This window comes from Conexibacter sp. CPCC 205762 (assembly GCF_030646155.1).
Classification (GTDB): domain Bacteria; phylum Actinomycetota; class Thermoleophilia; order Solirubrobacterales; family Solirubrobacteraceae; genus Conexibacter.
The window spans coordinates 55637-282840 of the sequence record NZ_JAUTDN010000003.1 but is presented as its reverse complement, the minus strand read 5'-3'; the positions used below and the strand labels follow the sequence as shown (position 1 = coordinate 282840).

At 73.5% G+C, this 227204-nt stretch carries 189 protein-coding genes and 3 riboswitches (1 of these 192 cut by a window edge); of the genes, 108 read left to right on the top strand and 81 right to left on the bottom strand.

What is annotated here, in order from left to right:
• The 3 genes from Q7L73_RS04995 to Q7L73_RS04985 all read left to right on the top strand — a co-directional run.
• A protein-coding gene (locus tag Q7L73_RS04995; protein WP_304690863.1) for a DUF1501 domain-containing protein crosses the window boundary here: on the top strand, positions 1-16 show its 3' portion. 1274 nt of this gene lie to the left of the window's left edge; 16 of the gene's 1290 nt are visible here — the last part of the coding sequence; the start codon falls outside the window, past its left edge; its stop codon occupies positions 14-16.
• A gap of 18 nt (positions 17-34) precedes the next feature.
• A complete protein-coding gene (locus Q7L73_RS04990; protein WP_304690861.1) occupies positions 35-1051 on the top strand; it encodes a M48 family metallopeptidase in 1017 nt (338 codons plus the stop codon).
• 69 nt (positions 1052-1120) lie between these two features.
• Positions 1121-2125 (top strand): Gfo/Idh/MocA family protein, encoded by a 1005-nt coding sequence (locus Q7L73_RS04985; RefSeq protein ID WP_304690860.1) that lies wholly within the window; start codon positions 1121-1123, stop codon positions 2123-2125.
• An 18-nt stretch (positions 2126-2143) separates the two neighbouring features.
• Here the strand turns inward: Q7L73_RS04985 and Q7L73_RS04980 are convergent, their stop codons facing one another.
• Together Q7L73_RS04980 and Q7L73_RS04975 are read right to left on the bottom strand one after the other, a co-directional pair.
• A complete protein-coding gene (locus Q7L73_RS04980; protein ID WP_304690859.1) occupies positions 2144-3244 on the bottom strand; it encodes a pyridoxal-phosphate dependent enzyme in 1101 nt (366 codons plus the stop codon).
• Positions 3241-4035: a hypothetical protein gene (locus Q7L73_RS04975; RefSeq protein WP_304690858.1), complete on the bottom strand. Its 795-nt coding sequence runs from the start codon at positions 4033-4035 to the stop codon at positions 3241-3243. The genes Q7L73_RS04980 and Q7L73_RS04975 overlap by 4 nt, the downstream gene beginning before the upstream one ends.
• 201 nt (positions 4036-4236) lie before the next feature.
• Between Q7L73_RS04975 and Q7L73_RS04970 the strand changes: the two genes are divergently transcribed.
• Genes Q7L73_RS04970 through Q7L73_RS04920 form a run of 11 tightly spaced genes read left to right on the top strand, consistent with a single transcriptional unit; the run spans position 4237 to position 15036 of the window.
• Positions 4237-5628 (top strand): ABC transporter substrate-binding protein, encoded by a 1392-nt coding sequence (locus Q7L73_RS04970; RefSeq protein ID WP_304690857.1) that lies wholly within the window; start codon positions 4237-4239, stop codon positions 5626-5628.
• 10 nt (positions 5629-5638) lie between these two features.
• Positions 5639-6571, top strand: coding sequence for a carbohydrate ABC transporter permease (locus tag Q7L73_RS04965; RefSeq protein WP_304715494.1), 933 nt, complete (start codon positions 5639-5641; stop codon positions 6569-6571).
• Positions 6568-7497, top strand: coding sequence for a carbohydrate ABC transporter permease (locus tag Q7L73_RS04960; RefSeq protein ID WP_304690854.1), 930 nt, complete (start codon positions 6568-6570; stop codon positions 7495-7497). The genes Q7L73_RS04965 and Q7L73_RS04960 overlap by 4 nt, the downstream gene beginning before the upstream one ends.
• Entirely contained in the window at positions 7494-8441 is a 948-nt protein-coding gene (locus tag Q7L73_RS04955) for a phosphotriesterase (RefSeq protein ID WP_304690852.1), read from the top strand. The genes Q7L73_RS04960 and Q7L73_RS04955 overlap by 4 nt, the downstream gene beginning before the upstream one ends.
• Positions 8438-9646, top strand: a complete 1209-nt coding sequence (locus Q7L73_RS04950; RefSeq protein WP_304690851.1) for an aminotransferase class V-fold PLP-dependent enzyme — start codon at positions 8438-8440, stop codon at positions 9644-9646. Before Q7L73_RS04955 ends, Q7L73_RS04950 begins: the two co-directional genes overlap by 4 nt.
• On the top strand, positions 9643-10401 hold the full coding sequence (locus tag Q7L73_RS04945; RefSeq protein WP_304690850.1) for an SDR family NAD(P)-dependent oxidoreductase: 759 nt from the start codon (positions 9643-9645) through the stop codon (positions 10399-10401). Before Q7L73_RS04950 ends, Q7L73_RS04945 begins: the two co-directional genes overlap by 4 nt.
• A 2-nt stretch (positions 10402-10403) precedes the next feature.
• Positions 10404-11561, top strand: coding sequence for an amidohydrolase/deacetylase family metallohydrolase (locus Q7L73_RS04940; protein WP_304690848.1), 1158 nt, complete (start codon positions 10404-10406; stop codon positions 11559-11561).
• The gene (locus tag Q7L73_RS04935) at positions 11558-11932 is read left to right on the top strand and encodes a RidA family protein (protein ID WP_304690846.1); all 375 of its coding nucleotides are present in this window, start codon (positions 11558-11560) and stop codon (positions 11930-11932) included. The genes Q7L73_RS04940 and Q7L73_RS04935 overlap by 4 nt, the downstream gene beginning before the upstream one ends.
• Complete coding sequence (locus Q7L73_RS04930) at positions 11929-12735, top strand: IclR family transcriptional regulator (protein ID WP_304690844.1); 807 nt, start codon at positions 11929-11931, stop codon at positions 12733-12735. Before Q7L73_RS04935 ends, Q7L73_RS04930 begins: the two co-directional genes overlap by 4 nt.
• A complete protein-coding gene (locus tag Q7L73_RS04925; protein ID WP_304690843.1) occupies positions 12732-13838 on the top strand; it encodes an alanine racemase in 1107 nt (368 codons plus the stop codon). The genes Q7L73_RS04930 and Q7L73_RS04925 overlap by 4 nt, the downstream gene beginning before the upstream one ends.
• Positions 13839-13851: 13 nt before the next feature.
• Positions 13852-15036, top strand: coding sequence for an ABC transporter ATP-binding protein (locus Q7L73_RS04920; protein ID WP_304690842.1), 1185 nt, complete (start codon positions 13852-13854; stop codon positions 15034-15036).
• Here the strand turns inward: Q7L73_RS04920 and Q7L73_RS04915 are convergent.
• The gene (locus Q7L73_RS04915; protein WP_304690841.1) at positions 15033-16466 is read right to left on the bottom strand and encodes a sugar porter family MFS transporter; all 1434 of its coding nucleotides are present in this window, start codon (positions 16464-16466) and stop codon (positions 15033-15035) included. The two genes, Q7L73_RS04920 and Q7L73_RS04915, sit on opposite strands and share 4 nt — an antisense overlap.
• A gap of 93 nt (positions 16467-16559) precedes the next feature.
• Between Q7L73_RS04915 and Q7L73_RS04910 the strand changes: the two genes are divergently transcribed.
• Entirely contained in the window at positions 16560-18242 is a 1683-nt protein-coding gene (locus tag Q7L73_RS04910; protein ID WP_304715493.1) for a CocE/NonD family hydrolase, read from the top strand.
• Here the strand turns inward: Q7L73_RS04910 and Q7L73_RS04905 are convergent.
• Positions 18239-19918, bottom strand: coding sequence for an alpha/beta hydrolase (locus Q7L73_RS04905; protein ID WP_304691436.1), 1680 nt, complete (start codon positions 19916-19918; stop codon positions 18239-18241). The genes Q7L73_RS04910 and Q7L73_RS04905 overlap by 4 nt on opposite strands.
• A 183-nt stretch (positions 19919-20101) precedes the next feature.
• On the opposite strand from Q7L73_RS04905, the gene Q7L73_RS04900 reads away from it, so the two are divergent.
• Genes Q7L73_RS04900 through Q7L73_RS04885 form a run of 4 tightly spaced genes read left to right on the top strand, consistent with a single transcriptional unit; the run spans position 20102 to position 25635 of the window.
• The gene (locus Q7L73_RS04900; protein WP_304715492.1) at positions 20102-22318 is read left to right on the top strand and encodes a bifunctional diguanylate cyclase/phosphodiesterase; all 2217 of its coding nucleotides are present in this window, start codon (positions 20102-20104) and stop codon (positions 22316-22318) included.
• Positions 22315-23655, top strand: a complete 1341-nt coding sequence (locus tag Q7L73_RS04895) for an ammonium transporter (RefSeq protein WP_304691438.1) — start codon at positions 22315-22317, stop codon at positions 23653-23655. The genes Q7L73_RS04900 and Q7L73_RS04895 overlap by 4 nt, the downstream gene beginning before the upstream one ends.
• A gap of 9 nt (positions 23656-23664) precedes the next feature.
• Positions 23665-24657 carry an asparaginase gene (locus Q7L73_RS04890; RefSeq protein WP_304691439.1) on the top strand — a complete coding sequence of 331 codons (993 nt, stop codon included), beginning with the start codon at positions 23665-23667 and terminating at the stop codon, positions 24655-24657.
• Positions 24658-24714: 57 nt separating this feature from the next.
• Positions 24715-25635, top strand: coding sequence for a type IV toxin-antitoxin system AbiEi family antitoxin domain-containing protein (locus Q7L73_RS04885; RefSeq protein ID WP_304691441.1), 921 nt, complete (start codon positions 24715-24717; stop codon positions 25633-25635).
• Between the two features lie 81 nt (positions 25636-25716).
• Here Q7L73_RS04885 and Q7L73_RS04880 read toward each other — a convergent pair whose 3' ends face one another.
• On the bottom strand, positions 25717-26109 hold the full coding sequence (locus tag Q7L73_RS04880; protein ID WP_304691442.1) for a hypothetical protein: 393 nt from the start codon (positions 26107-26109) through the stop codon (positions 25717-25719).
• A gap of 26 nt (positions 26110-26135) precedes the next feature.
• Positions 26136-26513, bottom strand: coding sequence for a cupin domain-containing protein (locus Q7L73_RS04875; RefSeq protein WP_304691444.1), 378 nt, complete (start codon positions 26511-26513; stop codon positions 26136-26138).
• An 88-nt stretch (positions 26514-26601) separates the two neighbouring features.
• Between Q7L73_RS04875 and Q7L73_RS04870 the strand changes: the two genes are divergently transcribed.
• The 6 genes from Q7L73_RS04870 to Q7L73_RS04845 are packed head-to-tail and all read left to right on the top strand — an operon-like array spanning position 26602 to position 33447.
• A complete protein-coding gene (locus Q7L73_RS04870) occupies positions 26602-27282 on the top strand; it encodes a TetR/AcrR family transcriptional regulator (protein WP_304691445.1) in 681 nt (226 codons plus the stop codon).
• Positions 27279-28556 (top strand): acetyl-CoA C-acetyltransferase, encoded by a 1278-nt coding sequence (locus tag Q7L73_RS04865; RefSeq protein ID WP_304691447.1) that lies wholly within the window; start codon positions 27279-27281, stop codon positions 28554-28556. Before Q7L73_RS04870 ends, Q7L73_RS04865 begins: the two co-directional genes overlap by 4 nt.
• Positions 28557-28560: 4 nt before the next feature.
• Positions 28561-29979 carry a 3-oxoacyl-ACP reductase gene (locus Q7L73_RS04860; protein WP_304691448.1) on the top strand — a complete coding sequence of 473 codons (1419 nt, stop codon included), beginning with the start codon at positions 28561-28563 and terminating at the stop codon, positions 29977-29979.
• Between the two features lies 1 nt (position 29980).
• Positions 29981-30904 (top strand): MaoC/PaaZ C-terminal domain-containing protein, encoded by a 924-nt coding sequence (locus tag Q7L73_RS04855; protein ID WP_304691449.1) that lies wholly within the window; start codon positions 29981-29983, stop codon positions 30902-30904.
• Positions 30901-32217, top strand: a complete 1317-nt coding sequence (locus Q7L73_RS04850) for an acyl-CoA dehydrogenase family protein (RefSeq protein ID WP_304715491.1) — start codon at positions 30901-30903, stop codon at positions 32215-32217. Before Q7L73_RS04855 ends, Q7L73_RS04850 begins: the two co-directional genes overlap by 4 nt.
• 12 nt (positions 32218-32229) lie before the next feature.
• Positions 32230-33447, top strand: coding sequence for an acyl-CoA dehydrogenase family protein (locus Q7L73_RS04845; RefSeq protein WP_304691452.1), 1218 nt, complete (start codon positions 32230-32232; stop codon positions 33445-33447).
• Positions 33448-33585: 138 nt separating this feature from the next.
• Here Q7L73_RS04845 and Q7L73_RS04840 read toward each other — a convergent pair whose 3' ends face one another.
• From Q7L73_RS04840 to Q7L73_RS04820, 5 genes are all read right to left on the bottom strand, one after another.
• Positions 33586-34380 carry a peptidase E gene (locus Q7L73_RS04840; RefSeq protein WP_304691453.1) on the bottom strand — a complete coding sequence of 265 codons (795 nt, stop codon included), beginning with the start codon at positions 34378-34380 and terminating at the stop codon, positions 33586-33588.
• Entirely contained in the window at positions 34377-35075 is a 699-nt protein-coding gene (locus tag Q7L73_RS04835) for a Type 1 glutamine amidotransferase-like domain-containing protein (RefSeq protein WP_370552411.1), read from the bottom strand. Before Q7L73_RS04835 ends, Q7L73_RS04840 begins: the two co-directional genes overlap by 4 nt.
• Positions 35076-35228: 153 nt before the next feature.
• Entirely contained in the window at positions 35229-36539 is a 1311-nt protein-coding gene (locus Q7L73_RS04830) for a cytochrome P450 (protein WP_304691522.1), read from the bottom strand.
• A 9-nt stretch (positions 36540-36548) separates the two neighbouring features.
• Positions 36549-36887, bottom strand: coding sequence for a hypothetical protein (locus Q7L73_RS04825; protein ID WP_304691455.1), 339 nt, complete (start codon positions 36885-36887; stop codon positions 36549-36551).
• An 11-nt stretch (positions 36888-36898) separates the two neighbouring features.
• On the bottom strand, positions 36899-39139 hold the full coding sequence (locus tag Q7L73_RS04820) for an MMPL family transporter (RefSeq protein WP_304691457.1): 2241 nt from the start codon (positions 39137-39139) through the stop codon (positions 36899-36901).
• A 118-nt stretch (positions 39140-39257) separates the two neighbouring features.
• On the opposite strand from Q7L73_RS04820, the gene Q7L73_RS04815 reads away from it, so the two are divergent.
• On the top strand, positions 39258-39953 hold the full coding sequence (locus Q7L73_RS04815) for a hypothetical protein (protein WP_304691458.1): 696 nt from the start codon (positions 39258-39260) through the stop codon (positions 39951-39953).
• Between the two features lie 58 nt (positions 39954-40011).
• Positions 40012-40818, top strand: coding sequence for an acetolactate decarboxylase (budA, locus tag Q7L73_RS04810; protein ID WP_304691460.1), 807 nt, complete (start codon positions 40012-40014; stop codon positions 40816-40818).
• 11 nt (positions 40819-40829) lie between these two features.
• Here the strand turns inward: budA and Q7L73_RS04805 are convergent, their stop codons facing one another.
• On the bottom strand, positions 40830-42176 hold the full coding sequence (locus Q7L73_RS04805; RefSeq protein ID WP_304691461.1) for a helix-turn-helix transcriptional regulator: 1347 nt from the start codon (positions 42174-42176) through the stop codon (positions 40830-40832).
• A gap of 184 nt (positions 42177-42360) precedes the next feature.
• Positions 42361-42933, bottom strand: coding sequence for a TetR/AcrR family transcriptional regulator (locus tag Q7L73_RS04800; RefSeq protein ID WP_304691462.1), 573 nt, complete (start codon positions 42931-42933; stop codon positions 42361-42363).
• A 77-nt stretch (positions 42934-43010) separates the two neighbouring features.
• Between Q7L73_RS04800 and Q7L73_RS04795 the strand changes: the two genes are divergently transcribed.
• Complete coding sequence (locus Q7L73_RS04795; RefSeq protein WP_304691463.1) at positions 43011-44585, top strand: MFS transporter; 1575 nt, start codon at positions 43011-43013, stop codon at positions 44583-44585.
• Here Q7L73_RS04795 and Q7L73_RS04790 read toward each other — a convergent pair.
• Positions 44582-45493, bottom strand: coding sequence for a TIGR03619 family F420-dependent LLM class oxidoreductase (locus Q7L73_RS04790; protein WP_304691465.1), 912 nt, complete (start codon positions 45491-45493; stop codon positions 44582-44584). The genes Q7L73_RS04795 and Q7L73_RS04790 overlap by 4 nt on opposite strands.
• Positions 45494-45583: 90 nt before the next feature.
• On the opposite strand from Q7L73_RS04790, the gene Q7L73_RS04785 reads away from it, so the two are divergent.
• The 5 genes from Q7L73_RS04785 (at position 45584) to Q7L73_RS04765 (ending at position 51946) form a co-directional block, all read left to right on the top strand.
• A complete protein-coding gene (locus Q7L73_RS04785; RefSeq protein WP_304691467.1) occupies positions 45584-46399 on the top strand; it encodes an SDR family NAD(P)-dependent oxidoreductase in 816 nt (271 codons plus the stop codon).
• A gap of 114 nt (positions 46400-46513) precedes the next feature.
• Entirely contained in the window at positions 46514-48190 is a 1677-nt protein-coding gene (locus tag Q7L73_RS04780) for a class I adenylate-forming enzyme family protein (protein WP_304691468.1), read from the top strand.
• Complete coding sequence (locus Q7L73_RS04775) at positions 48187-49353, top strand: substrate-binding domain-containing protein (RefSeq protein WP_304691469.1); 1167 nt, start codon at positions 48187-48189, stop codon at positions 49351-49353. The genes Q7L73_RS04780 and Q7L73_RS04775 overlap by 4 nt, the downstream gene beginning before the upstream one ends.
• Entirely contained in the window at positions 49350-50879 is a 1530-nt protein-coding gene (locus Q7L73_RS04770) for a sugar ABC transporter ATP-binding protein (RefSeq protein WP_304691470.1), read from the top strand. Before Q7L73_RS04775 ends, Q7L73_RS04770 begins: the two co-directional genes overlap by 4 nt.
• Positions 50876-51946: an ABC transporter permease gene (locus tag Q7L73_RS04765; RefSeq protein WP_304691472.1), complete on the top strand. Its 1071-nt coding sequence runs from the start codon at positions 50876-50878 to the stop codon at positions 51944-51946. Before Q7L73_RS04770 ends, Q7L73_RS04765 begins: the two co-directional genes overlap by 4 nt.
• On the opposite strand, the gene Q7L73_RS04760 is transcribed toward Q7L73_RS04765, so the two are convergent.
• Complete coding sequence (locus Q7L73_RS04760) at positions 51943-52797, bottom strand: SMP-30/gluconolactonase/LRE family protein (RefSeq protein ID WP_304691473.1); 855 nt, start codon at positions 52795-52797, stop codon at positions 51943-51945. The two genes, Q7L73_RS04765 and Q7L73_RS04760, sit on opposite strands and share 4 nt — an antisense overlap.
• Before the next feature lie 72 nt (positions 52798-52869).
• Between Q7L73_RS04760 and Q7L73_RS04755 the strand changes: the two genes are divergently transcribed.
• A complete protein-coding gene (locus Q7L73_RS04755) occupies positions 52870-53688 on the top strand; it encodes a MaoC/PaaZ C-terminal domain-containing protein (RefSeq protein ID WP_370552412.1) in 819 nt (272 codons plus the stop codon).
• Positions 53685-54920 carry an acetyl-CoA C-acetyltransferase gene (locus Q7L73_RS04750; protein WP_304691475.1) on the top strand — a complete coding sequence of 412 codons (1236 nt, stop codon included), beginning with the start codon at positions 53685-53687 and terminating at the stop codon, positions 54918-54920. Before Q7L73_RS04755 ends, Q7L73_RS04750 begins: the two co-directional genes overlap by 4 nt.
• Positions 54921-54960: 40 nt before the next feature.
• Here the strand turns inward: Q7L73_RS04750 and Q7L73_RS04745 are convergent, their stop codons facing one another.
• Complete coding sequence (locus Q7L73_RS04745) at positions 54961-55719, bottom strand: hypothetical protein (protein ID WP_304691476.1); 759 nt, start codon at positions 55717-55719, stop codon at positions 54961-54963.
• A 90-nt stretch (positions 55720-55809) separates the two neighbouring features.
• On the opposite strand from Q7L73_RS04745, the gene Q7L73_RS04740 reads away from it, so the two are divergent.
• Together Q7L73_RS04740 and Q7L73_RS04735 are read left to right on the top strand one after the other, a co-directional pair.
• Positions 55810-57441 carry a hypothetical protein gene (locus tag Q7L73_RS04740; protein WP_304691478.1) on the top strand — a complete coding sequence of 544 codons (1632 nt, stop codon included), beginning with the start codon at positions 55810-55812 and terminating at the stop codon, positions 57439-57441.
• Positions 57438-58826 carry a hypothetical protein gene (locus Q7L73_RS04735; RefSeq protein WP_304691479.1) on the top strand — a complete coding sequence of 463 codons (1389 nt, stop codon included), beginning with the start codon at positions 57438-57440 and terminating at the stop codon, positions 58824-58826. The genes Q7L73_RS04740 and Q7L73_RS04735 overlap by 4 nt, the downstream gene beginning before the upstream one ends.
• A gap of 30 nt (positions 58827-58856) precedes the next feature.
• Here the strand turns inward: Q7L73_RS04735 and Q7L73_RS04730 are convergent, their stop codons facing one another.
• Complete coding sequence (locus Q7L73_RS04730; protein ID WP_304691480.1) at positions 58857-60446, bottom strand: FadD3 family acyl-CoA ligase; 1590 nt, start codon at positions 60444-60446, stop codon at positions 58857-58859.
• A gap of 114 nt (positions 60447-60560) precedes the next feature.
• On the opposite strand from Q7L73_RS04730, the gene Q7L73_RS04725 reads away from it, so the two are divergent.
• A complete protein-coding gene (locus tag Q7L73_RS04725; RefSeq protein WP_304691481.1) occupies positions 60561-61223 on the top strand; it encodes a TetR/AcrR family transcriptional regulator in 663 nt (220 codons plus the stop codon).
• On the opposite strand, the gene Q7L73_RS04720 is transcribed toward Q7L73_RS04725, so the two are convergent.
• The 5 genes from Q7L73_RS04720 to Q7L73_RS04700 are packed head-to-tail and all read right to left on the bottom strand — an operon-like array spanning position 61220 to position 65794.
• A complete protein-coding gene (locus Q7L73_RS04720) occupies positions 61220-62071 on the bottom strand; it encodes an enoyl-CoA hydratase (protein WP_304691483.1) in 852 nt (283 codons plus the stop codon). The two genes, Q7L73_RS04725 and Q7L73_RS04720, sit on opposite strands and share 4 nt — an antisense overlap.
• Positions 62068-63096, bottom strand: coding sequence for an acyl-CoA dehydrogenase family protein (locus Q7L73_RS04715; RefSeq protein ID WP_304691485.1), 1029 nt, complete (start codon positions 63094-63096; stop codon positions 62068-62070). The genes Q7L73_RS04720 and Q7L73_RS04715 overlap by 4 nt, the downstream gene beginning before the upstream one ends.
• A gap of 7 nt (positions 63097-63103) precedes the next feature.
• Positions 63104-64240 carry an acyl-CoA dehydrogenase family protein gene (locus tag Q7L73_RS04710; protein WP_304691486.1) on the bottom strand — a complete coding sequence of 379 codons (1137 nt, stop codon included), beginning with the start codon at positions 64238-64240 and terminating at the stop codon, positions 63104-63106.
• Between the two features lie 5 nt (positions 64241-64245).
• On the bottom strand, positions 64246-65001 hold the full coding sequence (locus tag Q7L73_RS04705) for an enoyl-CoA hydratase family protein (RefSeq protein WP_304691488.1): 756 nt from the start codon (positions 64999-65001) through the stop codon (positions 64246-64248).
• Between the two features lie 10 nt (positions 65002-65011).
• Complete coding sequence (locus tag Q7L73_RS04700) at positions 65012-65794, bottom strand: SDR family oxidoreductase (protein WP_304691489.1); 783 nt, start codon at positions 65792-65794, stop codon at positions 65012-65014.
• 116 nt (positions 65795-65910) lie between these two features.
• Here Q7L73_RS04700 and Q7L73_RS04695 point away from each other — a divergent pair, with 116 nt between their 5' ends.
• The 10 genes from Q7L73_RS04695 (at position 65911) to Q7L73_RS04650 (ending at position 75230) form a co-directional block, all read left to right on the top strand.
• On the top strand, positions 65911-66678 hold the full coding sequence (locus Q7L73_RS04695) for an SDR family NAD(P)-dependent oxidoreductase (protein ID WP_304691490.1): 768 nt from the start codon (positions 65911-65913) through the stop codon (positions 66676-66678).
• A 109-nt stretch (positions 66679-66787) separates the two neighbouring features.
• Entirely contained in the window at positions 66788-67945 is a 1158-nt protein-coding gene (locus Q7L73_RS04690; RefSeq protein WP_304691523.1) for a substrate-binding domain-containing protein, read from the top strand.
• 81 nt (positions 67946-68026) lie between these two features.
• The gene (locus tag Q7L73_RS04685; protein WP_304691491.1) at positions 68027-68806 is read left to right on the top strand and encodes an SDR family oxidoreductase; all 780 of its coding nucleotides are present in this window, start codon (positions 68027-68029) and stop codon (positions 68804-68806) included.
• On the top strand, positions 68803-69348 hold the full coding sequence (locus tag Q7L73_RS04680) for a gamma carbonic anhydrase family protein (RefSeq protein ID WP_304691492.1): 546 nt from the start codon (positions 68803-68805) through the stop codon (positions 69346-69348). The genes Q7L73_RS04685 and Q7L73_RS04680 overlap by 4 nt, the downstream gene beginning before the upstream one ends.
• A gap of 55 nt (positions 69349-69403) precedes the next feature.
• Positions 69404-70255, top strand: a complete 852-nt coding sequence (locus tag Q7L73_RS04675) for a CoA transferase subunit A (protein WP_370552413.1) — start codon at positions 69404-69406, stop codon at positions 70253-70255.
• A complete protein-coding gene (locus Q7L73_RS04670; RefSeq protein WP_304691494.1) occupies positions 70252-71025 on the top strand; it encodes a CoA-transferase subunit beta in 774 nt (257 codons plus the stop codon). The genes Q7L73_RS04675 and Q7L73_RS04670 overlap by 4 nt, the downstream gene beginning before the upstream one ends.
• Positions 71022-72083 (top strand): nitronate monooxygenase family protein, encoded by a 1062-nt coding sequence (locus Q7L73_RS04665; protein WP_304691496.1) that lies wholly within the window; start codon positions 71022-71024, stop codon positions 72081-72083. Before Q7L73_RS04670 ends, Q7L73_RS04665 begins: the two co-directional genes overlap by 4 nt.
• A complete protein-coding gene (locus Q7L73_RS04660; RefSeq protein WP_304691497.1) occupies positions 72080-72958 on the top strand; it encodes an SDR family oxidoreductase in 879 nt (292 codons plus the stop codon). Before Q7L73_RS04665 ends, Q7L73_RS04660 begins: the two co-directional genes overlap by 4 nt.
• Before the next feature lies 1 nt (position 72959).
• A complete protein-coding gene (locus tag Q7L73_RS04655) occupies positions 72960-74132 on the top strand; it encodes an acyl-CoA dehydrogenase family protein (RefSeq protein WP_304691499.1) in 1173 nt (390 codons plus the stop codon).
• Positions 74133-74135: 3 nt separating this feature from the next.
• Entirely contained in the window at positions 74136-75230 is a 1095-nt protein-coding gene (locus Q7L73_RS04650; protein WP_304691500.1) for an acyl-CoA dehydrogenase family protein, read from the top strand.
• 40 nt (positions 75231-75270) lie between these two features.
• Here Q7L73_RS04650 and Q7L73_RS04645 read toward each other — a convergent pair whose 3' ends face one another.
• Positions 75271-75873: a TetR/AcrR family transcriptional regulator gene (locus Q7L73_RS04645; RefSeq protein ID WP_304691501.1), complete on the bottom strand. Its 603-nt coding sequence runs from the start codon at positions 75871-75873 to the stop codon at positions 75271-75273.
• Between the two features lie 117 nt (positions 75874-75990).
• Here Q7L73_RS04645 and Q7L73_RS04640 point away from each other — a divergent pair, with 117 nt between their 5' ends.
• Genes Q7L73_RS04640 through Q7L73_RS04625 form a run of 4 tightly spaced genes read left to right on the top strand, consistent with a single transcriptional unit; the run spans position 75991 to position 79003 of the window.
• The gene (locus tag Q7L73_RS04640; protein ID WP_304691503.1) at positions 75991-77142 is read left to right on the top strand and encodes an acetyl-CoA C-acetyltransferase; all 1152 of its coding nucleotides are present in this window, start codon (positions 75991-75993) and stop codon (positions 77140-77142) included.
• Positions 77139-77903 carry an SDR family NAD(P)-dependent oxidoreductase gene (locus Q7L73_RS04635; protein WP_304691504.1) on the top strand — a complete coding sequence of 255 codons (765 nt, stop codon included), beginning with the start codon at positions 77139-77141 and terminating at the stop codon, positions 77901-77903. The genes Q7L73_RS04640 and Q7L73_RS04635 overlap by 4 nt, the downstream gene beginning before the upstream one ends.
• Positions 77893-78645, top strand: coding sequence for an SDR family NAD(P)-dependent oxidoreductase (locus Q7L73_RS04630; protein WP_304691506.1), 753 nt, complete (start codon positions 77893-77895; stop codon positions 78643-78645). Before Q7L73_RS04635 ends, Q7L73_RS04630 begins: the two co-directional genes overlap by 11 nt.
• A gap of 19 nt (positions 78646-78664) precedes the next feature.
• Positions 78665-79003, top strand: a complete 339-nt coding sequence (locus Q7L73_RS04625) for a hypothetical protein (RefSeq protein WP_304691507.1) — start codon at positions 78665-78667, stop codon at positions 79001-79003.
• Here the strand turns inward: Q7L73_RS04625 and Q7L73_RS04620 are convergent.
• Both Q7L73_RS04620 and Q7L73_RS04615 read right to left on the bottom strand, forming a co-directional pair.
• Positions 79000-80517 (bottom strand): MFS transporter, encoded by a 1518-nt coding sequence (locus Q7L73_RS04620; protein ID WP_304691509.1) that lies wholly within the window; start codon positions 80515-80517, stop codon positions 79000-79002. The genes Q7L73_RS04625 and Q7L73_RS04620 overlap by 4 nt on opposite strands.
• 82 nt (positions 80518-80599) lie before the next feature.
• Positions 80600-81364: a TetR/AcrR family transcriptional regulator gene (locus Q7L73_RS04615; protein ID WP_304691510.1), complete on the bottom strand. Its 765-nt coding sequence runs from the start codon at positions 81362-81364 to the stop codon at positions 80600-80602.
• 31 nt (positions 81365-81395) lie between these two features.
• Between Q7L73_RS04615 and Q7L73_RS04610 the strand changes: the two genes are divergently transcribed.
• Both Q7L73_RS04610 and Q7L73_RS04605 read left to right on the top strand, forming a co-directional pair.
• Positions 81396-82469 carry an ATP-binding cassette domain-containing protein gene (locus Q7L73_RS04610; protein WP_304691512.1) on the top strand — a complete coding sequence of 358 codons (1074 nt, stop codon included), beginning with the start codon at positions 81396-81398 and terminating at the stop codon, positions 82467-82469.
• Positions 82466-83308, top strand: a complete 843-nt coding sequence (locus tag Q7L73_RS04605) for an ABC transporter permease (protein ID WP_304691514.1) — start codon at positions 82466-82468, stop codon at positions 83306-83308. Before Q7L73_RS04610 ends, Q7L73_RS04605 begins: the two co-directional genes overlap by 4 nt.
• A gap of 202 nt (positions 83309-83510) precedes the next feature.
• Here Q7L73_RS04605 and Q7L73_RS04600 read toward each other — a convergent pair whose 3' ends face one another.
• Entirely contained in the window at positions 83511-83867 is a 357-nt protein-coding gene (locus Q7L73_RS04600; RefSeq protein ID WP_304691515.1) for a hypothetical protein, read from the bottom strand.
• Between the two features lie 64 nt (positions 83868-83931).
• Positions 83932-85077: a M20/M25/M40 family metallo-hydrolase gene (locus tag Q7L73_RS04595; RefSeq protein WP_304691516.1), complete on the bottom strand. Its 1146-nt coding sequence runs from the start codon at positions 85075-85077 to the stop codon at positions 83932-83934.
• Between the two features lie 63 nt (positions 85078-85140).
• Here Q7L73_RS04595 and Q7L73_RS04590 point away from each other — a divergent pair, with 63 nt between their 5' ends.
• Positions 85141-85920 carry a hypothetical protein gene (locus tag Q7L73_RS04590; protein WP_304691517.1) on the top strand — a complete coding sequence of 260 codons (780 nt, stop codon included), beginning with the start codon at positions 85141-85143 and terminating at the stop codon, positions 85918-85920.
• Here Q7L73_RS04590 and Q7L73_RS04585 read toward each other — a convergent pair.
• The 9 genes from Q7L73_RS04585 to Q7L73_RS04545 form a co-directional block, all read right to left on the bottom strand.
• Positions 85917-87281 (bottom strand): peptidoglycan-binding protein, encoded by a 1365-nt coding sequence (locus tag Q7L73_RS04585; protein WP_304691518.1) that lies wholly within the window; start codon positions 87279-87281, stop codon positions 85917-85919. The genes Q7L73_RS04590 and Q7L73_RS04585 overlap by 4 nt on opposite strands.
• 8 nt (positions 87282-87289) lie before the next feature.
• Positions 87290-87452, bottom strand: a riboswitch (cyclic di-AMP (ydaO/yuaA leader).
• A gap of 95 nt (positions 87453-87547) precedes the next feature.
• Positions 87548-88813, bottom strand: a complete 1266-nt coding sequence (locus Q7L73_RS04580) for an ABC transporter permease (protein WP_304691519.1) — start codon at positions 88811-88813, stop codon at positions 87548-87550.
• A complete protein-coding gene (locus tag Q7L73_RS04575; RefSeq protein ID WP_304691520.1) occupies positions 88810-89553 on the bottom strand; it encodes an ABC transporter ATP-binding protein in 744 nt (247 codons plus the stop codon). Before Q7L73_RS04575 ends, Q7L73_RS04580 begins: the two co-directional genes overlap by 4 nt.
• On the bottom strand, positions 89550-91010 hold the full coding sequence (locus Q7L73_RS04570) for a peptidoglycan-binding protein (protein WP_304715499.1): 1461 nt from the start codon (positions 91008-91010) through the stop codon (positions 89550-89552). The genes Q7L73_RS04575 and Q7L73_RS04570 overlap by 4 nt, the downstream gene beginning before the upstream one ends.
• Before the next feature lie 2 nt (positions 91011-91012).
• Positions 91013-91531: a hypothetical protein gene (locus tag Q7L73_RS04565; protein ID WP_304693807.1), complete on the bottom strand. Its 519-nt coding sequence runs from the start codon at positions 91529-91531 to the stop codon at positions 91013-91015.
• A gap of 75 nt (positions 91532-91606) precedes the next feature.
• Positions 91607-93022, bottom strand: a complete 1416-nt coding sequence (locus Q7L73_RS04560) for a HAMP domain-containing sensor histidine kinase (RefSeq protein WP_304693809.1) — start codon at positions 93020-93022, stop codon at positions 91607-91609.
• Positions 93019-93699 carry a response regulator transcription factor gene (locus tag Q7L73_RS04555; protein WP_304693811.1) on the bottom strand — a complete coding sequence of 227 codons (681 nt, stop codon included), beginning with the start codon at positions 93697-93699 and terminating at the stop codon, positions 93019-93021. Before Q7L73_RS04555 ends, Q7L73_RS04560 begins: the two co-directional genes overlap by 4 nt.
• A 44-nt stretch (positions 93700-93743) precedes the next feature.
• Positions 93744-94580, bottom strand: a complete 837-nt coding sequence (locus Q7L73_RS04550) for a helix-turn-helix transcriptional regulator (RefSeq protein WP_304693813.1) — start codon at positions 94578-94580, stop codon at positions 93744-93746.
• 78 nt (positions 94581-94658) lie between these two features.
• Complete coding sequence (locus Q7L73_RS04545; protein WP_304693815.1) at positions 94659-95273, bottom strand: TetR/AcrR family transcriptional regulator; 615 nt, start codon at positions 95271-95273, stop codon at positions 94659-94661.
• 172 nt (positions 95274-95445) lie between these two features.
• Between Q7L73_RS04545 and Q7L73_RS04540 the strand changes: the two genes are divergently transcribed.
• The 15 genes from Q7L73_RS04540 to Q7L73_RS04470 all read left to right on the top strand — a co-directional run bounded on the left by Q7L73_RS04540 (position 95446) and on the right by Q7L73_RS04470 (position 115906).
• The gene (locus Q7L73_RS04540) at positions 95446-96072 is read left to right on the top strand and encodes a hypothetical protein (protein WP_304693817.1); all 627 of its coding nucleotides are present in this window, start codon (positions 95446-95448) and stop codon (positions 96070-96072) included.
• 66 nt (positions 96073-96138) lie between these two features.
• Positions 96139-97287 carry an acyl-CoA dehydrogenase family protein gene (locus Q7L73_RS04535; RefSeq protein ID WP_304693818.1) on the top strand — a complete coding sequence of 383 codons (1149 nt, stop codon included), beginning with the start codon at positions 96139-96141 and terminating at the stop codon, positions 97285-97287.
• Between the two features lie 18 nt (positions 97288-97305).
• Positions 97306-98250, top strand: a complete 945-nt coding sequence (locus Q7L73_RS04530) for a hydroxymethylglutaryl-CoA lyase (RefSeq protein WP_370552443.1) — start codon at positions 97306-97308, stop codon at positions 98248-98250.
• Complete coding sequence (locus Q7L73_RS04525) at positions 98243-100237, top strand: biotin carboxylase N-terminal domain-containing protein (protein WP_304693821.1); 1995 nt, start codon at positions 98243-98245, stop codon at positions 100235-100237. Before Q7L73_RS04530 ends, Q7L73_RS04525 begins: the two co-directional genes overlap by 8 nt.
• A complete protein-coding gene (locus Q7L73_RS04520; protein ID WP_304693823.1) occupies positions 100234-101772 on the top strand; it encodes a carboxyl transferase domain-containing protein in 1539 nt (512 codons plus the stop codon). Before Q7L73_RS04525 ends, Q7L73_RS04520 begins: the two co-directional genes overlap by 4 nt.
• A 308-nt stretch (positions 101773-102080) precedes the next feature.
• The gene (locus Q7L73_RS04515) at positions 102081-103430 is read left to right on the top strand and encodes an ABC transporter substrate-binding protein (protein WP_304693825.1); all 1350 of its coding nucleotides are present in this window, start codon (positions 102081-102083) and stop codon (positions 103428-103430) included.
• A gap of 17 nt (positions 103431-103447) precedes the next feature.
• Complete coding sequence (locus Q7L73_RS04510) at positions 103448-104404, top strand: carbohydrate ABC transporter permease (protein WP_304693827.1); 957 nt, start codon at positions 103448-103450, stop codon at positions 104402-104404.
• Between the two features lie 20 nt (positions 104405-104424).
• Positions 104425-105222, top strand: a complete 798-nt coding sequence (locus Q7L73_RS04505) for a carbohydrate ABC transporter permease (RefSeq protein WP_304693829.1) — start codon at positions 104425-104427, stop codon at positions 105220-105222.
• Positions 105219-106271 carry a serine hydrolase gene (locus Q7L73_RS04500; protein ID WP_304693831.1) on the top strand — a complete coding sequence of 351 codons (1053 nt, stop codon included), beginning with the start codon at positions 105219-105221 and terminating at the stop codon, positions 106269-106271. The genes Q7L73_RS04505 and Q7L73_RS04500 overlap by 4 nt, the downstream gene beginning before the upstream one ends.
• The gene (locus Q7L73_RS04495; protein ID WP_304693832.1) at positions 106268-107908 is read left to right on the top strand and encodes an AMP-binding protein; all 1641 of its coding nucleotides are present in this window, start codon (positions 106268-106270) and stop codon (positions 107906-107908) included. Before Q7L73_RS04500 ends, Q7L73_RS04495 begins: the two co-directional genes overlap by 4 nt.
• The gene (locus tag Q7L73_RS04490) at positions 107905-108693 is read left to right on the top strand and encodes a DeoR/GlpR family DNA-binding transcription regulator (RefSeq protein ID WP_304693834.1); all 789 of its coding nucleotides are present in this window, start codon (positions 107905-107907) and stop codon (positions 108691-108693) included. The genes Q7L73_RS04495 and Q7L73_RS04490 overlap by 4 nt, the downstream gene beginning before the upstream one ends.
• Positions 108694-108723: 30 nt before the next feature.
• Positions 108724-111513, top strand: coding sequence for an alpha-L-rhamnosidase (locus tag Q7L73_RS04485; protein ID WP_304693836.1), 2790 nt, complete (start codon positions 108724-108726; stop codon positions 111511-111513).
• Positions 111514-111558: 45 nt separating this feature from the next.
• Positions 111559-113127, top strand: coding sequence for a hypothetical protein (locus Q7L73_RS04480; RefSeq protein WP_304693838.1), 1569 nt, complete (start codon positions 111559-111561; stop codon positions 113125-113127).
• 8 nt (positions 113128-113135) lie between these two features.
• Positions 113136-115037: a hypothetical protein gene (locus Q7L73_RS04475; protein ID WP_304693840.1), complete on the top strand. Its 1902-nt coding sequence runs from the start codon at positions 113136-113138 to the stop codon at positions 115035-115037.
• Positions 115037-115906: an alpha/beta hydrolase gene (locus Q7L73_RS04470; protein WP_304693842.1), complete on the top strand. Its 870-nt coding sequence runs from the start codon at positions 115037-115039 to the stop codon at positions 115904-115906. Before Q7L73_RS04475 ends, Q7L73_RS04470 begins: the two co-directional genes overlap by 1 nt.
• Before the next feature lie 60 nt (positions 115907-115966).
• Here Q7L73_RS04470 and Q7L73_RS04465 read toward each other — a convergent pair whose 3' ends face one another.
• Positions 115967-116767, bottom strand: coding sequence for a hypothetical protein (locus tag Q7L73_RS04465; protein WP_304693844.1), 801 nt, complete (start codon positions 116765-116767; stop codon positions 115967-115969).
• 61 nt (positions 116768-116828) lie between these two features.
• Positions 116829-118199, bottom strand: coding sequence for a hypothetical protein (locus Q7L73_RS04460; protein WP_304693846.1), 1371 nt, complete (start codon positions 118197-118199; stop codon positions 116829-116831).
• Between the two features lie 142 nt (positions 118200-118341).
• Between Q7L73_RS04460 and Q7L73_RS04455 the strand changes: the two genes are divergently transcribed.
• The 3 genes from Q7L73_RS04455 to Q7L73_RS04445 all read left to right on the top strand — a co-directional run bounded on the left by Q7L73_RS04455 (position 118342) and on the right by Q7L73_RS04445 (position 120171).
• The gene (locus Q7L73_RS04455; RefSeq protein ID WP_304693848.1) at positions 118342-118803 is read left to right on the top strand and encodes an SRPBCC family protein; all 462 of its coding nucleotides are present in this window, start codon (positions 118342-118344) and stop codon (positions 118801-118803) included.
• Positions 118800-119126: a helix-turn-helix transcriptional regulator gene (locus Q7L73_RS04450; RefSeq protein WP_304693850.1), complete on the top strand. Its 327-nt coding sequence runs from the start codon at positions 118800-118802 to the stop codon at positions 119124-119126. The genes Q7L73_RS04455 and Q7L73_RS04450 overlap by 4 nt, the downstream gene beginning before the upstream one ends.
• 190 nt (positions 119127-119316) lie before the next feature.
• Complete coding sequence (locus Q7L73_RS04445; protein ID WP_304693852.1) at positions 119317-120171, top strand: hypothetical protein; 855 nt, start codon at positions 119317-119319, stop codon at positions 120169-120171.
• A gap of 36 nt (positions 120172-120207) precedes the next feature.
• Here Q7L73_RS04445 and Q7L73_RS04440 read toward each other — a convergent pair whose 3' ends face one another.
• Complete coding sequence (locus Q7L73_RS04440; protein WP_304693854.1) at positions 120208-121674, bottom strand: MFS transporter; 1467 nt, start codon at positions 121672-121674, stop codon at positions 120208-120210.
• A gap of 114 nt (positions 121675-121788) precedes the next feature.
• Here Q7L73_RS04440 and Q7L73_RS04435 point away from each other — a divergent pair, with 114 nt between their 5' ends.
• A complete protein-coding gene (locus Q7L73_RS04435; RefSeq protein ID WP_304693856.1) occupies positions 121789-122457 on the top strand; it encodes a TetR/AcrR family transcriptional regulator in 669 nt (222 codons plus the stop codon).
• 45 nt (positions 122458-122502) lie between these two features.
• On the opposite strand, the gene Q7L73_RS04430 is transcribed toward Q7L73_RS04435, so the two are convergent.
• A complete protein-coding gene (locus Q7L73_RS04430; RefSeq protein ID WP_370552444.1) occupies positions 122503-124161 on the bottom strand; it encodes a glycerol-3-phosphate dehydrogenase/oxidase in 1659 nt (552 codons plus the stop codon).
• A 219-nt stretch (positions 124162-124380) separates the two neighbouring features.
• On the opposite strand from Q7L73_RS04430, the gene Q7L73_RS04425 reads away from it, so the two are divergent.
• A complete protein-coding gene (locus Q7L73_RS04425) occupies positions 124381-126813 on the top strand; it encodes a hypothetical protein (RefSeq protein WP_304693860.1) in 2433 nt (810 codons plus the stop codon).
• Positions 126814-126848: 35 nt separating this feature from the next.
• On the opposite strand, the gene Q7L73_RS04420 is transcribed toward Q7L73_RS04425, so the two are convergent.
• Together Q7L73_RS04420 and hrpA are read right to left on the bottom strand one after the other, a co-directional pair.
• Entirely contained in the window at positions 126849-127253 is a 405-nt protein-coding gene (locus Q7L73_RS04420; RefSeq protein ID WP_304693862.1) for a nitroreductase family deazaflavin-dependent oxidoreductase, read from the bottom strand.
• A gap of 37 nt (positions 127254-127290) precedes the next feature.
• Positions 127291-131259: an ATP-dependent RNA helicase HrpA gene (hrpA, locus tag Q7L73_RS04415; protein ID WP_304693864.1), complete on the bottom strand. Its 3969-nt coding sequence runs from the start codon at positions 131257-131259 to the stop codon at positions 127291-127293.
• Positions 131260-131359: 100 nt separating this feature from the next.
• On the opposite strand from hrpA, the gene Q7L73_RS04410 reads away from it, so the two are divergent.
• The 4 genes from Q7L73_RS04410 to Q7L73_RS04395 all read left to right on the top strand — a co-directional run bounded on the left by Q7L73_RS04410 (position 131360) and on the right by Q7L73_RS04395 (position 135735).
• Positions 131360-132472: a methionine ABC transporter ATP-binding protein gene (locus tag Q7L73_RS04410; protein ID WP_304715489.1), complete on the top strand. Its 1113-nt coding sequence runs from the start codon at positions 131360-131362 to the stop codon at positions 132470-132472.
• Between the two features lie 85 nt (positions 132473-132557).
• Positions 132558-133211: a methionine ABC transporter permease gene (locus Q7L73_RS04405; RefSeq protein ID WP_304695885.1), complete on the top strand. Its 654-nt coding sequence runs from the start codon at positions 132558-132560 to the stop codon at positions 133209-133211.
• Between the two features lie 31 nt (positions 133212-133242).
• The gene (locus Q7L73_RS04400; protein ID WP_304695887.1) at positions 133243-134109 is read left to right on the top strand and encodes a MetQ/NlpA family ABC transporter substrate-binding protein; all 867 of its coding nucleotides are present in this window, start codon (positions 133243-133245) and stop codon (positions 134107-134109) included.
• A gap of 78 nt (positions 134110-134187) precedes the next feature.
• A riboswitch (SAM riboswitch) is annotated at positions 134188-134313 on the top strand.
• A gap of 39 nt (positions 134314-134352) precedes the next feature.
• Positions 134353-135735, top strand: coding sequence for an aminotransferase class V-fold PLP-dependent enzyme (locus Q7L73_RS04395; RefSeq protein ID WP_304695889.1), 1383 nt, complete (start codon positions 134353-134355; stop codon positions 135733-135735).
• A 33-nt stretch (positions 135736-135768) separates the two neighbouring features.
• Here the strand turns inward: Q7L73_RS04395 and Q7L73_RS04390 are convergent, their stop codons facing one another.
• Positions 135769-136410, bottom strand: a complete 642-nt coding sequence (locus tag Q7L73_RS04390) for a TetR/AcrR family transcriptional regulator (protein ID WP_304695891.1) — start codon at positions 136408-136410, stop codon at positions 135769-135771.
• Positions 136411-136465: 55 nt separating this feature from the next.
• On the opposite strand from Q7L73_RS04390, the gene Q7L73_RS04385 reads away from it, so the two are divergent.
• Positions 136466-136978 carry a hypothetical protein gene (locus Q7L73_RS04385; RefSeq protein WP_304695893.1) on the top strand — a complete coding sequence of 171 codons (513 nt, stop codon included), beginning with the start codon at positions 136466-136468 and terminating at the stop codon, positions 136976-136978.
• Here the strand turns inward: Q7L73_RS04385 and Q7L73_RS04380 are convergent.
• Both Q7L73_RS04380 and Q7L73_RS04375 read right to left on the bottom strand, forming a co-directional pair.
• A complete protein-coding gene (locus Q7L73_RS04380) occupies positions 136972-137517 on the bottom strand; it encodes a hypothetical protein (RefSeq protein ID WP_304695895.1) in 546 nt (181 codons plus the stop codon). The two genes, Q7L73_RS04385 and Q7L73_RS04380, sit on opposite strands and share 7 nt — an antisense overlap.
• 127 nt (positions 137518-137644) lie before the next feature.
• Positions 137645-138427, bottom strand: coding sequence for a LuxR C-terminal-related transcriptional regulator (locus Q7L73_RS04375; RefSeq protein ID WP_304695897.1), 783 nt, complete (start codon positions 138425-138427; stop codon positions 137645-137647).
• A gap of 12 nt (positions 138428-138439) precedes the next feature.
• On the opposite strand from Q7L73_RS04375, the gene Q7L73_RS04370 reads away from it, so the two are divergent.
• Positions 138440-138997 (top strand): hypothetical protein, encoded by a 558-nt coding sequence (locus Q7L73_RS04370; RefSeq protein WP_304695899.1) that lies wholly within the window; start codon positions 138440-138442, stop codon positions 138995-138997.
• Positions 138998-139004: 7 nt separating this feature from the next.
• On the opposite strand, the gene Q7L73_RS04365 is transcribed toward Q7L73_RS04370, so the two are convergent.
• Both Q7L73_RS04365 and Q7L73_RS04360 read right to left on the bottom strand, forming a co-directional pair.
• Positions 139005-139934, bottom strand: a complete 930-nt coding sequence (locus Q7L73_RS04365; RefSeq protein WP_304695901.1) for a hypothetical protein — start codon at positions 139932-139934, stop codon at positions 139005-139007.
• Complete coding sequence (locus Q7L73_RS04360) at positions 139931-140938, bottom strand: YafY family protein (RefSeq protein ID WP_304695903.1); 1008 nt, start codon at positions 140936-140938, stop codon at positions 139931-139933. The genes Q7L73_RS04365 and Q7L73_RS04360 overlap by 4 nt, the downstream gene beginning before the upstream one ends.
• Positions 140939-141004: 66 nt before the next feature.
• Between Q7L73_RS04360 and Q7L73_RS04355 the strand changes: the two genes are divergently transcribed.
• Complete coding sequence (locus tag Q7L73_RS04355; protein WP_304695905.1) at positions 141005-142108, top strand: winged helix DNA-binding domain-containing protein; 1104 nt, start codon at positions 141005-141007, stop codon at positions 142106-142108.
• 104 nt (positions 142109-142212) lie between these two features.
• Complete coding sequence (locus Q7L73_RS04350) at positions 142213-143658, top strand: MFS transporter (RefSeq protein ID WP_304695906.1); 1446 nt, start codon at positions 142213-142215, stop codon at positions 143656-143658.
• 76 nt (positions 143659-143734) lie between these two features.
• Here the strand turns inward: Q7L73_RS04350 and Q7L73_RS04345 are convergent, their stop codons facing one another.
• From Q7L73_RS04345 to Q7L73_RS04325, 5 genes are all read right to left on the bottom strand, one after another.
• Complete coding sequence (locus Q7L73_RS04345; RefSeq protein WP_304695908.1) at positions 143735-145396, bottom strand: glycoside hydrolase family 43 protein; 1662 nt, start codon at positions 145394-145396, stop codon at positions 143735-143737.
• An 83-nt stretch (positions 145397-145479) separates the two neighbouring features.
• Positions 145480-148257 carry a LuxR family transcriptional regulator gene (locus tag Q7L73_RS04340; protein ID WP_304715487.1) on the bottom strand — a complete coding sequence of 926 codons (2778 nt, stop codon included), beginning with the start codon at positions 148255-148257 and terminating at the stop codon, positions 145480-145482.
• 53 nt (positions 148258-148310) lie between these two features.
• On the bottom strand, positions 148311-149405 hold the full coding sequence (locus Q7L73_RS04335) for a CapA family protein (protein ID WP_304689479.1): 1095 nt from the start codon (positions 149403-149405) through the stop codon (positions 148311-148313).
• A gap of 38 nt (positions 149406-149443) precedes the next feature.
• Complete coding sequence (locus tag Q7L73_RS04330) at positions 149444-150823, bottom strand: HD-GYP domain-containing protein (RefSeq protein ID WP_304689481.1); 1380 nt, start codon at positions 150821-150823, stop codon at positions 149444-149446.
• A 44-nt stretch (positions 150824-150867) separates the two neighbouring features.
• Positions 150868-151362, bottom strand: coding sequence for a MarR family winged helix-turn-helix transcriptional regulator (locus Q7L73_RS04325; RefSeq protein WP_304689483.1), 495 nt, complete (start codon positions 151360-151362; stop codon positions 150868-150870).
• A 78-nt stretch (positions 151363-151440) separates the two neighbouring features.
• Here Q7L73_RS04325 and Q7L73_RS04320 point away from each other — a divergent pair, with 78 nt between their 5' ends.
• A complete protein-coding gene (locus Q7L73_RS04320) occupies positions 151441-152088 on the top strand; it encodes an FMN-dependent NADH-azoreductase (protein WP_304689485.1) in 648 nt (215 codons plus the stop codon).
• A 13-nt stretch (positions 152089-152101) separates the two neighbouring features.
• On the opposite strand, the gene Q7L73_RS04315 is transcribed toward Q7L73_RS04320, so the two are convergent.
• Positions 152102-152485, bottom strand: coding sequence for a cupin (locus Q7L73_RS04315; protein WP_304689487.1), 384 nt, complete (start codon positions 152483-152485; stop codon positions 152102-152104).
• An 84-nt stretch (positions 152486-152569) separates the two neighbouring features.
• On the opposite strand from Q7L73_RS04315, the gene Q7L73_RS04310 reads away from it, so the two are divergent.
• Positions 152570-153247 (top strand): hypothetical protein, encoded by a 678-nt coding sequence (locus Q7L73_RS04310; RefSeq protein WP_304689489.1) that lies wholly within the window; start codon positions 152570-152572, stop codon positions 153245-153247.
• Between the two features lie 60 nt (positions 153248-153307).
• Here the strand turns inward: Q7L73_RS04310 and Q7L73_RS04305 are convergent, their stop codons facing one another.
• Positions 153308-153796, bottom strand: coding sequence for a PAS domain-containing protein (locus Q7L73_RS04305; protein WP_304689491.1), 489 nt, complete (start codon positions 153794-153796; stop codon positions 153308-153310).
• A 194-nt stretch (positions 153797-153990) separates the two neighbouring features.
• Between Q7L73_RS04305 and Q7L73_RS04300 the strand changes: the two genes are divergently transcribed.
• The 4 genes from Q7L73_RS04300 to Q7L73_RS04285 all read left to right on the top strand — a co-directional run bounded on the left by Q7L73_RS04300 (position 153991) and on the right by Q7L73_RS04285 (position 159091).
• Positions 153991-154515, top strand: coding sequence for a PadR family transcriptional regulator (locus tag Q7L73_RS04300; RefSeq protein ID WP_304689493.1), 525 nt, complete (start codon positions 153991-153993; stop codon positions 154513-154515).
• On the top strand, positions 154512-155189 hold the full coding sequence (locus tag Q7L73_RS04295) for an ABC transporter ATP-binding protein (protein ID WP_304689495.1): 678 nt from the start codon (positions 154512-154514) through the stop codon (positions 155187-155189). Before Q7L73_RS04300 ends, Q7L73_RS04295 begins: the two co-directional genes overlap by 4 nt.
• On the top strand, positions 155186-157531 hold the full coding sequence (locus Q7L73_RS04290) for an FtsX-like permease family protein (protein WP_304689497.1): 2346 nt from the start codon (positions 155186-155188) through the stop codon (positions 157529-157531). The genes Q7L73_RS04295 and Q7L73_RS04290 overlap by 4 nt, the downstream gene beginning before the upstream one ends.
• A gap of 108 nt (positions 157532-157639) precedes the next feature.
• The gene (locus Q7L73_RS04285) at positions 157640-159091 is read left to right on the top strand and encodes a diguanylate cyclase (protein WP_304689499.1); all 1452 of its coding nucleotides are present in this window, start codon (positions 157640-157642) and stop codon (positions 159089-159091) included.
• Between the two features lie 9 nt (positions 159092-159100).
• On the opposite strand, the gene Q7L73_RS04280 is transcribed toward Q7L73_RS04285, so the two are convergent.
• A complete protein-coding gene (locus Q7L73_RS04280) occupies positions 159101-160531 on the bottom strand; it encodes a calcium-binding protein (protein WP_304689504.1) in 1431 nt (476 codons plus the stop codon).
• 77 nt (positions 160532-160608) lie between these two features.
• On the opposite strand from Q7L73_RS04280, the gene Q7L73_RS04275 reads away from it, so the two are divergent.
• Positions 160609-162564 carry a glycoside hydrolase family 15 protein gene (locus Q7L73_RS04275; protein ID WP_370552379.1) on the top strand — a complete coding sequence of 652 codons (1956 nt, stop codon included), beginning with the start codon at positions 160609-160611 and terminating at the stop codon, positions 162562-162564.
• A 32-nt stretch (positions 162565-162596) separates the two neighbouring features.
• Here Q7L73_RS04275 and Q7L73_RS04270 read toward each other — a convergent pair whose 3' ends face one another.
• The 4 genes from Q7L73_RS04270 to Q7L73_RS04255 all read right to left on the bottom strand — a co-directional run bounded on the left by Q7L73_RS04270 (position 162597) and on the right by Q7L73_RS04255 (position 166704).
• Positions 162597-163160, bottom strand: a complete 564-nt coding sequence (locus tag Q7L73_RS04270; protein ID WP_304689516.1) for a TetR/AcrR family transcriptional regulator — start codon at positions 163158-163160, stop codon at positions 162597-162599.
• Between the two features lie 76 nt (positions 163161-163236).
• Positions 163237-165240 (bottom strand): NAD-binding protein, encoded by a 2004-nt coding sequence (locus Q7L73_RS04265; RefSeq protein ID WP_304689519.1) that lies wholly within the window; start codon positions 165238-165240, stop codon positions 163237-163239.
• Positions 165241-165330: 90 nt separating this feature from the next.
• On the bottom strand, positions 165331-166089 hold the full coding sequence (locus tag Q7L73_RS04260; protein ID WP_304689520.1) for a DUF2182 domain-containing protein: 759 nt from the start codon (positions 166087-166089) through the stop codon (positions 165331-165333).
• A 6-nt stretch (positions 166090-166095) separates the two neighbouring features.
• Positions 166096-166704, bottom strand: coding sequence for a DUF1326 domain-containing protein (locus Q7L73_RS04255; RefSeq protein ID WP_304689522.1), 609 nt, complete (start codon positions 166702-166704; stop codon positions 166096-166098).
• Positions 166705-166838: 134 nt separating this feature from the next.
• Between Q7L73_RS04255 and Q7L73_RS04250 the strand changes: the two genes are divergently transcribed.
• From Q7L73_RS04250 to Q7L73_RS04225, 6 genes are read left to right on the top strand one after another with little or no spacing between them, the layout of a single operon-like run.
• Positions 166839-167198: a hypothetical protein gene (locus Q7L73_RS04250; protein WP_304689525.1), complete on the top strand. Its 360-nt coding sequence runs from the start codon at positions 166839-166841 to the stop codon at positions 167196-167198.
• Complete coding sequence (locus Q7L73_RS04245; RefSeq protein WP_304689529.1) at positions 167198-168523, top strand: tyrosinase family protein; 1326 nt, start codon at positions 167198-167200, stop codon at positions 168521-168523. The genes Q7L73_RS04250 and Q7L73_RS04245 overlap by 1 nt, the downstream gene beginning before the upstream one ends.
• A 1-nt stretch (position 168524) precedes the next feature.
• A complete protein-coding gene (locus Q7L73_RS04240; protein ID WP_304689532.1) occupies positions 168525-172007 on the top strand; it encodes a DUF6603 domain-containing protein in 3483 nt (1160 codons plus the stop codon).
• Positions 172004-175162, top strand: coding sequence for a hypothetical protein (locus tag Q7L73_RS04235; RefSeq protein ID WP_304689534.1), 3159 nt, complete (start codon positions 172004-172006; stop codon positions 175160-175162). The genes Q7L73_RS04240 and Q7L73_RS04235 overlap by 4 nt, the downstream gene beginning before the upstream one ends.
• A complete protein-coding gene (locus Q7L73_RS04230) occupies positions 175159-180759 on the top strand; it encodes a hypothetical protein (protein WP_304689536.1) in 5601 nt (1866 codons plus the stop codon). Before Q7L73_RS04235 ends, Q7L73_RS04230 begins: the two co-directional genes overlap by 4 nt.
• Positions 180752-182584, top strand: a complete 1833-nt coding sequence (locus Q7L73_RS04225; RefSeq protein WP_304689538.1) for a hypothetical protein — start codon at positions 180752-180754, stop codon at positions 182582-182584. Before Q7L73_RS04230 ends, Q7L73_RS04225 begins: the two co-directional genes overlap by 8 nt.
• A 6-nt stretch (positions 182585-182590) precedes the next feature.
• On the opposite strand, the gene bktB is transcribed toward Q7L73_RS04225, so the two are convergent.
• Positions 182591-183772 carry a beta-ketothiolase BktB gene (bktB, locus tag Q7L73_RS04220; protein WP_304689540.1) on the bottom strand — a complete coding sequence of 394 codons (1182 nt, stop codon included), beginning with the start codon at positions 183770-183772 and terminating at the stop codon, positions 182591-182593.
• Positions 183769-184806, bottom strand: a complete 1038-nt coding sequence (locus Q7L73_RS04215) for a GlxA family transcriptional regulator (RefSeq protein WP_304689542.1) — start codon at positions 184804-184806, stop codon at positions 183769-183771. The genes bktB and Q7L73_RS04215 overlap by 4 nt, the downstream gene beginning before the upstream one ends.
• 90 nt (positions 184807-184896) lie before the next feature.
• On the opposite strand from Q7L73_RS04215, the gene Q7L73_RS04210 reads away from it, so the two are divergent.
• Positions 184897-185367: a hypothetical protein gene (locus tag Q7L73_RS04210; protein ID WP_304689544.1), complete on the top strand. Its 471-nt coding sequence runs from the start codon at positions 184897-184899 to the stop codon at positions 185365-185367.
• Between the two features lie 54 nt (positions 185368-185421).
• On the opposite strand, the gene Q7L73_RS04205 is transcribed toward Q7L73_RS04210, so the two are convergent.
• Complete coding sequence (locus tag Q7L73_RS04205) at positions 185422-187245, bottom strand: ABC transporter ATP-binding protein (RefSeq protein WP_304689549.1); 1824 nt, start codon at positions 187243-187245, stop codon at positions 185422-185424.
• Between the two features lie 43 nt (positions 187246-187288).
• Between Q7L73_RS04205 and Q7L73_RS04200 the strand changes: the two genes are divergently transcribed.
• Positions 187289-188026: a L,D-transpeptidase gene (locus Q7L73_RS04200; RefSeq protein ID WP_304689551.1), complete on the top strand. Its 738-nt coding sequence runs from the start codon at positions 187289-187291 to the stop codon at positions 188024-188026.
• Between the two features lie 39 nt (positions 188027-188065).
• Here Q7L73_RS04200 and Q7L73_RS04195 read toward each other — a convergent pair whose 3' ends face one another.
• Together Q7L73_RS04195 and Q7L73_RS04190 are read right to left on the bottom strand one after the other, a co-directional pair.
• Positions 188066-189001, bottom strand: coding sequence for an alpha/beta fold hydrolase (locus Q7L73_RS04195; protein ID WP_304689553.1), 936 nt, complete (start codon positions 188999-189001; stop codon positions 188066-188068).
• On the bottom strand, positions 188998-190398 hold the full coding sequence (locus Q7L73_RS04190; protein WP_304689559.1) for a cytochrome P450: 1401 nt from the start codon (positions 190396-190398) through the stop codon (positions 188998-189000). Before Q7L73_RS04190 ends, Q7L73_RS04195 begins: the two co-directional genes overlap by 4 nt.
• Before the next feature lie 251 nt (positions 190399-190649).
• Between Q7L73_RS04190 and Q7L73_RS04185 the strand changes: the two genes are divergently transcribed.
• From Q7L73_RS04185 to Q7L73_RS04175, 3 genes are all read left to right on the top strand, one after another.
• Positions 190650-192818, top strand: coding sequence for an MMPL family transporter (locus Q7L73_RS04185; protein ID WP_304689564.1), 2169 nt, complete (start codon positions 190650-190652; stop codon positions 192816-192818).
• 69 nt (positions 192819-192887) lie between these two features.
• Complete coding sequence (locus Q7L73_RS04180) at positions 192888-193862, top strand: ABC transporter ATP-binding protein (RefSeq protein WP_304689566.1); 975 nt, start codon at positions 192888-192890, stop codon at positions 193860-193862.
• The gene (locus tag Q7L73_RS04175) at positions 193859-194590 is read left to right on the top strand and encodes an ABC transporter permease (protein WP_304689573.1); all 732 of its coding nucleotides are present in this window, start codon (positions 193859-193861) and stop codon (positions 194588-194590) included. The genes Q7L73_RS04180 and Q7L73_RS04175 overlap by 4 nt, the downstream gene beginning before the upstream one ends.
• A gap of 40 nt (positions 194591-194630) precedes the next feature.
• Here Q7L73_RS04175 and Q7L73_RS04170 read toward each other — a convergent pair whose 3' ends face one another.
• Entirely contained in the window at positions 194631-195866 is a 1236-nt protein-coding gene (locus tag Q7L73_RS04170) for an MFS transporter (RefSeq protein ID WP_304689575.1), read from the bottom strand.
• Between the two features lie 59 nt (positions 195867-195925).
• Here Q7L73_RS04170 and Q7L73_RS04165 point away from each other — a divergent pair, with 59 nt between their 5' ends.
• Positions 195926-196243, top strand: coding sequence for a helix-turn-helix transcriptional regulator (locus tag Q7L73_RS04165; RefSeq protein WP_304689578.1), 318 nt, complete (start codon positions 195926-195928; stop codon positions 196241-196243).
• A 64-nt stretch (positions 196244-196307) separates the two neighbouring features.
• Here the strand turns inward: Q7L73_RS04165 and Q7L73_RS04160 are convergent, their stop codons facing one another.
• Together Q7L73_RS04160 and Q7L73_RS04155 are read right to left on the bottom strand one after the other, a co-directional pair.
• Entirely contained in the window at positions 196308-196697 is a 390-nt protein-coding gene (locus Q7L73_RS04160; protein WP_304689582.1) for a type II toxin-antitoxin system VapC family toxin, read from the bottom strand.
• Positions 196697-197029 carry a type II toxin-antitoxin system VapB family antitoxin gene (locus Q7L73_RS04155; RefSeq protein WP_304689587.1) on the bottom strand — a complete coding sequence of 111 codons (333 nt, stop codon included), beginning with the start codon at positions 197027-197029 and terminating at the stop codon, positions 196697-196699. The genes Q7L73_RS04160 and Q7L73_RS04155 overlap by 1 nt, the downstream gene beginning before the upstream one ends.
• A gap of 101 nt (positions 197030-197130) precedes the next feature.
• Here Q7L73_RS04155 and Q7L73_RS04150 point away from each other — a divergent pair, with 101 nt between their 5' ends.
• Positions 197131-199248 carry a RecQ family ATP-dependent DNA helicase gene (locus Q7L73_RS04150; RefSeq protein ID WP_304689588.1) on the top strand — a complete coding sequence of 706 codons (2118 nt, stop codon included), beginning with the start codon at positions 197131-197133 and terminating at the stop codon, positions 199246-199248.
• 7 nt (positions 199249-199255) lie between these two features.
• On the opposite strand, the gene Q7L73_RS04145 is transcribed toward Q7L73_RS04150, so the two are convergent.
• The 11 genes from Q7L73_RS04145 to Q7L73_RS04095 form a co-directional block, all read right to left on the bottom strand.
• The gene (locus tag Q7L73_RS04145; protein WP_304689590.1) at positions 199256-199816 is read right to left on the bottom strand and encodes a CAP domain-containing protein; all 561 of its coding nucleotides are present in this window, start codon (positions 199814-199816) and stop codon (positions 199256-199258) included.
• Positions 199817-199866: 50 nt separating this feature from the next.
• Positions 199867-199953: riboswitch (cyclic di-GMP riboswitch) on the bottom strand.
• Between the two features lie 87 nt (positions 199954-200040).
• Positions 200041-200739 (bottom strand): putative glycolipid-binding domain-containing protein, encoded by a 699-nt coding sequence (locus tag Q7L73_RS04140; RefSeq protein WP_304689593.1) that lies wholly within the window; start codon positions 200737-200739, stop codon positions 200041-200043.
• Between the two features lie 46 nt (positions 200740-200785).
• On the bottom strand, positions 200786-201385 hold the full coding sequence (locus Q7L73_RS04135; protein WP_304689595.1) for a CAP domain-containing protein: 600 nt from the start codon (positions 201383-201385) through the stop codon (positions 200786-200788).
• Positions 201386-201528: 143 nt separating this feature from the next.
• On the bottom strand, positions 201529-201783 hold the full coding sequence (locus Q7L73_RS04130) for a hypothetical protein (RefSeq protein WP_304689597.1): 255 nt from the start codon (positions 201781-201783) through the stop codon (positions 201529-201531).
• 44 nt (positions 201784-201827) lie between these two features.
• A complete protein-coding gene (locus Q7L73_RS04125) occupies positions 201828-202115 on the bottom strand; it encodes a hypothetical protein (RefSeq protein WP_304689599.1) in 288 nt (95 codons plus the stop codon).
• Positions 202112-211909 (bottom strand): LysM domain-containing protein, encoded by a 9798-nt coding sequence (locus tag Q7L73_RS04120; protein WP_304689601.1) that lies wholly within the window; start codon positions 211907-211909, stop codon positions 202112-202114. Before Q7L73_RS04120 ends, Q7L73_RS04125 begins: the two co-directional genes overlap by 4 nt.
• Positions 211909-213225 carry a hypothetical protein gene (locus Q7L73_RS04115; RefSeq protein WP_304689603.1) on the bottom strand — a complete coding sequence of 439 codons (1317 nt, stop codon included), beginning with the start codon at positions 213223-213225 and terminating at the stop codon, positions 211909-211911. Before Q7L73_RS04115 ends, Q7L73_RS04120 begins: the two co-directional genes overlap by 1 nt.
• Positions 213225-216743: a hypothetical protein gene (locus Q7L73_RS04110; RefSeq protein WP_304689605.1), complete on the bottom strand. Its 3519-nt coding sequence runs from the start codon at positions 216741-216743 to the stop codon at positions 213225-213227. The genes Q7L73_RS04115 and Q7L73_RS04110 overlap by 1 nt, the downstream gene beginning before the upstream one ends.
• A 75-nt stretch (positions 216744-216818) precedes the next feature.
• Complete coding sequence (locus Q7L73_RS04105) at positions 216819-217157, bottom strand: hypothetical protein (RefSeq protein ID WP_304689607.1); 339 nt, start codon at positions 217155-217157, stop codon at positions 216819-216821.
• Between the two features lie 135 nt (positions 217158-217292).
• Positions 217293-218825 carry a multicopper oxidase family protein gene (locus Q7L73_RS04100; protein WP_304689609.1) on the bottom strand — a complete coding sequence of 511 codons (1533 nt, stop codon included), beginning with the start codon at positions 218823-218825 and terminating at the stop codon, positions 217293-217295.
• Positions 218826-218861: 36 nt separating this feature from the next.
• Positions 218862-219209 carry a hypothetical protein gene (locus Q7L73_RS04095; RefSeq protein ID WP_304689611.1) on the bottom strand — a complete coding sequence of 116 codons (348 nt, stop codon included), beginning with the start codon at positions 219207-219209 and terminating at the stop codon, positions 218862-218864.
• A 268-nt stretch (positions 219210-219477) separates the two neighbouring features.
• Here Q7L73_RS04095 and Q7L73_RS04090 point away from each other — a divergent pair, with 268 nt between their 5' ends.
• Complete coding sequence (locus tag Q7L73_RS04090) at positions 219478-220089, top strand: TetR/AcrR family transcriptional regulator (protein ID WP_304689613.1); 612 nt, start codon at positions 219478-219480, stop codon at positions 220087-220089.
• A gap of 9 nt (positions 220090-220098) precedes the next feature.
• Positions 220099-221100, top strand: a complete 1002-nt coding sequence (locus tag Q7L73_RS04085) for a Fic family protein (protein ID WP_304689614.1) — start codon at positions 220099-220101, stop codon at positions 221098-221100.
• On the opposite strand, the gene Q7L73_RS04080 is transcribed toward Q7L73_RS04085, so the two are convergent.
• Complete coding sequence (locus Q7L73_RS04080) at positions 221097-221687, bottom strand: TetR/AcrR family transcriptional regulator (protein WP_304689617.1); 591 nt, start codon at positions 221685-221687, stop codon at positions 221097-221099. The genes Q7L73_RS04085 and Q7L73_RS04080 overlap by 4 nt on opposite strands.
• Positions 221688-221714: 27 nt before the next feature.
• Between Q7L73_RS04080 and Q7L73_RS04075 the strand changes: the two genes are divergently transcribed.
• The 3 genes from Q7L73_RS04075 (at position 221715) to Q7L73_RS04065 (ending at position 225179) form a co-directional block, all read left to right on the top strand.
• The gene (locus tag Q7L73_RS04075) at positions 221715-222167 is read left to right on the top strand and encodes an SRPBCC family protein (RefSeq protein WP_304689619.1); all 453 of its coding nucleotides are present in this window, start codon (positions 221715-221717) and stop codon (positions 222165-222167) included.
• A 98-nt stretch (positions 222168-222265) separates the two neighbouring features.
• Positions 222266-223666 (top strand): aspartate aminotransferase family protein, encoded by a 1401-nt coding sequence (locus tag Q7L73_RS04070; RefSeq protein ID WP_304689621.1) that lies wholly within the window; start codon positions 222266-222268, stop codon positions 223664-223666.
• A gap of 1 nt (position 223667) precedes the next feature.
• Entirely contained in the window at positions 223668-225179 is a 1512-nt protein-coding gene (locus tag Q7L73_RS04065; RefSeq protein WP_304689623.1) for a CoA-acylating methylmalonate-semialdehyde dehydrogenase, read from the top strand.
• Positions 225180-225183: 4 nt separating this feature from the next.
• On the opposite strand, the gene Q7L73_RS04060 is transcribed toward Q7L73_RS04065, so the two are convergent.
• Together Q7L73_RS04060 and Q7L73_RS04055 are read right to left on the bottom strand one after the other, a co-directional pair.
• A complete protein-coding gene (locus Q7L73_RS04060) occupies positions 225184-225627 on the bottom strand; it encodes a MarR family winged helix-turn-helix transcriptional regulator (protein WP_304689625.1) in 444 nt (147 codons plus the stop codon).
• A 95-nt stretch (positions 225628-225722) separates the two neighbouring features.
• The gene (locus tag Q7L73_RS04055; protein WP_370552382.1) at positions 225723-227156 is read right to left on the bottom strand and encodes an NAD(P)/FAD-dependent oxidoreductase; all 1434 of its coding nucleotides are present in this window, start codon (positions 227154-227156) and stop codon (positions 225723-225725) included.
• Between the last annotated feature and the right edge of the window lie 48 nt (positions 227157-227204).

The following is a 227204-nucleotide window of genomic DNA, read 5'->3' as shown; positions in this document are numbered from 1 at the left end:
TGCGCTGTTGAGATGAGCGCGTATCGTGGCGTGAATGACCTCCTCTGATGCACCCGTCAAGGGCTTCCAGCTGAAGGACATCTCGCCGCGCGCCTGGCAGCACCCCGCCGACCGCGCCGCGACCGCCGCGCTCGGTTCGATCCCGTACCTCGACACGGTCGTCAGGACGCTGATCCAGCTCGGCTACGAGAACGCGCTGCGGCAGGCGTCGCTGGGCGCCTCGGTGCGGCTCGGCGAGAATCAGCTGCCGGAGGTCTGGAGCGACCACGTCTTCGCCTACTCGACGCTCGACATGGAGCCGGTCCCGTCGCTCTACGTGACGCAGAACCCGTTCGCGAACGCCTTCGCGATCGGCGCCAAGGACCCGATCGTCGTCATCAACTCCGAGCTGCTGCAGCTGCTCGACGCGCCGCAGCGGCGCGCGGTCTTCGCGCACGAGGCGGCGCACATCCTCTCCGACCACCAGCTCTACCGCACGGCGCTGCTGATCCTGCTGCGGCTGACGGCGACGGCGAAGATCGCGCTGCCGCTGATCCCGGTGCGGACCGCGCTGATGGAGTGGTACCGCGCCACCGAGCTGAGCTGCGACCGCGCCGCCGCGATCGTCTCGCGCGACCCGCTCGCGGTCTGCAAGACGCTGATGGCGATCAGCGCCGGCGCGATGACCGACCAGCTCGAGCTGGATGCCTTCATGGCGCAGTCGATGGAGTACGCCGAGCAGGGCGGCGGCCTCGAGCGGCTCACGCGCCTGATGCTCGACCTCGGCGTCAGCCATCCGCTGCCGGTCCGCCGCACGCGCGAGCTGATGCTGTGGGTCCGCTCCGGCGACTTCGACCGGATCGTCGGCGGCGACTACCTCAGACGCGACGACCCGGTCAGCGTCAGAGCCGAGGCCGGCGAAGCCGTCTCCTTCTACAGCGACCGCTTCAAGGAGGCGTTCAAGGACGCCGGCGAGACGATCGGCCAGGGCGGCCAGCAGCTCGCCGACTGGCTGCGCAAGGCGAAGGACGACCTCGGCGGCAGAGGCGACGACGGCGACGAGGACGCCTAGCGTTCGCCAGGCCCCGCCCATAGAATTCCCGTACTAGATTCGGGATTCACGTATGGGAACGGAGTCGATGTGGGTGCAGCAGCTGATGCGGGGCTGATCCGGCTCGGAATCGCCGGCGGCGGGATCATGGGCGAGCGGATCGCGGCGGCCGCCGCGGCGCTCGACGGCGTCGAGGTGCGGGCGGTCGCGGACGCCAACCCGGTCAGCCGCGCGCGCATCGCGGAGCGCTTCGGCGCCGCCGCGCACGCCTCCTGGGAGGCGCTCGTCGAGGGCGGTGAGGTCGATGCGCTCTACGTCGGCCTGCCCAACCACCTGCACGCCGACGCCGCGGTCGCCGCCGCCGAGGCAGGGCTGCACCTGCTCGTCGACAAGCCGCTCTGCACGACGCTCGCCGACGCCGACCGCGTGCTCGCGGCCGCCGCGCGCGCCGACGTGCGGCTGATGGTCGGCTTCAGCCATCGCTTCCACGTCGAGCTGGCGACGGCGAAGCGGATGCTCGCCGCGGGCGAGCTGGGCGATCCCGTGCTCGCCGTCGACACGATCGTCGACAGCGCTCCCGCCGGACCCGCCTGGTACTGGGACCCGGCGGCAGGCGGCGGCGTCGTGCAGCTGCAGATGCACCACAGCTTCGACCGCCTCGCGTGGCTGCTCGGCAGCCCGGTCGTGCAGGTGCAGGCGAGCGTCCACGAGCGGCCGGTCGGCGACGGGCCGGCGGTCGACGTCGCCGCCGCCGTCACGCTGACGTTCGCCAACGGCGCGGTCGGCACCTCGGCCGCCTCGTTCGTGACCGGCTACGACGGCGACGGGATCGTCGAGCTGGCGATCCAGGGCACGCACGGGCACGTGCGGATCGAGACCTGGCAGGCGATCGAGGCGCAGACGGCCCGCTTCGCCTTCGACCAGCGCCAGCGCCGCGACGACTGGCTCGGCGCGGAGCTGGGCGAGTTCGCCGCCGCGATCCGCGAGCGGCGCGACCCGAGCGTCAGCGGCGAGGACGGCCGCCGCGCCCTGCGGGTCGCGCTGGCGGCGCTGGAGTCGGCGCGGACCGGCGCGGCGGTCGACGTGACGCCGTAGCCGAGCGGGTCGCGGGCGCTACAGCGCCCGCAGCAGCTCGCCGTCGGCGGCGCGCAGGTCGGCGAGCAGCGCGGGCGCGTAGGCGAACAGCGCGACGTTGCCGCCGGTGTGGAGGAAGACGACCTGCTCGCCGTCCGGCGCGAGCGTGCCGGCCTCCGCGTCGGCGATCAGCGCCGCCATCGCCTTGCCGGTGTACACCGGGTCGAGGAAGACGCCCTCGCTGCGGGCGACGCGGCGGATCGCCGCCAGGCCCTCCGGCGTCGGCACCGCGTAGCCGCCGCCGACGTGCGCGGCGCTGCTGTCGACGTCACCGCGCGCGACGAGCGACGACGGCAGGTCGAGCAGCTCCGCGGCCGCGCGGGCGGCCGCCGCGATCGTCTCCGCGACCGGGTACTCGGCGCCGAGCGGCGCGATCCCGCGCACCCGCAGCGGCCAGCCGAGCGCGCGCGAGCCGAGCAGGTAGCCGGCCTGCGCCGAGCCGACGGCGGCGGTCACGAGCAGCGCCGGGCGACGGCCGCCGGTCGGCCCGGCGGGGTCGTCGCACTGCGCCAGCGTCTCCAGCGCCGCCTCGGCGAAGGCGACCGTGCCGAGCGTCTCCGAGCGCGGATAGGTGATCAGGTACGGCCGCCGGCCCTGCGCCCGCAGGCGCTCCGCGAGCCGGGCCTTGGCCGCCTCGTAGGCGGGACCGAGCGGCTCCTCGAGCGTGTGGACGGTCGCGCCGGCGAGCAGGTCGAGCAGGACGTTGCCCTGGTCGTCGGGCTGGTCGTAGGCGCGGCTGAGCACGAGCTGGCAGGCGAGCCCGAGCCGCGCGCAGGCCGCCGACAGCATGCGGCAGTAGTTCGACTGCAGCGCGCCGCCGTGCACGATCGTGTCGGCTCCGCGCGCGAGCGCGTCGCCGAGCAGCAGGTCGAGCTGACGGACCTTGTTGCCGCCGAAGGCGAGCCCGGAGAGGTCCTCGCGCTTGGCCAGCAGCCGCTCGCCGAGGCCCAGCTGCGCGCCGAGCCGCGGCCACCGCTCCAGCGGCGTCGGAAAGGTCCCGAGGCCGGCGCGCGGGAAGGCGGCCAGCCGCCGCGCCAGCTCGCCGGGCGCGAGCGGCGCCGGCCCGTCCGTGCGGCTCATGCGTCGCCCGCGGCCGCGCGCGGCGCCACGACGGCCGGCGCCGCGGCCGGGTAGCGCGCCGCCAGCGCCGGGTCGTGGTCGGCGAGGACGACGTCGCAGGTCCGCTTCCAGCGCTTGATCGCGCGGCGGCACTCGGCGGCGTGCTCGGCGATGCCGATCGGGATCTCGGCGTCGACGTTCTCCTGCAGGAAGGCGGTCTCGAGGATGCCGACCAGGCCCTGCTCGCGGGTCCGCACTCTCACGCCGGCCGAGCCGGGGTGGTGGCCGCCGGTCGTCTCGAAGACGACGCCGGGGACGACCTCGGTCGGCTCGTCGACGACCCGCAGGCGGCCGTCGACCGCCAGCTCGCGCAGGTGGGCCCACGAGCGGGCGGTGAAGAAGAACTCGGTCGGCGGATGGCCGGGCGGGTCGCACAGCAGCTCGGTCATGCCGGCCTTCGACAGCCACACCTCGGCGCGCGGCAGCAGCTCCGGCACGATCCCGCCCGAGTGGTAGGTGACCGGCTGGGTGACGCAGCACCAGTCGATCTGCTCGGGCGCGACGCCCTCCGCCGCCAGCACGTCGGCGAGCGGTCGCACGTCGCGGTAGACGCCGGTGCCGCGCAGCGCCGCGAGGTCGGCGGCGTCGGGCGGCAGGCCGCTGTCGAGCAGGCCGACGCGCCCGTCCTCGGAGCGGACGATCCAGACGTAGAACCAGAGGTCGATCACGCGGTCGTCGTCGCGGCCGAAGAAGCACTTCGAGGCCGGCACCTCGTGGACGGCGACCGGGCAGGCGGTCAGCGCGTGGAGCATGCGCGCCAACCTATCTCGACCCCGGCCGTGAATTCAAGTATGAGTACGCAGATTCTCAGGTGAGAAAAAATCACCGTGAAACCCTTGCGCTCTTCTAGGTCGATCAGTAAGAATACTCATACTAGAACTCAGATTCACGTATGAGAATCTGATTCGGAGCTCCCCCGCTATCGCGCTGAGGAACTACGAAAGGGAAGAGGGATGCACGAGGAGCATCAGGACGGCGCACGCGCCGACGAGGGTCTGCGCGTCTCACGCGCTTCGCTGCTGCGCGGCGCCGCCGCCGCAGGGCTCTCGCTGCCGCTGATGGGCCTGCTGGCCGCCTGCGGCAGCAGCGACGACGACGGAGCCGCGGCCGGGACCGGCACCAGCGGTGCTGGTGCCGCCTACACCGGCGCGCTCGCGATGACCGCCTGGGAGGCCTATCCGGACCAGATCAGAGCGAACCTCAGAGCGTTCCAGCAGCAGTACGGCAACGACGTCGACCTGACGCTGATCCCCAACATCGGCTACGGCCCTGCGCTCCAGACGCGCCTGCAGGGCGGCCAGGAGATCGACGCGTACTACAACTTCGCGTACAACTCGACGAAGTTCGTCGACGCGGGCTGGGCGAAGGAGCTGAACGACCTGCCGGGCGTCGACGAGATGCTCGCCGACATGTTCGAGACCTCGGCCGCGCGGCACAAGCTGCCCGACGGCCGGATCGTCTCGGTGCCGTACTTCTCGGCCGTGCATCTGATGATGTACAACGAGGCGCAGCTCAGAAGAATCGGCCTGAGCGCGCCGCCGGAGTCCTACAGCGACGTCTACGACGCCTGCGAGAAGCTCAAGGCCGACGGCGTCCGCGCGCCCTACGCCGCCTACTGGACGAAGCAGTTCTCGGAGGAGTACTTCACGCTCTACCTCGTCTCCGAGGGGATCGTGCCGTTCGACGAGGAGGGCAACCCGACCTTCCAGGACGACCCCAAGACGGAGGCGATCTTCGACTGGTGGGTCTCGATGTACCAGGACGGGATGACCGCCAGATCGATCCTGACCGACGACCCCGGCAAGCACGTCGCGGCGATGGCGCAGGGGACGTCGAGCTTCTTCACGCTGCACCACTACTTCCTCAAGGAGATCCGCAACGCCAGAGGGCCGCAGTCGAGAAACGTGACGATGAGCTACCGGATCCCCGGCAGCTCCGGCGAGTCGCTGCAGATCGGCGAGGTCGTGCAGATGGGCACGAGCGCCGACGGCGGCCGCGCCGACAGAGCGTGGGAGCTGCTCAAGTTCTACGGCTGGAAGGACAAGGACGGCCGCTACGGCACGTTCATCTCGTGGGCCGAGGCGGCCGCGCTGCTGGGCCCCTACCCCGGCCTGTTCGAGGATCCGGACTTCAGAAGAGCGTTCCCGGACTACTTCGACCTGCCCGAGCTGCAGAGAGCGTTCGAGGCGTCGCAGGTCGTGCCGACCCGCGTGCTGCCGTGGTACTCGTCGTTCGCGACGAAGGTCGGCGACCGTGTCCAGGCGATGCTGCTCGGCCAGTCGAGCGTGAAGGACACGATCTCCTCGCTGGCGGACGACGCGAAGAACTTTGCCGCCGCAGGCTGACACCCCGGCCGTGAGGCCGCGTGAGGTGCGGGCGCGAGCGCGGCGGCGCTCGCGCCGCGCCGCGGCCGACCGCCGCTTCGGGCTCTACCTCGCCCTGCCGGCGCTCGTGATCGTGCTCGGGCTGATCGCCTGGCCGGCGATCCAGACGCTGATCTACAGCCTCCAGAGAGTCGCCCTCAACGGCGACACGAGATGGGTCGGGCTCAGAAACTTCACGCTGCTGTTCAGAAACCCGGACTTCATCCACTCGCTGTGGCTGACCTCCGTCTACGCCGTCCTCTTCCTGCTCGTCTCGACGCTGCTCGGGCTCGCCTTCGCGCTGCTGCTGAACGAGCGCTTCCGCGGCCGCTGGCTGGCGCGCACGCTGCTGATCGTCCCGTGGGCCTGCCCGTGGGTGATCGCCGGCATCATCTGGAAGTGGTTCGCCGACGGCGACGTCGGCGCCCTCAACGGCGCGCTCTACCAGCTCGGCGTCATCGACGAGTACAAGGCGTGGCTGTCGAGCGACCTCGGCGCGCTGCTGATCTCCGTCTTCGCGGCCGCCTGGCGGCAGGCGTCGTTCGCGGCGCTGCTGTTCCTCGCCGGCCTGCAGACGATCCCGCACGAGCTGCCGGAGGCGGCGAAGGTCGACGGCGCGACCGCCTGGCAGCGCTTCCGGCTGATCACGCTGCCGTGGCTGAAGCCCGTGATCGTCGTCGTGATCGTGATCAACGTGATCTTCGGCTTCATGCAGTTCGACGTCATCTACGCGCTGACGCAGGGCGGCCCCGGCAACGCGACCGAGGTGCTCTCGATCTTCCTCTACCAGCAGCTGTTCGTGTACACCAACGTCGGGATGGGCTCGGCCGTGGCGGTCGTGCTCGGCGTCGTCGCGCTGCTGATCGGACTGCTGTTCGTGAAGCTGCTCTACCGCTCCGGCGACGTGACGGAGGGCAACGCATGAGCGCGGTCGCCGCACCCGCGCGCCCCGCGCGCAGACGCCGCACGCCGAGACGCCGCACGCTGCGGCAGATCCTGATCTACGTCGGCGTGCTGCTGTTCGCGATCTGGGTCCTGTTCCCGCTCTACTTCACGGTCGCGAGCAGCTTCATGAAGCCGAGCGAGGTCGGCTCGGTGCCGTACCACTGGATCCCGCAGGAGCCGACGCTGAAGAACTACACGGCGATCCTGCAGGGCGACTCGACGCCGTTCGCCGACGACGCCGCCAGAGGCGTGACGGCGTCCAGCACCAACGCCGTCGAGCGGCTGATGCCGGCGATGGGGCGCAGCGTGCTGGTCGGGCTGGTGGTCGTCTTCATCAACCTGGTCGTCGGCGGCGCGGCGGCGTACGCCTTCTCGCGCTATCCGTTCCGCGGGGCGAAGATCGCCTATCTCGGCCTGCTCGCCTCGCGCGTGGTGCCGGCGATCGCGATCGTCTCGCCGTTCTTCGTCTTCTTCCGCAAGACGGAGCTGCTGAACACCGCTCCGGCGCTGATCATCAGCTACCTCGTCTTCACGCTGCCGTTGGCGATCTGGCTGTTGAAGTCGTACTTCGACAGCGTGCCGAAGGAGCTGGAGGAGGCGGCGATGCTCGACGGCGCCTCGCGTCTGAAATGCCTCATCTCGATCGTCCTGCCGCTCGCACGGCCAGGGCTGATCGCGGCCGGCCTGCTCGTCTTCCTGGAGGCGTGGAGCGAGTTCTTCTACGCGCTCGTGCTGACCAACGAGCTGACCGTGCCGCCGGTCGTCGCAGGGCTCCAGAACCTGCAGCAGTTCTCTTGGACCACGCTGGCCGCGGCGTCGATCTTCAGCCTCATCCCACCGGTGCTGATCGCCGTCGTCTTCCAGCGCTACATCGTCAGCGGGCTCGCCCGCGGGAGCGTTCGATGAGCAGTGAAGACCGCGTCATGACCGTGCTCGGGCCGATCGCGCCCGAGCAGCTGGGCATCACGCTCAGCCACGACCACATCCTCGTCGACGGCTGGGGGATCCGCGAGCTGTACGACGCGATCCTCGACGACGAGGAGCTGGCGGTCGCCGAGGTCGCGCGCTACAAGGCGGCCGGCGGCGGCACGATCTGCGACCCGACCAACATCGGGCTGGCGCGCGACCCGGCCGCGCTGAAGCGGATCAGCGAGCGCACCGGCGTGCACGTCGTGATGGGCGCCGGCTGGTACCGCGAGCGCGTCTACCCGGACTACGTCCAGGAGGAGCTGCCCGACCAGCTCGCCGACCGGCTCGTCGCCGAGATCGTGGACGGCGTCGAGGGGAGCGGCGTGCGGCCCGGCTTCATCGGCGAGATCGGGACCGAGCGCCACCACGTCACGCCGGCGCAGGAGCGCGTCTTCCGCGCCGCCGGCCGCGCGCACGCGCGCACCGGCATCCCGATCATGACCCACACGACCCACTGGGGCGAGCTGGCGCTGGAGCAGATCGACCTGCTGGCCGAGGAGGGCGTCGACCCCAGCAGGGTGATCATCTCCCACCTCGGCGACCGGCCCGGCATCCGCCACTGGCTGCCGATCGCCGCGCGCGGCGCCTGGCTCGACGTCGACAACCTCGCCTTCGTCGGCGGCTACGCGCCGCTGTCGGTCCGCGCCGACAACGTCGCCGGCCTCTGCGCCGAGGGGCTCGTCGGCCAGATCATGCTCTCCAACGACATCTGCGAGCTGGGGCAGCTGGCCTTCTACGACGGCTGCGGCTACGACAACGTGATCGTGAACTTCCTGCCGATGCTGCGCGAGCGCGGCGTGACGGAGGAGCAGATCCACACGATGACGGTCGAGAACCCGGCGCAGGCGTTCGCCTGGTCGCTGGAGCGGGTCGGCCTGTGAGCGGACTGCTCGACAGCCTCGGCGTGCGGCCGCTGGTCAACGCGGTCGGCCCGGCGACGCGGCTCGGCTCCGGCGTGCTTGCGCCCGCCGTGCTCGACGCGATGCGGGAGGCGGCCGGCGTCTACGTGCGGATGCACGAGCTGCAGGCCGCCGCCGGCGGCGAGATCGCGGCGCTGACCGGCGCCGAGGCCGGCTACGTCACCAACGGCGCCGCCGGCGCGCTGCTGCTGGCGGCGGCCGCCTGCATCGCCGGCGACGACCCGGCGCTGATGAACCGGCTCCCGGACGCCTCTGGGGGGCGCGACGAGATCGTCGTCCACCGCGGCCAGCGGATCGCCTACGACCACGCGCTGCGCGCCGCCGGCGCGCGGCTGGTCGAGATCGGCTTCCCGGACCTGACGTTCCCGTACGAGCTCGACGCCGCGATCGGCGAGCGCACCGCCGCCGTCGCCTACTTCTCCAACAGCGGCGCCAACGCGCTGCCGCTGGAGCAGGTCGTCGAGATCGCGCACGCGCGCGGCGTGCCGGTGATCCTCGACGCCTCGCTGGCGGTCCCGCCGCTGGCCAACCTGAGACGGTTCGCCGCGCTCGGCGTCGACCTGATCGCCGTCAGCGGCGGCAAGTGGATCGGCGGCCCCGCCGCCTCCGGCTTCCTCGCCGGCCGCGCCGACCTGATCCGCTCGGTCGCGCTCCAGCACCAGGACCAGGACGTGCGCGTCGAGACCTGGCACGGCGCGCCGCTGATCGCCGCCGGCACCGTCGCCGGCCCGCCCCACCAGGGGATCGGCCGCCCGCTGAAGGTCGGCAAGGAGGAGATCGCCGGCCTGCTCGCCGCGCTGCGCGCCTACGCCGCGCGCGACCACGCCGCCGACCAGGCGCGCTGGCGCGCCGACGCGCTGACGGTCGTCGACGCCTGCGCCGGGATCGACGGCGTTCGCGCCGCGCTGCTGGAGGCCGACGGCCGCGAGCGCGGCTGGCCGGTCGCCGAGCTGGACCTGCGATCGCCGGCGCGCGCCTACGCGCTCGTGCGTGCCCTCGCGGAGGGCGCGCCGGCGATCGCGCTCGACGAGGCGCTCGCCTGGCGCGGGCTCGTGCGCGTCACGCCGACGCACCTGCGGGAGGGCGAGGCGGCGCTCGTCGCGCGCTCGCTCGCCGCGGCACTGACTTCGACGCAGACACTGGACAGGAAGGACACGGAGGCATGACCGGGACGGCGGTAGTGGTCGGTGGGGGGCGCGGCATCGGCCGCGCGATCGCGGTCGAGCTGGCGCGCGACGAGGGCGTGCAGCGGATCGTCGTCGCCGACGTCGACGAGGCGCTCGCGCAGGAGACGGCGGCGATCGCGAGCGGCGACGCGGAGGCGGTCGCGCTGCCCGTCGACCTCGCCGACGCCGAGTCGGTGCAGGCGCTGTTCGACGCCAGCCGCGACGCGTCGCGGGTCGCGATCCCCGGCGGCGTCTTCAGCGCCGTCCCGTCGCTGGAGCTGGAGCGGCCGGAGATGGAGCGGATCCTGCGCGTCAACCTCGTCGGCTGCTACCACGCGGCGCAGCTGTACGCGCGTGAGATGGCGGCCGGCGACGGCGGCGCGATCGTCGGGATCGCCTCGATCGCGGCGCGCATGCCGCGGATGCGGCAGGCCGCCTATTCGGCCTCGAAGGCGGGGCTGCGGCAGGCGCTGAGGGTGCTGGCGATGGAGGTCGCCGGCGACGGCGTCCGCATCAACACCGTCTCGCCCGGCCCGACCGACACGCCGATGATGCGCGAGCTGCAGAGCGACCACGCGTCGGTCGACGACCTCGCCGCCGGCAGCGCGCTGGCGCTGCGGCCGCGGATCCCGACCGGCCGCGTCGGCCGCGTCGAGGACATCGCCGTCGCGACCCGCTTCCTGCTCTCGCCCGGCGCCGCCCACATCGTCATGCAGGACCTCGTCGTCGACGGCGGCGAGCTGCTGGGGATGTGACCGTGGGGGCGCTGCTCCTGCACGGAGGGGAGGTCTACGACCCGCGCTCCGGCGGATCCCACGGCGGCCGCCGGCCGGCCGACGTGCTGCTCGTGGGCGGGCGCGTCGCCGCCGTCGGCACCAACCTGGAGGTGCCCGACGGCGGCGACGCGCGCGACTGCTCCGGGCTCGTCGTCGCGCCCGGCCTGGTCGACCTGCACACGCACGTGTTCGTCGGCCAGGACCTCGGCGTCGACCCAGACGTCGTCGGCCCGCCGGCCGGCACGACGACCTTCGTCGACACCGGCAGCGCCGGGGCGCACCTGTTCGGCGCCTTCCGCCGCGGGACGATCGACCGCGCCGGCTCGCGCGTGCGCGCCTTCCTCAACATCGCCTCGATCGGCGCGACCTCGATCCTGCTCGCGGGCGAGCTGGAGACGCTCGCCTATGCTGACGAGGACGTCTGCATCGCCGGCGCGCGCGAGCACGCCGACCGCGTGATCGGGATCAAGGTGCGCGCCTCGGGCAACGTCGTCGGCCGCTCCGGCGCGGAGCCGCTGCACCGCGCCCGCCGCGTCGCCGACCGGCTCGGGCTGCCGTTGATGGTCCACCTCGGCCCGGCGCCGCCCGGCAGCGACGAGATCATGGCGACGCTGCGCAAGGGCGACGTGCTGACGCACTGCTACACCGGCTTCGAGGACAACCGCCTGTCGGTCGGCGGGCGCGTGCGCGAGTCGGTGCTGGAGGCGCGGCAGCGGGGCGTCGTCTTCGACGTCGCGCACGGGATGTCGGCCTTCGACGCGGAGGTCGCGAGCGAGATGCTCGCGGCCGGCTTCCGCCCCGACACGATCTCCAGCGACGTGCACGCGTACTCGCTCGACGCCGTCGGCGACCTGCCGACCGTGATGTCGAAGTTCCTCGCGCTCGGGCTCGGGCTCGACGAGGTGCTGGCCTGTGCGACCTACGCGCCGGCCCGCCACGCGGGGCTGGCGGCTGAGGGCGTCGGTACGCTGGACGTCGGGGCACCCGCCGACGTGGCGGCGTTCGAGCTGGTCGAGGGTCCGGTCGCCTACGCCGACACGCGCGGAGGGACCTTCCACGGCCGCCGGCGGCTGCGCACCGCGCTGACGGTCCGCGCCGGGGTCATCGTGCATGAAGCGCTGAAGGAGGGACGGCAGTGAAGCAGGCTGTTGACAGGGGCTCGCCGACGGGTGCGTACTCGCCCGCGGTGATCGCCGAAGGGCGGTTCGTGCACGTCTCCGGACAGGGGCCGCTCGCCGACGGCGCCTACCGGCCGGGCACGATCGAGCAGGAGACCGAGCTGACGCTGCGCAACCTCGAGGCGATCCTCGTCGCGGCCGGCGCCTCGCTCGCGGACGTCGTCAAGTGCGGCGTCTTCCTCGCCTCGATCGACGACTTCGCCGGCATGGACGCCGCCTACCGCGCGGCCTTCGAGGGTGCCGGCGTGCTGCCCGCGCGCACGACCGTCGGCGGCCAGCAGCTCGCGTTCGGGATCAAGGTCGAGATCGACTGCGTGGCGGTGCTCCCGTGAGCGCCGAGGAGCAGGGCTTCACGAGCGTCAAGTCGGCCGACCGCACGCTGGTCGTGCTGGAGCTGCTCGCGACGCGCGAGCCGATGCGGCTGATGGACATCGCCGACGAGCTGGCGATGCCGCGCTCCTCGACCTCGAACCTGCTGCGCACGATGGCCCGCCGCCGCTTCGTCGAGATGACCGACGACGGCCGCCGTTACCGGATCGGCTCGCGGCTGCGCGAGCTGGCGCGCGCGAGCGAGCGCGAGGGCGACATCGTCGCGCTCGCGCAGCCGCTGATGGACCGCGTCGTCGAGCGCACCGGCGAGACGGTCCAGCTGGCGCAGCTGGAGGGGATGGAGGTCGTCTACCTCGCGATCAGCGAGTCGCCGCATCCGATGAAGCTCGTCTCCGAGGTCGGCAAGCGGCTGTTCGCGCACGGCACCGGCGTCGGCAAGACGCTGCTGGCGCAGCTCGACGCCGCCGAGGCCGAGCAGCGGCTGCGCTCGGTCGAGCTGCCGCGCTTCACGGCCGCGACGCTGGTCGACGTCGACGAGCTGCTCGACGGCCTCACCGAGATCCGCGCGAGGGGCTACGGCACCGACGACGAGGAGTACGTGCTCGGCTGCCGCTGCGTCGCGGTGCCGGTCCACGGGCCGCGCGGCGACACGATCGCCGCGATGTCGGTCTCGATCCCGACGCCGCGCTACGACGAGGAGGTCGGCGAGCGCGCGCTCGCCGCGCTGCGCGACGCCGTCGGCGAGCTGTCGCGCCAGCTCGGCTACGTCGCGCCGGCCGTCGACGCTCCGGCGGGGGCGGCGTGACGCTCGACGCGCTCGACACGCCGGCGCTCGTCGTCGACCTCGACGTGCTGCGCGCCAACGTCGCCGCGATGGCCGCCTGCGCGGACGCCGCGGGCGTCGCGCTGCGCCCGCACGCGAAGACGCACAAGTCGCTGCAGGTCGCGCGGATGCAGCTCGCCGCCGGCGCCGTCGGCCTGACGGTCGCGAAGCTCGGCGAGGCCGAGGTGTTCGCCGACGGCGGCGTCGAGGACCTGCTGATCGCCTATCCGCTCGTCGGGCCGCTGAAGCTGGCGCGGCTGGTCGCGCTGGCGCGGCGCGTGCCGCGGCTGTCGGTCGCGGTCGACGCGATCGCGACCGCGGAGGAGATCTCGGCCGCCGTCAGCGCCGCCGGCGGGATCGAGCTGGGCGTCCGCGCCGAGGTCGACAGCGGCATGGGCCGGCTCGGCGTCGCGCCCTGCTCGCCCGAGCTGGTCGCGCTCGCGCGCGCGGTCGATGCGCTCCCCGGCCTCCGCTTCGACGGCGTGATGACGCACGAGGGCCAGGCCTACCAGGCGCGCGACGAGGCCGAGCTGGCGGCCGCCGCCTCCGCCGCCTGCGAGCTGATGGTCGCCAGCGCGGAGGCGATCCGCGCCGCGGGCGTGCGCTGCGAGGTCGTCTCGATGGGCTCGACCGCGACCGCCCGCTTCGCCGCCGGCCATCCCGGCGTGAGCGAGATCCGCCCCGGCACCTACGTCTTCAACGACCGCAGCCAGCTCGCGCACGGCAGCGCGCGCGAGGGCGACCTCGCCGCGCACGTGCTGGCGACCGTCGTCAGCCGCCCCTCGCCGGCGATCGCCTGCGTCGACGCCGGCGCCAAGGCGCTCACCTCCGACCGCATGATCGTGCGCGACGCGGCCGCCGACTTCGGCGCCGTCGCCGGCAACGGCTGGCCGGTCGCGCGCGCGAGCGAGGAGCACGGCCTCGTCGCGCTGCCGGAGGACGCCGCGGTCGCCGTCGGCGACCGGCTCGCGATCGTGCCGAACCACATCTGCCCCGTCGTGAACCTGTTCGACGCCGTCACGGTCGTCGAGCGGGGTCGCGTCGTCGACCACTGGCCCGTGGCCGCCCGCGGGCGCATGACATGACAAGGAGTGCCCGATGGCCGCGATCAAGCTGACCGGAGTGAGCAAGGAGTACGACGGCAGCGGCGCGCTCGCCGTCGACGACGTCGAGCTGGAGATCGCCGACGGCGAGTTCATGGTGCTCGTCGGCCCCTCCGGCTGCGGCAAGTCGACGCTGCTGCGGATGATCGCCGGGCTGGAGGACGTCACCTACGGCGAGATCGCGATCGGCGAGCGCGACGTGACCGACCTCGAGCCGCGCGACCGCGACGTCGCGATGGTCTTCCAGAACTACGCCCTCTACCCGCACCTGACCGTGCGCGAGAACATCGGCTTCGGGCTCAAGCTGCGCAAGACGGCGAAGGCGGAGATGGCCGAGAGAGTCGAGCGCGTCGCGCGTTCGCTCGGCCTCACCGAGTACCTCGACCGCAAGCCGGCGCAGCTCTCCGGCGGTCAGCGCCAGCGCGTCGCGATGGGCCGCGCGATGGTCCGCCAGCCGGCCGCGTACCTGATGGACGAGCCGCTCTCCAACCTCGACGCGAAGCTGCGCGTCGCGATGCGCGCGGAGCTGGCGCGGCTGCACGAGCAGCTCGGCGTGACGACCGTCTACGTCACGCACGACCAGGTCGAGGCGATGACGCTCGGCCAGCGCGTCGCGGTCCTGCGCGGCGGCGTGCTGCAGCAGTGCGACACGCCCGAGACGCTGTTCGAGCGGCCGGCCAACGCCTTCGTCGCCGGCTTCATCGGCTCGCCCGCGATGAACCTGCTGGAGGCGCAGGCGGCCGACGGCGCCGTCCGCTTCGGCGCCGAGTCGCTGGCGCTGGAGCCGGCGGTCGCGCGGGCGCTCGGCGAGCGCGAGCTGATCGTCGGCGTGCGCCCGAGCGACTTCCTGCTCGCCGGCCCTGGCGTCGACCCGGCGCTGCCGCGGCTGCGCGTCGTGCCGGAGGTCGTCGAGCGGCTCGGCTCCGAGATCCACGCGATCTTCGGCGTCGAGGCGAGACAGCTCGACCTCGACGGCCGCGGCGGCCTCACCGGCGAGCGCGACGCGCAGCTGACCGGCGACGACCGCGCGCTGCTGACCGCCCGCCTGGAGGCCGGCTCGCCGGTCGCGGTCGGCCAGCCGGTCGAGCTGGCGATCCGCCGCGACCGCCTGCACTTCTTCGACCGCGCCGACGGCCTCCGGATCGAGACCGCCGCGGCGGCGCTGAGCGCCGCCTCCTAGCCGGCTGCCGTCGCGGGCGTCGGGCCGCCGCTGCCGCCGGCCTCGACGCCGGCGCGGCGGCGCCACTCGTCCTCGATCTCCTCCAGCGTCTTGCCGCGCGTCTCGGGGACGAGCTTCCAGGTGAACCAGATCGCCAGCAGGCCGAAGCCGGCGAGCATGCCGAAGACGGGGCCGCCGCCCCAGGCGGTCAGCAGCACCGGGAACAGCAGCGAGATCGCGAAGTTCGCCCCCCACTGGACCGAGTTGCCGATCGAGATCGCCTGGCCGCGGATGAAGAGCGGGTAGATCTCCGACGCCATCACCCAGAAGCCCCAGCCCCAGCTGACGGCGAAGCAGGCGATGAAGGCGAAGAGGCAGAAGACGGTCAGGTATCTCCAGACGCCGGTGAAGTCGTCGACGGCGAAGGCGACCGCGATCACGCCCATCGTCAGCGCCATCCCGACCATCCCGCCGAGGAGGATCTTGCGACGGCCGATGCGGTCGACGAACAGCAGCGCGAGGATCGTCGCGACGAAGTTGAGCGTGCCGATGCCGGCGGTCGTCAGCGTCGAGGCCGAGTCGCCGAAGTCGGCCTCCTTCAGGATCGTCGGGGCGTAGTAGATGATCGTGTTGATGCCGGTGATCTGCTGGAAGATCCCGAGCCCGATGCCGACCACCAGCACGGTCCGCGCGAGCGGGCTGGAGAAGGCGGCGACGATCGACTCCTTCGGCCGTCTGCGGTCCTCCTCGACCGCGTCGACGATCTCCTGCAGCTCCTCCTCGGTCTCCGGCGCGTTCGGGTCACGCAGCTCGTGGAGGACGTCGCGGGCGCCGTCGACGTCGCCTCTCATCACCAGCCAGCGGGGGCTGTTGGGCAGCACCAGCATGCCGAGGAACAGCAGCGTCGCGGGCACCGCGGCGAGCGCGAAGACGATCCGCCACTCCTCGGCCGTGACGGCGTTGACGATGTACGCGAGCAGGATGCCGGCGGTGATCGCGAGCTGGAACAGCGCGACCATCGAGCCGCGTCTGGCGGCCGGCACGACCTCGGAGATGTAGAGCGGCACGACCGTCGAGGCGAAGCCGACCGCGAGGCCGATGATGAAGCGGGCGACGATCAGCACCGCGAGGCTCTGCGCGACCGCTGCCAGCACGGCGCCGGCTATGAAGACGACCGCCGCCAGTTTCACGATCCCCCGCCGCGACATTCTCGCCGTCAGCCAGGACGAGAAGAAGGCGCCGACGAGCGCGCCGGCGGTGACGGCCGAGACGACGACGCCGATCTCGCCGGAGGAGAGGTTGAACTCGCGCTCGATGTAGAGCTGCGCGCCCGAGATCATGCCGGTGTCGTAGCCGAACAAGATGCCGCCCATCGCGGCGACGGCGGCCGTCAGCCAGACATGCACGCCGTAGGAGAAGTGATGCTCCTCCGGCTCCGCTCTGCTCGACATCGGCCCGTTCCTCCTCATTCCCGCCACCCCCGCTGGGCGACGTCGCGGCGCGAGCATAGAGGCAACGGCGGCGCGTAGGGTAGGAGAGGACAGATGACGATCCTGAGCGAGATCGCCGGCCGCTCGCTGCGGCTGCCGAGCGCGCAGACGCGTGACCTCGTCGTCGAGCACGACCTGCCGGCGACGATGGACGACGGCGTCGTGCTGCTGGCCGACCGCTACGTCGCGCGCGACGCGGCTCCGGGCTCGCTGCCGACCGTGCTCGTGCGCACGCCCTATGGCCGCCGCGGCTTCTTCGGCTTCGTCTACGGCCGCCTGATCGCCGAGCGCGGCTTCCAGGTGGTCGTCCAGAGCGTCCGCGGGACGTTCGGCTCCGGCGGCGTCTTCCGTCCCTTCGACGAGCGCGCCGACGGCCTTGCGACATTGCGCTGGCTGCAGGCGCAGCCGTGGTGCGACGGGCCGATCGGGATGATCGGCAGCAGCTACATGGGGCTGACGCAGTGGGCGGTCGCCGCCGATGGCGCGCTCGGGGCGCTGGCGCCGTCGATCACCGCCTCGCAGTTCCACGGCCAGGCCTACGGCGGCGGCTCGATCTCGCTCGACACCGCGCTCTCGTGGACGCTGATCATCGCCGCGCAGGAGCGCCGGCTGGCGCCGCTGCGGCTGATCTTCGGCCTCCGCCGCAAGCTGCCGAAGGCGTTCGACGAGGTCGCGCTCGGCGAGGTCGACGCGCTGATCGCCGGCGAGCCGGTCGAGTTCTTCCGCGAGTGGTTCGAGGTCGCCGCGCCCGACGACCCCTACTGGAGAACGCGCGACTTCTCGGCTGACGTCGCCGGCGTCAGCGCGCCGGTCCAGCTCGTCGGCGGCTGGCAGGACATCTTCCTGCCGTGGCTGCTGGAGGACTACGTCGCGCTGCGCAGAGCCGGCCGCACGACGCAGCTGATCGTCGGCCCGTGGGCGCACACCTCGACGCCGCTGCTGGCGAGATCGACGCGCGAGGGGCTCGCCTGGCTGCGCGCGCACCTGCTCGGCGACCGCCGCCTGCTCGACGAGGCGCCGGTGCGGATCTGGGTCGGCGGCGCGCGCGAGTGGCGGGCGCTGGAGCAGTGGCCGCCGCCGGAGGCGCGCCCGTGGCGGCTGCACCTGCGCGCGGGCGGGGCGCTGAGCGAGGCCGCGCCCGGCGGGGGCGCGGCGGGCGGCGGCGCGGCGGGCGGCGGTGCGGCGGGCGACGCAGGCGAGGCGGCCTCGACCCGCTTCACCTACGACCCCGCGCACCCGACGCCGTCGCTCGGCGGCCCGGTCCTGCTGGCGCGCGAGCCGGTCACCGACAACGCGCCGCTGGAGGCGCGCGACGACGTGCTCGTCTTCACGGGCGAGCCGCTCGCGCGGGCGGTCGAGGCGATCGGCCCGGTCCAGGCCGACGTGCACGTGCGCACGTCGAGCCCGTTCGCCGACGTCTTCGTGCGGATCTGCGACGTCGACCCGAGCGGGCGCTCGACCAACGTCTGCGACGCGCTGATCCGGCTTGACGACGCCGCCCCGCCGCTGGCGGCCGACGGCAGCCGCCACGTCAGCTTCGCGCTGTGGCCGACCGCCCACCGCTTCGCGGCCGGGCACCGCGTGCGCGTGCTCGTCGCCGGCGGCGCCCATCCGCGCTACGCCCGCAACGCCGGCACCGGCGAGCCGCCGCAGGCGGCGACCCGCCTCGTCGCGGTCGAGCACGAGCTGCTGCACGACGGCGGACATCCGTCCGCCGTCGTGCTGTCGGTGCTCTAGGGCTCCAGCAGCGGCTTGACGTGCGGCGCGAGCCGCGCGAGCCGCTGCAGGCGCGCCGCCTCGCTGCTGCCGCTGCGCTGGGCGAGCGACTGCGGCGCGACCGTGCTCTGCGGCGCGGCCGGCTCCGGCGGCGGCTGCTCGAACGGGACCTCCTGTCTGCAGCTGGTCCCCTCCGCGGGCAGCGTCAGCTGCTCGAGGTAGGCGTCGACGGCGTCGTCGATGCAGGTCGAGTTGCCGCCGTAGGCGGTGTGGCCGTCGCCGCGCATCGTCAGCAGGCGCGCGTTGCCGAGCTGTCTGACGAGCCGCTTCGCCTCCTTGTACGGCGTCGCCGGGTCGTAGGTGGTGCCGACCACGAGCGTCGTCGGGTCGTTGCTGGGGTTGCGGAACGGGCCGTAGAAGGCGCTGTTGGGCTTGACCGGGTAGAGCCCCCATGCCAGCTCGCTGTAGCCGTGGTTCCACCAGGCGTGGTCGTAGTCCTGGTAGGAGCGCTGCCCCTCCTTCACGAACGTGCCGATGTCGTGCGGATAGCGCTGCTCCAAGGCGCTGATCGTGAAGTAGCGGTCGGTGATCGGGTCGTAGTTCCCGTTCTCGTCCGGTCCGCCGTAGAAGAGCTGGTCGATCGCGCGCAGGACGGTGCCGTCGTTGTCCTGCTCCGCTCTCGCGAGCGCGTAGGCGAGGTCGGGCCAGAGGCCCTTCGAGTAGACCGCCTGCGTGACGGCGGCGTCGATGTCCTGCCCGTCGACCGGGTCGCCGTTGCTGGCCGGGATCGGCGTCACCGCCGCTCTCGCGATCAGGTCGTCGAGCGCGGCCCACGGGTCGCTGCCGCCGAAGCCGAGGCAGTTCGCCTGGTCGGCGGCGCAGGCCTGCAGGAAGCGGCCGATCGCGCGCTCGAAGCCGGCCGTCTGCTCGTCGAGGCTGGAGAGCGGGTCGTTGAGGTACTGGTCCGGGTCGAGCGCGCCGTCGAGCACCATCGCGCGGACGTGGCTCGGGAACATGCTCTGGTACGTGGCACCGAGGAAGGTGCCGTAGGAGAAGCCGAGATAGGTCAGTCTTCTGTCGCCGACGGCGCCGCGCAGGTAGTCGACGTCGCGCGCGACGTTCGCGGTCGAGACGTACGGCAGGATCGAGCTGTTGAGCGCCAGGCATCTGCGGATGTAGCGCGTGTCGCGGCTGACCATCGCGCGGATGTCGAGCGTGTCCGGCGTCTCGAACGGCTGCGCGTAGACGCCCTCGGTCTCCTGGTTCGATCTGCAGTCGATCGACGGTCTGCTGTCGCCGACGCCGCGTGGATCCATGCCGACGATGTCGAAGCGGTCGTTGACGCCTCTGAAGAGGTCGCCGCCGATCGCCGCGACGGTCGCCGCCGCGTCGCCGCCCGGCCCGCCGAAGTTGACGAACAGCGAGCCGATCTTGTTGGCCTGGTCGGTCGCGGGGACCTTCGACAGCGCCAGCTGGATCGTGCCGCGGTTCGGCTTGCTCCAGTCCTTCGGGACGGTTGCCGTGGCGCACTGCGGGCCGTCGGGTCTGGCGGCATCGCAGGCGCTCCATCTGAGCGGTGGCGTCGGGCCGCCGCCGCCGGGCCGCTGCGCGAGCGCCCCCGGCGCTGCGACCGCCGTCACGGCGAGCGCGCCGGAGCACAGCGCTGCAAGCCTCCTCCCCCGGAAGCCTTGGCTCATGAGTTCCTCCCTCTGGAAGTTGGATGGGCCTCGCCGCGGGCTACCCCGCTTCGTCCGCCCGTCTCCCGACGTGGTCATCGGGCGGACCTTGGGTACGACGATGTCCTGGCGCATGTCCGCTCCCGCCCGAATCTCGCAGCCCAGGACTCAAGTGAAACGCTTTTCTGTCGAGAGACCGTGGAGATGAGCTTGCGTCCGAGCTTCAGCTCACCGTTTGGGGAGCGCGTCCGCGCCAAGAAGCGCGGCGGGCAATTGGTCAGCCGCGGCCTGGTGGTCGACGCTGCCCCGCAACAGCGGGCGCGGCAGGCGCTGCGCGCGGCCGAGCGGCTCTCGCGCGCGGTCGTCGACGGGCTCGAGGAGGGCGTCGTCGTGCTCGACTCCGACCTCGCGCCGCTGAGCTGGAACGCGAGCGCGCTGCGGATCCTCGGCGTCACGACCGACGACATGACCGCGGGCACGCCGTTCACCAGCGCCGGCCTGCGCTACGACAACGGCAAGCCGCTCTCCGGCCACGACAACCCGCCGCGGCGCGCGCTGCGCCAGGGCGCGCCGGTCCGCGCGACGCTGCGCCGCACCGCGCCCGGCGGCGCCGAGCGCTGGATCACGATCCTCGCGCGCCCGATCGGCGGCGCGCACGGCACCAGCAGGCAGGGCGTCGTCGCGACCGTCGCCGACGTGACCGCCTCGGTCGAGGGCGCCCGCCGCCTGCGCGAGGAGCGCGACCGCGCGCAGCGCTACCTCGAGGTCGTCTCGCAGCTGGTCGTCGTGCTCGACCCGGCCGGCCGCGTCGAGCTGGTCAACCGCCAGGGCTGCGAGCTGCTCGGCTTCGCCGAGCACGAGCTGGTCGGCCGCGACTGGTACGAGACGGTCGTCCCGGCCGGCGACCGCGCCGAGGCGCGCGAGATCCTGCGGATGCTCGCCGCCGGCGAGGAGCTGCCGGAGGAGCGGCACGAGACCTTCCTGCTGACGAAGGACGGCGAGGAGCGCAAGATCGCCTGGCGCAACGCGGTCGTGCGCGACGCCGACGGCAACGTCACCTCGGTCCTGCGCTCCGGCGAGGACGTCACCGAGCGCCGTCGCGCGGAGGCGCAGCTCGCCTACCTCGCCCACCACGATCGCCTCACCGGGCTCGCCAATCGCGCGCTGCTGGAGGAGCAGCTGCAGCGCGACCTCGCGCGCGCCCGCCGCACCGGCGGCGCCGTCGCGCTCGTGCAGGTCGGGCTCGACAACTTCAAGCTGATCAACGACTCGCTCGGCCACGGCAGCGGCGACGCCGTCCTGCGCGAGACGGCCCAGCGGGTCGCGGCGCTGACGCGCGCCGGCGACGTGCTCGCGCGTCAGGGCGGCGACGAGTTCCTGCTGCTGCTCGACTGCGGCGCCGAGGACGCGCAGGTCGTCGCGCAGCTGGCCGGCGACCGCATCATGGAGGCGCTGGCGCGGCCGTTCGCGGTCGCCGGCGCCGAGTTCCACATCGGCGCCTCGATCGGGATCGCGCTCTTCCCCGGCCACGCCAACAGCGCCGACGCGCTCTTCAAGCAGGCCGACCTGGCGATGCAGCAGGCCAAGCGCGGCGGCGGCGGCGCGGTCGCCTTCTACGAGCGCGGCGCCTCCGAGGCGCGCGAGCGGCTCGACCTCACCAGCCGCCTGCGACGCGCGATCGACGGCGACGAGCTGCGCCTCCACTTCCAGCCGATATACCGCGTCGACGACGGCGAGCTGGAGGCGGTCGAGGCGCTCGTGCGCTGGGAGGACCCCGAGCACGGGCTCGTCTCGCCGGCCGGCTTCATCCCCGTCGCGGAGGAGACCGGGCTGATCGAGGGGATCGGCGCCTGGGTCGTCGAGGCGCTCTGCCGCCAGGCGGCCGAGTGGGCGCGCGAGGGCTTCCGCCCGCGGCTCTGCTTCAACCTCTCGCCGCGCCAGCTGCGCCAGCCCGACCTCGTCGCCACGATCGCCGAGGCGATCGCCCGCCACGGCCTGCCGCCCGGCCAGTTCTGCGCCGAGCTGACCGAGAGCGCCGTGCTCTCCGACGAGCGCCGCGACAGCTCGCTGCTGGACGAGCTGCACGACGCCGGCCTCGCGATCGCGATCGACGACTTCGGCAGCGGCCACTCCTCGCTCGCGCGCCTGCGCGACCTGCCGGTGCAGGTGCTGAAGGTCGACCGCTCCTTTCTCAGACGCGTGCCGGAGGATCCCGGCTCGACCGCGATCGTCGCCGCCGTGCTGGAGCTCGGCACCGCGCTCGGGATGACGACCGTCGTCGAGGGCGTCGAGGAGCGCGCGCAGCTGGAGCTGCTGCAGCAGCACGGCGCCCCGCTCGTGCAGGGCTTCCTGCTCGGCCGGCCGGTCCCGCCGGAGCAGCTCGACCGCAGCCCGGCGCAGGTCGGCAGGGCCGGGGCATGAGCGAGCTGCCGTTCGCCGCGCGCACGCTCGGCAGCGTCACGATCGACCTCGACGCGCTCTGGATCGTCGTCGCGGCGGTGCTGGTGATGTTCATGCAGGCCGGCTTCGCCTGCGTCGAGATCGGCTTCTCGCGCGGCAAGAACGCCGGCGCGGTCGTCGCGAAGGTGCTGATGAACTTCTCGATCGCGTCGGTCGTCTGGTGGATCTGCGGCTTCGCGCTCGCGTTCGGCGGCGGCGGGCTGCTGATGGGCGACTCCGGCTTCTTCCTGCACGTCGGGCAGACGCTCTCGCCCGGCAGCCCGATAGCCGGCCCGGTGACGCCGGCCGACACCGGCTTCGTGCTGTTCCAGATGGTCTTCTGCGCCGTCTCGCTCGCGATCGTCTGGGGCACGACGCTGGAGCGGATCCGCTTCGTCGCCTACCCGATCTACGCGGTCGTCTTCGCGGCCGTGATCTACCCGCTCGTCGCGCACTGGATCTTCGGCGGCGGCCTGCTCGGCGAGATCGGCTCCGGCATGCAGGACTTCGCCGGCTCGACCGTCGTCCACCTGACCGGCGCGACCGGCGGCTTGGCGGCGCTGCTGCTGCTCGGCCCGCGCCGCGGCAAGTACGGCCCCGACGGCCGGCCGCGCGCGATCCCCGGCCACTCGATGCCGATGTTCGGCGTCGGCGTGCTGATCCTCTGGCTCGGCTGGTTCGGCTTCAACGCCGGCTCGACGCTGTCGACCGAGGGCGCCCGCTTCGCCGAGGTCGCGCTCGCGACCAACATCGCCGCCGCCGCCGGCGTGATCGGCGCCGGCGTGATGGTGACGCTGCTGACGCGCAGGATGGACGTCGGCATGCTCGGCAACGGCGCGATCGGCGCGCTGGTCGCGATCACCGCCCCCTGCGGCTTCGTCGAGCTGTGGGCGGCGCCGCTGATCGGCGTCGTCGCCGGCGCGCTCGTCGTCGTCTCGGTGCTGGCGATCGACCGCGTCCTCGACGACCCGGTCGGCGCGCTCTCGGCGCATGGCGTCGCCGGCATCTGGGGAACGCTCTCGTGCGGCATCTTCGCCGCCCCGCGGCTGGCCGACGCGCCCGGCGCGCCGGGCCAGGCGGGGCTGATCTACAACGGCTCGTTCGAGCAGCTGGGGGTGCAGGCGCTCGGCGTCCTGATCGCCTTCACGCTCGTCTTCTCGATCTCGTACGTCACCTTCGCGCTGATCAAGGCCGTCTTCGGCCTGCGTGTGACCGAGGACGAGGAGGACGAGGGGCTCGACCTCGTGGAGCACGGGATGTACGGATATCCGGAGCAGTTCATCGTCGGCAGTGAGCTGGTCGGCGAGTCGGCTCGCTAGATTGGCCTGATGGCCTCACGTCCCCCCGCTTCGCGCCGCGTGCGCATCCTCACCGCCGGCGGCACGATCGCGATGGGAGGTCCGGCCGGGGCGACGCCGCAGCTCGACGCCGCCGCGATGGTCGCCGCCGTCCCGCAGCTGGCCGACGGCGACCACGTGCTCGAGGCGATCGACGTCGTCAACAAGCCGAGCGCCCACCTGACGCTGGAGGACATGCTCAACGTCTGCCGCCAGGCGCGCGACGCCGCCCGCCGCGGCATCGGCGTCGTCGTCACGCACGGCACCGACTCGCTGGAGGAGACGGCGATGCTGTGCGACGTGATCCACGACGCCGAGGCGCCGATCGTCTTCACCGGCGCGATCCGCCCGGCGACCGCCGCCGGCGCCGACGGCCCCGCCAACCTGCTCGACGCCGTCTCGGTGGCGGCTTCGGAGGAGGCGTCCGGGATGGGCGTGCTGGTCGTCTTCGGCGGCGAGATCCACCACGCCCGCTGCGCCCGCAAGACCGACACGACCTCGCTGGTCGCCTTCTCCTCGCCGCAGACCGGGCCGCTGGGCCGCGTCACCGAGGGCCACCCGACGATCTGGTCGCGCCTGCCGCGCAACCCGCCGCTGGATCCGCCGGAGCTGGCCAAGCGCGTGCATGTGGTCCCGACCGGTGCCGGCGACGACGGCACGCTCGCGCGCGCCGTGCTGGGCACCGAGCCCGACGGCGTCGTGATCGGCACGCTCGGCGCCGGCCACCTCGCGCCGCCGCTGCTGGAGCTGTGGGCCGAGGCCGCCGAGCGGATCCCGATCATCGCCTACTGCCGCCCCGAGCGCGGCGTCGTCCTCCAGAGCACCTACGGCTACGCCGGCTCCGAGCAGGACCTGCGCGACACCGCGATCATCCCCGTCGGCTTCCTCTCCCCCCAGGCCGCCCGCATGAAGCTGCTGGCCTGCGTCGCCAGCGGCCTCAGCGTCGAAGAAGTCCGCTGGGCCTTCCGCCAGGACGACGGCTGACCGGCCGCCTCCCGGGGGCGGGGCGAACCCCGGCTAGTTTGCGGCTCTGTACATCAGATGGATGTACTCAGCCGCAAACTTCCGCTCGACGCGCTGCTGGCGAGGCTGGCGGATGAGCAGTACGGGGTCGTCGCCAGGCGTCAGTTGACTGCCGCGGGCGCTGGGCGTGGCGCGATCGAGGCCCGCATCCGCCGCGGCCTCCTGATCCGCCTCCACCGCGGCGTCTATGCCGTCGGGCACGTCAGGCTCACGCGCGACGGGCGCTGGATGGGCGGGGTGCTGGCTGCCGGGGCGGGGGCGGTGCTGTCGCATCGCGACGCGGCCAACCTGCACGGGCTGGGGCAGTTCGGCGGCACGCGGATCGAGGTGACGGCGCCGGGCGACGCGCGCGGAGACGAGCGGCTGCGGGTCTTCGCGCGGCGGGCGGTGGCGCACGAGGAGGTCACCGCGGTCGAGCGGATCCCGGTCACGACCGTCGCGCGCACGCTCGTCGACCTCGGTGACCTGCTCGACCACGAGCGGCTGCTGCGGACGCTCGCGGCCGCCGAGCGCGCGCAGCGGTTCGACCTCGCCGCCACCGAGCGGGCGCTTGCTCGCAGCGCGACGCGGCCCGGACCGGCGCACGCGCGCCTCTCCGCCGCGCTCGCCGAGCACGCGCGGCGCGGCGCGCAGCTCACCCGCGAACAGCTGGAGCTGCTGCTGCGCCGGCTCGTGCGCACGCACGGGCTGCCGCCGGCCGAGCTGAACGCCGACGTCGCGGGTGAGGAGGTCGACGCCTGCTGGCGCGCGGCCGGCGTGATCGTCGAGACCGACGGCTGGGAGTTCCACCGCGGCCGCGGCGCCTTCCAGCGCGACCGCGCGAAGAGCAACCGCCTGACGCTGCTCGGCTGGACCGTGCTGCGCTTCACCCACTACGACGTGCGCTATCGGCCCGACCACGTCGCCGCCGCGATCGGGCGGGCGTTGCGTCAGCGGTGAGGGCGTGCGCTGCCGGCCCGGCGACGGCGCCGCGATCGGGCGGGCGCTGCGTCGGCGGTAAGGCGCGGCCGTCGCGCTCGGCTAGCGCTTGCAGGTGCCCCAGAGGCGCACGAGCGGCTTCGGGATCGGCCAGCGCGGGCCGGCGGCGCAGCCGTCCTCGAAGCCGTCGCCCATGTCTCTCCACGCCTTGCCGGGCAGCTTGCGGAACTTCTCCGGCTGGTCGGCGAGCGCTTTCGAGAAGGAGGCGATCGCGTAGCGGGTCCCGCCGCAGCTGCCGTAGTAGAGCGAGCCTCTGCCGATCGCGCCGTCACGCGGGTGGTCGTGGGCGCGCGTCAAGGCGGCGCGCAGGCCGCTCGGCACGGCGAGGTTGCGGCAGGCGGGGGCCGAGGCGGCGGAGCCGGTCGCGGCGGAGGCGGTGAGCAGCGCTGCGGCGACGGTCGTCGCGAGCGCGAGCAGGGCGAGCAGTCGGGGCATCTGCGCACCCTACTCTCAACGGACCGTTATGTGGTTGGCATGTCCTCGACGAGGATCGTGTCCTCGTGCGCGTAGGCCGGGGAGCAGGCGCAGACGAGCTGGAGCTCGTCGTCGCCCGTGTTCCAGAGCTTGTGGACGGTGCCGGGCGGGATCACGACGCAGTCGCCGGGCTGGACGTCGCGCTCCTCGTCGCCGACGCGCAGCCGCCCGCGCCCGGCTCTGAACAGGTACAGCTCCTCGGCCAGCGGGTGGTAGTGGGCGATCGTCGCGCCGCCGGGCGGCAGCGTCGCCTCCGCGAGCGACTGATTCTGCGCCGGCGAGTAGCCGGGCCCGGCCCACTCGCGGATCGTCGAGCCGTCGGCGGTGACGTACGGGGTCAGCTCGTCGTAGCGGGCGAGGTGCATGCGGCGAGGCTAGCGCGCCGCCTACCTCGAATGCACCCGACGGACTTCCTACTGGCATATAAATTTATACCTGGGTAATATGAACGTCATGGTCCAGTCGACCACAGCGACCCAGCGCAGCCGGCTGCCCCGCAAGGAGCGGGAGCTGCAGGTGCTCGAGATCGCCCACGGACTCTTCGCCGAGCACGGCTACGGCGCCGTGACGATGGACGAGGTCGCCTCCGCGGCGGGCGTCACGAAGCCGCTCCTGTACGCCTACTTCGGCAACAAGGAGCGGCTCTACCTCGCCTGCATGGAGAACGCCGGCGAGGCGATGCTGGCCGCCGTCGGCGCCGCCGTCGCGCGCGCCTCCGGTCCGGCCGAGGCGCTGCGCGAGGGCCTCAAGGCCTTCTTCGCCTTCGTCGACGGCGACCGCGACGCCTGGCGCGTCCTGTTCGACGAGACGCTGCCGGCCGGCGGCGAGCTGGCCCGCTCGGTCGGCGCCTACCGCGACCGGCTGCTGGCGCTCGTCGCCTCGACGCAGCTGGCGCTGATCCCCGAACGCGACCGCGAGCGCGCCGCGACCGAGGTCGAGGCGCTCTCCAACGCGCTGCTCGGCGCCTCCGAGGCGCTTGCGCGCTGGTGGCTGCGGACCGGCGCGATGCCGCCCGGCGACGCCGCCGAGCTGCTCGTCGCGACCGTCGAGCCCGGCCTGCGCGCCCGCGCGGCCCTGCGCGACGGCGTCAGACCTTCCCCCACCACCCAGACCAGACCCCAAGGAGAACGATGACCGCCGGTCCCCGGAGAGTTGCCGTGATCGGCGGCAACCGCATCCCGTTCGCGCGCTCGAACTCGAAGTACGCGCACGCCTCCAACCAAGACATGCTGACCGCCGCGCTCGACGGGCTCGTCGCGCGCTACGGCCTGGAGGGCGAGCGGCTCGGCGAGGTCGTCGCCGGCGCGGTGCTGAAGCACAGCCGCGACTTCAACCTGACGCGCGAGACCGTGCTCGGCAGCCGGCTCGCCCCGGAGACGCCGGCGTACGACATCCAGCAGGCCTGCGGCACCGGCCTGCAGGCGATCAACCTGATCGCGAACAAGATCGCGCTCGGGCAGATCGACTCCGGCATCGGCGGCGGCGTCGACACGACCTCGGACGCGCCGATCGCCGTCGGCGAGGAGCTGCGCCAGATCCTGCTCGACGCCAACCGCGGCCGCTCGACGCAGGACAAGCTGAAGCCGTTCCTGCGCTTCCGCCCGCAGCACCTCGCGCCGGCCCCGCCGCGCAACGAGGAGCCGCGCACCGGCCTCTCGATGGGTGAGCACCAGGCGCGCACCGGCGCCGAGTGGGGGATCACGCGCGAGGCGCAGGACGAGCTGACCTACAGCTCGCACAAGAACCTCGCCGCCGCCTACGAGCGCGGCTTCAACGACGACCTCGTCACGCCCTACCTCGGGCTGGAGCGCGACCAGAACCTGCGCGCCGACACGAGCATCGAGAAGCTGGCGAAGCTGAAGCCGGTCTTCGGCGGCAAGAGCGGCACGATGACGGCGGGCAACTCCACGCCCCTGTCCGACGGCGCCGCCACCGTCCTGCTCGGCAGCGAGGAGTGGGCGGAGGAGCACAGACTGACCCCGCTGGCGTGGTTCGTCGACGCCGAGACGGCGGCGGTCGACTACGTCAACGGCCGCGAGGGCCTGCTGATGGCGCCGGCCTACGCCGTCCCGCGGATGCTCGCCCGCAATGGCCTGAGACTGCAGGAGTTCGACCTCTACGAGGTCCACGAGGCGTTCGCCTCGCAGGTGCTCTCGACGCTGAAGGCGTGGGAGGACCCGGCCTTCTGCCAGACGCGGCTCGGGCTCGATCAGCCGCTCGGGTCGATCGATCGCAGCAAGCTCAACGTCAACGGCAGCTCGCTCGCTGCCGGCCACCCCTTCGCCGCGACCGGCGGCCGCATCGTCGCGAGCCTCGCCAAGGCGCTCCACGAGCGCGGCGGCGGCCGGGGCCTGATCAGCATCTGCGCAGCCGGCGGCCAGGGCGTCGTCGCGATCCTGGAGGCATAGACCGATGGCCCAAGCAGACCGTTACACCAACCTCATCAACACGCCGCTCGGCAGACTCGTGCAGAAGCAGGTCGGGCTGCCGGCGCCGGTTCCGCTCAAGCGCTGGAGCCAGGGCGACACGCCCGTCGACGGCCGCGTGCTGCTCGGCGGCGCCCCCGGCGGCCGCCTCGCCGGGCCGCTCGCGAAGGTCGTCGCGAGCCTCGGCGCCGACGCCTCGACGCCGCTGCGCGAGGACCTTCGCGCCGCCGCCGCGGCGGCCGGCCTCGACGCCGGCCCGTGGACGCCGGCCGCCGCCGCGACGCAGAAGTACGGCGCCGTCGTCTTCGACGCGACCGGCATCACCGAGCCGGCGCAGCTGAGCGAGCTGCGCGAGTTCTTCGGCCCGACGATCCGCCGCGTCGCCCGCTGCGGCCGTCTCGTCGTGCTCGGCACGACGCCGACCGAGACCTCCTCGCCGAGCGAGCAGATCGCGCAGCGCGCGCTGGAGGGGTTCACGCGCTCGGCCGGCAAGGAGCTGAAGGCCGGCGCGACCGCCCAGCTCGTCTACGTCGCCCCCGGCGGCGAGGACCAGCTGGAGTCGACGCTGCGCTTCCTGCTGTCGACCAGATCGACCTACGTCGACGGCCAGGTGATCCGCGTCGGCGCGGCCGGCGCGGTCCCGGCGATCGACTGGGACCAGCCGCTCGCCGGCAAGGTCGCGCTCGTGACCGGCGCCTCGCGCGGCATCGGCGCCGCGATCGCCGCGACGCTCGCGCGTGACGGCGCCCACGTCGTCGGCCTCGACGTGCCGCCGCTGGAGGGCGACCTGAAGGCCGTCACCGGCGCGATCGGCGGCTCGTACCTGACCGCCGACATCACCGCCGACGACGCGCCCACGCAGATCGCCGAGCACCTCAAGCGAGAGCACGGCGGCGTCGACATCGTCGTCCACAACGCCGGCATCACGCGCGACAAGACGCTCGGCCGGATGGACGACGCGCGCTGGGACAGCGTCATCGCGGTCAACCTCGCGGCCGTCCAGCGGATCACCGACGCGCTGATCGCGGGCAGAAGAAGAGCGGTCCTGAACGCCGACGGCCGGATCGTCTGCGTCTCCTCGATAGCGGGCATCGCCGGCAACTTCGGCCAGACCAACTACGGCACCTCGAAGGCCGGCGTGATCGGCGTCGTCGACGCCTACGCGCCGCTGCTGGCGAGACTGGGCGCGACGATCAACGCCGTCGCCCCGGGCTTCATCGAGACGCAGATGACGGCGAAGATCCCGTTCGCCACGCGCGAGGCCGGCCGCCGCATGAACTCGCTCTCGCAGGGCGGCCTGCCGGTCGACGTCGCCGAGGCGATCGGCTACTTCGCCAGCCCGGCCTCGGGCGGCGTGACCGGCAACACCGTGCGCGTCTGCGGCCAGAGCCTGCTCGGGGCCTGACGTGGCGACCGCCTCGAAAGCCCCGCGCGCGACGACGCGCAGACTGAGCAGCCCGCCCGGCACGCTCGGTCTCTATGCGAAGGCCGCGCTGCCGCTGATCCCCGGCGCCTCGAACCTGCCGTTCGTCGCCGGCGCCGGCGGCAGGATCCCGAGAACGACGCTGACGCTCGACGGCGTCAGGACCGACCGCGACCAGCTCGCCGCGTACGACCGCGTCTGCGGCTTCACGCTGCGCGACGAGCTGCCGTCGACCTTCGTCCACGTGCAGGCCTTCCCGCTGCACATGGCGCTGATGACCGACGGCAAGTTCCCGTTCGGCGCCGTCGGCCTCGTCCACCTGCGCAACCGCATCACGCAGCTGCGCCCGCTCGGCGCCGACGAGCGCTACGACCTGCGCGTCCACACGATGCCGATCCAGCCGCACCCGAAGGGCAAGACGTTCACGATCGTCTCCGAGGCGCACGTCGACGGCGAGCTGGTGTGGCAGGACGCGTCGACGATGCTGCGGCGCGGCAAGGGCGACACGAGCGCCCCGAAGCCGAGCAAGAGACAGTCCCCGCCCGCCACCCCCACCTGCCCCGCGCCGTCGGAGCTGCCGTTCGTCGCGCTGTGGAAGCTCGGCGGCGACCTCGGCCGCCGCTACGGCGCGGTCTCGGGCGACCGCAACCCGATCCACATGCACGCGTACAGCGCGAAGCTGCTCGGCTTCCCGAAGGCGATCGCGCACGGCATGTGGACGAAGGCGCGCTGCCTCGCGGCGCTGGAGTCGACGCTGCCGGACGCCTACACGGTCGACGTGACCTTCAAGCGCCCGATCCTGCTGCCGGCAAAGGTCGCGTTCGCGGCCGAGGACGGCAGCTTCGCCGTTCGCAATCGCAAAGACGACACGAAGATCCATCTGGAAGGAACGGTGACTGCCGCATGAGCGTGGCTGACAAAAGCATGGGCCTCGGGCTCCGTGCCCTCGGCCGCTTCGCCGGCTCGGACATCGTCGACCGCCTCGGCATCCGCAAGCAGTCCGAGGCCGTCGTCTACCGTGCCACGCGCGACGGCTTCCGCGCCGTCGGCGCCGCCAATCGCACCTTCAAGCAGGTGCAGCGCAACGGCAGCAGACCGGCGCGCCTGAAGCCGTCGGGCAGCGGGATCTTCGATCTCACGCCGACCGACGAGCAGCAGATGCTGATGGAGGCGTTCAAGGACTTCGGCGCCGAGAGACTGCGCCCGAACGCGCTCAAGGCCGACGAGGCCGCGGCCGCGCCGAAGGAGCTGCTGGCCGAGGCCTCCGAGCTGGGCCTGACGATGCTCGGCGTGCCGGAGGAGCTGGGCGGCGCGGTCAGCGAGCGCTCTGCGGTGACCACCGTGCTCGCCGCCGAGGCGCTCGCGCACGGCGACATGGGCCTCGCCGCCGCCGCGCTCGCGCCGGCCGGTGTCGCGACCGCGCTGTCGCTGTGGGGCGACGCCGAGCAGCAGGGCACCTACCTGCCGGCGCTCGTCGCCGACGACGTCGCCGTCGCGGCGCTCGCCGTCCACGAGCCGACGCCGCTGTTCGACCCGTTCGAGCTGCAGACGACCGCCCGCATCGACGGCGCCGACTACGTCCTCTCCGGCGTCAAGTCGTTCGTCCCGCGCGCCGCCGAGGCGGAGCTGCTGGTCGTCGCCGCCAGAATCGCCGGCCACGGGCCGGGCCTCTTCCTCGTCGAGACGAAGAGCGACGGCGTGCTGGCGAAGGCCGCGCCCGGCATGGGCGTGCGCGCCGCCGGCTTCGGCGAGGTGCTGCTGGAGGAGGTGCGCGTCCCGGCGCGCGCGCTGCTCGGCGACGGCTCGCCGGCGATCTACGCCGAGGCGATCCGCCGCGCGCGGCTGGCCTGGTGCGCGCTGTCGGTCGGCGCCGGCCAGGCGCTGCTCGACTACGTGATCCCGTACGTCAACGAGCGGGTCGCCTTCGGCGAGCCGATCTCGCACCGCCAGTCGGTCGCGTTCGCGGTCTCGAACATCGCGATCGAGCTGGAGGGGATGCGGCTGACGACGCTGCGCGCCGCCGCGCGCGCCGACGCCGACAAGGAGTTCGCGCGCGAGGCCGCGCTTGCGCGTCACCTGTGCGGCGAGAAGGGCAGCTGGATCGGCTCCGAGGGCGTCCAGCTGCTCGGCGGCCACGGCTACATCAAGGAGCACCCGGTCGAGCGCTGGTACCGCGACCTGCGTGCCGTCGGCGTCGTCGAGGGCGCCCTGCTCGTCTAGGAGATCTGAACCATGGCGATGAATCTGGAAGTCCCGAAGAAGTTCCTGCCGCTGGTCGGCCAGGCGCACCAGGTCGCGGAGGAGATCTTCCGCCCGGTCTCGCGCAAGTACGACCAGGAGGAGCACGCCTACCCGAGAGAGCTCGACATGCTCGCCGCGCTCCTGGACGGCATGAACGACGGCTCCGACATGGGCGGCGGCGCCGGCGCCGGCGGCGTCCGCCGGCAGGAGAAGAGCGACGAGGTCCGCAACGGCTCGAACATGTCGACGGCGCTCGGCATCGTCGAGCTGTGCTGGGGCGACGTCGGCCTGCTGCTGTCGATGCCGCGCCAGGGGCTCGGCAACTCGGCGATCGCCTCGGTCGCCAACGACGAGCAGCTGGAGCGCTTCAGAGGCAAGTGGGCGGCGATGGCGATCACCGAGCCGGAGGCCGGCTCGGACTCCGCCGCGATCCGCACGACCGCCGAGTACGACGAGAGAACCGGCGAGTACATCCTCAACGGCGAGAAGATCTACGTCACCTCCGGCGAGCGCGCCGACCTCGTGGTGGTGTGGGCGACGCTCGACCGCAGCCTCGGCCGCGCGGCGATCAAGTCGTTCGTCGTCGAGCGCTCGAACCCGGGCATGAAGCTCGACCGGCTCGAGCACAAGCTCGGGATCCGCGCCTCCGACACCGCGGCGTTCATCCTCGACAACTGCCGCGTGCCGAGAGAGAACCTGCTCGGCAGCCCCGAGGTCGACGTCAAGAGAGGCTTCGCGGGCGTCATGCAGACGTTCGACAACACGCGGCCGCTCGTCGCCGCGATGGCCGTCGGGCTGACGCGCGCCTGCCTCGAGCAGACGCAGGAGCTGCTCGACGAGGCCGGCGTCGTCGTCGACTACGACAAGCCCGCGCAGTCGCAGTCGGCGGCCGCGGCGGAGTACCTCGCGATGGAGGCCGACTTCGAGGCCGCCCGCCTGCTGACGATGCAGGCGACCTGGATGGCCGACAACAGCAAGCCGAACTCGCTCCACGCCTCCTACGCGAAGGCGAAGGCGGGCCGCACCTGCGTCGACGTCGCGATGCGCTGCGTGCGCCTCTGCGGCAGCCGCGGCTACGGCGAAGAGCTGTTGCTGGAGAAGTGGGCGCGCGACGGCAAGATCCTCGACATCTTCGAGGGCACCCAGCAGATCCAGCTGCTGATCATCGCCCGACAGCTGCTCGGCAAGAGCTCGGCTGAGCTCAGATAGGACCGCCGAGAAGCGCGTGAGCCGAGGCGTGCCCCTCGGCTCACGTGAAGCGGTGCGGAGGGCGTGCCCCCGACGCACCACACGAGAACGGCGGCCCGGCGTGCTGGTGGTGCGGATCGCGCCGGGCCGTCGCCTCACTCAGAAGCGGCGGCCACCGCCGTAACGGAGATCGCGCAGCTCGCGGATGTCGTCGCCGACGGGCGCGTCGAGCGGGCTGGTGGAGCGGGCGCCGAGCAGCTCCGGCTCGATCCGGTGACGGACGAGCTGGCCGGCGACGGCGTCGACCCTCAAGGCCGCCGTGCCCGGCCGCGAGCTGACGACCTTGACCATCTTCGTGCCGTTGAACAGCAGCGCGACGCCGTCGTCGGCGGCCCAGCCGCCCGGCAGCTCGCCCGCTCTGATCGCGCTCAGCCAGACCGGCAGCCGCTCCGGCTCGCCGTCGGCGTGGACGCTGAAGGAGCCGGGCAGCAGGCCCATCCCCTTGATCACCTCGGGCGGCCCGCCGGAGCGGGTGATGCCGCCCTGGAACCAGCACATCGCGCCGGCGCTGAGGCCGACGAGCACGATCCCGCGTCTCCACGCCTCCAGCAGCAGCGCGTCCAGCTCGTGCGCGGACCAGATCGCGAGCAGGTTGCGCATCGAGCCGCCGCCGACGTAGATCACGTCCTGCTCCAGCACGATCTCCGCGAGCGAGCGGGCCGAGCCGTGGCGGCGGAAGAGCGACAGGTGGGTCGCCGAGGCGGTCCGCCCGAAGCGGCCGTAGAAGGAGGTGATCTGCGCCGTCGGGTCGCCCGAGGCGGTCGGCAGGAACAGCACCCGCGGCTCGCGCGACTCCGTCAGCGTCAGCACGTAGTCGTCGAGGGCGGGGTTGTCCGGCTCCATCGTGAAGCCGCCCCCGCCCATCGCGAGGATCTGGGGTGTCCTGCCGCTCATGCGACAGCCGTCAGCATTCCCGGCATCCGCTCTCCGAGGTAGCGGGCGTTCAGCTGCGCCTCGACGATCTCGCCGCCGACCGGTTCGACGCGATACGCCTCCGCTCTCGGCCGCGAGCTGACGACGTGCTTCAGCTGACGATGCTCGAAGTGCAGCGCGGCGCCGTCGTCGGCCGCGTAGCCGGGGCGGACGCCGTCGCCGACGAAGCGCCTGTACTCCTCGCGCCGCTGCGGCTCGCCGTCGTAGTGGACGCAGTTGGAGAACGGCAGCAGGCCGAGCCCGCGGACGACGCTGGGCGCGCCGTGGAAGGCCGTCACCGCCTCCGAGAACCAGCACAGCGAGCCGGCCGACAGCCCGCACAGCACGACGCCCTTGCGCCAGGCGGCGCGCAGTATGCGGTCGAGGCCGTGCGCGCGCCAGGCGCCCAGCAGCGAGACGACGCTGCCGCCGCCGACGTAGATCACGTCCTGGCTCAGCAGGTGCTCCTCGAGGTCGCCCTCGACGGCGCCGCTGCCGCGGTCGCGGCGGAACAGCGAGACGTGCGAGGTGTCGCAGGTCATCGAGAAGGTGCGGTAGAAGCGGACCACGTAGTGGTCGGCGTCACCAGAGGCCGTCGGGACGAAGCACACGCGCGGCCGGCTCACGCCGGTGAGCGACAGCACGTAGTCGTCCAGCAGGGGATTGCCGGCCTCCATCGAGAATCCACCTCCGCCGAAGGCCACGATGGTGGGGGGTCGCAGAGTGCTCATGAAGCGAGTATTCACCGGCACTCCCCCCAAATCTCCTGGCGAATGTCCAGACTTGACCCGCCAACCGGACAACAAGTTTCGAGCGGTGCTGCGGAGGGGTCAGACGGCGACCGCGACTCTGCCGCCGCCGGCCGGCGCGAACGTGACGAAGCGGCGCACGACCGCCTCCGCCGGATCGCTCGTCGGCTGCAAGCGGGTGCGCGCCAGGATCTCCTCCAGCACGATCCGCATCTCGTAGAGCGCGAAGCTGGCTCCGAGGCAGCGGCGGATGCCGCCGCCGAACGGTATCCACTCGTAGGTGCCCGGTCTTCTGCCGAGCCAGCGCTCGGGGCGGAACGCCTCGGGCTCGGGGTAGAGCAGCGGGTCGCGGTGGATCAGCCAGATGTTCGGCGCGATGTTGACGCCGGCCGGCAGCTCCCAGCCGCCGAACGTCTGCGGCGCCTGCAGCTTGCGCACGACCGCCGGCACGACCGGCCGCAGCCGCAGCGTCTCGGTGATGACGGCGTCGAGGTAACCCTCGGGGGCGCCGCCGTCCTGCAGCTGCGCGAGCACCTGCGGATGGCGGGTGACGCGCTCGACCGTCCAGGCGAGCGCGGTCGCGGTCGTCTCGTGGCCGGCCAGCAGCAGCGTCATCAGCTCGTCGCGCAGCTCGCGGTCGGTCAGCGGCTGCCCCTGCTCGTCACGCGCCTCCAGCAGCAGCGAGAGGATGTCGTCGCCCGGCTCCGCCGCCGCCCGCCGCGCCGCGATCTCCTCGTAGATCATCCGGTCGCACGGCGCCAGCAGCCGCTTCACGCGGCCCCACGGGGTGCGCGGCCGCGCGCCGGCCGAGCTCGTGAACTGCAGCCCGAGCAGCCGCCACGGCTGCGTCGTCGAGTCCAGCAGCGCCCGCAGCGGCGCCGCGCACTGCGCCAGCCGCGCGCGGTCCTCGACACCGAAGACGACGCGCAGGATCACCTCCAGCGTGATCGCCTGCATCGATCTGTGGACGGCGAACGGCTCGCCGACCGGCCACTGCGACACGTGCCGAGCGGCGATCTCGCGCATGCGGTCGCCGTAGCGGCGCATCCGCTCGCCGTGGAACGGCGGCAGCATCAGGCGCCGCTGGCGCAGGTGCTCGGGGCCGTCGAGCGTCAGCACCGAGCGGGCGCCCAGCAGCGGTCTCAGCACGACGTTGCCGGCGCCGGCGTGGAGCACCGCCGGGTCGCCCTGGAAGACCTCCTTCGCGACCGCCGGGTCGCCGCAGACGACGATCGTGCGCTCCTTCGACAGCCTGATCGTGAAGAGCGCGCCGTAGCGCTCGCGGCACTCCGGGATGAACGTCTCCGGCTGCAGCAGGAAGCGGCCGACGGTCAGCAGCCGCGGGCCGCGCGGGCCGGGCGGGAGGACGGCGGTGTCGGGCGAGGCGGCGATCCGCTGACGCTACCGCGCGGCGGGCGCCGACACGCCGGTTCCCGGCGCGGCGAAGCGGTCGACGCGCGCCCACACGATCGCCGCGACGAACGCCGACACGACGAAGACCGCTGGCCACGAGCCGATCGCCTTGCCGAGCGGATGCGACAGCACGAACGCGGCGAGGTAGACGGCGACGAGCGCGATCGCGACCGCGAGCCCCTGCTCGCGGCGCCAGCGCAGGCCGCACCAGAGCGCCGCGAGGAACAGCACGATGCCGCCGAGGGCGCGGACGCCGGTGAGGTCGGCGACGCCGAAGCCGATCAGCAGGGAGCCGCCGGCGACGGCCCAGGTGGGGAGGCGCTGCACGGCAGCACAGGCTACCCGGAGACGCGGACCGGCGGCCGCTCGGCGGCGTCGGCCGGCGCCTGCTCCGGCGCGGTCGTCCGGCTGCCGCGCCGCCCCGGGAACCACCAGGCGCGCTCGCCCAGCAGCGTCATCACGGCCGGCACCAGCAGGCAGCGGATCACCGTCGCGTCGACCGCGACCGCGGCCGCCATCCCGAGCCCGAACTGCTTGATCGTCGGGTTGCCGTTGAGCAGGAAGGCGCAGAAGACCGAGACCATGATCAGCGCCGCCGAGGTGATCGTGCGGGCGGTTCCGGCGAGCCCCTCGATCGCGGAGCGGTGGGCGTCACCGGTCTCCAGCCAGCGCTCGCGCATCCGCGTCATCAGGAAGACCTCGTAGTCCATCGAGAGGCCGAACAGGATCGCGAACATCATCAGCGGCACGAACGAGACGATCGGCGCGGCGCCGTCGACGCCGATCAGGTGCGCGCTCCAGTCGTGTGAGAAGACGTAGGAGACGATCCCGAAGGCGGCGCCGATCGACAGCAGGTTCATCACGACCGCCTTCAGCGGCACGACGAGCGAGCGGAAGGCGACCGTCAGCAGCAGGAACGACAGCGCCAGCACGATCGCGATCACGGCCGGCAGGCGGTCGGAGATCTCGTCGGAGAGGTCGATGAAGCCGGCCGTCTGGCCGCCGACGTACGCCCGCGGCGCGCCGGCGCCGTCGCCGAGCGCGGCCGGGATCGCGTCGCGGCGCAGCTCGCGCACGAGTGTCTCGGTCTGCTCCGCCGAGGGGGCCGAGCGCGGGATCACCGTCAGCAGCGCGGCGCGGCCGTCGGTCGCGGGGACGGCCGGGCCGGCGACGGCGACGCCGTCGGTTCTGGCGATCGCGGCGCGCAGCTTCTCCAGCGCGGCGGCGTCGGCCGCTCTGTCGGCGCCCTCCAGTCTCACCGCCACCAGCAGCGGGCCGTTGACGCCGGCGCCGAAGCCGTCTGCGAGCAGGTCGTAGGCCTGGCGGGCGGTCGTCTCGCGCGGCAGCTGGCCGGTGTCGCTCTGGCCCAGCTGGAGCGTGAACAGCGGCCACGCGAGCGCGCCGATCAGCACGAGCGCGACGGCCAGCGCCGGCCACGGGCGGCGCGCGACGAAGCGGGCCCAGCGCCACCAGACGCCGGTCTGCTCGTCATCGCGCGGCTCGCCGAGGCGCGGGCGCGAGTCGAGCGCCTCCTTGCCGCGGCGGCGGCCGGGCAGCGCGAGCCGGTCGATCTTGGTGCCGACGGCGGCGAGCGCGGCCGGCAGCAGCGTCAGCGCGGCGGCGACCGCGACCAGCACCGCGATCGCGGCGACGCAGCCGAGCTGCGCGACGATCGGGATGCCCGTCAGCAGCAGCGAGCAGAGCGCGATGATCACGGTCCCGCCGGCGAAGACGACGGCGTGGCCGGCGGTCGCGATCGCGCCCTCGATCGCCTCCGGCACGCTCTTGCCCTCGGCCATCAGCTCGCGGTGGCGGGTGACGACGAAGAGCGCGTAGTCGATCCCGACGCCGAGCCCGATCATCGTCGCCAGCGCCGAGGCGGTCGACGGGATCTGCACGACGTGGGTGAGGATCGTGATCAGCGACAGGCCGGTGCCGAGGCCGAGGATCGCGGTCAGGATCGGCAGCCCCATCGCGACGAAGGTGCCGAACGTGAACAGCAGCACGATCACGGCGGCGGCGAGGCCGATCGCGTCGGAGTCGGCCGAGCCGGGCTGCGACAGGTCGGCGCCGAGGTAGCCGCCGGCGGCGATCTCCAATCTGCCCGCGTCGGCGATCCGCTGCGCCTGGTCGAGCAGCCGCTCGGCGGTCGGCAGCGTCAGCTCGGTCGGGCCGTCGCGCAGCGTCACGTCGAGGTAGCCGATGCGGCCGTCGGGCGACAGCTGCGCGATCCCGGCTCTGGTCAGCGGGCTGACGACCGACTGCACCGCGGCGTCGCTCGCGAACGCTCGCTCGAGTCTCGCGACGACGGCGGCCTGCGCCGGGTCGGACAGTCTCGCGCCCGCGGGCGCGCGCAGGACGATCGGGTTGGCGCCGTTCTGGGCGGCGGGGAAGTCGCGCTCCAGCACGTCGGCGGCACGCTGCGAGTCGGTGCCGGGCAGCGAGACGTTGTCGTTGGTCTCGGTGCCGAGTCTGCCGGCGGTGACGCCGAGGCCGACGGCGATCACGAGCCAGGCGACGATCACGAGTCGGTGGTGGCGGGCGCAGAAGGCACCCAACCGCTGGAGGAGCGCGGACATGCTCCCTAGATCGGCGTTTTTTTCCCGTCCTGTAGCGATGGCACGCTCCAGCCTTCAGTCGGAGGCGTCACCCGCCGACTATGGAAGCGAGCCTTGCCCACTTCGAGGAGGACCTGCCATGTCGACGAGTGCCCCGATTCCGCCTGACGACCAACCGACCCGCGTGACGCCGCCGGCCGGCGCGCCGGGCCCCGCCGCGCAGCCTCCCGGCGCCGGCGGCGGCAAGACGTACAGCGCGGGCGTGCTCGCCGCGATCGCCGTCGCGGTGCTCGTGATCGCCGGCGTCGGCGGCTACTTCATCGGCCACAGCAGCGGCGACGACAGCGGCCAGAAGTCGGGCTACGACAAGGGCTTCACCGCCGGCCAGGAGCAGGTCCACGCGCAGTACAGACCGGGCCAGCAGGCGTACGAGACGATCTACGCCAAGGGCAAGGCCGACGGCGTCGCCGAGGGCACCAAGCAGGGCCAGGCGCAGGGCGAGAGAACCGGCGAGGCGCAGGGCCAGAGAGTCGGCTTCGAGCAGGGCCAGAGACAGGGCGTCAGCACCGGCGAGGCCGAGGGCGTCAGACAGGGCGCGGCGGCCGTGCTCGGCGGCTTCTCGAGCTGGGACGACGGCGCCTTCTACATCATCACGATGAGACCGTCCGACACCGAGGGCGTCGGCTACGAGATCACCAGCCGCACGCAGCTGCAGCCCGACACCGACTACAAGCTGTGCGACGACGGCGGCAGCCAGCAGGTCTGCCAGTCGGCCGCGACCGCCGCGACCGGCGGCGGCACCGCCGACGACGGCGGCGCGACCGGCAACGAGTAGCGCGGCGCAGTCCGAACGGGGGCGAGACGATGCGCGGCGGCGAGGCGGCGGGCTGACGATGGCGAGCGCGATCGATCCGCGGCTGGTCGCCGCGCTGCATCCGCTCGCCGTCCGCCACGGCGCGCTCGGCGACGAGCGCGCCGCGCCGCGGGTCGTCTTCCAGACGGCGACGATCGCGGCGCTGCTCGACGGCGCCTACGACGGCGACCTGACGATCGCCGAGCTGCGCGAGCACGGCGACCTCGGCCTCGGCACCTTCGACGCGCTCGACGGCGAGATGATCGTCGTCGACGGCGAGGTCTGGCGCGCTCGCGTCGATGGCACCGTCTCGCCGGTCGGCGACGACGAGTGCACGCCGTTCGCGGCCGTCACCCCGTTCACCGCCGACGTCACCGTCGCGGTCGAGCGTGAGCTGAGCTGGGACGAGCTGCTGGCGCTGGCGGCGGCCAACTCTCCCATGGAGAGCGGTGCGTTCGCGCTCCGGTTCGACGGCGCGCTGCCGGCCGTGCATGCGCGCTCGGCGCCGAAGCAGCCGCGCCCCTACCTGCCGCTCGCCGAGGCGGCGGCCTCGCTGCGCGACTTCATGCTGGCGCCGTCCGACGGCACGCTCGTCGGCTTCTGCTTCCCGCCCGAGGCGGCCGGCGTCGAGCTGCCCGGCTTCCACCTCCACGTCATCACCGCCGACCGCACCCGCGGCGGCCACGTGCTGAGCGCCCGCGTCGGCCCCGGCACGCTCCGCCTCGGCGCCCTCAGCACGCTCCACATCGAGCTGCCGCCCGGCGTCGAGCTGCCGCCGACCGGCGCCACCGACGCGGCCGGCGCCGCCGTCCTGCGGCGGATCGAAGGCGACGCGCGCGAGTCGTAGGCCGGCGGCGGCTAGGCCCGCTGGCGCTGTTCGAGCGCGGTCGCGAGCGCGGTGCGGCGGGTCACGCCGAGGCGCGAGAAGGCGACGCGCAGGTGCGTGTTGACGGTGTGCTCGGAGATGCCGAGGATCGCGGCGACCTCGCGGTTGGTCGCACCGCCGGCGACCAGCTGCGCGATCTCGAACTGGCGCGGCGTCAGGCCGTACTCCTCCGGCGCCGGGCGCTCGGCGATCATGCCGCCGCTGGCGCGCCGCTCGGCGGCCGCCCGCTCGGCGGTGCCGGCCGCGCCGATCGCGCGCGCCATCGCCTCCGCCTCGCCGAAGCGCTCGGCGGCGACGTCGGGCGCGCCGAGCGCCTGCTGCGCGCGCCCGGCGACCAGCAGCGCGCGCAGCTCCAGCAGCCGCGCCGAGGCCCGCCGCGCCTGATCGGCGGCTGCGGTCGCGCTCGCCTCGGCGTTGAGCGGCCGGTCGTCGGCGAGCGCGACGAAGGCCGAGGCCATGCCGGCGAGCGAGGCGCCGAGCGGCTGGCGCGAGAAGCCGAGCCGCTCCAGCGCCGTCAGCTGCGCCAGCGCGTCGGTGCGGTCGTCGCGGCCGACCGCCAGCCGGATGCGCGTGTCGAGCAGCAGCGAGCGCACCAGCGGATGCAGCTGCCGCAGCTGCTCGGGCGCGGTCGCCGGCTCGATCAGCGCGCGGCAGCCGGCGAGGTCGCCGGCCTCCAGCCGCACCGCCGCGACCCCCCAGGCGGCGATCGCGTCGAGCGCCGCCGGATCGTCGACCTGCGAGCGCAGCGCCAGCAGCTCCTCGCCGGCCTGCAGCGCGGCGTCGCGCTCGCTGTCGTTGCTGCGCCGGCGGGCGAGCGTCGCGAGCGCGACCGCCAGCAGCAGCGGGTCGTCGCCGTCGCGGGCGAGCGCCACAGCCTCGCGGACGGTCGCGTCGGCGCCGGCGAGGTCGCCTGCGACGGCCGAGGCCATCGAGCGGATCGCGAGCGTCGGTATGACGACGCTCGCCTGCTGGTCGCTACGCGCCAGCACCGCCGCGCGCGCGAGCCGGTCGCGCGCGCCGCGCACGTCGCCGAGCACCGCCCAGTCGACGACGCCGATCCACAGCAGCGGCTCCAGCCGCTCGGCGTCGGGGGCGTCGTGGCCGCGCGCGAGGAAGCTGAGCGCGCTGTTGCGATGGCGCAGCGCGGCGTCGATCTCGTCGTCGGCGCCGCGTGCCGCGGCGAGCTGGGCGTGGGCGGTCGCGACCGCCAGCGACAGGCCCTGCTCGCGGCCGCGGGCGAGCCGCTCGCGGGCGTCTGCGTCAAGTGAACGGAGACGTTCTGCGCAAGGTACGCCGAACGTCCCCCTGAGTGCATGCACCAGGATCGATCCGGCTGTGCCGCTCCCGTACGGCACGGGTCCTGCGGTGCGTCCTTCCATCTCGGAGGCGGATCGTAACCGGGGAAAGGCATGCCGCGTCCGATGGTCTGAATCGTTGTGTCACATTGGCGTTCGATTGGCCGGTCAGCCGAACGGTTGCCGGGGCATCGCGCTGCAGCGGGGTTCAGCTTTGGGGCGGTGTCAGCAGGGCGACCAGCGTCAGCGAGAGCAGCCGTTCGGCCTCCGCCGCGTCGAGCAAGCCGCTGCGATCGGTCTCGACGGCGCCCATCGCAGCCTGGCGCAGCATCAGCACCTGCCAGCTCGCCGGCATGTCGTCGCGCACCTCGCCGCGCGCGCGGGCGCCGTCGAGCCAGCGCAGCGTCGCCGCCTCACCGGCCTGCTGGGCCTCCTCGCCGGCAAGCGCGTCGTGGCCGATCAGAAAGCGGAAGCGGCGGTCGAGCGCGAACGACATCCGCGCGATCGCCGCCATCACCTGCTCCAACGGCGGATCGCCGGCGGTCGCCTGCTCCATCGCGGCGTCTATCTCGGCCGCGACGACGCGGAAGATCGCGCGCAGCAGCTCCTCGCGCGAGGGGAAGTGGCGGTAGACGGTCGTGCGCGTCAGGCCGGAGGCGTCGGCGATCTGGCGCATCGACGCGCCGGGGTCGTCGGTCAGCAGCCGCAGCGCGGCTGCGACGACGGCGTCGTAGTTGCGGCGCGCGTCGGCGCGGCCTGGTTCGCGGGAGGTCTCGGACATCGGTCGGCAGGTGAAACGTTACGGTGTGTCACACTTCTCGGCGGTCGCCGTCCCCCAACGATCTCAAGGCCCGCCCCATGACCTCATCAGCAGACGCGGTCGCGCCCGTTCGCGCAAGCGGCCGCGACAACCCTTGGCTCACGCTCGCCGCCGTCGCGCTCGGCGTGATGATGGTCGGCCTCGACGGCACCGTCGTCGGCGTCGCCAACCCGACGATCGCCGCCGACCTCGACGCCTCGCTCGCCGGCCTCCAGTGGGTCACCAACGGCTATCTGCTGGCGCTCGCGGTGCTGCTGATCGTCGGCGGCAAGCTCGGTGACCGCTTCGGCCGCAAGAAGGTCTTCATCGCCGGCATCGTCGGCTTCGCGCTGACCTCGCTGCTGTGCGCGCTGTCGACCTCGATCGGGATGCTCGTCGCCGCGCGCGTGCTGCAGGGCGTCGCCGGCGCGCTGCTGATGCCGAACACGCTCGCGCTGCTGCGGGCGGCCTTCCCGCCGGCCGAGCTGAACCGCGCGGTCGGCATCTGGGGCGGCTCCTCGGCGCTCGCCGTCGCCTCCGGCCCGATCGTCGGCGGCCTGCTCGTCGAGCACGTCTCGTGGGAGTCGATCTTCCTGCTGAACCTGCCGCTCGGCCTGGTCGCCGCGCTCGTGACGTGGCGTTGGGTGAGAGAGTCGAAGGACGAGACGCACGTCGGCACCTTCGACCTGCCGGGCGTGGCGCTGCTGTCGGGCGGGCTGTTCCTGCTGATCTGGGGCGTCATCAAGGCGCAGGACCATGGCTGGGGCTCGGCCTACGTGATCGGCTTCGGCGTCGCGGCGATCGTCGTGCTGGTGCTGTTCGTGCTGCGCGAGGCGCGCGCCGGCGACGCCGCGCTGCTGCCGCTGGACCTGTTCCGCGACCGCTCGCTGTCGGCCGGCGTCGTGCTCGTCGTGACCGGCTTCTTCGCGCTCTTCGGCGTGCTGTTCTTCATCGGCCTGTACCTGCAGAACGTGCACGGCTACAGCCCGGTCCAGACCGGCGTGCGGATGCTGCCGCTGACCGCGACGTTCGTCGTCAGCGCCCCGCTCGGCGGCCTGCTGACGGAGAAGTTCGGCCCGCGCGTGCCGCTGTGCGTCGGGATGCTGATCCTGGCCGGCTGCTTCCTCGGCCTGACCGGGCTCGGGGTCGACACCGGCTACGGCGGCCAGTGGCCGTACTTCTTCCTGATCGGCCTCGCGATGGGCATGGTGATCGTCGCCTCGACGGAGGCGATCGTCGGCAACGCGCCGATCGAGCGCGGCGGCCTCGCCGGCGGCCTGCAGTCGACCGCCAACCAGCTCGGCGGCGTGCTCGGCACGGCCGTGCTCGGCTCGGTGATCGTCTCCGGCGTCGGCTCGGCGCTCGGCGACAAGCTGTCCGACGCGGGCGTCACCGGCGCCGCCGCGCAGGCGGTCGAGGGCCAGAAGGAGCTGATCGCGCAGGGCGTCGCCCCGGTCTCGCCCGACATGCCCGCCCAGCTCGCGCAGGCGGTCACGAAGGCCTCCTACGAGTCGTTCATGTCCGGCCTCCACACGGCGATGTACGTCAGCGCCGTGCTCGCCCTCATCAGCGCCGGCCTCGCACTGATCGTGCGCAGAGGCCACGGCGCCGGCGAGGGCGCGATCCACATCTAGAGCGCCGCGCGGAAGCCGGCGACGAGCGCGGGGAAGAGCGCGATCGCGGCGGCCGGGTCGTTCGTCAGCGCCGCGAGCGGGACGAAGACGTCGGTCGCGCCGGCGGCGGCGAGGCCCGGCAGCGCGGAGAGCGAGCGCTCCAGGTCGGGCCGGCGGCGCTCGTCGCGGACGATCGGCAGCGACATCCGGACGCGGAAGCCGGCCGGGTCGCGGCCGGCCTCCCGCAGCGCCTCCTGCAGCCGCTCGGCGCCGGCCGCTGCCGCGTCGCGGCCCGTCGGCGGGCTCGGGATCCAGCCGGCGGCGAAGCGGGCGATCCGCGCGAGGTTGCGCGGGTGCAGCTCGCCGCCGACCCACAGCGGCACGCCGCCGGGCTGGCGCGGCGCGGGCGCGCAGGTGACGTCCTCGAAGCGCAGCCGCGGCGACTCCCAGTCGACCGCGTCGCCGCTCCACAGCGCCTGGCAGATCGCGAGCGCGTCGTCGAGCAGGCGGCCGCGCTCGCCGAAGTCGAGCCCGACGGCCTCGTACTCCTTCGCCAGCCAGCCGCTGCCGACGCCGAGGTCGAGCCGGCCGCCGGAGAGCTGGTCGAGCGTCGCCGCCGTCTTCGCCAGCAGCGCCGGCGGCCGCAGCGGGGCGATCAGGATCCCGGTCATCAGGCGGGCGCGGCGGGTGCGGCCGGCGATCGCCGCGAGCGTCGTCAGCGGCTCCAGCCAGGGCGCCTCGGCGCCGCCGGGGAAGCTGCCGTAGGGATAGCCGGAGAGGTCGCCGCCGAGCGCGACGTGGTCGACCACGCTGAGCGCGTCGGCGCCGGCGTCGTCGGCCGCCGCGGCGACGTCGAGCAGGCCGTCCCAGCCGTCCGGCGGCAGGAAGTCGTGGTAGTTCGACAGGCCGACGATCAGTCGTGGTGCCATCGCGCGCTCTCCTCTCGCGGGCCGTCCGTTGACCCGTCGCTCTCAGCTGACAACCTAGCGCTTGCTTGGATTCAAGGGAAGGAGAGCCTGATGGAGAGTCCGCATCGACCCGGCCCGCTGCTGGGCGGCCGCTTCGCGGTCGTGACCGGCGGTGCCGCGGGGATCGGGGGCGCGATCGTCGCCGCCTTCGCCGCGCACGGCGCCGAGGTGCTCGCCGTCGACCGGGACGAGGGGGCGCTCGCGCCGCTCGCGGGAGGCGCGATCCGCACGCTCGCGCTCGACGTCACCGCCGACGGCGCGGCGGCGCGGGTGCTGGAGGCCTGCGGCGACGAGGCGCCCGACGTGCTCGTCAACAACGTCGGCCACTTCCTCCTCCCGCCGACCCCGTTCGCCGCAGGCGACCCGGCCGGCTGGGAGGCGATCGAGGCGGTCAACCTCACCCACGTGCTGCGGATGACGCGGGCGCTGCTGCCGGCGATGGTCGCCGCCGGGCGCGGCGGCTCGATCGTCAACCTGACGACCGTCGAGGCGTTCCGCGGCATCCCGGGTCACGCCGTCTACGCGGCGTGCAAGGCGGCGGTGACGCAGTTCGGCCGCTCGCTCGCGCTGGAGGTCGGTCGTCACGGGATCCGCGTCAACGCGATCGCGCCCGACGTCGTCGAGACGCCGCAGCTGCCGTACTCGGACTGGGTGCCGGAGCAGGAGCGCTGGCGCTGGAGGACGTGGGCGCCGCTGGCGCGCCACGGCACGGCGGACGACGTCGCCGGCGCCGCGCTCTTCCTCGCCTCGCCGCTGGGCGCCTTCGTGACCGGCACGACCGTCCACGTCGACGGCGGCACGCTCGCCGCCGGCGGCTGGTACCCGCGCCACGGCGGCGGCTGGACGAACCGGCCGCTGGATCCGTGAGCGCCACCTGCCGCGGCGCGCTTGACGCCGCCGCCGTCGCGGGCTAGCCTCACCAACCAAGCAATTGCTCGGTTGATCGAGGCCGAGCGGCTTGACGTGAGGAGAGACCAGCCGATGGGCGCCGAGATCGCGACCCCCGTCAGACGCACCCCGACGACCGTCCACGCGGCCGCCGACGCGGCACGCCACCACGCCGCCGGCCACTGGAGCGAGCAGACCGTCGGCGCCCACGTGCGCCGCGCCGCCGCCGCGCGGCCCGCTGCGCCGGCGCTCGTGACCGCGTCGGCGCGGCTCGGCTGGGCGCAGTACGACGGTGCCGCCGACCGGCTCGCGGGTCAGCTCGTCGCCGCCGGCCTGCCGCGCGGCGCCCACCTCGCCGTGCTGCTGCCCGACGGGCCGACCGCGCACGTCGCCTACCTCGCGGCCGAGCGCGCCGGGCTGGTCGTGATCGGCGTCGCCGCCCGCTCCGGCGAGCGCGAGCTGCTGCACCTGCTGCGGCTCGCCGAGGCCGACGCGCTGCTGAGCCACGCCGACCCGCGCGGCCTGCCGCTGCAGCCGCTGCTGGCGCGGCTGCGCGCCGAAGGCCTGCCGCGACTGCGCTCGCTGGTCGTGCCCGACCTCGCCGCCGACCCGCGCGGGGAGGTCCTCGCGGACGGGCATGCCGTCGAGCCGGCGCACGTGCAGGCCGGTCGCCAGCTGCACCCCGACGAGCTGTTCCTGCTCAACTCGACCTCTGGCACGACCGGGCTGCCGAAGTGCGTCGTCCACAGCCAGCAGCCGTGGCTGCTCGCCGGCCGCCTCGCGATCGCCAACGGCGAGCTGACGGCCGACGACACGATCCTCTGCGCCGTCCCGACGCCGTACGGCTTCGGGCTCTGGAGCGGCCACGTCGCGCCCGCGCTGCTGGGTGCCCCGACCGTCCTGCTGGAGCGGTTCGACGTCGACACGATGCTCGCGCTGATCGAGCGCGAGCGGGTGACGATGCTGGCCGCCGTCACGACCCAGCTGGCGATGATGCTCGCCGCCGCGCAGACCGGCGCGCGCGACCTCTCGTCGCTGCGCGTCGTCTTCACCGGCGGCGAGGCGGTGCCGCCGGAGCGCGCGGCCGCCTTCGAGCGCCTCAGCGGCGCGAAGGTGCTGCAGTTCTACGGCGCCAACGAGACCGGGATCGTCTCCGGCACGACCGTCCGCGACGACGACCGCCGGCGGCTGCGCACCGCCGGCCGGCTCGCGCCCGGCGTCGAGCTGCGCAGCGGCGACGGCGCCGCGCTGGTGCGCGGCCCCGGGCTCTCGGGCGGCTATTGGCGCGACCCGGAGGCGAACGCCGCGCTGCGCGACGCGGACGGCTGGATGCGCACCGGCGACCTGCTCGCGCTCGACCGCGACGGCTGCCTGAACGTCGTCGGCCGCGCCTCCGACATCGTCATCCGCGGCGGCAAGAACATCAGCGCGCCGGCGGTCGAGGCGGAGGTCGCCGGCGACCCGCGGATCGCGCAGGCGGCGGTCGTGGCGATGCCCGACCCGACCTTCGGCGAGCGCGTCTGCTGCTACGTCGCGCCGGCGCCGGGGACGGCGGCGAGCGAGCTGACGCTGGCGAGCGTCGTCGCGCGGCTGACGGCGCGCGGGCTGACGCGCGAGTGGCTGCCCGAGCACCTCGTCGTGCTCGAGCAGCTGCCGCTGTCAGCCGGCGGCAAGGTCGCGAAGACGCAGTTGCGCGAGGACATCCGGCGCCGTCTGGCCGCCGGCGAGCGCCCGGAGACCGGCCGGGCCGGAGGAGGAGGAGCGACGTGAGGACCAACGCACGACTGGCCGCGCTGGCGACGATGGCGGCGCTCGCGCTGCCGCTGACCGCCTGCGGGTCGTCCGGCGACGACGGCGGTGCGGGGACGGCGACGAGCGCGACCGCCGGCGCCGCGAAGAGCGCGACGACCGCCGCCGGCGCGGCGGGAGCGAACGCCGCCGCCGTCGCGAGAGCGATCCGGCGGCCGACCTCGATCGGGATCGACGCGCCGCTCAGAGGCGGGATCCCCAGAGACAAGACGATCTGGTGGATCCAGTGCTCGTCGCCGGCCTGCGTGGCGCTCACCAAGCCGCTGAAGGCGGCGACCGACGCCGTCGGCTGGCAGCTGAGAGTCGTCAACGCCGGGCTGACGCCGGAGACCGTCAAGGCCGCCTGGGACCAGGCCGTCCAGGGCGATCCCGACGCGGTCATCGGCAGCGGCTTCTCGCGCGCGCTCTACGAGCCGGAGCTGAAGGCGCTCGCCGAACGCGGCGTGCCGGTGCTCAACATGACGACCGCCGACCCGCCCGAGGACGGCTACGCGGCGACGCAGAACTACGGCCCCGACTTCCTTGCCGCCGGCAGACGGCTGGCGCAGTACGTGCTCGCCAGAGGCGGCGACGACGTGCACGCGGCGACGATCACCGTCAGCGCCTTCGCGAACCTCGGCTTCGTCGCGAGAGGCTTCTCCGCGGAGCTGAAGGCGCAGTGCGCCGGCTGCACGGTCGACGAGCAGATCGTCCCCGCGACCAGTCTCGGCGACGACCTGCCGACGCGGATCGCGACCTACCTGCAGGCGCACCCGGACGTCAACTGGGTCTACGTCGGCTACGCCGACATGATGGTCGGCGTCCCGCCCGCGCTCGCCTCGGCCGGGATCGCCAGAGACAAGGTCCGCTTCGTCACGCTCGACAGCCTCCCGACGACGGCGCAGTACATGCAGGACGGCAGCTACCTCGTCGCCGCCGAGGGCTCGCCGAAGCCGGAGATGATGTGGCGCCACGTCGACTTCCTGCTGCGCCACTTCAACAGAGAGCCGACCGAGCCGGCGACCGCGCACACGCTGCCGACCTGGACGCTGACGGCCGAGACGCTGCCGAGCACGACCGACGACTTCCCGCTCGTGGAGGACTACGAGCAGCAGTACGAGGCGCTCTGGGGGGTGAGCGGATGAACGCGGTCGCGACCGCGCCGCTGATCGAGGTCGAGCGTGTGTCGAAGACGTTCCCCGGCCAGCGTGCGCTCGCCGACGTCTCGTTCGCGATCGAGCGCGGCGAGATCCACGCGCTCGTCGGCGAGAACGGCTCCGGCAAGTCGACGCTGATTAAGGCGCTGGCCGGCTTCCACGCGCCCGACCCGGGCGGTCGGATCGTCGTCGCCGGGGAGGAGCTGAAGGACAGCTCGCCGCAGGACGTGCGGCGGCTCGGGCTGCGCTTCGTGCACCAGGACCTCGGCCTCGTCGCCGAGCTGAGCGCGGCCGAGAACGTCGGCCTCGCCTCCGGCTTCGCCAGACGCGGCGCGAAGATCGCCTGGGGCGAGCAGTGCGCGCGCGCCGAGGCGCTGCTGGCGCGGATCGGCGTCGAGATCGACGTCGAGCGGCCGGTCAGCGAGCTGAGAGCGGTCGAGCGCAGCGCGATCGCGATCGCCCGCGCGCTCGACGAGCTGCACGGCGAGATCCGCCTGCTGGTGCTCGACGAGCCGACGGCGGCGCTGCCGCCGGCGGAGGTCGAGGCGCTCTTCCGCGTCCTCCACGAGGTCGTCGAGCAGGGCGTCGCGATCCTCTACGTCTCGCACCGGCTGGAGGAGATCCTCGGGCTCGCGCAGCGCGTCACGGTGCTGCGCGACGGCCGCTGCAAGGGCACCTTCCCGATCGAGGGGATGGACCGCGCGCGGCTGGCCGAGCTGATCGTCGGCGAGGAGGTCGAGGCCGACGCGGCCGCGCGGCCGCCGTCATGCGCGACGAGCGAGCTGGTGCTGACGGTCCGCGGCCTGCGCGGCGCGGTGCTGGACGGCGTCGGCTTCGAGCTGCGCCGCGGCGAGGTGCTCGGGATCGCCGGCCTCTCCGGCTCCGGCCGCGAGGAGCTGGCGGCGGCGCTGACCGGCGCCGCGCCCGCGCGCCTGACGGTCGTCGACGGCGACGGCCGCGAGTGGCACGGGATGACGCCCAAGCGAGCGAAGCGGCTCGGCCTCGCGCTCGTGCTCGCCAATCGCCACCCCGACGCCGCGATCGGCCAGTTCTCGATCCGCGAGAACGTCTCGCTCGCGCTGCTGCCGTCGTACACGCGCGGCGGCCGCGTGCGCGGGAGCGAGGAGCGGGCGGCCGTCGACGGCTGGATGGAGAGCCTCGACATCCGCCCGCACGACCCCGACAAGCTCTACAGCTACCTGTCGGGCGGCAACAAGCAGAAGGTCATCCTCGCGAAGTGGCTCAACACGAGCCCGACCGTCTTCGTGATGGACGACCCCACCAGCGGCGTCGACATCGGCGCCCGCCACGGCATCTACGGCCTCGTCCGCGAGCAGGCCGCCGCCGGCGCCGCCTTCGTCGTCTGCTCCTCCGACCTGGAGGACTTCGCCGGCGTCTGCGACCGCGTGCTGGCGCTCGTCGGCGGCCGCGTCGCCGCCGAGCTGAGCGGCGCCGAGATCAGCGAGAGCCGACTGCTGCAAGCGATCGTCACGAACACGGGGAAGGACGCATGAGTCAGAACGTCGTCAACGCCGAGGTGCCGCGCGCGGCCCGCCGCCGCCGCGCGCCGGCCGGGCAGCGGCTCGCGCGCGGGCTGTCCTTCAGAACGATCGGCGCGGTCTACGTGTGGCTGCTGCTGGTCGTCGTCTTCGCGATCTGGATCCCCGACCTGTTCCTGCGCGAGGAGACGCTCAAGACGGTCCTCAACCAGTATTCGATCACCGCGCTGGCGGCGCTGTCGATCGTCGTGCCGCTGACGACGGGCGTCTTCGACCTGTCGATCGGCTCGACGATGGGCCTCGCCGGGATCCTGTCCGCGTGGCTGCTCGGCAACACCGACCTCAGCCCGCTGATCGTCGTCGTGCTGGGCGTCGCCGCGGGCGCGCTCGTCGGCCTCTTCAACGCGCTGATCGTGGTGAAGATGAAGATCGACTCTTTCATCGGCACGCTCGCCACCGGCTCGATCCTGGCCGCGCTGACGCTCGGCATCTCCGGCGACCAGATCCTCACCGAGCGGGTCGCGGGCGGCTTCAGCGACATCGCCTCCAAGGACGTCGGCGGGATCCAGCTGCCGGTCCTCTACATGATCGTGCTGATGGTCGCGATCGGCTTCTTCCTCGAGCAGACCGCCTCCGGCCGCTACTGCTACGCGACCGGATACAACCCGGAGGTGACGCGGCTGGTCGGCGTCAGCGTCGATCGCGTGCGGACGCTCGCCCTCGTCTTCTCCGGCTGCGTCGCCGCCTTCGCCGGCGTCGTGCTGACGGCGCGGATCCAGGCGGCCGACCCGGCCAACGGGCCCTCGTACATGATCCCCGCCTTCTCGGCCGCCTTCCTCGGCGCGACCCAGTTCCGCCACGGCCGCTTCAACCCGTGGGGGACGATCGTCGCGGTGCTGATGCTCGGCACCGGCTCGGTCGGCCTGCTGCTGGCGGGCGCGCCGACGTGGGCGCCGCAGATCTTCCAGGGCGCGGTGCTGATCGCGGCCGTCGGCGTGACCGTGATCCAGCGGCGGCCGAAGGCGGACGCGGAGGCCGCGCCCGCCTCGCCCCCGGCCCCGGCCGCGGGCGCCGCGGCCTAGGCGGCGGGCACCGTGACGCGCAGCCGGCGGATCGCGCCGCTGCGCTCGCGGGCCGCCTGCTCGGGCAGCCAGCTGCCCGACGTGCAGACGAACAGGTCGCGGCCGTCGGCGCCGCCGAGCGCGACCGCGTACGGGTCGGCGACGGCGAGGCGGTCCGTGATCGCGCCGCCGCGGTCGACGCGGATGACCTCGGCGGAGAACGGCGAGGCGACCCAGACGCCGTCCTGCGCGTCGATCGCGAGGCCGTCGGGGAAGACGGCCGCGTCGAACTCGGCCAGCGTGCGGCGGCCGCTCAGCGACCCGTCCGCCGGGTCGACGTCGAAGGCGGTCAGGCGGCCGGGGCTCGCGCGCGTCTCGGCGACGACCAGCGTCGCGCCGTCGCCGCTGAGCACGAGGCCGTTGGCGAACAGCATCCCCTCGGCCGCCGCGCTCGCGGTGCCGTCGGGCTGGACGAGCGCGAGCGTCGCCGGACGGGGCGGGTCGGGCGGCGCGCTCGCGTCGCCGTAGTTGCCGACGTAGGCACGGCCGCGGCCGTCGACGACCATGTCGTTGACGTGCCACGCGGCGATCGCCGACAGGTCGGCGTGCTCGACGAGCGTGCCGTCGGGCTCGCGCCGCAGCAGCCGCCGGTCGTGGGTCGAGCTGATCAGCAGGCGGCCGTCGGGCAGGAAGCCGAGGCCGGAGGGGCGGCCCGGCACCTCAGCGACGGTCGCGGTCTCGCCGCTCGCGGGGTCGAGCCGCAGCACCGCGCAGGCGTGGGTGTCGGAGAACCACAGCGCGCCGTCGTGCCAGCGCGCTCCCTCGGGGAAGGCGAGGCCGGTGACGAGGGTCTCTACGGCAGGGGGATTCATGGCGGTACACTAGCGCACCAAGCAATCGCTTGGTAGATTTGCCGCGCCTCGCGTTGCGAGGAGGAGAGCGAGATGGAGGATGAAGACGTGAACGCAGCTGCCGCGATCGGCATTGATCTCGGGCGTCGCGCCGTCGACTACGACGAGCGCGACGCGATCCTCTACGCGCTCGCCGTCGGAGCGCCGGCGACGCGGCTCGACCTCGTCTTCGAGCGCGACCTGCGCGTGCTGCCGACCTTCGGCCTCGCGCTCGGCCTGTGGGCGCCCGACGCGCTCGGCGCGCGCGGCCTCTTCGACGTCGCGCAGGCGCTCCACGGCGCCCAGCGGCTGGAGCTGTTCGAGCCGCTGCCGCCGGCCGGCCGGCTGGAGCTGACGGCGCGCGTCGCGAACGTCTGGGACAAGGGCGGCGCGGCCGTCTTCGAGGTCGAGGTCGGCTGCCGCCAGTTCCGCGCCACCTACGCGATCTTCGCCCCCGGCAGCGGCGGCTTCGGCGGCGAGCGCGGGCCTTCCGCCGCGCGCGACCCCGAGCGCGCGCCCGACGCCGTCGGCAGCGCGCAGACGAACCCCGACCAGGCGGCGCTCTACCGCCTCACCGGCGACCGCCACCTGATCCACATCGACCCGGCGGCGGCGCGGGCGATCGGCCAGCCGCGGCCGATCCTCCACGGCCTCTGCACGCTCGGCGTCGTCGTGCGCGCGCTGGCCGCCCTGCGCGGCGCGCACCCCTGCGACCTCGCCGAGCTGTCGGTCCGCTTCTCCGCGCCGGTGCTGCCGGGCGAGACGATCGCGCTGCGGACGTGGGAGCCCGACGGCGACGACGGGCCGCTGCGCTTCGCCGCCGCGACCGAGCGCGGTGACGTGCTGAGCGGCGGCGCGGTGCGGTTCGCATGAGCGCGCTCTCCGCCCTCGCCGACACCGACGCCGTCATCGTCAGCGCCGCGCGCACGCCGATCGGCCGCGCCTTCAAGGGCTCGCTGACGGCGATGCGGGCCGACGACCTCGCCGCGCTCGCCGTCACCGCCGCGCTCGCGAGAGTGCCGCAGATCGCCGCCGCCGAGGTCGAGGACCTACTGCTCGGCTGCGGCCAGCCGGCCGGCGAGCAGGGCTACAACATCGCTCGCGTCGTCGCGCTGCTGGCCGGCCTTCGGACCGTCCCCGGCGTGACCGTCAACCGCTATTGCTCCTCCTCGCTGCAGACGATCCGGATGGCCGCGCACGCGATCCGAGCCGGCGAGGGCGACTGCTTCGTCGCCGCCGGCGTCGAGGCCGTCAGCCGCTACGAGCGCGGCAAGGCCGACGGCATGCCGGCGACGAAGAACCCGCGCTTCGACGCCGCCCACGCCCGCACCGAGCGGCGCGCCCAGGGCGGCGCCGGCGATTGGCAGCCGGCCGTCGGCCTGCCTGACGCCTACGTCGCGATGGGCGAGACGGCCGAGAACGTCGCCGAGCACGCCGGCGTCACGCGCGCGGCGATGGACGCGTGGGCGGCGCGCTCGCAGCAGCGCGCGGTGGAGGCGCAGGCGGCCGGCCTGTTCGCGCGCGAGATCGTCCCGGTCACGACGCCGGACGGCACCGGCGTCAGCGCCGACGACTGCCCGCGCGCCGGCACGACCGCGGAGAAGCTCGCCGGCCTCAGACCGGCCTTCCGGCCCGACGGCCGCGTCACCGCCGGCAACGCCTGCCCGCTCAACGACGGCGCCGCCGCGGTCGTCGTCACCAGCGGCGCCTTCGCGCGCCGCCACGAGCTGACGCCGCTGGCGCTGATCGTCGCCTCCGGCGTCTCCGCGCTGGACCCGGAGATCATGGGGCTCGGGCCGGTGGCGGCGAGCGAGCGGGCGCTCGCGCGCGCCGGCATGACGATCGCCGACGTCGACCGCGTCGAGATCAACGAGGCGTTCGCCGCGCAGGTGCTGCCGAGCGCGGAGCGGCTCGGGATCGACCACGACCGCCTCAACGTGCGCGGCGGCGCGATCGCGCTCGGCCACCCGTTCGGGATGACCGGCGCGCGGATCATGACGACGCTGCTGCACATGCTCGAGGACGACGACCTCGAGATCGGGCTGGAGACGATGTGCGTCGGCGGCGGCCAGGGGATGGCGATGGTCGTGCAGCGGCTGTCGTAAGCGCGACGGGCGCGCGGTCGGCGGCCGCGGCGCGCGGGCGCTACGCCCGCGAGCTGCCGGGCGGGAGGCCCTGCAGCGGCCCGCCTCTGCGGCGCGGGTCGCGCGGCTCGCCGGGGATCCGCGGCGCCGGTCTCGGCTGCGGCGCGGCTCTCGGCCGCGGCTTCGGCGGGCAGACGGTGACGTCGAGCTGCCATGCCGCCGCCGCGGCGCGCGGCATCCGGCAGCCGGGCTGGACGCCGCGGGCGGTGCCGCTCCAGATGCCGCCGCCCTCGTCGCGCAGCTCGTCGACCCAGGAGGTGTCCGCTCTGCCGCGGTGCTGCACCCACGTCACCATCGCCCAGCGGCCCTCGTCGCCGCAGTCGGCGACGAGCACGTCGAGCGGCGTCAGCGGATCGACCTCCCCGTCCGGCGTCTGACGCTCCACCGCCGCCTGCAGCTGCACGCGCATCGCCGGCGTGATCGCCGGCACCTCGCAATCGCCCGCTCTCGTCCCGATCGGGATCCCGCCGGTGACGAAGTCGCGCGGCACCTGTCTGAACGTCGAGGTCGTGTAGACCAGCCGCACGGTGCCGCCGATCGCCGCGCCGGAGCCGCGGTCGAGCGGGATCGCGGGCGGCCGGTAGCGCCGCAGCGGCGGGCTGCCGGGCAGCGTGGCGGCCGGCGGCTGGGTCGCCGTCGAGCCGGTCGGCGGCGTGCCGGCGCGGCCCTCGTCGCCGCTGCCGCCGCCGCAGCCGCCGAGCGCGAGCGCGCCCGCGGCGAGCGCGGCCGTCACGCCGCCTGCTCGCCGCCGTCGGTCCATCTGAGCGAGGCTACCGACCGGCGTAGTGGCGCGGAGCGCTGAAATCGCATGCAAGAATCCAGAACAGGGTGCGGCAAGCTGGAGGGGCGAGTGACTGAACCGATGCTCGAGGAGCGGCTGAAGGCGCTCTGCATGGACTCTGGAGGAGCGCGCGAGGCAGATCTCGACATCGACCTCGCGAAGATCCGTGCCGCTCAGCGGAAGAACTGGGATCCGGTGCTGCTGACGTGGTTCACGGACCACACCCCCGAAGGGCATTCGCGCCGTATCATTGGCCTGCTCGGCAGGGCCATCGGCACCGATCTGCTGACGCGCGACGAGCTGTTCGTCTTGCTCGCCGCCTGCTATCTCCACGACCTTGGCATGCAGGTCGGGAAGGTCGACGGTCGAGGGCTGGATGCGATGCGTTCGAGCGACTGGAACCACGTGCGTAGGCGGCACCCACGGCAGTCACGCGAGCTGATCGTTGATCGAACGCTCGTGCACGAGCGGGATCAGTACGAGATCGGGCTGCCATCGAGTTCGCCGTTTCTGGAAGCGATCTCGATCGTGGCCGAGTCCCATGGGAGCGAGTTCTTCGACGATGCGATCGCAGAGTTGAGAACGCGTGATCTTCGACCGAGCAACGAGTCGCTTCGATTGGAGGGCGTCGCGGCACTGCTGCTGATGGGCGACGAACTGGACCTGCACAAGACGCGCGTCGACGACCTCTGGCGCGAGGATTTTGCCGATCTCTCGAGCATCGGGCAACTCCACTACCACCTCCATCACTACATCAGCGTCGTCGACATCCGTCACGGCGTCCCGTCGAACAGACGTCAGATTCGCTTGCGGTTCAGCCTTCCGGAGGACAGCGGCGAAGACGTGGACTCGCTCCAGGAGTGGCTCGGGCGTCGACTGCTGAAACAGATCGCACGCACGAACCCGATCCTGCAGGAGCAGTTCGACGGACGGCTCGAGTGGAGCGATATGCTTGAGTTCGAGACGGAAATGGTCAGAGGCCCCGTCTATCGCCCTCTGCCGCAGGCGGCGCGCGAACACCTCCAGGTGGAACTGACGCAGGAGCGTTTGGTGGCGCGGACAGAGGTCCGCGACTGGATCAAGGACGCCGTCCGACTCCGCTCGAACCAACTCGGCATAATCGGGCTGCGAGGCGACGACAAGACCGACCTCTCGTATCTTCTGCATTGGACGCTCGCGCTGGGGAGAGCGGAAAGCGTGGTGCTATTGCACGTCGATTTCACGCAGCGTGTGGGGCACGACGTGCGCGACCTGTCCGAACTGGTGAGCGACGCGCTGTCCGGGTTGTATCCCAACGAGCCGGCGCCGCAAGGCGACGCCGCCGATCTGGTTGAGGTGTTGCTCGATGCGGTCGCCGCTGGGAAGATGGCGCTCGTCCTGCAGGCACCGAGCCGGGCCACAGACGAATCGCGAGCGTGGTGCCGAGAGCTGCTCGACCGGTTGAGTGAGAGGGGTTCGGGTTTCGCGCTCGTCATCGACGATCGTGAGCTCGATCTGCCAGACGTCGCTAGGGCTCGCCGGATTAAGTTGTTCAAACACAAGCACGTGAGCAGTCACTTGCATCGGGTGCTTGGCTTGCCGTCGGAGGTGGCCGACAGAGAGGCTGAGCGGCTGATGCGTCTTACTGATGGCGCGCCCGGAGCCATCGTCTACGACATGCTCTGCCGTGTGAAGCAGGCGATCGTGCAGGAGACGATATGAGCGAGGAAGCGTCGCTCGGCGCGCTTGCCGGCTTCATCGGGGTTGAAGTGCTGCGGGCTGCAGCGTTGTGCGCTGTCCCGCATTGGGTAGACGATCAGCTGGCAGTGGAACTGCTCGAGCTGGATGGGCACAACGGTCGGTCGCATGCGCTGGTCGAGTGCGTGAAGCAACTGCCATTCGTGCGGCTTACGGAGGGGCACAACTGGCGCGTGGAGGAGGCGGCGCGGGCGGTATTGCTCGCGCCGTTGCGAGAAACCGACGTATTCGCTCGCAGTTCCGAGTTGCTCGGTCGCCGTTTCGCACACGAGAGCGATGCGGCTTCGGACTGGGCGAGCCGAGGCGCGCGTATCTCGCAGTGGCGTGCGGCCTATCACCTGATCCCGGTCGACTCGGACGATGCGGCCAGACGCGCGGCCGGGCTCGCAACAGCGGCTGCGCATGTGCAGCGGTTCGCTGACCTGGATGCTGCAATCGAACTGCTCCGTCAGCCGGTGATGGCTGCGTACGCGACTGAGTTGGCCTACGCTGAAGGGCGTTACGCGTACGCCAGAGGCGACGAAGCCACGGCGCGCAGATGCTTCATGCGTGTCTGGGATGCCAAGGGAACCGACCAGATGACCGCGATCTCCGGACATTTGCTCGGTGTGATGAGTGGGGGCATTCCTTCCGAGCAGATTCTCAAGGAAGCGGCCGCGATCGCGCGTGACGTGCGGGACGACTTCGGGTACGCCCAGATCCTCACCACGCTCGTGAACGGGATGCTCGAGCGAAAGGGCGCATCGATGGTGGAGGCCGAGAAGCTGGCACGTGAACTTGTCGAGGCGCCCGCGACTATGGATCTGCCACAGCGCGCGTCTGTGTTCACGACGCTCGGACAGGTTCAGATCAAGAGTGGACACCTCGCTGCGGCGGATGATTCGTTCCGCCGCGCGGTCGAGTTCGCGCGAGCGAGCGGCGAGCAGAGACGTATCAGCGTGGCGCTCCTGTCATGGTCGTGGCTCAAACGGCGCATGGGCGACGAACATGCGGCGTTGGACCTCATTGACGCGGCCCTCCGCTCGAACATCGCCGAGGGTGAGGTTGCGATCAAAAACGTCAAGCTCACGTCAGCTCGACTTGAGCGCCTGCTCGATTCGATCGGGCAGACACCGGAGAGATGGGAGATTCTCGAGCGTTCGTCGGCTTCTCTCGTCTACGCTCGGGAAGGCAAGTTCATCGTCGTCGTGAACCGAGCGGTGCGGCAGCAGTCTTACGTCCCCGTTCCCGCATCGCTGCGCGGAGTGTGGCGCGACGAGCAGTCGATGAGTCTCGTTGAGATCGGCGCGACGCTCGATGTCAATGATGTCGCGCATCCTCGTCGGGGTGTGGTGCTCGTCAGAACGTGAGGCGAATGCGGCCCGGCCGGTCGCGGCCGCTCAGCGCGCCGCCAGCGCCTGTCTGCGCAGCTCCTGCTTGAGCACCTTGCCGGCGGCGTTGCGCGGCAGCTCCTCGACGAAGACGACGCGCCGCGGCACCTTGTAGTTGGCCAGCCGCGCGCGGCAGTGGGCGATCACGCCCTCCTCGGTCAGCGCGTGGCCGGGCGTGCCGATCAGGTACGCGGCGCCGACCTCGCCGAGGCGCTCGTCGGGCACGCCGACGACGGCGCCGGCGACGACCTCCTCCAGCCGCGCCAGCTCGTTCTCGATCTCGGCCGGGTAGACGTTGAAGCCGCCGACGGTGAACATGTCCTTGAGGCGGTCGGTGATCGTCAGGTAGCCGCGCTCGTCGACGTGGCCGACGTCGCCGGTGCGCAGCCAGCCGTCGGCGTCGATCGCGGCCGCGGTCGCCGCCGGGTCGTCGAGGTACCCGAGCATCGTGTTGGGGCCGCGCAGCTGCACCTCGCCGTCCTCGCCGGCCGGCAGCGGGCGGCCCTCGGCGTCGGCGATCCGCAGCTCGAAGCCGGCGGTCGCGACGCCGGCCGTGCGCGAGATCGTCTCGGGCGCGTCGTCGCCGTGGCACATCGTCGCGACGACCGCCTCGGTCAGGCCGTAGGCGGTCAGGACGGCGTCGAACGTCAGCTCGTCGCGCATCCGCTCGACGAGCGCGACCGGCACCATCGCCGAGCCGGTCACCGCCAGCCGCAGCGACGACAGCTCGTGCTCGTCGCGGCGCGGGTGCGCCAGCAGCGTCTGGAAGATCGTCGGCGGGCCGGGGACGATCGTGATCCGCTCGCGCTCGATCGCCGCGAGCGTCTCCTCCACGTCGAAGGTCAGCGCCGGCACGACGCAGGCGCCGTGCAGGAAGCAGACGACGAAGCCGGCCTTGTAGCCGAACGAGTGGAAGAAGGGGCTGATCACGAGGTAGCGGTCGTCCGCGCCGACCTCGCCGTGCGCGGCCCACGCCTCCGCGACCGCGAGCGTCTGCCGATGCGAGGACATCGCGCCCTTCGGGCGGCCGGTCGTGCCGGAGGTGAAGAGGATGTCGGCGACGTCGTCGGGGCCGACCGCGGCGGCCCGCTCGCGCGCCGTCTCCGCCGGGACCTGCTCGGCGCGCGCGAGCAGCTCGTCCCAGGCGATGCCGGCGTCGTCGCGCGGCCCCTCCAGCGGGATCCGGACGATCGTATCCAGCGCCGGCAGCGCGGTGGCGAGCTCGCCCTCGGCGGCGTCGCGCAGCAGCGCGAGCGGGTCGCGGCCGAGGAACGCGTCGGGCGCGAACAGCGCGCGGCTGCGCGTGCGCGCCAGCACGTCGAGCGCCTCCGCGCCGAGGAAGCGGGTGTTGAGCGGGACCAGCGCCGCCCCGGCGCTCTGCGCCGCGAGCGCGGCGATCACCCAGTGGCGCGTGTTCGGCGCCCACACGCAGACGCGGTCGCCGGGCTCGACGCCGCAGGCGATCAGCCCGCGCGCGACCAGCTCGACCTGCTCCGCCAGCTGCGCGTAGGTGAGGCGCACGTCGCCGTCGACGAGCGCCTCGCGCGCGCCGAAGCGGCGCGCGGCGTCGCGCACGAGGCCGGGGATTGTCTCGCTCACTGCTCTCCTCCTTGCGGCGTCCGACAAACAAGCAAGTGCTTGGTAGATTACACCGCCCGGCAGCTGCGCGGGGGAAACTCCGGGCCGGCCGCCGCAGCCCGTAGAGTTCCCGCCATGGCCCGGAGAAGCAAGCAATCGGCCGCACAGGGGGCGACGGCGGCCAGAAACGGCCGCGGCGCCGAATCGCAGCGCCAGGCTGAGGTGCTCCAGCTCGCCGCGGGCCTGTTCGCGCGCGACGGCTACAACGCGACGACCGTGCGCGACATCGCCGACGCCGCTGGGATCCTCTCCGGCAGCCTCTACCACCACTTCCGCTCCAAGGAGGCGATCGCCGACGCGATCCTGAGCGCCTTCCTCGACGAGATCCTCGGCCGCTACGACGAGATCGTCGCCGCCGACGGGTCCGCGCGCGAGACCTTCGAGGCGCTCGCGACCGCCTCGCTGCTGGCGATGGAGCAGCACCAGGAGGCGATCGTCATCTACCAGAACGACGGCCGCCACCTGGCGCAGCTGGAGCGCTTCGCCTACCTCGCCGACGCCGGCAGACGGTTCGAGCAGGCGTGGGTCGGCGTGCTCCAGCGCGGGGTCGAGGAGGGCGAGTTCCGCCGCTCGCTGGAGCCCGGTCTGACCTACCGCTTCATCCGCGCGACGCTGTGGACGGTCGCCCGCTGGTACAGACCGGGCGGATCCCAGAGCGCGCAGGAGATCGCCGAGCAGTACCTCTCGATACTGCTCGACGGGATCGCGCGCGGGAAGCGAAAGCGCGCGAAGGACTAGCGCGCCGCGTCGCGCATCGAGCGCGCGTCGTGACCGCCGAGATGGTCGCTGCCGACCTCGGCGTTGTGCGCGTGCGCGACGTGGTGGAGGCCGAAGACCGAGTCGATCCCGCTCTGCAGCCCCATCAGGTCCTCGGCCTGGTTGACGGCCTTCTTCGTCAGCGCCAGGCCGAGCCGCGGCATCGCCGCGATCCTGTCCGCCAGCGCCAGCGTCTCGGCCTCCAGCTCGCCGCGCGCGACGACGCGGTTGACCATGCCGAGCCCGAGCGCGCGCTCGGCCGCGATCCGCTCGCCCGTGAACAGCATCTCCTTCGCGAAGCGCGGCCCCATCACCCACGGGTGGGCGAAGTACTCGACGCCGGGGATCCCCATCCGCACGACCGGGTCGGCGAAGAAGGCGTCGTCGGCGGCGACGATCAGGTCGCACGACCACGCCAGCATCAGCGCGCCCGCGACGCAGGCGCCCTGCACCATCGCGATCGTCGGCTTCGGCAGCTCGCGCCAGCGCCGGCACATGCCGACGTAGACCTCCGCCTCGCGCGCGATCCGCTGCTCGGCGCCGGCCTTGCCGACGTGGTCCCACCACAGCTGCGCGCGGCGCGGGAACGACCTGTCGGCGTCGCGGCCGGGCGAGCCGATGTCGTGGCCGGCGGAGAAGTGGTCGCCGGCGCCGGCCAGCACGATCGCCTTCACCTCGTCGTCCTCGACGGCGGCGTAGAAGGCGTCGTCGAGCGCGTACGTCATCGCCGAGTTCTGCGCGTTGCGGTATCTCGGCCGGTTCATCGTCACGATCGCGACCGCGCCGCGGCGCTCGGTCACGACGACCTGCTCGGTCTCCTGCTCGCTCATCGCAGCGCCTCCTCGGGCAGCAGTCCCAGCGCCGCGGCGACCCGCGTGCGCTGCCAGTCGGCGTCGCCCCACGCGCGGGCGCCGGCCCAGACGCGCTTGGCGTGCAGGTGCAGGTCGTACTCGACCGTGTAGGCGATCGCGCCGTGGACCTGCAGCGCGGTCGCCGCGACCTGCAGCGCCGCGTCGGAGGCGAGCGCCTTCGCGACGGCGACGTCGCGGCCGGCGTCGCCGGCTCCGCGGTCGAGCGACCAGGCGGCGCGCAGCACCGCCGGGGCGGCGAACTCCAGCGCCAGCAGCGCGTCGGCGAGCTGGTGCTTGACCGCCTGGAAGGTGCCGATCGCGACGCCGAACTGTCTGCGCTCCGTGACGTAGTCGGCCGCCAGCGCCAGCAGCGCGCGGCCGAGGCCGAGCAGCTGCGCGGCGGCGCCGAGCGCGCCGCGCTCCCAGGCGGCCGCGAGCGCGGCGGCGTCGAGGTCGAGCACGAGGCCGGCGTCGGCGGCGACGCGGCCGAGGCCCCGCGCCCCGTCGATCGACTCCAGCGGCGCGAACGCGGGCGGTCGCAGCAGCCGCAGCTCGCCGCCGGGCGCGCGGGCGTCGCCCGCGATCAGCGCGTCGGCGACCTGTGCGAAGGGGACGATCCCCGACCCGTCGAGCGCCGCCCCGACGACCAGCTCGCCGGCCGCCAGCCGCTCGACCAGCGCGGCCTCGCCGGCGGCGGCGAGCAGCGGGCCGGCGACGAACGCCGTCTCCATCAGCGGCAGCGGCAGCGCGGCGCGGCCGGCCTCCTCCAGCAGCCCGACGAGTGCGACGGCGCCGAGCCCGAGGCCGCCGTCGGCCTCCGGCACGGCCGCGCCGAGCACGCCCATCTCGCCGAGCTGGTCCCACACGCGCCGCACGCGCGCGAGGTCGGACTCCTCCGAGCCGGGCCAGCCGGCGCGCACGACCGCAGGCGGGCACTCGGCTCTCAGCAGGTCGCGCACCGCTTCCCGCAGGGCGGCCTGGTCGCTGTTCAACGCAAAGCGCATCGCGTCCTCACTTCCGCGGCAGGCCGAGCACGCGCTCGGCGACGATGTTGCGCTGGATCTCGTTGGTGCCGGCGTAGATCGGGCCGGCGAGCGCGAACAGGAAGCCGCGCGACCAGGGACCGTCCAGCTCGGCCTCGGGACCCAGCAGGTCGAGCGCCGTCTCGTGCAGGCGCACGTCGAGCTGCGACCAGAACAGCTTGTTGAGCGACGAGCGGGCGCCGGTCGCGCTGCCGGCGGCGATCTCGGTCACCTGCTGCAGCGTGAACTGCTGGTAGGCGTCGGCGTCGATCCAGGCGCGCACGACGCGGTCGCGCGCGAGCGCGTCCTCGCGGGCGCCGCGATCGCGCGCCAGCTCGACCAGCCGCTCGGCCGCAGACAGGAAGCGGCCCGGCGAGCGCAGCGTCAGGCCGCGCTCGGAGCCGGTCGTCGCCATCGCGACCGACCAGCCTCTGTCGACCCCGCCGAGGACCGCGTCGTCGGGGACGAAGGCGTCGTCGAGGAAGACCTCGGCGAAGCCCTCGTCGCCGTCGAGCCGGCCGAAGCCGCGGACGGTCACGCCGGGCGCGTCGAGCGGGACCATGAAGTAGGTCAGGCCGCGATGGCGCTCGCTGCCGGGGTCGCTGCGGAAGAGGCCGAACATGTGGGTGCAGAACGCGCCGCGGGTCGTCCATGTCTTCTGGCCGGTGAGGCGCCAGCCGCCGCCCGCCTCGTCGCGCACAGCGCGCGCCTTCGTCGCCGCCAGGTCGCTGCCCGCGCCCGGCTCGGACCAGCCCTGGCACCAGAGGTCCTCGGCGGCGGCCATCCGCGGCAGCAGCGCGTCCTGCTGCTCCTGCGTGCCGAACTCGAAGATCGTCGGCGCCAGCAGGAAGATGCCGTTCTGCGTCACGCGCATCGGCGCGCCGGCGCGGTAGTACTCCTCCTCGAAGATCAGCCACTCCCAGATCGAGGCGTCGCGACCGCCGTAGCGCTCCGGCCAGGAGACGACCGCCCAACGGGCGGCGTGCAGCGCGCGCTCCCATTCGAGATGCTGCGCGAAGCCCTCGGCGCTGTCGCCGGAGGCGAGGTCGTGCGGGACGTTGGCCTCCAGCCAGGCGCGCGCCTCGGCGCGGAAGGCCTCCTCGGCCGGCGTGTAGGTGAGGTCCATCCGCGTCAGTCCTTGCCGAACGTGTCGCGGACCTCGTCGGCGACGCCGTCGAGGTTGAGCTCGAAGGTGAAGCCCTGCTCGAAGCGGTAGCTGCGCTTGACGTCGACCGGGTCGATCCCGTTCAGCGCCTCCTTCGCGGCCCGGATCACGACCGGGTTCTTGGCCGCGATCTGGGCGGCGACGGCGCGGGCGGCGTCGCGCAGCTGCTCGCGCGGGACGACCTCCAGGACGCTGCCGAAGGCGTGCAGCTCGGCGGCTGTCGCGGTCGCCGACGTGTACATCATCGCCCGCATCCTGTGCTGCGGCACGAGCCGCGCGAGGTGGGTGGCGGCGCCGAGCGCGCCGCGGTCGACCTCCGGCAGGCCGAAGGTCGCGTCGTCGCTGGCGACGATCACGTCGGCGTTGCCGACGAGCCCGATCCCGCCGCCGAGGCAGAAGCCGTGCACGGCCGCGACGACCGGCACCGCACACTCGTAGACGGCGGCGAAGGCGGCGTAGCAGCCGCGGTTGGCGCCGATCAGCGCGCGGTGCGAGCCGCCCTCGCGCTGAATCTCCTTGATGTCGACGCCGGCGTTGAAGCCGCGTCCCTCGGCGCGCAGCACGACCACGCGGACCGCCTCGTCCTCGCCCAGCTCGCGCAGCACGCGCGCCAGCTCGAACCAGCCCGCGACGGGCAGCGCGTTGACGGGCGGGGCGTCGACGACGACCTCGGCGATCCCGTCGTCGTCGACGGTCGCGGTGACGAGCGGCGGCGGTGACATGCGGGCCCTCCTAGGGGTGCTGGCTGCTGACGGAGACGACCTCGCCGGTCATGTACGACGCGTAGTCGCTGGCGAGGAAGACGATCACGTTCGCGACCTCCCACGGCTCGGCCGCGCGGCCGAACGCCTCTCTCGCAGACAGCTCGGCGAGCAGTTCCTCCGAGGAGGTCTTGGCGAGGTGGGGATGCATCGCGATGCTGGGCGCGACGGCGTTGACGCGCACGCCGCTGTCGGCGACGTCGAGCGCGGCGCAGCGCGTCAGCGCCATCACGCCGGCCTTCGCGGCGGCGTAGTGGGCCTGACCGGCCTGTGCGCGCCAGCCGGAGATCGAGGCGTTGTTGACGATCGCGCCGCTGCCGCGCGCGACCATGTGACGCAGCGCGGCGCGGGTGCAGCGGAAGGTGCCGTTGAGCGTCACGTCGAGCACGCGCGACCACTGCTCGTCGCGCATCTCGAGGATCGAGGTCTCGCCGCCGAGGCCGGCGTTGTTGACGAGCACGTCGAGCCGGCCGTAGGCGGCGACGACGCCGTCCACCAGCTGCTGGACCTGCGTCTCGGCGGTCACGTCGCAGGGGATCGCGAGCGGGCGCTCGCCGGCGATCGCGGCGAGTCTGTCGGCGGCCTCGTCCAGGCGGCGCTCGTGCACGTCGGAGATCGCGACGCGCGCGCCCTCCAGCGCGGCGCGCTCGGCGGCGGCCCAGCCGATGCCGGTGCCGGCGGCGGCGGTGACGAGGACCGTGCGGCCGGCCAGCAGCGAGCGGCCGGCGGGCGGGTGTGACGGTGCTGCGGGCAAAGCTGCCTCTCCTCTTCGCGACACGGTGCGCCGCACGCCGGCGCGCCTCTCGGTGGGCATCGTCCCACCGCCTCTGAACCTTAGCGTACCGACCAAGCGCTTGCTAGATTCACGCCATGGATCAGAAGAGAGACGCGGGCGGCGGCGCGGCGGCGGGCGGCGGCGCGCTCGCGGGGCGGGTGGCGCTCGTGACCGGCGCCGGCAGCGACATCGGGCGCGCGGTCTGCCGCGAGCTGCACGGCGCCGGCGCGCGCGTCGTCGCGACCGACCTGCCCGTCCCCGCGCTGGAGGCGCTGGAGGCCGAGCTGCCGGGACTGGTCGCCGATCCCTGCGACCTGCTCGACGACGGCGCGCCGTCGCGGCTGGCCGCGCACGTGCCCGACGTGCTCGCCTCGGTCGCCGGGCTGCCGGTCGTCGCGCGCTTCTCCGAGCACGAGCGCGGCGAGTGGGAGCGGCTGTGGCAGCTCAACCTGCGCGCACCGATGGCGCTGACGCAGACGCTCGCCGGCGCGATGCAAGAGCGCGGCTGGGGACGGCTGGTCTACGTCGCCTCCGACAGCGCCCGTGCGGGCGCCGGCGGCGAGGCCGTCTACGCGGCGACCAAGGCCGGTCTGCTCGGCTTCGCGAAGTCGGTCGCGCGCGAGCTGGCGCGCGACGGCGTGACCGCCAACGTCGTCTGTCCGGGCCCGGTCGACACGACCGCCTCGCGCGCGATCCTCGACGCCCGCCCGCGGCTGCGCGAGGGGCTGCTGCGGGCGACGCCGGCCGGCCGCCTCGGCAGGCCGGAGGAGGTCGCGGCGGCGATCGGCTACCTCGCCTCGCCCGCCGCCGGCTTCGTCACCGGCCAGGTGCTGAGCGTCAACGGCGGGATCGCGATGGCGTAGACCGCGTCCGCCGCCGCGCCCGCGGCACCGCTCGCTTGACGCCCGTCGCCTCGCCCGCTTACGCTACCAAGCAAGCATTTGGTCTAGTCGAGGAGGAGAGACGGTGCGGATGAGAGATTGGGCGCGGGCGATCGTGGCGCTGGTGGCCGCGTTCGCGCTCGTGCTGACGGTCGCCGCCTGCGGGAGCAGCGACGACGACGGCGGCGGAGACGGCGCCGGCACCAGCGGCGCGGCGACCGCGCCGGCCGACAGCGGCCTGCCGGCCGAGGTCACCGACGCGGTGAGAGAGTTCACGACGCGCCCGACGAGCATCGGGATCGACGCGCCGATCGAGAGAGAGATCCCGACCGGCAAGGAGATCTACTACATCCAGTGCGGCTCGCCGGTCTGCGCCACCAACGGCGAGTACCTCAGAGCGGCGGCCGACGCCGTCGGCTGGAAGGTCAAGGCGATCAAGGCCGGCGTCACGCCCGAGTCGGTGAAGGCGGCGTGGGGCCAGGCGGCGCAGGACAAGCCCGACGGCGTCGTCGCCTCCGGCTTCCCGCGCACGATGATGAACCCGGAGCTGGCCGAGCTGGAGGCGGCGAGAGTGCCGGTCGTCGACATCTCCGTCACCGACCCGCCCGGCAGAGGCATCTCCGCGGTCTTCGCCGGCACGCCCGACTACGTCGCGGCCGGCGAGCGGCTGGCGAAGTACGCGCTCGTCGACGCTGGCGGCAAGGACATCAAGGCGATGATCGTCGGCGTCGCCGCCTACCCGACGGTGCAGCTGCTGGGCAGATCGTTCGGCGAGACGATCGAGAGATACTGCGACTCCTGCTCGGTCGACGAGCTCGACGTGCCGGCGACCTCGATCGGCAACGACCTGCCGACGCGCATCTCGACCTACCTGCAGGCGCACCCGGACGTCAACTGGGTCGTCAACGGCTTCGCCGACATGTCGGTCGGCGTCCCAGCGGCGCTGCAGTCGGCCGGCGTCGGCGACGGCGTCAAGTTCGTCGGCATCAACAACAACCCGACGACCGCCGGCTACCTGAAGGCCGGGCAGTCGGTCGTGGCCGAGCACATCTACGGCTACCCGGAGCTGATGTGGCGCGCGGTCGACTTCCTGATCCGCAGCGTCAACGGCGAGTCGACCGACCCGTCGACGGCGCAGACCTACCCGCACTGGGTCGTCACGAAGGACACGATCCCGAGCACGACCGACGAGTTCCCGACGGTCGAGGACTACAGAGCGCAGTACGAGAGACTCTGGGGCGTCGGCTAGGCCCGGCGAGGCCGGAGCAGCCGTTCGGCTGATAGGCTGACCAAGCACTTGCTTGGTCAGCCGCCGAAGGAGAGAGGGCGCATGGGTCAGGGCTTCGACATGTCGTACCGCGTCGTGCTCGTCACGGGCGGCACGCGCGGGATCGGCCGCGCGATCGCGGAGCGGTTCCTCGATGTCGGCGCGACAGTCGTCGTCTGCGGCCGTCGCGCGCCGGACGAGCCGCCGCGCGGCGAGCGCGGCGAGGCGGTCTTCCTGCAGGCCGACGTGCGCGAGCCCGAGCAGGCGGCCGGCGTCGTCGACGCGGTGCTGGAGCGGTTCGGCCAGCTCGACGTGCTCGTCAACAACGCCGGCGGCACCGCCGCGGCCTCGGCGGCCGAGACGAGCGCACGGCTGGCGCAGTCGGTCGTCGCGCTCAACCTGCTCGCGCCGCTGTGGGTCGCCCAGCGCGCCAACGCCGCGATGCAGCGCCAGCCCGGCGGCGGCGCGATCGTCAACATCGGCTCGGTCGCCGGCGAGCGGCCGGCGCACGGCACCGTCCTCTACGCGGCGGCGAAGGCCGGCCTCGCCACGCTCACGCGCGGCCTCGCGCTGGAGTGGGGGCCGAAGGTGCGCGTCAACCAGGTGACCGTCGGGCTCGTGCAGACCGACGGCTCGGCCGCGCACTACGGCGGGGAGCACGGCCTCGCTGCCGTCCACGCGACGATCCCGGCCGGCCGCATGGCGGCGCCGGCAGACATCGCCGACGCCTGTCTGCTGCTGGCCTCGCCGCTCGCCGGCTACGTCAGCGGCGCCGAGCTGCGCGCCGACGGCGGCGGCGAGAAGCCCGGCTGGCTGGTGGCGGTCGAGGCGGCGACGCGATGATCGAGGCGCTCGGCGGCAGGGTCCCGCGGATCGCCCCGACCGCCTGGGTCCATCCGGCCGCGACCGTCGTCGGCGACGTCGAGATCGGGCCCGACAGCAGCGTCTGGCCGGGCGCGGTGCTGCGCGGCGACTTCGGCGCGATCCGCATCGGCGCGCGCACGAGCGTGCAGGACAACGCCGTCATCCACAGCGGGCCGGACGCGCTCACCGTCGTCGGCGACGACTGCATCGTCGCCCACCTCGCCTTCATCGAGATGGCGATCGTCGAGGACGTCTGCCTCGTCGGCGTCGGCGCGCACGTGCTGCCCGGGGCGATCCTGCGCGCCGGCTCGGTCGCCGCCTCCGGAGCGGTGCTGGCGGCGCGGCTGGAGGTGCCGGGCGGCCATCGCGCGCAGGGCGTCCCGGCGCGCGTCGTGCCCTCCGTCCACCCGGACCGCGACTACGTCCTGCGCGGGGCGGCGAACTACGTCCGCATGGTCCGTCGCTACGTCGATGCGGGGATCGGCAGCCAAGGCATGGACATTCAACCAAGCGCTTGCTAGGTTAATAGTGCATCGCGTCGACGGGGAGGAGTCAGGCAACGTGTCGAACAAGCTGATGACGGAGGGGCAGGTCGTCGCCGAGCTGCGCTCCGGCATGACGATCGGGATCGGCGGCTGGGGCTCGCGCCGCAAGCCGATGTCGCTCGTGCGCGCGCTGCTGCGCAGCGACCTGCGCGACCTCACGGTCGTCGCCTACGGCGGGCCGGACGTCGGCCTGCTGTGCGCCGCCGGCAAGGTCAGACGGCTCGTCTACGGCTTCGTCTCGCTCGATTCGATCGCGCTCGAGCCGCACTTCCGCGCCGCCCGCCAAGCCGGCGCGATCGAGTCGGTCGAGTACGACGAGGGCATGCTCTATTGGGGCCTCTACGCGGCCGCCAACCGGCTGCCGTTCCTGCCCACCCGCGCGGGCCTGGGCTCCGGCGTGATGCGCACCAACCCCGAGCTGAGAACGATCGTCTCGCCGTACGGCGACGGCGAGCAGCTGATCGCGATGCCGGCGCTCAGGCTCGACGCCGCGCTCGTCCACCTCAACCGCGCCGACGCCGCCGGCAACGCCCAGTTCCTCGGCCCCGACCCCTACTTCGACGAGCTCTTCTGCATGGCCGCCGAGCGCGCCTACGTCTCCTGCGAGCGGGTCGTGCCGGCGGGCGAGCTGACGAGCGAGGGGCCGCTGCAGGGCGTGCGCGTCGCGCGCTGGATGGTGCGCGGCGTCGTCGAGGCGCCCGGCGGCGCCCACTTCACCTCGTGCGCGCCCGACTACGAGCGCGACGAGCGCTTCCAGCGCGCCTACGTCGAGGCCGCCGGCGACGCCGGCCGCTGGGCCGCCTTCCAGACGCGCTTCCTGGCCGGCGACGAGGGCGACTACCGCCGCGCCGTCGCCGCCTTCGACTCGGAGGTGCACGCATGAGCGTCACGACCGCCACGCGCGCAGAGGTCTGCGCCGTCGCCTGCGCCGACGCCTGGCGCGGCGACGGCGAGCTGCTCGCCAGCCCGTTCGGGACCGTCCCGGCGATCGGCGCGCGGCTGGCGCGCGCAACCTTCGCGCCCGAGCTGCTGCTGACCGACGGCGAGGCCGCCTTCGCCGGCGGCGTCTGGGCGGTCGGCGAGGAGCCGCCGCGACGCGAGGGCTGGGTCCCCTTCCGCGCGATCTTCGAACTCGTCTGGCGCGGCCGCCGCCACGTGATGATGATCCCGAGCCAGCTCGACCGCCACGGCAACGCGAACATCTCCTGCATCGGCGGCGAGTACGCGCGACCGAAGGTGCAGCTGCTCGGCGTCCGCGGCGCCCCTGGCAACACGGTCAGCCACCCGACCAGCTACTGGGTGCCGCGCCACAGTCCGCGCGTGTTCGTCGAGCGGGTCGACATGATCTCCGGCGTCGGCCCCGCCGCCGCGGCGGAGGCCGGCCCGGCCGCGACCCGTCACATGGACCTGCGGCGGGTCGTCAGCGACCTCGCCGTGCTCGACTTCGGCGGCTCCGGCGGCACGCTGCGGCTCGTCTCGCTGCATCCCGGCACGTCGCTGGAGCAGGTGCAGGCGGCGACCGGCTTCGAACTGGAGGTCGCCGGCGGCGGCGAGCCGGCGACCAGCCGCATGCCCAGCGACGAGGAGCTGCGGCTGATCCGCGACGTGCTCGACCCGCGCGGCCTGCGCGAGCAGGAGGTGCCGGACCGGTGAGAACGGCGCTGACCGAGCTGACCGGGATCGCCCACCCGGTCGTCCAGACAGGGATGGGCTACGTATCCGACGCCCGGCTGACGGCCGCGACCGCCGAGGCCGGCGGGCTCGGCATCGTCGCCGGCGGCACGATGAGCACGCGCGAGCTGGCCGCGGCGGTCGCCGCGACGAAGGCGCTGACCGACAGGCCGTTCGGCGTCAACCTGCGCGCCGACCGGCCTGACGCGCGCGAGCAGGTCGAGCTGCTGATCCGCGAGCGCGTCCGCGTCGCCTCCTTCGCGCTCGCGCCCAAGCCGGAGCTGATCGCGCGCTGCAAGGAGGGCGGTCTCGTCGTGATCCCGTCGATCGGCGCCGTCCGCCACGCCGAGAAGGTCGCCGCCTGGGGCGCCGACGCGGTCGTCGTGCAGGGCGCCGAGGGCGGCGGCCACACCGGCACGGTGCCGACGAGCGTGCTGCTGCCGCAGGTCTGCGCCGCCGTCGAGATCCCCGTGATCGCGGCCGGCGGCTTCTGCGACGGCCGCGGCCTCGTCGCCGCGCTCGCCTACGGCGCCGCCGGGATCGCGATGGGCACGCGCTTCCTGCTGACGCGGGAGAGCCCGGTCGCGGATGCGGTCAAGCAGGCGTACCTGCAGCGGGCGGTGACCGACACGGTCGTCACGCGTGAGGTCGACGGCGTCCCCAACCGCGTGCTGCGGACCGAGGTCGTCGAGCGGATCGAGGCGACCAGACCGTGGCAGCGGTTGACACGCGCGGCGCGCAACGCGATCGCCTTCCAGCGGCTGTCGGGCGCGTCGTGGCCGGACCTCGTGCGCGAGGCGGTCACGACGAAGCGGTCGCGCGAGCTGAGCTGGAGCCAGGTGGTGATGTCGGCCAACGCGCCGATGCTCTACCGCGCCGGGCTGCACGACGGCCGCATCGACGTCGGCGTGCTCGCCAGCGGCCAGGTCGTCGGGCGCATCGACGACCTGCCGAGCTGCGCCGAGCTGATCGAGCGGATCGTCGCCGAGGCCGAGGCGGCGCTGACGGGGTTGCAGGCAGTGAGCGAGGAGAGCGAGTGAGCGGAATCGTCGAGGGCCGGGTCGCGATCGTGACCGGCGCCGGACAGGGACTCGGGCGGGCGCACGCGCACGCCTACGCGCAGGAGGGCGCGCGCGTCGTCGTCAACGACGTCGGCACGGCCGCCGAGCAGGTCGCGCAGGAGATCCGCGCGGCCGGCGGCGACGCCGTCGCGCACGCCGCCGACGTCGCCGACTGGGAGCAGGCGGCCGGCCTGGTCGCCGCCGCCGTCGAGCGCTACGGCAGACTCGACGTGCTCGTCAACAACGCCGGGATCGTGCGCGACCGGATGCTCGTCTCGATGAGCGAGCAGGAGTGGGACGCGGTCCTGCGCGTCAACCTCAAGGGCCACTTCGTGCCGCTGCGCCACGCCGCCGAGCACTGGCGCGGGATCGCCAAGGCGGGCGGCGACCCGCAGGCGCGGATCGTCAACACCTCCTCCGGCGCCGGCCTGCTCGGCTCGGTCGGGCAGGGCAACTACGCCGCCGCCAAGGCCGGCGTCGCGGCGCTGACGCAGGTCGCCGCCGCCGAGCTGGGGCGCTACGGGATCGCCGTCAACGCGATCGCGCCGAGCGCCCGCACGCCGATGACCGAGGCCGTCTTCGCCGAGGCGATGGCGAGACCGCAGCAGGGCTTCGACGCGATGGACCCGGCCAACGTCTCGCCGCTCGTCGTCTGGCTCGGCAGCGTCGAGGCGGGCGGCGTCAGCGGCCGCGTCTTCGAGGTCGAGGGCGGCAAGCTGAGCGTCGCCGACGGCTGGCGCTACAGCGAGCCGGCCGACAACGGCGAGCGCTGGCAGCCGGCGCGCCTCGGGCCGGTGATCGCCGAGCTGATCGAGCGCGCGCCGGTGCCGCCGCCGGTCTACGGGGCGGCCTGAGATGGACCTTCGCTTCACCCCCGCGGACGAAGCCTTCCGCGCCGAGGTGCGCGCCTGGCTGCGCGACCACCTCGTCGGCGACTACGCCGCGCTCGGCGGCGCCGGCCGGCCCGGCCGCGAGCACGAGGGGCTCGACGTGCGGATGGCGTGGGAGCGGGAGCTCGGTGCCGCCGGCTGGATCGGGCTCGACTGGCCCAGGCAGCACGGCGGCCGCGAGGCGACGCTGCTGCAGCAGGTGATCTTCCACGAGGAGTACGCCGCCGCCGGCGCCCCCGGGCGCGTCAACCACGTCGGCGAGCAGCTGCTTGCGCCGACCGTGCTCGCGTACGGCACCGACGCGCAGAAGCGGCGCTTCCTGCCGGGGATCCTGCGCGGCACCGAGCTGTGGTGTCAGGGCTACTCCGAGCCCGACGCCGGCTCCGACCTCGCCGCCGTGCGCACGCAGGCGCGGCTCGACGGCGACGTCTGGCGGATCGACGGGCAGAAGGTCTGGACCTCGCTCGCCGAGCACGCCGACTGGACCTTCGCGGTCGTCCGCAGCGAGCCGGGCTCCGAGCGTCACAAGGGGCTCTCCTACCTGCTCGTGCCGATGGACCAGCCGGGCGTCGAGATCCGCCCGATCGTGCAGATCACCGGCACCTCGGAGTTCAGCGAGGTCTTCTTCTCCGACGCCGTCACCGCCGCCGAGAACATCGTCGGCGCGCCCGGTGACGGCTGGAGGGTCGCGCTCGGGACGCTCGCCTTCGAGCGCGGCGTCGCGACGCTCGGCCAGCAGATCGGCTTCGCGCGCGAGCTGGAGGAGATCGCCGACAGCGCCCGCGCGAGCGGCGCGATCGACGACCCCGAGATCGCCGACCGGATCGCGACCGCCTTCTGCGAGCTGCGCGTGCTGCGCTTCAACGCGCTGCGCACGCTCGCGGGCGACCCGACCGCGGCCGCCGGCGCGGCCTCGGTCGCGAAGCTGCTGTGGGCGCCGTGGCACCAGCGGCTGGGCGAGCTGGCGATCGACGTGCGCGGGGTCGAGACGACGCTCGCCGCGAGCGGCGACGGCTACGCGCTCGACGGCGACCAGGCGCTCTGGCTGTACACGCGCTCGGACACGATCTACGCCGGCTCGAACGAGATCCAGCGCAACATCATCGCCGAGCGGATGCTCGGCCTTCCGCGAGGGTGAGAGATGGATTTCGCGTTCACCGAGGACCAGCAGGAGCTGCGCGCCGTCGTGCGCGCCTTCCTCGCCCGGCGGGCCAGATCTGAGCAGGTCCGCGCCGGCTGGGAGCCGGCGACCTGGGCGCAGCTGATCGAGCAGCTGGAGCTGACCGGCGTCGCGCTGCCCGAGGCGGTCGGCGGCGCCGGCGCCTCGTTCGTGGAGGCGGGGATCGCGCTGGAGGAGATCGGCCGCGCGCTGCTGCCGGCGCCGTACCTGCCGACGGTCGTCGGCGCGACCGCGCTGGCGGCGACGCCCGAGCTGCAGGCGCGCGTCGTCGCGGGCGACGCGATCGGCCTCGCGCTCGATGCGCGCGACCCCTTGCGCGCGGTCGCGAGCGCGACCGCGCGCGCCGCCGGCGACGACGGCGACAGCCCGCCGCTGCTCGACGGCGTCGCGCCGCAGGTGCTCGACGGCGCGCTCGCGCGGCTGTTCGTCGTCGCCGCGCGCGACGCCGCCGGCGAGCCCGCCCTGTACGCGGTCGAGGCCGGCGCGCGCGGCGTGAGAGTGGTCGCACGGCCGACCGTCGACCAGACGCGCGGCCAGGCGGCGCTGCACCTGAGCGCCGCCCCGGCAGTCAGGCTGAGCGCGCCCGGCGAGGGCGCGGCGGCATTGGCGCGGCTGGGCGAGACGCTGTGGGTCGCGCAGGCGCTGGAGGCCGTCGGCGTCGGCGACCGCGCGCTGAGCGAGACCGTCGCCTACCTCAAGGAGCGGGTCCAGTTCGGGCGCGTGCTCGGCAGCTTCCAGGCGCTGCGCCATCGCTGCGCCGACCTCGCCGCCGAGCTGGAGGGGGCTCGCGCGACGGCCCACTACGCCGCCTGGGCGGTCGACGGCGCGCCGCAGGAGCTGGCCGTGACGGCGCCACTGGCGAAGGCCGTCTGCGCGCAGGCCGCCTCCCGCGTCGCCGCCGAGGCGATCCAGCTGCACGGCGGGATCGGCTTCACCTGGGAGCACGACGCGCACCTCTGGTTCAAGCGCGCGAAGGCGACCGAGCAGCTGTACGGCACGCCGCGCGCGCTGCGGCGGCTGGCGGCCGAGCGCGCCGGGCTGCTGCGGGCGGCGTGACGCTCGGCGGGCCGCCGGCCGGCCCGTCCGGCGGCGCCGCTCAGGCGGCCGCCGCCGGCACCTGCACCGCCAGCGCCTGGCGGAAGAAGGCGAAGCAGTCGTCGGCGAGGTCGTCGGTGTCGTACGCCTCGCTGGGGCGGAACCACTCGACCGTCCGCCAGAGGCCGTCGCGGATGATCGGGTAGAGGATCTTCGGTCTGATGTCGGTGCGGAAGGCGCCCTCCGCGACGCCGGCCTCGATCACCGTCAGCCAGGTGCGGCGCATCTCCGCGACGGCGTCGCGCACGTAGGCGAAGCGCGGCGTCTCGCGCAGATGGTTGCGGTCGCGCTGGTACAGCTCGGAGGCGTGCGGGTGGGCGGCGGCGCAGTGGAGCGAGGTCAGCACCAGCCCGTGCAGCCGCTCGCTCGCGTCGGCGTCGGAGGCCAGCACCTCGGCGTAGCCGGCGAGCATGTCGTCGAAGTAGCTCGACACGATCGCGTCGATGATCGTGTCCTTCGAGTCGAAGTGATGGTAGATCGAGCCGGAGAGGATCCCCGCGGCGTCGCCGATCTCGCGCACGGTCGTGGCCGAGATGCCCTTGCGCGCGAACAGCTCGGCCGCCTTGTCGAGGATGATCGCGCGGCGGTCTGGTGGTGTGGCCACTCCGGTTCCCTCCCTGTCGGACGGAGAGGATCATAGACCAACCAAGCAAATGCTTGTATGGTCTGAATCGAGAGCGGCACGCATGCGGCCGCATCCCGCCGGAGAAGAGGAGCAGCGATGGCAGAGGCGTACATCGTCGACGCAGTGCGGACGCCGGTCGGCCGGCGCGGGGGCGGGCTCGCCGCCGTCCATCCGGCCGACCTCGGCGCGCACGCGCTGCAGGCGCTGATGGCGCGCGTCGACGTCGACCCGGCGGCGGTCGACGACGTCGTCTTCGGCTGCGTCGACACGATCGGCCCGCAGGCCGGGGACGTCGCCCGCACCTGCTGGCTTGCGGCCGGCTTCGACGAGGCCGTCCCCGGCACGACCGTCGACCGACAGTGCGGCTCCTCGCAGCAGGCGCTCCACTTCGCCGCCCAGGGCGTGATGAGCGGGACGCAGGACCTCGTCGTCGCGGGCGGCGTGCAGAACATGAGCGCGATCCCGATCTCCGCCGCGATGACCGTCGCCGAGCCGTTGGGCTTCAGCGATCCCTTCTCGGGCTCGAAGGGCTGGCGCGCCCGCTACGGCGACCAGGAGATCTCCCAGTTCCGCGCCGCCGAGCTGATCGCCGCCAGATGGGAGCTGGAGCGCGACGCGATGGAGGCGTTCGCCTACGAGAGCCACCAGCGCGCGATCCGCGCGATCGACGCGGGCCGCTTCGCCGGCGAGATCGCCCCGCTCGACGGCGTCGTCACCGACGAGGGCCCGCGCCGCGACACGACGCTGGAGAAGATGGCCGGGCTGAGACCGCTGAGCGAGGGCGGCCGCGTCACCGCCGCGCTCGCGAGCCAGATCTCCGACGGCGCCGCCGCGCTGCTGGTCGCCTCCGAGCGGGCGGTGAAGGAGCACGGGCTGAGACCGCGCGCCCGCATCCACCACCTGTCGGTCCGCGGCGACGACCCGGTCTTCATGCTGACGGCGCCGATCCCGGCGACGAAGCGCGCGCTGGCGAAGGCCGGCATGACGCTCGACCAGGTCGACCGCGTCGAGATCAACGAGGCGTTCGCGCCGGTCGTGCTGGCGTGGGCGAACGAGCTCGACGCCGACATGGCGCGCGTCAACGTCAACGGCGGCGGGATCGCGCTCGGCCACCCGCTCGGCGCGACCGGCGCCCGCCTGATGACCTCGCTGCTGGCGGAGCTGGAGCGCAGCGGCGGCCGCTACGGCCTGCAGACGATGTGCGAGGGCGGCGGCCAGGCGAACGTGACGATCGTCGAGCGGCTGTGAGCGGCGCCGACTTCGCCGCGCGCGACGGCGTGGCGCTGGTCACGGGCGGCAGCGGAGGACTGGGAGCGGAGATCTGCCGCCTGCTGGCCGAGCGCGGGAGCGACGTCGTGCTCACCTACCGCTCCAACTCCGATGCGGCGGAAGCGGTGTCCGAGCAGGTGCGGCGGCATGGGCGCGATGCGCAGGCGCACGCGCTCGACCTCACCGACGCCGACGCGACCGCCGCGCTGCTTGAGAGCGTGGGGAGCGTGCACACGCTCGTCCACGCGGCCGGCCCGCACATCCCGCAATTGCACCTCAGCCGCGTGCCGCCTGCGCAGTTCGCCGCAGCGGTGAACGGGGAGGCGGTCGCCGCCTTCAACGTCGTCAGCGCCGCGCTGCCGGCGCTGCGCGAGGCGGGCGGCTCGATCGTCGCCGTCACGACCGCCGCGACCCGTCGCTATCCCGTCCGCGACGGTCTCAGCGCCGCGCCGAAGGCGGCCGTCGAGCAGCTCGTGCGGGCGATCGCGGCGGAGGAGGGGCGGTTCGGGATCCGCGCCAACTGCGTCGGCCCGGGGATGCTGACCGACGGCATGGCGCAGCGGCTGATCGCCGCCGGCGACCTCGACGAGCAGGCGCTCGCGATCACGCGCCGCAACATCGCCCTGCGCCGCTTCGGCAGCGCGCGCGACATCGCCGAGGCGGTCTGCTTCCTCGCCTCCGACCGCGCCGGCTTCATCTCCGGCCAGCTGCTCGACGTCGACGGCGGCTATGGCATCTGATGGCCGTCTCGCCGGCCGTGTCGCGCTGATCACCGGCGCCGCGCGCGGCCAGGGCGCGGCCGAGGCGCGGCTGTTCGCGGCCGAGGGCGCCCGCGTCGCGATCGCCGACCTGCTCGCCGGCGACGCCGCTGCGCTGGCCGCCGAGATCGACGCCGAGGCCGGCCCCGGCCGCGCGCTCGCGCTCGCGCTCGACGTCGCCGACGAGGCGCGGTGGGAGGCCGCCGTCGCCGCGGTGCAGGCCCGCTTCGGCCGTCTCGACGTGCTCGTCAACAACGCAGCCGTCCACTGGAGAGCGGCGCTGGAGCAGGAGAGCGCGGCCGGCTTCGACCGCATGCTGGCGGTCAACGCGCGCGGCCCCTTCCTCGGCATCCGCGCCTGCGCGCCGGCGATGCGGCGAGCCGGCGGCGGCGCGATCGTCAACGTCTCCTCGACCGCCGGCATGACCGGCTATCGCGAGCTGGGCGCCTACTCCGCCTCCAAGTGGGCGCTGCGCGGCCTCACCCGCGTCGCCGCGCTGGAGCTGGCGCCCGACCGCATCCGCGTCAACGCGCTCGTCCCCGGCGGCGTCCGCACCGCGATGGTCCCCGAGCCCGACGCCCCCGGCCGCTGGGACCACCTGCCCGCCGCCCGCGTCGGCGAGCCCGGCGAGATCGCCCGCGCCGCGCTCTTCCTCGCCTGCGACGACTCCGCGTACATGACCGGCGCCGACCTCGTCGTAGACGGTGGCGCACTCGCGGGCTGAGGTCTGCTTCCATGGGCCGATGCACGACGACGGTCACGCGATCGCGTACAAGGCGCTGAAGCGCGGCACGCTCGTCCGCTCCAGCGACGGCGCCGAGGTCGGCACCGTCGCGCGGGTGCAGGACAACGTGCGCGAGAACATCTTCGACGGGATCGTGATCGCGGCCAGAGACGGCACGAAGCGGTTCATCGACGCGCCCGAGGTCGGCCACATCGCCGAGCGGGCGGTGACGCTCACGATCACCGCCGCCGAGGTCGCCGAGCAGCCGGTCCCGAGACCGCGCCTGCTGCAGCGCCTCGAGCACGCGCCGATCGTGCGCCGCGCGAGACGCACGGCGCGCGAGCTGCGCGACCGCTAGGCCGTCGCCGGCCGCGGGCCCTGCGCCGCCGGCGGTCTCTTCGACGCCGCGGCGCTGTCGTCCTCGGCGTCCTCGGCCGTCAGCGGCTTGGCGATGTTCTCCAGGCTCTGGCGCTCGGCTCTGACCGCGAGGAAGGCCGCGACGACGCCGGCCGCGATCATCAGCACGGCGCCTATGACGAACGCGAGGGCGGTGTCGCTGACGTCGCCCGTCTCGGTCAGGCGTGAGAAGACCTGCGGGCCGGTGATGCCGCCGACGGCGGTGCCGACCGCGTAGAAGAAGGCGATCGCCATCGCGCGCGTCTCCATCGGGAAGACCTCGCTCACCGTCAGGTAGGCGGAGCTGGCGCCGGTCGAGGCGAAGAACAGCACGACGCACCAGCAGAGCGTCATCGTCGTCGCGTTCAGCGCATCGGCCTGGAACAGCGCCGCCGTGCCCAGCAGCAGCACGCCGGAGACGATGTAGGTGCTGGAGATCATCACCTTGCGGCCGAGCGTGTCGAAGAGGTGGCCGAGCGTCAGCGGGCCGATGAAGTTGCCGGCCGCGATCGCCGCGTAGTAGTAGCCGGTGTCGCCCGAGGGCACGTCGAAGAAGGTGATCAGGATCGTCGCGTAGCCGAACGTGATCGCGTTGTAGAGGAACGCCTGGCCGACGAACAGCGAGAGGCCGAGCACGGTCCGCTTCGGGTAGAGCTTGAAGACCGTTCTGGCGATCGTGCCGAAGCCGATCGAGTGGCGCTGGCGGATCGTGATCTCGCCCTCGGGCTCGGGCAGCTCTCTGCCGGTCTGCTCGCGCACGACCCGCTCGGCCTCGGCGACGATCTCCTCGGCCTCTCTCTCGCGCCCGTGGATCATCAGCCAGCGCGGGCTCTCCGGCACGTGCCGCCGCACCAGCAGGATCACGACCGCCAGCACCGCGCCGAGCGCGAACGTCAGCCGCCAGCCGACGTTCGCCGCGAAGATCGACTCGTCGAGGAAGAAGATCGCCAGGAACGAGCCGAGGAAGGCGCCGATCCAGAAGCTGCCGTTGATGATCAGGTCGACGCGGCCGCGCACGCGGCTGGGGATCAGCTCGTCGATCGCGGAGTTGATCGCCGCGTACTCGCCGCCGATGCCGAAGCCGGTCAGGAAGCGGCAGGCGAAGAACCACCACGGCTCCATCGAGATCGCGGTCAGCGCGGTCGCGAACAGGTAGACCGCGAGCGAGACGAGGAACAGCTTCTTGCGCCCGAGCCGGTCGGTCAGCCAGCCGAAGAACAACGCGCCCAGACAGGCGCCGGCGACGTACAGCGAGGCGGCGAGACCGGAGATCTGCGCGGCGCTGATGTCCAGCCCGGAGCCGGGCTCCGCCAGACGGCCGGCGACGTTGCCGACGATCGTCACCTCGAGCCCGTCGAGGATCCAGACGGTCCCCAGCCCGATCACGATCAGCCAATGCCAACGGGACCACGGCAGGCGGTCCAGCCGCGCCGGGATCTGCGTTCTGATCGTGCCGACCTGCACGCTGCTGCTCATGACGGGCCTCCGCTCTCTGACTGGCGTCCCCAAAGGTGTCCGCTGGAGCGAAGACGAAAACGGAGGCGCGTCTGCGCGCGCGTCAGCCGGCCGGCTGGTCCGGCAGCGCGCCGCGGCGCCTGAGGTCCAGCTCGATCCCGTCGAGCATCCGCTCGAGGCCGTGGGCGAAGCGCTGCTCGCCCCAGCTCTCGGCCAGCTCTCTCCAGGCGGCGCGGCGGTCGCCCTCGCCCAGCAGCGTGCGCAGGTGGGGGAACTCGCCGGTCGCCAGCAGTCTCTCGGCGTAGTCGAACAGCGCCTCGTAGTTGTCGGGGTCCTGCAGCTCGGCGCGCTCGTCCTCGGCGCCGTGCTGCTGGCGCAGGATGAAGCCGAAGACGTAGTCGTCGACGATCGCCAGCAGCTCCATCTTGCCGGCGAGGTCGAGCTGCAGCGAGGAGACGGCGGAGAGCGACTGATCGACGTGGCGCGTGCCGTTGGGGCCGAACGGCGCGCCTCTGAGCGCGTCGAGCGCCCACGGGTGCCGGCGGAAGGTCTCGCGCGAGCTGTGGGCGATCTTTCTCAGCGCCGTGCGCCAGTCGTCGAGCGGCAGCTCGTCGGCCGGCACGAGCGTCTCGCCCATCAGCGCGTCGTCCATCAGCGCGATCAGGTCGTCCTTGTTCGCGACGTAGTGGTAGAGCGTCATCGTGCCGGCGCCCAGCTCGCTCGCGACGCGCCGCATCGAGACTGCCTCGAACCCCTCCGCGTCGGCGATCTCCAGCGCCGTCCTGGCGATCTGATCGCGCGTGAAGCGCGGCTTGCGTGTGCCCGGCTCGGGGCGCAGCCAGATCGGGAGGGCGGGCTCGGTTGCCATTCGTACAGTGTACTGCTAGTTTGCTCGTACGATGTACGAATCCACTGTACGCAGTACCAACAACACCGCGCCGGGGGCCGCCCCGCCGGCCGCCGCCGGCAGCGCCTCGCGCGCAGCCGCCGGCGCCGCGCCGGGCGCTGCCGCAGCCGGCGTCGTCGCCGAGGGGCTCGGCAAGCGCTACGGCGACCTGTGGGCGTTGCGCGAGCTCGACCTGCAGGTCCCCGCCGGCAGCGTGCTCGGCCTGCTCGGCCACAACGGCGCCGGCAAGACGACCGCGATCCGCATCCTCACGACGCTCGCGAAGCCGACCGCCGGCAGCGCCCGCGTCGCCGGCCACGACGTCGTCGCCGAGCCGCAGCTGGTCCGCAGCCGGATCGGCGTCGCCGCCCAGGACGCGACTGTCGACGGGCTGCTGAGCGCGCGCGCCAACCTCGAGCTGATCGGCTCGCTGTACCACCTGCCGAAGGCGGTCATCAAGCAGCGCAGCGACGAGCTGCTGGAGCGCGTCGGCCTGGCCGCCGAGGCCGACCGGCTCGTCAGAACCTTCTCCGGCGGCATGCGGCGCCGGATCGACCTCGCCGCCAGCCTCGTCGCGAAGCCGCCGGTGCTGTTCCTCGACGAGCCGACGACCGGCCTCGACCCCGCCAGCCGCAACGACCTGTGGGAGCTGCTGCGCGAGCTGGTGCGCGACGGCGCGACGCTCGTGCTGACGACGCAGTATCTGGAGGAGGCCGACCGCCTCGCCGACCAGATCGTCGTGCTCGACCACGGCCGCGTCGCCGCCGAGGGCACGCCGACCGAGCTGAAGGCCCGCATCGGCGGCGAGCGGATCGCCGTCTCCGTCAGCTCCGCGAGCGATCTCGCGGCGGCCGCCGCGGCGCTGGAGCCGTTCGCCGACGGACCCGTGACGCAGAGCAGCGGCGGCGGTGACGAGGAGGAGGGCCCGCTCGTCACCGCCGCCGTCCGCTCCGGCACGCGCCTCGTCGAGGTCGTGCGCGGGCTCGACGCCGCCGGCGTCGACGCGAAGGACGTCCACCGCCGCGACGCGACGCTCGACGACGTCTTCCTGACCCTCACCGGAACGAGAACGGAGGCCGCGGCATGAGCGCCGTCGCCACACCCCCGAGCCCGGACAGCGGCGCCCAGCGCGCCCGCTGGCTGATCTCCGACAGCCTCACGCTGGCCCGCCGCAACCTCGCGCACGTCCGCCAGATCCCCGAGAAGCTGCTCGACGTGACGCTGCAGCCGGTCATGTTCGTGCTGCTGTTCGCGTTCGTCTTCGGCGGCGTGATCGGGATCCCCGGCGGCGGCTCCTACCGCGAGTACCTCGTCGGCGGCATCCTCGTGCAGTCGCTCGCCTTCGGCATGATGGGCCCCGGCACCGCGATCGCGACCGACCTCGGCGAGGGCTTCGTCGACCGCGTCCGCTCGCTGCCGACCTCGCGCACCGCCTACCTCGGCGGGCACATGGTCGCCGAGTTCGCCGCGATGACGCTCGCGATCACGATCCTCAGCATCACCGGCGTCGTCGTCGGCTGGCGGATCCACGGCGGCTTCCTCGACGCGCTCGCCGGCTACGGCCTGCTGTTCCTGTTCGGGATCGCGATGCTGTGGCTCGGGACGTTCGTCGGCACGGTCGCGCGCTCGCCCGACGCGGTCGCCGGCATCGCCTTCATGGGCATCTTCCCGCTGACCTTCATCTCCAGCGTCTTCGTGCCGATCGGCGGCCTGCCCGACGGGCTGCGCCAGGTGGCGGAGTGGAACCCGGTCTCGGCGATGGCGGTCGCGGCGCGGACGCTGTTCGGCAATCCGACCGGCCTGCCCGACGACCCGGCCTGGCCGCTCGCCCATCCGGTGCTGGCGGCGACGATCTGGTGCCTCGTGATCCTCGCCGTCACGATCCCGCTGACGGTGCGGCGGTTCCTCGCCCGCACCTCCGGGTAGGTCGCTCCGTGAGCGCCCCACCGAAATCTGGACCCGCGGGCACGAATCGCGTCCGCGGGTCTGGATGGGCGGCGTTCTCCGGAGCGCTGCAGCGCGGTCACGCGGCGCGCGGCGCTCACCTCATGCGGACGACGTTCCCCGTGACTCGCGCCGCCGTCTCCTCGCACAGCGAGACGACGACGCCGGCGAGGCCGGTGCCGGATCAGTAGTTGCCGCTGATGTAGTCCCAGGCACGTCGCAGCTTCCGCGACAGCGCGGACTGGTTCGCGTCGCCGGGCTCGGCGTCGAGCACGGCCGGGCCCGGCTCGGGGTCGTGGAGGCCGTCGGCGCCGACCTTCAGCACGACGCCGCGCTCGTAGATCTCGTCGACCTGGTCGGCGTCGGCGAAGCGGTGGCCGCCGGGGCCGACGCGGGTGTCGATCACGAGCCCGTCGAAGATGTCGACGCTGCTGTCGCCGAGCACGTGCTCGACCGTTCCGAGATGCTCGCCGGCCGGGTCGTAGACGTGCGCGCCGGCCTGCAGCACGAGGTAGCTGATCGGGTCTCCGAGATCGGGCATGTCGCGAGGATACCCCGCGCCGCAGCGGCTGCCCCGCACACGACCGCTGGCGCGTCGGCGCTGCTCAGCCGGCGTGCGCCAGCACCGCGGCCGCCAGCGCCAGCGCCACTTCCGCGCGCGGTCGCAGCGACGCCTCCAGCACGAACTCGCCGGGCGCGTGCGCGCGCCCGCCGCGCGGGCCGAGGCCGTCGACGGTGAAGGGGACGGCCGGCGCCATATGGCTGGCGTCGCTGGCGCCGCCGCGGCCGGCGGCGGTCAGCGGGCGGCCGAGCAGCGTGCCCGCCTCCGCCAGCAGCGGCGCCGTCGCCGCGCGCGCGTCCATCGCCGGCCAGACGCGCGCCAGCTGCGCCTCCAGCACGACGCCGCCGTGCTCGCGCGGGAGCGCGTCGCGCAGCTCGAAGAAGGCGTCGGTGCGGTCGGAGCGGAGGTCGCAGATCAGCTCGCCGTCGTCGGGCACGACGTTGAAGGCGTCGCCGGAGTGGAGCGTCGTCGGCACCGCGGTGAGGCGGTCGGGCCCGCTCGGCGCGTGCGCGGCGGCGACGGCCTGTGCCGTCGCGGCGAGCGCCAGCAGCGCGTTGCGGCCCTTGTCGGGCGCCGCCCCCGCGTGCGCCGCGACGCCTCTCGCGCGCACGCTCAGCGTGCCGGCCGCCTTGCGTCTGACGATCACCGCGTCGCTGCCGTCGGGCGCCAGCTCGCCGGCCTCGAAGCAGAGGCAGCCGTCCCAGCCGGCGAAGCGCTCGACGTGGACCATCGGACCCTTGCGCCACTCCTCGTCGACGACCAGCAGCAGCGCGACCTCCGCGAACGACGGCGCGCCCGCGCCGCCCTCCGCCAGCGCCCGCAGCAGCCCGAGCGCGAGCACGTCGCCGCCCTTCATGTCGACGCTGCCGGAGCCGACCAGCCGCTCGTCGTCGCGCTGCAGCGGGGCGTGGCGCTCGTGCGGGACGACCGTGTCGAGGTGGCCGAGCAGCAGCAGCCGGCCGCTGCCGTCGCCGCGCAGCCGCACGACGACGTCGTCGGCGTGGTCGCGCGAGGAGCAGGGGATCCGCTCCAGCGTCGCGCTGTCGGGCGCGAGCGCGCGCACGACCGCGACGCAGTCCTCCGCGCCGTGGCGGTCGCCCGAGGGCGAGGAGACGGCGACGAGCGCCTCGAGATCGCGCTCCGCGCGCGCCGCGATCCGCTGCGCCTGCTGTCGAACCCATGCGTCCATGCCGCCTTCACCCTAGCCCGTGAGGCAGGACGTGCGCCGCCGCCGCCGAAGAACGGTCGCCGTATGCCCTCCGCCGCGCTGTTCACGCTCGACCTCTTCCAGACGCACGCCGAACCAGGGCGCGAGTCGGCCTTCCTCGTGCTGCTCGCCTTCCTCTGCTCGTTCGGCTTCATCCGCACGAGCGCGCGGCTGACGCGCAGCGTCTCGTGGTGGCCGGGCGGCGTCGAGACCGAGGGCGGCGTCCATCTCCACCACCTCGTGTGGGGGATCGTGATGATCCTCGTCTCCGGCTTCGCCGCCTTCGCGACCGACCTGGAGGCGCCGTGGTGGCAGATCCTCTCGATCGTCTTCGGCGTCGGCGCCGGCTTCACGCTCGACGAGTTCGCGCTGTGGGTGCGGCTGCAGGACGTCTACTGGAGCGAGCAGGGTCGCGCCTCGCTCGACGCGGTCGTGCTCGCGACCGTCTTCGCCGGCCTGGTCGTGCTCGGCGTCAACCCCTACGGCCTCGACGAGGCCGGCTCGATCCTCGGCACCGCGGCCTGGTTCGCGATCACGCTGCTGCTGGCCGGCTTCGCCTTCTGGAAGGGGCGGCTGCTGCTGGGGATGCTGGCGATCTTCGTGCCGTTCCTGACCGGCCTGTGGGCGGCGCTGCGGCTGGCGACGCCGACCTCGCCGTGGGCGCGCAGCAGATACGACGAGCAGAAGCTGGCTCGCGCGCGCGAGCGCTACGGGCCGAACACGCGCGGCGCGCGCTTCCAGCGCCGCTTCCTCAACGCGATCGGCGGCAAGCCGTCGGAGCCCGACGTGGCCCCGCCGATCGCGTCGAGAGAGTCGTCTGACTAGAGCCCGGCGGGGTGGACGGCGACGTAGCCGGCGCTGGAGCGGTCGTCCGCCTGCCAGCGGGTGCCGGCCGCGCTCGCGCCGCTCGTGTCGAACCGTCTGCCGTCGATCACCATGTAGGCGTGGCCGGCGTTGGCGTAGATCGTCACGCGCTTGCCGGGACCGGGCTCGCCCCAGCTCGTGAAGCCGCCCGAGGCGAGCGGCGAGTCGAGCAGGCCGGCGCCGTGCAGCACGTAGGAGACCGAGCCGGAGCAGTCGTAGCCGCTGTCCTCGAACGAGCCGTGGCCGCCGCCGTAGATGTACGGAGTCGACTGTATGCGGTTGCCGGCCGCGACCATCGCCGCGATCTTCTGGTCGGCCCAGGAGCCGCCGCGGTCGTTGCCGCCGCCCTCCTTGCCGCCGCGCTTGAGCACGGGGCCGTCGCCGAGGCCGAGCGCCGAGCGCGTCGCCGGACCGGCGATGCCGTCGGCCTCGAGGCCCTTGCTCGCCTGCCAGCGCTTGAGCGCCTTCTCGGTCGCCGGGCCGAAGTCGCCGTCGGCGCCGATGCCGAGCGCGCGCTGCAGCGCCTCGACGCCGGAGCCCTCGGTCTTGACGGCCGCGCGGGCGGTCGTGCGCCTGCCGCTGCTCGCGCCCTTGCCGTGATCGCTGTCGCGCGCCATCGCGCGCCAGGTGGCCGGGCCGACGACGCCGTCGGCCGCGAGCCCGTGCTCGCGCTGGAACGACTTCAGCGCCTTCAGCGACTGGGGCCCGAAGACCCCGTCGGCGGCGACGCCCAGCTCGCGCTGAACCGCGCGCACGCTGTGGCCGATGATCTTCGCCTTGCCGCCGGCGACGACCTTCTTCGAGCTGGCCGAGGCGGTGTTCGCCTGCGACCGCTTCAGCGCCGACCAGGTCGCCGCGCCGGCGACGCCGTCGACGTGCAGGTGGTGGCGCGCCTGGAACTTGCGCAGCGCCTTCTTCGTGCCAGGGCCGAAGATGCCGTCGGCGTGGACGCCGAGCGCGTTCTGCAGCTTCTTCACGTCGCGGCCCCTGTCGCCGCGCTCGACGACGGTCGCCGCCGAGGCGGTGCCGGTGAGTGCGACGGTCGTGCCGACGGCGGGGCCGGCGGTGACGGCCAGCAGCGCCGTCAGCGACAGGCCGCGTGCCGCCGGGGCGGGCAGCTTCGACTGCGACGCGGCCGCCTCGCGGCGCCGTTGGGCGACGCTGAGGGAGTCGAGGAAATGCTCGGGATCGGACAGGTCACGCGGCTTCAGACGCGCCAGCGCCGCGGACGTGCGGGGTCGTGCGCCGCGCCGCGCAAGCGACCGTTCGAGCGACTTCGCCCAGAGATCATCGAGCGCGAGATCGCGCTGCTCCTGGTTCACAGCTTCGGTGCTCCTGTCTCAAGGCCTACGAGGTGAGCTGACGGGCTCGCAAGACCGCTTTGCGCGGCCGCGCTACGTCGCTGGCGCGACGATTCGCCCCCGGTCCTGTCAGACCAATTGGGTCCCCCGCTCGCCGGTCCAGGTGGACCCGCGATTCGGCTCTATGTAACGGCGTCGGAACCTACCAGGCCGTTTCCTGCACGCTGCAAGGGACGTTGCAGCGTGCATGCATCCGTGCAGTTGAGCCGATTGTCACAAAGGCCGTTTCAGCCCGTACGCAGGGCTTCTGTCGGCGACAGACGGGTCGCGCGCAGCGCAGGATAGAGGCCCGCGACCGCGCCCATCAGCAGCGCCGCGACGAGCCCGCCGGCGACCGCCAGCGGCGGGATCACGGCGCGCACGTCCTGCGTCGCGGCGTAGATCGCGGTGCCGCCGGCGCCGAGCAGCACGCCCATCAGGCCGCCCAGCCCGGACAGCAGCAGCGCCTCGCAGAGGAACTGGATCGCGATGTGGCGGCGGGCCGCGCCGAGCGCCCGCCGCAGCCCGATCTCGCGCCGCCGCTCCAGCACCGCGATCACCATCACGTTCGCGATCCCGATCCCGCCGACCAGCAGCGCGACCGAGCCGAGCCCGAGCAGCAGCGCCGTCAGCGCGTCCTCGGTCGCGGCCTGCGCGGCGAGCGCGTCGGAGGGGCGGCTGACGGCGACCTCTTCGGGCGCCTCGGGATCGACCGCGGGCGCCAGCAGCCGCCGCGTCGCGACGACCGCGCCGGGGTCGGCGCGGACGTACAGCTTCGAGGCGCTGCGGGTCGTGCCGAAGAGCCGGTGGGCGACCGGGTAGCCGATCAGCGCGGCCGCATCCAGCTCGGGCACGAGCGGCACCTTGCGCAGGATCCCGGCGATCGTCATCCAGCGGCCGCCGACGAAGAGCGACTGGCCGGGCCTGTCGATCCCGAGCCGCTTCGCCGTCACCGCGCCGAGCACGACCGCCGGGTAGCGCACGAGCGCGCCGTCGAGGAAGCGGCCGCTTCTGAGGCTGCCGCCGACGACGCCGAGCAGGTTCGCCTCGGCCGCCAGCAGCTGGATCCCGCCGGTCTCCCCGGCCGGGATGCGGTCGTTCAGCAGCACCGGCTGGTCGATGCTCGTCGTGCCGGCCGCCTGCAGCACGGTCGGGAGGCCGCGCAGCGACGGGGCGGCCGTCGCGGGGAGCGTCACCTCGTCGCCGAAGAAGCTCTGCCCGGGGCCGACCGTCAGCAGGTTCGTGCCGAGCGCTCTCAGCTCGTCGAGCACGCGCGTGCGGCTCGACTCGCCGACGCCGAGCACGGCGACCATCGCCGCGACGCCGATCGCGACCCCGAGCGCGCTCAGCAGCGCGCGGGCGCGGCGGGCCGTCAGCCCGTGGGCGCCGAGGCGGAGGGCGTCGGCGGGGAGCAGGCGGCTGCGCTGGTCGCCGCTGCGCCGGCCGCCGTCGCGCTCGCCGCGACGCCGCCCGCGTCTGCCCGGCACGCGGGCGGCGTCGCCGCGAGCGCTCATGTCAGCCTCCCGTCGCGGACGGCGACCTGGCGCGGCAGGCTCGCCGCGATCTCGCGGTCGTGGGTGATCACGGCGATCGTCGTGCCGCCGTCGTTCAGCTCCCGCAGCAGCGCGACGATCTCGGCGCCGCGAGCCGTGTCGAGCGCGCCGGTCGGCTCGTCGGCGAGCACGATCGCCGGCCGCGCGACGATCGCCCGCGCGATCCCGACCCGCTGACGCTCGCCGCCCGACAGCTGCGACGGCAGATGGCCGGCGCGCCGCGCGAGGCCGACCCGTTCGAGCGCGGCGCGCGCCTGCTCGCGCCGGCGCCGCCGCGGCATGCCGCTGTAGAGCAGCCCGTCGGCGACGTTGTCGAGCGCGCTGGCGCCGTCGAGCAGGAAGAACTGCTGGAAGACGAAGCCGATCCGGCGGGCGCGCAGCGCGGCCAGCTCGCCGTCGTCGCATTCGGCGGCGTCGCGCCCTTCGATCAGCACGCGGCCGCTGGTCGGCCGGTCGAGCGTGCCCATGATCTGCAGCAGCGTCGACTTGCCCGAGCCGGACGGCCCGACGATCGCGAGCAGCTCGCCGGCCTCGATCCGCAGCGAGACGCGGTCGAGCGCGGTCACGCCCGGGTACCGCTTCGTGACGTCGTCCAGCTCCAGCACGGGCCAGGCGCTCGCGCGGGCGTCGCCGGCGTGGCGCGGGCGCGGCGGCGCGTCGGCGGCGGCGGGCGTCGCGGACGGGCGGCGAAGGCCCGTCATCGCGGCACCTGGACGCGGTCGCCGGCGCGCACGCCGCCGCCGGTCAGCTCGACGTAGCCGTCGGCGAAGAGGCCCGGCTGGACCGGCACGTCGTGCGCTCTGCCGCCGCGCACGACGCTGACGGCGTAGCCGCCGCCTGCCCGCGCGATCAGCGCCGTCACCGGCACCGCGAGCACGTTGCGGCGGGTCTCGCGCGCCAGCTCGACGATCACCGGCGCCTGGTCGAGCCGGCCGGCGCCGCGCTCGGAGCGCAGCCTGATCGTGACCGGCACGGTCGGGTCCGCGTCGCCTTCGCCGGGCGCGCCGCCGCCGCTCGCGACCGTGCCGACCTTGACGATCCGCCCCGCCAGCCGCCTGCCGCCCGGCAGCTCCACCGTCGCCCGCGCGCCGACGCGCGCCAGCGTCTGGTCGGCCGCGTCGACCTGCGCGGTCACGACCCGCCGCGTCGCGGTCGTCTGCAGCACCTCGGTGCCCGGGTTGGAGCCGCCGCCGCTCCCGTCGCCCGAGTCGCTGTCTGCGGGGCCGGAGCCGGCGGGCGTGCGGCCTCCGTCCCGATCGCTCGGCTGGGTCTCTGGCGTCGTTCGCGCGGATGGCTGCGTCTGCGTCTGCGGCTCCGTTCTCGTCTGCGGCTGGGTCTGCGGCGTCGTCGCCTGCGTCTGAGGCGTGGTCGGCGTCGTTTGCGGGGTCGTCTCTGGCGTGGTCGGAACGGTGGTGGCAGGAACTGTTCCTGTGGGCGCGGTGTCGGTGGCGAATGAGGTCTGAAGCTGACCGCCGTCCCAGCTCGCGGGCGCGTTTCCGCCGCCGCCGCCCGACTCGCCGAGCGTGCCGGTCAGCTTCGAGACCCGCCGCGCGCCGGGCAGGAAGACGACGTCGCCCAGCTCCACGCGGCCGCTCTCCGCCATCCCCCAGTCGTCCTGCCAGGCGCGCACGGCCGCCGCCGTCGCGGCGGTGTACTCGTCGTCGACCGTGCCCGGGTCGTGGCCGAGCGCGGCGAGGTTGCGCTCGAGCTGGAGCACGTCGGCGCCCTCGTCGCCGACCTTCATCGTCCGCCATGCCGGGGTCGTGCCGTCGAGCAGGATCACCGGGTCGCCGTCGACCGCGAAGATCCGCTCGCCGGGGTGGATCGTCGCGCCCGTGCGCGGCAGCCAGGTGAGCGTGCCGCCGCGGCGGTCGAGCGCGGGCCGGCTGGAGCCGTAGCCGAGCGTGCCGTCGACGGTCGCGCTGTCGACCAGCGTCCGCCGCGCGACGCGCTCGCTCCCGCGCACGCCTCCACCGCCGCCGCTCGCGCCCGACCCGCCCGCGCCGCCGCCGACCCCGCTGGCGACGACGACCGCCGCCAGCGCCCCGAGGCCGGCGACCGGCAGCGCGACCAGCGCCCAGCGACGCGAGCGGCCGCCCGCCGCCGGCTGCTCGCCCGCGGCCGCCCCGCCCCGCTCGTCGCGCGGCCGCACGCGCATGCTCACCCGGCCGGCGTGGCCGTCGCCGCCGGCGCGAAGCTGCCGCCGCCGAAGACTCTGCCGCACGCTCTCTGCGCCCGCTCGAAGACGGCACTGTTGCCGCGGTCGACTCTGAGCGTCATTCTGCCGTCGGCCGCCGGATCGGGCACGTCGGCGCCGTGCTCGCGCATGCAGCGCGCGAATGCGAGCCCTCTCTGCTGCATCTCCTGCTGCTGCGCCTCGGTCGGCTCCGGCGGCGCCCAGCCGGTCTTCTTGCGGCAGGTGTCGAACGCTCTTCTGCTGTCGTCCATCCGCGGGCCGCTCTCCGCTCTCCCGACCTGGCCCATTCGTATGCCGATTCCTCTGCCGCTGCTGACGACGTCGATCCCCTCGTCGCGCAGGCAGTCGACGTAGGCGAGCCGCTGCTCCTCGTCGCTCTTGCCGCCGTCTCCCGAGCCGGAGCCCGAGCCGCAGGCGGCGAGCGCGACCGTCGCGCACAGCAGCGCGAGCAGCGGCGGGACGGGGCGAAACGGTCTGGTCACGGGCGATCTCCTCCGGGGTCCGATTGGCACTGCAGCCATCGAACTTCCGCCGCGTGAAGGACCGGTGAGAGCCGTTTAGGAGGGCAGTGAGAGGACCAGCCGCGCGCCGCCGCCGGCGGCCGTCTCGGCCCGCACGCTGCCGCCGTGCGCCTCCGCCACCTGCCGCACGATCGCCAGCCCGAGGCCGGAGCCGGGCAGGCCGCGCGCTCTGCGGGCGCGGTAGAAGCGGTCGAAGACGTGCGGCAGGTCCTCCTGCGCGAACCCGGGCCCGCGGTCGCGCACGCTCACCTCGCCGGCGCCGACCGCGACCTCGACGCGCCCGTCGCCGTGCTTGACGGCGTTGTCGAGCAGGTTCGCGACCGCGCGGTGCAGTCGCGCCGGCACCGCCTGCACGACGCTCGCGCGGGCGTCGAGCTCGAACTCGGCGCCCGGCGCGTGGCGGCGGGCGCGCTGCACCTGCTCCTCGACCAGCAGGTCGAGCCGCACCTCCTCCAGCTCCTCGGCGGGCGCGGCCGGCCGCGCGAGGTCGACGAGGTCGCCGATCAGCAGGCTGAGGTCCTCCAGCTGCGCCTGCGTCGCGGCCAGCACGCGGGCGCGCTCGCCGGCCGGCAGGTCGGGCGCGCCGGCAAGCGCCTCGATCGAGGTCCGCACCGCCGTCAGCGGCGTGCGCAGCTCGTGCGAGGCGTCGGCGACGAGCTGCCGCTGCGCGCTGCGGGCGCCGTCGAGCGCGGCCAGCATCGTGTTGAAGCTGCCGGCCAGGCGCGCCAGCTCGTCGGTCGATCCGCCCGTCTCGAGGCGGCGGCTGAGGTCCTGCGTCGCGGCGACGTGCGCGGTCGCGTCGGTCAGCGCGACGACCGGCGTCAGCGCCCGTCGCGAGACGAGCACGCCGAGCCCGGCCGCGGCGGCGACGCCTGCGCCGCTGACGCCGGCGAGGATCGCCAGCAGGCGGTGGAGCGCGTCGTCGACGTTCGAGCGCGACTCGGCGACCGTCAGCGCCGAGCCGTCCGGCGCCTTGACGGTCAGCATCCGCACCTCGACGCCGTCGACGGTCGCGTCGGAGTAGAACGAGTCCGCTCTGCCGGCGGCGACCGCGAACGTTCTGTCGCTCAGCGGCAGCGCCGGACCGCCGGCGAGCCCGCCGACCACCGCGCCGTCGCGCTTGACGAGCTGCGCGACGGTGCCCGAGGCGCCGAGCGGGCCGGGCACGAGCACGCCCATCGCCTCGCCGATCGAGCCGTCGTCGGTGCTGAGCACGGTCCGTCTGAAGTCCGACCGGGTGCGTCTCACGCCCTGTCGCAGCGGGCTGGCGGGGGAGACGGGCGCCATCCCTCTGGCGGCGAAGATCACTCTCGGCGCCTGCGTCTGGAGGCGCTCGTCGAGGCCGCTCGTCAGCTCGCTGCGCATGACGACGTAGATCAGCGCCGACGCGCCGACGATCGCGACCGCGACGGCCGCGGCGACGAGCACCACGATCCGCCGCCGGAAGCTCATCTGCGCGACTGCCGCAGCACGTAGCCGACGCCGCGCACGGTGTGCAGCAGCCGCTCGCCGCCACCGGCCTCGGTCTTGCGCCGCAGGTAGCCGACGTAGACGTCGATCGAGTTCGAGGTCGGGCCGAAGTCGTAGCCCCACACGTGCTCGACGATCTGCGTCCGCGACAGCACCTGGCGCGGGTGGCGCAGGAACAGCTCCAGCAGCACGAACTCGGTCCGCGTCAGCGTCAGCAGCTCCCCGTCGCGCGACGCCTCGCAGGCGGCGGGATCGAGCTCGAGGTCGTCGAAGCGCAGCAGCTCGGCGTTCTCGGCCCAGCCGGTGCGCCGCAGCAGCGCCTTCAGCCGCGCCAGCAGCTCCGGCAGCGCGAACGGCTTGGCGAGGTAGTCGTCGGCGCCCGCCTCCAGCCCCGCGACGCGGTCGTCGACCTCGTCGCGGGCGGTCAGCATCAGCACGGGCGTGCGGTCGCCGGCGTCGCGCATCCGGCGGCAGACCTCGATCCCGTCCAGCTCCGGCATCAGCACGTCGAGCAGGACGACGTCGGGCCGCGCGCTCGGCAGCTGGCGGATCGCGTCGCGCCCGTCGGTCGCGAGCTGCACCTCGAAGCCGTCCAGCCGCAGCGCCAGCTCCAGCGCCTCGCGCATCGCCGGCTCGTCGTCGACGACCATCACTCGCATCGGCGGCGAGCGTACGGCGCCAACATGAAGAGGACGTGAGCGGGCTACGCCGCCCGTGCGCGCAGCAGCGCGGCGGTCTGCTCGTCGGCCGGGAAGAATGCCTCGATCGACAGCTCCGCGACGGTCACGTCGGTCGCGGTGCCGAAGGTCGAGACGATCGAGATCAGCTGCAGCTCGCCGCCGTCGATCCGCAGCCGCAGCGGCACCGCGATGCGGCCGGCGAGGTCGTGGCCGGAGGGCGCGGGCGGGGCGGCGGCGTCGCCCTCGTCGTCGCCGCCGGGCGCGGGGTGGGCGACGACCTCCTCCAGCAGCGCCTGCAGCCCGCTGTCGCCCGTGACCGCGACCTGTCGCGCGAGCCGCTCCAGCAGGTGCGCGCGCCACTCGCCGTGGTTGACGATCCGCGGCGCGAGGCCGCCGGGGTGGAGCGCGAGCCGCATCGCGTTGAGCGGCGGACGCAGCAGCTCCGGCGCGACGCCGGCGGTCAGGAGCGCGACGCTGTGGTTGGCCGCGACGAGGTTCCAGTGGCGGTCGACGACGAGCGCCGGGTAGGGGTCGTGGCCGTCGAGCACCCGCTGGATCGCGTCGTGGACCGGCGCCAGCTCGGGCGCCTCCAGGTCGCGCTCCTCGTAGGCGGGCGCCCAGCCGCCGGCGAGCAGCAGCTGGTTGCGCTCGCGCAGCGGCACGTCGAGCTGCTCGGCCAGCCGCAGCACCATCTCGGCGCTCGGCTTCGAGCGGCCGGTCTCGACGAAGCTGAGGTGGCGGGCCGAGATGCCGGCCTCGAGCGCGAGATCGAGCTGGCTCAGCCGCCGCCGGCGACGCCAGTCGCGCAGCAGCGGCCCGACGCCGGCGCGGATGTCCTGGGTGATCGCGGTGCTCGCCATGGCGGCGACCTTAGCTCGCCGCGTGCGGCGCGTCGCTTACCTGGCAGGTAATGCTGCCGCCGCGCGGCCGCCGTCGCCCTACTGCGGATCGGCCGGCGCCGGGCCGAGCACCATGTCGCAGAAGCCGCGCGCGATCTCGCCGGTGGAGAGGCGGCCGCGGGGGCGGTACCACTGCGGCAGGTGGTTGACCATGCCGAGCAGCGCGAAGGTCGTCAGCCGGCGGTCGCCGAAGCGGGCGCCGTCGCGCTCGACCCGCTCCAGCGTCTGCTCCAGCATGCGCTCGAACCGCTTGCGGCTGCCGGCGACGTGTCTCCACTGCGGCTCGCGCTCGATCACATGCCGCTCCTGCAGGAAGACGATCATGTGCTGGCGGTGGCTGGCGACCTGCTCGACCCACGCGCCGACGAGCGCCCGCAGCGCCTGCTCGGGCGCGAGCGCGTCGAGGTCGAGCGCGTCGACCCGCTCCAGCAGCGGCTCCATCAGCGCGTCGCAGATCGCGATCAGCAACTGCTCCTTGGAGCCGATGTAGTGGTACAGCCCGCCGGCCGTCAGCCCCGTCGCCTCGGTCAGATCCTGCATCGTCGTCGCGTGGTAGCCGCGCTCGGCGAACAGCTCCGCCGCCGCCTCCACGACCGCCTCGCGCTTGGCGTCATAGCGGCGCCGCAGCGCCGGTCGTGTCGGGGGCGTGACCATCGTCGCGCCTCACGATACCGCCGCCCGCCCCAAAAACCGAACGCCCCCTCGGTGCAAATGCAACAGCAGACGCGCGCTTTGCAACCACTTCTTAACGACACCGCCCCGGCCGCGTAACTTCTGGCGAAGTCAGAGGCGGGAACGGGGCGTGGACCATTAGCGTACCTGTCCGATGGATCAGGAGCAAGCGATCAGATGGCTTTCGGAAGGGCGATTCGGCCGCTTTCGTGATGCCGCGGGCGGCGATCACACGAGAGCTGTTGCGCTGTACAACTGGCACCTGGAATTAAGCACTGAGCTGTTCTCACTCATCCACTGGAGCGAGCTGCTCTTGCGGAACGCGATCGACGCATGTCTCGGGGCAGGGCAACCGCAAGCGCCGTTGGCGGCGACGTGGGTGCTCGACTTCGAGGTCCTGCGCCCGTGGGCGGTCAGGCAGGTCGTCGGCGCCGTCGAGCGGTTGCCTTCCGAGCAGGAGATCACGCGTGATCGAGTTGTCGCCGGGCTGTCGTTCGGCTTCTGGGTCGCGCTGCTCGGCCGTCGCTACGACGAACTGTGGCGTGACCGTCTGCATGCCGCATTCCCACATGAACGCCCGTCGCGGGAGGCGGTTGCAACGGTGCTGCGGCGGTTGCAGCGCCTGCGGAACAGGATCGCCCATCACGACTGTCTGCTCGACGTCGACGCCGGCAGCGCTGTGGCGGAGATCTTCGCGCTCGCCCGCTGGATCGACCAGGACGCTGACGAGTGGCTGCGGACGGTGGCGCCGGTCGAGCGTCTGGTCGCGCGCCGGCCGTGAGGCAGCAAGCTGCCACACCGAGCGTCCGCTCGAAATCCGAATGGCCGTTCGGTATCGTGCCCGGCCATGGACTTCGACCTCTCAGACGACCACCGGCTGCTGCGCAGCACGGTGCGCGAGTTCGCCGAGCAGGAGATCGCGCCTGTCGCGGAGGAGCTCGACCGCACCAAGGCGTTCCCCTACGAGCTGGTGAGACGGCTCGGGGAGCTGAACCTGATGGGGATCCCGTTCCCCGAGGAGGTCGGGGGCGCGGGGGCGGACACGATGGCGTACGCGATCGTCGTCGAGGAGCTGGCGCGGGTCGACTCGTCGGTCGCGATCACGCTCTGCGCGCACACCTCGCTCGGCACGCAGCCGATCTACCTGTTCGGGAGCGGGGAGCAGAAGCGCGACTGGCTGCCGCAGCTGACCGCCGGCGAGAAGCTCGGCGCCTTCGGCCTGACCGAGCCCGAGGCCGGCTCCGACGCCGGCAACGTGCAGACGCGCGTGACGCTCGACAGAGGCGACTGGGTCATCAACGGCGCCAAGCAGTTCATCACCAACGCCGGCACCGAGATCTCGGGCTGCGTCGTGATCACCGCGGTCACCGACATCGACGCGCGCGGCCGCAAGGAGATCTCGAACATCCTCGTGCCCAACGGCACGCCCGGCTACGAGCAGGGCACGCCGTACCGCAAGATGGGCTGGAACGCGTCGGACACGCGCCCGCTCACCTTCACGGACTGCCGCGTCCCCGGCGACCATCTCGTCGGCCCGCGCGGCGCCGGCTTCAAGCAGTTCCTGCGCGTGCTCGACATCGGCCGCATCGGCGTCGCGGCGATGGGCGTCGGCCTCGCCCAGGGCGCGCTCGACGAGGCGCTCAAGTACGCGAAGGAGCGGCAGGCGTTCGGCCAGTCGATCTCGAGATTCCAGTCGATCCAGGCGAAGCTCGCCGACATGGCGACCGAGATCGAGGCGGCGCGGCTGCTCGTCCGCCACGCCGCCTTCCAGAAGGACCAGGGGCGCGACTTCTCGCTCACCGCCGCGCAGGCGAAGCTGAAGACCGGCCGGCTCGCCGTCCGCTGCTCCGAGGAGGCGGTCCAGATCCACGGGGGCTACGGCTACATCGAGGAGTACCCGGTCTGCCGCTTCTACCGCGACGCGAAGATCCTCACGATCGGCGAGGGGACCGACGAGGTCCAGCAGCTGGTGATCGCCCGCGCGCTCGGCGCGTAGGCGGGGCGCGAGAGGCGGATGGCGATGCTCCCGGACCGTGTCCACCTGCGCGAGGTCGGCCCGCGCGACGGCTTCCAGAACGAGCCGGAGACGATCCCGACCGCGGTCAAGGTCGCGCTGATCGAGCGGCTCGCGGCGGCCGGCGTGACGCGGCTGGAGGCGACCTCGTTCGTGCGTGCCGACGCGATCCCGCAGCTCGCCGACGCGGCCGAGGTGCTGCGCGCGATCAGGCTGCCGGATGCGGTCTCGGTCTCGGTGCTGATCCCGAACGAACGCGGGCTCGACGCGGCGCTGCAGCTGCGCGACCGCTTCGACGAGGTCAACGTCTTCCTCTCCGCCAGCGAGACGCACAACCGCCGCAACGTCAACCGCCCGGTCGCCGACTCGCTCGCGGGCGTGACACGCGTCGTGGAGCGGGCGCGGGCCGAGGGGCTGCGCTGCCAGGGGACGATCGCGACCGCCTTCGGCTGCCCCTACGAGGGCCGCGTCGACCCGGCGCGGGTGGCCGAGCTGGCGGAGGCGCTGGTCGTCGCCGGCTGCGAGGAGATCGCCTTCGGCGACACGACCGGGATGGCCAACCCGGCGCAGGTGCGCAGCCTCTTCCCGCGCTGGGCGCAGGCGCTGCCGGGCGCGGAGCTGACCGCCCACTTCCACAACACGCGCGGCCAGGGGCTCGCGAACGCGCTCGCCGCGCTCGACGCCGGCGTCACCAGCTTCGAGGCGAGCTTCGGCGAGCTCGGCGGCTGCCCGGAATCAGACCCCGCCCACCCACCCCCGCGCATCCCCACCGGCAACGTCGCCAGCGAGGATCTCGTCTCGATGCTGCACGAGATGGGGATCGAGACCGGGATCGACCTCGGCAGGCTGCTGGTCGCCTCGCGCTCGGTGCAGGAGCAGCTCGGGCGGCCGCTCGGCGCGCACGTCCTGACCGCCGGACCCGTCGAATGGCACGCGCATGCCTGAGCTCGACTCGCTCGCCCCCGTCCTCGTCGCCAACCGCGGCGAGATCGCCGTCCGCATCTGCAGCACGCTGCGGCGGCTCGGGCTGCGCTCGGTCGCCGTCTTCAGCGACGCCGACGCCGGCGCCCCGCACGTGCGCGCGGCCGACGCCGCCGTCCGCATCGGCCCCGCCGACGCACGCTCCTCCTACCTCTCGATCGACGCGCTGCTGGCGGCCGCGCGGGCGACCGGCGCCCGCGCCGTCCACCCCGGCTACGGCTTCCTCGCCGAGAGCGCCGCGTTCGCGGAGGCGGCGATCGACGCCGGCCTCATCTGGATCGGCCCGCCGCCGGCCGCGATCGAGCTGATGGGCGACAAGGCGCAGGCGAAGCAGCTCGCGCGCCAGGCGGAGGTGCCGGTCGTGCCCGGGATCGAGGGCGTCGACCTCAGCCAGGACCAGATCGCCGGCTTCTGCGCCGAGCACGGCTATCCCGTCGTCGTGAAGGCGGTCGCTGGCGGCGGCGGCAAGGGGATGCGCGTCGTGCGCGCGGAGGCGGAGCTGGCGGGCGCGCTGGCGGCCGCGCGGCGCGAGGCGGCGGCCGCCTTCGGCGACGAGCGCGTGCTGGTCGAGCGCTACCTCGAACGGCCGCGCCACATCGAGGTGCAGGTGCTGGCCGACAGCCACGGCGCCGTCGTCCACCTCGGCGAGCGCGAGTGCTCGCTCCAGCGGCGCCACCAGAAGGTCGTCGAGGAGGCGCCCTCGCCGGTCGTCGACCCCGCGTGGCGGGCCGAGATGGGCGCGGCGGCGGTCGCGCTCGCGCGCGCCTGCGGCTACGTCGGCGCCGGCACCGTCGAGCTGATCGTGCCGGCGGCCGAGAACGGCGTGCTGCCGGACGACTTCTACTTCCTCGAGATGAACACGCGCCTGCAGGTCGAGCATCCGGTGACGGAGCTGGTCTACGGCGTCGACCTTGTCGAGCAGCAGCTGCGGGTCGCGGCCGGCGCCGAGCTGACGCTGCACCAGGGTGGCCTGACGCCGCGCGGCCACGCGGTCGAGGCGCGTCTCTACGCCGAGGACCCGGCCGCCGGCTTCCTGCCGTCGACCGGCGTCGTGCGGCACTGGCGCGCGCCGCGCGGCGAGGGGATCCGCGTCGACCACGCGCTCGCCGACGGCGTCGCGGTGACGACGAGCTACGACCCGATGATCGCGAAGCTGATCGCCCACGGGCCCGACCGCGCGACCGCGATCGGCCGGCTCGAACGGGCGCTCGGCGAGCTGGAGCTGCTCGGCGTGAGCACCAACGCCGCCTTCAGCGCGAGCCTGCTGGCGCGGCCCGACGTGCGCGCCGGCGAGCTCGACACCGGCCTGCTCGAACGCGTGCTGGCCGACGGCGGCGCCGCGGCCGTCGCGCCGCCGGCCGAGCTGATCGCCGCCGCGGCGCTGACGCTCGCGCTGCTCGACGCCGAGGCGCTCGCGCGCACCACCAGCGTGCCGCTCGGCTGGCGCTCCGACGGCGCCGCCGGCAGCTGGCGGCGGCGCGTCGCGATCGGCGGCGACGCGGTCGAGCTGACGATCGCCGGCAGCCGCGTCAGCGTCGGCGCGGTCGCCTGGGAGGGCAGCGCGCGACGGCTCGGCGAGGAGACCGTCGAGGTCGTGCTCGACGGCGTCGCGCGAGCGTGCGTCTTCGCCGCGGGCGAGGACGGCACGCTCTGGATCGGCGCCGACGGTCACCAGCTGGAGCTGCTGCCGGCGCGGGCCGCGAGCGGCGATCTCAGCGCCGCCGGCGACGCGCTCTCGGCGCCGATGCCGGGCACGGTCCTGCTCGTCAACGTGCGCGACGGCGACGTCGTCGCCGAGGGCGACGTGCTGATCGTGCTGGAGTCGATGAAGATGGAGCTGTCGGTGACGGCGCCGCACGCCGGTGTGGTGACGGGGCTGGCGGTCAAGCCGGGCGACAAGGTCGCGCTCAGAGAGCTGCTCGCGCAGGTCCACGCGGAGGAGGAGAGATGAGCCATCGCGAGGGTCATCTGGAGCTGATCGCCGAGCTGCAGCAGCGGCTGGCGCGCGTGCGCGCCGGCGGCGGGGCGAAGGCGACCGAGCGCCACGTCGCGCGCGGCAAGCTGCCGGCGCGCGAGCGGGTCGAGCGGCTGTGCGATCCCGGCGCGCCGTTCCTGGAGCTGGCGCCGCTCGCCGCCGAGGGCCTCTACGACGACGACGCGCCCGGCGCGGGCGTCGTCGCGGGCGTCGGCGTGATCCACGGGCGCCGCTGCATGGTCGTCGCCAACGACGCGACCGTGAAGGGCGGCACCTACTTCCCGCTGACGGTCAAGAAGCATCTGCGGGCGCAGGAGGTCGCGGCCGAGAACCACCTGCCGTGCGTCTACCTGGTCGACTCCGGCGGCGCCTTCCTGCCGCTGCAGGACGAGGTCTTCCCCGACCGCGACCACTTCGGCCGGATCTTCTTCAACCAGGCGAACATGTCGAAGCGGGGGATCGCGCAGATCTCCGCCGTGATGGGCTCGTGCACGGCCGGCGGCGCGTACGTGCCGGCGATGAGCGACGAGACCGTGATCGTCCGCAACCAGGGGACGATCTTCCTCGGCGGCCCGCCGCTGGTGAAGGCGGCGACCGGCGAGGAGGTGACCGCCGAGGAGCTGGGCGGCGGCGACGTCCACGCCCGCACCTCCGGCGTCGTCGACCATCTCGCGCACGACGACGCGGACGCCCTGCAGCGGATCCGCGACGTCGTGCGGACGCTGCCGCAACCGCCCGGCGGCGGCCTCGCGGCGCCGCCCTGGGAGCGGATCGCGCCGCGCCCGCCGGCCCACGCCGATGACCCCGACGGCCTGCTGGAGATCGTCCCGCTCGACCCCCGCACGCCCTACGACGTGCGCGAGGCGCTGCGGCGGATCGTCGACGGCGGCGAGCTGCAGGAGTTCAAGGAGCTGTACGGGACGACGCTCGTCTGCGCCTTCGCGCATCTGGACGGCCACCCGGTCGGCGTGATCGCCAACAACGGCGTGCTGTTCAGCGAGTCGTCGCTGAAGGGCGCCCACTTCGTCGAGCTGTGCGACCGGCGCGGGATCCCGCTGCTGTTCGTGCAGAACGTCGCCGGCTTCATGGTCGGCCGCGACTACGAGGCCGGCGGGATCGCGAAGGACGGCGCCAAGCTCGTCACCGCCGTCTCCTGCGCGCGCGTGCCGAAGCTGACGGTGATCGCCGGCGGCTCCTACGGCGCCGGCAACTACGGCATGTGCGGCCGCGCCTACTCGCCCCGCTTCCTGTGGATGTGGCCGAACGCGCGCATCTCGGTGATGGGCGGCGAGCAGGCCGCGGCCGTGATGACCGAGGTCGGTCAGCCCGAGGTCGGCGCGCGCTTGAAGGAGCAGTACGAGCGCCAGGGCAGCCCCTACTACGCGACCGCCCGCCTCTGGGACGACGGCGTGATCGACCCGCGCCAGACCCGCAACGTGCTCGCCGCCGCGCTGGCCGCCTGCGCCAACGCCCCGCTCGCCGACCCCGGCTACGGCATCTTCCGGATGTAACGCGCCGCGCCTCGGCGCGGCCGTCCAGAGCTGGTTCGAGATGCCCGCCTCGGCGGGTATCTCGCTGTTCGCGGGGGCGTTCGGGGGCTGGATCCGGTTTCGCTGAGCACTCGATCAGCGAAACTTTAAACTCGATCATCAAAACTTCACCGTGAAAACCGCACGGAGATGGTCATTTCGGCGCGAATTCGGGCGATTTTCCCTTGACTTGGGGGATGTTTTGCTGTGTACTCTCCCGAACTCGATCACGAAAACGCACAGGTCGCGCGGATCGAGTCGCTCATCAAGAGGAGAGATGGAGGAGAGGCATGCGTTGGATGCTGCGCGCGGTCATCACGGCCGTGCTGCTGGTCGCTGCCGCATTCGCGGTGACGGCATGCGGGAGCAGTGACGACTCGTCGGAGGGAAGCTCGACCTCGAGCTCGGCGAGCGCCACGACGGGGGCGAAGCCGGGGACGAAGATCACGCTGTGGCACAACAGCGCCGATCCGCCCGCGCTGAGACAGCTGTACAAGGACTTCGAGGCCGACACCGGCATCAAGCTGGAGGCGATCGCCAACCCGTCCGCCGGCTTCGAGGACACGACGCTGACGAGATGGGCCTCGGGCTCGCGTCCCGACGTGCTCGAGTACCACCCGACCGTCACCAACCTGCTCGCGCTCAACCCGAGAGCGAACCTGCGCGACCTCAGCGGCGAGGCGTACATCGCGAAGTCGGGCGACCTCTACAGAAGCGCCGCGACGGTCGACGGCAAGACCTACGGCGCCGTCATCGGCTTCCCGCAGGTCTTCGGCATCTTCTACAACAAGGACGTCTTCGCGAGAGCGGGGATCGACACGCCGCCGACCAACGCGGCCGAGCTGATCGAGGCCTGCAGAACGATCCTCGCGAGAACGCCCGGCGTCGTGCCGATCGCCGAGTCCGGCGGCTCGCAGTGGCCGGTGCAGGTGCTGCCGACGCTGCTGATGGGCGACGCCAACCCCGACAACACGTGGGGCCAGGAGCTGCGCAGCAACAGAGCGCACCTGGACGACGACGGCTCGCCGTTCACGAGAGCGATGGAGACGTACAAGCAGCTCAGAGACGACGGCTGCTTCAACAGAGACGCCGCCTCGGCGACGGTCGAGAACTCCGTCAGAGGGCTGGTCGAGGGCAGAGTCGCGATGGTCGCGCTCCACTCCGACATGATCGCCGCGATGGTCGCTGCGGCCGGCGGCGACGCCGCCAAGGTCGACGGATCGATCGGCTTCTTCGCGGTCGGCGGCGAGTCGCCGGCGGCGACCTACATCCCCAGCCCGATCGGCTCGTACTACCTGCCGAGAACGGGCGACGCCGACCGCGAGGCGGCGGCGCTGGAGTTCATCCGCTACGTCACCGGCAGAGGCTATGGCAGATACATCGCGTCGGCCAGAGCGTTCCCGGTGATCGAGGGCACGCCGGAGCCTGAGGGCGTCTCGGCGCTCGCGAGAGAGGTCAAGGCCTCCTACGACAGAGGCCCGGCCAACATCGCCTACGCGGCTGACGTGCCCGGCGTCGGCGGCGTGATGGTGCTGATCAACAAGCTCCTGATCGGTCAGGTCGAGCCTGAGCAGATCTCGGAGCAGACGCAGAAGGCTGTCGAGCAGGCGGCGAAGGCCGCGAAGCTCGAAGGCTGGTAGGCGGGGGACTCGACGTCGTGGCGAGCACCACGCTGACCCAGGCGACGGGCGCACCGGAGCAGACCGCGGTGCGCGCGTCGGAGCAGCCCGGCCCGCGGCGACGCAAGTCGCCGCGGGCGGGGGGCCACTGGCCGTTCTTCGCGCTGCCCGCGGTGGTGCTCGTCGCGGTCTTCTTCGCGCTTCCCTTCCTGCTCAACGCCGGCTTCGCCTTCTCGGACTGGAGCGGCTTCTCGGAGGAGATCGGCTTCAACGGGGTCGACAACTTCCGCACGCTGATCGACCAGGAGATCTTCTGGCCGGCCGTTCGCACCACGCTGATGTACGCCGGCTTCATGCTCGTCTTCGCGATCGGCATCAGCCTCTCGCTGGCGCTGCTGCTGGAGCAGACGACGCGGATCAACACGATCTTCCGCTCGCTCTTCTTCGTGCCGGTGCTGATCTCGCCGCTCGCCGCCGGCTACATCTGGAAGGGCATGCTGGCGAGCAACGGGCCGATCAACGGCATGCTCTCGTTCCTGCTCCCCGGCACGGTCGACACGGCCTGGCTGGGCGACCCGACGACCGCCCTGCCGGCCGTCGCGCTGATCGAGGCGTGGAAGTGGAGCGGGCTGATCACGCTCGTCTACATCGCCGGCCTGAAGGCGATCCCGAAGGAGATGCTGGAGGCAGCGATGATCGACGGCGCCAACGCCTGGACGCGCTTCTGGCGGATCCGCCTGCGGATGCTGGCGCCGGCCCTGACCTTCAACGTCGCCGTCACGCTCGCGATCGCGCTGATGGCCTACGACGTGATCGCGCCGACGACCGCCGGCGGGCCCGGCGACCACACGACGACGCTCAACATCGCGATGCGCCTGCAGTGGGGCCAGTCGTTCTTCGGCCCGGCGAGCGCGCTCAGCCTCACCGTCGCGGTCCTGATCGTCGTCTCGGCCGTGCCGCTGGTGATGTGGATGCGCAAGAAGGAAGTGAACTGATGGCTTCTCGCATCAAATATGTGGGATTGACGTTGTTCGCGATCCCGTGGGTCGTGCTGCCGCTGTGGATGGTGATCGTCAACGCGCTGAAGCCGCTCGGCGAGGCGCAGGCGCTGTCGCTGTCGCTGCCGCACACGTGGGCCTTCACCGACAACCTCGACACGGTCGTCAACGACGGCCACTACCTGATCGGCCTGCGCAACAGCGTGCTGATCACGGTCCCGGCGATCGCGATCATCCTGCTGCTCGGCTCGATGGCGGCGTGGGCGTTCGCGCGCACGCAGTCGCGCTGGCTGAGAGCGGCCTACTACCTCAGCACGCTCTCGGTGCTGCTGCCGCCGGCGATCATCCCGTCGATCTACCTGCTGAGAGAGATCGGCCTCGACGGCACCCGTCTCGGCTACGCGCTCGTCACGATCGCCGCCCGCATCGGGCTCGTGATCTTCCTCACGACGGGCTTCGTGCGCGCGCTGCCGGAGGACCTCGAGGATGCCGCCTCGATCGACGGCGCCGGCCCCTGGCAGACCTACCGCCACGTGCTGCTGCCGCTGCTGCGGCCGATCCTGCTCGTCGGCGGCGTGATCCTGATGATCACCGTCTGGAACGACTTCTTCTTCGCGCTCTTCCTGCTGCAGGGAGAGGGCAGCGCGACGCTGCCGCTGACGCTGTTCCAGTTCGCCTCCAGCACCGTCGACACGCTCAGCTGGAACCTCGTCTTCATGCACGTCGTGCTGACGAGCCTGCCGCTGATCGTCGTCTACCTGTTCGTCCAACGCCGCGTGCTCAGCGGCCTCACCGAAGGAGCGGTCAAGGGATGACCGGCGCCCCGAACTTCGACCTCGTGCTCGACCTGATCAGAGGCGAGGTGGACAGCGGACGCCTGCCGACGGCCGTCTTCGGCGTCGCGACGTCGGACGGCATCCAGGTGCTGGAGGCGTTCGGCGCCAACGGCAGCAGACCGCTGCAGACCGACGACACCTTCCTGCTCTTCAGCGCCTCCAAGCCGCTCGTCGGCCTCGCCGCGCTGCGGCTGGTCGAGCAGGGCAAGCTGGCGCTGCGGACGGCGCTGTCGGAGGCGCTGCCGCAGTTCGGCGTCGCGCGGATCGGCGAGGAGGTGACGCTCTGGCACCTGCTGACGCACACCGCCGGCATCACCGAGGCGACGGTCGCGCCGGAGACGAGCGTGCGCGAGCAGCTGCTGACGGCGCCGCAGGCGTTCCGCGCCGGCGAGTACGCGCTCTACTGCAACGTCGCCTTCGAGGGGATCGCGGCGCTGGTCGAGTCGGTCACCGGGCGCTCCTTCCACGAGCACCTGTGCGAGGACCTGAACGCGCTGACCGGCGTCGGCGGCCTCACCTACGACCCGACGACCCCGGTCGTGCCGATCGGCGGCCTCGACCGCGTGATGATGGACGTGCAGCGCTTCCGCGACATCAAGCACCCGGCCGGCGCGCTCAACGCGAGAGCCGAGGACCTGCTCGCGCTCGGCCAGATGCTGCTGCGCGGCGACCGCGAGCTGATCCACCCGACGACGCTCGCCGCGATGCTGACGCCGCAGACCGCCGGCATCCCGCGGCTGCTGCCCGACCCGCTTCACATCGGCCCCGGCACCGGGCAGGAGTGGGGGCTCGTCTGGAACATGCGGATGGGCTCGCCGACGCTGCTGGAGCAGCGCCTGTACGGACACGGCGGCCTGTCCGGGTGTCAATGGTGGATCTATCCGGACCACGACGCCTGCTTCGTGCTGTTGACTGGGCTGATGAACCCGCTCGACGTCGGCGTCGACCTGGACAACGTCCACAACGCCTTCACGACCTGTCTGGCTCCGGCCGGCGTCGACGCGCCACCGGAGGAGGTTCCGGCATGAGCCCAGCAGCGTCGTACGCGAGCGGCGTCTCCGCCGTCCCGCTGATCGGCGAGACGATCGGCGACAACCTGCGCAGCACTGCCCGCCGCGTGCCCGAGCGCGACGCGCTCGTCTCCTGCGAGCAGGGGCTGCGCTGGACCTACGCCGAGTTCGACGCGGCCGTCGACCGGCTCGCGACCGGCCTGCTCGCGCGCGGCGTGGAGCAGGGCGACCGCGTCGGGCTGTGGTCGCCCAACCGCTGGGAGTGGGTGCTGACGCAGTACGCGACCGCGCGCATCGGCGCGGTGCTCGTCAACGTCAACCCCGCCTACCGCACGCACGAGCTGGCGTACGCGCTGAGACACTCGGGCACCGCGATGCTGTTCGCCGCGCGCAGCTTCAAGACGAGCGACTACGCGGCGATGGTCGCGCAGGTGCGGGGCGAGCTGGAGCAGCTGCGCGAGGTCGTCTTCTTCGACGACGACGCCGCTTGGGAGGCGCTCGTCTCGACCCCGGTCGACGCCGCCGCGATCGCCGTGCGCGAGGCCGCGCTGAGCTTCGACGACCCGATCGACATCCAGTACACGAGCGGCACGACCGGCGCGCCGAAGGGCGCGACGCTGAGCCACCACAACCTGCTCAACAACGGCTTCTTCGTCGGCGAGCTGATCGACTACAGCGAGCAGGACCGCGTCTGCATCCCGGTCCCCTTCTACCACTGCTTCGGGATGGTGATGGGCAACCTCGCGGCGACCTCGCACGGCGCCTGCATGGTGATTCCGTCCGCCGGCTTCGACCCGGCCGCGACGCTGCGCGCGGTCGCGCAGGAGCGCTGCACCTCGCTCTACGGCGTGCCGACGATGTTCATCGCCGAGCTGGCCGACCCGTCGTTCGCCGAGCACGACCTCAGCAGCCTGCGGACCGGCATCATGGCCGGGTCGCCCTGCCCGATCGAGGTCATGAAGCAGGTGATCGAGAAGATGAACATGGCCGAGGTCTCGATCTGTTACGGCATGACCGAGACCTCGCCGGTGTCGACGCAGACGCGCACCGACGACCCGCTGGAGCTGCGCGTCGGCTCGGTCGGCCGCGTCGGGCCGCACGTCGAGGTGAAGGTCGTCGACCCGGAGACCGGGGTCGTCGTCGAGCGCGGCGCGACCGGTGAATTGTGCACGCGCGGCTACAGCGTCATGCTCGGGTACTGGGGCGAGCCGGAGAAGACCGCGGAGGCGATCGACGCGGCAGGCTGGATGCACACCGGCGACCTCGCGACGATCGACGACGGCGGCTACGTGGCGATCGTCGGGCGGATCAAGGACATGGTCATCCGCGGCGGCGAGAACGTCTACCCGCGCGAGCTGGAGGAGCTGCTCTACCTGCACGAGCAGGTGCTCGACGTGCAGGTCGTCGGCGTCCCCGACGACAAGTACGGCGAGGAGCTGTGCGCCTGGATCAGACTGCGCGAGGGCGCGCAGGTCGAGGCCGAGGAGGTGCGCGCCTTCTGCCGCGAGCGCGTCGCGCACTACAAGGTGCCGCGCTACGTGCTGTTCGTCGAGGAGTTCCCGATGACCGTCACCGGGAAGGTGCAGAAGTACAAGATGCGCGAGACGACGATCGAGCAGCTCGGGCTGGAGCAGACGGCGGAGGTCGCGCGATGACGAGCGGCATGTACCGCCGCTTCGTGCCGGCCGAGCGCCGCAGACGGATGGCGGCGCTGCTGCAGAGACGCGGCTCGGTCTCGATCGCGGAGCTGGAGGAGGCGTTCGGGATCTCGGCGATGACCGCCCGCCGCGACCTCGCGGCGCTGGAGGAGCGCGGGCTGGTGACGCGCACCTGGGGCGGCGCCTCGACGCTGGCGCCGGTCGCGCACGAGTCCTCCTTCGGCGACCGGCTGGAGCGCGACGTCGAGCGCAAGCGCAGGCTCGCCGACGCCGCCTACCGGCTCGTGAAGCCGAACGAGACGCTGCTGGTCGACTCCTCCACGACCGGCTGGTACTTCGTCGAGCGGCTGCTGGAGGAGCCGATCCCCTGCACCGTCATCACCAACTCGCTGGCGGTGATGGACCTCGCCGACCCGACCCCGCCGGGGATGCAGTTCGTCGTGATCGGCGGGATCCTGCGGCCGCTGTCGCGCTCGACCGTCGGCCCGGCGGCGACGAAGGCGATCCGCGGCTACTACGCCGACCGCGCCGTCGTCTCCGTCTACGGCGTCGGCACCGACGGCTCGCTGACCGACCCCGACGCCTACGAGTCGGAGGTGAAGGCGGCGATCGTCGCCCGCGCGCGCGAGCCGATGCTGCTGGTCGACGCCGCCAAGTTCGGCACGCTGGCGCAGAACAGAGTCGCCGCGGTCGAGGAGTTCGGCCATGTGGTCACCGCCGACGTCGGGCGCGAGGCGATCGACATGCTCGCGGCCGCGGGCGTGGAGCTGCACGAGGCATAGGTCATGGCCGAAACGGGGGTTGAACAACGCGTGGGCGAGCTGCGAGGAGAGCGGCTGCGCTGCGAGCGGCTGACCGATCCGCTCGCGATCGGCAGCGCGGCGCCGCGGCTGAGCTGGATCGCCGCGCCCGTGCGCGCCGCCGCCGGCGGCGCCGAGGCCGACGCCGCGCGCGGCCAGCAGCAGAGCGGCTGGCGCGTGCGCGCCGCCGCCGACGAGGCTTCGCTCGCCGCGGGTGAACGACTCCTGTGGGACTCGGGGCGGGTGGCGGGGGACGAAGCGATCGCCGTGGCCTGGGGCGGACCTGCCCTCAGGCCCGGCGAGCGCGTCGTCTGGGACGTGCAGCTGTGGGACCGCGACGGCGCCGCCGGGCCGCGCAGCGCGCCCGCGACCTTCGCCGCCGGCATCGCCGACTGGGGCCGCGCCGCCTGGGTCGGCCACGGCCACCCGTGGGCCGAGCACCAGCCGCCGAGCGGCGAGCAGCTCGACCCGCTGCACAACATGGGCATGAGCAGCGCGCTGCTGCGCCACGGCTTCCGCGTCGAGCTGCCGGTCACGCGCGCGACCGTCTACGCGACCGCGCGCGGTCTCTACCGGCTGCGGATCAACGGCGAGCGCGTCGGCGACCACGAGCTGGCGCCGGGCTGGACCGACTACCGCAGACGGATCCACTACCAGGCGTTCGACGTCACCGCGCTCATGCGCGACGGCGACAACGCGCTCGGCGTCGAGCTGGGCGAGGGCTGGTACGCCGGTTACCTCGGCTGGCTGCTGAAGAAGGCCGGCGGCCACTACGGCCAGCGCCCGAGCGCGCTCGTCAAGCTCGTGCTGGAGCACGCCGACGGCACGGTCGGCGAGGTCGTCTCCGGCCCGCAGTGGCGCGCGACGCGCGGCCCGCGCGTCCACTCCGACCTGCAGCACGGCGAGCGCTACGACGCGCGCCTGCACGCGCCCGGCTGGGACGCGCCCGGCTTCGACCAGTCGCGCTGGGAGGCGGCCGTCGAGCACGCGCCGCCGGCAGGCGCCGCGCTGGAGCCGCAGCCGAACGAGCCGGTCCGCGTCGTGCAGCAGCTGCCGGCGGTCGCGCTCAGCGAGGTCGCGCCCGGCACGTGGCTGTTCGACCTCGGGCAGAACATGGTCGGCTGGGCGCGGCTGCGCGCCGCCGGGCCGCGCGGCACCGTCGTCACGCTGCGCTTCGGCGAGGCGCTCGACGGCGACGGCCGGCTCTACACCGAGAACCTCCGCACCGCCGCCCAGCGCGACGTGGTCGTGCTCTGCGGCGACCCCAGCGGCGGCGGCGAGACGTTCGAGCCGGCCTTCACCTGCCACGGCTTCCGCTACGTCGAGGTCAGCGGCCTCGCCGAGCCGCCGCGGCTGGAGGACCTCGTCGGCCGCGTCGTCCACAGCGACGCGCCGTGGACGGGCGGATTCCACTCCTCCGACGAGCTGCTGAACGCGATCGAGCGCAACGTCGAATGGGGCCAGCGCGGCAACTTCGTCGCGATCCCGACCGACTGCCCGCAGCGCGACGAGCGGCTCGGCTGGCTCGCCGACACGCAGGTGTTCGCGCCGACGGCGCTGCTGAACATGGACTGCACCGCCTTCTTCGAGAAGTGGCTGCAGGACGTGCGCGACGCGCAGGCCGACGACGGCGCCTTCCCGGACGTCGCGCCGCTGCCGCCCGACTACGAGGTCCTCTCGCACGGCGCGCCGGCGTGGGGCGACGCCGGCGTGATCGTGCCGTGGGCGGTCTGGCAGGCGAGCGGCGAGCGGCGCGTGCTGGAGGCCGCCTACCCGTCGATCGAGCGCTGGATGGCGCACATCGCGCAGCGCAACCCCGACCACGTCCGCTCCAACGCGCTCTACAACAGCTACGGCGACTGGCTCGGCGTCGGCAGCGACACCGACAAGGCGCTCCTGGCGACCGCCTACTGGGCGCTCGACGCGCTGCTGGTCACCGAGATCGCCCGCGCGCTCGGGCGGATGGAGCGCGAGGTCGCGCGCTGGGCGTCGCTGCACGCGCGCGTCGCGGCCGCCTTCCGCGCCACCTGGCTCGACCGCGACGGCCGCCTGAGACCCGCGGTCGCGACCCAGACCGCCTGCCTGCTCGCGCTCCACGCGCGCGTGCTCGACGGGCCTGCGCAGGAGGCGCTGGTCGCGCGGCAGCTCGCCGACGACGTGATCGCGCGCGGGCGGCGGCTGTCGACCGGCTTCGTCGGCACCGCGCTGCTCTGCCCCCTGCTCAGCGAGCACGGCCATCCCGAGCTGGCGTGGGACCTCGCGCTCGCCGACACGCTGCCGTCGTGGGGCGCGAGCGTGCGCGCGGGCGCGACGACGATGTGGGAGCGGTGGGACGGCTGGACCGCCGAGGACGGCTTCGCCTCGCCGAACATGAACTCGTTCAACCACTACGCCTTCGGCGCGATCGGCGAGTGGCTCTTCCGCCATGCCGCCGGGCTCGACCAGCAGCCCGGCAGCAGCGGCTGGGCGCACCTGCGCGTGCGCCCCTTCCCGGACGCGCGCCTGCGCTGGGCGCGCGCCCACCACGACGGCCCGCGCGGACCGCTGCGCGCCGGCTGGGAGCGGCTCGACGACGAGCTGGCGCTGACGGTCGCGCTCCCGCCCGGTACGCGCGCGACCGTGCACGTGCCGGCGGCCGATCCGGCGCTCGTGCGCGAGCGCGGCCGGCCGCTCGACGCCGCCCCCGGCGTCACCCTCGCCGGGGTCGCCGACGGGCGCGTGCTCGTCGACGTCGCCGCCGGCGACTACCTCTTCACCGCGCCGTGGTCGCACACAGGCGCAGCGTTCGCCGCACCAGCCTGATCCATCCAAGGAGAGAGGAAGGACCCGATGGGACGCATGCGTCGCATGGGCTTGCCCCTGCTCGCGCTCGCGGCCGGCATCGCCATGCCCGGTACCGCACTCGCCGACGAGATCTGCCCCGTCAGAGTGGACGCGTCCGCCTTCGCGGACAACGCGCAGCTGCTCAGATACGCGCAGAGACAGCAGGACTTCGGTCCGCGCCCGACCGCGTCGGCCGCGCACACGAACTACATCGACTGGCTGGAGAGCGAGATCTCCGCGGTGCCGGGGATCACGACCTCGTCGCTGGACTACTCGGTCGATCGCTGGGACAGCGTCGCGACGACGCTGAACGTCGGCGGCAGAAGCCTCGACGTCGCCGGCGCGATCCCGTTCACGAGCACGACGGGCTCCGGCGGCGCGACCGCGCAGCTGGTCTACCTGCCGTCGGGCACGAACATCACCGCCGCCAACTCCGCCGGCAAGATCGTCGTGCGCGACCTGCCGTGGAACAACGCGCCGTACCTGCTGTTCTACCCGCCGCTGCTCGGCTGGTCGGTCTACGACCCGGGCCTGACGCTGAACATGCTCGGCTCCGACTCGACCGAGGTGCTGGCCCAGGCCGGCGTCGACGCGCAGGCCGCCGCCGACGCGGGCGCCGCCGGCGTGCTGATGGTCAGCCAGCTGCCGACCGCCCAGATCAGAGGCACCTACGCGCCCTACGAGGGCCTGCCGATCAGAACCGCCGGCGCCTTCGTCGGCGTCGACGAGGGCGAGGCGCTGAAGGCCGCGATCAGAAGCGGCGGCGCGAGCACGACCGGCACGTTCGTCTCCGACGTCAGATGGACGCCGGCCAGAACGCGCACCGTGCTGGCGACGCTGAGAGGCACCAGCGACCAGAAGATCGTCATCACGTCGCACACCGACGGCATGAACCCGGTCTGGGACAACGGCCCGCTGTCGATGCTCGCGCAGGCGAGATACTTCGCCTCGCTGCCGGCCGCCTGCCGTCCGAAGACGATCCAGTTCGCCTTCACGACCGGCCACCTCTACCAGCACCTGACCGGCCCCGACAGACGCGAGGGCGGCGCCGGCCAGTACGCCGCGCTGCTCGACAGAGAGTACGACGACGGCAAGGTCTCGGCCGTGATCGTGCTGGAGCACATAGGAGCACGCCGCTACGACGCGGTCGCGCGCACGGGCGGCCTGCCCGGCAAGCAGCTCGTCGCCGACAGAACGCTGAACGAGCTGCTGCTGCTGCCGGTGACCGACTCGTGGCCGCTGCGCGACGCGGTCCAGACGGCGATCCAGAACCGCGACGTGCGCCGCACGGCGATGGTCAAGGGCCTCTCCGCCGCCGACCTGGCGACGGTCCCGCACCACTGCTCGTTCGGCGGTGAGGGCACGCCGTACGTCCAGCACCTGCTGCCGACGGTCGCGCCGATCGCCGCGCCGAAGATGCTGTTCTCGCCGCAGTTCGGGACCGAGGCGCTCGACGTCGACCTGTGGCGGCGCGGCACGCTCGCCTTCACCGACGTCGCGATCAGACTCGGCACGATGACGCAGGCGGACATCGCCGGCGACTTCACCTTCATGCGCGACCAGCGCGCAAGAGGGGCGAGAACGTGCGTCTGAGCCACCTCGTGACCACCCTGGGCGTCGCTGCGGCGGCGCTCGGGGGCGGGGCGGCGACCGCCGGCGCCGCCGCACCGCCGTTCATCCCGATCAACCTCGAGACCGTCCCGCTGCCGTCCGGCTATGCGGCCTCGACGCCGATCTGGACGCAGGACGGCGACCACCTGCTGTTCTCCTCCGGCGGCCAGCTGCACACCGTCAAGCAGGACGGCAGCGAGCTGCAGTGCATCTCCTGCGGCCTCTCCAACGACCCCAGAATCGTGCCGGCCGCGCAGGAGGCGTTCAAGGACGTCTTCCCCGACGGCAGACGCGTGATGTGGGGCGACTTCGAGCGCGCCTTCGTCCTGGAGTGCGCGCCGAGCGTCTTGAGATGCGATTCCAAGACGCTGCTGCCGGTCGACGTCAGCGGCGAGAGAGGGACCGGCCTCGGCGGCCTGCTCGACCCGCTGATCCTCGGCTCGGGCGTCTGGCACCTGTCGCCCGACGGCGCGTACATCGGCTGGACCGCCAGCCGTCTCGACACGCGCCCGATGCTCGTCGCGAGACTCGAGCGCAGAACCGACAGATACGTCGCGACGAACATCAAGACGGTCAACCCGCCCGGCCCCAGAAACGGGCTCGACAGCAACCCCGTCGGCTGGACCAACGGCGGCGCGCTCTACGAGCTGAAGGGCTTCACCGACGGCGGCGCCTCGGTCACCTACGTGACGAGCCAGTTCGAGGGCAACCCCGACCTCTACAAGACCAACCTCGCGACCGGCCAGGTGACGCGCCTGACCGGTCACCCGGACTGGGACGAGGACAGCGGCGACTCGCCCGACGGCCAGCTGATGCTGCTGCACTCCGACCGCGGCATGCACCGCGTCGACGCGGCCGGCCTGCTGCCGCGGCGCTCGTTCGTCGACTACCCGATCTCGGTCAACGCCGCGATCTACTACGTCGGCCACGACGAGGGCTTCCAGTGCGACCTGCAGCCGTGGCTGCTGCCGGCCAGCGGCGACGGCCAGGGCAGACTGCTCGGCCAGCCGCTCGCGCCCTACACGGGCGGCGACCTGCACCCGCAGAACAACGTCCCCGGCCGCGGCGCCTGGAACCCCGACAGCACGAAGGTCGCGCTGACGGAGATGTCGTACACGACCAACCTCGGCTCCAACCGGCTGCTGGTCGCGAGACTGAAGCGCAGAGCGACGAGCGCGCAGCCGGTCGTCTCCTCGGCCGTCGGCGCGTGGGCGAGAGCGCCCGGCGACTACAAGGGCACGATCGACTCCAACGCGCTGCTGGTGACGGTCAACGGCCTCCACTCCGGCCGCGCCTTCCTGACGCACTTCGGCACGATCGCCGCGGGCAACTGGTCGGTCACCTACGACAGATACAGCGACGACGGGCTGTCGTTCGTCAGCGGCACCGAGAGCGTCGCCTCGCCGCTGCTGTCGCAGCTGCCGGCGACGATCAGAGCCGACCTGACGATCAGCGGCGCCAGAAGCGGCTCCATGAGAGGCGACTACACGATCGGCCGACAGGGCGGCAGACCGTTCGCCAGCGGCTCGGTCTCGGCCGAGCTCGACGGCTACAGACTGGCCGGCAACATCCCGCCGATCGGCGCCTGCAGAGACAGACTGCCGACCGTCGCGCCGCTCGATCTCAGAGCGAGCGTCGCCGCCGGCTCCGGCGGCACGCGCGTCGTGACCGCCCACGTCGAGGCCGACAGCGACCCCGACGGCTACGCCGCCGGCTCGTTCGGCGACCGCCGTCCGGTCCAGGGCGCGGTCGTGACGGTCGCCGGCCAGACGGCCGAGACCGACAGCAGAGGCGACGCGACCGTCGTCGTCCCCGCGGGCACCAGCGGCCCGCTCGCCGTCGCCGCGAGCGCCGGCGACACGTTCACGCCCACGAGAGTCGAGGTGCAGTGATGAAGCTCGTACGGATGCTGCTGGTCACGTGCGCGTGCGCGCTGACCGGCCTGGTCGGCGGCGGGCTGGCGGCGAGCGCCGCCGTCGCCGCGCCGGTCGAGGCCGCCTACCAGGCGACCGGCCCGTGGGCCGTCTCGACCGCGACCGTCAACGACAGCAGCGGCAGAGCGATCTACCAGCTCTCCTACCCGACCGACCTCGGCAGAGGCGGCGTCAGACACCCGATCATCACGTGGGGCAACGGCTCGCTCGCGACGCCGGCCGACTACCCGGGGCTGCTCAACCACCTCGCCTCGTGGGGCTTCGCGGTCGTCGCCTCGACCAGCTCGACGACCGGCAAGGGGACCGAGATCCTCGCCGGCGCGCAGTACCTCGTCGCGCGGGCGAGCGACCCGTCGAGCATCTTCAACGGCAAGCTCGACACCGCCCACGTCGGCGCCGCCGGCCACTCGCAGGGCTCCGGCGGGACGATCAACGCGACGACGAGATCGGGCGGCCTGATCACCTCGTCGGCCGTGTGGGCGCTGCCGGCGTCGATCTGGGTCAGCAGAGGCGACGAGTTCGACGTCAGAGCGCTCACCACGCCGACCTTCTTCATGGGCGGCCAGTGGGACGTCCTGATCGCCGGGCCGGGCGTCGTGACCGACTACTACAGAGCGGCCGGCGGCCCCGCCGCGGCGGCCGTGCTGAAGGGCGCCGACCACAACACGATCCAGAGAACCGGCGGCGGCACGCTCGGCTACCTGGCGGCGTGGTTCCGCTACACGCTGTCCGGCGACACGACCGCGCGCAGCGCCTTCGCCGGCAGCACGCCGGAGCTGCTCAGCAACACGCTGTGGCAGAACCAGGCGGTGAAGTCGCTGCCGTAGCGGCTCGAACGCGGACGGCCGGCGCCTCGCAGCGAGGCGCCGGCCCGCCCGTGCGGGTCCTCAGACCTGCGGGATCACCCACAGTCTGCGGTTTCTGAACGAGGCGTGGTCGCCCGTGCCGCAGCCGCAGGTGGTGAAGGCGTAGCGCAGCTCGTAGACGTGCGTGCCGGCTCTCGCCTGGAAGACGACGAACGTCGGCAGGCCGACCGTCGTGCAGTAGCCGAGCACGCCGAACGAGGTGCCGGTGCCGTAGGTGCCGGGGGCCGAGCCGAAGACGTCGAAGAGGACGCCGTCGGGGCCATAGCAGACGCCGTTGCCATCGTCGGACTGGCCGGTCGCCTGGCCCGGCACCTGCACGCCGTCCTCGTAGAGCGAGACGGCGCCGTCGCCGATGTCCGGCTCGTCGGGCAGCGACTCGACCGCGGCCGCGACCTGGACGATCCCGGACGGCGGGACCGTCACGGTCAGCGACGGGCCGCCGGAGAGCGCGACGTAGGTCGCCGATCTGGTCGTCACGGTCCCGGTCGCGACGGCGTATCTGGCGACGCCGGCCTGCGGCGCGGCCTCGCCCTGCGGGCCGGCGGGACCCTGCGGGCCCGTGGCGCCTTGCGGACCCGTCGCCCCCTGCGGCCCGGAGGCGCCCTGGGAGCCGGTCGCGCCTCTGGCGCCTCTGGGGCCGCGCTTGGCGGCCGCTCTTCTGCAGACCCGCTTCTTGACGACTCTGCCGCGCACCTTCGTCTTCTTGACGACGCACGTGGTCGCGGCCTTCTTCGTCTTCGTCGCCGCCCCTGCGGCCGGCGCTCCCAGCGCCAGCGGCGCCAGCGCGAGGGCCAGCGCGAGTGCGATCGCTCGCTTCAGCATGTCGATACCTCCCCGATGGATGTCTCCCGGTCCATCGGCCTCGCGTGCTGGCGCTTGAGCGCTACCGTCTCAAGGTCCACTTCTTTCCGGCAAAGCAGTAGTCGAATTCGAAGCGCCCGGTGCCGAGCAGCGGCGAGCGGTCCTCGACGACGAGCTTGCCGCTCGCCGTGCGGCCGTTGACGCGGCCGTCGAACTTCAGCTTCACGACGCCGTAGCCCTTCGTCGCCTCCCACGCGAAGCTGCCGTCACCCCCGACGAGCGGGTCCGGATCGTCGGAGCCCATGAAGTAGGCGACTCTCTTCTGCACCTTCGCGCGCGTGCACCAGAGCGTGATGTCGCCGCTGAAGGTCGTCACGACGCCGCCTCTGACGACCATCACCTGTCCGTCGGAGGCTCTGTAGGTGCCGTCGACCGCTGTGCTCGACAGGACCGTCAGCGCGCGCGTCGTCGTGCGCGCCTTGCCGCCCTTCGCCTTCAGCGTCGTGGTCAGCGTCAGCCGCAGCGTCGCGCCGCCCGCGAGCGCGCGCCTGGCCGCCGCGCCGAGGCGCAGCCGCAGCGTGCGGCTGCCGCCGGCGGCGAGCGAGAGGCGCGTGCCGGCGAGGCGGGCGCGGCCCTGCTTCAGCGTCACGCTGCCGGTCAGCGCGGCCGCGTAGGGGTTGGCGAGCTGCAGCGCGACGGCGCCGTCGGCGCCGGCGCGGGCCTTCGCCGGCAGTCTCAGCGCGGGGCCGCCCTTCGGGATCGGGGTCAGTCTCGGCGTGCTCACGCCGCCTCTGCCGCCGTCGCCGTCGGGCGTGCCGCCGCCCCCTCCCGGGGGCGTGTCCCCTGCGACACCGTCCCCGCCCGTCCTGACCGGCGGTTGGCCGTGGTCGGGATCCTGCGTCTCGTCGCCGAGGCCGTCGCCGTCGGCGTCGGGCTCGATCGTCGCCTGCGCGTAGAGGTATCCCTCGAAGCTGCTGCTCGGCGTGCGCGTCTCGCCGTCGGCCAGCGGCGGCGCCCAGGTCGAGATCGCGTAGGCGCCGAGCTGGAACGGGTCGGGCTCGCGCGACAGCTGCGCGCCGTCGAGCAGGTCGAAGGCGAGCAGGTCGCCGGCGGCGACCGGCAGCTGCGCGCTCTGCGCGACGCTGCCGGCCGTCCCGCTCGGCAGCGCCGCCGGTGCGGTCGCGCCGCCGCCGACGCGCCGCAGCCGCACCTGCCCGCCGAGCCCGTGGGCGCGCCAGCCGACGACGACGCCGGGCAGCGTGACGCGCAGCGGCTCGTTCGCGAGCCGCTCCTGCGCGACGCTGCAGGCCGGCGCGGGCGCGCAGCCGGCGCGCGGGCTGTCGGGGAGCGCGGCGTCGGGGCTGGTGCCGAGCGTGTAGGCGGCGGAGGCGTCGCCGGCGGCGAGGGCGAGCGCGGCGATGACGGTGGTGGCGAGCAGCGGGCGATGGGGCATCGGCGTCACGCTAGGCCCGCGCGGGTGTCGGCGCATGGGGGAGGTCCCGCTCGTTCGCCTGCCGAGGTGTAACCGTGTGGTTGCGCCTTGGCCAGGATATGTGTAACCTGCGGGTGACACTACGACCTGACGGAGGTGCCTCATGGCAAGCGAGACCGACCGCATCGAGAGCAGCGTCCTGATCGCCGCGCCCGTCGAGCGCGTGTGGGAGCTGGTGACCAGCGCCGAGCACGTCGGCCGCTGGTTCGGCGACATCGGCGCGGAGATCGACCTGCGCCCCGGCGGCGCGCTGTCGTTCAGCTGGAAGGACCACGGCACCGTCCACGGGCGCGTCGAGGTGGTCGAGCCGCCGCGCCGCTTCGCCTACCGCTGGCACTACGCGAGAGAGACGCGCGACGAGACGACGCCGGGCAACTCGACGCTGGTCGAGTTCACGCTCGCGGCCGAGGGCGAGCGCACGCGCGTCGGCGTCGTCGAGACCGGCTTCGACGGGCTCGAGCTGGAGGCCGCCGAGCGCGCCGTGCGGCTCGCCGGCAACACGCGCGGCTGGGCGCAGGAGCTGGCCGAGCTGGCCGAGCACGCGGTGGCGGTGACGACGGCGTGAGCGCCGCGGTCGCCGATCCCGCGCCGGCGATCTTCGCCGCGCTCGCCGACCCGACCCGCTGGCGGCTGCTGAGCACCCTCGCGCAGCAGGGCGAGGGAACGGCGACGACGCTCGCGGCCGAGCTGCCGGTCAGCCGCCCGGCGGTGATCAAGCACCTCGGCGTGCTCGACGAGGCCGGCCTCGTCTCGCGGCGGCGCGCCGGGCGCGAGGTGCGCTTCCGCGTCGAGCCGGCGCAGCTCGACGCGACCGCCCGCCGGATGGCGACGCTCGCGGCCTCCTGGGACCGCCGCCTCGCCGCCCTCAAGGCGCTCGCCGAGGAGTGATTGCAAGCGCGCGTGCAGCGACCGCGACTGCGAGGAAACGCCCGTTTGGCAAGTGCTCGTGCGGCGCTTCCACGCGGCGAAACCCCAGGGTACGCTCCCGCGCGCTCGCCTCCCGTGCACCGTTGACCGAAGGGACCTGATGAATCGCGCCTCCGCACGCCGCGCACGTGCGTCGATCGTCGTACCGGCCATGCTCGCCGGGCTGATCGCGCCGTCCGCTGCCGGTGCCGCGACCGTCGCCAACGGCGGCTTCGAGCGCTCCGCCGCGGCCGACCGGGCCTTCACGAGCCAGAACGACCCGCTGCCGGTCAGCGGCTGGGACTTCTGGGATCCGCGCAAGCTGGTGGCGCCGGTCGCCGACCCCTTCAGCGGCCAGGCGACCGTGCTCGGCACCTGGACGCCGCCGAGAGAGGCGTACCCGACGACCGGCGTGCCCGAGGGCTCCGCGGTCGGCTTCGTCTACGTCGCCGGCGGGCCGGGCCGCGGCGAGCTGGGCCTGCGCCAGCAGACGCGGCTGCGGCTGACGGCCGGCACCCGCTACATCCTCGAGGTCGCGATCGGCAACCCGCGCAGCGACGACGTGCGCGGCTTCTCGGTCGGCGGCTTCCCCGGCTACCGGATCGAGCTGCGCGCTGGCGGCCACCTGCTGGCGAAGGAGGTCGATCGCGTCAAGCCGGCCGACGGCAGCTTCGCCGAGACCGCGATCGCCTACACCGCGAGAGCGAGAGACAGAGGGCTCGGCGCGCGGATCGAGATACGCCTCGTCAACCGCAACGCGCGCGTCGGCGCCGAGGTCGACTTCGACAGCGTGCGGCTGGCGACCGCGAGAGCGGCCGGCGACGGCGCCGGTCTCGGCACCTCCAAGGGCAGCGGCGGCGTCGCCGGCGTGGTCGAGAGCGGCGGCGGCCCCAACGCCGGCAGCAACGGCGGCGCGGGCGTGCCCTACGACGTCGCGGAGGGGCTGGCGCCGATCGCGCCGACCGTGCCGGCACCGACGCCGACCGCCCCCTCCAGCGGCGGCGGCGTCAGCGTTCCGAGCGAGTAGCGGGCGCGTCGGCGCCCGCCCCGCCGCGCTCGCGCCTCAGTGCGCGAGCACCGGCTCCGCGTCCGGGTCCAGCTCCTTCACGCCGCCCTTCAGCAGCAGCGCGGAGACGACCGTGCCGACGGCGAAGATCGCGGCCGACCACCAGAACGCGGTCGTGTAGCCGTGGACGGCGGCGTCGCCGGCGGCCTGCGGGCCGTTGTCGGCGATGAAGCCGCTGACGGCGCTGGCGAACAGCGTCGACAGCAGCGCGGTGCCGACCGAGCCGCCGACCTGCTGCATCGTGTTGACCATCGCGGAGGCGATGCCGGCGTCGTGACGCGCGACGCCGACGGTCGCGATGCTCATCGCGGGCGCGAACACGAGGCCGAGGCCGAGGCCCATCAGCACCAGCGGCGGCAGCACGTGCGTCGCGTAGCTGGAGTCGGCGCCGACCTGCGCCAGCCACACCATCGCGAGCGCGGCCGCGCCCATGCCGGGCACGATCAGCGGCTTGTGGCCGAAGCGCGGCATCAGCCTCGCCGTCGCCATCGTCGCGGTGAACATGATCGCGAAGCTCATCGGCAGGAAGGCGAGGCCGGTCTGCACCGGCGTGAAGCCGAGCGTCTGCTGCAGGTAGTACGTCAGGAACAGGAAGACGCCGAACATGCCCGCGCCGGTGATCCCCATCGCGAGGTAGGCGCCGCCGCGGTCGCGGTCCTTGACGACGTGCAGCGGCAGCAGCGGGTTGGCGACGCGCGCCTGCAGCGCGACGAACGCGGTCAGCAGGACGACGGCGGCGACGAGGAAGCCGATCGTGATGCCGGCGCCCCAGCCGTCGGTCTCCGCCTTCGCGAAGCCGAACACGAGCGAGAAGAGGCCGAGCCCGGAGGTGAGCGTGCCGGGCAGGTCGAGCCGCGGGCGGTCGGGGTGGCCGACCTCGTGCAGCAGCGAGAGGCCGCCGAGCGCGGCCGGGACGGCGAACAGCAGGTTGACGTAGAGGCACCAGCGCCACGACAGGTACTCGGTCAGGACGCCGCCGAGCAGCAGGCCGACGGCGGCGCCGGAGCCGGCGATCGCGCCGAAGATGCCGAACGCTCTGCCGCGCTCGGCCGGGTCGGTGAAGGTGGTGGTGAGCAGCGACAGCGCGGCCGGCGCCAGCAGCGCGCCGAAGACGCCCTGCAGCGCGCGGGCGAAGACGAGCATGCCGAAGCTCTGCGCCGCGCCGCCGATCGCCGACGCGATCGCGAAGCCGAGCAGGCCGACGACGAAGACGCGCTTGCGGCCGATCAGGTCGCCGATGCGGCCGCCGAGCAGCAGCAGCGAGCCGAACGCGAGCGCGTAGGCGGTGACGACCCACTGGCGGTTGGCGTCGGAGAAGCCGAGCGACTCCTGCGCGGACGGCAGGGCGATGTTCACGATCGTCGCGTCGAGCACGACCATCAGCTGGGCGATCCCGATCAGCGCGAGGATCAGCCAGCGACGCGCGTGGTGCGGGTCGTTGGAAGCGGAATGCGGGGTGGGCATGGGGCCTTTCGAAGGGATCCGCGCCGGGTGATGAGAGCGGCGGGAAGCGGAGGAGAGGCCTCTACTTTATCATGAAACGGAGGTAGTCTCTCCGATTTGGTACGGTCCAGGAACATGAGCAGCGCCGGCACGAGACCGCTCCGCAAGGACGCCGAGCGCAACCTGCGTCGCATCCTCGACGCCGCCAAGGAGGTCTTCGCGACCCGTGGGCTCGCCGTCACCATGGACGACGTCGCCCACCACGCGGGCGTCGGCGTCGGCACCGTCTACCGTCGCTTCGCGAACAAGGACGAGCTGATCGAGGCGCTGTTCGTCGAGCAGATCGAGGCGCTCGCGGAGCTGGGCCGCGAGGGCCTCGCGCTCGCCGACCCGTGGGAGGGCTTCGTCTTCTTCATGGAGGGCGCGCTCGACAGACAGGCGAGAGACCGCGCGCTGAAGGAGCTGCTGTTCGAGAGCGGCCATGGCCAGGAGCGCGTCGCGCACGCGCGCGAGACGCTCGCGCCGGTCGTCACCGAGCTGGTCGAGCGGGCCCGTGCCGCCGGCCAGATGCGGCCCGACGTCGAGGGCCAGGACACGCCCGTGATGCAGATGATGCTCGCGACCGTCGTCGACTTCTCGCGCGACGTCGAGCCGCAGCTGTGGCGCCGCTTCCTCGCGATCGTGCTCGACGGCCTGAGAGCGCGCCCCGGGCAGGAGCCGCTGCCGCTGCCGGCGCTCGACGAGGCCCAGCTCGACGTCGCGATGGGCGCCTGGAGAGGCACCCGCCCCGGCTCGCACCGCTGACCCGGCCGGCCGCCGCGCGGGCGATCCGGCCGGGCCGCGCCTGCCTCAGGCGTCGGCGGTGACGCCGGCGAGCAGGTCGGGCGCGGCGGTGCGGACCTCGTCGGCCGCCTTGTCGTCGGGCTGCTCCTGCGAGCGCCGCTCGGCCTCGACGCGGGCGACGTAGGTCTCGACCTCTCTGCTCGTCTCGGCTCTGCTCCAGCCGAGCACCTCGGCCATCAGCTCGGCCGCGCGCGGCGCCGTCTCGGTGCCGCGGTGGAAGGTCTCGATCGAGATCCGCGTGCGCCGCGCGAGCACGTCGTCGAGGTGGCGCGCGCCCTCGTGCGAGGCGGCGTGGACGACCTCGACCTGGAGGTAGTCGTCCGCCCCCGGCAGCGGCTCGGCCAGCTCCGGCCGCTCGGCGATCAGGTCGAACAGGTCGCCGATCCGCGAGCCGTAGCGGTTGAGCAGGTGCTCGACGCGCGCGATGTGCAGCCCGCTCTCGCGCGCGAGCCGCCGGCGGCCGTTCCACAGCGCCCAGTAGCCGTCGGCACCGAGCAGCTCCGTTCTGTCGGTGCTCGACGGCGGCACCGAGCGCTCGAGCCCGCGCACCGCCGCGTCGACCGCGTCCTTGCCCATGATCCGGCTGGTCGTGTACTTGCCGCCGGCGACTGCGACGAGGCCGGGCACCGGGACCGCGACGCTGTGCTCGCGGCTCAGCTTCGAGGTCGACTCCGACTCGCCCGACAGCAGCGGCCGCAGGCCGGCGTAGACGCCCTCGACGTCGGCGTGCGTGAGCGGCTGCGCCAGCACTCTGTTGGCATGCTCGAGCACGTAGTCGATGTCGGTGCGGCTCGCGGCCGGGTGGGCCTTGTGCAGCTCCCAGTCGGTGTCGGTCGTGCCAACTATCCAGTGGCGGCCCCACGGGATCACGAACAGGACCGACTTCTCCGTTCTGAGGATCAGCCCGGTGTCGAGCTGGATGCGGTCCTTTGGGACGACGAGGTGGATCCCCTTCGAGGCGCGCACTCTGAACTTGCCGCGCTCGCCGACGAGGTGCTGGAGGTCGTCGGTCCAGACGCCGGTCGAGTTGATCACCTGCTGCCCGCGGACCTCTATCTCCCTGTCGCTGGCGACGTCGCGCACGCGCACGCCGGTCACGCGCTCGCCCTCGCGCAGGAAGCCGACGACCGGCGCGTTGTTGGCGATCGCGGCGCCGTAGAAGGCGGCCGTGCGGGCGATCGTGAGCGTGTGGCGGGCGTCGTCGACCTTCGCGTCGTGGTACTGGATCGCGCCGATCAGCGCGTCGGACTTGAGCCCGGGAGCGATCCGCAGCGCCTGGCGCTTGGTCAGGTGGCGGTGTCTCGGGACGCCGGCGTGACCGGCCATCTCGTCGTAGAGGACCATCCCGGCGCCGACGTAGCCGCGCTCCCAGACGCGGTGCTCGAGCGGGTAGAGGAACGGCACGGGCTTGACGAGGTGGGGCGCGATCCGCGTCAGCAGCAGTCTGCGCTCGCTGAGCGCCTCGCGCACGAGTCCGAAGTCGAGCTGCTCGAGGTAGCGCAGGCCGCCGTGGATCAGCTTGCTGGAGCGGCTGGAGGTGCCGGCGGCGAAGTCGCGCGCCTCGACCAATGCGACCGACAGGCCGCGCGTGGCGGCGTCGAGCGCGGCCGAGCAGCCGACGACGCCGCCGCCGATCACGACGACCTCGAAGGTCTCGTTCGCCATGCGCTCCAGCGCGGCGTCGCGCTGTCCGGGATTGAGGATGCTGGGGTCGTTCACGGGGTCTCGTCTCTGCAGCGGGGTGAGGAGGCTCCAGTTCAAGGTACCCATTGTCCGAACCCCCGCGACCTCGTTTCGACCGCCGGTCCCAACTTGCGCGGGAGCTTTTGCGCAGCTTCCGGGCCTGGGCTAAGAAGGACCTCCCTCGATCCGGAAAGGCCCTCCTTGCGCAGGTTCGCACTCACCCCTGCGCGGCTGCTCGCAGCCGCCACCGCCGCAGTCGCCGCGCTCTCGCTGAGCGCGTCGGCCGCGTCCGCCGCGGACGTTCCCGACCCGCTCGCGGCCGGTCCCCACCCGACCAAGAAGATCGACTACGAGGCCGGCAGCATGCTGCTGACGCTGGCCGACGGCGTCAGCACGACGCCGGTGCCGCTGCGCGGCTCGATCACCTACGCCGACGACGTCGACTTCGCCGACATCGTCGTGTTCGTCCACGGCCGTCACGGCGTCTGCATCGGCACGCCGACGGCGCCGAGACAGATCTGCGACGACGTCACCGATCCCGACGGCACGCCGACGCAGTCCGACGTGCGCTCCTACGGCGGCTACGACTACATGGCGAAGAACCTCGCCAGCCACGGCTACACCGTGATGAGCCTCGAGGCCAACACGAGCAACTTCGACAACAACTGGAGAGACGGCGGCGCCAACGCGCGCTCGCAGATCATCCAGGCCAACCTCGAGCTGCTGTGGCGCTGGAACAACGCCGCCGGGCCCTACGTCGCGGGCGAGCCCGACCACACGGTCGGCACCAAGCTCGTCGGCAGACTGAACTTCGCCGAGGGCATCGGCCTGATGGGCCACTCGCGCGGCGGCGACGCCGTCACCGACTTCATCGGCTACACGCGCAACCTGAGAGTCAGAAGCGGCTTCCAGAGAATCTCGCTGGCGGGCGTGCTGGCGCTGGCGCCGGTCAACTACACAGCGAACAAGATGCCGTACGGGACCAACTACGGCGTGCTGCTGCCGGCCTGCGACGGCGACGTCTCGACGCTGCAGGGCGCGCGCTTCTTCGAGAACGCGAAGTACCCGACCGACACCGGCCAGACGACGGACACGTTCGCGAAGGTGCAGTGGTACGTGCAGGGCACGAACCACAACTTCTACAACACCGTCTGGACCCAGGACGACTTCGGCTCGACGACCGACCCGGCCTGCTCGCGCGGCCTCGACACCTCCGCGCGCCTGACGCCGGCCGACCAGCGTCGCGTCGGCGCGGCGCTGATGAACTCGTTCATGCGCCGCTACGTCGGCAACGAGAGAGCGTTCGACCCGGTCATGACCGGCGAGGTCACGCTGCAGGAGACGGCCGCGCCGCTGGAGAGCGGCAAGGGCCTGGCCGAGGAGGTCAAGACCTCCTACGTCGCGCCGCTGAGCAAGCGCTTCGACCTGCTCAGACCGAAGTCGCTGCTGGACCCGCAGCCCGACCCGTCGACCGGCGGCGTCCCGACCCCGTTCGACGCGACGCTGACGACGACGACCGCCTCCGGCGGCCCGATCACCCCGTCCGGGCTGACGGCCTTCCAGGTCTGCAACCCGAACGACCTCGCCTACCGCCAGGGCCCGACGTTCCCGACCAGCTACCCGCTCTGCCCCGAAGGCGCGCTCAACCGCTCCAAGGGCAACCAGTTCAACGTCGCCTGGGACGGCCCGGCGAAGCTGACGGTGCGTCCCGGCCGTGCCGGCGCCCCGGTCGACCTGTCGGCCTACGGCGTGCTCGACCTGCGCACCGCGATCAACCGCAACGACCCGCGCAACCCGGCTGGCGACGGCTACACGCCGAACGCGGTCACGCAGGACTTCACCGTCACGGTGACCGACGCCTCCGGCACCAGCGGGACGACCAACGTCGCGCGCTGGTCGACGGCGCTGGAGCCGTCGATCGGCAGAACGTACCAGCACATCGTGCTCAACGGCGTTCGCATTCCGCTGACCGCCTTCGGCAGAGTCAACCTGACGAGAGTCGTCGCGGTCGAGCTCGGCTTCGGCCAGCCCGGCAGCGGCACGCCCGCGCTCGGCTCGATCCAGCTCGCCGACGTGATGTTCCAGGAGTCGCCGCTGCCGGCGGCCCCGGGCGGCGGCGCGGTCTCCGGCCCGCAGCCGGATCCGGTCGGCGACAAGGAGACGGTCGTGCCCGGCCCCGACGGCCCGCCGTCGACCCCGCCCGGCCCGATCGTCGACGTCCCCGTCACGAGCGCCCCGACGACCGGCAAGGCGTGCGTCGACACGACCAAGCCGACCGTCAAGCTGACGCGCGTCGCGCGTGCCGGCACGACGCTGCGCCTCTCCGGCAGCGCGACCGACAGCGGCTGCGCGGGCGGCAAGGGCGTCGCCTCCGGCGGCGTCGCGAGAACGTCGGTGCAGCTGTTCCGCCTCGCCGGCAAGGGCAAGGCCCGCTTCGTGACGGCCCGCGGCCTGCTCAGCAAGCCGCTGCCGCGCACGACCGGCATCGCGATCCCGGCGAAGGGCTCGTCGAGCTGGAGCCTGACGGTCAAGACGGCGAAGCTGCCGAAGGGCAGCTACCGCCTGAAGGTCTCGACCTACGACAAGACCGGCAACACGCGCACGCTCACCGTGCGCGTGGTGACGGTCAGGTAGCGCCGCGCTGAGCAGCGGGAGGGCGGCCGCTCAGGTCAGCCCTCCCGCTCCAGCACGACGATCGGGATCGGCCGGTCGGTCTTCGTCTGGTACTCGTCGTAGGCCGGCCAGGTCGCCGTCATCAGCGGCCACCATCTCGTTCTCTCGTCGTCGCTGGCGGTGCGGGCGCGGGCGCTGAATCTGTCGTCCTCGATCTGCACCCCGACCTGCGGGTTCTCGCTCAGGTTGAGGTACCACTGCGGCGGCTGCGGGTCGCCGCCTCTGGAGGCGACGATCAGGACCGCGTCGCCGTCGCGCTGGTAGATCAGCGGCGTTCTGCGCGCCTCGCCCGACTTGCGGCCGGTCGTCGTCAGGATCAGCGCCGTCGTCCCCTGCCAGTCGTGGCCCTCGGCGCCGTCGGTCTCCTCGTAGCGCTTCACGTGCTCCTTGCCGAACAGCATCGGCCGTCTCCTCGTTCGCTCGCTGGTGCCAAAGGTTCTACCCCGCCGCCCACGCCTCCGCGAGCAGTCTGCGGACGCGCTTGGAGGAGACCTGGCCTCTGACGCCGAGCGGCTGGGCGAAGTGGCTCATGCGCAGCTCCTCCAGCAGCCAGGTCGCCTCGAACAGCGCCGGCGGCAGCGGGCGGCCCGGGGGCCAGCTTCTGCGCCGCTCGGCGAGCGCCGTCTCCAGCTCGTGGACGGCCTTCATGCGGTCGGCGTCGGCGGCGCGGTGGTCGGGGACGCGCTCCAGCCGGTGGAGCGCGCCGCGCAGGTAGCGCTCGACGTCGGGCAGGCGGGCGGCGCCGGTGGCGGCGACGAAGCCGGGGTGGACGAGCCGGCCGAGCTGGCGCGCGACGTCGAGCCGGACGGCCTCGAACTGCGGCGCCGAGAGCGCGACGATCCGGTCCATCACCTGGCGCTGGAGGTCGAGGATCCGCGCGACCTGCTGCACCAGCGCGAGCGTCCGGTCGCTCAGCTCGCCGGCGACGTGGTCGCGCAGCCGCGCGAAGGCGGCGGCGTCCCAGGCCGGGCCGCCGGCCTCGGTCGTCAGCTCGTCGGCGGCGGCGTTGAGGCAGTCGGCGAGCACCGCGGCGGCGCCGTCGGGCGCGGCCGCCAGCGCCAGCGCGACCTGCGGCGAGAGGCGCTGCTGGACATGTCTCAGCGTCGCTGCCGGGATCGACAGCAGCAGCAGCCGGCGGGTGCCGGCGCGCATCGCGACCCATTGCTGGCCGGGCGCGTCGAAGACGCGCACGCCGACCGATCTGGCGGACTCCTCGACGAGCGCCGGGTAGGCCTTCGCCATCCCGCCGCTGCCGGGCAGCTCGACCTCGCGCGGCAGCGCCCCGAGCGTCCAGCTCGTCAGCCCGCTTCTCTCCAGCGACGAGCCGGCCGTTCTCGTCAGCTGCGCCTGCAGCCGCGGCCGCACCTGCGCGCGCAGCGCCTCGAGGTCGTCGCCCTCGGCGATCCGGCCGCCTCTCTCGTCCTCGATCCGGAAGCGCATCCGCAGCCACGCCGGCAGGCGCGAGCGGTCGAAGTCGGTCGCCGCCACGCGCACCCCGCGCAGCTGGCCGATCTTCGCGGCGATCGTGTCGAGCAGCGGAGCGCTCGCGACCTCCTCCGGCGTCAGCGCCGCGACGACCTGCGCGGCGACGTCCGGCACCGGCACGAGCGGCCGCCGCAGCTCCTTCGGCAGCGAGCGGATCAGTGTCGTGACGAGGTCGAGCCGGAAGGCCGGCACGAGCCACTCGAACCCCTGCGCGCGCAGCCCGGCCAGCGCCGCCAGCGGCACGTGCGCGGTCACGCCGTCGTGCTCGGCGCCGGGCTCGAAGTGGTAGGTCAGCGGCAGCTCCAGCCGCCCCTGCCGCCACTGCTCCGGCCGCGCCCGCTCGTCGAGCGCGCCGGCCGCCGCCTCGCTGTCGACCAGCAGCTCGCGCGTGAAGGTCAGCAGTCTCGGCTCGCGCTGGCGGGCCTTCTTCCACCATCTGTCGAAGTGCGCGCCGGAGACGACGTCGGCCGGGACGCGGTTGTCGTAGAAGGCGTAGAGGACCTCGTCGCCGGCGATGATGTCGCGGCGGCGGGCTCTGTGCTCCAGCTCCTCCAGCTCTTCGATCAGCTGGCGGTTGTCGTGGAAGAAGTGGTGGCGCGTCTGCCACTCCTCCTCGACCAGCGCGCGGCGGATGAACAGCTCGCGCGCGAGCAGCGGGTCGATCTTCGCGTAGGAGACGGTGCGGCCGGCGACGATCGGCAGCCCGTAGAGCGTGACGCGCTCGGTCGCGACGACCTCGGCCCGTCTCTTCTCCCAGCGCGGCTCGGAGTGCGAGCGTCTGACGAGGTGCTCGGCGAGCGGCTCGACCCACTCCGGGTCGATCCGCGCGACGACCCGGCCCCACAGCCGCGACGTCTCGACCAGCTCCGCCGCCATCACCCAGCTCGGCTGTCTGCGCGACTGGCCGGAGCCGGGGAAGATCGCGAATCTCGCCCCGCGCGCGCCGAGGTACTCCGAGCCGCGCCCTCTTCTCGCGCTCGCCTCCTTGACGCCGACGTGCGACAGCAGACCCGCCAACAGGGCTCTGTGCACTTCCACCTGCTCGGCCGGCTGCTGGTTGAGCGTCACGCCGACGCCTCTCGCCGCCTCGCGCAGCTGGCCGGCGAGGTCCTGCCACTCGCGCACGCGCAGGTAGTGCAGGAACTCTCTCTTCAGCCGCTTGCGGAACTGCGAGTTGGAGAGCGCTCTCTGCTGCTCCCTCAGGTAGCTCCAGACGTTCAGGAAGGCGGTGAAGTCGGAGTGGTCGTCTCTGAAGCGGGCGTGCTGCTGGTCGGCCTGCGCCTGCAGCTCGCTGGGCCGCTCGCGCGGGTCCTGGATCGACAGCGCCGCCGCGATCACGATCGCCTCCGAGGCGCAGCCGAGCTTGTCGCCTTCGAGCACCATGCGGCCGAGCCGCGGGTCGACCGGGAGCGCCGCGAGCTTGCGCCCCAGCGGCGTCAGCTCGCCCTCCTCCAGCGCCCCCAGCTCCTGCAGCAGCAGCACGCCGTCGCGCACCTGGCGTCTGTCCGGCGGCTCCAGGAACGGGAAGTCCTCGATCGCGCCGAGCCCCAGCGCCGCCATCTGCAGGATCACGCTGGCGAGGTTGGTGCGCAGGATCTCCGGGTCGGTGAAGCGCGGGCGGGCGGCGAACTCGTCCTCTGAGTAGAGGCGGATGCAGATCCCGTCCGACTGGCGGCCGCAGCGGCCCTTGCGCTGATCGGCGGATGCCTGCGAGACCGCCTCGATCGGCAGCCGCTGGACCTTCAGGCGCGCGCTGTAGCGGGAGATGCGGGCGCTGCCGGGGTCGACGACGTATCTGATCCCCGGCACCGTCAGCGACGTCTCGGCGACGTTGGTCGCGAGCACGACGCGCTGCTTGCTGTGCGCTCTGAAGACGCGCTGCTGCTCGGCGGTCGCCAGCCGCGCGTAGAGCGGCAGCACGTCGAGTCTGTCGCCGAAGCGGCCGGAGAGCGCGTCGGCGGTGTCGCGGATCTCGCGCTCGCCGGAGAGGAAGACGAGCACGTCGCCCTTGCTCTCGCGCCGCAGCTCCTGGACCGCGTCCCCGATCGCATCGATCTGGTCGCGCTCGTCCGCTGCGGAGGCTCTGTCCCCGGCCTCGTCGGCGTCGTCGTCCCTGCCCGGCAGCGCCAGCGGCCGGTAGCGGACCTCGACGGGGTAGGTGCGGCCGGAGACCTCGACGACGGGCGCGCCGCCGAAGTGGTCGGCGAACCGCTGCGGGTCGATCGTCGCGGAGGTGACGATCAGCTTCAGCTCCGGCCGTCTCGGCAGGATCCGCGTGATGCAGCCGAGCAGGAAGTCGATGTTGAGGCTGCGCTCGTGCGCCTCGTCGACGATGATCGTGTCGTAGCGGCGCAGCAGCGGGTCGCGCTGGATCTGCGCCAGCAGCAGGCCGTCGGTGACGAGCCGCACGAGCGTGTTCTCGCTCGTCTTGTCGTTGAAGCGGACGGCGTAGCCGACGGCGTCGCCGAGCGGCACGTTCAGCTCCTCGGCGATCCGCTCCGCGACGGTGCGCGCGGCCAGCCGGCGCGGCTGCGTGTGGGCGATCGCGCCGCGCACGCCGCGACCCAGCTCGAGGCAGATCTTCGGCAGCTGGGTCGTCTTGCCGGAGCCGGTCTCGCCCGCGACGACGACGACCTGGTTGTCGCGGATCGCTTCCAGCAGCTCCTGCTTGCGCGCGCTGACCGGCAGCTGCGGCGGATAGGTCACCTGGGGGACGGCGGCGCGCCGCCGCGCGACTCTCGCCTCCGACTCCTCGACGTCGCGCGCGATCTTCAGCAGCTCGGCGCCGCGCGCCTCGTCGCCGTGGATTCCGCGCAGGCGGTCGAAGCGCCGCCTGAGGCGGTGCTCGTCGCGGATCGTGAGGTCGGAGAGACGCGCGCGCAGCTCGGCGAGCGGCGCGTCGGGAGGGGACTGCGAGGCCACCGTTTCAGGATAGGTGGCGCGGCTAGAACACTGATTCGACCAAAGAAGTCCAGAATCAAATACATTAAATGCAATCAGCTTTGGCTATATTCGAAATTCGATGCCTGACGAACTCGCGATCCGCACGCGCGACCTGCGCAAGACCTACCGCCGCTCCGGCGCCGATGTCGTCGCGCTGGCCGGCGTCGACCTGGAGATCCCCCGCGGCCAGGTCTTCGGCGTGCTCGGCACCAGCGGTGCCGGCAAGTCGACGCTGATCCGCTGCCTCAACGGCCTCGAACGGCCGACCGCCGGCAGCGTCGAGGTCGACGGCGTCGAGCTGACGGGCCTCGGCCGCGCCGCGCTGCGGGCGCAGCGGCGCAGGATCGGGATGGTCTTCCAGCACTTCAACCTGCTCAACTCGCGAACCGCGCTCGGCAACGTCGCGCTGCCGCTGGAGATCGTCGGAGCGGGCCGTCGCGAGCGGCGCGAGCGGGCGCTGAGACTGCTCGACCTGGTCGACCTCGCAGATCAGGCGGGCGCGCATCCCTCGCAGCTGTCGGGCGGGCAGAAGCAGCGCGTCGGGATCGCCCGCGCGCTCGCCGCCGAGCCGTCGGTGCTGCTGTCCGACGAGGCGACCTCCGCGCTCGACGAGCAGACGGCCGAGTCGGTGCTCGCGCTGCTGCGCGACCTCAATCGCCGGCTCGGCCTGACGATCGTGCTCGTCACCCACCAGCTGTCGGTCGTCAAGCAGATGTGCGACGCGGCGGTGCTGCTGCGCGACGGCGTCGCGCTCGACGCCGGCTCGCTCGCGGAGGCGGCCGCGCGGCCGGCCTCGCCGCTCGGCCGCGTGCTGTTGCCGGCGCTGCCGGCCGAGCTGCCCGGCGACGGCGACGGCGATGCCGCGCGGGCCGCGTCCGGCGCCGCGCGGGCCGCCGGCGCCGCGGACGGCCGCGAGCTGCTCGACCTCGTCGTCACCGGCCCCGCCGCCCGCGCGGCGGTCGCGCCGCTCGACGCCGACGCCGATGAGCCGATCCGCGCCGCCCTGCGCTCCGCCGGCGTCGCCTGGGAGCTGCTCGCGGCCGTCTACGAGCCGGTCGGCGGCACGCCGGTCGCGCGGCTGCGGATCGCGCTCGACGGCAGCGCCGAGGCGCGCGCCGCCGCGCGCAGCGCGCTCGCCGCCGCCGGCGCCGACCCGCAGGCGCCGCGCTCGGCCGAGGAGGCGATCGCGTGAGCGCGGAACCGCTCGGCCTGCGGCCTCGGGTTCCGTCGGGAACGCTCGCCTGGCGGCTCGCCTTCCCGGCTGAGGAGCTCGCGCCATGAGCGACGACCTCGTCCCGCTGATCTGGGACGCGACCAAGGAGACGCTGACGATGGTCGGCGTCGCGATGCTGATCACGGTCCCGCTCGGGATCGCGCTCGGCGCGCTGCTGCTGCTGACCGGGCCGCGCGGCGCGCTGCGCCAGCCGCTCGTCAACGCGCTGCTCGGCTTCGTCGTCAACGTCGGCCGCTCGGTCCCGTTCATCATCCTGCTGATCGCGGTGATCCCGCTGACGCGCGCGCTCGTCGGCACGACGATCGGCACGACCGCCGCGATCGTGCCGCTGACGCTGGCGACCGTGCCGTTCTTCGCGCGGATCGTCGAGAGCGCGCTGCGCGAGGTCCCCGCCGGGCTCGTCGAGGCGGCGCAGGCGGCCGGCGCGAGCGACCGCCAGGTCGTCTGGAAGGTGCTGCTGCCGGAGGCGCTGCCGGCGCTCATCGCCGGCGCGACGATCACCACGATCGGCGTGCTCGGCTACTCGGCGATGGCCGGCGCGGTCGGCGGCGGCGGGCTCGGCGACGTCGCGATCCGCTACGGCTACCAGCGCTACGAGACCGACGTGACGATCGCGACCGTCGTCGTCCTCGTCGTGCTCGTGCAGGCGATCCAGTTCGCCGGCGACCGGCTCGCGCGCCACCTCTCCCATGCTTGACCACCAACACCACCACAAGGGGGCCTCTTCGATGCGACGCATCGCCCTGCTGCCGTTCCTGTTGCTTGCGCTGGCGCTGGGTCTGGCCGCCTGCGGCAGCGACGACGACTCCGCCACCACCAGCTCCGCCGCCGCGGCCTCCACCACCGCGGCCGACGGCGCGAGACTGTCCTCGGACCCGCTGCGCGTCGCCGCGACGCCGGTCCCGCACGCCGAGATCCTCCAGTTCGTGAAGGACAACCTCGCGCAGAGAGCCGGCCTGAACCTCGAGATCAGAGAGTTCACCGACTACGTCGTGCCGAACACCGCGCTCGACGAGGGTCAGGTCGATGCCAACTACTTCCAGACGCCGGGCTATCTGGAGGACCAGTCGAGAGCGCGCGGCTTCGACTTCGTCTCGGTCGCCGACGTCCACATCGAGCCGCTCGGGCTCTACAGCAAGCAGCTCAGATCGGTCGACGCGATCCCCGACGGCGCGAAGATCGCGATCCCCAACGACGCCGCCAACGAGGCGCGCGCGCTGCGGCTGCTCGACGCCAACGGGATCATCGGACTCGAGGACCCCGAGAGCCAGACGGCGACGCCGCGCGACATCGCCGACAACCCGCACGACCTCGACTTCACCGAGGTCGAGGCGGCGCAGACGCCGCGCGCGCTCGACGACGTCGACCTCGCCGTCATCAACGGCAACTACGCGCTGGAGGCCGACCTGTCGCCGGCCGACGACGCGCTCGTGCTGGAGAGAGCCGAGGGCAACCCGAACGTCAACCTGCTCGTGACGACGCCCGACCTGCAGAACGATCCGCGGATCGTCGAGCTGGCGAGACTGCTGCGCTCGGACGAGGTCAGAAGATTCATCGAGCAGAAGTACAGAGGCGCGGTGATCCCGGCCGCCTGATCGGCCGTTCGTCCAGACGGGGGCGAATTCTCGACCACATCGGTTGACAAGGCGCTCGCGGCTGCTACCTTTCGTCGCGGTCACGAGCGCCAGCGTCAAGCCCCGGCTTGCTGGCCGGCAACCCTTCTCCATGTAGGGGTGCCCCGGGTGAGGACCAGGCCGCGCAGGCCGTCTTCGATGGCGGATCTGCGGCAAGACGTGGACCTGATCTGTCGGGTCCCATCGAACCCCGAGAGGTCCAGCATGTCGATCGCACCGTTCGCTCCGTCGTCCCGTCGCATCGCCGTTCGCCCCGGCGGTGGCGAGGCCCGTCTGCGCCCGACCGCCGCGCTGCGGCCGCACGCGCCCGGCGGCGCGCTGCTGCCGGTCGTCGGCGGTGAGCTGCGCGTGCCGCTCGTCGGCGGTGGCGAGGCGCGCTACGCCAACCTCGACTACGGCGCGACCGCGCCGGCGCTGACGACGGTCGCCGAGCGCGTCACGCGCGTGCTGCCCTACTACGGCTCGGTCCACCGCGGCTCGGGCCTGCCGGCGCGCGTCAGCACCGCGCTCTACGAGCAGGCGCGGCAGACGCTCGCCGGCTTCGTCGGCGCGGGCGCCGACCACGAGGTCGTCTTCACCCGCAACACGACCGACGCGCTCAACCTGTTGGCCGGCGCGATCCCGGCCGGCGCCGGCCAGGTCGTCTTCCTCGACAGCGAGCACCACGCCAACCTGCTGCCGTGGCGTCGCCGCGAGCACACCGCCGTCGCCGTCGCGCCGACGCTGACGGAGACGCTCGCGCGGCTGCGGGCCGCGCTCGCGGAGCGGCCGACCGCGCTGCTCGCGATCACCGGCGCCTCCAACGTCACCGGCGAGCTGCTGCCGCTGCCCGAGCTGGTCGCGCTCGCGCACGACGCCGGCGCGCGGATCGCGATCGACGCCGCCCAGCTGGCGCCGCACGTGCGCGTCGACCTCGCCGCGCTCGGCGCCGACTACCTCGCGCTCTCCGGCCACAAGCTGTACGCCCCCTATGGCGCCGGAGCGCTCGTCGGCCGCCGCGACTGGCTCGACGGCGCGCAGCCGTGGCTGGCCGGCGGCGGCGCGGTGCGCGAGGTGACGTGGGAGGGGACCGACTGGCACGACGGCCCGGCGCGCCACGAGGCCGGCACGCCGAACCTGCTCGGCGCGGTCGCGATCGCCGAGGCCTGCAACACGCTCGACGCGCTGCCGGCCGGCGCGCTGGAGGCCCACGACCGCTCGCTGCGCGACGTGCTGCTGGCGCGCCTGACGCGGATCGACGGCGTTCGCGTCGGGCAGATCTGGGCCGACAGCGAGGAGGCGATCGGCACCGTCTGCTTCGCGGTCGACGGCTTTGAGCCCGGCCACGTCGGCGCCTACCTGTCGGCCGAGCACGGCGTCGGCGTCCGCGACGGCCGCTTCTGCGCTCACCAGCTGCTGAGCCGGCTCGGCTTCGGCGGCGGCGCCCTGCGCGCCTCCTTCGGCGTCGGCACCGCCGCCGCCGACGTCGAGCGGCTCGCCGACGCGCTCGCCCGCCTCGTGCGCGAGGGCAGCCGCCACGCCTACGCCAAGGGCGCCGACGGCTGGGCCCCGCTCGGCGACGACCGCGCGCTGCCGGACCTGCTGTAGCGCGCGGGTCGCCGCGCGCGGTCGGCGCGGCGGCTACGCGTCCAGCACCAGCGCCGCCACCGCGGCGGCGCCGAAGGCGCGCGTCGCCTGCTCGATCGTGCTGTCGGCGGCGTCGCGCAGCCAGGCGCGGGCGAACTCCTGCGCGGGGCCGAGCAGGATCGCGCGAAACAGCTCCGGCGGCAGTCTGCGCAGGTGCTTGGCGCGCACGTGCGGGGCGGCCCAGGCGGCGAGCGCGTCGGCGGCGCGGGCGTTGATCCGCTCGACCTCGTCGGCGCTGGCGGCGCGCACGGCCGAGCTGCGGCGGGCGAACAGGAAGCGCGCCAGCTCCGGTCTCTGCTCGACCCAGCGGAGGTGGTGGCGGACGAGCGCGCGCACGCCGGCCGCCGGCGCCGGGTCGGGCGCCAGCAGCGCGACGACCCCCTGCTCGTAGTCGGCCAGCGCGCTGCCGTAGAGCGCGGCCGCGAGCCGCTCCTTGCTGCCGAAGAAGTGGTAGATCGAGCCGGTGCTGGCGCCGGAGCGGTCGCGCACGGCCTCGATCGTGGCGGCGTCGAAGCCACGTTCGAGGAAGACGGCGAGCGCCGCGTCGAGGATCGCCTGGCGGCGGTCGGCGCCGCGCGCGGTCGCGGGCACCGCTGCTGCCGGTCTCGCCGCCGGCCGGCTCGTCGAGGGCGTCATTGGAACGACATTCTATTTGCACTCGGACTAGAACTTAATTCTAGAATGCCGTTCTATGATCGTGAACCTGCACGAGCGCGCGCTGCCCGGGACGACGCCGCAGGCGGCCGGCGCGCTGATCGACTCGCTCGCCGACGGGCGTGAGGCGGCTGCCCTGTGGCCGGCGGCGCGCTGGCCGCCGCTGCGGCTCGACCCGGGGCTGGAGGTCGGCGCGCGCGGCGGCCACGGGCCGATCCGCTACGCGGTCAGCGACTACGAGCCCGGCCGCCGCGCCTGCTTCCGCTTCGACCCGCGGATCGTCGACGGCCACCACTGGTTCGAGGTGACGACCGTCGAGGGCGAGACGGTTCTGCGGCACGTGCTGGCCGGCCGCCCGCGCGGGCGCATGCGGCTGCTGTGGCCGCTCGCGATCCGCTGGCTCCACGACGCGCTGATCGAGGACGGGCTCGACCGCGCCGAGGCGACGCTCGCGGGCCGCGCATGGCAGCCGCGCCGGCTCGGCCGCTGGGTGCGGCTGACGCGCACGGCCGCCGCACCTCGCCGCCGAACGGCCGCTCGCGGTCAGTAGTTGACGTGCGAGAGCGTGTGCACCTCTCTGAACCTCACGCCCTTGCAGCTGTCGTTCGGCGCGAACGCGCTGGTCACCTTGCCGGCGATCACGACCCGCAGGCGGTTGCTCGCGGTGTATCTGCCGGTGAGCGTGAAGGCGACCTCGATCGCCCCCGCGTCCTGGTGGTGGCCGGGGATCATGTTGTCGTAGACGAATCTGCGCGAGAAATGCCCCTGCTTGAAGGTGACCTCGGGGACGAAGCTCCAGACCCCCGGCGCCTCCTTCTCCAGTCCCGTGCAGTACGTCTTGGCGAGCTGGAAGTAGAGCTGGGTCGTCGGCGTCGAGGAGCTCAGCAGCACGTCCGGGCAGTTGTTGATCTCGCGCTGCTTGGGGTGCTGGCAGCGGCCGGCGAAGCGGCCCGGCAGCGGTCTGATCGTCTTCGCCTTCGCGGCGGCGCCGGCGGGCAGCGCCGCCGTCACGGCGGCGATCAACACGACGGGCATGACGAGCGCGGCGAGGCGTGACGCACGCGCGGCGGTGGTTCTCCCGGTGAGCATCGGGCGAGCGTAGACGGGCCGCGGCGCGCGTGCCGCAGCAGGGTTCCGGAAAACGCGTAGGTCGCGGCGCTGCGCACGGTAGGGTCGCCCGATGGCCCGCGTCGAAGCCCCCTGCCCGCCGGCAGCGTCACGCAGCGTCGAGGCGCTCGGCGAGCGCCCACGCCGCCGCGGCCGCCGCCGACTTGCCGGTCACCCCGAGCTTGCGGTAGCCGGTCTGCAGATGCTTGTTGACCGTGCGGGCGCTGATCTCCAGCCGCTGCGCCAGCGATGCGATCGAGTGGCCGACGGCCAGCAGGCTGACGACGTCGGCCTCGCGCGCGGTCAGGCCGGCGTCGCGCAGCGCTGCGCTCAGCAGCCGCTGCGCCTGCTCGCGTGTCACGCCCCTCAGCAGCCGCGTCTGCGCGACGGCGTGGCGGTGAGCCTGGATGATCGCCGGCCGCAGCCGGCCCAGCAGCGCCCGCTCGGCGTCGCTGTAGTCCGGGTCGTGGCGGCTGAGCGCGACGGCGAGGAACCGCTCGGGCGCCGTCTCGACGACGAACGCGATCTGGTGCTCGACGCGGATCTGCGCGTAGACCTCGCGGTACAGCTCGAGCGCGTGCAGCTGCTCCCGCGTGACGACGTCGGAGAAGCGGTACGGCCGCCCGTCGAGCGTGCGCAGGAACCGCTCGACCAGCGGGTTCTGCCCGGCCAGCCGCATGAACGCCTCGCCGTACTCCGCGGGCGGCACGGGCGAGGCGACGAAGACGACCTCGTCCGTGGTCCGTCCCAGCTCGTTCAGCGACGCCCACTCCGAGGGCACGAGCCGCATCAGCGCGTCGAGCAGACCGGCGCGAAACTCCCTGATCCCGAGGTAGCCGTGAATCTCACCGACGAACGCGAGCGCAGGATCGTCTTCGGACAGTTCATCCATGCGCTCAGCAGCATGACGAAGCGGAGGGCGGCGATGTCGGCCGTCGGCCTGCTGGCGACGGGCGCGCTCGCCGTCGCGCCCGCGGTCGCCGGCGCCGAGGACGTCGGCGCGACGCCGCTGACCAGACACGGCCCGAAGCCGGCGTCGTACTGCAAGGTCCCGCTGCAGGGACTCTGCGCGACGGTGCAGCCGACGACCGACGGCTCCGGCACGTTCGTCGTCACCGTCTTCGCGCCGAGCAACACGACCGTCAAGCGGTTCGACGTCTGGTCGGGCACGGCGGCGACGAAGCTGCGCCCCAAGGCGCTCTGCAGAGCGGCCGGCAAGAGCAGCTCGCCGGAGTACCAGGAGGGCCCGTACTTCCGCACCCGCTGCAGCGAGACGATCAAGCCCAGCAGACACCAGACGTACTGCCTGGCGGGGCTCAGCCGGATCCCGTCGACGCAGGGCGCGGGGACGACCTACCCGGTCTACGTCGACGGCGGCTCGGCCGGCGCCGGGGCGGCGACGAGCATCCCGGCGACGTCGAGATGCCCGGCGGGCGTCGCCACCCGCAGACGCCACAGATAGCGGCCGCTCACGGCGTCGCGAGCGCGCCGTTGTCGCGCAGCAGCGTGAGCGCCTCGATCGTCGCGATCCCGCGCCACTCGACCGCGGCCGCCGGCGAGGAGGAGGGGAAGTCGACCGTCCAGCCGCCGTCCTCTCTCTGCTCCTGCGCGAGCGCGGCGAGGTCGGCGGCGATCGCCTCGGCCGGCATCAGCGCGCGCAGCGGCCGCCGCGGCGAGGGCGAGACTCTCAGCGGCCGCAGCCGCTCGTCGTCGTCCTCGCCGCCGGGGCGCAGGGCGCCGTCGGCCGGGACGAGCGCGGCCATCCGCTCCAGCTCGGCCTGCGCCGCCGGCCGCTCCGGCGCGAGCGCGTCGAGCAGCCCGAGCACGAACGCGAGCGTGTAGCCGCCGCCGGGCGGCGGGCCGTCGCTGGCGGCGACCTGCTCCAGCGTCCAGACGGTCGCCGCCTCGACCCACGGGTGATCGCCGGCGAGGCCGCTGAGATGGGCCAGTCTGAGGATCCCGGCCGTGATGTGGAGCGACGGCTCGGCCGGGTCGGCGCCGGCCCACCACGGGGCGGTCCCAGGCGCGTCGGCGGCGCCCGCGAGCGAGAACGGCAGCGCGCCGCCGTCGAGCGCGACGGTGTCGGCCCAGTCGGCGAGGCCGGTCGCGAGCGCGCGGGCGGCGGCCAGCGCCTCGGCGTCGGCGGCCGGGTCTGCGTGCTCGGCCAGCTCGGCGAACAGCTCGAAGGCGGAGTAGGCGCCGGCCGGCTGGCTGCCGGCAGCGCGCAGATCGGGCTCGAGCCCCCAGCCGAAGCCGCCGTCGGCGTTGCGGTAGGCGCCGACGGAGGCGACGACCGCGGCGGCCGCGCCGGGCCGGCCGAGCAGCAGCGCGAGCCGGTGTCGCTCGAGCACGCGCGCGTGGGTGGCGAGGAAGCTGTCAGCGGCTGCGATGTCGGTCATGGGTCCGATCCTCCCCGTTCGCCGCCCTCCCGTCTTGAACGGATCGGACCTTGTGCCGCCGCGCGCCCGAACGCGCCCGCCAGCCGCTCGATCTCGGCGACGAACTCGGGCGGCTCCAGCACCTCGAACTCGCAGCGCAGCGCGGCGACGTAGATCGCCAGCCCGCCGTACCACTCCGAGCCGGTCGTGAGCAGGCACGAGCCGGCGTCGACTGCGGTCAGCGACGCCTCCAGCTGCGGCACGCGTTCGCGCGCCTGCGCCAGCGGCATCCGCAGCAGCACGCGCGCCTGCTTGCGGCCGCGCGCTCGCACGACGTTGCGGCGGACGTACTCGGCGACGTCCGCGGCCGGCGGCTCGCGCGGGCTGAAGCGGCGGTCGAGCGACGGGCGGCCGTCGATCCGGTCGACGCGGAAGGTGCGCCAGTCGTCGCGCTCGACGTCCCACGCGACGAGGTACCAGATGCCGCTGATGTGGACCAGCCGGCACGGCTCGACCAGCCGCCGCGCGTCGTCGCCCGTGTAGGTGCGGTAGCCGAACCGCAGCCGCTCGCTGTCGCGCGCCGCGGCGGCGATCGTCGACAGCAGCTCGTGGTCGACCGACGGGCCGCTGCGCGGCAGCGCGGCGGTGAAGCGGCTGAGCGCGGTGACGCGCCGGCGCAGGTGGCTCGGCAGCACCTGCTCAAGCTTCGCGAGCGCGCGCAGCGACGACTCCTCGATCCCGGTCACGGCACCGCCGCTCGCCGTCCGCAGCCCGATCGCGACCGCGACCGCCTCCTCGTCGTCGAGCAGCAGCGGCGGCAGCTCGCCGCCGGCGCCGAGCCGGTAGCCGCCGGCGACGCCGCGGGTCGCGTCGATCGGGTAGCCGAGGTCGCGCAGCTTGTCGACGTCGCGGCGGATCGTGCGCGGCGTCACGCCGAGCCGGTCGGCCAGCTCGGCGCCGGCCCACTCGCGCCGCAGCTGCAGCAGCGACAGCAGTCTCAGCAGGCGTGCGGAGGTCTCCTTCATCGTGTGCCGCAGTCTCGCAGCGATTGAGGTCTGAAACTGACCTGAATGACTGCGAGCATGTCGCTCATGAGCCGCGCACGGACCCTCAGCGACCGCGAGCTGACGCTTGCGCTGCTCGCCCGCCAGCTGCTGCTGACGCGGCGGCCGCTGACCGCCGCGCAGGCGGTGCGCCGGCTCGTCGCGCTGCAGGCGCAGTACTCGCCGTCGCCGTACCTCGCCCTCCACGCCCGCCTCGACGGCTTCGCGATCGGCGACCTCGAACGGTCGCTGCGGCGCGGGACGGTCGTCAAGGCGACGCTGATGCGCGGCACGCTCCATCTCGTCCACGCCGACGCCTTTCCGGCCTACGCGGCGGCATGGCTGCGGCAGGCGCGGCGGATGCGCGACGGACGCGTGCCGGAGCTGGCCGAGCGTGCGCCGGAGCTGGCCGGCGCGCTGCGCTCGTATCTGCGGCAGCCGCGCACGACCGACGAGCTGCGCGCGCGCACGCGCGCGCTCGTCGGCGACGCGATCGGCGAGCCGAGCATGCTGCTCGACTACGCGCGCATGTCGCTGCCGCTCGTGCACGTGATCCCGTCGGGGCTGTGGCGTCAGCACGGCAAGTTCTCGCTCGTGCTGCGGGAGGACGCGGCGAGCGAGGCCGACGACGACGCGGCCGCCGCCGGCACGGTCGCGCTGGTGCGCGACTACCTCGCCGCGTTCGGCCCCGCGACGCGCGAGGACCTCGCCGCCTTCACGTTCCTGCGCTACCACCAGCTCGACCCCGCGCTGGCGGCGCTCTCGCCGCGGCGCCTGACCGACGCGCGCGGGCGCGAGCTGTTCGACCTGCCGCGGGCGCCGCTGCCGCAGGAGGACGAGCAGCCGCCCGTGCGCTTCCTGCCGAAATGGGACGCGGCGGTGATCTCCCACCGCGACAGAACGCGGATCCTGCCGGCCGGCTTCGCCGACGTCGTCAAGGGCGGCAAGAACGGCGAGGTCGAGGCGACCTACCTGGTCGACGGCCAGGTCGCGGGGATCTGGCGCCACGACGAGCGCGACGGCGTCGCGACGCTGACGCTGCGCGCGCTGACCGGCGAGCGCGACGCGCCCGGCCTGGAGCAGGAGGCGCAGCGGCTGCTCGCCCTGCTCGCGCCGGAGGCGTCGCGGCGGGAGCTGACGCTGACGACGTGAGCGGGGCGGCCCGCGCCGATTCGCCGGCCGCGGCTCCGCGCCGCCGCGCGCCGCGTGCGGGCGCCACTTGACCTCAAGGCGCCTTGAAGGTGCACCATGGTGGCGTGACCGCCGTCGAACTGCCCCCGGCTGACGCGTTGCTGTTCGGGCGCGTCTTCCGCGTCACGACGCTCGGCGCCGTCGCGCTGATCTCGCTGCTGGCGTTCGAGTCGCTGGCGGTCACGACCGCGATGCCGGCGCTCGCTCGCGACCTCGACGGCCTCGCGCTCTACTCGGTCGCCTTCTCCGCCTCGATGGCGGCGAGCGTCGTCGGGATGGTCGCGGCCGGCGGGATCAGCGACCGGCGCGGGCCGGCGCTGCCGCTGCAGAGCGGCGTGCTCGTCTTCGCCGCCGGGCTGGTCGTCGCCGGCGCCGCGCCGTCGATGTGGGTCGTCGTCGCCGGGCGGCTGCTGCAGGGCTGCGGCACCGGCCTGGCGATGGTCGCGGTCTACGTCGTCGTCGCGCGGATCTACCCGGCGGAGCTGCGCCCGCGGCTGTTCGCGGTCTTCTCGGCCGCATGGGTCGTGCCGTCGATCGTTGGGCCGGGGATCGCTGGCCTCGTCGTCGAGCACGCCGGCTGGCGCTGGGTCTTCCTCGGCGTCCCGCTGCTCGCCCTGCTCGCGACCGCGCTGCTGCAGCCGGCGCTGCGGAGACTGCGGGCGCAGGAGCGGGCGACCGCCGCCGGCCGTGACGCGACCGCTGCCGGCCGCACGCCCGGCGAAGACGCCGACGGTGCGCCGGCGGGCGGCGCGGACGCGTCGGCGCTGCGCCGCCGCGTCGGCTGGGCGGTCGGGGCGGCGGCCGGCGCGGTCGGGCTGCAGGCCGGGGCGGAGGCGTCGACGGCGGTCGCGATCCCGCTCGTCACGCTCGGCGCCGCGACGCTGCTGCTGAGCGCCTGGCGGCTGCTGCCCGGCGGCACGCTGCGGGCCGGCGCCGGCCTGCCCGCGACGATCCTGCTGCGAGGGCTGATCACCGGCGGCTTCTTCTCGACCGAGGTCTATCTGCCGCTGCTGCTGGTGCGCGAGCACGACCTCTCGCCGGCGGTCGCCGGCCTGGTGCTGACGGCCGGTGCGCTCGGCTGGTCGGCCGGCTCGTGGTGGCAGGGCCGCGTCTCGAGACCCGGCAACCGCCGCGCGCTCGTGCGCGTCGGCAGCACGCTGCTGCTGCTCGGGATAGCGAGCCAGGCGCTGCTGCTCGTGCTCGACGCGCCGGCGCCGTTCACCGTCCTCGGCTGGACCGTCGCCGGCCTCGGGATCGGGCTCACCTACTCGACCTGCGCGGTGCTCGTGCTGGAGCTGTCGCCGCCGGCCCGCCAGGGCGAGAACAGCGCCGCGCTGCAGCTGAGCGAGGCGCTGCTGGCCTCGGGCGCGCTGGCGATCGGCGGCATCGTCTTCGGCCTGCTCGTCGCCGATCACCAGCACACCGCCTTCCTCGCCGCCTTCGGCCTGGCGGCGGTGTGGGCGCTTGGCGCCGCCGCGACCGCGCAGCGCGTGCGCGAGTCGGCGCCGTAGCCGCACCGGCGACGCGCGCGGCCTCAGCCCAGCGATGCGAGCCGGCGCTGTAGCCGCACCCGCGACGCGCGCGGCCTCAGCCCAGCGGCGCGATCGCGAGGTCGCTGAAGCTCGCGCTCGACCCGCGCGGCCCGCGGCAGGTGAGCGCGATCCGGATCGCGCGCTGGTCGGCCGGGCTGGTCGCCTCCGTGCCGAGGTCGCGCCAGTCGCCGCCCGCCTGGCGCGCCGCGAAGCGCACATGCTCGCCGCCGTCGCGCAGCTCGACGGCGAGGTCCGCCACCGCTGCGCCCGCGCCTTCCGTGCCCGCGCCTGCCGTGCCCGCGCCTGTCGTGCCCGCGCCTGTCGTGCCCGCGCCCGCGCCTTCCGTGCCCGCGCCTGTGCCGCCGATCGGCAGCGCTGCCGTCGCCAGCGTCTCGCCCGCGCCGGCCGCCGTCTCGGCCTGCCACGCGCGCGTCTCGCCGCGGCGCGTCAGCTCGACGCCGTAGGTCTCGCCCGCGGTCTGGCCGCCGGAGACCGCCGCCAGGCCGGGCGTGCAGCCGGCGGCGCGCACGCGCACGGTCGCGCGCAGGTCGCCGGCCGGCACCTGCCGCGCGAGCACTGCGCCGCGGGGCGCGCCGCGCAGGACGATCCGGCCGTCGCGCTGGCGGGCGCGGGCGGGCGCGTCCGACGGCCACTCCCAGCCCGGGTCGAGCCGCGTGCCGGCAAGCGACGGCGTCGGTGACGGCGCCGGCCGCTGCCGCACCCCGAGCGGCGCCGCGCCGCTGTCGATCGGTTTGCCGTCGTCGCCGGCCAGCGGCCAGCCGTCGCCACCCCAGCGCAGCGGGTCGAGCACGACGCTGCGGCGGACGTTGAGCGGGTCGTCGTCGAGCACGCCATGGTGCAGCAGCCACTGCCGTCCGCGGCCGTCGCCGACGACGGTGCCGTGGCCGTCGCAGCGCAGCCGCTCGCCGTCGCGCAGCAGCGGCTGCGGGTCGCGCACGTACGGCCCCAGCAGCGAGCGCGATCTCGCCGTCGCCTCGCGGTAGTCGCACGGCGGGCGGCAGCAGGAGCCGGTCGCGAACAGGAGCGTGAACGCGCCGTCGTGGCGCACGACCGCCGGTCCCTCGACGACGCCGCCGTCGTCCGGCCCCGGCGCCAGCAGCAGCCGCGCGCGGCCGGCGAGCGCGAGCCCGTCAGAGCGCAGCGGCACCGCCCAGATCCCGCCGCCGTTGCGGTATCTGCGAAACAGCAGCTGCGGCCGGCCGTGCTCGTCGCGCAGCACGAAGGCGTCGATCGCGCCGCTCGGCGGGCAGAAGAGCGGCCGCCCGCGGTCGCGGTACGGCCCGCCCGGTCCCGGCGCGCTCGCGACGCCGATGCACGGCAGCGGATCCCTCACCCCGCGCGGGCGGGCGGTGTAGTAGACCCGCACGCCGCCGTCTGCGCCCCAGCGCGTCAGCTCCGGCGCCCAGAACGGCCCCGCCATCCAGTCGGGCGCGCGCTCGAAGATGCCGCCGACGCGTGTCCAGTTGACGAGGTCGCGCGAGCGGAAGAGCGGGAAGACGGGCGCCCACGCGCGGCTTGTCGTCGTCAGCCAGAAGCTGCCGTCGGCCGCGCGAATCGCGCTCGGGTCCGGATACTGGCCGGCGATCACGGGGTTGGTGAAACCGGCGGCGGCGACGTCGTCACCGCGCGCCCCGCTCCCGCCGCCGCAGCCGGCGACGAGCAGAGACAGCAGGAGAGCGAGCAGGCCGATCCGCATCCGCCAAGGATGGCGCGCCGCGTCCGCGGGCGCCCGCCGCCTCAGTGCGCGACGTCCCGGCCGGGATCCGCGCGGCGATGCCGTCAGCCCGCCGTCAGCTCCTGCCAGCGCACGGCCAGCTCCGTGCGCGAGCGGACGCCGAGCTTGCGGTAGGCCTGCCGCAGGTGATGCTCGACGGTGCGCGGCGAGACGAACAGCGCCGTCGCCGCCTCGCGGTTGGTCGCGCCGCCGGCGACCAGCTCGCAGACGCTCCGTTCGCGCGCCGTCAGCGCCTCGGCGTCGGCGGCGGTCGCGCCGGCCGGCACCCCGGCGGCGGCCGGCGCCGGCTCGGCCGCCGGCAGGCCGGTCGCGGCCAGCTCGGCGGCGGCGCGCTGCTCCCACGGCGTCGCGCCGAGCTGGGCGAAGGTCGCGTGCGCGGCCCGCAGCAGCTCGCGCGCGTCGGCGCGGCGGCGGGCGCGCCGCAGCCGCTCGCCGAAGCAGAGCTGGGTCCGCGCCAGCTCGAACGGCGAGACGATCCGCGCGTGCGCGGCGAGCGCGACCGCGAGGTGCTCGTCGATCCGCTCGTCGTCGCCGAGCAGCGCGCGGCTGCGGGCGGTCGCGGCGGCGGCCCAGGCGCCGCCGGTCAGCGCCGCGCCGCGCGCCAGCTCGTCGGCGACCTCGCGCGCCTCCTGCTCGCGCCCGGCGCGCACGTAGGCGTCGACGAGGTCGCCCGCGGTGTAGAGGAAGGAGGGGTCGCGCGAGCCGAAGCGGGCGGTGTGCGAGCGCGCCTGCTCGAGATGGGCGATCGCCGCCTCGTTCTCGCCGCGGCCGAGCGCGAGCATCCCGAGCGCCTGCTCGGCGGTCGCCTGCGTCGCCGCCATCCCCAGCGCGGCGCTCAGCTCCAGCACGCGCGCGGCGTGGTCGCGGCAGGCGCTCGCCTCGCCGCGATGGGCCTCGACGAAGGCGGCGCTCGTCAGCGCCAGCGCGCGCACGAAGCCGGCCAGGCCCGCGTCGGAGAGCCGGATCGCCTCGGCGGCGCAGTCGGCGGCCGCGTCCAGCTCGCCGCGGCGGATGTGGAGCGAGGCGAGCACGGCGAGCGGCAGCGCCAGCGCGCTGACCGCGCCTCTGTCGCGCGCGCCGCCGACCAGCCGCCGCAGCAGCCGCTCGGCGTCGTCGTACTGCTCCATCCACAGCATGCAGAGCGCGGCGACCGACAGCACCTCGTGGCCGGGGCCGACCGGGTCGGCGTCGCGCAGCGCCTGCGCGTGCTCGGCCAGCAGCGCGCGCGCCTGCTGGTGGTGGCCGAGGCCGACGAGCGCCTCCGCCCGCAGCACGGCGGGCGCGTAGACGACCCAGTCGGGTGAGAGCGCCTGCGCGCGCGCCGCCAGCTCCGCCAGCCGCGCGACCGGCCCCGACGACATCAGCGCCACGCTCGCCTGCGTCAGCAGCAGCGCCGCGCGCGTCTGGTCTCGGCCCGCGACCCGCTCGGCCTCGTCCTCCAGCAGCGCGTACGCCTCGCGCGGGCGGCCGTCCTGGAGGATCGCGGCGCCGCGCACGAGCTGCGCGTCGGCACGCACGAGCGGATCGGTCAGCTGCGGCAGCAGCGCCTCGATCAGCGCCCGCGCCCGCGTCGGCTGGCCGGCGACCGTCGCGGTGTAGGCGGCGGCGATCGTGCGCGCGGCCGCTCGCTCCGGCTCGGGGCTGAGCCGCGCGGCGCGCTCCAGCAGCCCGATCGCGGTCGCCGTCGCACCCCGCTCGCGCGCCTCGTGACCGAGCGTCTCCAGCGACGCCGCGAGCTGCTCGTCGGGCGCGGTCGCGGCCAGCGCGAGGTGCCAGGCGCGCTCGGCCGGCGTGCCGACCGCGGCGAGCGCCCGGTGCGCCGCCCGCCGCCGGCCGGGCGGGGCGGCGTGGTAGACGGCCGCCCTCACGAGCGGATGCGCGAACCGCACCCGCGTCCCCTCCAGCGCGATCAGTCCGGCCTCCTCGGCCGCTTCGAGCACCTCGACGCCGGCCTCCTGGGCCGCTAGCAGGGAGGAGGTGGAGCCGCTCCCGCTCGCCGCCGCCAGCAGCAGCGCGGCCCGCGTCGGCTGCGGCAGCGCCGCGACGCGGGCGGCGTAGGCGCGCCGCAGCCGCTCGCCGGTCGGCAGCGGCTCGGGCAGCGCGGCGGCGCCGTCGCGCTGCGCGGCGGTCAGCTCGGCCGGCGCCTCCACGAGCGCCAGCGGGTTGCCGCCGACCGCGTCGACGAGCGCCTCCGCGACCGCCGCGGACAGCCCGCCGGCGCGCGCGAGCCTGAGCGCGTCGGTGCGCGGCAGGTCCTCCAGCGCCATCCGCTCGACCTCCGGCCACGGCTCATACGGCTCGCCTCGCAGCGAGCGCACGACGACGAGCGCGAGCGGCAGCCGCGGCGCGCGCCGGGCGAGAAAGGCGACCGCCTCCTGCGTCGAGGCGTCGAGCCACTGGACGTCGTCGACGAGCAGCAGCAGCGGCCGCGTCGCCCCCGCCGCCTCCAGCAAACCGACCAGCGCGTGCAGCACCAGCACCTGCTCGGCGCCGGCCGGCGCGTCGATCGCGAGCGCCGCGCGCAGGGCGGCCCGCTGCGCCTCCGGCAGCGCCTCGGCGTGGCTCAGCAGCGGCGCCAGCAGCTCCGCGAGGCCGGCGAACGGCAGCCCCAGCTCGGTCTCGACGCCGGTCGTGCCGAGCAGCTGCAGGTCGGGCGCGTCGAGCGCCCGCAGCAGCGCGCTCTTGCCGACCCCCGGCGGCCCTTCGAGCACGAGCGCTCCGCCGCGCCCCGAGCGGGCACGGTCCAGCAGCACGCGGATCCGCCCCAGCTCACCCGCGCGTCCGACCAGCCGACCTGCATCCGTGCCGCCGGGTCTCAGCATCCAGCCGAAATGTACGCGTCCGCGCTCGCCGCGGACAGAGCTGCGGCCGTGAGTCAGCCGGCGAGCTGCTGATACGCGCCGCTCGGCTTGGCGGCGAGGCCGGTGCAGTCGCGGAGGGCGTGCCAGGCGTCGATCGCGCTGCGGCGGGCGCCGCCTTCGAGCGGGATCGGGAGGCCGTTCTGGATCGTCGCCGGGCGCCAGACGGCCTTGTCGACGCGGCGGCCTGTGACCGTCACCTGCAGCACGCCGCTGTCGGTTCTGGGCGCGCCCTTGGCGTAGAAGGCGAGGTTGCCGAGGCCGTAGGCGACGTAGGTGCGGCCGCTGTAGCCGGCGCCCAGCAGCACATGCGCGTGGGAGCCGACGACGAGGTCGGCGCCGGCCTGCTGCAGCAGTCTCAGCAACTGCGGCTGCTGCGTGTTCGGGCACTGCTGCAGCTCCGTCCCCCAGTGCAGGAAGACGACGACGGTGTCGGCCTTCGCACGCGCCGTGCGGACCGCCGTGACGAGGCCGCCGAGGTCGCGCGCGGTCGCCATCCCGCCCTCGGAGTCGGTCGCCATCCACTCGCCGCGGAGGTTGTCGTCGAGCACCTGCGACGCGGCGACGATCGCGATCCGCTGCCCGTCGATCGTGCGCGTGAACGGTCTGAAGGCGGCGTCGCGGTCGGCGCCGACGCCGATCAGCGGCAGGCCGGCGTCCTTGTCGGCCGCGAGCGTCTGCTCGAGCCCCGCGCGACCGCAGTCGAGCCCGTGGTTGTTTGCCATCGAGACGGCGTCGACGCCGGCCGCTCTCAACGCCGTGAAGGCGCTCGGCGTCGTCGCGAAGCTGAACTGCTTCTCCTGTCTGGACGGGCACGAGCCGTCGGCGGTGACGGCCGTCTCGAGGTTGACGACGCTGAGGTCGGCGCCCTTCAGCAACCGCGGCAGCGGATCGAGCGCGGTCTTCGGGTCGGCGGCCAGGCGCGCCTTCAACCCCTCCTCGAAGTGGACGTCGCCGCCGAACGCGATCGTCACCGGGCGGCCGTTGCCGAGCGGGTCAGCCGCGGCCTGGGTGGACGGCGTCGTCGCGTCGCCTCCGTCGCTGCTGCCGGCGCAGCCGCCCAGCACGGCGGCAACCGCGAGCAGGGCGCAGGCTGTGCGCAGATGACTCACCTCAAACGTGTCATTCGATACAGAGCCGCGAACTCTTCCTACGCGGCCGCGGCGAGCCCGTCGCGCTCGGCGACCGCTTCGAGCGCCGCGAAGGCGTGCGGGCAGAAGGCCGTCCCGACCTCTCTGCGCATCAGCGCCAGCGCCTCGTCGGGCGCGAGCGGACCGCGGTACGGACGCTCGGCGGTCAGCGCCTCGAAGACGTCGGCGACGGCGAGCGTGCGCGCGAACGGCGACAGCCGCGAGCCGTCGAGGCCGCGGTGGTACCCGCGCCCGTCGAGCCGCTCGTGGTGGGCGGCGGCGTCGTCGCTCCAGGCGGCGAAGGCGCGCACCGGCCGCAGGATCTGCTCGCCGTAGACGGCGTGCATGCGGATCTGGCGGAACTCCTCGTCGGTCAGCCTGCCGGGCTTGTCGAGGATCGCGCTGGAGATCGCGAGCTTGCCGACGTCGTGCAGCAGGCCGGCGCGGTTGAGGTCGCGCAGCGTCCCTGGCTGGAAGCCGAGCTGGCGGCCGATCGCGACCGCGAAGCGGGCGACGCCGACCGAGTGCGAGGCCGTGTACGGCGACTTCGCGTCGATCACGCGCGCGAACGCCTCGGCGACGCGGTCGAGCTCGTGCTCGTCGGCGATCCGCACCAGCTCGCCCGGCTCCAGCTCGCTCAGCAGCGTGCTGAGGTCGTCGCGCTCGTGGTCGTGCCAGAGGCGGTCGTCGTCGCCGATCGCGAGGAAGGCGTCGGCGACGCGCGGGTCGAAGGCGCCGCCGCTGCGTCTGGCCACGACGGTCCGCGCCGCAGCGCGGCCGAAGCCGGTCAGGAAGACCTCGGCCGTCTGCGCGAGGCCGAGCACGCGGCCGAGCAGCGGCAGCTGCTCGCCGGTGAGCCGATACGGCTGTCCGCTGCCGTCCCAGCGCTCGTCGAGCGCGCGGACGGCGTCGCTGGCGGCCGCCGGCAGTCCGAGCGCCGCGACGACGTCGGCGCCGCGCTCGCAGCGGGCGGTCACGAGCGCGCTGCCCTCGGCGGCGAGGCCGCGCAGCGCGATCACGAACTGACGCGCGCGCTGCAGCCGCGTCATGCTGCCGCCGCCGACGTGGCGGGCGGTGAAGCGGAGCGCTTCCTGCGGCCGCGTCCAGTCGACGAACTTGCCGGCCTGCTTGAGCGCGATGTCGTCGCCGGCGAACAGCGCCGAGAAGCGCGCGGCGGCGTTCGAGCAGCCGGTGTCCTTCAGCAGCGCGGCGTAGAAGAGGGCGGCGCGGTCCTGCTCGCCGAGCCCGAGCCCGTCGGCGATCCGCAGCGCGATCAGGCAGGTGCGCTCGGCGTGGCCGGGCGGCTGGCCCTCGGTCAGGTCGAGCGCGTGCGACAGCGCGGCCAGCACCTCGGAGAGGCGCAGCTCACCAACGACCGGGTTCGCGACCGAGACCGCCACGCCCCCTGAATCGGCATTCGCGCGCTCCAACTGGAGCGCGCAGGTCAGCAGGGATCGTCGCCGGCGGCCTCGACGCAGGCGGAGGCGCGCTCGTGCATCGCGGCGGTGCAGTCGACGACGTGGCCGGCGGTCGCTCGCTGCAGCAGCGAGTAGAGCGTCTGGCGCTCCTGCTCGTCCAGCCCGTGCAGCAGCTCGGCCTCGGCTCTCGCGAGCGCCACCTCGGCGGCGGTCAGCTTGCTCGCGCCGGCCTCCGTCAGCTCGACGATGTGGCGGCGGCGGTCGTCCTCGGCGCGGCGGCGGGCGACGAGGCCCTCGCTCTCCAGCTCGTTCAGCAGGCCGACGAGGTTGGTGCGGTCGATCGAGATCGCGCTCGCGAGCGACTGCTGGGTCGCCGGCCCGGTCTCGCGCAGCAGCGTCAGTGCGACGAGCTGGCGCGGGCGCAGCCCGACCTGCTCCAGCGACGCCTCGGTGTGGGCGCGCGAGATGCGCGCGAGGTGGTCGAGCAGGGCGGTCGAGGAGTGGATCGGCGTGATTGCCACGTGCTCAGTCTACGAACGCCGCAGTCGTGTTCTACACTGCAATTCGTTTGTGCACCACAAATGATTGACGAGGAACATATGTCCGCACCGCGTCTGCTCCAGATCGACGCTTCCATCCAGGGCGACCGCTCCGTCAGCCGCTCGCTCACCAAGCAGGCGGCCGAGCGCTGGCTCGCCGCGCATCCAGGCGGCGAGGTGACCCAGCGCGACCTGGCGGCCGAGCCGCTCCCGCACCTCGGCCCCGACCACCTGCTCGCGCGCTTCGTCCCGGCCGAGCAGTACACGCCCGCGCAGCAGCAGGCGTACGAGCTGTCGAAGACGCTGGTCGAGGAGATCAAGGCGGCCGACGCGATCGTGCTCGGCCTGCCGATCTACAACTTCGGCGCGCCCTCGACCGTGAAGGCGTGGGTCGACCACGTCGTCTTCCCCGGTCTTTCGACCGACCCGGCCGGCGGCGACGGCCTGCTGAGCGGCAAGCAGCTGATCGTGCTGGAGTCGCGCGGCGGCGGCTATGCGCCGGGCACGCCGCGCGAGGGCTGGGACCACGGCGAGGCGTGGCTGCCGCACGGCCTCGCGCTGACGGGCCTGGAGACCCGCTTCGTGATCGCCGAGCTGACGCTGGCCGACGTCAACCCGGCGATGGAGCACCTGCGCGACCTGGCCGCCGAGAGCCTCGCCGCGGCGCGCGCGGAGGTCGACGCGCTGTGGGAGCCGGTCCCGGCCTGAGCCGGCGGCCGGCTCAGTGGGTCGTCGTGCCGCTGCGGCCGTAGCGGTCGTCGAGCCGCACGACGTCGTCGAGCTGCGGGGTCGAGACCTCGAGCACGGTCGCGTCCTCGATCGCCTCGATCGTGTGGACGACGCCGGGCGTGTTGCGCCAGCGCACGCCCGGCTCCAGCACGATCTCCTCCAGCGAGTCGGCGTCCGGGCCCTGCACGAGCAGCAGCCTGCCGCTCAGCAGGTAGCACGACTCGTCCTTCTCGTCGTGGTACTGCAGCGAGAGCCGGTGGCCGGCCCGCACGACCAGCAGCTTGCCGGCGTACTGGTCGGTGTGGGCGAACCAGGTCTCGTGTCCCCACGGCTTCTCGACGATGCGCGGCGCGGAGGGGGCGGTTGCGTCGATCATCGGAGGGAGGCTAGCGATTTCTGACTGGAATCGATTCCCGCCGCTCAAGCCCGCGCCTGCCCGGCCGATCACCCGGGGCGACGCATGAGCCTCGATGCCGCGATTGCCCGGATCGGTCAGATCCAGTCGATGATGGAGCCGCTGCGCGGCGCCACCGCGACGCAGCCGTCCCAGCCGGCGGTCTCGGCGACCGCCAGCGGCGGTGCCAGCACGAGCGCTCCGCTCGCGACCGCCTCGGCCTATGCGCCGCAGTCGTCGTACCCGGCTGCCGCCGCCACCGGCGCCCAGCCGACCAGCTTCGCGAACGTGCTCGCCACCCAGACCGGCACGCTCTCGCCGAGAGCGGCCAACCTGCTGACGGCCGGCCAGCGCACCTTCGCCACCCAGCTCGCGGCCGAGACCGGCCTCAACCCGCAGGTCGTCGCCTCCTGGATGCTCGCCGAGCAGTCGGGCGGCGCGGCGAAGTCGCGCGAGGCGGCCGGCAACCACAACTGGCTCAACATCGGCTACACCGACTCCGGCACCTACGGCAACACCGCCTCTGTCTGGTCGGACCCGGCGAGCGCCGCGCACGCGACCGCCGGCTGGCTCAAGGGCGAGGACACGGTCGACGGCTACGGCCGCGCCAGCGCCGGCGTGCAGTCGATCCTCAACAGCGCCGGGCAGTCGCCCGAGGCGCAGGTGCAGGCGCTCCAGCGCTCCGGCTGGGCCTCCTCCGGCTATCCGGACCTGCCGGCCGTGCTGCGCATGGTCGGCGCGTAGCCGCGCTCGGCGCTCGGCGACGACGGCTGCATGCGCGCCGTTGCGCGTGCTGCGCCGGCGCTACTCGATCACGAGCAGCGCGCCGCGCGGCGGGCCGCAGACGCCGACGCGCAGCGGCATCCGCACGCCGAAGACGTCAGCAGGGCGGACGACCAGGCGGCGCAGCTCATCATCGCCGGCGGCGACGTGCATGATCGTCTGCGCGAAGTGGTGGGCGCTGGCGGCCTCGGCGTCGGCCGGGATCAGCAGATCCGTGACCGGGCGCTCGATCGCCTCCTGCTCACTGATCGCGAGGAACCGCGCGGCCTCCGCGGACAGCGCCTGCACGGCCAGCGAGGCGTCGACGATCAGGTACGGCTCGCGGGGGCGCGGCACGAGGTCCGCGCTCGCCTCCATCAGCAGGCCGAGGTCGCACTCGCCGCAGACGCGCGCGACCGGAGCCGGCGCCTCGTCGGTGACGGCACCGCAGTGCCCGCAGAACCAGCGAGAGGGACGGGCCTCCTCGGTGGTCGTCGGGACGATGCTCAGATGTCGTCGGGCCAGTGCCACGTGAGCAGTATCGGAAACTTCGTTCAAGCGGATGTATGCGTTCGGTAGGAGTCTGGACGGATAGGCCGTTTGACGGTCAGCTAAACAGCACGATGATGAGCTTTTGGAGGTTTGGCGGCTACCGTCGAGGGTCCAGATCGTCGGCACGGCGGCCTATACATCGCGAGTATACGCAGTGTGTATAGTGCTCGGCCATGTCGATCGCCAAGACCTTTCTCGGCTTGCTCGAAGCCGGACCCAGCCACGGCTACGACCTCAAGCGCGGCTACGACCAGCGCTTCGGGCAGGACCGGCCGCTCGCCTACGGCCAGGTCTACGCGACGCTCTCGCGGCTGCTCAGAAACGGCCTCGTCGCGATCGACGGCGTCGAGCCGGGCGGCGGGCCGGAGCGCAAGCGCTACGCGATCACCGACGCCGGCGTCGCCGACGTCGACCTGTGGCTGTCGCAGCCGGAGGCGCCCGAGCCGTACCTGCAGTCGACGCTCTACGCGAAGGTCGTGCTGGCGCTGCTGACCGGCCGCTCGGCCGACGAGCTGCTCGACGTCCAGCGCGCCGAGCACCTGCGGCTGATGCGCGAGCTCACGCGTCGCAAGGCCGGCGGCGACCTCGCCGACCAGCTCGTCTGCGACCACGCGCTCTTCCACCTCGAAGCCGACCTGCGCTGGCTGGAGCTGACCGCGGCACGGCTCGGCCAGCTGCGCGAGGCGGTGACGGCATGACCCCGCTGCTGCACGCGACCGGGATCGCGAAGTCGTTCGGCGCCACCCCGGCGCTCGTCGACGCCTCGCTCGACGTCGCCGCCGGCGAGGTCGTCGCGGTGATGGGGCCGTCCGGCTCCGGCAAGTCGACGCTGCTGCACTGCCTCGCCGGGATCGTCCTGCCCGACAGCGGCCAGATCGACTACGACGGCCGCGAGCTGAGCAGCATGAGCGACGCCGGCCGCAGCGCGCTGCGGCGCGGCGAGTTCGGCTTCGTCTTCCAGTTCGGCCAGCTCGTGCCGGAGCTGAGCTGCCTCGAGAACGCCGCGCTGCCGCTGCGGCTGGAAGGCGTCGGCCGGCGCGAGGCGGAGCGGCGCGCCCGCACCTGGCTGGAGCGGCTGGAGGTCGCCGAGACGGCCGACAAGACGCCCGGCCAGGTCTCCGGCGGGCAGGGCCAGCGCGTCGCCGTCGCGCGTGCGCTGGCGACTGAGCCGAGAGTGCTGTTCGCCGACGAGCCGACCGGCGCGCTCGACTCGCTCAACGGCGAGCGCGTGATGCAGCTGTTCAGCGAGGCCGCGCGCGAGACCGGCGCCGCGATCGTGCTCGTCACGCACGAGGCGCGCGTCGCCGCCTGGTCCGATCGCGAGGTCGTCGTGCGCGACGGCCGCACGCGCAGCCTGGAGCCGGCGGTATGAGCGGCGGCGGCCCGCGCGGCGGGCAGCCGCGCGGCGGCGTGCTCGCCCGCTGGGCCCGCGAGCTGCTGCTCGGCGCCCGCCTCGCCGCCTCCGGCGGCCGCCGCGCCTGGACGCGCACCGCGCTGACCGCGCTCGGCGTCGGCCTCGGCGTCGCGCTGCTGCTGCTCGCCGCCGCCGTGCCCGACGCCGACCGCGGCCGTCAGCAGCGCGAGCTGGACCGGCTCGACCTGCCGATGGGCGACCTGCGCCCGGCCGACAACACGCTGCTGATCGCCTACCTCGGCGTGCTCGGCGACTACGACGGCGGCGAGCTGCGCGGCCGTCTGCTGCAGCCGGAGGGGCCGCGGGCGCCGCGCCCGCCGGGCGTCGCGAGACTGCCCGGGGTCGGCGAGATGGTCGTCTCGCCGCAGCTGCGCGAGCAGCTCGACGCGCCCGACGGCAGGGTGCTGCGCGAGCTGCTGCCGTACAGAGTCGTCGGCGAGATCGGCGACGGCGGACTCGCCGGCCCGGCCGAGCTGGCCGTCTACGTCGGCAGCGACAGACTCGCCGCGTCGATCCCGAGCGGGAACGGCTACGGCGGCAACAGCGGGATCTGGCGCGTCAGAGACTTCGGCGGCCGCACGGGCGTCTCCGGCGGCCTCGACCCGGTCCTCAGCCTGCTCGCCTTCGTCGTCTTCGCGGCGCTGCTGGTGCCGGTGGCGGTCTTCGTCGGCGCCGCCGTCCGCTTCGGCGGCGAGGCGCGCGACCGGCGGCTGGCGACGATGCGGCTGGTCGGCGCCGACGTCTCGATGGCGCGGCGGATCGCGGCCGGCGAGTCGCTGCTCGGCGCGCTGCTGGGGCTGGTCGTCGGCGGGCTGCTGTTCCTGCTCGCGGGCCGGCTGGTCGAGCAGCTCAGCGTCCAGGGCCTGAGCTTCTTCGCCGGCGACCTGATGCCGTCGCCCGCGTTCATCGTCGCCGTCGTCGTGGCGGTCCCGCTGGCGGCGGTCGGGGTGACGCTGCTGGCGCTGCGCGCCGTCACGATCGAGCCGCTCGGCGTCGCGCGCGCGGCGCGACCGCGACCGCGCCGGCTGTGGTGGCGGCTGCTGCTGCCGCTGGCCGGGATCGGGTTGCTGCAGCCGCTGATCGGCCGCAACCTCGCCGAGGGCGGCGACACGCTGCGCTACGTCACGACGGCCGGCGTCGTGCTGCTGCTGATCGGGATCGCGGCGCTGCTGCCGTGGCTGGTCGAGGCGGTCGTGCGGCGGCTCTCCGGCGGCGGGGTCGCCGCGCAGCTGGCGGTTCGGCGGCTGCAGCTCGACAGCGGCACGTCGGCGCGGGTCGTCGCCGGGATCGCGGTGGCGGTCGCGGGCGCGATCGCGCTGCAGACGCTGTTCAGCGGCGTCGAGCGCACCTACGTCGTCGACACCGGGGTGAATCCGGCGCGCGCACAGTTCCACGGCTCGCTCGGGCCGGGCCGCAGCGCGCTGCGGCCCGAGACGGTCGCGCGGCGGCTGGAGGAGGGCGGCGGCGTCAGATCGCTCGCCGTCTACGACCAGGCCTACCTCAGCGCGCGCGGCGCCGCGCTCACGGTCGCCGGCTGCGACGTGCTGCGGCAGTTGGCGCGGATCGGCCGCTGCCGCGAGGGCGACGTCTTCATGGTCGACGACGGCAGCCCGCTGCCCCGCCCCGGGCAGCGCACGCGGATCAGCAACCGCGACCGCTGGCGGATCCCGGCGACCGCGCAGACGGTCCAGCCGCGGCCCTTCGCCGACAGCGGCTTCGGCGTCGGCGGCGTGCTGGCGACGCCGGCGGCGCTGCACGGGATCGTCCCGGACGATCGGCAGATCGTCGTCAGCGGCACGCTCGACCGCCGCGACCCGGAGGCGTTCGAGAAGCTGCAGATCAGCGCGGGCGCGATCGATCCGCGCTTCTCGGTCGCGACCCTCCTGTCCGAGAGAGTCGACCGCGACTTCGCGCGGATGCGCAGGATGACGCTCGGCGGCGCGATCGCGGTGCTCGTGCTGATCGGCGTCAGCATGCTCGTCGGCGGGCTCGAGCAGCTGCGCGAGCGGCGCCGGCTGCTGGCGGCGCTCGTCGCCGCCGGCACGCCGCGCGCGACGCTGGCGCGGTCGCTGCTGTGGCAGACGGCGATCCCGGTCGCGCTCGGCCTGGTGCTGGCGATCGCGATCGGCTCGCTGCTCGGCGCGGTGCTGCTGCAGGTCGTCAGCGAGCCGGTCTCGTTCGACTTCGGCGCGATCGCGGCGCTGACCGCGCTCGGCGCCGGCGTCGTGCTGCTGGTGACGGCGGCGACGCTGCCGGCGCTGCGGCGGCTGACGCGCCCGGACGGCCTGCGCACGGAGTGACGCCGTGCGGCGTGGCGACGGCGTCGGTAAGAGGATGGTGTGGACACGAGCGCGGATGCGCCCGAGCCGTCAAGTCACCCTTCTGAGGAGCCGACTATTGCGGACAGGATGAGCACGATCTCGATCGACCACCTGGCGCCTGGTCCCGACGAGCGCCGCCGCCTCGCGACCGTCGCCGCGCTCGCGCGCGCCGCCGACGACGCCTCCGACGGCCTCCAGCGTCTCGTCGCGCTCGTCGCCGACCTGCTCGGCTACCCGCAGGTGCGGCTCAACCTCGTGCGCGAGGACGATCAGCTGACGGTCGCCGCCGCCGGGCTGGAGCCGGGCGAGGTGACGCCGCTGGAGACGTCGTTCTGCGCCAGAGCGATCCGTCCGCCGGCCGCGGCGCTGGTGATCGGCGACGTCGCGGCCGACCCGCGCAGCCGCGACAGCCCGGTCGTCGCCGACGGGATCGCGGCCTACGTCGGCGCGCCGCTGATCTCCAGCGACGGCTGTGCGCTCGGCGCCCTCTGCGTGACCGACTCGGTGCCGCACGAGCCGACCGCCGAGGAGGTCAAGACGCTGCAGCTGCTGGCGGACGCGATCACCGCCGAGCTGGAGCACAGCCGCGCGCTGATGGCGATCGCCGAGGTGACCGCAGCGCTCGCCTGCGCGCTCGAAGCGAGCGAGGTGCATGACCGCATCTGCACCGGCGTCACGCGCGCCGGCGGCGCCGACGCGGCCGTGCTGGCGATCCGCGAGGGCACGCACCTGTCGGTCGCGGCGGCGAGCGAGCCGCTGCCGGAGCTGGTGACGCTGCCGGTCGGCCCCGGCACGGTCACCGGCCGCGTCTGCGCCAGCGGCAGAGCCGAGTTCGCCGCCGACGGCGATGCGATACCGGCGATGACGCGCGCCCAGATGAGACGTGTCGGCGCGCATGCGATCGCCGCCTTCCCGGTCGGTGCCGCCGGCCCCGACGGCTGTGCCGGCGCACTCGTCGTCTGGTGGCGCCGGACGCTGCCGGAGCTGCCGGCGATCACGCGCCGGACGCTGACGACGCTCGCCGACCAGGCGGCCGTCGCGCTCGAGCGGACCGCGCTGCTGGACCGGCTGCAGACGCTCAGCAGCACCGACCCGCTGACCGGCCTCTCCAACCGCCGCATGCTCGACGACACGCTCGCGCGCGAGATCGCCCGCGCCGCCCGCACCGGCGAGCCGCTGTCGATCGCGATGCTCGACCTCGACCACTTCAAGGCGTACAACGACCGCCGCGGCCACCAGGCCGGCGACGAGCTGCTGCGGCGCGCCGCGCGCTCGTGGGAGGCGGCGGTGCGGCGCACCGACCTCGTCGCCCGCTACGGCGGCGAGGAGTTCACGCTCGTGCTGCCGGCGTGCGACGCGACGGCAGCCCGTGCGCTGATCGAGCGCGTGCGCGCCGCGACGCCGGACGAGCAGACCTGCTCGGTCGGCTGCGCCAGCTGGGACGGGATCGAGACGCCCGACGCGCTGCTCGACCGCGCCGACCGCGCGCTCTACGGCGCCAAGCGCGACGGCCGCGACCGCGCCGTCTTCGCCGACTGACGCGCCAGCTCAGCCGGCGCCCGGCGCGAGCGCCAGCGGCGCGCGCTGAAGCGGGAACGACTCCGCCGAGAAGTCCTCGTCGGTGCGCGGCGGCCTGCCGCTCGGGCAGACGAGCGGCCGCAGCTCGACGCGCACGCGCGGCGGGAGCGCGCGGCCGCTGCCGAGCCGGATCCGCGCCACGGCCCCGCGCACCAGCCGCTGGGTCCGCTGCGCGAGCACGCGCCGCGCGCCCGGCCCCGCCCCTGCCCGCCGCAGCCGCGCGCGCACGGCGCAGACGGCGGCGTCGCGGCGCGCGACGCCGAGCACGACCATGCGCGGGCCGACGCGCAGCGGGCCGATGCGGGTGAACTCCTCGACGACCTGCTCGCAGTCGCCGCCGATGACGCCGTGGGCGGTGTAGGTCTCCTCGTTGGAGACGAGGTCGTCGCCGGGGCCGCAGACGATCGCGCCGGTGGGCGTGCCCTCGACGCGGTCGTCGCCGGCGCCGGCGAGCACCGTCCCGCGGCCGGAGAGGTCGATCGTGTCGGCGCCGTCGCCGCCGAGCACGCGCGCGAAGCCGTCGAAGCCGACCGCGCTCAGCTCGTCGTCGCCGCCGCGGCCGTCGATCAGCTCGCGCCCGCCGCCGCGCGCCCAGCCCGACAGGCGGTTCGGACCGTCGTCGCCGCGCAGCGTGTCAGCGGCCGATCCGCCGACGACGTCCTCGACCGCGGTCAGCAGGTCGTGCTCGCCGGCGCTGCCGCCGCGCCCGGCGGCGAGGTCGACGTCGACCGCGCGCATGCGGCTGGAGTAGCTGGCGGTGTCACGCCCCGGGCCGCCGTCGAGGCGGTCGTCGCCGAACGGGCCCTCGGCGGGGTCGCCGGTCAGCACGTCGTCGCCGCCCCCGCCGCTGAGCCGGTCGGCGCCGGGGCCGCCGTCGAGCCGCTCGCCCGCCGGCCCGCCGATCAGCTCGTCGTCGCCGGCGCCGCCGTCGGCGGTCACCGACAGCACCGTCGTCGCCAGCTCGATCCGGTCGGCGCCGTCGCCGCCGCGCACGTTCAGCGCGCCGATCGCGCCGCCGCCGGAGACGAGCGCGCGGTCGTCGCCGTCGCCGAGGTCGGCGCCGATCGTCACGACCGGCCCGCTCGGCAGCGGGCAGCGGACGGAGCCCTCGATCAGCGCGACGCAGCCGGCGCCCGCGCTCAGCGGCGCGCCCGTGTCGCGCGCGCTGACGGCGTCGGCGTCGATCCGCAGGTCGAGCGCGTTCGCCTCGCCCGGCGCCGCCGCGTAGGTGACGGTGAAGGTCGCGACCGGCGGCCCCTTCGGCACGTCCTCCCAGCCCGCGATGGCCGAGATGACCGCGCCAGGTGCTGCCGCGGCCGGCGCCAGCAGCGCGACCGTGAGCGCCGCGAGCAGCGCGATGGCGCGCGCGGCGCGGCGGCGGGACGGCGAAGACGCGGGCATCCCGTGCATGCTCCTCGAAACGGAGCGCAGGAGCGGAAGTAGCGCGCGGAGCGGATCCTCCCGGCGAGCTTCTCCGCTTGGACATACGGAGGCGGCGCCGATCTCGCTACCGTTCAGCGTCCGTGGAGTTCGAAGTCGCCACCGCCGAGCCGGCCCAGCAGGAGATTGCGCTCGGCGGCAGTCAATACCCGCCGATCGCCGACTACGGCTTCCTGTCGGACTGCGAAGTCTGCGCGCTCGTCGCCAAGAGCGGCAACGTCGAGTGGATGTGCCTGCCGCGGATGGACGGGCCGAGCGTCTTCGCCGGCATCCTCGACCGCCACGCCGGCCGCTTCCGCGTCGGCCCGCGCGACGAGGTCGTCCCCGCCGACCGCCGCTACCTGCCGGGCACGATGATCCTCGAGACGACCTGGGGCACGCCGACCGGCTGGCTGGTCGTCCGCGACGTGCTGCTGATCGGCCCGTGGCACCACGGCGAGGAGCGCTCGCGCCGCTACGCCCGCTCCCCGCGCGACCACGAGGCCGCGCACGTGCTGCTGCGCACGATGCGCTGCCTCAACGGCTTCGTCGACGTCGAGCTGGACTGCGAGCCGGCCTTCGACTACGCCCGCAGACGCGGCTCGTGGAGCTATGCCGGCGACGGCTACGGCGACGGCATCTGCACCGCCGAGGGGACCAACCTGCAGCTGCGCCTGCGGACCGACATGCGGCTCGGCTTCGAGGGCCCGCGCGCCCGCGCCGAGACGCGCATGAGAGCCGGCGACACGCTCTTCTGCGCGCTCGGCTGGTCGACCCACCTGCCGCCGGAGAGCTACGAGGAGGCGCACGACAAGCTCTCCTACACCGGCAACTTCTGGCACGAGTGGATCAGCCGCGGCCGCTTCCCGGACCATCCCTGGCGCGTCCACCTGCAGCGCTCGGCGCTGACGCTGAAGGGCCTCACCTACGCGCCGACCGGCGCGATGATGGCGGCGGCGACGACCTCGCTGCCGGAGACGCCGGGCGGCGAGCGCAACTGGGACTACCGCTACACCTGGCTGCGCGACTCGACCTTCATGCTGTGGGGCCTCTCGACGCTCGGCTTCGACCGCGAGGCGCACGACTTCCTCTACTTCATCACCGACCGGCTGGAGGCCGGCGGGCGGCTCTCGATCATGTACGGGATCGACGGCCGAGAACGGTTGGAGGAGGAGATCCTCGACCATCTCGACGGCTACGAGGGCGCCAAGCCGGTGCGGATCGGCAACGGCGCCTGGGACCAGCGCCAGCACGACGTCTGGGGCGTCCTGCTCGACTCGATCCGGCTCCACATCCGCTCCGGCGACCGCCTCGACGACCGCCTCTGGCCGCTCGTCGTCAAGCAGGTCGACACGGCGGTGGCGGAGTGGCACGAGCCCGACCGCGGCATCTGGGAGGTGCGCGGCGAGCCGCAGCACTTCACCTCGTCGAAGATCTTCTGCTGGGTCGCGGCCGACCGCGGCGCCCGTCTCGCGCGGCTGCGCGGCGACCGCGAGGCGGCGAAGCGCTGGCGCGCGGCCGCCGACGAGATGCACGCCGAGATCTGCGAGCGCGGCGTCGACGAGCGGGGCGTCTTCGTCCAGCACTACGACACCGATGCGCTCGACGCCTCGCTGCTGCTGATCCCGATGCTCGGCTTCCTGCCGTCGAGCGACCCGCGCGTGCGCAACACGGTGCTGGCGATCGCCGACGAGCTGACCGTCAACGACCTCGTGCTGCGCTACAGAGTCGAGGAGACCGACGACGGCCTCACCGGCGAGGAGGGCTCGTTCGCGATCTGCTCCTTCTGGCTCGTCTCGGCGCTGGTCGAGATCGGCGAGGTCCAGCGCGCCCGCGACCTCTGCGACAAGCTGCTCTCGTACGCCAGCCCGCTGGCGCTCTACGCGGAGGAGATCGACCCCCACTCGGGCCGCCACCTCGGCAACTTCCCGCAGGCCTTCACGCACCTGGCGCTGATCAACGCCGTGATGCACATCATCCGCGCCGACGAGGCGCTCGTCGACGACCTCCGCTGAGCACTGGACTTCGGCGCCGCGCGCGGCTCAGCTCAGCCGGCTGAGCCGGACGCGTCTGCGCTCGCACGCAATGCTCTGAGGCCGGCCTGCCACAGCGCGTCGGCGTCGCTGCCCTCGGCGAAGCGGTCGTTCAGCTCGAGCATGATCATGCCGTGGGCGAAGGCCCACAGCACGCGCGCGAGCATCAGGTCGCCGCCGACCGCCTGCCGCAGCGCCTCGCCGGCGTACTGCTCGGCACCGGGCACGAGCCGCTCGCGCTCGAGCCCGTGGTCGGTCATCAGGCGGTAGACGTGCGGGTGCGCGATCGCGTAGGCGCGGTAGGCGACGCCGATCGCGTTTATCGGGTCCTCGCCGGCCGCGCGGGCGCCGGCCGCGGCCTGCTCGGTCAGCGCGCCCTGCTCGAAGAAGGCCTGCGAGATGATCTGGTTCTCGAGCGCGCGCTTGTCGGCGACGTGCTCGTAGAGCGAGGGCGCGCGGATTCCCAGACGTGCCGCGATCCGGCGCATCGAGAGGCCCTCGGGCCCCTCGGTTTCCAACAGCTCCCGCGCGACCGTGACGATCTCACGCGCGCGGGGTGACAGCTCCTGCGACGACATGCGCACCGAGCCTACCGGCGTACGGCGGCGGGCGCGGTGCGGCGCGCCCGCGTTCGTACACCCGTCCAGCGGTGTTTCAATCCTCGGCGAGCACGACGACCTGGTCGCCCGGCGCCGGCACGTACAGCGCCGACTTGGCCGGGTTGAGCTTCATCCCGTAGCCGCTGGCGGGGTCGTTCGCCAGCTCCGCGAGGCGCAGGCCGACGGCGCTCTCGCCGCGCTCGCGCGCGGCCGCGACGACGGTCGCGAAGCTCGTCTCGGCGCCGACCTCGACGTAGTCGCTCATCTCGCGCAGGTACAGCTCCGAGCCGTCGGCGTCGAACAGCGTGCGGAAGACCTCCGCCAGGTGCGGGTTCTCGGAGATCTGCGACAGCAGCAGGCTGAGGACCTTGTCGCTGACGATCACGTCGTCGACCTCGGTCACCTGCGCCAGCTCGTGGTTGCGGTCGTCGAGCATCTCGCTGACGATCGAGACTCTTCTGTCGAGCTTGGCGGCGATGTCGCGCAGGTGCAGCAGCGTCACGAGCGTGCGCGCGTCCGCCCGCTGCGGCTCGAGGTGCTCGGCGTAGCACATGACGATCACGTGGTCGTAGCTGCCGACGTCGAGCGACTCCAGCGTCGCGCGGTCGGTCGTGTTGCCGCTGCGCGTCTCGATCGAGAGGTTGACGAGCGCCATGCAGCCGCGCTCGAGCGACTCCTCGACGCCGGGCGCGTCGGCCATCACGGTCACGTGCGAGCCGGGCGCGACGTAGTGGTCGAGCTCGTTGACGACCGTGCAGGTGCGCCCGTTCCAGCCGATCACGAGCACGCGCTGGGCGGCGTCGGGGCGGCGCTCGCCACGCACGATCGCGGTCGTGTCGACGCGGCCGCTGAAGCGCTCCGCTCGCTCCAGCACCGAGTCGTCCTCGGCGATCGCGATCACGCGGTCGCCCTCCTCCAGCACCAGCTCCATCGGCGGGTTGACGACGATCTCGCCGGAGGCGCGGTGGAGGCCGATGACCGCCGCCTGCTCGTACGCGAGCAGCGTGTCGCCGTAGCTGACGCCGACCAGCACCGGGTCGTCGCGGAAGTAGATCTCCTCGCCGTCGAAGTCGAGCAGCTCGACGTAGGCGGCCGAGACGCCCGACTGGCGCGAGGCCTGCACGATCAGCTTCGCGATCGTCTCGCGCTTGTCGATGAAGACCGCCTGCTCGCCGCCGACGAGGTGGGCCGCTTCGAGGTTGGCGGGGTCGTGGATCTCGGCGACGATCTGGTAGCCGTCGGCGCGCTTGTGCGGGCCGCGCGTCAGCGCCAGCACCGTCTTGATCACCTCGGCGTCGGGATCGTCGGACTCGGGCGAGAGGACGATCACCGAGCGCGCCGCGCGCGGGTTGGCGATCGCGACGTCGGCGAGGTCGATCGGCGAGCCGGTGCGGCAGATCACGCGCGTCCCCTTGAGGTCGGGCACCTTCGAGCGGATCGCGTCCTCCATCTCGACCTTGTCGCGATCGGCGAGGATCACGATCGAGGGGTCCTTCTCGCTCTCGTTCGCGATCGCCAGCTCGGGCAGGATCGTGAAGACGGCGTCGGACCAGCCGAGCACGAGCGTGTGCTCGCGCTCGACGACGAACGAGCGGCCCTTGCGCAGGTCCAGCAGCTTCTCGTCGAGCGCGGTCGCGATCACGCCGACGAGCGCGGAGACGATGAAGAGGCCGCCGAGCGTCACGATCAGCATCAGCAGCAGGAACGGCCAGCCGCCGGTGTCGCCGGCGACGGTGCCCGGGTCCATCGCGTGCATCAGCGTGCTGAACAGCTGGCCGATGAAGCTCTGGCGGCCGTCGTCGGGGACGAGCCCGAAGACCAGCGCGACGATCGCGCCGAGGCCGATCAGCGCCAGTGTGACGAGCGCGAGCCAGCCGACGAGCGCGATCGGCCCGCGCGACATCGTCGCGTCGAAGCGGTAGCGCATGCGCTGGGCGCGGGTCGGCGCCGGCGCCTCGGAACCGCGCGTGCCGGCTCTCGGTGCGCGCAGGTTGGTCGCGTCGCCGGCGGCGAAGGTTCTGGTGGTGCGCTGGCGCGCGAGCCGTCCGGTGCTCGACATGCGGTCGTCCTTTGAAGGTGCTGGGCCTGGGGTTCTGCTCCACGTGCATCGACCACGCGGGCACCATTCTTGAGCATCCGCCTGACGGCGTTAGGTCAGCGTCCCGACCGCGACGATCGCCGACGCGCCGAGCAGCACCATACCGGCGGCCTCACCCAGTCTCAGCCGTGTTGGCGCGAACCGCTCTGCCGTCATCAGCGCCGCCAGACCGAGCATCAGCGCCGGGTTCGACATCCCGAGCCCGAACATCACCAGCATCAGCGCCCAGCAGCAGCCGACGCAGGAGCGCCCGTAGGCGACGCCGATCCGCAGCGCGTCGGCGACCGGGCGGGCGCCGCTCCAGCCGCCGGTCAGGAGCGCGCGCGGCGAGCGGCAGGCGGTCAGGCAGCGCTGCTTGATCGGGGCGAACTGGTAGGCGCCGGCGATCGCGAGCGTCACCGCCGCGACGATGCCGGCGTGGGCGCCGAGCCAGCCGACGGCGTCGACGGTCGCGTGGATCAGCACGTCGAGCGCGCGGAAGAGGTAGCCGACGACGACCCAGACGGCGAGGAAGCCCGCGATCAGCAGCAGCCGCAGGCGCGCCCGCTCGGCCAGCGGCCGTGCCTGCGTCATGCGGTCGAAGGCGTGCACGAGCGCCGTCGTCGTCGGCAGCATCATCGCGGTGCACATCAGCAGCCAGCCGGTGAGGAAGAAGGCGATCGCGACCGCCTGGCCGCCGGCGCTGGCCGGCTCGTACTCGTGGTGCAGGAAGCGCGCGTACGGCGAGAGGCCCCAGCTCAGCAGCGCGACGAGCGCCAGCAGCGCGAGCGCCGCCGTCAGCGCGCGCGGGCCGAGCAGCCGCGCCGCCATCGCCGCTCAGGCCTCGTGGCGGTAGCGGAACTGGCCGCTGGTCGTCGACCGCGCGAAGCCCGAGATCGGCTCGCGACCGGGCAGCTCGAGCTCGAATCTGCTCGCCTTGCCGGACTCGCCGATCGGGCCGAGCAGGTTCGACATGACGCCGTCGCCGATCGTGATCGGCCGCTCGGCGGCGCCGACCAGCAGGCGCGACTCGATCAGCACCCGCGGACCGACCTGCAGCCGCGTCGAGCGGCCGTCGCGCGTGAACGAGATCGGCGCGCGCTCCAGCAGCGTCGGCGACGGGAACAGCGCCGCCAGCTCCCCGAGCGGACCGCCGAGCTGGCCGGAGAAGGCCTCGCTGAGCGGGCCGACCTGGCCGTCGGCGGTCTCGTCGTCGAGCACGAGCGCGAGGTGGACGTGCTCGGGGCTGTTGCGGTGCCCGCCGTGGTGGGAGAGGCTGACGACGGTGCGGCCGGCGACGTCGAAGCCGTTGATCGTGCCGCGCTCGATCTGCCAGGCGATCAGGCCCGTGCACTCGTCGTCCTCCGGGTTCTGCTCGAACCAGCACGGACATGGCACCGCGCAGTCGCACGCCTCGAAGAACCGCCCCGTCAGCTCGTACCCCATGGGCGCTTTCTACTCGCCCGCTCGGCCTCTGGTCAACTAATTGGCGCGACAAAGTCTGGATTCCGGTTGACAGTGCTCGTGCGGCGCCCGTAGGTTCCGCCGCGACGACGGCGATGCGGGAACGGGGACCGGTCTTGAGCGGGGGCTCACGGGAGTTCGAGGTCAAGGGGCACAGCGTGCGGGTGACCGGCGGCGACGAGCCGCTGCGCCCGTTCCGCGGCTTCTTCTCCGGCGACCCGCTGCCGGCCGGCCACGTCCACGCCGAGACGCCCGCGCCGACCGCGCGGGAGGCGGCGCCGGCCGACGCCGAGGAGGCGCTCGCGGCCGATCCGTCGCTCGTGCGGATCGAGATCGACGACGACTACAGCTTCGACCTCCATCGCACGCCCGAGGGCGATCTGCACGCCCACTCGCTGCCGTTCCAGGCGTTCGCCTCGGTCGAGGACGCGGTCGCCGAGCTGGTTCGCATCGTCGATCGCGGGAGCCGCGGCTGATGGCGGTGCGCAGAAACCTCAACACGCTCACGCAGGCCGAGAGAGACCGCTTCATCAGAGCCGTCAAGCAGATGAAGAGAGTCGCCGGCGACGACGGCTACGACCACTACGTCAGAACGCACGACACGGCCCAGACCGGCGTCGGCGACGCCGCCTCGCTGAACGTCAACCCCGCCCACGGCGGGCCCGCGTTCTGCCCCTGGCACCGCTACTTCATCGCCCGCTTCGAGCAGTCGCTGCAGGCGGCCGACAGAACCGCCTCGCCGGGCGCGGCCGGCACGCTGACGCTGCCGTACTGGGACTGGACCAACGACGACGCCGGCTCGCCCAACCGCCAGCGCGGCGGGCTGTGGGCCGACGACTTCCTCGGCGGCAACGGCGACCCGGTCACGACCGGCCCCTTCCGCGCCGGCGAGTGGGTGACGCTGCCGCAGACCGGCACGCCGCAGGGCAGAGACCTCGCGCGCGACTTCGCCGCGACCCCCGGCGGCGACACGCTGCCGCGCGCGGTCGCCGTCGCCTACGCGCTCAGAGCCGAGGGCTTCGACGTGCCGCCGTACGGGCGCGAGCCGGGCGGCGGCCTGCTCGGCGTCAGCTCGCCGGCGGCGCCGACGGTCGTCAGAACGGCCGGCGGCAGACTCGCGGCCGGCACCTACAGCGTCTCGGTCAGCTACATCACGGCCGAGGGCGAGACGCGGCCCTCGCCCTCGGCGGCGGTCACCGTCGCCGCCAACGACGCGCTCAGAGTCAGCTCGCCGCCGGCCCGCGCGACCGTCACCGGCTACGTCGTCTACGTCAGCTTCGCCGGCGGCGCACCGGACAGCGAGACGCGGCAGAGCGGCACGACGGCGATCGGCACCGACACCACGCTCACCGCCGTCAGCGGGCCGGCGCTGCCGCGTCCGAACATGAACTCGACGGCGAGCTTCCGCGCGCTGCTGGAGGGCTGGACGGCCGGCCCGGGGATGCCGACGCCCGGCATGCACAACCGCACGCACGTCTGGGTCGGCGGCTCGATGCAGTACGGCACCTCGCCCAACGACCCCGCCTTCTTCCTCCACCACTGCAACATCGACCGCCTGTGGGCGCTGTGGCAGCTGACCCACCCGGGCCAGAACTACCCGATCGCCGTGCCGCTGCTGGGCGGTGCGATCGGCCCGCGGCCGCACGGGCTCGACGACGCGATGTCGCCGTGGCTGGCCGCGCCCGAGCGGATCACGCCGAGAGACATGCTCGACCACACGAGAGTGACGGTCCGCGGCAGAGCGGCCGGCTACACCTACGACACCGACCCGCTCGGCCTCGCCGTCAACGTCGCGCCCTGAGATGGCCGGCCTCGCAGACATCGCCGCCGGAGTCCGCTGCGCGCTGGAGCCGATCGACAGCGCGTTCGCGAACGAGACGGCGCTGACGGAGTTCTTCGCCGAGTACGGCTGGGACGTCAGAGCGGCGACCGGCGCGCTCGGCCCGATCCGCGGCGCCTTCGCGATCGGACCCGCCTTCGACGCCGCGCTCGCCGTCGCGCAGCAGCTGGAGTCGGGCGCGCAGACGCCGAGCCCGGCGCTGATCAACTCGCTGCGCGAGGCGCTCGTGAGACTGATCGGCGCCTTCCAGGCGCTCTCCGCCGCGCCCCCGACGGCGGGCCTGCCGGCGCCCTTCAACGGCGCCGGCTTCTGGCAGGAGTTCGCGCCCGCGCTCGCCGACAGCCTGCTGCTGAGACACGTCTGGCGCAACCAGCCGCTCGTCTTCGCGCTGCTGCGGCTGAGCGGCCTCGCCGAGGTGACGGCGGTCAGACCGGGCGGCGCCGGCCGCCTCCCCTACACGCGCTGGGAGATCCGCTGGGACCGCCTGCCGCGCGTGATCGGCGAGCCCGACAGACTGATCCGCGAGGTCTGGGGCTGGGGCGACCCGGGCGGCTTCGACCACAGACGGCTCGACGAGATCCTCGGCATGACGCTGCGCTCGCTGCGCGTGCCGGCACGGCAGGCACCGCTGACGCAGGCGCTGCGCAGACGCTGGTACGACCCCGCGCATCCGCAGCTGGGCGAGCTGGAGACGCTCGCGATCCCGCTCGTGGCGCAGTCGAGCGCCGATCGCTCCGCCTCCGCCGAGCTGGGGCTGGCGCTGACGCCGATCCCGCCCAGAGGCCAGCCGAGAGCGCCGCCGGCGGGCGTCGCGCTGACGCCGCTGGCGAGCGGCAGAATCGCCGGCGGCGGCCCGCCCGGCGACGGCGTCGTGCAGCTGGTCGTGCGCGGCGGCTTCGACCTCGACGGCGTGCTCGGCGCCGAGATACGGCCCGGCGGGGTGGAGCTGTTCGCCGACGCCGGCAGCGCCTCGCTCGACGCCGAGGTGCGGCTGGCGGCGCGCCCGCCGAGACCGTTCATCCTCGTCGGCGAGCCCGGCGGCTTCCGCCTCGAAGCGGGCGGCGCGGAGGTCGGCGTCGGCGTCAGAGGACAGCTCGCCGACCCCGAGCTGACGGTCCGCTTCGGCACCGGCACGCCGGCGCAGGGGAGCGAGACGCCGAAGCTCGCGGTCGTGATCCAGACCTCCGACGCGGACGGCTTCCTCGGCAAGCTGATCGGCTCCAACCCGCTCCGCTTCGAGCTCGGCGGCGCGGTCGTGTGGTCGTCCAAGAGCGGCCTCCATTTCGAGGGCTCGGGCGGCTTCGAGTGGACGATCCCGCTCAACCTCAACCTCGGCCCGGCCGAGATCTCGACGTTGACGCTCGCGCTGGAGGCCGGCAGCGGCGGGGTCGAGGTCGGCGCCGCGGTCACCGGCAGAGCGATGCTCGGCCCGCTGACGGCCGTCGTCGAGCAGTTCGGGCTCGCCGTCACGCTCAGATTCGGCGACAGCAGAGGCGACCTCGGGCCGATCGGCGTCGCGCTCGGCTTCAAGCCGCCGAAGGGGATCGGCCTCGCCGTCGACGCCGGCGTCGTCAAGGGCAGCGGCTACCTCTTCTTCGACAACGACAGAGGCGAGTACGCCGGCGCGCTGGAGCTGACCTTCGCCAGCTTCCTGTCGCTGAAGGCGATAGGGCTGCTGAACACGAAGATGCCGGACGGCTCGAGAGGCTTCTCGCTGCTGATCATCATCACGGCCGAGTTCGGCAGCGGCATACAGCTCGGCTTCGGCTTCACGCTGATCGGCGTCGGCGGGCTGCTCGGGCTCAACCGCACGATGCGGCTGCAGCCGCTGATGGAGGGGGTCCGCACCGGCGCGATCAACTCGATCATGTTCCCGAGAGACGTCGTCGCGAACGCGCCGAAGATCATCAGCGACCTGCGCACGCTGTTCCCGCCCGAGAACGGCAAGTTCCTGATCGGCCCGATGGCGAAGCTCGGCTGGGGCACGCCGACGCTGGTCTCGCTGGCGCTCGGGATCATCATCGAGATCCCCGGCAACCTCGCGATAATCGGGGTCCTGCGGATCGCGCTGCCGGCCGACCAGATCGCCGTCGTCGTGGTCCAGGTCAACTTCGCCGGCGCGATCGAGTTCGACAAGAAGCGCGTCTACTTCTTCGCCTCGCTGTTCGACTCGCGCGTCCTCTTCCTGACGATAGAGGGCGAGATAGCGGTCGTCGCGCAGTTCGGCGACGACGCCACCTTCGTGCTCAGCGTCGGCGGCTTCCACCCGCGCTTCGACCCGCCGCCGCTGCCGGTCCCGATCCCGAGACGGATCGCGGTCAACATCATCAACACCGACATAGCGCGGATCCGCGTCGAGGGCTACTTCGCCGTCACCTCCAACACGGTCCAGTTCGGCGCCCGCGCGGAGCTGTTCTTCGGCTTCTCGGCCCTCAACGTGCAGGGCCAGATCGGCTTCGACGCGCTGTTCCAGTTCTCGCCCTTCCACTTCATCATCGAGGTGTCGGCGTCGTTCTCGGTGAAGGTCTTCGGGATAGGGCTGTTCAGCATCAGCGTGCGGATGTCGCTGGAGGGGCCGACGCCCTGGCGGGCGCGCGGCACCGGCTCGATATCGATCCTCTTCTTCGACATAGACGTCGACTTCGACATCACCTGGGGCGAGGCGCGCGACACCCAGCTGGAGCCGGTCGACGTGCTGCCGCTGCTGGCCGCCGAGCTGCAGAAGGCGGAGGGCTGGAAGGCGCTGCCGCCGGCGCCCAGCAACCTGCTCGTCTCGCTGCGCAGACTCGACCCCGGCAGAGCCGCCGCCGACGCGCTCGTGCTGCACCCGCTCGGCGCGCTGCAGGTGACGCAGCGGGCCGTCCCGCTCGACCTCCAGATCGACAAGGTCGGCAACCGCAGAGCGGCCGACGCGCGGCGCTTCTCGCTCGGCGCCGGCAGCGGGCTGGCCAAGCGCGGCGACGTCGACGAGCAGTTCGCGCCGGCGCAGTACCGCGACATGGGCGACGCCGAGAAGCTCGGCAAGCCGGCCTTCGAGCGCCAGCACGGCGGGATCGAGCTGACGCCGGCCGGGCAGGCGATCGCCTCCGGCGCGCTCGTCAAGCGCGTCAACCGCTACGAGCTGTCGACGATCGACACCGCCTACAAGGGCCGCCGCTTCCGCTTCCACGCCTTCCCGGTCGCGCTCTTCAGCCACTTCCTCGGCGGCTGCGCGGTCGCCCGCTCGCCGCTGTCGCAGGCGCTCAAGGACCAGCACGACCCGTTCGCCCCGGACGAGAAGGTCAGCGTCGCGCAGGAGGGCTGGGCGGTCGCCGCGCAGGCCGACAACAGCGCCGTGGCGAGCTTCGCCAGCGAGGCGCAGGCGCAGGACTTCATGACCGCGCACCTGGCCGCGGAGCCGAACGCGTCCGTCCACGTGATCCCGGCCTTCGAGGTGGCGGCATGACCGATCTCGGCGTCTACTCGTTCCTGCCCTGGCTGCGCCACGGGATCGCCAACACGGTCGCCGGCGCCGACTTCGACAGAGGCGTCAGAACCGCGCGCGCGACCGTCGCCGTCGAGCTGGCGCTGAGCGGTGAGAAGGTCGGCGGCGGGATCGCCACCGTGCCGGTCAGACGCGACGTCGAGATCTTCGGCCCCGGCGACGTCGTCGGCCTCGACCCGCGCGCGATCGTGCGCGTCGAGCCGCGCGGGCAGGTGACCGCCTACGAGCCCAACTACCTGCCGCACGTCGAGTTCTACGACGAGGACCTGCCGTGGCGCTACACGCCGACCGCGCCGGACGCCAGCAGACTGCGGCTGCGGCCGTGGATCGCGCTCGTCGTGCTGGCGGCCGGCGAGTTCGAGGAGCGCGCCGTGCGGGACGCGCCGCTGCCGGCGATCGCGGTGCTCGACGGCAGCGCGCTGCCGCCCGCCGGCGAGCTGTGGGCGTGGGCGCACGTGCACGTCAACCGCGACCTGGCGGCGAACGCGAGAGAGATGCGCTCGACCGACATGGGCGCGGTGCTGCCGCGGCTGAGCGCGGCGCTGACCGCCAATCCCGACCTCGCCTGCTCGCGGATCGTCTGCCCGCGGCGGCTGGCGCCGAACGTCGCCTACGACGCCTTCGTCGTGCCGGTCTTCGAGAGCGGCCGGCTGGCCGGGCTCGGGCTCGACCCGGCGACCGCCCCGTACGCGACCGCCTCCGCGTGGGAGGACTACAGAGCACGGCCGCTGCCGGAGCTGCTGCCGGTCTACCACCGCTGGCACTTCCGCACCGGCGAGGCGCAGGACTTCGAGTCGCTCGTGCGGCTGCTGCAGCCGAAGCCGATCGACCCGCGCGTCGGCGTGCGCCCGCTCGACGTGCAGCGCCCCGGCTCCGGCCTGCCGGGCGTGCTGACGCCGAGACTGAACGGGCTGCTGCAGCTCGGCGGCGCGCTGCGGATCCCGGACGAGTCGCTGACGCCGGCCGAGGTCGCGGCGCGCAGAGCCTACGACGCCTGGGCCAGCAGCGAGGGCAGACCGCCGCACCCGTTCCAGACGGCGATGGCCGACGCCGTCAACCTCGCCGACGACTACGCCCACCTGCCGGTCGCCGACGCCAACGCGGCCGCCGGCGTGAGCGAGTGGGAGTCCGAGGACCCGGTCGTGACGATGCCGCTCTACGGCCGCTGGCACGCGCTCCAGCAGCGGCTGCTGAGCGAGCGCGACGGGACGCCGACGAGACCGCCGGAGAACTGGGTCTCCGACCTCAACCTCGACCCGCGCCATCGCGTCACGGCCGGCTTCGGCACGAGCGTCGTGCAGGCCAACCAGGAGTCCTACATGGACGCCGCCTGGAGACAGCTCGGCGACGTGCTCGCCGCCAACGCCGCGATCCGCCGCGCGCAGCTGGCGAAGCTGGCCGCGAGCGCGCTCCACCGTCGCTCGCTGCAGGCGCTCGCGGCCGCCGAGCCGGGGCGCGCGCTGGCGCTGACCGCGCCTGTCCACGCGCGCGTGCTCGACGACGGCGCGACCGTCCGCCACCGCCGCGAGGGCAGCATGCTGCCGCCGGTCCTGACCTCGGCGCCGCTGCGGCGGGCGCTGCGCCCGCACGGCCCGCTCGTGCGCGCCGCCGCCGCCCGCGCCGGCACGCAGCCGCGGCCGACGGCGCTGCTGGAGCGGGTCGACAAGGGCGAGATCGCCGCCGCGCCACCGAAGCAGACGCCGCCCGGCGTGGTCACGACGGACGCGGTCGCGGACGTGCTGGCGAAGGATCCGAAGGGCAAGCCGGCGGCGCCGTACCTCGGCCAGGACAGCCTCAAGCCGGGGGTCGCGAAGAAGCTGCCGGAGCCGAAGGACTACGTGCTGCGCGACCCGCGCGATCCCGACGGCCGTCCGCGCGGCGACGGCGGCGGGATCGCGAGAAGAACGAAGGACGGCCACGACGACGTGGCGATCCTCGTGTGGGCCAGCGACGAGGCGTCGCAGGAGCAGCCGCGCGGGCCGCTCGGCGTCGGCGGCACCGTCGGGGTGCTGGTCGACGCGCTCGACCCGGCCGTCACGATCCCGAGACGAGTCCGTCATCGCGTCCGCTTCCCGAGACGGATCGAGGCCGAGCTGGACGAGGCATTCCAGGAGGCGATGGCCTATCCGCGCATCGACCTGCCGATGTACGAGCCGCTGGTGAGACGGTCCAGCGACCTGTTCCTGCCCAACATCGGCCTCGTCGAGCAGAACAGCGTCACGCTGCTGGAGACCCATCAGGTCTTCATCGAGGCCTACATGGTCGGCCTCAACCACGAGATGGCGCGCGAGCTGCTGTGGCGCGAGTACCCGACCGACCAGCGCGGCAGCGTCTTCCGCCAGTTCTGGGATGCCAGCGGCGCGCTGACCGATCCGAGATTGACCGCCGACCAGCGTCGCGAGCTGCTCTACGACATCCCCAAGCTGCATCTCTGGTCGCGCAGATCGCGGCTCGGCGACCACGACAACCGTGAGAGCGGCGGAGCGGCCGAGGAGGAGGCCGTGATGCTGATCCGCGGCGAGCTGCTGAAGCGCTATCCGAACGCCGTCATATATGCCCACAAGGCCGACTGGCAGCTCAGAAGAGACGGCAGAACAGACCCGGGCCAGGAGCGCGTGCTGGCGACCCTGTCGGCCGCCGAGGAGGCGAGACCGCCGCCCGCGAAGGTGCTGACGCCGCTGTATGAGGCGAAGGTCGAGCCCGACATCACCTTCATCGGCTTCGACCTCACGATCAGAGCCGCGAAGGGCGGCGACCCCGGCAGCGACGCGAGAGCCGACGCCGGCTGGTTCTTCGTCATCAAGGAGCGGCCGGGCGAGCCGCGCTTCGGGCTCGACATCGAACGCGACGAGGGCAGCGTGCAGACCTTCAACGACCTCGCCTGGTCCGACGCGCCCGCCGTCGTCGCGGGCAGACACCTGCCGGCGTCGGCGTTCGCGCCGGTCGCGCTGGCGCCGCTGGGGCCCGGCGACGTCGAGAAGAGAGATCAGGCGATCGAGGACGTCGACGTCAACGCCGCGGCGACGAGCGCCGCGCGCTGGGCCTACGTGCTCTACCAGGCCCCGGTGATGGTCGCGATCCACGCCGCCGAGATGCTGAGAGCGAGAGCCGCGTGAGCGAGTTCACCGACCTGCGCGACGCCTACGTCGCCGCCCGCGCCGACGACGACGCGGCCGCCGCCGCGCTCGTGCGCGCCCGCGAGCGCGCGACCGCCGCGCAGACGCGCCTCGCCGCCTACCTGCGCCGCGGCGCCGCCGGCAGGGACGACGTCCGCACGAAGCTCACGCGCGCCGCCAAGTCGGCCGCGACGGCGGCGGCGAAGGCGCAGGACGCGCGCCTCGCCGCGCGCGACGCGCTGCGCCAGCGGCTGGCCGAGTTCGCGCCCGTCTCCGACCCGCGCACGGGCGTCGCCGAGCTGAGCGACGAGCTGCCGCTGCTGCTGTTCCCGCTGCGGCTGGAGACGCGCTTCAAGCAGCGCGCGACGCTGCTGAGACGACGCCCGAGACTCCCCGGCGGCGGGATCGGCCTGCCGGCCTTCAGAACCAGCTGGGAGCTGTGGGTGCGCGTCTTCCCCGACAGCTGCCTCGTCGACAGCTTCGAGCCGGAGCCGTCGCTGACCGAGCTGGAGAGCGCCCGCCGCTACTGGCAGGCGCTGTGGCGCAGCGGGGAGGAGGGCGGCGAGCGGGCCGCCTGGCGCAACCTCGTCGCCAGCCACGGCGTCGGCCGCTCGCGCTGGCTGCGCGAGCAGCAGGCGCCGCTCAACCCCGGCGATCGGCCGGGCCCGCAGCCGGCCGGCACGCTCGTGCTCGCGATCCCGGCCGAGCAGGGCCTCGCCGCGCCGACCGCCGCGACGCTCGCGAAGCTGTGGGAGCAGGCGTGGCGCGACGGCGGCGACGGCGCCGCCGAGGCGAGCGCGCTGAAGGCGCTCGCCGACGCGCTCGGAGGCGACGAGCAGGCCGCCGCGGAGCTGTGGGCGGCGAGCCGCCCGCTCGGCTTCGACGACCGCCCGCCGGCGGGCGTCGAGCGCCCCGACGCGAACGTCACGACGGCCGTCGTCAGCTTCCCGGCCGCGGCGGTCACGCGCTCGCGCTCGTGGAGCCGCCCGCCGGTCGTGCGGCTGCTGCCGGAGCGGCTGCTGTGCGTCGTCGAGAGCGGCGGCGTGCGCGTCGAGCAGCTCGGCGAGCCGATCCCCTCACCGCTTCAGGTCGGCCCCGACCCGAGCGCCGCCGACCCGCAGCTGCAGCCGGCCGACGGCGAGCTGGAGGTCGCCGACGAGCTGCGTTGGACGGTCGACTTCGAGCGTGCGATCAAGGACGGGATGGGCTTCCGGATCACGCTGACCGAGGCCCAGTGGAAGGCCGGCGCCGACCGCGTCACCGTCGTCGGCGTGCGGCTCGGCGACGGGCAGAAGGACAGCCGCCTGCGGCTGGAGGAGCTGCTCGCCCACCAGCGCGACAGCCGCAGCGGGCTGGCGCTGCTGGCGCAGGGGACGCCGACCAACAACACCGAGAGAGACGGCGCCGGCTTCACGAAGGCGCAGGAGGCCGACGCAGCCTTCGACGAGCTGCGCGCGCCGGCCGACCTCGGCGCGCTCGGCGACCCCGCCCCGCCGCCGCTGGAGCGGCCCGACGGCCGCTGGCTCGCCGACGGCCTCGGGATCGACCCGCAGCTGCTGAACGTCGTCCCCGGCGCGCACGGCAGCGACCAGCTGGAGGCGCGCGCCTTCAACGCCGCGCTGTGGCCGGCGACGCTCGGCTACTTCCTCGACACGCTGATGGAGCCGCTCGCGAGCGAGACGGCGATCGACCAGACGCGCGCCTTCTTCAGCAGCCACGTCAGCGGCCGCGGGCCGCTGCCGGCGCTGCGGATCGGGCAGCAGTCGTACGGGATCGTCCCCGCGATCGCGTTCGCGCGGATGAAGCGCAGCGGCGACGGCGTCGCGCCGAAGGGCGCCGGCTTCGACGACGCCTTCCTCGCGCGGCTGCTGACCCTGCTGCAGCGGGTCGACGGCGACTGGACGCAGCTGTCGCAGCAGGTCACCTCGCTCGGCGCGCCCGGCGCCGACGTCGAGCAGGCGCTGCTGAACGTGCTCGGCCTCCATCCGGCCTCGGCCGAGTTCCACTACCGCTACGCCCAGAGCCTCGACCACCTCGCCAACCTCGCCGGTCTCTTCGGCTTCTTCGGGCTGCTGCTGCAGCTGCTGCTGAGAGCGGCGCTCGACCAGCCCGCGCAGCAGCTGCTGGAGCAGCTCGGGCTGGCGCCCAACAAGCAGCGGCCGGTGATCCTCGACCGCTACTTCCTCGGCAGACAGGGGAGACTGCTCGGCGACCTCGTCGACGACCGGCCGCGCTCGGAGGACGAGCCGGTGCGGGCCTGGCGCGACGACGGCGACAACTACCTCGGCTGGCTCGCGCGCGCCGGCCGCGACGGGCTCGAGACGGTACGGCGCCAGGAGGGCTTCGTCGACGGGCGCCCGCCGACCGTGCTGCTCTACCTGCTGCTGCGCCACGCGCTGCTGCTCGGCTACGCCGACGCCGGCGTGCGCCTGCACAGAGCGGCCGGCCTGTCGCCAGCGGCGATCGCCACGCTGCGGCGCGAGCCGCCGTTCCTGCACGTCGCGGCCGTGCCCGAGAGCGAGAGCCGCTGGACGCCGCTGTTCAAGCAGGACGCCGCCGTCACCGGCGATCCCGGGCTGACCGTCGCGGAGGCGATCGCGAAGCGGATCGGCGCCGCGCCCGAGGCGGAGCTGCTGGCCGAGCAGCTCGACGCGCTCCAGCGGCTGGCGACGACGCCGACGGCGCGGCTGGAGCGGCTGCTGGCCGAGCACGTCGACAGCTGCTCCTACCGCTTCGACGCCTGGCGCACCGGCTGGCTGGCGGCGAAGCTGCAGCGGATGCGCGACGAGCAGCCGGAGGGCGTCCACCTCGGCGCCTTCGGCTGGCTGCTCGACGTCCGCCCCTCGCTCGGCAGACGGACCGCGGTCGAGCCGCTGCCGGCCGAGCTGGCGGAGATCTTCCAGAGAGCTGGCGATCCGCTGCTGGAGCGCGACTCGGCCAACGGCGGCTACGTCCACGCGCCCTCCAACGACCAGGCGGTGACGGCGGCGGTGCTGCGCGCCGGCTACCTTGCGAACGCCGAGCACGGCAACGCGGAGCCGCTCGCGGTCAACCTCTCCTCCGAGCGGGTGCGGCTCGCGCTCGCGACGCTGGAGGGGATGCGCAACGGCCAGCGGCTCGGCGCGCTGCTCGGCTACCGGCTCGAGCGCGGCCTCCACGACGGCCACCCGGGGCTGGAGCTGGACCGCTTCATCCTGCCGCTGCGGACCGCCTTCCCGCTCGTCGCCAACCGCATCGCCTCGACCAGAGCCGGCGACGACGACACCGCCGCCCAGCTGGTCGCGGCGCGCAACGTCGCCGACGGGCTGCGGCTGGTCGAGCACGTCGAGTCCGACGCGAGCCTGGCGGCCTATCCGTTCGGCAGAGCGAGCGTGCTGCCGGCCGACGCGACGCCCGCCGAGCGGACCGCGATCGAGGCCGAGGTGCAGCGGCTGCGCGACGTCAACGACGCGATCGGCGACCTGCTGCTGGCCGAGAGCGTCCACCAGGCGACGCAGGCCCGCTACGACGCCGGCGCCGCCGCGCTCGACGCGCTCCAGACCGGCGGCTACCCGCCCGATCCCGAGGTCGTCCGCACGCCGCGTCCCGGCACCGCGCTGACGCACCGGCTCGCGCTTCAGCTCGACCCGGCGGCGACGGCGGCCGCGGACGCGACCCCGCGCGCGGCGACCGAGCCGCGGCTCGACCGCTGGCTGGAGACGGTCCTGCCCGAGCTCGCCGGCGTCGCCGTCCACGCCACATGGAAGGACCCGCGCGCCGCCGATCCCGGCGCCGTCGCCGGTGAGGCGAGCGTGACGCTCGCCGAGCTGGGCCTGCGGCCGCTGGACCTGCTGACGGTCCTGCACGCCGACGGCACCCAGCAGATGGCCGAGCTCGACGACCGCGTGCTCGCGCACGTGCTCGCGACCCAGCCGGTCCCGCTCGACGTGCTGCCGCAGATCGGCTACCTCGACGCGGCCGGCGGCGCGCTGCGCGTCTTCGAGCTGGCGGCGCCGGTGCGGCAGCTGCGCTCGCTCGTCGGCCGTGCCCGCCCGCTGCGCGGCGGCGACTGGCTGCCGCCCGACGACGCGACGCAGAGCGGCGACGCCGACCTCGCGTGCGACCCGGCGCCGGTCGCGGCCGCGCTCGGCGGCCTGAGCACGCTCGCGAGAGACCTGATGAGAACGGCCGCGGCCGTCGACGCGCTGCTCGCCGGCTCGCCCGCGGACCTGCTCGCAGCGCCGCTCGACAGAACGGTCGACGCCGTCGCCGCGCTGTTCGGCCGCGCCGCGCTGCACGGCATCCCGCAGACCGGCTGGGGCTTCGCCTACGCGCAGCGCCGCGACCTCGCCGCCGGGCTGCTGGCGCGGCTGGGCGAGCGGCTGGCGACGTGGGAGCTGAAGCTGGCCGACTTCGACCAGCTGCTGGACGACGAGGCCGCGCTCGACCCGGCCGCGGTCCAGCGCGACACGCGCCTCAGCCTGCTGCGCCGCGCCGAGGTCTCCGTCGCGCCCGACGTGACGGTCGATCCGGGCGACCTCGGGACTCTCCGCAGCGGGCTCGCCGGCCGCCGCAGAGCGTTCGCGACCCGGCGCGCGGCGCTGGCGGCGCTCGTCGGCAGACCGCCCGCGACCGTCACCGCGCTGCTGGCCGCGACCGCGAGACTGCTGCCGTTCGGCGACGTCGACCTGGAGCCGTTCGAGCTCGCGCCCGAGCAGGCGGCCGTCGCGACGCTGCTCGGCGACCTGCGCGCCGCCGTCGCGGTCGTGCTGGCCGAGACGCAGCGGCGCGCCGCTGCGGCGCAGGCGGCGCTTGCCGACGAGACCGCCGCGACGACCGCGACCGCGCGCGTGGAGGCGACGACGCGGGCGGCACAGGCGATCTTCGGCGACGGCTTCGTCGTGATCCCCGACGCCGGCGTCGCGCCGGCCGCCGCGGCCGAGACCGCGAACGCGATCGCCGCCGCCGACGGCTCGCTGACGAGACACCTGACCGACGTGCTCGGCGTCGAGCAGCCGCTCGACGAGTGGCTGACCGGCGTCGCGCGCGTGCGCGAGCAGGCGCGGGCATGGGAGCAGGTCGCCCTGCAGGCCGACGCCTTCGGGCTCGCCGAGCCGCGTCTGACGCCGCTGCAGCTGCCCTACGTGCCGGGCGACCACTGGCTCGCGCTCGGCTTCCCACCGGATGCCGCGCTCGATCGCGACCGGCTGCTCTACAGCGCCCAGCTGCCGCCCGGCTTCGACCCGGCCGCGCGTCGCTGCGGGCTGCTGCTCGACGAGTGGACCGAGGTGATCCCGGCGGAGACGCAGGAGACGGCGATCGCGACCCACTTCGACCGGCCCAACTCCGAGCCGCCGCAGACGCTGCTGCTGGTGCTGCCGACGGCGCGGACCGGGGCGTGGGTCTGGGCCGACGTCGTCGGCGCGCTCGACGACACGCTCGCGATGGCGAGAAAGCGGGCGGTCGAGCCGGTCCACGTCGATGCGACCCCGTACGCCCGCCTCCTGCCCGCGACGGTCTCGGCGACGACGCTGCGCGGGCTCTCGATCGGGCTCGCGCTGGCGCTTAACAACCCGAAGGTCAGCGAGCTGGCGGCAAAGGCGGCTGGAGATGTCTGACGTCCTGCCCGTGAAGGACCTCGCCGAGGCGCTGAAGGCGCGGCGGTTCCCCTCGATCACCGTCTGGAACCGGCTGGAGGGGCGGCCGCGCACGGTCGCCTTCGACGACGCGCTGCGGGCCGAGGTCCGCGACGGCCTCTGGTTCCTCGCGCGCCAGTGGCAGCTCGGCGAGTTCCATGGCGAGGACGCCGGCTCGCCGGTGCAGGCGAAGCTGCACGTCGAGCGCACGCGGCTGACGCGCTACCGCCCCGGCGACGCGGAGCCGGAGCCGTTCGACGACGCGACGCCGCTGGAGACGACCGTCGAGCGGCGGCCGGCGCGGATGAGCCTCGACGTGCGGCTTGCGATCGGCCGCTGGTGGCTGCGCCAGATCGCGCCGATCGGCGACTACCGCCAGGCCTACCTCGACGCCTATCCGATCAGAGAGCCCGACCCGGCGGCGGAGGCCGACGCCGACCGCGCCGCCCATCCGGAGACGTGGCAGGCGTACGCCGCCGTCGCGGGCCGCGCGCTCGACGGCGGCGAGCTGCTGCGGTGGCTGCGCGCGACCTCGTCGCACAGAGCGTCGGAGGGGATCGCGCTGCTCGACCCCGGCGACGGCGCCGCGCTCGACGCGGCGGGGCTGAGACTGCTGGCGTGGGCGGCGCGGCAGTTCGCCGAGCCGCTCGACCAGGACGCCTGGGAGCCGCCGCGGATGGAGTACAGATTCGCCTGCTCGGCGCCGACCGGCGAGGGCGAGAAGGTGCTGAGCGCCGAGGAGTACGTCGGCGGGCACCTCGACTGGTACTCGCTCGACGTCGACCCGGCCGCGGCGACGCTCGACCCGCACGGCGAGAACCCGCCCGAGCTGCCGCAGGCGACCACCTCCAGCGCGCTGCCGTCGCCGGTCGCCTTCGACGGGATGCCGAACGCGCGCTGGTGGGCGTTCGAGGACCGCCGCACCAACCTCGGCCAGGTCGATGCCGCGACGACCGACGTCGCGAAGCTGCTCCACCTGGAGTTCGCGCTCGTCTTCTCCAACGACTGGTTCCTGCTGCCGTGCACGCTGCCGGCCGGCTCGGTCGCGACGGTGCGCGGGCTGGCGGTCACGAACGTCTTCGGCGAGCGCACCTGGGTCGAGCCGGCGGGCAGCGGCAGAGACGACGACTGGCAGCGCTGGTCGCTCTTCACGCTCAACCGCAGAGGCATCGACGACAGCGCCGCCGACCGCTCGCTGCTGCTGTTGCCGACGGTGCCGAAGGCGCAGGAGAGCGCGCCGTTCGAGGAGCTGCTGCTCGTCCACGACGAGATGGCGAACATGGCGTGGGCGGTCGAGCAGACGGTCCCGCTGGCCGACGGCGCCAGCCGCCCCGGCGCCGAGGTCGGGCTGGAGACGCGCGCCTGGTTCGAGCGCCTGCGCGGCGCGCCCGCGGCGCCCCTGCCGTTCGACAACGAGGCCAGATCGCGCTACGAGGCGATGACGCGGATCCCCGAGCAGTGGATCCCGCTGATGCCGGTGCACGTGCCCGGCAGCGACCGCGAGATCCAGCTGCAGCGCTCCGCCCTGCCGCGCTTCATCGACGGCGACAGAGTCAGACCGACCGGGATCGTGCGGCCGCGCACGGCGCTGATGCGACCGGGGCTCGACGAGGCCAGAAGAGCGCCCTACCACCTCGCCGAGGAGGAGGTGCCGCGCGCCGGGGCGCGCGTCACGCAGGCGTGGCAGCGGACGCGCTGGCGCGACGGCTCGGTCTTCCTCTGGGTCGGCGCCCGCAAGGGCACCGGCCGGCTCTCCGGCGGCAGCGGCCTGGCGTTCGACCAGGCCGCCGACGTGCCGCCGGAATGAGCCTCCCTACGGCTTGCCGAGCAGCAGCGCGATGCCCTGGCCGCCGCCGATGCAGAGCGAGACGATCGCGTAGTCGTGCCCCTCGCGCTCCAGCTCGGAGATCGCCTTCGTGGTGATCACCGCGCCGGTCGCCGAGATCGGGTGGCCGAGGCCGACGGCGCCGCCGTTGGGGTTGACCTTGGCGGGATCGAGGTCGAGCTCCTTGACGACCGCGAGCGCCTGCGCGGCGAACGCCTCGTTCAGCTCGAAGACGCCGATCTGGTCGAGCGAGACGCCGGTGCGGTCGAGCACCTTGCGGATCGCCGGCACCGGGCCGATGCCCATGATCTTCGGGTCGACGCCGCAGGAGGCGTAGCCGAGGATGCGCGCTCTGACGGGCGCGCCCAGCTCGGCCGCCTTCTCGGCGCTGAGCAGGACGGTCGCGGCGCCGGCGTCGTTCATGCCGGAGGCGTTGCCGGCGGTGACGGTGCCGCCGTCGCGCTTGAAGACCGGCTTCAGCTTCGCCATCGACTCCAGCGACGCGTCGTCGCGGATGTGCTCGTCGACCTTGAACTCGATCTCGCCCTTGCGCGTCTTGAGCACCACCGGGACGATCTCGTCGACGAACTTGCCGGCGTCGCGCGCGGCGGCGGCGCGGCGGTGCGACTCGACCGCGAAGGCGTCCTGCTCCTCGCGCGTGATCCCATGCTTCTCGGCGAGGTTCTCGGCCGTGACGCCCATCAGGATGTCGTTGAAGGGGTCGGTCAGCGCGCCTGAGACCGGGTCGGTGACGGTCGTCTCGCCCATCCGCGCGCCCCAGCGGCCGGCGGGCAGCCAGTAGGGGCCGCGGCTCATCGACTCGCAGCCGCCGGCCAGCGCGACCTCGACGTCGCCCGACTGGATCGCCTGCGTCGCCGAGACGATCGCCTGCACGCCGGTGCCGCAGAGGCGGTTGACGGTGAAGGCGGGCGTCTCCTTCGGCAGCCCGGCCATCATGCCGACGACGCGCGCCATGTACATGTCTCTCGGCTCGGTGTGGATCACGTTGCCGAAGACGACGTGCTCGACCTGCTCGGGTTGCAGGCCGGCGCGCTCCAGCGCGGCGCGCGCGGCGATCGCGCCCAGCTCGTTCGGCGGCACGTCCTTGAGCGACTTTCCGTAGCCGCCGACCGCGGTGCGGGCGGCGGAGGCGATCACGACTTCGGTCATCGGAACTGGGTCTCCTCGGGATCGGCCGTGCTCGTCGAGCGCGAGCCGGCCGGCGGATGCTCGATCGTGCGGATGCTGCCGGACGGGGCGCGGAAAGCACGCCGATAGGCCTGCGGGCTGGTGCCGACGTGCGCTCTGAAGCGGTCGCGGAAGCTGGTCGCGGAGCCGAAGCCGACGCGCGCCGCCACCAGCTCGACCGGCTCGGCGGTCGTCTCCAGCAGGTGCTGCGCGCGCCGCAGCCGGGCGCGGTGGAGCCAGCGCAGCGGGGTCGTGCCGGTCTGCTCGCGGAAGCGCCGGTTGAGCGTGCGCGTGCTCATCGGCGCCTGCGCGGCGATCTGCTCCAGCGTCAGCTCGCGATGGCAGTTGCGCTCGATCCACTCCAGCAGCGGGCCGAGCGCGACGCTGTCGGGCGCCGGCGGCGGGTGGACGATGTACTGCGCCTGCCCGCCGTCGCGCTCGGGCGGGGTGACGGCGCAGCGGGCGGCGTCGGCGGCGACCGCGGCGCCGTGGTCGCGGCGGACGATGTGGAGGCAGAGGTCGAGTCCCGCGGCCGCTCCGGCGCTCGTCAGCAGCTGACCGTTGTCGACGTAGAGCACGTTCGGGTCGACCGCGACGGCAGGATGGCGCCGGGCCAGCTCCTCGGCGCCGAGCCAGTGGGTCGTCGCCCGCTGCCCGTCGAGCAGGCCGGTCTCGGCGAGCGTGAAGGCGCCGACGCAGATCGAGGCGATCCGCGTGCCGCGCGCGGCCGCCGCGCGCAGCGCCGCGAGCACGGCCGGCGGCGTCGGCTGCAGCGGGTCCTCCAGCCCGGGGACGACGATCGTGTCGGCCCGCGCGAGCGCGTCGAGCCGGTGCGGCGCCCTGATCGTGAAGAGGCCTCTGCCGGCGGTCACGCTGGCGCGCGGGGAGCAGACGATCGTCCGGTACGCCGCGCGCCCGTCGCTCAGCCGCACCCGCCCGAACAGGTCCAGCGGCGTGGCGAGGTCGGACGCGATGACCCCGTCCAGCGCGAGCACGGCGACGAGATGGGCTTCCATCGGCCCATCGTAGCGCTGGCGAGAATCCGTTGACATGTGGCATTTCAGCCACTTGTCTGCCCCGCGGCGCGGTCATACGGTCCCGGGTCGATGACCAAGCTCCTGCTCTCGCTCCACGTGATCGTCGCGATCGTCGCCGTCGGCCCGGTGACGGTCGCCGCGAGCGTCTTCCCGCGCACCGCCCGCGAGGCGGCCGCCGCCCCCGGCGACCCCGGCCCGCTCGCCGCGCTGCGCACGCTCCACCGCATCTGCCGCGTCTACGCGCTGCTGGCCATGCTCGTCCCCGCGCTCGGGCTCGCGACCGCGGGCGCGATGGGCGTGCTCGGCGACGTCTGGCTGACGACCTCGATCTTCCTGACCGGCGTCGCCGGCTTCGTCCTCGCCGGCTTCGTGCTGCCGCTGCAGGAGCGGATCCTGCGCGAGCTGGACGCCCCGGCCGCCGCCTCCGCGATCCCCGCCACCGCCGCCCGCCTCGCGATGACGGTCGGTCTCTTCAACCTGCTGTGGGCGAGCGTGACGGTGCTGATGATCGTCCGGCCCGGCTCGACGACCGGCGCCTGAGGCCGACGCGCGCCCCGATCGCGATGCGCTGGACCCGCCGCGCCGCCGCGCAGCTCAGCCGTCGCCGGCGCTGGCCTGCGCGATCTCGCCCGTCTGCACCGCCCACAGCGCCGCGTAGCGCCCGCGCTCGCGCAGCAGCTCGTCGTGGGTGCCGGCCTCCGCGACACGACCGCCGTCGAGCACGTGGATGCGGTCGGCGTGCCGGATCGTCGAGAGACGGTGGGCGATCACGATCGTCGTGCGCTCGCGGCTGACGCGCAGCAGCGAGCGCTGGATCGCCGCCTCGGTCTCGTTGTCGACCGCCGAGGTCGCCTCGTCGAGCACGAGGATCGCGGGATCGCGCACGAGCGCGCGGGCGATCGTCAGCCGCTGGCGCTGGCCGCCCGAGAGGCGCACGCCGCGCTCGCCGACAGGGGTGTCGTAGCCGTGCGGGAGGGCGGCGACGAACTCGTGCGCCTCGGCCAGCTCGGCCGCGGCGCGCAGTTGCGCGTCGGTCGCGTCCGGGGAGCCGTAGCGGAGGTTGTCGGCGATCGAGCCGTCGAACAGGAAGGTGTCCTGGCCGACGTAGCCGATCGCGCCGCGCAGCTGCTCGAACGCGAGCCCCTCGACCGGCTCGCCGTCGATCGAGACGGTGCCGCTCTCGGCGTCGTAGAGCCGCAGCAGCAGCTTCACGACGGTCGACTTGCCGGCGCCGGTCGGGCCGACGATCGCGTGCGTCTCGCCGGCGGCGACGTCGAGCTCGAGCCCGTCGAGCACGTGCGTGCGGATCTCGCCGTCGCCGTCGCGGTAGACGAAGCGGACGTCGTCGAAGCGGACGGCGCGGCCGCGCGACCCGGCGGCGGCCGGCGGCAGCTCGCGCTCGCCGGGCGAGATCGCGACCGGCGCGTCGATCAGGTCGAGGATCCGCCGCAGCGACGCGGTGCCGCGCTGGTAGAGGTCGAGCGTCTCGCCGAGCGCGGTCAGCGGCCACAGCAGCCGCTGCGTCATGAAGACGAGCACCGAGTACATGCCGATCTCCAGCGTCCCGTTGAGCGTCAGGTGACCGCCGACGACGAGCGTCACCATGAAGCCGCAGAGGATCGCGACCCGGATCACCGGCACGAACGCCGCGCTGAGCGTGATCGCCTCGCGGTTGGCGGCGGCGTAGGAGAGCGACGCCGCGGAGACCCGCTGCGCCTCGCGCCGCTCGGCGCCGAACGCCTTGATCGTCGCGATCCCGCCGAGGTTGCCGCCGATCAGGCCGCCCAGCCGGCCGGCCTCCTCGCGGACGCGCGCGTAACGCGGCTCCAGCCGTCTCTGGAACAGCAGCGAGCCGCCGATGATCACGGGGATCGGCAGGAAGGCGAGCACCGCCAGCAGCGGTGAGATGACGAAGAAGACGACGCCGACGCCGACGACGCTGGTCGCGGTCTGGATGATCTGCAGCGCGCCGACGTCGAGGAATCGTTCGAGCTGGTTGACGTCGTCGTTGAGGATCGTCAGCAATCTGCCGGACTCGCGATCCTCGAACCACGCCAGCTCCAGCTCCTGCACGTGCCCGTAGGCCTCCATCCGCAGGTCGTGCTGGAGGTCCTGCGACAGCGTCCGCCAGGCGCGCTGGGCGAGGTACTCGGTCAGCGACTCCAGCAGCCACACGACCGCGGTCACGCCGGCGAGCACGAACAGCTGCTGCTCGCGGTCGACGATCCCCGTCCACTGGCCGACGAAGCTGCCCTCCTGGCGGACGACGACGTCGATCGCGACGCCGATCAGCAGCTCCGGCAGGATGTCGAAGATCTGGTTGAGGACCGCCCAGACCGTGCCGCGCACGACCTGGCCGCGGTAGCGCGGCGCCCGTCGCCAGAGGCGGACGAGCGGGTTGACGGAGGCGTCTTGCATCAGCAGGGAAGCCTAGGCGTTCGTCTGTCATCGTCTCGCCCCGGTGCCGCTCCGTCGTCTGCTCGTCCCGCTGCTGCTCGCGCTCGTCTGCGCGCCGGCGAGCGCCCGTGCCGCGGCGCCGCCGCCGGCGAGACCACCGGCGCCTGCCCCCGCGGCGCCGACCGCGCGCGCGGCGTGGACGGCGCGGATCGCCGAGGCGGTCGCCGCCCGCGCCCAGCCGCGCGAGCAGGCGCGCGCCGTGCGCTGGCTGTCGCCGCAGGCGCCCTACTGGGGCGGCCCGGAGGTGCTGCTGGTGCTCGGCTCGCGCGAGGTCGACGGGGAGCTGTGGCTCGACCTGCTGGTGAAGGGCATGCCGGCCGGCTCGCACGGCTGGATCCCTGCCTCCGCCGCGCGTCTCGCCCGCACCGACCGCCGCATCGTCGTCGACCTGTCGGAGCGGTCGCTCGTCTTCCAGCGCGGCGGCCGCACGCAGCTGCGCACGCGCGTCGTCGTCGGCGCGCCTGCGACGCCGACCCCGGTCGGCCAGTTCGCCGTCGACGCGATCGCGCCCGAGCCGCGCGGCAGCCTGCTCGGCCCGCGCGTGCTGGCGCTGGTCGCCTACTCGCGCGCGCTCGCCCGCTACCAGGGCGGCATCCCGCAGGCGGCGATCCACGCCTCCGAGCTGATCGGCGACCCGCTCGGCACGGCCGTCTCGCACGGCTGCGTGCGCGCGCCGCAGGCGCTCGTCAACCGTCTGCTGACGCTCGCCCCGCGCGGCACGCCGGTGCTGATCCAGCGCTGAGCCGGCGCGCCGCCGCGCGCCGGCCGCCGCGCGCGCCGCTCAGCGCCCGACGAGCTGGGTCTGCCCGTCGATCAGCTCGACCAGCTGCGGCCAGGCCCCGGCCGGCAGGTCGTGGCCCATGCCGGCGATCGTGACGTGGCGGGCGCCCGGGATCGCGGCCGCGGTCGCCTTCCCGCCGGTCGGCGCGACCATCCGGTCGCGGTCGCCGTGGAGGACGAGCGTCGGCGCGGCGATCGTCGCGACCTCGCGCGTGCGGTCGCCCGACTTGACGATCGCGGCGAGCTGACGCGCGACGCCGGCGGGGTCGTGGCCGCGGTCCCACGCGACGCCGGCGAGCGCTCGCACCTCGGGCTCGTCGAACGGGAAGCCGTGCGAGCCGATGTGGCGCCACAGCACGACCGCGCGCTCGATCGACGCCTCGCGCTCCTTCGACGGCCTGCCGAGCATCAGCCGCAGCGTCGACGGCGCCGGCCGGCCGATGCGGCGGGCGCCGGTCGTCGACATGATCGAGGTCAGCGTCAGCACCCGCTGCGGGCGCTGGGCGGCGAGCGTCTGCCCGATCATCCCGCCCATCGATCTGCCGGCGACGTGGACGCGCTCCAGGTCGAGCGCGTCGAGCAGGCCGGCGGTGTCGCGCGCCATCTCCGCGAGCGTGTACTGGGCCGGCGAGAAGCGCCGCGTCGCCAGCTGCGCCAGCGTCGGCGGGCGCACGCTCGCGCGCGTCGAGCGGCCGACGTCGCGGTTGTCGAAGCGGATCACGTGCAGGCCGCGCGCGGCAAGCTGCCGGCACAGCTCGGCCGGCCATGCGATCGACTGCTGGCCGAGGCCGGAGATCAGCAGCAGCGCCGGGTCGGCCGGGTCGCCGAAGCGCTGCGCGCAGAGCGTGATCTCGCCGCCGACGTCGAGCAGCTGCTCCGCCGGCAGCGGCGCGGTGCCGGTCGCGGTCGCGCCGACCGTCGTCTCGCCGGCGCTCATGCCGCCGCTCCGGTCAGCACGCCGCGCGCCGCCTGGCGGTCGTCCTGCGGCGGGGTCGCGGCACGGCGCGCGACACGCGCGAGGCCGCCGTCCGCGGGCGCGTAGGCGACGCCGCGGAACTTGAGCTTCTCCGGCGCGGCGCCGGTCGGCTCGAGGGTCCAGGTCTGCAGGATCGTGCGCAGGACGACCTCCATCTCCATGTGTGCGAACGTCGCGCCGATGCAGCGGCGGATGCCGCCCCCGAAGGGGATCCACGCGTACGTCTCGGGCATTCTGCCGAGGAACCGCTCGGGCCAGAATCTGAGCGGGTCCGGGAACAGCCGCTCGTCGTAGTGCGTCAGCGCGCCGCCGAGCGCGATGCGGGTGCCGGGCGGCAGCACGTAGCCGCCCAGCTCGAACGGCCGCTTGACGATCCGGATCGAGAACATGATCACCGGGCGCAGCCGCTGGACCTCGCGGATGACGGCGTCGCGGTACTCGCGCCCGCCGTGGTCGACCTCCTCCACCAGCCGTGCGAGCACGTCCGGGCTGCGGCGCAGCCGCTCGACGGTCCAGGCGAGCGTCGCGGCGGTCGTCTCGTGGCCGGCGGCGAGCATCGTCATCAGCTGGTCGCGGATCTCCTCGTCGCGCATCGGCGCGCCGTCCTCGCTGCGGGCCTGCACCATCAGCGCGAGCACGTCGGGACGGTCGGCGAGGCCGGGGTCGCGGCGCGCCTCCTCGATCAGGCCGTCGCAGAGGCGGTCGAACTCGGCGCGCATGCGCGTGAAGCGGCCCCACGGGCTGAGCGGGCCGAGGTCCTTCTGCAGGAGCGGGAAGGGCGTCAGCGCCGAGCCCAGCTCTGTCATCCGCGGGATCAGCCGTTCGAGCCGGTCGAGCAGCTCGTCGTGGGCGCCGAAGACGGCGACGAGGATCGCTCGCAGCGTGATCCGCAGCGTCGACGGCGCCGCCGGGAACTCGACGCCCTGCGGCCAGCCGGCGACCTCCTCGCGCGCGATCCGCTCGATCAGCGGCTCGTACGCCTTCATCCGCTCGCCGTGGAACGGCGGCAGCAGCAGCTTGCGCTGGCGCAGGTGGACGTCCTCGTCGATCACCAGCAGCGAGTTGATGCCGAGCACCGGGCCGAGCGCGCTGCCCTCGCCGGAATAGAGCGTTCTCGGCGAGGCCGTGAAGGTGCGCTTGATCAGCTGCGGGTCGGCGACCGCGACGATGTTGCCGAAGCGGTGGACGCGGACGGTGAAGATGTCGCCGTAGCGCCGCTGCGCCGCGCGCAGGAACGGCCGCAGGCGGGTGACGGTCGCGACGTCCTGCAGCAGCCGCGGGTGGCGCGGCCCGGGCGGCAGCCCGTCGATCGGGGCGCGCGCAGCCGTGTCGGTGGTCGTCGTCTCGGTCCCCTGCATCGCGTCCTCCTGCCCTCCGGGCGGCTCCCGTGATCGCTGGTACGTCGTCGTACCAAGACGGTACCTGCTCGTACCGGGGCTGTCCACCTGGAAGTGAGAGCGCTGCTGCGCCCGCCGGCGCCTCCGCGCGCCGGCTCGGCCCGGCTCGCGCCGGCGGGGGATAACCCCCGGCCGCGATCGGCCCGTGCGCCCCCGCGCGGACGCCACGACGCCCCAGCGACGCCACGCGACGCCGTTGAGAGCGTGCCAGCATGACCTCCACCCGCTCCCTGCGCGCACCGTCGCGCCCCTCGGAGAGCCGCTTCGAACGGCTCGCAGGCTGGTCGATCCGCAACCGCCGCCGCGCGATCGCGCTGTGGTTCGTGACGCTGCTCGTCGTGCTCGGCGGCTCGTTCGGGATCGGCGCCGCCTGGGACAACGACGTCGCGCTGCCCGGGACCGAGTCGCAGCAGGCGCTCGACACGCTCCAGCGCTCGGCGCCGGCACAGGCCGGCGACACCGTCGAGATCGTCATGCGCGATCCAGGCGGCATCCGCACCGGCGCGACGAGAGCACGCGTCGAGTCGATGCTGCAGCGCGTGCAGCGGCTGCCGAACGTCGCCTCCGTCGCCGACCCCTACGCGGCCGGCGCGACGTCGAGAGACGGCACGATCGCGCACGCGACGGTGATGCTCGACGACACCGCCGACAACGTCCCGAGAGCGGCGATCGAGCGGCTGATCGACACCGCCGAGGCGGCCCGCGGCGACGGCCTCCAGGTCGAGCTGGGCGGCGACGCCGTCCGCTACGTCGACGCCGGCGGCGGCGGCGCGGAGTCGATCGGCACGCTCGCCGCGCTGGTGATCCTCGTCTTCCTGTTCGGCTCGCTGCTGGCCGCCAGCATCCCGGTCCTCACCGCGCTCGCCGCGGTCGGCGGGACGACGGCGCTGATCGTGATCGGCTCGCACCTGATCGACGTCGCCGACTACACCCCGGCGCTGATGTCGCTCGTCGGCCTCGGCGTCGGGATCGACTACGCGCTGCTGATCTTCTCGCGCTACCGCAGCGAGCTGCTCGCCGACCGCGACCGCGACGACGCGCTGCGGATCGCGCTCGACACCGCCGGCCGCTCGGTGGTGTTCGCGGGCACGACGGTGATCATCGGCCTGCTCGGCCTGATCGCGCTCGGCATCGGCGTGCTGCAGGGGATCGCGCTCGGCGTCTCGCTGACGGTGCTCGTGACGATGATCGCCTCGCTGACGCTGCTGCCGGCGCTGCTGACGGTCTGCGGCAAGCGGATCGAGCGCAGCGTTCGCAAGCGCGCGCTGAAGGCGCGCCGCCGCGAGCGCGTCGAGGGTGAGAAGTGGCGCCGCTGGGCGGCCTTCGTCCAGCGCCGGCCGGTCGCCGTGATGGCCGTCGCGGGGACGCTGCTGGTGGCGCTCGCGCTGCCGGCGACCGACATGCGGCTCGGCTTCGCCGACGCCGGCAACGACAGCGCCTCCAGCAGCCCGCGCAAGGCCTACGACCTGCTCGCCACCGGCTTCGGCGCGGGCTTCAACGGACCGCTGCTGATCGTCGCCGACGGCGGCTCCGCCGACGCGGCGCAGCAGCTGCGCACGACGCTGGAGCGCACCTCCGGCGTCGCCGCCGTCGCGCCGCTGCAGCGCGCCGACGGCGGCCGCGTCGCGACCGTCGTCGCCTACCCGGACGCGAAGCCGCAGGACGAGCGCACGCAGCAGCTCGTGACGAGCCTGCGCGACGAGACGCTGCCGGCGCTCGCCGCCAGAACGGGCGCGACCTACCTCGTCGGCGGCTCGACCGCCGGCGCCGACGACTACGCGCACGAGGTGCAGGAGCGGCTGCCGCTGTTCGTCGCGATCGTCGTCGGCCTCTCCTCGCTGCTGCTGATGGTCGTCTTCCGCTCGCTGCTGATCCCGCTGAAGGCCGCGATCCTGAACCTGCTCAGCATCGGCGCGGCGCTGGGGGTCATCACGCTCGTCTTCCAGCACGGCCTCTTCGGGATCGAGCCGAGCCCGGTCGACGCGACGATCCCGATCCTGATCTTCGCGATCGTCTTCGGGCTGTCGATGGACTACGAGGTCTTCCTCGTCGGGCGGATGCACGAGGAGTGGGAGCGCAGCGGCGACGCCGACCACGCGGTCCGCGAGGGCCTCGCCGCGACCGGTCGCGTCGTGACGGCGGCGGGCGCGATCATGGTCGTCGTCTTCGCCGCCTTCATGACCAGCCCGGACCGGATGATGAAGCAGTTCGGCCTCGGGCTCGCGGTCGCGATCCTGCTCGACGCGTTCGTGATCCGCTGCCTGATCGTGCCGGCCGCGATGCGGCTGATGGGCCGCTGGGCGTGGTGGACGCCGCGCTGGCTCGGCTTCCTGCTGCCGCGCGTGGCGCTGGAGCGCCGGACCGCCGCGCGCGTCCCATGACGGATGTCATGCCCGATTCCGGACGGGCGGCACTTCCGCTCGGGCCGGGATCGGCGCAGACTCGTCTGCATGGTGAACGACACGGCGACGAGGACGGGCGTCGAGCTGCGCGGCCTCGTCAAGACCTTCCGCTCCGCTGACGGTCCCGTCCGCGCCGTCCGCGGCATCGACGTCACGATCGCGGCCGGGCAGACCGTCGCGCTGCTCGGCCCCAACGGCGCCGGCAAGTCGACCACGATCGACATGCTGCTCGGCCTCGCGGAGCCCGACGCCGGCTCGGTCAGCGTCTTCGGCATGGCGCCGACGGCCGCGATCGACGCCGGCGCGGTCGGCGCGATGCTGCAGACCGGCGCGCTGGTGCGCGACCTGACGGTGCGCGAGCTGGTCACGATGATGGCCTCGCTCTACCCGGCGCCGATGGCGGTCGAGGAGGTGCTGGAGCTGGCCGGGATCGAGCAGATCGCCGCCCAGCGCACGAACAAGCTCTCCGGCGGGCAGACGCAGCGGGTGCGGGCGGCGGTCGCGCTCGTCAGCGACCCCGGCCTGCTCGTGCTGGACGAGCCGACGGTCGCGATGGACGTCGAGGGCCGCCACGCCTTCTGGACGACGATGCGCGCCTTCGCCGCGCGCGGCAAGACGATCGTCTTCGCGACCCACTACCTCGACGAGGCCGACGCCTACGCCGACCGCGCCGTCCTGATGGCGCGCGGCCGCGTCGTCGCCGACGGGCCGACGACCGAGATCAAGGCGATGGTCGGCGCGCGCACGATCCGCGCGACGCTGCCGGACGTGCCGCTCTCCGCGCTCGGCCGGCTGCCCGGCGTCGTCAACGCCGACCGCCACGGCGACGCGGTGATCCTCGCCTGCAGCGACTCCGACGCCGCGGTCCGGGCGCTGCTCGACGAGCACGCCGAGGCGCGCGACCTGGAGATCAGCGGCGCCGGCCTCGAACAGGCCTTCCTGCAGCTGACCGGCGGCGAGGACGACGACGAACACGACCCGCGCGGCGACAGCGCCGCCGCGGCCGAGGAGACGCTGCGATGAACGCCACCTACATGCGCTTCGAGCTGCTGCGGACCTTCCGCAACGGCCGCTTCTTCATCTTCTCGTTCGCCTTCCCGCTGATCCTCTTCTTCGTGATCGCGGGCCCGAACAAGGGCGAGACCGACTTCGAGGGGACCGGGATCTCGGCGCCGCTCTACTACATGATCGGGCTGGCGGCGTTCGGCGCGATGATGGCGACGATCAGCTCCGGCGCCCGCATCGCCGGCGAGCGCTCGGTCGGCTGGAACCGGCAGCTGCGGATCACGCCGCTGCACGCCGGCTCCTATCTCGGCGCGAAGGTGCTGACCGCCTACGTGATGGCGACGCTCTCGATCCTCTTGATGTACGCCGCCGGCACGATCCTCGGCGTCCGCCTGGCGGCGGCCGACTGGCTCGCGATGACCGGCCTGATCCTCGTCGGGCTGATCCCCTTCGCGGCGCTCGGCGTGCTGATCGGGCACCTGCTGACGGTCGACTCGATCGGGCCGGTGATGGGCGGGGTCGCCTCGCTGCTGGCGCTGCTCGGCGGCACCTGGTTCCCGGTCACCTCCGGCTTCATGTACGACCTCGCGCGCTGCCTGCCCTCCTACTGGCTGGTGCAGGCGAGCCACGTCTCGATCGGCGGCGGGGGCTGGGGCGCCCAGGGCTGGGCGGTGATCGCCGCCTGGTCGGTCGTCCTCTCGCTGCTGGCGGCGCGCGCGTATCGCAGGGACACGAAGCGGGTCTGAGCCGCGCGCCGCCGGGCGTGAGCGCGCGCCGCCGGGCGGGCTATGCGGTGACGACCCGCGCGCTGCTGGTGCGCACGCGCGCGGCCATCACCGAGACGATCGCCGCCAGCACCACGACGAGCGAGCCGAAGATGCGGAAGGTGTCGTCGAGGCTGATGTGCGTCACGACGACGCCGGCGACGATCGCCGGGATCGCCAGCGACGCGTAGGCGACGACGTAGAAGGCCGACATCACCTCGGCGCGGTGCTGCGGCGGGATCACCGCCGTCAGCGAGCGCAGCGCGCCGAGGAAGGCGACGCCCCAGCCGGCGCCGGTCAGCGCGCTGGCGAGGATGAAGAAGACGGTCGACCCGGTCGACAGCGAGGCCACGATCAGCGCCATCCCGAGGCCGAGCACCGCCGCCCCGACCGACGCGAGCCGGTGCGGATCGACCTCGTGCCACAGCAGCTGGGTGACGACGCCGGGCAGCGTCAGCGCCATGATCGCGATGCCGCCGGCGAGGTGGTTCTGCGTGTGCAGCATCTCGGAGGCGAGCCGCGGGCCGAGCGAGAGGTAGATGCCGCCGATCGACCAGGAGGCGAGCACCGCGAGCGCGGCGAGCGTGAAGGCGCCGCGTATCTGCGGCGGTATGCGCGGGATCTGCAGCGCCAGCGCGGGACGCGAGCGGTCCCTGACCGGCTCGGGCAGCAGCAGCGTGCCGACCAGCGCGACGGCGAAGAGGACGCCGAGCACGACGAACGGGACGACCTTCGGCGCCGGGCCGTACTGCACGAGCGCCGCGGAGACGATCGAGCCGAAGCCCATCCCGGCCGCGCTGACGGTGCCGTTGACGAGGCCGACCCGACGCGGGTCGGCGGCGGGATGGAGGTCGATCAGCGCAGCGCCCGCGGCGCCGAGCGCAAGGCCGGTCGAGACGCCCTGGAGCGCTCGCGCGACGAACAGCCACGCGACCGACTCCGCGAGCGCGAAGACGATCGTCGAGGCGACGAGGCCGGTGAGGGCGGTCAGGATCACGGGACGGCGGCCGACGTCGTCGGAGATCGACCCGGCTGCCAGCAGCGCGCCGAGCACGCCGATGCAGTAGACGGCGTAGACGAGCGTCAGCGTGATCGTCGAGAACTGCCAGTCCTGCTGATACACCCCATACAGCGGCGACGGCGCCGCCGACGCCGCGAGCGCGAGGCCGATGATGGCCGCGACGACCGCGAAGGCGGGGATGCCGGTGAGCCGCCGCGGGGCTGCAGCGACTGCGGTTGTGGGGGTGTCGGAGGACACGAGGGGCTCCTTGAGAAGTTCCAAGTTCTTCGAACTACTGTTGTACCATAGTACGAGCAATGTCGAACCAAGTTCGAGAGATCCCTCATCCGGCGGCCGAAGAGATCGAGCTTGCCGCGGTCCTGCGGATGTGCGGCGAGCCGGTCCGGCTGGAGATGGTGAGGACGCTGGCGGCCGCCGGCGGCGAGCTGAAGTCGGGTCAGCTGACCGGTGCCGTCGGGCTGCCGACCTCGACCTGCTCCTACCACCTGCGGCTGCTGCGCGAGGCGGGCGTCACGCGCACCCGCGCCGCCGGCACCGAGCGCTACATCTCCCTGCGACGCGACGATCTCGACCGGCGCTTTCCCGGCCTGCTCGAGATCCTCGTCCGCGGCTGAGCGGGTCGGACGCCGTCGCGCCTGCCGCCGGCGCCGGCCGGCGCGGGCCGCCGAACCGCCGCCGTCAGCACGCGACCGCGACGTCGGTCCGCAGGAAGTCACCTCCCTTGAACAGCAGCGGTCGATCGAGCGTGTGCGCGAGCGCGCAGCTGATCCAGCCGCCCGCATCGAGCCATGCCGGGGCCGGTCCGCTGCCGAACGAGCGGCAGCAGTCGGCGGCGGCGCTCGCGAGCGCGTCGTCGACCGGGACGCGCCTGAGCCCGAGCGCGTGCACCAGGTGGTCGAGCTGCGTCGCGCCGACGGCGCCGAAGCGGTCGACCAGCGCCTGAGCGCACTCGACGAACGCGACGTTCGAGAGCAGCGGATCGGTCGCGCGCAGAAGCGCGCCGCTGAACTGGCGCGCCTCCGGCTCGTCGCTGACGATCGCCAGCAGCGCTGAGCTGTCGACGACCATCAGCAGGGAGGTGTCGCGTCGTCGGGCACGAGCGCCGGGCCGTAGGCGGCGTCGCTGTGGAGCGGGAGGTGGGCGAGCGTGGTGACGAACTCGTGGATCGCCTTGAGCCGCTGCTCTGGCGATGGCTGCAGTGCGCGTTCTCGCCGCAGCTGCATGCGGAGGGCGAAGGCGATCGCGTCGTCGACGGAGCTGTCGAGCAGCTCGGCGAGGTCGCATGCGGCCCGCACCGTCGCGGTCGATTCAATCTGCAGGACCAGCTCAGTTGAGAGGCCACAGGGCGGAGCAAGATCGCTCCACACGTCAGATGTTGTGTCTGGAATGGAAGGCTTCATGGCCAGACAGGTTGCCGAGGAAGGTGTTACAGATCTACACGCATTTGTAAATTAACTCGCGCGATCGAGCGAACAGGCGTTCGAGCGTCTAGGCTGGGGGCATGGCCACGACGATCACGCCCGATTTCGAAGCCCAGACGCTCGCGAGACTGCAGACCCTCACCGGCAACCCGGCGGCGGGATTCCGCGACGGACAGCTCGAAGCGATCCACGACCTCGTCGCCGATCGTGCCCGCGTGCTGTGCGTGCAACGGACCGGCTGGGGCAAGTCCGGCGTCTACTTCGTGGCGACCTCGCTCCTGCGCGCGCAGGGAGCCGGCCCGACGCTGATCGTCTCGCCGCTGCTGGCGCTGATGCGCAACCAGATCGCCGGCGCCGAGCGGCTGGGGCTGCGCGCGCGGACGATCAACTCGACCAACCGCGACGACTGGGACGAGATCCGTGCCGGGCTCGCCGGGGACAGCGTCGACCTGCTGCTGATCTCGCCGGAGCGCCTCAACAACCCGCGCTTCCGCGACGAGATGCTGCCGTTGTTCGCCAGCTCTGTCGGGCTGCTCGTGATCGACGAGGCCCACTGCATCTCGGACTGGGGCCACGACTTCCGGCCCGACTACCGCCGCGTCAAGGACATGCTCTCTGCGCTGCCGCCGCAGGTCGCGGTGCTCGGGACGACGGCGACCGCGAACGATCGCGTCGTCTCCGACGTGCTGGAGCAGCTGGGTGTCGGCGTCGGGGCTGGCGAGGGGGCGGCCGGCAACGACGCCGAGGCGCTGCGCTCCTACCGCGGGCCGCTTGGCCGCAGCTCGCTGCGGCTGGAGACGCTCGAGCTGCCGAGACCCGCGGAGCGGCTCGCCTGGCTGGTCGAGCGGCTGCCGCAGCTGCCCGGCTCCGGGATCGTCTACACGCTCACCAAGCGCGACGCCGAGCAGGTCGCGTCGTTCCTGGTCGCGAACGGGATCTCGGCGCTGGCGTACAGCGGTGAGCAGGAGACCGAGCGACGGATCGAGGCGGAGGAGCGGCTGCTGCGCAACGAGGTGAAGGCGCTGGTCGCGACGAGCGCGCTCGGGATGGGCTACGACAAGGCCGATCTCGAGTTCGTCGTCCACTACCAGGCGCCGGGCTCGGTCGTCTCCTACTACCAGCAGGTCGGGCGCGCGGGGCGCGGGGTGGAGAGCGCCGAGGTGGTGCTGCTGCGCGGCAGCGAGGATCGCCGCATCCAGGACTTCTTCATCGAGCAGGCGTTCCCCGCGCGGGAGAAGGTCGAGGCGGTGCTGGAGGAGCTGCGCGTCGCGTCCGCCTCCGGGAGCGGGCGCACCAGCCGGGAGCTGATGGCGGTCGTCAACCTCGGCGCGGGGCGGATCGAGGCGATGCTGAAGATCCTCGACGTCGAGGGCGCGGTCATGCGCGACGGGACGCGCTGGCGGGCGGTCGAGGGCAGCGAGTGGACCTACGACGGCGACCGCTACGCGCAGATCACCGCGCTGCGACGGGAGGAGCAGGCGGCGATGGCGGCGTTCGGCGTCGACGGGCGCTGTCTGATGCGGGTGCTCCAGGAGGAGCTGGACGATCCGGCGCCGGCCGACTGCGGCCGCTGCTCGGTCTGCGCGGGGCCGCGCTACGCCGCGCCGCCGTCGGCCGCGCTCGTCGAACAGGCGCAACGGCATCTGCGTTCCCGGCCGATCGTGCTCGAACAGCGCAAGATGGCGCCCGATCCGGGCGGGACGATGCGCAAGATCCCGGTCGACGCGCTGGTCGAGCCGGGCTGGGCGCTGGCGCGCTTCGGCGACGGCGGGTGGTGGCCGGCGATCGAGCGGGGACTGAACGCCGGCCAGGTCGACGACGAGGTGGTCGCCGGGCTGGTGGAGGCGCTCAAGCGCGGCGGCGCGCGGCCGGCATGGGTGACGAGCGTCCCGTCGGCGGCCCACGGGGCGGCCGTCGACCGGTTGTCCGAGGCGGTCGCGCAGCAGCTCGGCGTGCCCTGCCTGCGGCTGCTGGAGCGGTGCGACGCGCGGCCACCGCAGCGCGAGATGGCCAACGCGGCGCAGCAGGCGGCGAACGTGCGCGGGGCGTTCGCGGTCGTCGGTCAGCCGCCGGCCGGCGTCGGGGTGCTGGTCGACGATCGGCGGCTGTCGGGCTTCACGCTCGCGATGACCGGCGGGCAGCTGCGACGGGCGGGTGCGGAGGCGGTGGTGCCGTTGACGCTCGCGACGCTCGGGTGAGCGGCGGTCAGCTGGAGCCGAAGTCGGTGGTGAAGGTCGCGCCGGAGCGGGCCATCGCGGCAGAGGCGTCGACCGGCACACCGCGGGCGATCCCGAGGCCGATGGAGCGGAAGCGGCCGTTGAGGATGTTGCTGCGGTGGCCGGGGCTGCGCATCCAGCCGGCGACGATGCTGGCCGGCTCGGACAGGTTGCCGCTGCCCCAGGCGAGGTTCTCGCCGACCGACCAGGAGCCGCGGGGCGAGTAGCGGGCGCGGCGGATGCGGTCGACGAAGGTGACGTTGCCCGGGGCGGTGTGGTCGAAGAAGCTGCGACGGACCATGTCGCGCGAGTGGCCGCGGGCGGCGCTGGCGAGGGCGTCGTTGGAGCGCAGCGGGCGCAGGCCATGGGCGGCCCGCTGCTGGTTCAGCAGGCAGAGGGTGGCGCGGTGGGCGGCGCCGGCATCCTCCGCGGGCGTCGTGTGAACGTCGGCGCAGCGGGCGGCGAGGGCGCTCGTGGACGCCGCCAGGAGCGCGACGATGGCGAGCGACGCCGCCGTGAGCCACGCGCGGAACCCCGATGGACGTTGCAACCCGACTCCTGACATTCGAGCGCCCGCACCAGTCTCGAATGCCTCATTCGTTCGGCAGCCCGGCTGACTCCTCTGTCGTGATCAGGAGTCCCGTGGCTTTGCGTCCCACCCTCACGAGCGGTTTGCCTTTTTCGAGCGGCGAGCTGCGGTTCGGCATCGACCTTACCCGGCAAGCGGAGCGCCGATGCGTCAAACGGACGTTTGGCCGGGGAGGCTGTGCGAGGTCAGAGACGTTCTGCGATGCCGGGATAGCGACGCACGAGACCGTCCGCGTCGAGCAGCAGCTCGGCGCTGAAGCCGCCCGGCTGGCTGAAGCGCACCTGCTCGGGTGCGAGGTGCTCGTAGCGCTGCTCGTCGGCGTGGATCCGCAGGTCCGGCACCGACACCCACGCCATCGTGAACGCCCGCTCGCCGGGCTCGCGATCGAGCCTGTGACGGCGAATCGGCATCAGGTTCGTCAGCGGCGAGAAGGCGAGATCGCAGTCGAGCGCCGCCGGGCCGAGCGCAGCAGCCGCCGCCGGCGGCAGGCCCGGCGCCGGCAACGCGCCGCCGGCGGACTCGCCGTCCGGCAGGCCCGGCGCTGACAATGGGGACTCGCCGTCAGGCAGCCTCGGCGCCGGCAGCTCGACGGCGGGCTCGCCCTCGGCCTCCGCGCCGCACTGCCAGGCGCCGTCGTCGCCGCGCAGCAGGTCGATCGAGCGGCGCCAGCCGTCGCCGGCGATCGCGACGCGCAGGTGGCGGGTCACGAAGCCGCCGGCCGGCGCGCGGCCGGTCGCGTCGAGCGCGTAGTCGAGGCGGTACGGCAGCCGGTGGGCGCCGAGCTGCGTGCCGGTCGCGCGCAGGCCGTCGTCGCCGATCTCGACGCGCGCCGCTTCCGCCGTCCACTCGTCGAGCCCGCGCCAGAGGATCATCCGCCGCACCATGGGGACCATCATCCCAGGGGGCCGGGACGCGCGGACGCCGTCGCGGTCAGCGCGAGCCGAAGTCGGTCGTGTAGGTGGCGCCGGACGCTGCGGCGGCGCTTGCGGTCGCGACCGGGACGCCGGCCGCTATGCCGATCCCGATCGAGCGGAAGGCGGGGTCGAGGATGTTCGCGCGGTGCTCGGGGCTGTGCATCCAGCCGCTGACGACCGCGCTCGGCGCGGCCGGATCGCCCATCCCCCAGGCGAGGTTCTCGCCCAGCTTGGCGGCGCCGCCGCGGGCGTACCGCGCTCTCGTGATGCGACGGACGAACGTCACCCTGCCCGGCGCGGTGTGGGCGAAGTACCTGCGCCGCACCATGTCGCGCGAGTGGCCGTCGGCGGCGGTCGTCAACCTCGGGTTGCGCCGCAACGGCGACAAGTGACGCGCCGCCCGCTCGCGGTTGAGCATGCAGAGGATCGCCTCGGCGGCCAGCTCCGGCTCGGCGCTCGCGAGCACCTCGACGTGCTCGCAGCCGCCGCGCGCGGCCTCGCTCGCAAGGGGTGAGGGCGCGGCGGCCTCGCTCGCGAAGGGTGAGGGAGGCGCGGCCTCGCTCGCCAGCGGCGCGGGGCTTGCGGCGCTGCTCGCCAGCGGCGCCGTGGCCGCCATCACCACACCCGCGGACGCCGCGCCGACCAGCGCCAGGCGGGCGGCTGCGGACAGGGGGCGGCGACGTGGCGGAGACGGCACGGCGGAAACCTAACGACGCGCTCCTCCCCAGATGTGATCGTTCTGTTGGAGGCGCGGCACGCTCACCAGACGGCGAGCGTGCCGTCGAAGCGCAGGCTCTGGGCCGGCGCCGTGAAGAGGCAGCCGCTGCCGATCAGCTGGCCGTGCTGCCCGGCCGGGTCGAGCCAGCCGGCGGTCAGGACGCCCTCGGCGGAGAACTGGTCGAGTCTGACGGCGAACGGACGGCTGGCGCGCGTCGGCTCGAGGTCACCGGCCCACAGCAGCGTGCCGACCACCGACAGCACGCAGTGGATCGCCGGAGTCGGCGGGTCCGCCACGCTCCAACTCAGCTGAAAGGGCCCGAAGTCGCGCGTGCCGGCGCTCACCAGAACGCGACCGTGCCGGTGAAGGTCGTCTCGTAGCCGGGGGCGCGCAGCTGCAGCTCGTCGGCGTGCAGCTGGCTGCTGCCGGCGGCGCCGAACTCGGCCGTCAGCGTCGCGCTCGCACTGATGCCGGTGTCGATCTCGACCAGCAGCGGCGCCTGCGCCGCTGCGATCGGTCTGAAGCTGCCATTCCACAGCGGCGCGCCGGCGTACGTGAGTCTCACCGCGACCTCCTGTTCCTGCGGCTCGACGGTGAAGCGGAACGGCCCGAAGTCGCGCTCGATCATCTCGCCGGCGGCAGGTCGGTGACGTCGGCCCGCCGCAGCCGCAGACCGGTCAGCTGCAACAGCGGCACGCGGCTGCGGCTCAGGGTCGGGAACAGCGTCAGCGTGAAGCGCAGCTCCCCGTCGCCCGGCCCGTTGGCCTTGAACCAGTCGACGACGAAGCCGGCGACGGTTCTGACGAACGCCGGTGCGCTCGCTCTGTCCAGCTCGGTCGGGGTGCCGAGCAGGATCGGCACGACCGCTGCCGGCAGGCCGTCGCCGAGCGTCTGCCCGAACTCGGCGTCGAAGCGCACGAGCAGTCTCGCCCCGGCCGCGCTGCCGATCAGCGCGTCCGCCAGCCGCTGCAGGTGCGTCGCGAGCGGCTGTCTCGGCGGCGCCGAGAGGCCGGCGACGTCGATCTCGCCGTCGCGCTGCAGCCGCGGCGTCACGCGCGAGGCGAACTTGATCTCCGGCGTCTGATAGACGAACACCGGCGTCGTCGGGATCACTCTGCCGTCGGGCGCGCGCACCAGATCGCGGTTGCGCAGCACCCGCAGCGCCGACCAGGCGTTCTCGAACGCCGCCACGTCGAGCCCGTCGCCGAGCCCGGCGAACTGCGGCGTGCGCTGGCGCAGCGTCGTCGAGGCGCGCGTCCAGGTCAGCAGCGCGCCGTCTCTGTCGGCGTACTCGAACGTGTTCGCGACGCCGCTGACCGGCTGCGCTCTCCAGACCGTCTCGCCATCGGCGATCGTCAGCAGCGGCGGCGGCAGCGGCACCTCTCTGCCGGCTCTCGGGTCCCAGATCACGGCGGTCTGCGCGCCCGGCGTGCGTATCGCCTGCAGCACGTCGGCGTCGCCTCTGCGCTCGGCGATCGAGAAGTCGATTCTGCTGCTGTCGGCGCTCGCCAGCGCGGTCAGCAGCCGCCGCTCCTGCGGCTGCGCGTGCCACGTCGCCCACGCCTGCGGCAGCGGCTGCAGCAGCCGCAGCAGGTCGGCGACGAGCCGGTGGGCGCGTCTGTAGCTCTCGCTGGCCGGGTCGAGGTCGAGTCTGTCGGGCACGAGCACCTCGACCAGCACCGGCAGCAGCTGCGGCCAGATCGCGACGAAGCGGGCGAGGTGGTCGAACAGGTCCAGCTCGCGCGCCGCCAGCCGCAGGTTCGGCTCCTCCTCGGAGAGGTTGAAGAGGACGGAGGCGTCGATCGTGTCCTGCGCGATCACGTCCTTCTCGTAGGTGAAGCCGTACTGCCACGCCTTCGCGTGCGCGAGCCGCGTCGCCGCGTCGCCCTCGTCGGCCGGCTGCGGATCGGCCTCCTGCGCGCGCAGCGTCGGCGGCGTCGGCACCTCGCGCAGCACGACCGGGACGTCGACGTCGCCGATCGAGAGGTCGATGCGCGGCGCGCCGGCCTGCTGCGCGGAGAACGGGATCACGAGCGCCAGCCACGAGGAGGCGAGGTAGTCGCCGTCGATCCCGCGCTCGATCTCGTGCTCGATGTTGGAGAGGCTGAAGTCGAGCGCGAGCGGCAGGCTCGTCTGCGCCGCCGGGTCGACGACCGTCAGCGCGCTCGTCACGAACGACGCCTGCGGCGCCAGCTTCGGCCGCGCGACCGTGAACGACCACGGCTGCGCCGGCTCGTCGGCGCCGCGCGTGCCGCCGCCGCGCGGCGTGACGTCGAGCGGGCCGTACAGGCGCGGCGCGTAGACGCCGCTGCCGGGGGCGTCCTTCCACGGCGAGGAGACCGTCGCGGCGTACTGGCAGATCGCCGTCACGACGTAGGCGTTCTCGGCCCGCGACAGCACCTGCTGGCGCATCGTCTCGACCGCGTCGTCGAGCGGCCGTCTGTCGTCGCGGGGGAGCGGCGGCTGCGTCAGGATCGGCTGCAGCGTCCCGGCGATCGCGGCCGCCAGCCGCTGCTTGACGTCGAGCATCCCGGCCAGCAGCCCCGCTCTGCCCGGGTCGACGTGGTCGAGCAGGAAGGTCGCGGAGGCGAAGTCGGGCGACAGGAAGCGGTCCAGCGCGGCGAGCGCCTGCCGCCCCCAGGTGTCGAGCGCGACGCTGGTGAAGGCGGTCTCGGCCGGTCTGTCCCAGGCGACGCCCGTCTGCGGGTCGAACGGCAGCAGCGGCACGTCGCCGCGCGACAGCAGCACGTTCGCGAGCGGGCGCGGCGCGTAGTAGCGCGCGTCGCCGTCGATCGCGATCGCGATGCCCGGGTCGCCGGCTCTGCCGGGCGCCGTCCGCAGCCGCACGATCCAGATGCTGTCGGCGTCGGCCGACTCGCGCTGGGAGCGGCCGGAGGCGACCTTGAGGAAGACCGGCGCGGCGGCGTAGGCCTCCTCCAGCGCCTGCGCGAAGGCCGTCAGCGCGTGCGCTCTGTCGCTGTTCGCGTCGACCTGCGGCGCGATCGGCGTGACGAGCCGCTCGGCCGCGCTGCCGCGGAAGTCGTCGTCGACATCGGCGGCGGCGCGCGCCAGCGTCAGCTCGACCCGCAGCGCGAACAGGTCCCCCGCGTTGGTCGCCGCGACCGGCAGCGACACGGTCGGCGCGACCGGCGGCGCCGGCGCGCTGGCGGGGTCGGCGGCGAGCGCGGCGAGGTAGGCCGCCGCGGCGCTCGCGAAGGCGGCGAACGGTCTCACGGCGAGCGCGTGCGCGGTGGCACCGTCGAGCGTCGTGGCGACGCTCGCGCTGACGCGCGGCGCGCTCAGCTGGCGCGCGAGCTGGCGGTAGGTGACGGCGTCGGCGAGCGCCCGCTGCTGCCAGACCGGGACTCTGTCGGGATCTCTCGTCGGCGACGGCGGCGTCGTCGGCGTGTACGACGACGGGTCGAAGTGGAAGGTCAGCGTCAGCGCCGGCGGCGCGCTGCCGCTGCGCGCGAAGGCGTAGCCGGCGGCGACGCTCGGCCAGCCGCCCGGCCCGATCAGCGGGTCGCGGTAGGCGACCCGCAGCGGCGCGTCGTTGGCGATCTGCGGCGGCGCCAGCCGCGGCTGCGTCATCGCCGAGGCGGCGACGTTGCCGAACATATCGCGCGGGGCGAAGCGGACCTGCGCCCAGCCGCCGACGCCGCCGTACGGGTCGGGATCGGCCGGGTCGCCGCCGGTCGCGCTGCCGGCGACGAAGACGGTCTGCTCGTAGTGCCAGCCGGTGTCCGCGGCGGCGGCCGCGAGCAGCGCCGCGCGGGTCGCTCTCGCTCTGCCGCCCGCGCGCGTCGGGCCGACCGGCAGCGCGTCCGTCGTGGCGCCGAAGGAGACGTTCTGCGCGAGCCCGAAGCCGAGCATGTTGAACAGCCGGCCGAGCGCCGCGGAGGCGTCTCTGGCGCTGTCGTCGATCGCCGTGCGCGTGAGCGTGAAGCCGACGTTGCCGGGCGGCAGCGTCGCGACGCGGTCGGTCAGCCGGTCCTCGAACGCGAGCGTCTGGCCGCTCGCGAAGCGGATCGTCGCGCCGTTGTCGGCCGCCAGCCGCGCGACGCTCGCGCCGAGCCCGTCGCGCACGGCGGCGAGCGTCGGGTAGGTCGCGGCGGCGGCCTGCAGCGGCGGGATCCGCAGCAGCGTGCCGGCCAGCAGCGGGCTGAAGCCGACGCCGGGGTTGAGCGCGACGATCGCCTGCGCGGCGACGCCGTAGCGGCTGGCGATCTGGTCGAGCGTCTCGGTCGCGGGATCGCTGCTGGAGGGACCGCGCACCTGGTGGCTGAGGCCGTCGACGGCCAGCGTCACGCCGGCCGCGAGTCTCAGCCGCGCGACCTGCTCGGCGAGCGCCGAGCGCTCGATCCGGAAGCGCGCGTCGAGCGCCTCGAGCGACTCGTCGCTCGTGATCAGCTTCGCCGGCTGCGCCGCCGCGACCGCGGCCAGGTCGACGTGGGCCGGGTCGAAGCCGTCGCCGACCAGCACGACGTTCGCCGCGCGGTGCACCTGCCGCCGCTCGCTCGCCGGCTCGTGCAGCACGAGCACGCTCAGCGTCGCCGTGTCGCCGCCGGCGAACAGCGCCTGCGGCAGGCTGCTGCCGTCGCTGCGGCGGTAGGTCAGCATGAAGCCGCCGGCGCGTGTGACGCTCGCCTCCCACAGCAGCCGCAGGAAGTCGTGCGGGTCGTTCAGCAGGCCGCTCGTCGGCGGCGCCTCGCGCACCGCCGCGGCGCTGACGCCGACGCCGGGGTTGGTCTCGGTCGAGAGGTTGGTCTTGACGAGGTAGGTGCGCGCGTCGTCGAGGCCGAGGTCGACGTAGCCGGCCGGCGCCTGGCCAGTCGCGTCGGCGCCGGTCAGCAGCGCGATCGAGGCGATCGAGACCGGGTCGGCGGGGTCGATCAGCGCCTCCAGTGCGGCCGTCGCGGCAGCGCCGCCGCCGAACACCTCATAGGTGTCGGGCAGCTCGGTCCCCTGCTTGATCGTGACGTCGACGAGCGTGCCCCAGCCGTAGCGGCGCGGCGCCGTCACCTGCGGCGGGACGCCGGCGCTGGTCGCCTCCAGCGCGAACGCCGCCGGCAGCTCGAACGGCGCCGTCAGCGCCTGCGCCAGCGCGCTCGGCACGAACCACAGCCGCGGCGCGCCGGGCGGCTGTCTGCCGCCGTCGTCGAACGGGTACGCGGGCGCCACCGCGGCCTGCAGCGGCGCGGTGCGGCGCAGCGTGAAGCGGCGGCCGCGGTCGCCGAAGCCGGGCAGCGGGTAGATCGCCTCGACGCGCGCCGGCACGCCTCTGGCGCGCGCCTCGGCGGCGAGGTCGGAAGCCGTTCTGGCGATCCCGGCGAGCGGCTGCGAGACCGACGACTGCTGCGCCGGCTGTCCGCCTCTGAGGAACGCGATCCACGGCGGCAGCGTCCCGCCGAGCGACAGGACGGCATCGCCGCTGGTGTCGGCGGGCACGTCGAACTGCTGGCCGTTGAGGTCGTAGAGGGCGGTCGGCGAGCCCAGTCTTCTGTCGCTCGCGGGCGCCGGCGGGCGCATGCCGTAGAGCAGGAAGCGGGCGCTGGCGCCCGACAGGTGCGGCGCCGCCTCGCGCGCCCGCATCAGGCCGATCACGTTCGTCACCGGCAGCGCGGTCAGGCCCGGCGCGGTCAGCGTCAGATCGCCGTGCGGGTCGTCGAACAGCGCGCCGAGCGTCGCGACGTCGGCGGCGACCGCGGCTGGCGCGAGGCCGAAGGCGTCGGCGACCGCGGCGAGCGTGTCGCCGGCGAGCGCCGGGTACGCGATCTGCGGCAGCGTCAGCAGCGACAGCGGCAGCAGCGCGGTCGCGTCGTCGGCGAGCGCCTGCGCCAGCAGCGCCGCGCTCCAGCCGGGCTCGGCCGCGACCGACGCGAGCGTGTCGAGCTCGCCGACCTCGTGTCTGACGCCGCCGGCGGCGAGCGTCGCGCCGAGGCGCAGGATCCCGCGCACGTTCGCGTTGGCGGGGTCGGTCACGAGCGCGAGCCCGCGGTCGGCGATCCCGAAGCGGCTCAGCAGGCTGGCGAACGACTCGTCGGCGGCGAGCTGATGACGGACGTCGCGCAGCGTCAGGATCGTGCCGGCGCGCAGCGGCAGGCGCGCGTTGGCGGCCCCGAGCGCGACCGCGTCGATGCTGTTGCCGAGTCTGCCGAGTGCCTCGGCGATCGTCGCGAGGCTGCGGCCGCCGTACGGCTCGGCGTAGTCGTCGAAGGCGTCCAGGCCCGCTCTCAGCATCCCGCGCGCGAGCAGCAGCACGAAGTCCTCGACGATCGCGGCCGAGTAGGAGGTCGTCGGGTCCTCGACCCGCAGCAGCTGCGCATGCGGCGGGCCGCCGTCGAACCGTCTCGCCAGCTCGTCCTGGTAGCGGGCGGCGATCCGCTCGAAGTACGCGCGCAGCAGTCTGAGGTAGTCGTCGTCGACCTGCAGGCCGTCGGCGAAGGTGCGGTCGACCGCGCCGGCTCTGAGGTGGAGCTGCGGGATCATCGGGAACGGCGCGGCGCTGTCGAGGCTCCCCTCCAGCGCGCTGACGCTGAATCTCAGCTGCGCGAAGAGGCCGGGCACGATGTCTCTCGCGTAGGAGAGCGGACGCTCGGCGGCGGAGTCGGCGAGGCGCGCGAAGGCGGTCGCCAGCTGCGCCTGCGTGAAGCCGCCGGCGGCGAACTCGGCGAGCGTCGGGCTGCCCTCGCCGCTGCCGCCGAAGGCCGCCGCGGCCCACACGAAGACCGTCTCGGCGAAGCGCTCGAACGAGGTCGCGGCCGGCTCGCTGCCGTCGCGTCTGGGCGGCGTGTCGGGGTGCGGCGCATCCATGTAGAGCATCGCGACGAGCTTCGCTCTCGTCGTCGCGCTGTCGGCGGGATCGCCGGCGACGGTCGGCTGCAGCGCGAACGACAGTCTCACCTCGGTCCGCTCGTCGTTCGGCGCGGGGGCGGCGAACGGCGCCGTCCGCACGGCGCCGGTCAGCAGCCGCGGCGTGGCGGCGCGGTCGAGCAGCCGCGCGCGGGCGCCCTCGCCGTTGCCGACGGCGCCCCACGGCGCCGCCGTTCTGGAGCCGAGCGTGAACGACTCGCGCACCGTCATCGAGAAGGTCAGGTGGATCGTGATCGAGAACAGCCACAGGTCGATCTCGACCGACAGCGAGACGTCGACCTTCGCCTGGAAGGCGATCAGCAGCGGCTGGTGCGCCTCGATCACCGCCTGCAGCGAGATCGTCACGGTCAGGTTGACGCTCGCCTTGACGATGGCGAAGTTGACCGACCCGTAGATCTTGCCGATGATCCCGATCGTTCCGGCGACGCGGTAGTAGTAGCTCTTGCCGACGTCGCCGCCGCCGAGCGCTGCCAGTGCCGTCGTGACGGCCTCGTCGCCGGTCCGCTGCACCAGCTCGCCGCGCGTGCCGGCCGGGTTCCAGGCCGCGATCACGCCCTCGACGATGCCGAAGACGGTGAGGCTGATGCCGGCCGTCAGGATGCCGGCCGATATGTCCTTGCCGAGCCCGAGCTGGAGCCCGAGCCCGAACTCGATCACCGGGTCGAAGGCGCCCGGCTGCGTCGGTCTCGGCAGGCCGGTCGCGGTCTCGCCGCTGAGCTTGCCGAAGTAGAAGCCGCCGGCGCCGGTGAAGGGGAAGTACTGGATCCCGAACGAGCGGCTGAAGTCGCTGTTGTAGGGGAAGCCGAAGTCGACTCTGAAGTCGCCGTTGGTGTAGACGTCGAGGCCCAGCTCCGGCAGCGTGATCGCGAGCGCGCCGAACTGCAGCATCCGCATCGATCTCGGCAGCGCGAGCCGTATCTGCCAGACGCCGATCGTGTCGGTGACCTTCTTGTAGAGGATCTCGAACGCGAGCCCGTCGAAGATCGCCGCCTTCTCGCCCGCGAGCGCGATCCGCAGCCCGTACAGCGCCGGGTCGACGAAGACGACGGCGATGTCGACCGTCTCGCCGACGAACAGCACGTGCAGGCCGACCAGCCACGGCGAGGAGGCGCTGAACGTCGGGCCTCTCGGCAGCCCGTCGCCGGGCGTGTCGTCGAAGGAGGCGAGCAGCTGGATCGCGTCGAGGATCGTTCTCGATCTCTCGATCCCGGAGACGGTGACGCGCTGGCCGAGCGCCAGCAGTCTGAGGTCCAGCGGCGCTCTGCCGGGCGGCGTCGGCGGGCCCTGGAGCGGGTCGAAGGCCGGCACCGTGCTGCCGTCGAGGAAGGTCGCGTCGAGTCTGACGACGACTCTGTCGCCGGCCTTGCCCAGCTCCAGGCCGGTCAGCTTCAGGAAGCCGAGGTCCAGCGGCTGCGACAGTCTGTATCTGACGCTCACCTGGGCCGGTCTTCTGCTGAAGTCGAAGACGATCTCGAAGCCGCGCAGGCTGAGCGAGTCGAGCAGGTTCCACGGCGGCGGCAGGCGGTAGCCGTCGTCGCCGATCACGAGCCCGACGAGCTGCCCGAGCACGCCGCCGAGCGTCGCCTCCCCGACGGAGAAGGTCAGCACCGATCTGGTGATGTCGTAGTCGGCTCTGAACGGACCCCAGCTGACGCTGACGAGCTGGCTTCTGCCCGTCGTGAATCTGTAGCCGAGCGTCACGCGCGCGCCGATCCCCGGGATCGTCGTCGCGAACGAGAAGCCGCCCTCGGTCGACGGGCTTCTGCCGGCGGTGTGTCTCAGCTGCGCGTCGGCGTCGAGCGTGTAGGTGCCGAGGAAGCCGAGGTCGACGTCGCGCAGCTGCACGGCGGCGCCGGTCTGCAGCCAGCCGGCATCTCTGCCGCCGGTGTGCGCGGCCAGCAGCACGTTGCTGATGCGGACCTGTGCGAGGAAGTCCGGCACCTGCGCGCCGGGGAACAGCTGCTGCAGAAAGTCCTGGATCGAGACGGAGGCGCTCGGCGGCATCGCCGCGCGGAAGTTCCAGCCGCCGCCGGTCTCGTAGTCGGCGGTGACGGTCAGCGGGAAGCCGGCCAGCAGCAGCGCGGCGTTGAGACCGGCGCCATAGGTGCGGCCGTCGGTCGTCGCCGTCGAGGTGAGCGTGAACTGGACCGCGCCGAGCACGAACAGGCCGTTGCCGAACGGGTCGAGCGTGCCGTCGCCGGCGACGAAGAAGGCGAAGCTTCTGCGCGGCGCGTCGAGCGACAGCGCGAACTGGGTGAGGTCGTAGCTGACGCTCGACGGCGGCGTGACAAGGCCGCCGGTGACCGTCGACAGCAGCTTCGCCAGCGGCACTCTGCCGCTGAAGGAGCCCCACAGCTGCAGCTCGGTCGATATCCCGACCTCGAACTCGCCGTCGAACAGCTCCGGGTAGAACTGGAACCAGGCGATGAACTGCAGCTCGTTCGACCAGCCGTCGGCCTCCTTGCGCAGGAACCAGATGACGTCGAACTCGTCGATTCTGAACTGGTCGAACAGCTGCAGCGGGGCGGTCGAGCCGACGCGCGTCGTGAGCGTTCGCAGCTGCGGCGGGAAGGCCGTGGTGGTGCTCGCCTCGAGGTCCTTGAAGCCGACCGACTGGAGCGCGCTGCGCAGCGGGCCGGGCACGCCGGCTCCCCACGACTGGCCGCCGACGAGCTGGAACAGCTGGTCCGGCGTCAGCGGGCGGTCGTCGGGCGCGGCGAGCGCGAGGACGGCCTCGCCCTGGTCCTCGCGCAGCTGCGTCGTGAAGTCGAGCGGCGGGCCGTTGGGAACGGACAGCCGCATCCCCAGCACGAGCACGATCGAGCGCGTGCGCGCGGCGCCGACGTACTCGACGCGCAGCTCGACGAACGGTCTGTCGACCGTCAGCGGGCCGATGCTGACGAGCGTGCCGTCAAGCTCCGCGCGCAGTCTCAGCGCCGGCATGCGCGGGCTCGCGGCGAGGTCGAGCGGGCCGGCGAACGGGAAGCTGTCGCGCGCGAGCGTCACGAACCGTCTCACCTCGGCGACCGGGCCGGCGGCCTTCAGCAGCATCGCGAGGTTGAGGCCGGCGGCGAGCATGACCGCGCCGACGCCTCTGGCGTCGTACGACGGCTGCGGCTGGGCGGCGAAGACGAACCCCGGGGCGCTGTAGGTCAGCCGTTCGAACGGGTAGCCGCGCATCGCTCTGAAGCTCGACTGGAAGGTCCATCTGCTCAGGCCCAGCTCGGCCGTCACGAGCAGCCGGTCGCTGCCGGCCGGCAGCCGCAGCCGCAGGTCGACCGGCGCGCCGGTCAGGTTCAGGCCCGCGAAGCTCGATCTGCCGGCGCTGATGCGCAGCTCTTCCCCGCTGGGATCTGGGATCTGGGCCGGCGTGATCGCGAGCTTCCACGCCTCGCCGGGACCGAGCCCGAAGGCGCTGCGGACGAGCGCGTCGTAGCCCGCGTCGAGCGTCACGCCGGTGCCCGGCGCGGTCAGCGTCGCGCGGTCGAGCGTCAGCGTCCCGCCGGCGGCCGCTCTGCGCAGCGCTGCTGTCAGCTCCGCGAGCGCCATCAGAAGTCGAACACCAGCGGAAGGTGGTCGCTGACGCCGTAGACGAGCCCGTAGTTGTCGATCGTGCGGAAGTCGTCGACCTCGTCGTCGAACGTGATGCCGTCCGGGTCGTAGCCGTTGGGGACGTTGATCGTGTTCGGGTCGTTCAGCTCGCTCGGGTAGGCGTAGTGGCCGGCCGGGACGGCTCTCGGCGCCGCGACCGCGTTGTAGGGCGCGCCCGTGACGATGTTCGCGATCGTCGCTCTGGCGACCGCGCCGCTGCGCACGAAGGCGTTGTCGATCGAGTCGTAGACGCCGTACCAGTCGGCCTCGGTCGTCGCGTAGCCAAAGGCCGGGTAGCCGTTCTCGTCGGAGGGCGTCGCCTGTCTGACGCCCATCTGGTGGGTTATCAGGTAGCCCTTGGCGGGATAGGTCGTCGGCATCGCTCTGCCCGCGTTCTGCGTGATCACCCGTCTCCACGCCGGGGCGGGGAAGTTCGCGTACGCGGCGCCGGTGGTGACGGCGTCGAAGAGGCTGACGTTGAAGTCGCCGACGAAGACCGTCGTCTCGTTGGCGTGCAGCGCCTGCACCTCGGGCAGGCCGCCGGCGGCGGCGGTCGCGACGACCGAGGGGGCGTTGACCGGCCCCGGGAACCCCCACTGGCCGGGCGCGGCGTGGAACGCGACGATCTGGAAGTCCTGGCCGGCGGCCGAGTCGAAGAAGGTCGTGCGGAACGGCGAGCGGGTGCCGAGGCCGCCGAAGTCGCGGACGGCGCCGAAGGCGTCTCTGTAGCGCCACTGGGCGGCCAGTCTGCGCTCCATCTGGCCGCCGTTGTAGCGGCTCCCGCCGGGGACTCTGCGGTTGTCTATCGGCTGCGAGAAGGCGTAGCGGTAGGCGGCCGGGTAGAGCCCGGCTCTGCCGGCCGCCACGCCCGGCCCGGCCCCTCCCGGCCAGCGCCACGGGCCCGTGAACCACAGCGTCGGCGAGCGGCGGTAGAAGATCGCGATCCCCTCGCCGGCGTTGCCGAGCCCGCTGATCACCGGCGGCACGAGCGCCCAGTTGTTGTCGTCGTAGGTGCGCAGGTGGTCGAGCAGCAGCATCGTCCCCGGGTCCGGCAGCAGCTGGCCCTCGCCGATGTTGCCGGCCGGGCGCGCCTCGACGATCACGATGAAGTCGGGGTTGTGGGCGGTGATCGTGTCGAACAGCACGCGCCGGTAGTTGAAGGCGGCGTTGCCGCCCCAGCCCTCCTGGTCGTCGCCGACGCGGCGGCGCTTGCGGGCGAAGAACTTGTCCGCGCTGAAATGCTGGACGTTCCAGTAGACGAGCTTCTTCGGCATCAGCCGCCTCCCCCGGTCAGCAGCAGCGCTCCGTCTCTTCTTCTTCTCTCGCGGTTGACGGCCGCGTACCAGCCGACGGTGTCGCGCTGGTTCGGGTCGGGGTTGCCGAAGACGATGAACGCGGTCGACGTCCCGGGCGGCAGCTTGACCCCGAGCAGCGACAGCAGCACGTTCGTCAGCCGCAGCACGAACGTGCCGCTGCCCGGGTCTCTGTAGAGCAGCAGGCGGTCGATCGTCAGCTTCAGCACGCCCTGCAGCGAGAGGCCGCGCGAGGTCGGGCTGGCGCCCGGCAGCGCCAGCCCGAGCGCGAGGCGGAAGCTGTTGCCCTGGCTCGCCGGGCCCCATGCGAGCAGCAGCTGCGCGCTGAAGCCGGCACGCGCGGCGAGCGCGCCGGCGCTGCCGAGGTCGAGCGTGAAGACGAGCCCGTGCCAGGCGTCGCCGAGCGGGGCGCCGGGCAGGCCGAGCGGGCTGACGGGCAGGTAGCCGAGGTCTGCCGGCGGCGTTCTGCCGGCGACGATCCCGGTCAGCGTCAGCGGCATCCGCGCGAACAGGCTCGTCGCGCGCGCCTGTGCGACGGTCGGCGCGAACGTCATCTGGTCGATCAGGAAGGCGAAGCTGGGCGACCCCGGCGAGGCGGTGTCGAAGCTCATGTCGAGGTGCAGCTCGCCGAACGGCAGTCCGCTGCCGGTCGGGTCGGGCCCGGCGCCCGTGCCGCCGAACGACAGCAGGTCGAACGGCACCCGTCCGCCGCTGCCGTCGTCGACCTCGGTCGTGGCGAAGTCGAGGAAGCCCTGGAAGGAGAAGCGCGACAGGACCGTCCCCGCGGCCGGCGCGCGCAGCGTCGAGAAGGTCGCGCGCACGATCTCCAGCGAGCGCCACAGGTTGGAGACGAGCCCGAAGCGCGCGTCGGCGCCGGTCGCGAAGACGTAGATGCCGACGCCGTCATGGTTCTCGTAGGTGCCGTCGAGCACGAGCGAGCTGCTCGGCGCCGGCTGCGCGTTGAGCGTGAGGCCGGAGACCTGCTCGCCGAAGAGACGGTCGAGCGTCACCTGCGCCTTGCTCGCGAAGGCGGTGACCTGCGCGTTGACGAACAGCGTCTTCAGCGACAGCACGCGGAAGGCGAAGTCGTCGGTGCCCGTCACCGGGACGGGGAGGTCGGGGCTGGCGCCGGCGGCGAGGTTGGCGGCGTAGTCGGGGTCGACGTAGTAGACGGTCGCGAAGACCGAGCTGTTGCCGTCGGGCGCGAGGCGGCCGCCGGCGGTGTCGACGAAGCTGAGGTCGATCCCGACGTGGTGGGCGTTGAAGCGGTCGGGGTCGATGCCGGCGGCGAGCCCGCGCAGCTCCTGCGGCAGCAGCGTCGCGTCGGCGTCGGCGCGCAGCGCCAGCAGGCCGCGCCAGCTCGGCGAGGTGACGGCCTCGACGAAGCGGCGGAAGTAGTCGCCGTCGGGACCGGCGGCGAGCACCTTCGCCTGCTCGATGTAGTCGCGCAGCCAGGCCGCGACGTCGGTCGGGTCGCTGTTGAAGTCGCCGGCCGCCGTCCAGCGCGCGACGTCGTCGACGCGCGCCTCCAGCGAGCCGTCGCAGAACTTGAAGATCAGCACGTTGCGGTAGTCGCCGGGGTTGGAGCCGCTGCCGACGCGGATGTCGAACGGCCAGCCCTGCGGCGCGAGCGCGTCCTCGAAGGTCGTCTTCCAGCCCGGCTGCGGCGGCGGCGAGGTCGAGCCGACCAGTCTCCACGGCGTTCTCGGCTGCGTCACGACGAGGAACTGCTGGTTGGTCTGGAAGGCGCCGCGGACGCTGTCGTCGGGGTCGGCGAAGGCGAGCGTCGTGACGGTCGGGGGCACGCGTGCGGGGTCGGGCGACCACGACGTCTGGCCGAGGTGGATCCGTCTCCAGCTGCCGTCGGGGCCGAGGTCGAGGATGAAGCCCTGCGGCGTCGTCACCCGTCTCGGCCCGTCGCCGCCGGACGGTCTCGAGCCGCTGCCGGCGATCCGCGCCCGCCGCTCGACCGACAGCACGGCGCGCTCGAGCCGCGCGACCTGGGCGGCGTCGAACGTGTCGGGACGGCCGCCGAAGGCGAGCTGGGCGTACTGCGCGAGCGGGTAGGAGGCGCTCGCGCGCGCGTCGCGCAGCGCCGCCGCCGGCGTCTCGGCGTGGACCAGGTAGGGCACGTCGGCTCTGTCGCCGTGGGCGTAGAGGGCGGCGCCCTGCGGCTGCGCGAGGTAGAGCGGGGCCGGGCCGGAGGGATCGCCGGCGCTGGTCACGGTCGCCCACGCGGTCAGGTAGTCGGCGGTCAGCCGCGGCGCGCCGGCGGGCGGCGGCGGGCTCTCCAGCAGCGGCGAGTAGGCCGGCTGGTCGGGGTGGAAGGTCAGCAGCGAGCCGGGCGGGTCGACGACGATCTGCTCCAGCGGAGAGGTGCCGCACATGACGCGCTCGGCCGCCGGTCTGCTGTCGCCGGGGAGCAGCGCGTAAGGGCCGCTGGGGGCGAGGTAGACGAGCTCGCGCTGGTGGCTGCCGGGGCTGTCGACGGTGACGCGGTCGCGCTGCAGCACGAGCTGCGCGCTGCCGGCCAGCGGCCGGATCCGCAACGGGTGCAGCAGGCCGTCGCGCAGCGCGCTCTCCATCGGCGCGCAGACGCGGCCGTCGCGTTCCGGCTGGCCGCGGAAGGTGAAGGCGGTGCGGTCGCGCGCGAGCGGCCGCAGCGGGTCGAAGGAGACGTCGAAGGGGATCGCGGCGCCGTCGAGCGGCGGGCCGAAGAGCGGATAGCGGAGGCTGACGATCCGTCTGGCGGCGCCGCTGCCGATGCCGCTGAACCACTTCAGGCCGACGTCGAGCAGGGTGAAGTCGTCGCGCTCGGGCTCGCGTGCGACGCGCAGCTGGAGGCCGAAGCGGAGCGTGCCGCCGCCGGTCCCGGCGAGCGGCACCGCGACGTCGCCGCCGCCGTCGAGCGGGCGCGTCGCCGCGCGATACTTGTTCGCCAGCAGCACGACGCCGGCGTCGCCGTTGGGGGCGAAGCGCAGGCCGCCGCCGTCCAGGTCGAGCCGCAGATACGCGGAGTTGGCGATCGAGATGCCGAACTGCGAGGCGACGATCGCGGTCTCGCTGCCGGCGAGGCCCTGGACGACGCCGGGCCGCTCCGCGTCGGTGGTCGAGAAGGCGACCGAGCCGACGGCCGCGGCCGGGATGGTCGGGTCGCCGAAGAAGAGGAAGCGGTAGGCGAAGTCGCCGAACGCGCGGTTGCGCTCGGCGACCGCGCGCTCGAAGCCGTCGAGCCACGACGCCTGCGCGGCCGGCGGCGCCTGCGCGAGCACGAAGCAGCCGCCGTTGCGGCCGCCGCGCGGGTTGCCGAGGTAGTTCGACCACGCCTGCGCGAGCGTCAGCTCGGCCGGCTGGTCGGCGGCGAAGGCGACGAACGCGACCCAGCCCGGCCCGGCGCTGCCGGCCGGGCGGGCGTAGAGCGTCGCCGTCGCGGAACCCGCGACACGCTGGAAGAAGGCATCGGCCTTCGGCACGGACACGTCGCGGACCCCTGCTCGGCGATCGGGTTCGTCGGATGGTGGGTGGTGTGAGGAGCTGCCGCCGCCGTCAGGCGGCTACCAGGAGCCGAGCACGCCGTTGAATCTCGGCGAGCCGTTGGGGCCCTTGAAGCTGAGGTCCTGCGCGATCAGCGTGCCGGAGGTCGGCGGCGAGTTGAAGCCGGCTATGACCTGGCCGTTGAACGAGTACGTCCCGTTGTCGCCCTGCATCTGCTGGGTGCCGTTGTCCGGGTCGAACATTCTCTGGTCGAGCAGGGCGCCGCCGCCATAGACTCTGACGGTCAGCTCGCCTCTCGTCTCAGACGGGGTCCACTCGACCTTGAACTGGCCGGCGAACGTCCGTGAACCGCCCACCGTCACTGCGACGGCGCCTGCCTCGAGGTCCTGCGCGCTCATATCGCGTCCCCTGCTGGTTGTAGGTCCGACGATCCACCAATCGATGGACCGTCGGCACGTGCGGGCGCAACCTACCAGTCAGGAATGTTCAAACGCAACCGATGCTGGACGTTCGTTGAACTGTTCTTCAGTGAATCATTTGTCGTGCATATGCGCCATGCCACCGCCGGGCGGCGGTGTCGGTCTGGCGCCTCTGCGGATGACGTCGACGGTCTGCATCATGCCCGCGTCCTCGTGACCGAGGATGTGGCAGTGGAAGACGAAGTGGCCGGGGAAGTCGTCGAACGGGTTGAGGATCACGACCCGGCCGCCGTTCTTGGGGATCACGACGACGTCCTGCAGCCCGTTGGCGTGGAACGGCTTGCCGTTGACGCTGACGACCTGGAAGTCGTTGACGTGGATGTGGAAGGGATGGTCCTCGTTGCTCTTGTTGACCAGCGTCCACTGCTCGACCGTGTTGAGGATCGGCACGGCGTTGTTGACGTCCGGGTTGAACTGTCTGCCGTTGATCAGCGCCTCGAACGTTCTGCCCGTGCCGAAGCTGAAGACGAACGTGCGCTTGCGCGCGATCGGCCGCTTGCCGAGCGGGGTCGAGGGCGTTCTGAGCCGTCTCGGGATCGCCGGGTGGGCCGCCGCGCCGGTCGCTCTCGGGCCGGTCACGGTGACCGACGCCAGCTCGACTCTCGGCTGCGCCTCGAAGCCCTCGTCGTATCTGAGCGTCTTGAACTGGTAGCTGCCCGGTCTGCCGCCGGTCACGAGCACGTCATAGCGCTTGCCGGGCGGCAGCACGAGGTGGCTGGCCGGGTGGACGTTCCAGACGGGCGAGCCGTCCTCCGCGATCACCTGCAGCGTATGGCCTTCGAGCGCGACGTTGTAGAAGAGGTCGGAGCCGATGTTGCCGATCCGCCACAGCTGCGTCTCGCCCGATCTGAGCGACAGCTTCGGTCTCAGCAGGCCGTTGACGAGCCGCTGGGTCGGGCCCTGCGGGTCGATCTGCTCGGCGTCGTCGACGACGCCGCCGGTCGTCTGCAGGTCGCGGATCGCGAGCTGGCGCTCCTTGATGCCGCGCAGCCTTCTCGGCAGCAGCTGCTTCAGGTCCTCGACGATCAGCAGGCCGGAGAGGCCGCCCATCACCTGGCCCTCGGTCAGGCCGTGGAGGTGGACGTGGTACCAGTAGGTGCCGGGCGGGTGGTCGCGCGGGAGCGTCACCTGCGACTTCACAGTCGTGCCCGGTCTGAAGGTGCGGAAGACGTTGTCGCCGATCCCCTTCGGGCTGACGTGCAGCCCGTGGAAGTGGATGTTCGTGTCCTGGTCGGTCGCGTTGACGAGCAGCGTCTCGATCGTGTCGCCGGGCTTGACGTGCAGCGTCGGGCCGACCAGGCGGCCGTTGAACGGCGTCGCCACGACCGGCGCGCCGGAGACCTCGATGCTGCCTCTCTTCGCCTCCAGCCGGACCTTCAGGCGGCCGTTGCTGGCGTGCAGCTGGACCGGCTCTCTGAACGGCAGCCCGGCCTTCGGCGTCCAGTCGACGGCCGGCGTCGTGGTCGTCGCGGCGGCGTTGACGGCGTCGGTCGAGCCGATCGTGCCGCAGGCCGAGAACAGCAGCGCCCCCGCGAGTGCGAGGGCGCCAAGGAGGAAGAGCCGGAGGCTCCGGAAGCTGGCGCGCATGGCGCGCACCCTATATCTGTGCGGGGACGGCTGTGCTCAGGCTGCGACGGCGACCCGCTCGAGCGGGATGTTCGCCGCCTCGACGCGCGTGTGCGCCAGCTCGTCGGCGTCGGCGAGGTGCTGGTGCGAGGGGCAGTAGCCGTTGCGCGGATGCGGGAGGCGCTGGCAGGGCGTGCCCTTGCGCGTCATCGCGCGACAGCAGAGGCGGTTCCCGGCGAAGTCGTATCCACGCTCGAACTGCTCTTCGATCGCCTCGTCGGCGAGCGCCAGGTAGCGCTCCACGACGGAGTTCATGTGGGCCTGCGCACCGAGCGGGAAGTACGGGCGCAGCTCGCGGATCAGGCTCCGTGTGGGCTTCGCGAAGTACCACCGGTCGGTCGCCATCCGGTCGAGCGTCGTCTCGCATGCGCGCAGGACGCGGATGTGGTTGCTGCGGTCGTTTGCGCACGGTCCGGGCGATTCGGCGACGTCGTCGGCGAGGGCTCGGTACATAGCGCGGCTGAACTGGTAGAGCACGGGTTCTCTCCTTCAGTGACTAAGCGCTTGCTTAGAGTGGCACATCACACCGATCCGTGCAATCCGGAACTGTCAGAAGGTGGCGCCCGCGCCCGTGACGGGGCCGTTTCCGCCGCGCATCGGCGATCCTGTCGGCATGGAAGACGAGACGGTCCGGCTGTACGCCGAACTTTGGGCGCACGTCGAGCCGGAGAGCTCCCGCCGGCTGCTGCTCGCGGCGCTCGACGCCTTCGCCGACCGCGGCTTCGAGGCGGCGACCACGCGCGACATCTCCAAGCGCGCGGGCATGAGCCCGGCCGCCGTCTACGTGCACTACCGCTCGAAGGTCGAGATGCTCCACGAGATCATGCGGATCGGGCACGAGTCGGTGCTGGAGGAGGCGCGCGCGGCGATGGACGCGCAGCAGACCCCGTCGCAGCGGACGGCCGCCTTCGTGACCGCCTTCTCGACCTGGCACGCGCGCTTCGCGACGCTCGGCCAGGTGACCGCGCACGAGCTGCGCGCGCTGCCGCCGGAGCGGTTCGCCGAGATACTCGCGCTGCGGCAGGCGACCGAGCGCCTGATCGCCGACGAGATCCGCCGCGGCGCCGACAGCGGCGAGCTGCGCGTCGACGACCTCCAGGGCACGGTCCGCGCGATCCTCTCGCTCGGCGTCGACTCGGCCCGCTGGTACGCCCCCCAGCGCGGCGGCGACCCCGAGTCGATCGGCCGCCTGCACGCCGATCTCGTGCTGAGAATGCTGCGCTGAGACGCGCTCGTGCGTCTGCGGCAGCCAGAGCTGCTCGACAGCCTCGCGCTGCAGACGCGCGTCGCGTCGATCATGGTGTCGACCGCGATCGAGGGGCACGAGGTCGAGCCCGCGCGCGCGGAGAAGCTCGTCCGCCAGGCCGACGCGCGGATGCGCAACCGCAACGAGCGCGAGTTCGCCGGCTATCGCGACGCGATCGAAGGCTTGATGGCGGCGGAACCGGTGGAGCGGGTCTCGCTGCCCTTGCTGCTGCATCTGCACCGGCAGCTTTATCTCCACTCCGGCGGGCAGGGCGGGCGGCTCAAGCACGGCGACAACGAGATCGTCTTCTACGACGAGACCGGCCGGCGGCAGCTGATCTTCAGACCGCCGCCGTGGCAGGAGACGGAGTTCCTGCTGACCGAGCTGGTCGAGCGGTACCGCGACGCCTGCGAGCGAGCGGTCGCGCACCCGCTGCTGCTCTTGGGCGCATTCGTGCTCGACCTGCTGGCGATCCACCCGGTCGCGGACGGCAACGGGCGGCTGGCGCGGCTGCTGACGACGAACGAGCTGCTGCGCAACGACTACGGCGTCGCGCGCTACGCCAGCGTCGAGCAGCGCATCTACGCCTCGAAGCAGTCGTACTACGCCGCGCTGCGCCAGAGCCAGGTCGGCTGGCACGAGGGCGAGCACGACCTGTGGCCGTGGATCGAGTACCTCGTGACGGTCCTCGGCGAGAGCTACGACGACTTCGAGGGGCGGATCGCGGCGGCGCGCAGCACGGCCGGGCTGACCAAGCAGGAGGTCGCGCGGCGCCACGTGCTGATGTTCGCGTTCGGCCGGACGTTCCGCCTGCGCGACCTGCGCGCCGCGCTGCACGGCATCAGCGATCCGACCTTCCGGCTGGTCCTGACCGAGCTGCGCCGGGAGGGTGAGATCGGCGTCGAGGGATCTGGGCAAGGCGCCGTCTGGACCCGCCTGGTCGCCTGCCGCGTCGCTGCGCGCGATCTCGACGCCGGCGCGTCGCGCTAGTCGCTTGCCTCGGCGCGCGGCGCTCTGAGCGCCGGGACGGTGAGGGCGACCCAGGCGTCGAACGCGCGCGTCGTTCCCTCGACGTCGCCGGTCGCCAGCAGGTCGAGCAGCAGGCCGCGGGTGACGGCGATGCCGAGCCGTGCGTGGGCGCGGGCGGCGTCGGGGTCGAGGCCGTGGGCGACGTTGATCGAGACGGCCGGCTCGAGCCAGTCGTCGACGATCCCGTCGAGCAGCTCGGTCGTGCCCGGGCGGCCCTGCAGCGCCTGACCGTACAGCTCGAAGAACAGCCGCTCGTTGGGGTGCAGGAGCGGGTCGGCGAGGTGGCGCCACCAGGCCCGCATCGCCTCGCCGAGGTCGTCGCCGAGCGTCGGCAGGAGGGCGGCGAGCGCGTCGCGCTGGCGCTGCTCGACCGTTCTGATGACCGCGACCCAGAGGCCCTCGCGGGAGCCGAAGTGGTGGATCAGCATGCGGTGGCTGGTGCCGATCGCGGCCGCCAGCTCGCGCAGCGAGAGATCGCTGATGCCGCGCTGCTCGATGTGCGCGAGCGCCCGTTCGAGCAGTCGTTCGCGAGCGTCTCGACGGGCCACTGCGCGAAGTGTACCATCCGGTACATCATGCCCAAGCCCGTGACTGTCTCGATCGACGTCCCGCAGCACCGGCCGGACGTCTTCGCCTTCCTCGACGTGATGGCGAACCATCAGCCGTTCACCGACCACATGCTGGTCGACTGGAGCTACCCGCCGGGCGCTCCGGCGGCCGGCGTCGGCGCGCGCGCCCACGTGCACTCGACCGCCGGCGGCCGCCGCGAGCCGGTCGAGATCGAGGTCGTCGCGGCCACCGCCCCGGAGCGGATCGTCGAGCGCAACGTCAGCGCCGGCGGCAGACGCGTCGGCGTCGGCACCTACGAGCTGGCCGAGCTGCCCGCCGGCGGCACGCGCGTCTCCTTCACCTACGCCTGGGAGCAGGCGCCGCTGCTGGACCGCGCCCTCGCCCCGCTCGTGCGCTCGCTGCTGCGCAGAGGCAACGAGCGCGCGCTGCAGCGGCTGGCGCAGCAGCTGCCCGGCTGAGCGCGGGCGAGCCCGCCACACACCCCGTCCGCATGCGCGCGCGAGATTCCGACGGGTTGCGCATGGTGGGCGGCGGGTGGGGGCGGGATGGTGCTGGCATGAGTCATTCCGCCCTGCACGAGAGCGCGCGGGAGCATCTGCTCCTGCACTTCACCAACCATGCGGCCGCGTATGGCGGCGAGCGCGACCTGCTGGTGCTGGAGCGGGGTGAGGGGCCGTACGTGTTCGACACGGCGGGCCGGCGCTACGTGGACGCGCTGTCGAGCCTCTTCTGCTCGCAGCTCGGCTACTCGTACGGCGAGGAGATGGCGGCGGCGGCGAGCGGGCAGATGCAGAAGCTCGCGTTCAACACCAACTGGGCGACGGCGCACCCGCCGGCGATCGCGCTGGCGCAGAAGCTCGCCGAGCTGATGCCGGGCGACCTCAACCACGTCTTCTTCACCAACGGCGGCTCGGAGTCGGTCGAGACGATGTGGAAGATCGTCCGCGAGCACTTCGTCGCCACGGGCGAGCCGCAGCGGCTGAAGGCGATCGCGCGCGACCGCGCCTACCACGGCGTGACGCTCGGGGCGCTGAGCTTCACCGGCGTGCCCGGCTTCAAGGAGCCGTTCGGAGCGCCCGCGATCGACGTCACGCACGTCTCCAACACCAACAGCTTCCGCGCGCCCGACGGCGGCGACCCGGCCGCCCACTGCGCGCGCCTGCTGCAGGAGGTGCGCGACGCGATCGAGGCCGCCGGCCGCGACGAGGTCGCGATCATCATCGCCGAGCCGGTCCAGAACGCCGGCGGCTGCCTCGTCGCGCCGCCCGGCTACTGGGCGGGGCTGCGCAAGATCGCCGACGAGGTCGGCGCGCTGCTCGTCGCCGACGAGGTGATCTGCGGCTTCGGACGGCTCGGCCACTGGCTCGGCAGCGAGCGGGAGGGCGTCGTGCCCGACATCGCCACGACCGCGAAGGGGATCACCTCCGCCTACGCGCCGATGGGCGCGGTGCTCGTGAGCGACCGCGTCGCCGCGACGATCCACAGCTCCGGCGTGCCGCTGCGGCACGGCATCACCTTCGGCGGCCACCCCGTCAGCGCCGCCGTCGCGCTGAAGAACATCGAGATCTTCGAGCGAGAGGGCATCCTCCAGAACGTGCGCGAGAGCGAGGCACACCTGGAGCGCCGGCTGAAGGAGCTGCTGGCGCTGCCGATCGTCGGCGACGTCCGCGGGCGCGGCTACTTCTGGGCGATGGAGCTGGTCGGCGACGAGCACGACCGCACCTTCGACAAGCCCGAGCGCGACCGCCTGCTGCGCGGCTTCCTGCCCGGCCGGCTGCTCGACGCCGGCCTGATCGCGCGCGCTGACGACCGCGGCGACTCGGTCCTGCAGATCGCCCCGCCGCTGATCAGCGACACGGCCGTGCTCGACGAGATCGTCGACCGGCTGGCCGACGTCCTGACCGACGCCGGCGAGCACATGAGCCTCACGGACACAGCAACAATCGGAGCTGCCTGACATGACCGCGACCACCACTCCCACGACGCTCGCGCACTGGATCGGCGGGCGCCCGGACGCCGGCAGCGGCGACCGCTTCGGCGAGGTGACCGAGTCGGCGACCGGCGAGCTCGTCGCGCGCGTCGCGTTCGCGACCGACGCCGACGTCGACCGCGCGGTGCGCGTCGCCGCCGAGGCCGCGAAGGCCTGGGGCCAGTCGTCGCTCGGCCAGCGCACGAAGGTCCTGTTCGCCTTCCGCGAGGGCGTCCACGCTCGCCGCGACGAGCTGGCGCGCGCGATCACGCGCGAGCACGGCAAGGTCCTCTCCGACGCCGCCGGCGAGGTCCAGCGCGGGCTCGAGGTGATCGAGTTCGCCTGCGGGCTCGGCCAGCTGCTGAAGGGCGAGATGTCGGGCCAGGTCTCGCGCGGGGTCGACTCCTACTCGCTGCGTCAGCCGCTCGGCGTCGTCGCCGGCATCACGCCGTTCAACTTCCCCGTGATGGTGCCGCTGTGGATGGCGCCGGTCGCGCTCGCCTGCGGCAACGCGTTCGTGCTGAAGCCCTCCGAGCAGGACCCGAGCGCCTCGCTGCTGCTGGCCGAGATCCTCGCCGACGCCGGCCTGCCCGAGGGCGTCTTCACCGTCATCAACGGTGACAAGGACGCGGTCAACGCGCTGCTCGTCCACCCCGAGGTGAGAGCGGTCTCGTTCGTCGGCTCGACGCCGATCGCCAAGCACGTCTACGAGACGGCGACCGCGCACGGCAAGCGCGTGCAGGCGCTCGGCGGCGCGAAGAACCACGCCGTCGTGCTGCCCGACGCCGACCTCGACCTCGCCGCCGACGCGCTCGTCTCAGCCGGCTACGGCTCGGCCGGCCAGCGCTGCATGGCGGTCTCGGTCGCAGTCGCGGTCGGCGCCAGCGCCGACCCGCTGGTGGCGAAGATCGAGGAGCGGATCGCCGGCCTGACCGTCGGCGACGGCTTCGACGCGGCCTCCGAGATGGGCCCGCTCGTGAGCGAGCGCCACCTCGGCCGCGTGCGCGCGCTGGTCGACAGCGGCGAGGGCGACGGCGCGACGCTGCGCGCCGACGGCCGCACGCTGCAGGTCGAGGCGCGCGACGGCGGCCACTGGCTCGGCCCGACGCTGTTCGACGATGTCAGACCGGGGATGGCGATCTACGACGAGGAGATCTTCGGCCCGGTGCTGTGCGTCGTGCGGGTCGACTCCTACGACGAGGCGATCGACCTCGCCAACAGCAGCCCGTACGGCAACGGCGCCGCGATCTTCACCAACGACGGCGGCGCCGCGCGCCAGTTCGAGCAGGAGATCACCGCCGGCATGGTCGGCGTCAACGTGCCGATCCCGGTGCCGATGGCCTACCACTCCTTCGGCGGCTGGAAGGACTCGCTGTTCGGCGACCTGCACGTCCACGGCCCCGACGGCGTCCGCTTCTACACGCGCGGCAAGGTCGTCACGCGCCGCTGGCCGGACCCGGCCGACCGCGGCATCGACCTCGGCTTCCCGGTCCACAGATAGCGGATCAGTCGCGCGTCTCGGCGGCGCGCGCGATCTTCGCGAGCGCCTCGCGCAACGCGGTCCGCTGGCGGGGCGACAGCTCCGCCAGCAGCTCCTGCTCGTAGGCGTCGACGAGCGTGTCGCAGGCGTCGAGCACGCGCCGGCCGGCGCTCGTCAGCTCCGTTCTGAGCACGCGGCCGGCGGCCGGCGTGCGCTCGATCAGGCCGCGCTCCTCCAGCGACACGATCACCGCCGCCATCGACTGCGGCGTGACGAAGATGCGGCGCGCGAGCTGCGCGTTGGAGAGGCCGCCGCGCTCGCGCAGCAGCGACAGCGCCGTGTATTGCGGCAGGCTCAGGTCGTGCGGCGCGATCCGCGTCGCCACGCCGCGACGAACGCCTCTGTCGGCGCGTGCGATCAGGTAGCCGACGCGCGCGGGGCTGCGCTCGGGAGGCTCGGACATCGCCATCGCGCCGATGAAGATACCGGCAGATGTCAAGAGTGACCTGTCACCCCTGAATGCGGTGTGGGAGAAGGTGACGGCCGCGCGGGTGCGCTGACCGCTCAGGAGTCGAAACCGAGCCCGAGACGATCGAGCGTGCGCAGCCACAGACCGCGCTCGCCGCCGTTGCGGTCGGCGGCCGCGAGCCGGTTGCGCGTCAGTTGGATCACGGCGCTGCGCAGCGGCTCGGGCGGGAACGGCAGCGGCTTCGTGCGGACGTAGCGGGTGCGGGTCGCCTCGCTCTCGCGGCCGTCGAGCAGGTCGAGCGCGACCTGGGCGCCGAAGCGGGTCGCGCTGACGCCGAGGCCGGTGTAGCCGACGGCGTAGCTGACGCTGCCGCCGAGCGCGGTCCCGAAGAACGGGAAGAAGCGGCTGCAGGTGTCGATCGCGCCGCCCCAGCGGTGACTGAAGCGGACGTCGGAGAGCACCGGGAAGAGCGTCGCGAGATGCTGCGAGAGGACCGCGAAGGTCTCCTCGCCGGCGTCGTCCATCCGCGTCGAGACCGGGCCGCCGTAGCGGTAGACGGCATCCCAGCCGCCGAACAGGATGCGGTCGTCGGCGGTCAGGCGGTAGTAGTGGAACTGGTTGCTGCAGTCGGCGAGGCCCTGGCGGCCGCGCCAGCCGATCGCCTCGATCTGCGCCGTGCTCAGCGGCTCGGTCACGAGCACGTAGTCGTAGACCGGCGCGATGTACTGGCGCAGCCGCTGCAGCAGCGGCGGGAAGGCGCTCGTGCCGAGCAGCACGTTGCGCGCCCGCACCTGGCCGGCGGCGGTCGTCACCGTGACACGGCCGTCCTGCTCGCGCTGGAGTGACAGCGCGGCGCTGTGCTCGTGGACGCGCACGCCGGCCGCCAGCGCCGCGTCGAGCAGGCCGGCGGCGAGCCGCGCCGGGTCGACGAGCGCCTCACCGCTGCGGATCAGCGAGCCGCCGAGGTAGAGCGGCGAGCGCACCTCGCGCGCGACCGTCGCGGCGTCGAGCAGCTCGGCGTCGTGCCCGTAGCGGCGCGCCTGCTCGACCTCCTCCTCCAGCCATGCCAGCTCGTGCGGCTCCTGCGCCAGCGCGAGCGAGCCGGTCTCCTCCCAGCCGCAGTCGATCCCGTGCGCGCGGATGTCCTCGCGCATGCCGGCGAAGTTCTCCAGCCCCAGCCGCTCCAGCAGCTCGATCTCCTGCGGGAAGCGGTCGAGGCCGTTGGCGATGCCGTGCGTCAGCGAGCTGGAGACGAAGCCGCCGTTGCGGCCGCTGGCGCCGAAGGCGATCGTCGCCGCCTCCAGCAGCAGCACCTCCCGCTCGGGCCGCTCGCGCTTGGCGTGCAGCGCCGCCCACAGGCCGGTGAAGCCGCCGCCGACGATGCAGAGGTCGGTCTCGGCGGCGCCGCGCAGCGGCGGCTGCGGCTCACGCGGCGGGAGCGCGTCGAGCCAGTACGGCGTCGTGCTGGCGCTGGCGTAGCGCGCGCGGTCGGCGGCGCTCGGCGGGGTCTTCGGCCATGGGTATGCGATGACGGCGACGGTATCCTGCGCGAGCGCCCGTGCGAAGCCCGCGGGCGC

Excerpts from the sequence above, each read along its gene's own strand:
- Q7L73_RS04970 (WP_304690857.1), top strand. The coding sequence starts at position 4,237 with ATGCACGAGGAGCATCAGGACGGCGCACGCGCCGACGAGGGTCTGCGC.
- Q7L73_RS04630 (WP_304691506.1), top strand. The coding sequence starts at position 77,893 with ATGGCATCTGATGGCCGTCTCGCCGGCCGTGTCGCGCTGATCACCGGC.
- Q7L73_RS04460 (WP_304693846.1), bottom strand. The coding sequence starts at position 118,199 with ATGCCCCATCGCCCGCTGCTCGCCACCACCGTCATCGCCGCGCTCGCC.
- Q7L73_RS04575 (WP_304691520.1), bottom strand. The coding sequence starts at position 89,553 with ATGACGGGCCTTCGCCGCCCGTCCGCGACGCCCGCCGCCGCCGACGCG.
- Q7L73_RS04755 (WP_370552412.1), top strand. The coding sequence starts at position 52,870 with ATGGAGGATGAAGACGTGAACGCAGCTGCCGCGATCGGCATTGATCTC.
- Q7L73_RS04620 (WP_304691509.1), bottom strand. The coding sequence starts at position 80,517 with ATGAGCAGCAGCGTGCAGGTCGGCACGATCAGAACGCAGATCCCGGCG.
- Q7L73_RS04285 (WP_304689499.1), top strand. The coding sequence starts at position 157,640 with ATGAGCACGATCTCGATCGACCACCTGGCGCCTGGTCCCGACGAGCGC.
- Q7L73_RS04295 (WP_304689495.1), top strand. The coding sequence starts at position 154,512 with ATGACCCCGCTGCTGCACGCGACCGGGATCGCGAAGTCGTTCGGCGCC.
- Q7L73_RS04140 (WP_304689593.1), bottom strand. The coding sequence starts at position 200,739 with ATGGTGCGGCGGATGATCCTCTGGCGCGGGCTCGACGAGTGGACGGCG.
- Q7L73_RS04290 (WP_304689497.1), top strand. The coding sequence starts at position 155,186 with ATGAGCGGCGGCGGCCCGCGCGGCGGGCAGCCGCGCGGCGGCGTGCTC.
- Q7L73_RS04360 (WP_304695903.1), bottom strand. The coding sequence starts at position 140,938 with ATGAAGGAGACCTCCGCACGCCTGCTGAGACTGCTGTCGCTGCTGCAG.
- Q7L73_RS04885 (WP_304691441.1), top strand. The coding sequence starts at position 24,715 with ATGGATGTACTCAGCCGCAAACTTCCGCTCGACGCGCTGCTGGCGAGG.
- Q7L73_RS04310 (WP_304689489.1), top strand. The coding sequence starts at position 152,570 with ATGAGCCTCGATGCCGCGATTGCCCGGATCGGTCAGATCCAGTCGATG.
- Q7L73_RS04500 (WP_304693831.1), top strand. The coding sequence starts at position 105,219 with ATGACCGGCGCCCCGAACTTCGACCTCGTGCTCGACCTGATCAGAGGC.
- Q7L73_RS04435 (WP_304693856.1), top strand. The coding sequence starts at position 121,789 with ATGAGCAGCGCCGGCACGAGACCGCTCCGCAAGGACGCCGAGCGCAAC.
- Q7L73_RS04470 (WP_304693842.1), top strand. The coding sequence starts at position 115,037 with ATGAAGCTCGTACGGATGCTGCTGGTCACGTGCGCGTGCGCGCTGACC.
- Q7L73_RS04190 (WP_304689559.1), bottom strand. The coding sequence starts at position 190,398 with ATGCAGGGGACCGAGACGACGACCACCGACACGGCTGCGCGCGCCCCG.
- Q7L73_RS04075 (WP_304689619.1), top strand. The coding sequence starts at position 221,715 with ATGCCCAAGCCCGTGACTGTCTCGATCGACGTCCCGCAGCACCGGCCG.
- Q7L73_RS04225 (WP_304689538.1), top strand. The coding sequence starts at position 180,752 with ATGTCTGACGTCCTGCCCGTGAAGGACCTCGCCGAGGCGCTGAAGGCG.
- Q7L73_RS04135 (WP_304689595.1), bottom strand. The coding sequence starts at position 201,385 with ATGGCGGCCACGGCGCCGCTGGCGAGCAGCGCCGCAAGCCCCGCGCCG.
- Q7L73_RS04410 (WP_304715489.1), top strand. The coding sequence starts at position 131,360 with ATGCCTGACGAACTCGCGATCCGCACGCGCGACCTGCGCAAGACCTAC.
- Q7L73_RS04915 (WP_304690841.1), bottom strand. The coding sequence starts at position 16,466 with ATGTCGAGCAGAGCGGAGCCGGAGGAGCATCACTTCTCCTACGGCGTG.
- Q7L73_RS04625 (WP_304691507.1), top strand. The coding sequence starts at position 78,665 with ATGCACGACGACGGTCACGCGATCGCGTACAAGGCGCTGAAGCGCGGC.
- Q7L73_RS04800 (WP_304691462.1), bottom strand. The coding sequence starts at position 42,933 with ATGTCCGAGACCTCCCGCGAACCAGGCCGCGCCGACGCGCGCCGCAAC.
- Q7L73_RS04385 (WP_304695893.1), top strand. The coding sequence starts at position 136,466 with ATGATCGTGAACCTGCACGAGCGCGCGCTGCCCGGGACGACGCCGCAG.
- Q7L73_RS04380 (WP_304695895.1), bottom strand. The coding sequence starts at position 137,517 with ATGCTCACCGGGAGAACCACCGCCGCGCGTGCGTCACGCCTCGCCGCG.
- Q7L73_RS04530 (WP_370552443.1), top strand. The coding sequence starts at position 97,306 with ATGGCGATGCTCCCGGACCGTGTCCACCTGCGCGAGGTCGGCCCGCGC.
- Q7L73_RS04525 (WP_304693821.1), top strand. The coding sequence starts at position 98,243 with ATGCCTGAGCTCGACTCGCTCGCCCCCGTCCTCGTCGCCAACCGCGGC.
- Q7L73_RS04710 (WP_304691486.1), bottom strand. The coding sequence starts at position 64,240 with ATGGACCTCACCTACACGCCGGCCGAGGAGGCCTTCCGCGCCGAGGCG.
- Q7L73_RS04990 (WP_304690861.1), top strand. The coding sequence starts at position 35 with ATGACCTCCTCTGATGCACCCGTCAAGGGCTTCCAGCTGAAGGACATC.
- Q7L73_RS04945 (WP_304690850.1), top strand. The coding sequence starts at position 9,643 with ATGACCGGGACGGCGGTAGTGGTCGGTGGGGGGCGCGGCATCGGCCGC.
- Q7L73_RS04580 (WP_304691519.1), bottom strand. The coding sequence starts at position 88,813 with ATGAGCGCTCGCGGCGACGCCGCCCGCGTGCCGGGCAGACGCGGGCGG.
- Q7L73_RS04835 (WP_370552411.1), bottom strand. The coding sequence starts at position 35,075 with ATGGAGGCCGGCAATCCCCTGCTGGACGACTACGTGCTGTCGCTCACC.
- Q7L73_RS04160 (WP_304689582.1), bottom strand. The coding sequence starts at position 196,697 with ATGGTCGTCGACAGCTCAGCGCTGCTGGCGATCGTCAGCGACGAGCCG.
- Q7L73_RS04840 (WP_304691453.1), bottom strand. The coding sequence starts at position 34,380 with ATGAGCGGCAGGACACCCCAGATCCTCGCGATGGGCGGGGGCGGCTTC.
- Q7L73_RS04865 (WP_304691447.1), top strand. The coding sequence starts at position 27,279 with ATGACCGCCGGTCCCCGGAGAGTTGCCGTGATCGGCGGCAACCGCATC.
- Q7L73_RS04570 (WP_304715499.1), bottom strand. The coding sequence starts at position 91,010 with ATGCGCGTGCGGCCGCGCGACGAGCGGGGCGGGGCGGCCGCGGGCGAG.
- Q7L73_RS04815 (WP_304691458.1), top strand. The coding sequence starts at position 39,258 with ATGTCGACGAGTGCCCCGATTCCGCCTGACGACCAACCGACCCGCGTG.
- Q7L73_RS04480 (WP_304693838.1), top strand. The coding sequence starts at position 111,559 with ATGGGCTTGCCCCTGCTCGCGCTCGCGGCCGGCATCGCCATGCCCGGT.
- Q7L73_RS04115 (WP_304689603.1), bottom strand. The coding sequence starts at position 213,225 with ATGCCGAAGAAGCTCGTCTACTGGAACGTCCAGCATTTCAGCGCGGAC.
- Q7L73_RS04680 (WP_304691492.1), top strand. The coding sequence starts at position 68,803 with ATGATCGAGGCGCTCGGCGGCAGGGTCCCGCGGATCGCCCCGACCGCC.
- Q7L73_RS04165 (WP_304689578.1), top strand. The coding sequence starts at position 195,926 with ATGTCGAACCAAGTTCGAGAGATCCCTCATCCGGCGGCCGAAGAGATC.
- Q7L73_RS04345 (WP_304695908.1), bottom strand. The coding sequence starts at position 145,396 with ATGCGGATCGGCCTGCTCGCTCTCCTGCTGTCTCTGCTCGTCGCCGGC.
- Q7L73_RS04125 (WP_304689599.1), bottom strand. The coding sequence starts at position 202,115 with ATGATCGAGCGCGACTTCGGGCCGTTCCGCTTCACCGTCGAGCCGCAG.
- Q7L73_RS04060 (WP_304689625.1), bottom strand. The coding sequence starts at position 225,627 with ATGGCGATGTCCGAGCCTCCCGAGCGCAGCCCCGCGCGCGTCGGCTAC.
- Q7L73_RS04735 (WP_304691479.1), top strand. The coding sequence starts at position 57,438 with ATGAGCGAGGAAGCGTCGCTCGGCGCGCTTGCCGGCTTCATCGGGGTT.
- Q7L73_RS04785 (WP_304691467.1), top strand. The coding sequence starts at position 45,584 with ATGGAGAGTCCGCATCGACCCGGCCCGCTGCTGGGCGGCCGCTTCGCG.
- Q7L73_RS04195 (WP_304689553.1), bottom strand. The coding sequence starts at position 189,001 with ATGAGCGCCGGCGAGACGACGGTCGGCGCGACCGCGACCGGCACCGCG.
- Q7L73_RS04090 (WP_304689613.1), top strand. The coding sequence starts at position 219,478 with ATGGAAGACGAGACGGTCCGGCTGTACGCCGAACTTTGGGCGCACGTC.
- Q7L73_RS04540 (WP_304693817.1), top strand. The coding sequence starts at position 95,446 with ATGGATCAGGAGCAAGCGATCAGATGGCTTTCGGAAGGGCGATTCGGC.
- Q7L73_RS04370 (WP_304695899.1), top strand. The coding sequence starts at position 138,440 with ATGACGAAGCGGAGGGCGGCGATGTCGGCCGTCGGCCTGCTGGCGACG.
- Q7L73_RS04695 (WP_304691490.1), top strand. The coding sequence starts at position 65,911 with ATGGATCAGAAGAGAGACGCGGGCGGCGGCGCGGCGGCGGGCGGCGGC.
- Q7L73_RS04910 (WP_304715493.1), top strand. The coding sequence starts at position 16,560 with ATGACGATCCTGAGCGAGATCGCCGGCCGCTCGCTGCGGCTGCCGAGC.
- Q7L73_RS04875 (WP_304691444.1), bottom strand. The coding sequence starts at position 26,513 with ATGCACCTCGCCCGCTACGACGAGCTGACCCCGTACGTCACCGCCGAC.
- Q7L73_RS04105 (WP_304689607.1), bottom strand. The coding sequence starts at position 217,157 with ATGAGCGCGCAGGACCTCGAGGCAGGCGCCGTCGCAGTGACGGTGGGC.
- Q7L73_RS04610 (WP_304691512.1), top strand. The coding sequence starts at position 81,396 with ATGTACGAATCCACTGTACGCAGTACCAACAACACCGCGCCGGGGGCC.
- Q7L73_RS04390 (WP_304695891.1), bottom strand. The coding sequence starts at position 136,410 with ATGACGCCCTCGACGAGCCGGCCGGCGGCGAGACCGGCAGCAGCGGTG.
- Q7L73_RS04440 (WP_304693854.1), bottom strand. The coding sequence starts at position 121,674 with ATGCCCACCCCGCATTCCGCTTCCAACGACCCGCACCACGCGCGTCGC.
- Q7L73_RS04535 (WP_304693818.1), top strand. The coding sequence starts at position 96,139 with ATGGACTTCGACCTCTCAGACGACCACCGGCTGCTGCGCAGCACGGTG.
- Q7L73_RS04850 (WP_304715491.1), top strand. The coding sequence starts at position 30,901 with ATGAGCGTGGCTGACAAAAGCATGGGCCTCGGGCTCCGTGCCCTCGGC.
- Q7L73_RS04520 (WP_304693823.1), top strand. The coding sequence starts at position 100,234 with ATGAGCCATCGCGAGGGTCATCTGGAGCTGATCGCCGAGCTGCAGCAG.
- Q7L73_RS04765 (WP_304691472.1), top strand. The coding sequence starts at position 50,876 with ATGAGTCAGAACGTCGTCAACGCCGAGGTGCCGCGCGCGGCCCGCCGC.
- Q7L73_RS04320 (WP_304689485.1), top strand. The coding sequence starts at position 151,441 with ATGTCCGCACCGCGTCTGCTCCAGATCGACGCTTCCATCCAGGGCGAC.
- Q7L73_RS04895 (WP_304691438.1), top strand. The coding sequence starts at position 22,315 with ATGAGCGAGCTGCCGTTCGCCGCGCGCACGCTCGGCAGCGTCACGATC.
- Q7L73_RS04375 (WP_304695897.1), bottom strand. The coding sequence starts at position 138,427 with ATGGATGAACTGTCCGAAGACGATCCTGCGCTCGCGTTCGTCGGTGAG.
- Q7L73_RS04215 (WP_304689542.1), bottom strand. The coding sequence starts at position 184,806 with ATGGAAGCCCATCTCGTCGCCGTGCTCGCGCTGGACGGGGTCATCGCG.
- Q7L73_RS04655 (WP_304691499.1), top strand. The coding sequence starts at position 72,960 with ATGGACCTTCGCTTCACCCCCGCGGACGAAGCCTTCCGCGCCGAGGTG.
- Q7L73_RS04365 (WP_304695901.1), bottom strand. The coding sequence starts at position 139,934 with ATGACCGACATCGCAGCCGCTGACAGCTTCCTCGCCACCCACGCGCGC.
- Q7L73_RS04155 (WP_304689587.1), bottom strand. The coding sequence starts at position 197,029 with ATGAAGCCTTCCATTCCAGACACAACATCTGACGTGTGGAGCGATCTT.
- Q7L73_RS04880 (WP_304691442.1), bottom strand. The coding sequence starts at position 26,109 with ATGCCCCGACTGCTCGCCCTGCTCGCGCTCGCGACGACCGTCGCCGCA.
- Q7L73_RS04905 (WP_304691436.1), bottom strand. The coding sequence starts at position 19,918 with ATGAGCCAAGGCTTCCGGGGGAGGAGGCTTGCAGCGCTGTGCTCCGGC.
- Q7L73_RS04445 (WP_304693852.1), top strand. The coding sequence starts at position 119,317 with ATGCTCGCCGGGCTGATCGCGCCGTCCGCTGCCGGTGCCGCGACCGTC.
- Q7L73_RS04770 (WP_304691470.1), top strand. The coding sequence starts at position 49,350 with ATGAACGCGGTCGCGACCGCGCCGCTGATCGAGGTCGAGCGTGTGTCG.
- Q7L73_RS04400 (WP_304695887.1), top strand. The coding sequence starts at position 133,243 with ATGCGACGCATCGCCCTGCTGCCGTTCCTGTTGCTTGCGCTGGCGCTG.
- Q7L73_RS04745 (WP_304691476.1), bottom strand. The coding sequence starts at position 55,719 with ATGGACCGACGGCGGCGAGCAGGCGGCGTGACGGCCGCGCTCGCCGCG.
- Q7L73_RS04405 (WP_304695885.1), top strand. The coding sequence starts at position 132,558 with ATGAGCGACGACCTCGTCCCGCTGATCTGGGACGCGACCAAGGAGACG.
- Q7L73_RS04980 (WP_304690859.1), bottom strand. The coding sequence starts at position 3,244 with ATGAGCCGCACGGACGGGCCGGCGCCGCTCGCGCCCGGCGAGCTGGCG.
- Q7L73_RS04490 (WP_304693834.1), top strand. The coding sequence starts at position 107,905 with ATGACGAGCGGCATGTACCGCCGCTTCGTGCCGGCCGAGCGCCGCAGA.
- Q7L73_RS04545 (WP_304693815.1), bottom strand. The coding sequence starts at position 95,273 with ATGGTCACGCCCCCGACACGACCGGCGCTGCGGCGCCGCTATGACGCC.
- budA (WP_304691460.1), top strand. The coding sequence starts at position 40,012 with ATGGCGAGCGCGATCGATCCGCGGCTGGTCGCCGCGCTGCATCCGCTC.
- Q7L73_RS04960 (WP_304690854.1), top strand. The coding sequence starts at position 6,568 with ATGAGCGCGGTCGCCGCACCCGCGCGCCCCGCGCGCAGACGCCGCACG.
- Q7L73_RS04650 (WP_304691500.1), top strand. The coding sequence starts at position 74,136 with ATGGATTTCGCGTTCACCGAGGACCAGCAGGAGCTGCGCGCCGTCGTG.
- Q7L73_RS04955 (WP_304690852.1), top strand. The coding sequence starts at position 7,494 with ATGAGCAGTGAAGACCGCGTCATGACCGTGCTCGGGCCGATCGCGCCC.
- Q7L73_RS04150 (WP_304689588.1), top strand. The coding sequence starts at position 197,131 with ATGGCCACGACGATCACGCCCGATTTCGAAGCCCAGACGCTCGCGAGA.
- Q7L73_RS04465 (WP_304693844.1), bottom strand. The coding sequence starts at position 116,767 with ATGCTGAAGCGAGCGATCGCACTCGCGCTGGCCCTCGCGCTGGCGCCG.
- Q7L73_RS04355 (WP_304695905.1), top strand. The coding sequence starts at position 141,005 with ATGAGCCGCGCACGGACCCTCAGCGACCGCGAGCTGACGCTTGCGCTG.
- Q7L73_RS04725 (WP_304691481.1), top strand. The coding sequence starts at position 60,561 with ATGGCCCGGAGAAGCAAGCAATCGGCCGCACAGGGGGCGACGGCGGCC.
- Q7L73_RS04495 (WP_304693832.1), top strand. The coding sequence starts at position 106,268 with ATGAGCCCAGCAGCGTCGTACGCGAGCGGCGTCTCCGCCGTCCCGCTG.
- Q7L73_RS04640 (WP_304691503.1), top strand. The coding sequence starts at position 75,991 with ATGGCAGAGGCGTACATCGTCGACGCAGTGCGGACGCCGGTCGGCCGG.
- Q7L73_RS04900 (WP_304715492.1), top strand. The coding sequence starts at position 20,102 with ATGAGCTTGCGTCCGAGCTTCAGCTCACCGTTTGGGGAGCGCGTCCGC.
- Q7L73_RS04260 (WP_304689520.1), bottom strand. The coding sequence starts at position 166,089 with ATGGCGGCGCGGCTGCTCGGCCCGCGCGCGCTGACGGCGGCGCTCGCG.
- Q7L73_RS04455 (WP_304693848.1), top strand. The coding sequence starts at position 118,342 with ATGGCAAGCGAGACCGACCGCATCGAGAGCAGCGTCCTGATCGCCGCG.
- Q7L73_RS04720 (WP_304691483.1), bottom strand. The coding sequence starts at position 62,071 with ATGAGCGAGCAGGAGACCGAGCAGGTCGTCGTGACCGAGCGCCGCGGC.
- Q7L73_RS04760 (WP_304691473.1), bottom strand. The coding sequence starts at position 52,797 with ATGAATCCCCCTGCCGTAGAGACCCTCGTCACCGGCCTCGCCTTCCCC.
- Q7L73_RS04430 (WP_370552444.1), bottom strand. The coding sequence starts at position 124,161 with ATGGCGAACGAGACCTTCGAGGTCGTCGTGATCGGCGGCGGCGTCGTC.
- Q7L73_RS04975 (WP_304690858.1), bottom strand. The coding sequence starts at position 4,035 with ATGCTCCACGCGCTGACCGCCTGCCCGGTCGCCGTCCACGAGGTGCCG.
- Q7L73_RS04120 (WP_304689601.1), bottom strand. The coding sequence starts at position 211,909 with ATGGCGCTCGCGGAGCTGACAGCAGCGCTGCGCAGAGCGGCCGCCGGC.
- Q7L73_RS04780 (WP_304691468.1), top strand. The coding sequence starts at position 46,514 with ATGGGCGCCGAGATCGCGACCCCCGTCAGACGCACCCCGACGACCGTC.
- Q7L73_RS04240 (WP_304689532.1), top strand. The coding sequence starts at position 168,525 with ATGGCCGGCCTCGCAGACATCGCCGCCGGAGTCCGCTGCGCGCTGGAG.
- Q7L73_RS04600 (WP_304691515.1), bottom strand. The coding sequence starts at position 83,867 with ATGCCCGATCTCGGAGACCCGATCAGCTACCTCGTGCTGCAGGCCGGC.
- Q7L73_RS04270 (WP_304689516.1), bottom strand. The coding sequence starts at position 163,160 with ATGTCGTCGCAGGAGCTGTCACCCCGCGCGCGTGAGATCGTCACGGTC.
- Q7L73_RS04890 (WP_304691439.1), top strand. The coding sequence starts at position 23,665 with ATGGCCTCACGTCCCCCCGCTTCGCGCCGCGTGCGCATCCTCACCGCC.
- Q7L73_RS04340 (WP_304715487.1), bottom strand. The coding sequence starts at position 148,257 with ATGCTGAGACCCGGCGGCACGGATGCAGGTCGGCTGGTCGGACGCGCG.
- Q7L73_RS04095 (WP_304689611.1), bottom strand. The coding sequence starts at position 219,209 with ATGGCGACCGACCGGTGGTACTTCGCGAAGCCCACACGGAGCCTGATC.
- Q7L73_RS04920 (WP_304690842.1), top strand. The coding sequence starts at position 13,852 with ATGGCCGCGATCAAGCTGACCGGAGTGAGCAAGGAGTACGACGGCAGC.
- Q7L73_RS04615 (WP_304691510.1), bottom strand. The coding sequence starts at position 81,364 with ATGGCAACCGAGCCCGCCCTCCCGATCTGGCTGCGCCCCGAGCCGGGC.
- Q7L73_RS04790 (WP_304691465.1), bottom strand. The coding sequence starts at position 45,493 with ATGGCACCACGACTGATCGTCGGCCTGTCGAACTACCACGACTTCCTG.
- Q7L73_RS04185 (WP_304689564.1), top strand. The coding sequence starts at position 190,650 with ATGACCTCCACCCGCTCCCTGCGCGCACCGTCGCGCCCCTCGGAGAGC.
- Q7L73_RS04180 (WP_304689566.1), top strand. The coding sequence starts at position 192,888 with ATGGTGAACGACACGGCGACGAGGACGGGCGTCGAGCTGCGCGGCCTC.
- Q7L73_RS04690 (WP_304691523.1), top strand. The coding sequence starts at position 66,788 with ATGAGAGATTGGGCGCGGGCGATCGTGGCGCTGGTGGCCGCGTTCGCG.
- Q7L73_RS04555 (WP_304693811.1), bottom strand. The coding sequence starts at position 93,699 with ATGCGAGTGATGGTCGTCGACGACGAGCCGGCGATGCGCGAGGCGCTG.
- Q7L73_RS04070 (WP_304689621.1), top strand. The coding sequence starts at position 222,266 with ATGAGTCATTCCGCCCTGCACGAGAGCGCGCGGGAGCATCTGCTCCTG.
- Q7L73_RS04590 (WP_304691517.1), top strand. The coding sequence starts at position 85,141 with ATGCCCTCCGCCGCGCTGTTCACGCTCGACCTCTTCCAGACGCACGCC.
- Q7L73_RS04205 (WP_304689549.1), bottom strand. The coding sequence starts at position 187,245 with ATGCAAGACGCCTCCGTCAACCCGCTCGTCCGCCTCTGGCGACGGGCG.
- Q7L73_RS04420 (WP_304693862.1), bottom strand. The coding sequence starts at position 127,253 with ATGCTGTTCGGCAAGGAGCACGTGAAGCGCTACGAGGAGACCGACGGC.
- Q7L73_RS04550 (WP_304693813.1), bottom strand. The coding sequence starts at position 94,580 with ATGGCGAGCACCGCGATCACCCAGGACATCCGCGCCGGCGTCGGGCCG.
- Q7L73_RS04715 (WP_304691485.1), bottom strand. The coding sequence starts at position 63,096 with ATGCGCTTTGCGTTGAACAGCGACCAGGCCGCCCTGCGGGAAGCGGTG.
- Q7L73_RS04300 (WP_304689493.1), top strand. The coding sequence starts at position 153,991 with ATGTCGATCGCCAAGACCTTTCTCGGCTTGCTCGAAGCCGGACCCAGC.
- Q7L73_RS04845 (WP_304691452.1), top strand. The coding sequence starts at position 32,230 with ATGGCGATGAATCTGGAAGTCCCGAAGAAGTTCCTGCCGCTGGTCGGC.
- Q7L73_RS04750 (WP_304691475.1), top strand. The coding sequence starts at position 53,685 with ATGAGCGCGCTCTCCGCCCTCGCCGACACCGACGCCGTCATCGTCAGC.
- Q7L73_RS04395 (WP_304695889.1), top strand. The coding sequence starts at position 134,353 with ATGTCGATCGCACCGTTCGCTCCGTCGTCCCGTCGCATCGCCGTTCGC.
- Q7L73_RS04255 (WP_304689522.1), bottom strand. The coding sequence starts at position 166,704 with ATGGGGTACGAGCTGACGGGGCGGTTCTTCGAGGCGTGCGACTGCGCG.
- Q7L73_RS04175 (WP_304689573.1), top strand. The coding sequence starts at position 193,859 with ATGAACGCCACCTACATGCGCTTCGAGCTGCTGCGGACCTTCCGCAAC.
- Q7L73_RS04235 (WP_304689534.1), top strand. The coding sequence starts at position 172,004 with ATGACCGATCTCGGCGTCTACTCGTTCCTGCCCTGGCTGCGCCACGGG.
- Q7L73_RS04100 (WP_304689609.1), bottom strand. The coding sequence starts at position 218,825 with ATGCGCGCCAGCTTCCGGAGCCTCCGGCTCTTCCTCCTTGGCGCCCTC.
- Q7L73_RS04870 (WP_304691445.1), top strand. The coding sequence starts at position 26,602 with ATGGTCCAGTCGACCACAGCGACCCAGCGCAGCCGGCTGCCCCGCAAG.
- Q7L73_RS04675 (WP_370552413.1), top strand. The coding sequence starts at position 69,404 with ATGACGGAGGGGCAGGTCGTCGCCGAGCTGCGCTCCGGCATGACGATC.
- Q7L73_RS04595 (WP_304691516.1), bottom strand. The coding sequence starts at position 85,077 with ATGGACGCATGGGTTCGACAGCAGGCGCAGCGGATCGCGGCGCGCGCG.
- Q7L73_RS04265 (WP_304689519.1), bottom strand. The coding sequence starts at position 165,240 with ATGTCGAGCACCGGACGGCTCGCGCGCCAGCGCACCACCAGAACCTTC.
- Q7L73_RS04605 (WP_304691514.1), top strand. The coding sequence starts at position 82,466 with ATGAGCGCCGTCGCCACACCCCCGAGCCCGGACAGCGGCGCCCAGCGC.
- Q7L73_RS04820 (WP_304691457.1), bottom strand. The coding sequence starts at position 39,139 with ATGTCCGCGCTCCTCCAGCGGTTGGGTGCCTTCTGCGCCCGCCACCAC.
- Q7L73_RS04860 (WP_304691448.1), top strand. The coding sequence starts at position 28,561 with ATGGCCCAAGCAGACCGTTACACCAACCTCATCAACACGCCGCTCGGC.
- Q7L73_RS04280 (WP_304689504.1), bottom strand. The coding sequence starts at position 160,531 with ATGCCCGCGTCTTCGCCGTCCCGCCGCCGCGCCGCGCGCGCCATCGCG.
- Q7L73_RS04670 (WP_304691494.1), top strand. The coding sequence starts at position 70,252 with ATGAGCGTCACGACCGCCACGCGCGCAGAGGTCTGCGCCGTCGCCTGC.
- bktB (WP_304689540.1), bottom strand. The coding sequence starts at position 183,772 with ATGACCGAAGTCGTGATCGCCTCCGCCGCCCGCACCGCGGTCGGCGGC.
- Q7L73_RS04315 (WP_304689487.1), bottom strand. The coding sequence starts at position 152,485 with ATGATCGACGCAACCGCCCCCTCCGCGCCGCGCATCGTCGAGAAGCCG.
- Q7L73_RS04560 (WP_304693809.1), bottom strand. The coding sequence starts at position 93,022 with ATGAGCTTCCGGCGGCGGATCGTGGTGCTCGTCGCCGCGGCCGTCGCG.
- Q7L73_RS04515 (WP_304693825.1), top strand. The coding sequence starts at position 102,081 with ATGCGTTGGATGCTGCGCGCGGTCATCACGGCCGTGCTGCTGGTCGCT.
- Q7L73_RS04245 (WP_304689529.1), top strand. The coding sequence starts at position 167,198 with ATGGCGGTGCGCAGAAACCTCAACACGCTCACGCAGGCCGAGAGAGAC.
- Q7L73_RS04705 (WP_304691488.1), bottom strand. The coding sequence starts at position 65,001 with ATGTCACCGCCGCCGCTCGTCACCGCGACCGTCGACGACGACGGGATC.
- Q7L73_RS04685 (WP_304691491.1), top strand. The coding sequence starts at position 68,027 with ATGGGTCAGGGCTTCGACATGTCGTACCGCGTCGTGCTCGTCACGGGC.
- Q7L73_RS04795 (WP_304691463.1), top strand. The coding sequence starts at position 43,011 with ATGACCTCATCAGCAGACGCGGTCGCGCCCGTTCGCGCAAGCGGCCGC.
- Q7L73_RS04210 (WP_304689544.1), top strand. The coding sequence starts at position 184,897 with ATGACCAAGCTCCTGCTCTCGCTCCACGTGATCGTCGCGATCGTCGCC.
- Q7L73_RS04065 (WP_304689623.1), top strand. The coding sequence starts at position 223,668 with ATGACCGCGACCACCACTCCCACGACGCTCGCGCACTGGATCGGCGGG.